Source organism: Bacillus sp. FSL K6-3431 (assembly GCF_038002605.1).
GTDB lineage: Bacteria > Bacillota > Bacilli > Bacillales > Bacillaceae_C > Lederbergia.
In genome coordinates, this window is record NZ_JBBOCT010000001.1 from 980415 (window position 1) to 1211100 (window position 230686).

At 36.7% G+C, this 230686-nt stretch carries 231 protein-coding genes, 6 pseudogenes and 1 riboswitch (1 of these 238 running past the window's edge); of the genes and pseudogenes, 34 read left to right on the plus strand and 203 right to left on the minus strand.

Annotated elements, in window-relative coordinates:
• Window positions 1-12: 12 nt before the first annotated feature.
• From MHB53_RS04975 to MHB53_RS04985, 4 genes and pseudogenes are all read right to left on the minus strand, one after another.
• Window positions 13-3147 carry an SMC family ATPase gene (locus tag MHB53_RS04975; protein WP_340916035.1) on the minus strand — a complete coding sequence of 1045 codons (3135 nt, stop codon included), beginning with the start codon at window positions 3145-3147 and terminating at the stop codon, window positions 13-15.
• A complete protein-coding gene (locus MHB53_RS04980) occupies window positions 3144-4286 on the minus strand; it encodes an exonuclease SbcCD subunit D (protein WP_340916036.1) in 1143 nt (380 codons plus the stop codon). Before MHB53_RS04980 ends, MHB53_RS04975 begins: the two co-directional genes overlap by 4 nt.
• A 138-nt stretch (window positions 4287-4424) precedes the next feature.
• A pseudogene (locus tag MHB53_RS26260) lies at window positions 4425-4751 on the minus strand (Tn3 family transposase); the annotation flags it as partial.
• A gap of 1 nt (window position 4752) precedes the next feature.
• A pseudogene (locus tag MHB53_RS04985) lies at window positions 4753-5133 on the minus strand (recombinase family protein); the annotation flags it as partial.
• 261 nt (window positions 5134-5394) lie between these two features.
• On the opposite strand from MHB53_RS04985, the gene MHB53_RS04990 reads away from it, so the two are divergent.
• Together MHB53_RS04990 and MHB53_RS04995 are read left to right on the plus strand one after the other, a co-directional pair.
• Window positions 5395-6003 (plus strand): TetR/AcrR family transcriptional regulator, encoded by a 609-nt coding sequence (locus MHB53_RS04990; RefSeq protein ID WP_340916037.1) that lies wholly within the window; start codon window positions 5395-5397, stop codon window positions 6001-6003.
• A 4-nt stretch (window positions 6004-6007) separates the two neighbouring features.
• Window positions 6008-6802: an SDR family NAD(P)-dependent oxidoreductase gene (locus MHB53_RS04995; protein ID WP_340916038.1), complete on the plus strand. Its 795-nt coding sequence runs from the start codon at window positions 6008-6010 to the stop codon at window positions 6800-6802.
• Between the two features lie 323 nt (window positions 6803-7125).
• Here MHB53_RS04995 and MHB53_RS05000 read toward each other — a convergent pair whose 3' ends face one another.
• Genes MHB53_RS05000 through MHB53_RS05010 form a run of 3 tightly spaced genes read right to left on the minus strand, consistent with a single transcriptional unit; the run spans window position 7126 to window position 7801 of the window.
• Window positions 7126-7269: a YvrJ family protein gene (locus MHB53_RS05000; RefSeq protein WP_340916039.1), complete on the minus strand. Its 144-nt coding sequence runs from the start codon at window positions 7267-7269 to the stop codon at window positions 7126-7128.
• Between the two features lie 58 nt (window positions 7270-7327).
• Window positions 7328-7546 (minus strand): DUF2922 domain-containing protein, encoded by a 219-nt coding sequence (locus MHB53_RS05005; RefSeq protein WP_340916040.1) that lies wholly within the window; start codon window positions 7544-7546, stop codon window positions 7328-7330.
• A 36-nt stretch (window positions 7547-7582) separates the two neighbouring features.
• Complete coding sequence (locus MHB53_RS05010) at window positions 7583-7801, minus strand: DUF1659 domain-containing protein (protein ID WP_340916041.1); 219 nt, start codon at window positions 7799-7801, stop codon at window positions 7583-7585.
• 202 nt (window positions 7802-8003) lie between these two features.
• Here MHB53_RS05010 and MHB53_RS05015 point away from each other — a divergent pair, with 202 nt between their 5' ends.
• From MHB53_RS05015 to crcB (MHB53_RS05025), 3 genes are read left to right on the plus strand one after another with little or no spacing between them, the layout of a single operon-like run.
• Window positions 8004-8432 carry a DUF2621 domain-containing protein gene (locus MHB53_RS05015; RefSeq protein ID WP_340916042.1) on the plus strand — a complete coding sequence of 143 codons (429 nt, stop codon included), beginning with the start codon at window positions 8004-8006 and terminating at the stop codon, window positions 8430-8432.
• A gap of 44 nt (window positions 8433-8476) precedes the next feature.
• The gene (gene crcB, locus MHB53_RS05020) at window positions 8477-8875 is read left to right on the plus strand and encodes a fluoride efflux transporter CrcB (protein WP_340916043.1); all 399 of its coding nucleotides are present in this window, start codon (window positions 8477-8479) and stop codon (window positions 8873-8875) included.
• Window positions 8872-9237 carry a fluoride efflux transporter CrcB gene (gene crcB / locus MHB53_RS05025; protein WP_340916044.1) on the plus strand — a complete coding sequence of 122 codons (366 nt, stop codon included), beginning with the start codon at window positions 8872-8874 and terminating at the stop codon, window positions 9235-9237. The genes crcB (MHB53_RS05020) and crcB (MHB53_RS05025) overlap by 4 nt, the downstream gene beginning before the upstream one ends.
• A 106-nt stretch (window positions 9238-9343) precedes the next feature.
• Here crcB (MHB53_RS05025) and MHB53_RS05030 read toward each other — a convergent pair whose 3' ends face one another.
• The 12 genes from MHB53_RS05030 to yneA all read right to left on the minus strand — a co-directional run bounded on the left by MHB53_RS05030 (window position 9344) and on the right by yneA (window position 21490).
• Window positions 9344-10054, minus strand: a complete 711-nt coding sequence (locus MHB53_RS05030) for a cytochrome c biogenesis CcdA family protein (RefSeq protein ID WP_340916045.1) — start codon at window positions 10052-10054, stop codon at window positions 9344-9346.
• Between the two features lie 439 nt (window positions 10055-10493).
• Window positions 10494-10688, minus strand: a complete 195-nt coding sequence (locus tag MHB53_RS05035; RefSeq protein ID WP_340916046.1) for a GMC oxidoreductase — start codon at window positions 10686-10688, stop codon at window positions 10494-10496.
• A gap of 98 nt (window positions 10689-10786) precedes the next feature.
• Complete coding sequence (locus tag MHB53_RS05040; protein ID WP_340924478.1) at window positions 10787-14020, minus strand: rhamnogalacturonan lyase family protein; 3234 nt, start codon at window positions 14018-14020, stop codon at window positions 10787-10789.
• A gap of 613 nt (window positions 14021-14633) precedes the next feature.
• Complete coding sequence (locus tag MHB53_RS05045) at window positions 14634-14915, minus strand: hypothetical protein (protein WP_340916047.1); 282 nt, start codon at window positions 14913-14915, stop codon at window positions 14634-14636.
• A gap of 5 nt (window positions 14916-14920) precedes the next feature.
• Window positions 14921-15757 (minus strand): serine/threonine protein kinase, encoded by an 837-nt coding sequence (locus MHB53_RS05050; protein WP_340916048.1) that lies wholly within the window; start codon window positions 15755-15757, stop codon window positions 14921-14923.
• 575 nt (window positions 15758-16332) lie between these two features.
• Window positions 16333-16698 (minus strand): hypothetical protein, encoded by a 366-nt coding sequence (locus MHB53_RS05055; RefSeq protein WP_340916049.1) that lies wholly within the window; start codon window positions 16696-16698, stop codon window positions 16333-16335.
• Between the two features lie 157 nt (window positions 16699-16855).
• A complete protein-coding gene (locus MHB53_RS05060; protein ID WP_340916050.1) occupies window positions 16856-17074 on the minus strand; it encodes a YneF family protein in 219 nt (72 codons plus the stop codon).
• Between the two features lie 76 nt (window positions 17075-17150).
• Window positions 17151-17594, minus strand: a complete 444-nt coding sequence (gene sirA / locus MHB53_RS05065) for a sporulation inhibitor of replication protein SirA (protein ID WP_340916051.1) — start codon at window positions 17592-17594, stop codon at window positions 17151-17153.
• Between the two features lie 195 nt (window positions 17595-17789).
• Entirely contained in the window at window positions 17790-19790 is a 2001-nt protein-coding gene (gene tkt, locus MHB53_RS05070) for a transketolase (RefSeq protein ID WP_340916052.1), read from the minus strand.
• Window positions 19791-20127: 337 nt separating this feature from the next.
• Window positions 20128-20361: a DUF896 domain-containing protein gene (locus MHB53_RS05075; protein ID WP_340916054.1), complete on the minus strand. Its 234-nt coding sequence runs from the start codon at window positions 20359-20361 to the stop codon at window positions 20128-20130.
• Window positions 20362-20473: 112 nt separating this feature from the next.
• Entirely contained in the window at window positions 20474-21142 is a 669-nt protein-coding gene (locus MHB53_RS05080; RefSeq protein WP_340916055.1) for a YneB family resolvase-like protein, read from the minus strand.
• A gap of 15 nt (window positions 21143-21157) precedes the next feature.
• On the minus strand, window positions 21158-21490 hold the full coding sequence (yneA, locus tag MHB53_RS05085) for a cell division suppressor protein YneA (protein WP_340916057.1): 333 nt from the start codon (window positions 21488-21490) through the stop codon (window positions 21158-21160).
• A 158-nt stretch (window positions 21491-21648) separates the two neighbouring features.
• Here yneA and lexA point away from each other — a divergent pair, with 158 nt between their 5' ends.
• On the plus strand, window positions 21649-22272 hold the full coding sequence (gene lexA, locus MHB53_RS05090; protein ID WP_340916059.1) for a transcriptional repressor LexA: 624 nt from the start codon (window positions 21649-21651) through the stop codon (window positions 22270-22272).
• Window positions 22273-22313: 41 nt separating this feature from the next.
• Here the strand turns inward: lexA and spoIIP are convergent, their stop codons facing one another.
• From spoIIP to MHB53_RS05115, 5 genes are all read right to left on the minus strand, one after another.
• Window positions 22314-23396, minus strand: coding sequence for a stage II sporulation protein P (spoIIP, locus tag MHB53_RS05095; protein WP_340916060.1), 1083 nt, complete (start codon window positions 23394-23396; stop codon window positions 22314-22316).
• Window positions 23397-24314: 918 nt separating this feature from the next.
• Window positions 24315-25085, minus strand: coding sequence for an alpha/beta fold hydrolase (locus tag MHB53_RS05100; protein WP_340916062.1), 771 nt, complete (start codon window positions 25083-25085; stop codon window positions 24315-24317).
• Between the two features lie 54 nt (window positions 25086-25139).
• Window positions 25140-26669, minus strand: a complete 1530-nt coding sequence (locus tag MHB53_RS05105) for a solute symporter family protein (RefSeq protein WP_340916063.1) — start codon at window positions 26667-26669, stop codon at window positions 25140-25142.
• Window positions 26666-26989, minus strand: a complete 324-nt coding sequence (locus MHB53_RS05110) for a DUF485 domain-containing protein (RefSeq protein WP_340924481.1) — start codon at window positions 26987-26989, stop codon at window positions 26666-26668. Before MHB53_RS05110 ends, MHB53_RS05105 begins: the two co-directional genes overlap by 4 nt.
• Before the next feature lie 626 nt (window positions 26990-27615).
• Window positions 27616-28065, minus strand: a complete 450-nt coding sequence (locus tag MHB53_RS05115; RefSeq protein ID WP_340916064.1) for a DinB family protein — start codon at window positions 28063-28065, stop codon at window positions 27616-27618.
• A gap of 414 nt (window positions 28066-28479) precedes the next feature.
• A riboswitch (ZMP/ZTP riboswitch) is annotated at window positions 28480-28563 on the plus strand.
• A 51-nt stretch (window positions 28564-28614) separates the two neighbouring features.
• Between MHB53_RS05115 and MHB53_RS05120 the strand changes: the two genes are divergently transcribed.
• Window positions 28615-29448, plus strand: coding sequence for a bifunctional 5,10-methylenetetrahydrofolate dehydrogenase/5,10-methenyltetrahydrofolate cyclohydrolase (locus MHB53_RS05120; RefSeq protein WP_340916065.1), 834 nt, complete (start codon window positions 28615-28617; stop codon window positions 29446-29448).
• Between the two features lie 168 nt (window positions 29449-29616).
• Here MHB53_RS05120 and MHB53_RS05125 read toward each other — a convergent pair whose 3' ends face one another.
• Together MHB53_RS05125 and MHB53_RS05130 are read right to left on the minus strand one after the other, a co-directional pair.
• A complete protein-coding gene (locus tag MHB53_RS05125) occupies window positions 29617-30315 on the minus strand; it encodes a hypothetical protein (protein ID WP_340916067.1) in 699 nt (232 codons plus the stop codon).
• A 121-nt stretch (window positions 30316-30436) separates the two neighbouring features.
• Window positions 30437-32410 carry a PrsW family glutamic-type intramembrane protease gene (locus tag MHB53_RS05130; protein ID WP_340916068.1) on the minus strand — a complete coding sequence of 658 codons (1974 nt, stop codon included), beginning with the start codon at window positions 32408-32410 and terminating at the stop codon, window positions 30437-30439.
• 266 nt (window positions 32411-32676) lie between these two features.
• Here MHB53_RS05130 and MHB53_RS05135 point away from each other — a divergent pair, with 266 nt between their 5' ends.
• A complete protein-coding gene (locus MHB53_RS05135) occupies window positions 32677-33846 on the plus strand; it encodes a serine hydrolase domain-containing protein (protein ID WP_340916069.1) in 1170 nt (389 codons plus the stop codon).
• 221 nt (window positions 33847-34067) lie between these two features.
• Here MHB53_RS05135 and MHB53_RS05140 read toward each other — a convergent pair whose 3' ends face one another.
• From MHB53_RS05140 to MHB53_RS05150, 3 genes are read right to left on the minus strand one after another with little or no spacing between them, the layout of a single operon-like run.
• Window positions 34068-35516: an ABC transporter ATP-binding protein gene (locus tag MHB53_RS05140; RefSeq protein ID WP_340916070.1), complete on the minus strand. Its 1449-nt coding sequence runs from the start codon at window positions 35514-35516 to the stop codon at window positions 34068-34070.
• Window positions 35517-35527: 11 nt separating this feature from the next.
• Complete coding sequence (locus MHB53_RS05145; RefSeq protein ID WP_340916071.1) at window positions 35528-35803, minus strand: hypothetical protein; 276 nt, start codon at window positions 35801-35803, stop codon at window positions 35528-35530.
• A 1-nt stretch (window position 35804) separates the two neighbouring features.
• On the minus strand, window positions 35805-37577 hold the full coding sequence (locus tag MHB53_RS05150; RefSeq protein WP_340916072.1) for an ABC transporter ATP-binding protein: 1773 nt from the start codon (window positions 37575-37577) through the stop codon (window positions 35805-35807).
• Window positions 37578-38615: 1038 nt separating this feature from the next.
• Between MHB53_RS05150 and MHB53_RS05155 the strand changes: the two genes are divergently transcribed.
• Window positions 38616-39485, plus strand: coding sequence for an AraC family transcriptional regulator (locus MHB53_RS05155; protein WP_340916073.1), 870 nt, complete (start codon window positions 38616-38618; stop codon window positions 39483-39485).
• A 42-nt stretch (window positions 39486-39527) separates the two neighbouring features.
• On the opposite strand, the gene MHB53_RS05160 is transcribed toward MHB53_RS05155, so the two are convergent.
• From MHB53_RS05160 to MHB53_RS05180, 5 genes are all read right to left on the minus strand, one after another.
• Entirely contained in the window at window positions 39528-41810 is a 2283-nt protein-coding gene (locus MHB53_RS05160) for an Ig-like domain-containing protein (protein WP_340916076.1), read from the minus strand.
• 831 nt (window positions 41811-42641) lie between these two features.
• Window positions 42642-43262: a DUF3298 and DUF4163 domain-containing protein gene (locus tag MHB53_RS05165; protein WP_340916077.1), complete on the minus strand. Its 621-nt coding sequence runs from the start codon at window positions 43260-43262 to the stop codon at window positions 42642-42644.
• A 204-nt stretch (window positions 43263-43466) separates the two neighbouring features.
• Window positions 43467-43667: a hypothetical protein gene (locus MHB53_RS05170; RefSeq protein WP_340916078.1), complete on the minus strand. Its 201-nt coding sequence runs from the start codon at window positions 43665-43667 to the stop codon at window positions 43467-43469.
• Window positions 43668-43811: 144 nt separating this feature from the next.
• A complete protein-coding gene (locus MHB53_RS05175) occupies window positions 43812-45131 on the minus strand; it encodes a hemolysin family protein (protein WP_340916079.1) in 1320 nt (439 codons plus the stop codon).
• A 39-nt stretch (window positions 45132-45170) separates the two neighbouring features.
• On the minus strand, window positions 45171-45578 hold the full coding sequence (locus MHB53_RS05180; RefSeq protein WP_340916081.1) for a MerR family transcriptional regulator: 408 nt from the start codon (window positions 45576-45578) through the stop codon (window positions 45171-45173).
• A gap of 335 nt (window positions 45579-45913) precedes the next feature.
• Here MHB53_RS05180 and MHB53_RS05185 point away from each other — a divergent pair, with 335 nt between their 5' ends.
• Window positions 45914-46207: a transposase gene (locus tag MHB53_RS05185; RefSeq protein ID WP_340916083.1), complete on the plus strand. Its 294-nt coding sequence runs from the start codon at window positions 45914-45916 to the stop codon at window positions 46205-46207.
• Window positions 46208-46769: 562 nt separating this feature from the next.
• On the opposite strand, the gene MHB53_RS05190 is transcribed toward MHB53_RS05185, so the two are convergent.
• From MHB53_RS05190 to MHB53_RS05220, 7 genes are all read right to left on the minus strand, one after another.
• Entirely contained in the window at window positions 46770-47762 is a 993-nt protein-coding gene (locus MHB53_RS05190) for an LLM class flavin-dependent oxidoreductase (protein WP_340916084.1), read from the minus strand.
• A 154-nt stretch (window positions 47763-47916) separates the two neighbouring features.
• Window positions 47917-48333 (minus strand): MarR family winged helix-turn-helix transcriptional regulator, encoded by a 417-nt coding sequence (locus MHB53_RS05195; protein WP_340916085.1) that lies wholly within the window; start codon window positions 48331-48333, stop codon window positions 47917-47919.
• A 500-nt stretch (window positions 48334-48833) separates the two neighbouring features.
• A complete protein-coding gene (locus MHB53_RS05200; protein WP_340916087.1) occupies window positions 48834-49466 on the minus strand; it encodes an FMN-dependent NADH-azoreductase in 633 nt (210 codons plus the stop codon).
• 361 nt (window positions 49467-49827) lie between these two features.
• Window positions 49828-50628: an ATP-dependent sacrificial sulfur transferase LarE gene (larE, locus tag MHB53_RS05205; RefSeq protein ID WP_340924485.1), complete on the minus strand. Its 801-nt coding sequence runs from the start codon at window positions 50626-50628 to the stop codon at window positions 49828-49830.
• Between the two features lie 52 nt (window positions 50629-50680).
• Window positions 50681-52033, minus strand: a complete 1353-nt coding sequence (locus tag MHB53_RS05210) for a gluconate:H+ symporter (protein ID WP_340916088.1) — start codon at window positions 52031-52033, stop codon at window positions 50681-50683.
• A 132-nt stretch (window positions 52034-52165) separates the two neighbouring features.
• Window positions 52166-53185: a zinc-binding alcohol dehydrogenase family protein gene (locus MHB53_RS05215; protein ID WP_340916089.1), complete on the minus strand. Its 1020-nt coding sequence runs from the start codon at window positions 53183-53185 to the stop codon at window positions 52166-52168.
• Between the two features lie 30 nt (window positions 53186-53215).
• Window positions 53216-53434, minus strand: coding sequence for a hypothetical protein (locus MHB53_RS05220; protein WP_340916090.1), 219 nt, complete (start codon window positions 53432-53434; stop codon window positions 53216-53218).
• 417 nt (window positions 53435-53851) lie between these two features.
• Between MHB53_RS05220 and MHB53_RS05225 the strand changes: the two genes are divergently transcribed.
• The 4 genes and pseudogenes from MHB53_RS05225 to MHB53_RS26265 all read left to right on the plus strand — a co-directional run.
• Window positions 53852-54517 (plus strand): GntR family transcriptional regulator, encoded by a 666-nt coding sequence (locus MHB53_RS05225; protein WP_340916091.1) that lies wholly within the window; start codon window positions 53852-53854, stop codon window positions 54515-54517.
• Between the two features lie 415 nt (window positions 54518-54932).
• Window positions 54933-55103, plus strand: coding sequence for a hypothetical protein (locus MHB53_RS05230; protein WP_340916092.1), 171 nt, complete (start codon window positions 54933-54935; stop codon window positions 55101-55103).
• Between the two features lie 277 nt (window positions 55104-55380).
• A complete protein-coding gene (locus MHB53_RS05235; protein ID WP_340916093.1) occupies window positions 55381-55503 on the plus strand; it encodes a YjcZ family sporulation protein in 123 nt (40 codons plus the stop codon).
• 753 nt (window positions 55504-56256) lie between these two features.
• Window positions 56257-56343: pseudogene (locus tag MHB53_RS26265) on the plus strand (YjcZ family sporulation protein); the annotation flags it as partial.
• Between the two features lie 231 nt (window positions 56344-56574).
• Here the strand turns inward: MHB53_RS26265 and MHB53_RS26270 are convergent.
• Window positions 56575-56685 carry a general stress protein gene (locus MHB53_RS26270; RefSeq protein WP_445661398.1) on the minus strand — a complete coding sequence of 37 codons (111 nt, stop codon included), beginning with the start codon at window positions 56683-56685 and terminating at the stop codon, window positions 56575-56577.
• A gap of 230 nt (window positions 56686-56915) precedes the next feature.
• Window positions 56916-57107, minus strand: a complete 192-nt coding sequence (locus MHB53_RS05245) for a glycine zipper family protein (RefSeq protein ID WP_340916097.1) — start codon at window positions 57105-57107, stop codon at window positions 56916-56918.
• Window positions 57108-57657: 550 nt separating this feature from the next.
• Here MHB53_RS05245 and MHB53_RS05250 point away from each other — a divergent pair.
• Together MHB53_RS05250 and MHB53_RS05255 are read left to right on the plus strand one after the other, a co-directional pair.
• Complete coding sequence (locus MHB53_RS05250; RefSeq protein ID WP_340916098.1) at window positions 57658-57837, plus strand: hypothetical protein; 180 nt, start codon at window positions 57658-57660, stop codon at window positions 57835-57837.
• A 114-nt stretch (window positions 57838-57951) separates the two neighbouring features.
• Window positions 57952-58815 carry an alpha/beta fold hydrolase gene (locus MHB53_RS05255; RefSeq protein ID WP_340916099.1) on the plus strand — a complete coding sequence of 288 codons (864 nt, stop codon included), beginning with the start codon at window positions 57952-57954 and terminating at the stop codon, window positions 58813-58815.
• A gap of 315 nt (window positions 58816-59130) precedes the next feature.
• On the opposite strand, the gene MHB53_RS26275 is transcribed toward MHB53_RS05255, so the two are convergent.
• Both MHB53_RS26275 and MHB53_RS05260 read right to left on the minus strand, forming a co-directional pair.
• Window positions 59131-59322 carry a YolD-like family protein gene (locus MHB53_RS26275; protein ID WP_445661499.1) on the minus strand — a complete coding sequence of 64 codons (192 nt, stop codon included), beginning with the start codon at window positions 59320-59322 and terminating at the stop codon, window positions 59131-59133.
• Window positions 59323-60052: 730 nt separating this feature from the next.
• Complete coding sequence (locus MHB53_RS05260; RefSeq protein WP_340916100.1) at window positions 60053-60502, minus strand: DUF1569 domain-containing protein; 450 nt, start codon at window positions 60500-60502, stop codon at window positions 60053-60055.
• A gap of 199 nt (window positions 60503-60701) precedes the next feature.
• On the opposite strand from MHB53_RS05260, the gene MHB53_RS05265 reads away from it, so the two are divergent.
• The 3 genes and pseudogenes from MHB53_RS05265 to MHB53_RS05275 form a co-directional block, all read left to right on the plus strand.
• A complete protein-coding gene (locus MHB53_RS05265) occupies window positions 60702-61517 on the plus strand; it encodes a hypothetical protein (RefSeq protein ID WP_340916101.1) in 816 nt (271 codons plus the stop codon).
• 145 nt (window positions 61518-61662) lie between these two features.
• Window positions 61663-61800, plus strand: a complete 138-nt coding sequence (locus MHB53_RS05270) for a hypothetical protein (RefSeq protein WP_340916103.1) — start codon at window positions 61663-61665, stop codon at window positions 61798-61800.
• Between the two features lie 172 nt (window positions 61801-61972).
• A pseudogene (locus tag MHB53_RS05275) lies at window positions 61973-62400 on the plus strand (MepB family protein); the annotation flags it as partial.
• Window positions 62401-62529: 129 nt separating this feature from the next.
• Here MHB53_RS05275 and MHB53_RS05280 read toward each other — a convergent pair.
• Entirely contained in the window at window positions 62530-62760 is a 231-nt protein-coding gene (locus tag MHB53_RS05280) for a hypothetical protein (protein WP_340916104.1), read from the minus strand.
• A gap of 408 nt (window positions 62761-63168) precedes the next feature.
• On the opposite strand from MHB53_RS05280, the gene MHB53_RS05285 reads away from it, so the two are divergent.
• Together MHB53_RS05285 and MHB53_RS05290 are read left to right on the plus strand one after the other, a co-directional pair.
• Window positions 63169-63372, plus strand: coding sequence for a hypothetical protein (locus tag MHB53_RS05285; protein WP_340916105.1), 204 nt, complete (start codon window positions 63169-63171; stop codon window positions 63370-63372).
• Window positions 63373-63487: 115 nt separating this feature from the next.
• Window positions 63488-63598 carry an anti-repressor SinI family protein gene (locus MHB53_RS05290; protein WP_340916106.1) on the plus strand — a complete coding sequence of 37 codons (111 nt, stop codon included), beginning with the start codon at window positions 63488-63490 and terminating at the stop codon, window positions 63596-63598.
• A 201-nt stretch (window positions 63599-63799) separates the two neighbouring features.
• Here the strand turns inward: MHB53_RS05290 and MHB53_RS05295 are convergent.
• Window positions 63800-63919, minus strand: a pseudogene (locus MHB53_RS05295) (ClpX C4-type zinc finger protein); the annotation flags it as partial.
• A gap of 744 nt (window positions 63920-64663) precedes the next feature.
• Here MHB53_RS05295 and MHB53_RS05300 point away from each other — a divergent pair.
• A complete protein-coding gene (locus MHB53_RS05300; protein WP_340924488.1) occupies window positions 64664-65056 on the plus strand; it encodes a ferritin-like domain-containing protein in 393 nt (130 codons plus the stop codon).
• 466 nt (window positions 65057-65522) lie between these two features.
• Here MHB53_RS05300 and MHB53_RS05305 read toward each other — a convergent pair whose 3' ends face one another.
• Window positions 65523-65657 carry a hypothetical protein gene (locus tag MHB53_RS05305; protein ID WP_340916108.1) on the minus strand — a complete coding sequence of 45 codons (135 nt, stop codon included), beginning with the start codon at window positions 65655-65657 and terminating at the stop codon, window positions 65523-65525.
• Window positions 65658-65887: 230 nt separating this feature from the next.
• A complete protein-coding gene (locus MHB53_RS05310) occupies window positions 65888-66202 on the minus strand; it encodes a DUF1064 domain-containing protein (protein WP_340916109.1) in 315 nt (104 codons plus the stop codon).
• Between the two features lie 121 nt (window positions 66203-66323).
• Between MHB53_RS05310 and MHB53_RS05315 the strand changes: the two genes are divergently transcribed.
• Window positions 66324-66431 carry a YjcZ family sporulation protein gene (locus tag MHB53_RS05315; protein WP_340916110.1) on the plus strand — a complete coding sequence of 36 codons (108 nt, stop codon included), beginning with the start codon at window positions 66324-66326 and terminating at the stop codon, window positions 66429-66431.
• Window positions 66432-66510: 79 nt separating this feature from the next.
• Here MHB53_RS05315 and MHB53_RS05320 read toward each other — a convergent pair whose 3' ends face one another.
• Complete coding sequence (locus tag MHB53_RS05320; protein ID WP_340916111.1) at window positions 66511-66723, minus strand: dUTP diphosphatase; 213 nt, start codon at window positions 66721-66723, stop codon at window positions 66511-66513.
• A 143-nt stretch (window positions 66724-66866) separates the two neighbouring features.
• Between MHB53_RS05320 and MHB53_RS05325 the strand changes: the two genes are divergently transcribed.
• The 3 genes from MHB53_RS05325 to MHB53_RS05335 all read left to right on the plus strand — a co-directional run bounded on the left by MHB53_RS05325 (window position 66867) and on the right by MHB53_RS05335 (window position 68021).
• On the plus strand, window positions 66867-67064 hold the full coding sequence (locus MHB53_RS05325; RefSeq protein ID WP_340924491.1) for an Arm DNA-binding domain-containing protein: 198 nt from the start codon (window positions 66867-66869) through the stop codon (window positions 67062-67064).
• Entirely contained in the window at window positions 67058-67303 is a 246-nt protein-coding gene (locus tag MHB53_RS05330; protein ID WP_340916112.1) for an N-terminal phage integrase SAM-like domain-containing protein, read from the plus strand. The genes MHB53_RS05325 and MHB53_RS05330 overlap by 7 nt, the downstream gene beginning before the upstream one ends.
• 97 nt (window positions 67304-67400) lie before the next feature.
• Window positions 67401-68021: a site-specific integrase gene (locus MHB53_RS05335; RefSeq protein WP_340924493.1), complete on the plus strand. Its 621-nt coding sequence runs from the start codon at window positions 67401-67403 to the stop codon at window positions 68019-68021.
• 48 nt (window positions 68022-68069) lie between these two features.
• Here MHB53_RS05335 and glnA read toward each other — a convergent pair whose 3' ends face one another.
• The 7 genes from glnA to MHB53_RS05370 all read right to left on the minus strand — a co-directional run bounded on the left by glnA (window position 68070) and on the right by MHB53_RS05370 (window position 74913).
• Window positions 68070-69404 carry a type I glutamate--ammonia ligase gene (gene glnA / locus MHB53_RS05340; protein ID WP_340916113.1) on the minus strand — a complete coding sequence of 445 codons (1335 nt, stop codon included), beginning with the start codon at window positions 69402-69404 and terminating at the stop codon, window positions 68070-68072.
• A 114-nt stretch (window positions 69405-69518) separates the two neighbouring features.
• Window positions 69519-70784 (minus strand): methionine gamma-lyase family protein, encoded by a 1266-nt coding sequence (locus MHB53_RS05345; RefSeq protein WP_340916114.1) that lies wholly within the window; start codon window positions 70782-70784, stop codon window positions 69519-69521.
• A 13-nt stretch (window positions 70785-70797) separates the two neighbouring features.
• Complete coding sequence (gene hflX / locus MHB53_RS05350) at window positions 70798-72099, minus strand: GTPase HflX (protein ID WP_340916115.1); 1302 nt, start codon at window positions 72097-72099, stop codon at window positions 70798-70800.
• 81 nt (window positions 72100-72180) lie between these two features.
• Entirely contained in the window at window positions 72181-73122 is a 942-nt protein-coding gene (gene spoVK, locus MHB53_RS05355) for a stage V sporulation protein K (RefSeq protein WP_340916117.1), read from the minus strand.
• Between the two features lie 186 nt (window positions 73123-73308).
• Window positions 73309-73542 (minus strand): RNA chaperone Hfq, encoded by a 234-nt coding sequence (gene hfq / locus MHB53_RS05360; protein WP_340916119.1) that lies wholly within the window; start codon window positions 73540-73542, stop codon window positions 73309-73311.
• Between the two features lie 28 nt (window positions 73543-73570).
• Window positions 73571-74521 carry a tRNA (adenosine(37)-N6)-dimethylallyltransferase MiaA gene (gene miaA, locus MHB53_RS05365; RefSeq protein WP_340916120.1) on the minus strand — a complete coding sequence of 317 codons (951 nt, stop codon included), beginning with the start codon at window positions 74519-74521 and terminating at the stop codon, window positions 73571-73573.
• A gap of 137 nt (window positions 74522-74658) precedes the next feature.
• Entirely contained in the window at window positions 74659-74913 is a 255-nt protein-coding gene (locus tag MHB53_RS05370; protein ID WP_340916121.1) for a hypothetical protein, read from the minus strand.
• Between the two features lie 86 nt (window positions 74914-74999).
• On the opposite strand from MHB53_RS05370, the gene MHB53_RS05375 reads away from it, so the two are divergent.
• Window positions 75000-75140 (plus strand): hypothetical protein, encoded by a 141-nt coding sequence (locus MHB53_RS05375; RefSeq protein WP_340916123.1) that lies wholly within the window; start codon window positions 75000-75002, stop codon window positions 75138-75140.
• Between the two features lie 260 nt (window positions 75141-75400).
• Here MHB53_RS05375 and MHB53_RS05380 read toward each other — a convergent pair whose 3' ends face one another.
• From MHB53_RS05380 to MHB53_RS05390, 3 genes are read right to left on the minus strand one after another with little or no spacing between them, the layout of a single operon-like run.
• Window positions 75401-75751, minus strand: coding sequence for a YolD-like family protein (locus tag MHB53_RS05380; protein WP_340916125.1), 351 nt, complete (start codon window positions 75749-75751; stop codon window positions 75401-75403).
• Window positions 75748-76977 (minus strand): DNA polymerase IV, encoded by a 1230-nt coding sequence (locus MHB53_RS05385; RefSeq protein WP_340916127.1) that lies wholly within the window; start codon window positions 76975-76977, stop codon window positions 75748-75750. The genes MHB53_RS05380 and MHB53_RS05385 overlap by 4 nt, the downstream gene beginning before the upstream one ends.
• Complete coding sequence (locus tag MHB53_RS05390; RefSeq protein WP_340916129.1) at window positions 76977-77192, minus strand: hypothetical protein; 216 nt, start codon at window positions 77190-77192, stop codon at window positions 76977-76979. Before MHB53_RS05390 ends, MHB53_RS05385 begins: the two co-directional genes overlap by 1 nt.
• A gap of 336 nt (window positions 77193-77528) precedes the next feature.
• Here MHB53_RS05390 and MHB53_RS05395 point away from each other — a divergent pair, with 336 nt between their 5' ends.
• Both MHB53_RS05395 and MHB53_RS05400 read left to right on the plus strand, forming a co-directional pair.
• The gene (locus MHB53_RS05395; RefSeq protein ID WP_340916130.1) at window positions 77529-78419 is read left to right on the plus strand and encodes a hypothetical protein; all 891 of its coding nucleotides are present in this window, start codon (window positions 77529-77531) and stop codon (window positions 78417-78419) included.
• A gap of 728 nt (window positions 78420-79147) precedes the next feature.
• Complete coding sequence (locus MHB53_RS05400) at window positions 79148-79627, plus strand: arsenate reductase/protein-tyrosine-phosphatase family protein (RefSeq protein ID WP_340916132.1); 480 nt, start codon at window positions 79148-79150, stop codon at window positions 79625-79627.
• Window positions 79628-80564: 937 nt separating this feature from the next.
• On the opposite strand, the gene MHB53_RS05405 is transcribed toward MHB53_RS05400, so the two are convergent.
• The 7 genes from MHB53_RS05405 to MHB53_RS05435 form a co-directional block, all read right to left on the minus strand.
• Complete coding sequence (locus MHB53_RS05405; protein WP_340916134.1) at window positions 80565-80798, minus strand: hypothetical protein; 234 nt, start codon at window positions 80796-80798, stop codon at window positions 80565-80567.
• Window positions 80788-81441 (minus strand): hypothetical protein, encoded by a 654-nt coding sequence (locus MHB53_RS05410; protein WP_340916137.1) that lies wholly within the window; start codon window positions 81439-81441, stop codon window positions 80788-80790. The genes MHB53_RS05405 and MHB53_RS05410 overlap by 11 nt, the downstream gene beginning before the upstream one ends.
• Window positions 81399-82181, minus strand: a complete 783-nt coding sequence (istA, locus tag MHB53_RS05415; protein ID WP_340916139.1) for an IS21 family transposase — start codon at window positions 82179-82181, stop codon at window positions 81399-81401. The genes MHB53_RS05410 and istA overlap by 43 nt, the downstream gene beginning before the upstream one ends.
• Before the next feature lie 142 nt (window positions 82182-82323).
• Complete coding sequence (locus MHB53_RS05420; RefSeq protein WP_340916141.1) at window positions 82324-83067, minus strand: class I SAM-dependent methyltransferase; 744 nt, start codon at window positions 83065-83067, stop codon at window positions 82324-82326.
• Between the two features lie 15 nt (window positions 83068-83082).
• Window positions 83083-83970, minus strand: a complete 888-nt coding sequence (locus MHB53_RS05425; RefSeq protein WP_340916143.1) for an AraC family transcriptional regulator — start codon at window positions 83968-83970, stop codon at window positions 83083-83085.
• Window positions 83971-84084: 114 nt separating this feature from the next.
• Window positions 84085-84372, minus strand: coding sequence for a hypothetical protein (locus MHB53_RS05430; RefSeq protein ID WP_340916145.1), 288 nt, complete (start codon window positions 84370-84372; stop codon window positions 84085-84087).
• A gap of 145 nt (window positions 84373-84517) precedes the next feature.
• Window positions 84518-84895, minus strand: a complete 378-nt coding sequence (locus MHB53_RS05435; protein WP_340916147.1) for a Holliday junction resolvase RecU — start codon at window positions 84893-84895, stop codon at window positions 84518-84520.
• A 260-nt stretch (window positions 84896-85155) separates the two neighbouring features.
• On the opposite strand from MHB53_RS05435, the gene MHB53_RS26280 reads away from it, so the two are divergent.
• The 3 genes from MHB53_RS26280 to MHB53_RS26285 all read left to right on the plus strand — a co-directional run bounded on the left by MHB53_RS26280 (window position 85156) and on the right by MHB53_RS26285 (window position 86251).
• Entirely contained in the window at window positions 85156-85236 is an 81-nt protein-coding gene (locus MHB53_RS26280) for an Arm DNA-binding domain-containing protein (protein WP_445661500.1), read from the plus strand.
• Window positions 85237-85253: 17 nt separating this feature from the next.
• Window positions 85254-85703, plus strand: a complete 450-nt coding sequence (locus MHB53_RS05440; protein ID WP_340916150.1) for a hypothetical protein — start codon at window positions 85254-85256, stop codon at window positions 85701-85703.
• Window positions 85704-86026: 323 nt separating this feature from the next.
• On the plus strand, window positions 86027-86251 hold the full coding sequence (locus tag MHB53_RS26285) for a tyrosine-type recombinase/integrase (protein WP_445661399.1): 225 nt from the start codon (window positions 86027-86029) through the stop codon (window positions 86249-86251).
• A 77-nt stretch (window positions 86252-86328) separates the two neighbouring features.
• Here the strand turns inward: MHB53_RS26285 and mutL are convergent, their stop codons facing one another.
• From mutL to MHB53_RS05455, 3 genes are all read right to left on the minus strand, one after another.
• The gene (gene mutL, locus MHB53_RS05445) at window positions 86329-88212 is read right to left on the minus strand and encodes a DNA mismatch repair endonuclease MutL (protein WP_340916152.1); all 1884 of its coding nucleotides are present in this window, start codon (window positions 88210-88212) and stop codon (window positions 86329-86331) included.
• A 25-nt stretch (window positions 88213-88237) separates the two neighbouring features.
• Entirely contained in the window at window positions 88238-90844 is a 2607-nt protein-coding gene (gene mutS, locus MHB53_RS05450) for a DNA mismatch repair protein MutS (RefSeq protein WP_340916153.1), read from the minus strand.
• A 241-nt stretch (window positions 90845-91085) separates the two neighbouring features.
• On the minus strand, window positions 91086-91649 hold the full coding sequence (locus tag MHB53_RS05455) for an outer spore coat protein CotE (RefSeq protein ID WP_340916154.1): 564 nt from the start codon (window positions 91647-91649) through the stop codon (window positions 91086-91088).
• Between the two features lie 343 nt (window positions 91650-91992).
• Between MHB53_RS05455 and MHB53_RS05460 the strand changes: the two are divergent.
• Window positions 91993-93315: pseudogene (locus tag MHB53_RS05460) on the plus strand (IS3 family transposase).
• A 60-nt stretch (window positions 93316-93375) separates the two neighbouring features.
• On the opposite strand, the gene MHB53_RS05465 reads toward MHB53_RS05460, so the two are convergent.
• From MHB53_RS05465 to MHB53_RS06055, 119 genes are all read right to left on the minus strand, one after another.
• Window positions 93376-93801 (minus strand): RicAFT regulatory complex protein RicA family protein, encoded by a 426-nt coding sequence (locus MHB53_RS05465; RefSeq protein WP_340916155.1) that lies wholly within the window; start codon window positions 93799-93801, stop codon window positions 93376-93378.
• Between the two features lies 1 nt (window position 93802).
• Complete coding sequence (miaB, locus tag MHB53_RS05470) at window positions 93803-95347, minus strand: tRNA (N6-isopentenyl adenosine(37)-C2)-methylthiotransferase MiaB (RefSeq protein WP_340916156.1); 1545 nt, start codon at window positions 95345-95347, stop codon at window positions 93803-93805.
• 399 nt (window positions 95348-95746) lie between these two features.
• A complete protein-coding gene (locus MHB53_RS05475; protein WP_066139449.1) occupies window positions 95747-96007 on the minus strand; it encodes a stage V sporulation protein S in 261 nt (86 codons plus the stop codon).
• A gap of 142 nt (window positions 96008-96149) precedes the next feature.
• The gene (locus MHB53_RS05480; RefSeq protein WP_340916158.1) at window positions 96150-96950 is read right to left on the minus strand and encodes a TIGR00282 family metallophosphoesterase; all 801 of its coding nucleotides are present in this window, start codon (window positions 96948-96950) and stop codon (window positions 96150-96152) included.
• A 98-nt stretch (window positions 96951-97048) separates the two neighbouring features.
• Entirely contained in the window at window positions 97049-98608 is a 1560-nt protein-coding gene (gene rny / locus MHB53_RS05485) for a ribonuclease Y (RefSeq protein WP_340916160.1), read from the minus strand.
• Between the two features lie 226 nt (window positions 98609-98834).
• Window positions 98835-99884, minus strand: coding sequence for a recombinase RecA (recA, locus tag MHB53_RS05490; protein WP_340916161.1), 1050 nt, complete (start codon window positions 99882-99884; stop codon window positions 98835-98837).
• Window positions 99885-100133: 249 nt separating this feature from the next.
• Complete coding sequence (locus MHB53_RS05495) at window positions 100134-101375, minus strand: competence/damage-inducible protein A (protein WP_340924495.1); 1242 nt, start codon at window positions 101373-101375, stop codon at window positions 100134-100136.
• Between the two features lie 29 nt (window positions 101376-101404).
• Window positions 101405-101983, minus strand: coding sequence for a CDP-diacylglycerol--glycerol-3-phosphate 3-phosphatidyltransferase (gene pgsA / locus MHB53_RS05500; RefSeq protein ID WP_340916162.1), 579 nt, complete (start codon window positions 101981-101983; stop codon window positions 101405-101407).
• Between the two features lie 66 nt (window positions 101984-102049).
• Window positions 102050-102922 carry a helix-turn-helix domain-containing protein gene (locus tag MHB53_RS05505; protein ID WP_340916164.1) on the minus strand — a complete coding sequence of 291 codons (873 nt, stop codon included), beginning with the start codon at window positions 102920-102922 and terminating at the stop codon, window positions 102050-102052.
• Between the two features lie 18 nt (window positions 102923-102940).
• Complete coding sequence (locus MHB53_RS05510; RefSeq protein WP_340916165.1) at window positions 102941-103729, minus strand: YmfK family protein; 789 nt, start codon at window positions 103727-103729, stop codon at window positions 102941-102943.
• 185 nt (window positions 103730-103914) lie between these two features.
• Window positions 103915-104172 (minus strand): DUF3243 domain-containing protein, encoded by a 258-nt coding sequence (locus tag MHB53_RS05515; RefSeq protein WP_340924497.1) that lies wholly within the window; start codon window positions 104170-104172, stop codon window positions 103915-103917.
• Between the two features lie 81 nt (window positions 104173-104253).
• Complete coding sequence (gene ymfI, locus MHB53_RS05520; RefSeq protein ID WP_340916167.1) at window positions 104254-104976, minus strand: elongation factor P 5-aminopentanone reductase; 723 nt, start codon at window positions 104974-104976, stop codon at window positions 104254-104256.
• A 53-nt stretch (window positions 104977-105029) separates the two neighbouring features.
• Window positions 105030-106319, minus strand: a complete 1290-nt coding sequence (yfmH, locus tag MHB53_RS05525) for an EF-P 5-aminopentanol modification-associated protein YfmH (RefSeq protein WP_340916169.1) — start codon at window positions 106317-106319, stop codon at window positions 105030-105032.
• Window positions 106316-107596 (minus strand): EF-P 5-aminopentanol modification-associated protein YfmF, encoded by a 1281-nt coding sequence (yfmF, locus tag MHB53_RS05530; protein WP_340916170.1) that lies wholly within the window; start codon window positions 107594-107596, stop codon window positions 106316-106318. Before yfmF ends, yfmH begins: the two co-directional genes overlap by 4 nt.
• A 512-nt stretch (window positions 107597-108108) precedes the next feature.
• Window positions 108109-109068, minus strand: coding sequence for an ABC transporter permease (locus MHB53_RS05535; protein WP_340916172.1), 960 nt, complete (start codon window positions 109066-109068; stop codon window positions 108109-108111).
• Window positions 109069-110109 (minus strand): ABC transporter permease, encoded by a 1041-nt coding sequence (locus tag MHB53_RS05540; RefSeq protein WP_340916173.1) that lies wholly within the window; start codon window positions 110107-110109, stop codon window positions 109069-109071.
• The gene (locus MHB53_RS05545; RefSeq protein WP_340916174.1) at window positions 110102-111637 is read right to left on the minus strand and encodes an ABC transporter ATP-binding protein; all 1536 of its coding nucleotides are present in this window, start codon (window positions 111635-111637) and stop codon (window positions 110102-110104) included. The genes MHB53_RS05540 and MHB53_RS05545 overlap by 8 nt, the downstream gene beginning before the upstream one ends.
• A 184-nt stretch (window positions 111638-111821) precedes the next feature.
• Window positions 111822-112895, minus strand: coding sequence for a BMP family lipoprotein (locus tag MHB53_RS05550; protein WP_340916175.1), 1074 nt, complete (start codon window positions 112893-112895; stop codon window positions 111822-111824).
• Window positions 112896-113078: 183 nt separating this feature from the next.
• On the minus strand, window positions 113079-115400 hold the full coding sequence (locus MHB53_RS05555) for a DNA translocase FtsK (RefSeq protein ID WP_340916176.1): 2322 nt from the start codon (window positions 115398-115400) through the stop codon (window positions 113079-113081).
• 192 nt (window positions 115401-115592) lie between these two features.
• The gene (locus MHB53_RS05560; protein WP_340916177.1) at window positions 115593-115802 is read right to left on the minus strand and encodes a YlzJ-like family protein; all 210 of its coding nucleotides are present in this window, start codon (window positions 115800-115802) and stop codon (window positions 115593-115595) included.
• Window positions 115799-116524, minus strand: coding sequence for a ClpP family protease (locus MHB53_RS05565; RefSeq protein ID WP_340924500.1), 726 nt, complete (start codon window positions 116522-116524; stop codon window positions 115799-115801). Before MHB53_RS05565 ends, MHB53_RS05560 begins: the two co-directional genes overlap by 4 nt.
• 141 nt (window positions 116525-116665) lie before the next feature.
• Window positions 116666-118336: a ribonuclease J gene (locus tag MHB53_RS05570; protein ID WP_340916178.1), complete on the minus strand. Its 1671-nt coding sequence runs from the start codon at window positions 118334-118336 to the stop codon at window positions 116666-116668.
• A gap of 164 nt (window positions 118337-118500) precedes the next feature.
• On the minus strand, window positions 118501-119376 hold the full coding sequence (gene dapA, locus MHB53_RS05575) for a 4-hydroxy-tetrahydrodipicolinate synthase (RefSeq protein ID WP_340916179.1): 876 nt from the start codon (window positions 119374-119376) through the stop codon (window positions 118501-118503).
• Window positions 119377-119392: 16 nt separating this feature from the next.
• The gene (dapG, locus tag MHB53_RS05580) at window positions 119393-120637 is read right to left on the minus strand and encodes an aspartate kinase (protein ID WP_340916180.1); all 1245 of its coding nucleotides are present in this window, start codon (window positions 120635-120637) and stop codon (window positions 119393-119395) included.
• A 28-nt stretch (window positions 120638-120665) separates the two neighbouring features.
• Window positions 120666-121721, minus strand: a complete 1056-nt coding sequence (gene asd, locus MHB53_RS05585; protein WP_340916181.1) for an aspartate-semialdehyde dehydrogenase — start codon at window positions 121719-121721, stop codon at window positions 120666-120668.
• Between the two features lie 184 nt (window positions 121722-121905).
• Complete coding sequence (locus MHB53_RS05590; protein ID WP_340916182.1) at window positions 121906-122496, minus strand: dipicolinate synthase subunit B; 591 nt, start codon at window positions 122494-122496, stop codon at window positions 121906-121908.
• Entirely contained in the window at window positions 122496-123395 is a 900-nt protein-coding gene (gene dpaA / locus MHB53_RS05595; protein ID WP_340916183.1) for a dipicolinic acid synthetase subunit A, read from the minus strand. Before dpaA ends, MHB53_RS05590 begins: the two co-directional genes overlap by 1 nt.
• Before the next feature lie 259 nt (window positions 123396-123654).
• A complete protein-coding gene (locus tag MHB53_RS05600) occupies window positions 123655-123912 on the minus strand; it encodes a YlmC/YmxH family sporulation protein (protein WP_340916185.1) in 258 nt (85 codons plus the stop codon).
• 98 nt (window positions 123913-124010) lie between these two features.
• Window positions 124011-125249 carry a M16 family metallopeptidase gene (locus MHB53_RS05605; protein WP_340916187.1) on the minus strand — a complete coding sequence of 413 codons (1239 nt, stop codon included), beginning with the start codon at window positions 125247-125249 and terminating at the stop codon, window positions 124011-124013.
• A 63-nt stretch (window positions 125250-125312) separates the two neighbouring features.
• Window positions 125313-126305, minus strand: coding sequence for a polysaccharide deacetylase family protein (locus MHB53_RS05610; protein ID WP_340916188.1), 993 nt, complete (start codon window positions 126303-126305; stop codon window positions 125313-125315).
• Between the two features lie 172 nt (window positions 126306-126477).
• A complete protein-coding gene (pnp, locus tag MHB53_RS05615; RefSeq protein WP_340916189.1) occupies window positions 126478-128592 on the minus strand; it encodes a polyribonucleotide nucleotidyltransferase in 2115 nt (704 codons plus the stop codon).
• Window positions 128593-128919: 327 nt separating this feature from the next.
• Window positions 128920-129189: a 30S ribosomal protein S15 gene (gene rpsO / locus MHB53_RS05620; protein ID WP_340916190.1), complete on the minus strand. Its 270-nt coding sequence runs from the start codon at window positions 129187-129189 to the stop codon at window positions 128920-128922.
• A 120-nt stretch (window positions 129190-129309) separates the two neighbouring features.
• Window positions 129310-130260, minus strand: a complete 951-nt coding sequence (gene ribF, locus MHB53_RS05625; RefSeq protein WP_340916191.1) for a bifunctional riboflavin kinase/FAD synthetase — start codon at window positions 130258-130260, stop codon at window positions 129310-129312.
• Between the two features lie 33 nt (window positions 130261-130293).
• Window positions 130294-131199 (minus strand): tRNA pseudouridine(55) synthase TruB, encoded by a 906-nt coding sequence (gene truB, locus MHB53_RS05630; RefSeq protein WP_340916192.1) that lies wholly within the window; start codon window positions 131197-131199, stop codon window positions 130294-130296.
• A gap of 152 nt (window positions 131200-131351) precedes the next feature.
• Entirely contained in the window at window positions 131352-131693 is a 342-nt protein-coding gene (gene rbfA / locus MHB53_RS05635; protein WP_340916193.1) for a 30S ribosome-binding factor RbfA, read from the minus strand.
• Window positions 131694-131708: 15 nt separating this feature from the next.
• On the minus strand, window positions 131709-131987 hold the full coding sequence (locus tag MHB53_RS05640; protein ID WP_340916194.1) for a DUF503 domain-containing protein: 279 nt from the start codon (window positions 131985-131987) through the stop codon (window positions 131709-131711).
• Window positions 131984-134236 (minus strand): translation initiation factor IF-2, encoded by a 2253-nt coding sequence (infB, locus tag MHB53_RS05645; protein ID WP_340916195.1) that lies wholly within the window; start codon window positions 134234-134236, stop codon window positions 131984-131986. Before infB ends, MHB53_RS05640 begins: the two co-directional genes overlap by 4 nt.
• 15 nt (window positions 134237-134251) lie before the next feature.
• A complete protein-coding gene (locus MHB53_RS05650) occupies window positions 134252-134578 on the minus strand; it encodes a YlxQ family RNA-binding protein (protein ID WP_445661400.1) in 327 nt (108 codons plus the stop codon).
• Window positions 134562-134837, minus strand: coding sequence for an RNase P modulator RnpM (rnpM, locus tag MHB53_RS05655; RefSeq protein WP_340916196.1), 276 nt, complete (start codon window positions 134835-134837; stop codon window positions 134562-134564). The genes MHB53_RS05650 and rnpM overlap by 17 nt, the downstream gene beginning before the upstream one ends.
• 12 nt (window positions 134838-134849) lie before the next feature.
• Window positions 134850-135977 (minus strand): transcription termination factor NusA, encoded by a 1128-nt coding sequence (gene nusA, locus MHB53_RS05660; protein WP_340916197.1) that lies wholly within the window; start codon window positions 135975-135977, stop codon window positions 134850-134852.
• Window positions 135978-136040: 63 nt separating this feature from the next.
• On the minus strand, window positions 136041-136508 hold the full coding sequence (gene rimP, locus MHB53_RS05665) for a ribosome maturation factor RimP (protein ID WP_340916198.1): 468 nt from the start codon (window positions 136506-136508) through the stop codon (window positions 136041-136043).
• 570 nt (window positions 136509-137078) lie between these two features.
• Window positions 137079-141401 (minus strand): PolC-type DNA polymerase III, encoded by a 4323-nt coding sequence (locus MHB53_RS05670; protein WP_340916200.1) that lies wholly within the window; start codon window positions 141399-141401, stop codon window positions 137079-137081.
• 91 nt (window positions 141402-141492) lie between these two features.
• A complete protein-coding gene (locus MHB53_RS05675) occupies window positions 141493-143199 on the minus strand; it encodes a proline--tRNA ligase (RefSeq protein ID WP_340916202.1) in 1707 nt (568 codons plus the stop codon).
• A 142-nt stretch (window positions 143200-143341) separates the two neighbouring features.
• Window positions 143342-144604, minus strand: coding sequence for an RIP metalloprotease RseP (gene rseP / locus MHB53_RS05680; RefSeq protein WP_340916203.1), 1263 nt, complete (start codon window positions 144602-144604; stop codon window positions 143342-143344).
• A gap of 18 nt (window positions 144605-144622) precedes the next feature.
• On the minus strand, window positions 144623-145765 hold the full coding sequence (dxr, locus tag MHB53_RS05685) for a 1-deoxy-D-xylulose-5-phosphate reductoisomerase (RefSeq protein ID WP_340916204.1): 1143 nt from the start codon (window positions 145763-145765) through the stop codon (window positions 144623-144625).
• Window positions 145766-145793: 28 nt separating this feature from the next.
• Window positions 145794-146585 carry a phosphatidate cytidylyltransferase gene (locus MHB53_RS05690; RefSeq protein WP_340916205.1) on the minus strand — a complete coding sequence of 264 codons (792 nt, stop codon included), beginning with the start codon at window positions 146583-146585 and terminating at the stop codon, window positions 145794-145796.
• Entirely contained in the window at window positions 146582-147379 is a 798-nt protein-coding gene (locus tag MHB53_RS05695) for an isoprenyl transferase (protein ID WP_340916206.1), read from the minus strand. The genes MHB53_RS05690 and MHB53_RS05695 overlap by 4 nt, the downstream gene beginning before the upstream one ends.
• A 497-nt stretch (window positions 147380-147876) precedes the next feature.
• Window positions 147877-148434, minus strand: coding sequence for a ribosome recycling factor (frr, locus tag MHB53_RS05700; protein WP_340916207.1), 558 nt, complete (start codon window positions 148432-148434; stop codon window positions 147877-147879).
• Window positions 148434-149159 (minus strand): UMP kinase, encoded by a 726-nt coding sequence (gene pyrH / locus MHB53_RS05705; RefSeq protein WP_340916208.1) that lies wholly within the window; start codon window positions 149157-149159, stop codon window positions 148434-148436. The genes frr and pyrH overlap by 1 nt, the downstream gene beginning before the upstream one ends.
• A gap of 77 nt (window positions 149160-149236) precedes the next feature.
• Entirely contained in the window at window positions 149237-150118 is an 882-nt protein-coding gene (gene tsf, locus MHB53_RS05710) for a translation elongation factor Ts (RefSeq protein ID WP_340916210.1), read from the minus strand.
• 97 nt (window positions 150119-150215) lie between these two features.
• Window positions 150216-150941: a 30S ribosomal protein S2 gene (rpsB, locus tag MHB53_RS05715; protein WP_340916212.1), complete on the minus strand. Its 726-nt coding sequence runs from the start codon at window positions 150939-150941 to the stop codon at window positions 150216-150218.
• Window positions 150942-151089: 148 nt separating this feature from the next.
• The gene (locus MHB53_RS05720) at window positions 151090-151662 is read right to left on the minus strand and encodes a hypothetical protein (protein ID WP_340916213.1); all 573 of its coding nucleotides are present in this window, start codon (window positions 151660-151662) and stop codon (window positions 151090-151092) included.
• An 8-nt stretch (window positions 151663-151670) separates the two neighbouring features.
• A complete protein-coding gene (locus tag MHB53_RS05725) occupies window positions 151671-151982 on the minus strand; it encodes a hypothetical protein (protein WP_340916214.1) in 312 nt (103 codons plus the stop codon).
• On the minus strand, window positions 151979-152761 hold the full coding sequence (locus MHB53_RS05730) for a FliA/WhiG family RNA polymerase sigma factor (RefSeq protein ID WP_340916215.1): 783 nt from the start codon (window positions 152759-152761) through the stop codon (window positions 151979-151981). Before MHB53_RS05730 ends, MHB53_RS05725 begins: the two co-directional genes overlap by 4 nt.
• A 1484-nt stretch (window positions 152762-154245) precedes the next feature.
• Entirely contained in the window at window positions 154246-154740 is a 495-nt protein-coding gene (locus MHB53_RS05735; RefSeq protein WP_340916216.1) for a chemotaxis protein CheD, read from the minus strand.
• Window positions 154733-155368, minus strand: a complete 636-nt coding sequence (locus tag MHB53_RS05740) for a chemotaxis protein CheC (RefSeq protein WP_340916217.1) — start codon at window positions 155366-155368, stop codon at window positions 154733-154735. The genes MHB53_RS05735 and MHB53_RS05740 overlap by 8 nt, the downstream gene beginning before the upstream one ends.
• The gene (locus MHB53_RS05745; RefSeq protein WP_340916218.1) at window positions 155358-155828 is read right to left on the minus strand and encodes a chemotaxis protein CheW; all 471 of its coding nucleotides are present in this window, start codon (window positions 155826-155828) and stop codon (window positions 155358-155360) included. The genes MHB53_RS05740 and MHB53_RS05745 overlap by 11 nt, the downstream gene beginning before the upstream one ends.
• A gap of 22 nt (window positions 155829-155850) precedes the next feature.
• Window positions 155851-157887 carry a chemotaxis protein CheA gene (locus tag MHB53_RS05750; RefSeq protein ID WP_340916219.1) on the minus strand — a complete coding sequence of 679 codons (2037 nt, stop codon included), beginning with the start codon at window positions 157885-157887 and terminating at the stop codon, window positions 155851-155853.
• Window positions 157888-157962: 75 nt separating this feature from the next.
• Window positions 157963-159057, minus strand: coding sequence for a CheB methylesterase domain-containing protein (locus MHB53_RS05755; RefSeq protein ID WP_340916220.1), 1095 nt, complete (start codon window positions 159055-159057; stop codon window positions 157963-157965).
• Window positions 159054-159920, minus strand: a complete 867-nt coding sequence (locus MHB53_RS05760; RefSeq protein WP_340916221.1) for a MinD/ParA family protein — start codon at window positions 159918-159920, stop codon at window positions 159054-159056. The genes MHB53_RS05755 and MHB53_RS05760 overlap by 4 nt, the downstream gene beginning before the upstream one ends.
• Complete coding sequence (flhF, locus tag MHB53_RS05765) at window positions 159917-161080, minus strand: flagellar biosynthesis protein FlhF (protein WP_340916222.1); 1164 nt, start codon at window positions 161078-161080, stop codon at window positions 159917-159919. Before flhF ends, MHB53_RS05760 begins: the two co-directional genes overlap by 4 nt.
• On the minus strand, window positions 161080-163110 hold the full coding sequence (gene flhA / locus MHB53_RS05770; protein WP_340916224.1) for a flagellar biosynthesis protein FlhA: 2031 nt from the start codon (window positions 163108-163110) through the stop codon (window positions 161080-161082). Before flhA ends, flhF begins: the two co-directional genes overlap by 1 nt.
• A 34-nt stretch (window positions 163111-163144) precedes the next feature.
• Complete coding sequence (gene flhB / locus MHB53_RS05775) at window positions 163145-164227, minus strand: flagellar biosynthesis protein FlhB (protein ID WP_340916225.1); 1083 nt, start codon at window positions 164225-164227, stop codon at window positions 163145-163147.
• The gene (fliR, locus tag MHB53_RS05780) at window positions 164224-165003 is read right to left on the minus strand and encodes a flagellar biosynthetic protein FliR (protein WP_340916226.1); all 780 of its coding nucleotides are present in this window, start codon (window positions 165001-165003) and stop codon (window positions 164224-164226) included. Before fliR ends, flhB begins: the two co-directional genes overlap by 4 nt.
• A 4-nt stretch (window positions 165004-165007) precedes the next feature.
• On the minus strand, window positions 165008-165277 hold the full coding sequence (gene fliQ / locus MHB53_RS05785) for a flagellar biosynthesis protein FliQ (protein WP_340916227.1): 270 nt from the start codon (window positions 165275-165277) through the stop codon (window positions 165008-165010).
• A 43-nt stretch (window positions 165278-165320) separates the two neighbouring features.
• Entirely contained in the window at window positions 165321-165989 is a 669-nt protein-coding gene (fliP, locus tag MHB53_RS05790; protein WP_340916228.1) for a flagellar type III secretion system pore protein FliP, read from the minus strand.
• Window positions 165982-166665, minus strand: coding sequence for a flagellar biosynthetic protein FliO (locus MHB53_RS05795; protein ID WP_340916230.1), 684 nt, complete (start codon window positions 166663-166665; stop codon window positions 165982-165984). Before MHB53_RS05795 ends, fliP begins: the two co-directional genes overlap by 8 nt.
• Window positions 166666-166673: 8 nt before the next feature.
• On the minus strand, window positions 166674-167036 hold the full coding sequence (locus MHB53_RS05800) for a response regulator (protein ID WP_340916231.1): 363 nt from the start codon (window positions 167034-167036) through the stop codon (window positions 166674-166676).
• Between the two features lie 19 nt (window positions 167037-167055).
• A complete protein-coding gene (fliY, locus tag MHB53_RS05805) occupies window positions 167056-168213 on the minus strand; it encodes a flagellar motor switch phosphatase FliY (protein ID WP_340916232.1) in 1158 nt (385 codons plus the stop codon).
• On the minus strand, window positions 168203-169204 hold the full coding sequence (gene fliM, locus MHB53_RS05810; protein ID WP_340916233.1) for a flagellar motor switch protein FliM: 1002 nt from the start codon (window positions 169202-169204) through the stop codon (window positions 168203-168205). Before fliM ends, fliY begins: the two co-directional genes overlap by 11 nt.
• 32 nt (window positions 169205-169236) lie before the next feature.
• On the minus strand, window positions 169237-169662 hold the full coding sequence (gene fliL, locus MHB53_RS05815) for a flagellar basal body-associated protein FliL (protein WP_340916235.1): 426 nt from the start codon (window positions 169660-169662) through the stop codon (window positions 169237-169239).
• Complete coding sequence (locus MHB53_RS05820) at window positions 169655-169873, minus strand: flagellar FlbD family protein (RefSeq protein ID WP_340916237.1); 219 nt, start codon at window positions 169871-169873, stop codon at window positions 169655-169657. Before MHB53_RS05820 ends, fliL begins: the two co-directional genes overlap by 8 nt.
• A 50-nt stretch (window positions 169874-169923) precedes the next feature.
• Window positions 169924-170754: a flagellar basal body rod protein FlgG gene (gene flgG, locus MHB53_RS05825; protein WP_340916238.1), complete on the minus strand. Its 831-nt coding sequence runs from the start codon at window positions 170752-170754 to the stop codon at window positions 169924-169926.
• A gap of 91 nt (window positions 170755-170845) precedes the next feature.
• On the minus strand, window positions 170846-171238 hold the full coding sequence (locus MHB53_RS05830) for a TIGR02530 family flagellar biosynthesis protein (protein ID WP_340916239.1): 393 nt from the start codon (window positions 171236-171238) through the stop codon (window positions 170846-170848).
• Window positions 171239-171419: 181 nt separating this feature from the next.
• Window positions 171420-172049, minus strand: a complete 630-nt coding sequence (gene flgD / locus MHB53_RS05835) for a flagellar hook assembly protein FlgD (RefSeq protein ID WP_340916240.1) — start codon at window positions 172047-172049, stop codon at window positions 171420-171422.
• Between the two features lie 8 nt (window positions 172050-172057).
• Window positions 172058-173713 (minus strand): flagellar hook-length control protein FliK, encoded by a 1656-nt coding sequence (locus tag MHB53_RS05840; protein ID WP_340916241.1) that lies wholly within the window; start codon window positions 173711-173713, stop codon window positions 172058-172060.
• A 32-nt stretch (window positions 173714-173745) separates the two neighbouring features.
• On the minus strand, window positions 173746-174342 hold the full coding sequence (locus tag MHB53_RS05845) for a MotE family protein (protein ID WP_340916242.1): 597 nt from the start codon (window positions 174340-174342) through the stop codon (window positions 173746-173748).
• Between the two features lie 8 nt (window positions 174343-174350).
• Window positions 174351-174797 (minus strand): flagellar export protein FliJ, encoded by a 447-nt coding sequence (gene fliJ / locus MHB53_RS05850; protein WP_340916243.1) that lies wholly within the window; start codon window positions 174795-174797, stop codon window positions 174351-174353.
• Window positions 174794-176119, minus strand: a complete 1326-nt coding sequence (gene fliI / locus MHB53_RS05855) for a flagellar protein export ATPase FliI (protein ID WP_340916244.1) — start codon at window positions 176117-176119, stop codon at window positions 174794-174796. The genes fliJ and fliI overlap by 4 nt, the downstream gene beginning before the upstream one ends.
• Window positions 176116-176886 carry a flagellar assembly protein FliH gene (gene fliH / locus MHB53_RS05860; RefSeq protein ID WP_340916245.1) on the minus strand — a complete coding sequence of 257 codons (771 nt, stop codon included), beginning with the start codon at window positions 176884-176886 and terminating at the stop codon, window positions 176116-176118. The genes fliI and fliH overlap by 4 nt, the downstream gene beginning before the upstream one ends.
• A complete protein-coding gene (fliG, locus tag MHB53_RS05865; protein ID WP_340916246.1) occupies window positions 176879-177892 on the minus strand; it encodes a flagellar motor switch protein FliG in 1014 nt (337 codons plus the stop codon). The genes fliH and fliG overlap by 8 nt, the downstream gene beginning before the upstream one ends.
• 10 nt (window positions 177893-177902) lie before the next feature.
• Window positions 177903-179489, minus strand: coding sequence for a flagellar basal-body MS-ring/collar protein FliF (fliF, locus tag MHB53_RS05870; RefSeq protein ID WP_340916247.1), 1587 nt, complete (start codon window positions 179487-179489; stop codon window positions 177903-177905).
• A gap of 63 nt (window positions 179490-179552) precedes the next feature.
• Window positions 179553-179870 carry a flagellar hook-basal body complex protein FliE gene (gene fliE / locus MHB53_RS05875; protein ID WP_340916248.1) on the minus strand — a complete coding sequence of 106 codons (318 nt, stop codon included), beginning with the start codon at window positions 179868-179870 and terminating at the stop codon, window positions 179553-179555.
• A 25-nt stretch (window positions 179871-179895) separates the two neighbouring features.
• The gene (gene flgC / locus MHB53_RS05880; protein WP_340916249.1) at window positions 179896-180354 is read right to left on the minus strand and encodes a flagellar basal body rod protein FlgC; all 459 of its coding nucleotides are present in this window, start codon (window positions 180352-180354) and stop codon (window positions 179896-179898) included.
• Window position 180355: 1 nt separating this feature from the next.
• Window positions 180356-180748, minus strand: a complete 393-nt coding sequence (gene flgB / locus MHB53_RS05885) for a flagellar basal body rod protein FlgB (protein WP_340916250.1) — start codon at window positions 180746-180748, stop codon at window positions 180356-180358.
• 433 nt (window positions 180749-181181) lie between these two features.
• A complete protein-coding gene (codY, locus tag MHB53_RS05890; RefSeq protein WP_340916252.1) occupies window positions 181182-181961 on the minus strand; it encodes a GTP-sensing pleiotropic transcriptional regulator CodY in 780 nt (259 codons plus the stop codon).
• A gap of 129 nt (window positions 181962-182090) precedes the next feature.
• A complete protein-coding gene (hslU, locus tag MHB53_RS05895) occupies window positions 182091-183494 on the minus strand; it encodes an HslU--HslV peptidase ATPase subunit (protein ID WP_340924505.1) in 1404 nt (467 codons plus the stop codon).
• A gap of 47 nt (window positions 183495-183541) precedes the next feature.
• Window positions 183542-184084, minus strand: coding sequence for an ATP-dependent protease subunit HslV (hslV, locus tag MHB53_RS05900; RefSeq protein ID WP_340916253.1), 543 nt, complete (start codon window positions 184082-184084; stop codon window positions 183542-183544).
• Between the two features lie 24 nt (window positions 184085-184108).
• Window positions 184109-185008, minus strand: a complete 900-nt coding sequence (xerC, locus tag MHB53_RS05905) for a tyrosine recombinase XerC (protein ID WP_340916254.1) — start codon at window positions 185006-185008, stop codon at window positions 184109-184111.
• Between the two features lie 60 nt (window positions 185009-185068).
• Entirely contained in the window at window positions 185069-186373 is a 1305-nt protein-coding gene (gene trmFO / locus MHB53_RS05910; RefSeq protein WP_340916255.1) for an FADH(2)-oxidizing methylenetetrahydrofolate--tRNA-(uracil(54)-C(5))-methyltransferase TrmFO, read from the minus strand.
• Between the two features lie 158 nt (window positions 186374-186531).
• Window positions 186532-188607, minus strand: a complete 2076-nt coding sequence (topA, locus tag MHB53_RS05915) for a type I DNA topoisomerase (RefSeq protein ID WP_340916256.1) — start codon at window positions 188605-188607, stop codon at window positions 186532-186534.
• A 348-nt stretch (window positions 188608-188955) separates the two neighbouring features.
• Window positions 188956-189834 carry a DNA-processing protein DprA gene (gene dprA, locus MHB53_RS05920; protein ID WP_340924507.1) on the minus strand — a complete coding sequence of 293 codons (879 nt, stop codon included), beginning with the start codon at window positions 189832-189834 and terminating at the stop codon, window positions 188956-188958.
• A 71-nt stretch (window positions 189835-189905) separates the two neighbouring features.
• Window positions 189906-190808 (minus strand): succinate--CoA ligase subunit alpha, encoded by a 903-nt coding sequence (sucD, locus tag MHB53_RS05925; protein WP_340916257.1) that lies wholly within the window; start codon window positions 190806-190808, stop codon window positions 189906-189908.
• Between the two features lie 82 nt (window positions 190809-190890).
• Entirely contained in the window at window positions 190891-192051 is a 1161-nt protein-coding gene (gene sucC, locus MHB53_RS05930; RefSeq protein WP_340916258.1) for an ADP-forming succinate--CoA ligase subunit beta, read from the minus strand.
• Window positions 192052-192147: 96 nt separating this feature from the next.
• The gene (locus MHB53_RS05935) at window positions 192148-192438 is read right to left on the minus strand and encodes an EscU/YscU/HrcU family type III secretion system export apparatus switch protein (protein ID WP_340916259.1); all 291 of its coding nucleotides are present in this window, start codon (window positions 192436-192438) and stop codon (window positions 192148-192150) included.
• Window positions 192435-193988, minus strand: coding sequence for a hypothetical protein (locus MHB53_RS05940; protein ID WP_340916260.1), 1554 nt, complete (start codon window positions 193986-193988; stop codon window positions 192435-192437). The genes MHB53_RS05935 and MHB53_RS05940 overlap by 4 nt, the downstream gene beginning before the upstream one ends.
• Window positions 193989-194006: 18 nt before the next feature.
• Window positions 194007-194777, minus strand: a complete 771-nt coding sequence (locus MHB53_RS05945) for a ribonuclease HII (RefSeq protein ID WP_340916261.1) — start codon at window positions 194775-194777, stop codon at window positions 194007-194009.
• A 66-nt stretch (window positions 194778-194843) separates the two neighbouring features.
• The gene (ylqF, locus tag MHB53_RS05950; protein ID WP_340916262.1) at window positions 194844-195701 is read right to left on the minus strand and encodes a ribosome biogenesis GTPase YlqF; all 858 of its coding nucleotides are present in this window, start codon (window positions 195699-195701) and stop codon (window positions 194844-194846) included.
• Between the two features lie 19 nt (window positions 195702-195720).
• The gene (gene lepB / locus MHB53_RS05955) at window positions 195721-196263 is read right to left on the minus strand and encodes a signal peptidase I (protein WP_340916263.1); all 543 of its coding nucleotides are present in this window, start codon (window positions 196261-196263) and stop codon (window positions 195721-195723) included.
• A gap of 606 nt (window positions 196264-196869) precedes the next feature.
• Complete coding sequence (rplS, locus tag MHB53_RS05960; protein WP_066139730.1) at window positions 196870-197214, minus strand: 50S ribosomal protein L19; 345 nt, start codon at window positions 197212-197214, stop codon at window positions 196870-196872.
• A 154-nt stretch (window positions 197215-197368) separates the two neighbouring features.
• Complete coding sequence (gene trmD / locus MHB53_RS05965) at window positions 197369-198088, minus strand: tRNA (guanosine(37)-N1)-methyltransferase TrmD (RefSeq protein ID WP_340916264.1); 720 nt, start codon at window positions 198086-198088, stop codon at window positions 197369-197371.
• On the minus strand, window positions 198085-198603 hold the full coding sequence (gene rimM / locus MHB53_RS05970; RefSeq protein ID WP_340924510.1) for a ribosome maturation factor RimM: 519 nt from the start codon (window positions 198601-198603) through the stop codon (window positions 198085-198087). Before rimM ends, trmD begins: the two co-directional genes overlap by 4 nt.
• Window positions 198604-198610: 7 nt before the next feature.
• Entirely contained in the window at window positions 198611-199003 is a 393-nt protein-coding gene (locus MHB53_RS05975) for a YlqD family protein (protein WP_340916266.1), read from the minus strand.
• A 120-nt stretch (window positions 199004-199123) separates the two neighbouring features.
• Complete coding sequence (locus MHB53_RS05980; protein ID WP_340916268.1) at window positions 199124-199357, minus strand: KH domain-containing protein; 234 nt, start codon at window positions 199355-199357, stop codon at window positions 199124-199126.
• Window positions 199358-199368: 11 nt separating this feature from the next.
• Complete coding sequence (gene rpsP, locus MHB53_RS05985; protein ID WP_340916270.1) at window positions 199369-199641, minus strand: 30S ribosomal protein S16; 273 nt, start codon at window positions 199639-199641, stop codon at window positions 199369-199371.
• Window positions 199642-199802: 161 nt separating this feature from the next.
• Entirely contained in the window at window positions 199803-201149 is a 1347-nt protein-coding gene (gene ffh / locus MHB53_RS05990; protein ID WP_340916271.1) for a signal recognition particle protein, read from the minus strand.
• A gap of 11 nt (window positions 201150-201160) precedes the next feature.
• Complete coding sequence (locus MHB53_RS05995; RefSeq protein ID WP_340916273.1) at window positions 201161-201493, minus strand: putative DNA-binding protein; 333 nt, start codon at window positions 201491-201493, stop codon at window positions 201161-201163.
• Between the two features lie 205 nt (window positions 201494-201698).
• Window positions 201699-202688 carry a signal recognition particle-docking protein FtsY gene (ftsY, locus tag MHB53_RS06000; protein ID WP_340916275.1) on the minus strand — a complete coding sequence of 330 codons (990 nt, stop codon included), beginning with the start codon at window positions 202686-202688 and terminating at the stop codon, window positions 201699-201701.
• A 30-nt stretch (window positions 202689-202718) separates the two neighbouring features.
• Window positions 202719-206288 carry a chromosome segregation protein SMC gene (smc, locus tag MHB53_RS06005; protein WP_340916277.1) on the minus strand — a complete coding sequence of 1190 codons (3570 nt, stop codon included), beginning with the start codon at window positions 206286-206288 and terminating at the stop codon, window positions 202719-202721.
• A gap of 36 nt (window positions 206289-206324) precedes the next feature.
• Window positions 206325-207062 carry a ribonuclease III gene (gene rnc, locus MHB53_RS06010; RefSeq protein WP_340916279.1) on the minus strand — a complete coding sequence of 246 codons (738 nt, stop codon included), beginning with the start codon at window positions 207060-207062 and terminating at the stop codon, window positions 206325-206327.
• Window positions 207063-207476: 414 nt separating this feature from the next.
• Window positions 207477-207710, minus strand: coding sequence for an acyl carrier protein (locus MHB53_RS06015; protein ID WP_340916280.1), 234 nt, complete (start codon window positions 207708-207710; stop codon window positions 207477-207479).
• A gap of 145 nt (window positions 207711-207855) precedes the next feature.
• Window positions 207856-208599 carry a 3-oxoacyl-[acyl-carrier-protein] reductase gene (fabG, locus tag MHB53_RS06020; protein ID WP_340916282.1) on the minus strand — a complete coding sequence of 248 codons (744 nt, stop codon included), beginning with the start codon at window positions 208597-208599 and terminating at the stop codon, window positions 207856-207858.
• Window positions 208596-209543, minus strand: a complete 948-nt coding sequence (fabD, locus tag MHB53_RS06025; RefSeq protein WP_340916284.1) for an ACP S-malonyltransferase — start codon at window positions 209541-209543, stop codon at window positions 208596-208598. The genes fabG and fabD overlap by 4 nt, the downstream gene beginning before the upstream one ends.
• Complete coding sequence (gene plsX, locus MHB53_RS06030; protein ID WP_340916285.1) at window positions 209544-210551, minus strand: phosphate acyltransferase PlsX; 1008 nt, start codon at window positions 210549-210551, stop codon at window positions 209544-209546. It lies immediately after the preceding gene.
• Entirely contained in the window at window positions 210548-211132 is a 585-nt protein-coding gene (fapR, locus tag MHB53_RS06035) for a transcription factor FapR (RefSeq protein WP_340916286.1), read from the minus strand. Before fapR ends, plsX begins: the two co-directional genes overlap by 4 nt.
• Window positions 211133-211231: 99 nt before the next feature.
• Window positions 211232-213280 carry an ATP-dependent DNA helicase RecG gene (gene recG / locus MHB53_RS06040; protein ID WP_340916287.1) on the minus strand — a complete coding sequence of 683 codons (2049 nt, stop codon included), beginning with the start codon at window positions 213278-213280 and terminating at the stop codon, window positions 211232-211234.
• The gene (locus MHB53_RS06045; RefSeq protein WP_340916288.1) at window positions 213273-213395 is read right to left on the minus strand and encodes a hypothetical protein; all 123 of its coding nucleotides are present in this window, start codon (window positions 213393-213395) and stop codon (window positions 213273-213275) included. The genes recG and MHB53_RS06045 overlap by 8 nt, the downstream gene beginning before the upstream one ends.
• A 109-nt stretch (window positions 213396-213504) precedes the next feature.
• A complete protein-coding gene (locus MHB53_RS06050) occupies window positions 213505-215184 on the minus strand; it encodes a DAK2 domain-containing protein (protein WP_340916289.1) in 1680 nt (559 codons plus the stop codon).
• Between the two features lie 17 nt (window positions 215185-215201).
• Window positions 215202-215564, minus strand: a complete 363-nt coding sequence (locus MHB53_RS06055; protein ID WP_340916290.1) for an Asp23/Gls24 family envelope stress response protein — start codon at window positions 215562-215564, stop codon at window positions 215202-215204.
• Between the two features lie 271 nt (window positions 215565-215835).
• Between MHB53_RS06055 and rpmB the strand changes: the two genes are divergently transcribed.
• Window positions 215836-216024 carry a 50S ribosomal protein L28 gene (rpmB, locus tag MHB53_RS06060; RefSeq protein ID WP_340916291.1) on the plus strand — a complete coding sequence of 63 codons (189 nt, stop codon included), beginning with the start codon at window positions 215836-215838 and terminating at the stop codon, window positions 216022-216024.
• A gap of 117 nt (window positions 216025-216141) precedes the next feature.
• Here the strand turns inward: rpmB and spoVM are convergent, their stop codons facing one another.
• From spoVM to MHB53_RS06130, 14 genes are all read right to left on the minus strand, one after another.
• Window positions 216142-216222, minus strand: a complete 81-nt coding sequence (gene spoVM / locus MHB53_RS06065; protein WP_340924512.1) for a stage V sporulation protein SpoVM — start codon at window positions 216220-216222, stop codon at window positions 216142-216144.
• Between the two features lie 97 nt (window positions 216223-216319).
• A complete protein-coding gene (locus MHB53_RS06070) occupies window positions 216320-216982 on the minus strand; it encodes a thiamine diphosphokinase (RefSeq protein ID WP_340916292.1) in 663 nt (220 codons plus the stop codon).
• A complete protein-coding gene (gene rpe, locus MHB53_RS06075) occupies window positions 216983-217636 on the minus strand; it encodes a ribulose-phosphate 3-epimerase (protein WP_340916294.1) in 654 nt (217 codons plus the stop codon). It abuts the gene before it with no gap.
• A 5-nt stretch (window positions 217637-217641) separates the two neighbouring features.
• Window positions 217642-218517 (minus strand): ribosome small subunit-dependent GTPase A, encoded by an 876-nt coding sequence (rsgA, locus tag MHB53_RS06080; protein WP_340916295.1) that lies wholly within the window; start codon window positions 218515-218517, stop codon window positions 217642-217644.
• Between the two features lie 26 nt (window positions 218518-218543).
• Window positions 218544-220550 (minus strand): Stk1 family PASTA domain-containing Ser/Thr kinase, encoded by a 2007-nt coding sequence (gene pknB, locus MHB53_RS06085; RefSeq protein WP_340916296.1) that lies wholly within the window; start codon window positions 220548-220550, stop codon window positions 218544-218546.
• On the minus strand, window positions 220544-221305 hold the full coding sequence (locus MHB53_RS06090; RefSeq protein ID WP_340916297.1) for a Stp1/IreP family PP2C-type Ser/Thr phosphatase: 762 nt from the start codon (window positions 221303-221305) through the stop codon (window positions 220544-220546). Before MHB53_RS06090 ends, pknB begins: the two co-directional genes overlap by 7 nt.
• Window positions 221306-221382: 77 nt before the next feature.
• Window positions 221383-222714: a 16S rRNA (cytosine(967)-C(5))-methyltransferase RsmB gene (gene rsmB / locus MHB53_RS06095; RefSeq protein ID WP_340916298.1), complete on the minus strand. Its 1332-nt coding sequence runs from the start codon at window positions 222712-222714 to the stop codon at window positions 221383-221385.
• Window positions 222707-223660 carry a methionyl-tRNA formyltransferase gene (gene fmt / locus MHB53_RS06100; protein WP_340916300.1) on the minus strand — a complete coding sequence of 318 codons (954 nt, stop codon included), beginning with the start codon at window positions 223658-223660 and terminating at the stop codon, window positions 222707-222709. The genes rsmB and fmt overlap by 8 nt, the downstream gene beginning before the upstream one ends.
• Before the next feature lie 340 nt (window positions 223661-224000).
• Complete coding sequence (gene priA / locus MHB53_RS06105) at window positions 224001-226406, minus strand: primosomal protein N' (protein ID WP_340916302.1); 2406 nt, start codon at window positions 226404-226406, stop codon at window positions 224001-224003.
• Between the two features lie 5 nt (window positions 226407-226411).
• Window positions 226412-227611 (minus strand): bifunctional phosphopantothenoylcysteine decarboxylase/phosphopantothenate--cysteine ligase CoaBC, encoded by a 1200-nt coding sequence (gene coaBC / locus MHB53_RS06110; protein WP_340916303.1) that lies wholly within the window; start codon window positions 227609-227611, stop codon window positions 226412-226414.
• 175 nt (window positions 227612-227786) lie between these two features.
• Window positions 227787-227993: a DNA-directed RNA polymerase subunit omega gene (gene rpoZ, locus MHB53_RS06115; protein ID WP_340924514.1), complete on the minus strand. Its 207-nt coding sequence runs from the start codon at window positions 227991-227993 to the stop codon at window positions 227787-227789.
• 2 nt (window positions 227994-227995) lie between these two features.
• Complete coding sequence (gmk, locus tag MHB53_RS06120; RefSeq protein WP_340916304.1) at window positions 227996-228610, minus strand: guanylate kinase; 615 nt, start codon at window positions 228608-228610, stop codon at window positions 227996-227998.
• A 12-nt stretch (window positions 228611-228622) separates the two neighbouring features.
• A complete protein-coding gene (gene remA, locus MHB53_RS06125) occupies window positions 228623-228883 on the minus strand; it encodes an extracellular matrix/biofilm regulator RemA (RefSeq protein ID WP_340916305.1) in 261 nt (86 codons plus the stop codon).
• Between the two features lie 212 nt (window positions 228884-229095).
• A protein-coding gene (locus MHB53_RS06130; protein ID WP_445661401.1) for a calcium-translocating P-type ATPase, SERCA-type crosses the window boundary here: on the minus strand, window positions 229096-230686 show its 3' portion. Its footprint extends 1064 nt past the window's final position; the window shows 1591 of its 2655 coding nt (coding positions 1065-2655); its start codon lies off the right edge, out of view; it ends in the stop codon at window positions 229096-229098.

Sequence of the window (230686 nt, forward strand, 5' to 3'; positions counted from 1 at the left end):
CATTCAAGTCTGTTAACTTGTAAAATGAAATGCCGTTTTACTACCATACTGATTAGCCGTTACTTCTAATCTAGCTTCAATTCTTTCCTTTAATTCTGGGACATGAGAAATAATCCCAACAAGTCGGCCACTGCTTTGAATGTCCATTAAAGCCTCAATCGCATGGTCTAAAGATTCAGGATCTAATGTACCGAACCCTTCATCAATAAACATGGTTTCTAGTGATACTCCTCCAGCATGTTGTTGCACTATATCCGCCAAACCTAAAGCTAATGAAAGCGCCGCTTTAAAACTCTCTCCTCCAGAAAGTGTTTTGACATGTCGATCCTGTCCAGTATATTGATCGAAAATAAGTAGCTCAAGTCCACTTTGTACATTTCCTTTTGAGCGATCGGTTTTTCTTAATAGTTGATAGCGTCCACTTGTCATTTTTGTCAATCTTGCATTCGCTGCCTCTAAAATACCATCTAAAAATGACGCAAGTACAAATCTTTCAAATGTCAGTCTATATGTATTTTGACCGCGGGTGATATCAGATAAATGACCAACTAAATGATACTCCTCTTCTAAAATCTTCATTTTTTCATTAATATTGTTAACCATTTCATTAATTTCTTCATTTCTTTTCATTTGAAGCATTAAATTGGCATGTTGATCACTTAGTGAAGTTAAGCTATGCTCCGCATCTTCTAATGAACTTTTTAAAATAGTAAGATCTGGCTTATCTATACCTTGCAATCTGGTTTCATAATCCTCTAGCATATCAGAAATAGAACGATATTCTTCTCGATACGCACGAATCTCATCTTCTGATTTCTTTATCTCCTCTGCTCCCAATTTTGCTGCATGATAAACCTTATATGATTCAAACGCTTCATTTTCCAGTTGGATTAAAAATTGTTCGCGTTCCATATCAAGTGCTTTTTCTTTTTCGTTCATATGGGCCTCAATATTGCTAATCGTACCTGACAAACGCGCTAGATTTTCACTAATGTTTGTATATTCTATTCTAGCTGTTTCTAAAGCCCTTAATAGTTCTTGTTTTTCTTTTTCTAATTTTGCAACCTCTATATCAAATTGTTCCTTCAATCTGATATTTTCAGGGATTTTACGACTAAGTGCGGTCACGATCGTTGCCGCTTCTACAAATTGAATAGATAGCCGCTTTTCGTAATCGATCATCTCGTTAAGTTGATTATTTTGACGTTCCCACTCTTTTTCGTTTTTTGACATTTGAGTATGTAATCCAGGAATTTTTTGCACCTTTTCATTAGCAGTTAATAAATACTGGGTCATTTCCTTGTATCTTCGTTCATAATCTTGAAAGAACATGTCAATCTTTTCAAGCGAAAATTCCGGTTCTAGTTGTATTAATTCGTTGATAAGATGCTGAGCGTTCTCCTTATGAACTTCTGCTTCCGTTTTCAATTGCATCCACGAGCGTTCAACCTGTAATAATTCCTGATCACTTTTGGATACTGCAAGTTTAGCAGCTTTCACATCTTCTGCAGTCTGATCGCTCTCTGAAACAGTAGCAAGTTTTGGATGATCTATAGAGCCGCATACAGGACAGACTTCTCCGTTTTCAAGATGCTGCGCTAAATGTCCCGCTTGTCCCTTTAACCAGCTATCTTCTATTTTTTCCAAAGTGACCCGGGCATCCTCATTCATTACTTTTGCTTTTTCAAACATATCCGTTTTTATTTGGAAATCGGTACGGATATTGTTTTCCTTTTTCACAGCTGCTGATAATGAATTTAATTGTTTTCTTACAGTCTCTATTTTATTTAATGTATTTTCTTTTTGAAATGCTTCTATTTGTGTTTGCTCAAACTCTTTTAATTGAGCTTTCTGTTGCTCTATTTTTGTTTTCAAATTGGCAACATTATTTCTCACTTGGTTAATATCTTGTTCATAGCGATCTTTTTTCAATTGGATTTGTTCAAGCTCAGATTGTTTCGAAGAGAATGAATAGACATCTTCACGCATATTTACTAGTTTGGAAATATGACTATCTAATTTTTCCCTTACTGCTTGTTTTTCTTCTTCTTGCCGTAGACGTGTTTTGGCTGTCGCCAACATTTTCTGTTCATCTTTCATTTTTTTCCTATCGATATCTAATCTAGATTTATAACTATCCAACTCTTTCTTTAAACGTTGGCAGAGCTGTTCTTGGTGTTGTAATTTGGCCGCCTTATGGGCTAGTTCAACAGAAACCTTCGTATTCTCTACCTCTTGCTCTCTAGCTTTTAAATCTTTATGTTTTTGTAATAATTGATCACGAATAGACATTTGCTTTAGTATATCTTCTGCTGCATCCGCTTTACGCTTTGCATCATCACGAACGATTTTCTGTCGGTTTATATTTCCTAAGATGCCATTTACATCTGTTTGTAACGCGGTTTGGACTTCATTCAAAAGAGATAAAACAGACGTTATATTCAATATCTCTTCACCTATTTCTGTTTCTAAATTCGTATTGCCATGGCTAGAAATCCCTTTAAGCAACCGTGTTCGTTCTATCAAGCTTGCGTCCACTTCTTTTTTCAACAAACTGGACTTTTCCTTCAGTTTTTCTTCTATCTGTTTATATAATTCCGTGCGAAATAGCCTCTGAAGAATTACTTCTTTTTCCTTACTATCAGATGTGAGTAGTTTTTGAAAATCCCCCTGTGGAATCATTAATATTTGTCTGAATTGATTTGAATCGAGCTGAATGATTTCTTTGATTTTCTCATCCGTATCTCTTATGTTTGCTGCAATTAGCTTGCGATTACCTTGTTCATCAAGCATATATAGCTCTGCTTTCGCATTTATCGTCGTATAGCCTTCTCCACGCGCTTTCTTTTTTTCTTGTTGTGGTGACCTAGATATATAGTAAATTTGATTGCGAAGAGAAAACTCTAATGAGACTTCCGTTAATAAATCATCAACCGCAAACTGGCTACGTAAATCTGCTCCCATTCTCCCTTCACCGCTAGCACGTCCATATATAGCAAAACTAATCCCGTCAAAAATCGTAGTTTTTCCTGACCCCGTTTTTCCAGAAATGACGAACATTGTTCTATTACCAAGTTGGGAAAAATCGATTATTTCTACGTCCGCATATGGTCCGAAAGCTTGCATGGTTAATTTTATCGGCTTCATACATTCACCCCCCGCTTCACATGATCCACCATCTCTGCCATTAGATCGCGTTTTTTATCTGTAAATGAGCTTGTCGTCATCTCAGCGTAAAATTCTTTAAAAAGATCAAGTTCCGACTTCCTCTCATTACCACTTGAGAAAAACTCGTATTTCTTTCTAGCATCTGTCTGATCAATTTTCTTTTCCAAATGCAATATGTTTGGGTAGACTTCTCTCAATTTATTGACAGGATCTATTAATGCTCCTTCATCAAGGAGAATGACTTTTAAATAATCATCTAATTTTTGTCCTTCATAAAAGCTTGGATCCAGTAACTCCTCGATAAACCCAGTAATTTCCCTCATATCTTTCTCTGGTTGGAGTATTCTTTCCTCTACATCAAAACTACCATCATTATTCATTTCAATGATCGAAATAGTTTTCCGCTGGTTCACTTCTGAAAAAGAGTATTTCATTAAAGAACCCGAATATCGAACAGTTTCATGATGGATGGCATCTGGACTATGTAAATGACCTAAAGCAGAGTAAGAAAAAGGCGCAAACTGTTCAGCAGACACACAGCCGCTCCCACCTACAGATAAAGTACGTTCGGAATCACTTGTTTTCCCACCAAGTACAAATGCATGACCAACAAAAACATTCGGTTCATTAGGATTTAGATATTTCTCCACTTCGTTTACGATTCGTTTCATCGCATCATCATGAGAAGTAATGGTTCGATCATCAAACCATTCTCGAATAATGCCAGGCTCTGCATATGGAACTAAATAAAAATTAACGCCATTTAATTGGATGGGCTTAAAACTATCTTCAATTTTCCCATGGATATGTAGGTGGCTATGTCGATACCATGATGAACCAAAGGAAAGTCGTTCTGCACTATCATGATTGCCTGATACGGCAAGTATTGGTGTTTCTAATTCAACATTGATTTGATAAAGTGTTTCTTCAAGAAGTTGAACGGCATCCGTTGACGGCACAGAACGATCATATAAATCGCCCGCGATAATGACAGCATCTGGCTTAACTTCAGCTACTATATTCACAAACTGATTTAGCAAAGACTTTTGCTCCTGTTTCATATACACGCCATGAACCAATTTACCCAAATGCCAATCAGCAGTATGTATAAATTTCATTAAAATCACCCCGTCTTTGTATCTATTATTCTATTATAACAAATGGAGCGTTATCCTAATAGAAGCATGCGACGACAAATTGAAGTGCCTTTATACTCGATTATTGAACTACCCCTCCTAAATTACTAACGAAATTTTTCCGATACGCGATAATTGAAGTAATCGATTAGGATGAACTTCATTTATGTTAAATGGAAGTTTCAACTCTCGAATGTATTCTAAACGCTCTATTACTATTAGAAAGGCACCAGGTGATGATTGGCCGGGAAGTTCTCTCAACCAGCCAATGGGATTTTCCTGCTTTCCACAAAGGGATCTATAAGTTTATCCAATTTATGTTTTTGCCACAGTGAAAGAGTGGCAGTTAAGGATTTAAATATCTTTTCCTCTGCTCTCCGACGAGTTTCCCACACAAGTCGCCCTTTTGTAGTCATTCCTTTTTCGATTCCTAAGTTCTTCTTGAACAGGCTGCCGAGCGCTCTTGAATAAGATTTCGTTCAAACTCAGCAAAGCCGCAAAAAGATGAAGCGTAAGTTGTCCCGTTGCACTAGCCTTGTCCATTGTAATATTCTCCTGTAGGCTATTAAAACTAATACCTCTATATTTAGATCATTTACAACATTAATTAAATGCTGAATATTTCTCCCTAATCGATCCAAACGCCAAACTACTATTGTGTTGCCGGATTGCACAAATCGGTGAGCATTTTCTAATCCTTTTCGTTTATCTTAAGATCCACTAATTTTATCTGTAAATATTTCTTCGAAACCATATATTCCCTAAAAGCATCCAATTGTAAATCAAGATTTTGAATTCCTGTTGAAACACGAGCATATCCTACCTTCATTAATTTCTCCTCTTGTTTTTTGGCTTTTCTGTTTTACCGTAACATAACTTACTATTAGGGGTACTTAGATTTCTTTACAGAGTTTATGAACACATATAGTAGATAGAAAGCTAGAAAAATATTTAAATTTTTCAGTGTTCAGAAATTGACGGCTTTCTGGAAACTATTCTATAAGTTTATTTTAAAACTTGCGTAATCAACAAAGATATATTAATATGACTGTAGGTCAAAAATGACTATTGGTCAAAAAAGGGTGGTTTTATGTCGCAAAGGATGGATAAAATATTTCATAATAGAAATAAAACAATCCTAAATAATGCAGAAACATTATTTAGATTAAAAGGTTTCGATAAAGTAACTATGAATGACATAGCGAAAGAATCAGATGTCGCAAAAGGCACTTTATATTTGCATTTTAAATCTAAAGAGGAACTACTTTTTAACATTTTGAGACCTAAATTGGAAGAATTTAATCATAAGGTAGAACTAATAGACAAAAACGAAAATCTTACAAGAGATAAAATAAAAAAAATAATAACTTATGGATTTGACAGTGACTTTTTTGACTTTACTAAGGATCATTTTCTTTATATGCACAAGCTATTTAATGTGCAATATCACAATGAATTAAATTCAATTATCGATAAGATCATAAATAATTTTTCGCTAATAATACAAGAAGGTAAAGAAAAAAGCGATATAAAATCTTCTCTACCTAATAACTATTTGTCACATCAATTGATGCACATTTTTGACCCTCAAATTTATTATAGTTTAGTTGAAAATGAAAAAAACACAAAAGAAAGTTTTGTTCGCAATACGATCACTTTTTATTTAAATATATTAATTATAGCTAATAAAGGAGCGTAATATAATGGATCTACAATTAAAAAATAAAAAGGCACTTATTACTGGATCAACTAAAGGGATAGGAAAGGCAATAGCTTTCGAACTTGCAAAAGAAGGTGTGGATGTTTTAGTCAACGGTAGAAACAATGAAGAAGTAGAAATCATTGTTAATGACATAAAGAAAAAATATCCAGAAACTAACCCTCAGAATGCTTTTGGTAATCTATTGAACAGAGATGAAAGAGAAAATATATACAATAATCATCCTAATGTAGATATTCTTGTGAATAATTTAGGAGTATACGAAATGATGACTTATGAAAAAGTAAATGATGAAGTTTGGAAGAAATATTTTGACACAAATTTTCTTGTTGCTGATAACTTGTCTAGATTTTATATTGATAAAATGCTGAGTAAAAATTTTGGCAGAATTATTTTTATTGCTAGTGAAGAAGCTGTCATGCCTTCAGGAAATATGCCACAGTATGCTGTGACTAAATCAATGATTTTATCTTTATCCAAATCATTATCATTTTTAACAAAGGGCAAAGAAGTGACAGTTAATACCGTTATGCCTGGACCTACATTGTCGGAGAATGTCGAAAATATACTCAAAGACATGTATAGTAATTCTAGCAAGTCTTTCGAACAAATTGAAAAGGACTTTGTATTGTCTAATTTACCTGATTCACATATTGAAAGATTTATTCGTCCTTTTGAGATAGGAAGAGTGGTTGCATTTGTAAGCAGCCCACATTCGGGTGCTATGAAAGGTACAGCAGTTCGAATGGACGGTGGTTTGATCCCTACTATTTATTAAAACAATAATAAATGAAGCTGATTATAATAAAATGAGAAGCAAAAATTTTTTGCTACTCATTTTGTCATTTGTAAATCCATATTTTCTAAACTTTATCCCAATAATAATAAAAGCAATGATTCCTTAGCGTAGGAAAACTCGGCTTTTTTCCATGTCTAAATTTGCTTAGCGTATGTTTTCCTCGGTTTGTTGGTAGGACCCCAGTAATGATAAGCAGCGATTCATCTCCCACCTAAATCTTTCGGATTTTGAGGAGGGAGTCTTCTCGCCAAGTATGATAAAAAAGTAGTCTGCAGTGATTATGCAGACTACTATCTTAAATTTCACTTCGACTTTTCCATCCGCCCAGGTAAGCTTTGAATGGATTGAATCACAGCTTCAAGTTTCGCTTCTATCCTATATAATAGATACAATGTAACAATCGCTGGAAAACCAACTTCACTTATGAACGGTAGTATTTGATCCACTATTATCACCCCTTTCGAAAAAAATCAAGGCCCGCTTTGAGAGCAAGCCTTGATTCGCTTAAATAATTTCTATTTCAGTTACACTTCGTTCTACCAGACGGGCCCCTTTATATGATTCATAAGCATGACCATCACTATCAATAAAAGTATTTGAAGCAATGATATTTTCGAGCGCCGTCTTTACTTGATTTGAATCCACAGGCTCTTGAGGATTTTCAATCGACATTCTCGCTATTTTCCCTTCTGCTGTTTCAAAGATAAGCTCTAAAGTTTTCATCTAATCACCTCCTTTCTTTTTGTCCTGTGCTTCGAATTATTCGTCAATATTAAAACTGTCATTTCTTTCGATTTCCCATAATGGATTCATTGATAATGTGCCAATTGCCTGTGCTGCTTGAAATAATTCATCACTGTTGGCATTCCTACGAACATTATTAAAGGTCTTGCTTTTGTATACAGGCTTATTCTCATCGTCCATGCCGTAATCAAAAACAAGTTTAAGCTTCGTTCCTTTCAAGTATGCTTCAGCCATGTGGTTCACCTCCTTTCACCTTCTTTATAGATGTCACAGCGATTTATAGACACCCTTTAAAAGAAAATGTTAAAATAAAGGCAAATCAATGAACTTAAACGTATAGAATACGAAGGAGTATCGTGTATACTTGTCAGAGACTTTTCAATTTGGCTATAATAGATAGTAAACTATCTACGGTTATTTAATAGGGGTGAAAGATATGCTAGATGGTTGGTTTTTATGGTTTATATTGTTTTGGGTCGTTGTACTTGTATCTCTTTTTGCAATTGGTGGATTTTTCATGTTCAGAAAATTTCTAAAGAAACTACCTAAACAAGATGGCAAATCCGATATGGATTGGGAAGAATACTATGTAGAAAAATCAAAACGTTTATGGACGCCGGAACAAGACTTTTTGCTTGATGAGCTAGTAAGCCCAGTACCAGAATTGTTTCGGGATGTCGCTAGACAGAAAATAGCTGGCAAGATCGGTGAATTAGCAATAAAGGAAAGAGTGAAGAAAATCGAGTTAGATATGGTCATTAGGGGCTATATTATTGCCACACCAAAACGCGACCATAAGTTCCTACGCAAAAAACTCGATCAATTAAATATTGATGTTGCACCATATGAACATTTATTTGAATAACTCCCGCCTAACGACGGGAGTTTCTTTATTGATTTACGGAAAGGGTGATTAACATCAAATATTTCGCTGTTGGTTTTGGTGGAATGATCGGGAGTGTGCTACGCTTCCTCGTTGGAAATATCACTTTTACAGTTATCTTCTTCCCTATTGGAACGTTGCTCGTTAATTTACTGGGTTCTTTTTTATTAGGTTTATTAACTGGTTTCACTAAGAGAACGAATAATATCTCACCAATTATAACTACATGCATTGGAACAGGTATGATTGGTTCCTTTACGACGTTCTCTACCTTTAGTACAGAGGTGGTAACACTACTGCAAGCTGATCACCACTACATGGCTCTAGGCTATGTTATGAGTAGCATCTTCTTTGGATTATTATTGGCTTTCTGCGGTTATTATCTTGGAGTAAAGTCGGATAAGAAAGAAGAGGTGCGTTCATGACAATTTTCCTGATCGCAATTGGTGGATTCTTCGGGGCAATTGCACGGTATTGGACTGCAAATATTCTCCGTTTATTCACTAAACTACCATCTCATATCGCTACCTTAACTGTGAATTTAATCGGTTCTTTTTTGCTTGGTGTCGTCTTAGGCTGGCATATTTTTGAGGAGATGAAACTCTTTTTCGGGATTGGCTTTTTAGGATCCTTTACTACCTTTTCCACCTTTACAGTGGAAAATATAAGCTTGTTAACGGAGAAAAAGTGGCGAAATGCAATTATGTACATACTTATTAGCATAATAGGTGGAGTGATATTAGCCTTTATGGGTATGAGAATAGGCACTCTCTTACTTAACATTTGAAAAAAAAGCAGTATCTCAATGTGAGAACTGCTTTTTTCGGGTTTAATAGATTATTACTCATCCGAAGTAATTAATTTTAGCTAAAATCTTTTATAAGTTATTATCACTAAAATCCTATGAAATCGCCAAAGATGGTTGAAAATAAACTGATAATTAATGTTAATCCATCAAAAAAGAGGATTATTCCCATTAATATCATAATGTAACCGCCGATTTTCATTATTTTTACATTGTGCTTGCGAATCCAATTCATTCTGCTAATAAAGAAAGACAAGATGAAAAACGGTACTGCGAATCCTAATGTGTAGGCCAGCATGTAGATCACACCTGATCCGGGATTAGCTGCAGCAAGCCCTAGTACTGCCATAAGAATTGGACCTGTGCACGGTGTCCAACCAGCAGCAAATGCCATACCGATTAATATGGAACCAACAAAGCCAGCAGGCCGGTTTTTAAATGCAAATTTACGATCCTTCATTAAAAATTCAGGTGAGATTAGGCCGACAACAATCAATCCAAACAAAACAATAAAAATGGCTCCTATTTGTCTGATTAAACTTTGATAATCATGAAAGAGATTACCAATGAAAGAAGAGCCAAAGCCGAGAGCGATGAAAATAATCGAAAACCCAATTAGGAAAAACAAGGTATGCAGCATACTACGCCGTCTAAACATTGCATTTTCATTTTTTAATTCCGAAACAGACATTCCTGTAATATATGACAAGAAAGCTGGGTACAACGGAAGCACACACGGCGAAATGAAACTTAAGAATCCTGCTCCTAATGCTAAAAATAAATTTATATCCCCTGTCATTAATCACAACTCCTGTATAGTTTGACTCCATTCTATCAAAAATCATGATATAAGACGCGCATAACAGATGTGAATCTTTTGTGGCGACCACTAAAGAATTGATTTTAAGTAAATATGCAAGTTGCAGAATCTTATAGCAATCACGACTTTGTTACCTAAAGCTAATTATATTTGTGAACCCTGTTATTATGTTTATTTAACCCTCTTTTTTATGAAAAAGGAAGTAGGCTTACTTAATATACTTTGAAGATGCTCCAATAACTTAAAGATGATGACTCGTTTTATAAAAATTAGCAAAATGAAGCTGTAATTGTGATAGTTATACAACTTTATTCCGTTCTCTTTCAACGTGCAGACCACCACCGCTCTTGAGGTATTGATCCATTCCTTCTGCTGCCCGGTAGGCTAATGCCCTACAGTTTCAGTCCGGTTATAATTACTAAAGTGCTGAGGCATCTAACACAAATATATTATTCATATCCCACATTTGCGAATAGTTATTTACTGCGGAAATTTTGGGATTATCGCCCATGATGGTCCCTCCGCCGAAGTGGCCGGTAGTGAAAGAACCATTGAACTCTGTATCATTTGATATTTTAGCCGCATCGATAGTGTCTACTCCTCTTTTCTTCATTATTTCCTAGCTCTTCTTTACTGCATAACTGCTTAAATTACGTCCCTTAAAATAAAAAGGCAGCCCAAAATTTGGGACAGCCTCCTACCCGTTGATTCTTAGTGAATGACGTTGATACTATCTTTTCCGATAAATGTAACGCCAGAATCAAGATAGCCTAATAAGTTAACATTTACCTGACCACTTAGTCCATTTAACGTATCTATTATTTCTTGTCGATTAAATTTAACCGTTAATTTTTTATTATTGAAACTGTTTCCTTTTCCAGCTAAATCACCGAAAATTGTTTTTCCATCTACATTTAAGCGTACAGCCTTCGCATTTCCTTCAATATTTGATGGTAATTCAATAGAAACAGTCACTGAATTTTTCCCACCCTTACTTTTTAGGTTCAATTTTTGCGGATTTATTTTAACAACTGCTTCCACTACCTCATCTGTATAAATAGTTGGAAACGGTGCTTCATCCATATCATGACCTAAGAAATAGCTTGGATGTGGTGGTTGGTTATACGCTACATTTTGCCATGCAATTGCCAGACGATATTGGGGATCATGCATTAAAGTAGGAATGCGATGTTCCGTTACAGCAGTAGTCGTATACACACGTAGTGCACTACTATCATTTAATCTCCAAATTGCTTCTTCTCTCCAGTCTCCTAATAAATCAGCTTGTAATGCTGGATTCCCTTTTGTCCAGTTGCTAGAAGTAATTTTATCATCCGATAATAAGTTGACTAATTTGTTATTTTTATAGTCCCATTTATCAATTTTTGCAGCACCTAATCCATATCTAGGATGATCAGATGGTAATGATCCATCAAAGTCATGGTCAAGTAATTCGCGTAGTAAATCTCCGTCCCACCAAATTGCAAAATTTGATGTTGGAATATTACTTGATACTTTTTCTCCTTTGGTCGTATAAACACCACCTACGCGACTATCCCACGGACCAGCAATTGCCCATGACTCAGCACCTGGATAACGAGGGTCGACATCAGAGGATACGCCCCTTCCCGTATCTGCACCTGTATGAACTCCCCATATAATTTCACCTGTTTCAGCATCGCGGAAGGACATTCCATATTCAGCACCTTTATTTTCATGAACCTGATAAATTTCTAGACCTGGTCTATTAGGATCTAAATCACCGACATGCTGTGCATCACCATGGCCTAGGCCTGTGTTGTGTAGAGGAGACCCGTCATGATCAATGGCAGCTGCGCCATAAATAATCTCATCTTTCCCATCACCATCTACATCTGCAACACTTATGCTGTGGTTTCCTTGCCCAGCATATAATGCATTATCAGGCTTATTGGTATCAAAATCCCATTGCTTGGTAAGCTGTCCATCCTTAAAGTTATATGCAGCGATAACTGCTCTCGTATAGTATCCACGAGCCATAATGATACTTGGTGTTTTTCCATCTAAGTATGCTACTCCAGCTAAAAAACGGTCCACACGGTTTCCATAGTTATCACCCCATGAATCAACATTTCCTCTAGGTGGGTAGTAATCTGTTGAAGTAAGCGCTTTACCTGTTTCCCCCTTAAAAATGGTTAAAAACTCTGGTCCACTTAATACATATCCACCTGAATTACGATAATCAGCATCAACATCTCCAATGACATTTCCTAATCCATCCTTCGTACCATCAGCTGTTTTCATAACCACTTCAGATTTTCCGTCTCCATCAAAATCATAGACTAAAAACTGTGTATAATGAGCTCCTGCCCGAATATTTTTACCTAAGTCTAATCTCCAAAGAAGGGTCCCATCTAGCTTATAAGCGTCAATATACACATTACCCGTGTAGCCGGCTTTTGAATTATCCTGAGAGTTAGAAGGATCCCACTTTAGGACAATTTCATATTCACCATCTCCGTCTAAATCTCCGATACTTGCATCATTTGCACTATACGTATAGTCGACTCCATCCGGAGTAGTACCGTCTTCTGGCTTTTGAAGCGGAATATCAAAGTAATTGTTACTTAACACTTCTGTTTGATCCTCTACATTCTCTTTACCATTTAGAACCTCACGTAATTCGTAGGAAGCATCAACAGTTCCTTCTGTGTCAACGAAATTCGTGCTTGTAGAAACTGGCTTCTGATTTACTTTTACTCCTTCTCGATATAGGTTAAATGAAATGTTTTCTGAATCATTTCCAAGAAGGCGCCAGCTTAAATAAACCCCCTCGTCCACTTTTACAGCTACTAGGTCACGATTCAATTTCTCCATTTGACGGGCCACCACATTTGCAATCGGTGTTTTCATTTGTTGTGATAACTCAGAGAACCCACCTAGATTTACTGCACTTACTTTGTAGTAATAGTTCATTGTCGTTTGGATATCTTCTGAGAATGATGGTTTAGTAGAAGTTGCCAATAATGAGTATGGCCCATCTTCAGCTTTTGCCCGATAAACATAGTATAAAACAGTATCATCAATTGCATCCCAGTTAAACGAAATCGAATTTTCTTTTGCCTGACCAAGTGAGAGCGAAGAAGGGGGACCCGGTGCATCAACATTTGAATCGACTACAGAAACAGTGAGTGACTCACTATTCGTGGATTCAATATGCCCACTATCAATTTGGGTAACGGTGTATTGATATGTATACCCAAGCTGTGCATTCGTGTCCGTAAATTCTGGACTCTTACTACTACCTATTTTCATAGGATCATCTTCACCCTCTAATGTTCGATAAATATTATAACCTAATGCACCATCAGCTTCTTGCCACTTTAATGACACACTTGACTCCATTCCTACACTAGTATCTACTAACTCTAATCCTTCTGGGGCAATCATCGGAATCACTTCCAATGCGTTGATGCGTCCATTATCTCCAATCAATACATTTAATTGTCCATCACTAACTACTACATTTGGCGATAGCTCAGCATAATTTCCTGTACTCGATGAAATAGAGCCATATGAGACGCCCTCTATTGAAAAACTAGATCGATTAAACGCAATCTCGTCACCAGCAAGGATCTTTACTAAATACTCTCCATTCGGGACATCTACTTTAAATTCATAGTTGCCGTCAATAACAAAATCTCGTCTTAAATCATCTGGATTTCCTCTATCACGATTGGCAATGCTTTTATTAATACCAAAGCCCCTATCTTCACTATAAATCATTGTATTTGTAACTTGAGTATATCCTTCAGCAACCGGACTTGTAGATGATCCAAAATCAAACTTCAGGTTATTACTAACGATTGCTTCCTCTGCTTTTACCTGATGTGAAGATATGGGCGAAAGTCCAGTAAATAGTGACGCCATCATAACAGTACTTGTCAATACGGATAACATTTTCATAAATCCCTTTGCCACGATTAATACCTCCCAATTTAGAATTCTATTTCCAAAGAACAAACAAGTCCTATTTTTTCACCTCCAATTCGAAAAAAGCCCTTTGAAAACCCTTTCATTTTCAAGCGATCTAAGATGAGTAAAACTCTATTATATTTCAATTACTCTGAATTAGAAGTAGAAAAAACAGACTTATATTACTAAATATCAGTGATTTATTATTTATAGAACTGGGTGGGACAAGGGGACAAGTACCTTGTCCTAGAGTCTTTTAATAATTTAAACATTTTAATTAGAGTAATACTCACTTTAGCTTAAGTATTGGTGAATATTTCTTAATCAACGGTGGTATTGTTAAACAAAAGATCAAACGAATCAACTGTGGTTAGGCATGATTGATCAATCTAAAGAACTTCTATTCGATTTTTTTCAGAAGATATATCGTACCATTTTAAAATAAAGATCACTTTTAACGAAGGTGTAGAAAGTAAAGTCTAGGATATCATTCAAATCATCTTGTGTGGAAAACCTAAATTAATTCATTAGCCTTTAAAACAAGTAAAGGTAGGTTAGACCACTTAGCTGGGCTTAGTACTAATTATTAAGTTTTGTCCTTAAATTATGCTAGACTAAACAAAACAAAAACAACACGCTCTAAAAAACGAATGAAAAGGGGTAAAAAATGTTTAAAAAAATATTGAAGCAAATCAAGCAACTCTCTCAAGGCAGCAGCGAGCGAAGACATGGTGGTCATTATCGCCGAGGCAGTAGTAGTGATCGAAGAAATAGGCATTATCGCCGAGGCAGTAGTAGCAGCAACCGACGGTATAAACGTTCTCCAATGAATGGAAGTAACCACTACAAACGGAGGGGGCGGAGCAGCAGCTAATTTCTTCCTCACTTTGGTTAATATTCTTTTTCTTTCGCTTTAAGTGCAGCATGAAGATCAGCTGAAATTTCACTTATTTTTAAATAAGGTTCATTAATTCCTAACAGTCTTTTCAGTAAATTTACGGTTCCCTTTTCTAATGAAAGTTCTTCTGTCCAAGGAAGAGCTTTTTTACTTTTGGAAAAATACGTCGTATAAAGCAAATATAATAGTATTTCTCCTAAATCATAGTAATCTTGTTGTTTCATTTCTAGGATACTTTCTTGTTTGTTATGTAACGAACTAGATGTCGATTGAAGTGGGTCTACCGAAACTTTTTGCCTAGACAAACCAAAATCGATTAAAAAGAGCTCATTATCTTTTAGTAAAATGTTTGGAATACGTAAATCTTGATGGTAAATGTCTTTTTTATGAAGATAATCAACTAATTCAAGCAGTTGTTCAAGAATTTGTAGAGATTCTTTCTCGTTAAAAGTTTTCTTACTAAAAAAAATTTGGTGTTCCAAATTGTCCCCATCAATGAAACTCATTACATAAAAAAAATATTCGTCATATGAAAAAGCTTCATATATTATTGGCATATTTTTGTGGTTCAGTGTACGCAAAACAGAGGTTTCTCTTTCAAACAACCCAACCTCTCTTTTGTTATAACGTTTACTTGGACGGAGCTGTTTAACCACCCTATTCTCTTGTGATTTCAAGTCTTTGCAAAGATAAACAATGCCATAGCTTCCAGTCCCAATAACACTCAAAACCTCGTAGCGATCGTTCAGAACCGTCCCCTCTTTAATAGGTATATCTACAAAAAACTGATAAATTTTTCGAATTGACCGCAAAATAAAAATGTTCCTCACCTCTTCCCTTAAATCAGGATCTTACACATAGCTTAAAACCCCTTAATTAACAATCTCTTGAGTGTTTCTACGTTCAATTTGAGCTCATCAGTATAATTGATTATGAAGTGTAAAAAGTACGCTCATTTTAAAATAATAGTAAAGATGATAGCAGCCGAAACCTTGGAAGCTTCTTCAATTTCCTTAACTGTCATTTTTCGAGAATATATGGTGCTAGCCTGATTTAATTTTAGCTGATTAACATTAGGTCTTCCAGCTTTACGCCCCTTGCTCAGTTGTTTTAGCCAGCCATTGTTCGTTCACGAATAGCAGTATTCTGTTCAAAAACCACTTCTTTTCTCGTAAGGTATCAACAATTTCAACTAAACTTTTGTTAGTTTTTTGTTAACCATAACTATGTAAGACAATGAGTGACTGTATTTGAAGAATATACAAGGAATTAATTGGTTTGTATCATAACAAAACGGGTTATTAGCACAAAAGTGATCTTACTTTAATTCAACGCTTGAAGCAAAAGTGGTTCGTCATATCTCCCCTAAAATTAACTGAAAGGTCACAAGTTTCAAAATCTAAATTTAATAATTCACTATATATAACAGGCTTTTAGGTATTTTGGGTATTTTCGGTAAATCGACTTTGTCTAAAGGGTTTTCAGTAACGTACTCTGCTGTCAAACCCCAATTGAAGAGTGCTTTGATCATCTTAGCCATCGAGTGTATGGAATGCGGTTGTAATTGTGCTTGCCGTTTCATTCTCAAAGAGGCTTTCATAACATGAGTGGTGATCTGATTAAGTTGCGTAATTCCATGATTATTTTCAAGAAGTACGGTTAATTGTTTTGCTTCTTTGATCTTATTAATCATCGTTTTCTTAGTAAAATTTCTAACTTTGCATAATATTTTGTATTCTTCAATTGCTTCTCGTAAAGATAATGACAACAAAAAAATCACCTCCCTGATTGATTTTTCATCAGAGAAGTGATTTTTGTGAATGCGTATAGGAAAATCAAGCAATTTAGCCCATTTTATAAATATGGCTCAAGCGAAACAATGAAACAGATTATGTAAACAGGGTTTCAAACCCTTGATCCAACAAGCTTTACTTACCCTGTTGTTTGTTCATTGCCTGCATCATTTGATTGATTTTCTTTTGCGACGGTTTTTGTCCCATTTGCATCATCATCATTTTTAGCATTTGTTCATTAATTGGTGGATTTTTCTTTAAATATGTCATCATATATTTACGGGCAATGAAAAACCCTAGCGCTACACCGGCAAGCAGTGCAAGTACACCCGTTAAAATGAATTGCCAAAGCATATGAATTTCCTCCTTCATGTTGTCTACAGTCCAGTTTACTCAATACCAATATATTATACAATAACACTCCATTATTTCATACATACTTTCTCTCTTTTACTGCTTTAATCCACCCATAACGATTATTTTCGATATCTACCGCTAAAAACCGACCATCAAATTTGCGAAGTACCTCAAAGAAAATCGACTCTGATTCGAATCCTCCTAAGGCATCAAGCTTGAGGTACCGCTTCTTAATAATCAATTCCGCTCTTTTCTTCCCTTTTGAGGCGTCTATATAGTAAGCCTTCCCTTTAATATGCATGTCCGTTTTTTGAACGGAGGATGATAAATGACGATGGAGCTCTAAGTAAGGTAATGGTTTTGTTATAAAATGAATTTGTTTTTTCACAATTTCTTGTAGATCACCTTGGACTTTTCGATCAGCCACAAACAATTCATAAAATTTATTTTCGCGACCATAAAAGTAATCTGCCACTTCATCTTCTATTAAATAAATGAAATAAGTTCGAGTTTGCATTGAATACACTCCTCAGCCAGCTTCATTTTAGATAAGGATGATTTTATTGTTTTATTTATGTTAAATTATTATACCATGTTCATTGATAGATAATCTTCCTTTCCATCTATAGTTCTATATTAGATTCAATTATCCTTTATTTTCACAAAAAAAAGAGAACCGCTAAAAAACGGCTCTCTTCTCATTTACTTATTATTATAGTAGGGATTTTACACGTTTAACTACATTTCCAACTGTAAATCCGAATTCCTCAGCAATTTTTTCTCCTGGTGCAGATGCTCCAAAACGATCAATTGCTAGTATATCTCCTTCATCTCCCGTGTATCTTTCCCAGCCAAACGGAGATGCCATTTCTATCGCTAAACGCTTTTTAATTGTTTTTGGTATAATAGATTCTTTATATTCTTTCGATTGTTCCTCAAACTTGTCCCAAGAAGGCATACTTACAACAGAAACATAAATGTCTTCTTTTGCTAATGCTGTTTGTGCTTCCACTGCAAGACTTACTTCAGAACCAGTCGCTAAAATAAGGGCAACAGCAGATTCATTTGCAGCAGGAGAAACTACATAAGCTCCTTTTTCTATACCTTGCTTTGCATTTTCAGCTGTACTTGGTAAAGTTGGTAAGTTCTGACGTGATAAGATGAGTGCAGTCGGTTTATGCTTAGATTCCATTGCAGACTGCCAAGCAGCTGCTGTTTCATTACCGTCCGCAGGTCTAATAATCGATAAACCTGGCATAGCCCTTAGTGCTGCAAGTTGTTCAACTGGCTCATGTGTTGGTCCATCTTCTCCAACTGCAATACTATCATGAGTAAATACATATGTTACAGGAAGTTCCATTAAAGCAGCAAGTCTAATTGCAGGTCGCAAATAATCAGAGAAGACAAAGAATGTTCCACCGAACACTTTTAATCCTCCGTGAAGGGCAATTCCATTCATAGCTGCAGCCATTCCAAATTCCCTTACACCAAACCAGATATTTCTGCCAGAATAATTATCAGCACCGTAATCGGATTCACCAGCTATCATTGTTTTATTAGAACTTGCAAGGTCAGCTGCTCCTCCTACAAGCGATGGTAGGTTCTTAGCAATATCATTCATAACTTCACTACTAGAAGCTCTTGTAGCTAAGCTCTTACCGGTTTCATAGACAGTAATATCTTTGTCCCATCCTTCAGGTAAATCTCCAGCGATTGCTTGTTCTAGTTGTGCAGCTAGTTCAGGATTTTCTGCTTTATAATTTGAGAAAAGCTCATCCCACTCTGCTTCTGTTTGTTTTCCTTTATTTACTATTCTTTCTTCAAATACTTCGTAAACTTCAGATGGCACATAAAAATCATCTTCATATGTCCATTGGTAATATTCTTTAGCAAGTCTCATTTCCGCCTCGCCAAGGGGTGCACCGTGAGCATCAGACTTACCAGATTTATTTGGAGCACCGTAACCAATCACTGTCTTCACTTCGATTAATGTCGGTTTCGCAGTTTCGTTTTTAGCTGCTTCAATTGCATTAGCAATTTCCTCCAAATTATTTCCATCTTCCACTCTTATATAATGCCAACCATAAGCTTCAAAGCGGCCAGCTACGTTTTCAGAGAATGATTTATCAAGTTTTCCATCGAGTGTAATATCATTTGAATCATACAACATAATTAATTTCCCAAGTTGTAAGTGCGCTGCTAATGACACTGCTTCCGAAGCGACGCCTTCCATTAAGTCCCCATCTCCACAAAGTGCATATGTATAATGGTCCACTACCTGATGATTATTTTTATTATAAACTTCAGCTAAATGGCGTTCTGCCATTGCCATACCAACTGCCATACCAATTCCTTGCCCAAGTGGTCCTGTTGTAGCCTCTACTCCAGGCGTAAATCCATATTCAGGATGTCCAGGAGTTCTACTACCCCATTGGCGGAAGTTTTTAATATCATTCATCTCTACTCCATAGCCAGACAAATGAAGCAAGCTATATAGCAACATAGAACCATGACCTGCAGATAAAACAAATCGATCACGATTAAACCACGCTGGATTTTTCGGATTATGATTCATAAAGCGAGTCCAAAGTGTGTATGCCATTGGAGCTGCTCCCATAGGCAATCCCGGATGACCAGAATTAGACTTTTCGATTGCGTCAATTGATAAAGTTCTAATTGTGTTTACTGCTAATTGATCTACCTTTTCAAACATTCATATCAACCTTTCTCTCCATTTTCTCTCTTCTATAATAGTGGTAATTTGTTGAATTAACAACCTTTTTAAATTTTCATGTAATTATTTGTATGAGAACCATACAAATTACCTCCGCTTTGTCTCCATTTCATTGTGACTCACTTCAGTATTTTTTGTTCTTCTAGTACAGATAAGAAAGTTGTTAATAAACGATGTTGGTATATGTTATTTCAGACTTTTACCATGAATATCGCTGTGTAGACATCTTGAATCCAGACAAAGATAAGAATTTCTTACCAATCTCGTATCTATAAACACCACTTATAGCCTTACAAAAAAAACCGGGAATTCCGGTTTAGTGTAATTTCTTTATTCCCTGTAACTTTTTCACTTTATCTGGAGTTACATCTTCGCCATTCGCATCATATACACGTACATTTTCAATTGTTTGTGTCATGGAAGCACGAAAGGTTTTCAAATATTCTGCCCTTAACTTTGATTGTTCTTTCGCCTCAGAGGATGTTAACTTTTGTGTTTTTGCTTTTTTGGCTAGCTCATTAATTCTAGCCAGTTTTTCTTTTGGCAACATCTTTAAAACTCCTTTTACGATTACATTTGGTCAAGAGCCAAACCCAATCGATATGTCATTAATTAAAACAAATATACTAAAAAAGAAGACAGACATCAAATCATCTATCTTCTCATGAACTATTTGTATTTCCAATCTGTTCTGTTTCAAGCGTATACTCTTGAAATCTTCTATGTACGGTAGCTTTAGATACATCATATCCAAAACCTCTCATCGTCGCCGCGATTTCTGCAAACGTAAGACCATTTTTTCGGAAGCGAATTATTTCCTCCAAGGGGACATCCTTTCGATCTCTCCCCTCAACATTTCCTTTGTTTTTTAAATTTTTTTCAGGGCGGTATCCCCGTGCTATCGCACGCTTCATTCCCTTTTTAATTTTAAAATTATGGAGCTTTCGCTGATGCTCTTCAACCATACTTATTATGTCAAGAACCATTGAATCTGTTTCAGAAATCTCAAGTTCACCATGGTGAGAAAAACTATATAATTTCACGCCTGCCTTCATTAAGCAATGTAACAATGCGATTCTTGCATTCCCTCTACCAAGTCTTGTTTCATCTTGGATAAGAATCGCATCGATATTTTCTTTTTGAATTTTTTCCAACATTATCAATACGCCCGGTCGATCTAACTCGTAGCCGCTAAACCGATCGCAAATAACTGAATCGACTTCTAAATTCCATTTATTCGCCGCTTCCAAAAGTTCTTCCTCTTGCCTTATTAGGGATGTTTCCTGTGTTTCTTTCTCTGTACTAACGCGGCAATAAATAATTGCTTTCACTTTTGTTCCACATCCTTATTCTGTTTGAATAACAAATTGTCTTTCATGATTATCTAAGTTATCTAATTTTTCATTTGGTGTTGGCACCTTTAACTGCTCTCCACTTTTTATTAACTTATGTTTTAATTCATTCTTCTCTTCTAACATATTAACAAATTCTGAAGTGGTCACACCTAAATTATGAGCGTATCTCTCAGAAATTGACCATAGTGATTCTCCATCTTGAACAGTAATGATAACATACTCATTTGTATTACTATTTGAACTAAAAATAACATAGATTCCCATCACAAAAGTTAAAATAAATAAGATTATAGCAAAAGAATACTTTTTCCATATATAATTCATCCTATATCCCTCTTTCGAATGTTTGTTCTGTTTGTTAACATTAGTATAAATCGAACACATGTTTGAAGTCAACACTTTTTCGAACTTATGTTTGTATGCGGGCATTTTCCGTGATATAATACAGTTAAAATATATATAAAAAATGGAGCGTGAAAATAATGTTGAAAATATCAAAACGACAACAGGATATTTTAGACTTCATTAAATTAGAGGTTAAATCAAAAGGATATCCACCATCTGTTCGTGAAATCGGTGAGGCAGTCGGACTTGCTTCAAGCTCTACAGTTCATGGACATTTATCCAGGCTTGAAAGCAAAGGCTTCATTAGAAGAGATCCGACTAAGCCCCGTGCAATAGAGATTCTCAAAATAGATGAAGATCATATTCCACGTCAAAATACGGTTAATGTCCCTCTTGTAGGTAAAGTTACTGCAGGTTTACCTATTTCTGCAATCGAAAATATTGAAGAATATTTTCCACTTCCAGAACAATTGGTGCCTACTGATGAACATGTGTTTATGCTAGAAATTGTCGGCGAAAGTATGATCGAAGCTGGGATATTAAATGGCGACTATGTGATTGTTCGACAACAACAAACAGCTAATAATGGAGAAATCGTTGTTGCAATGACAGAAGAAAATGAAGCAACAGTAAAAAGATTTTTTAAAGAAAAAGACTATTTCCGACTGCAACCAGAGAATTCCAATATGGAGCCGATTATTTTACATGAAGTTTCTATTCTTGGAAAAGTAATTGGTTTGTATCGCCAAGTTATTCATTAAAAAGCTAACGGAGCCTTTGCATCAATTAAGATGTCAAGGCTTTATTTTGTTTTACTTGCTTCTACTGAATCCTCCCAGTAATATTCACTTACGATTTCTGCAAGCACATCTACTGTGCGATTTAATTCTTCAAGATTATTATCAATACCACCGATTTCTATCACCAAAGATTTACCAGCTAAATCTTGATTATAGATTCCATTGTTAAAATTATCTCTGGGTTTTTCATACACTCCTCTTGAAAGATTTGGATATTTTGCTTTTATCATGTTGTGAAGCTTACCAGCAAACTTTAGATTTTTTTCATAGTTTGGATGCCCTAACCCTACAACAAAAAAGAGTTTTGCAAACTTCTGACCGTTAATTGTGGCAGTTGTAACATCCTTTCTTTGTGAATCCCGATGAATATCGAAAATAAGTTCAACTTTTTTATTTTGATTCATCGCTTCTGTAACTAGTTCACGTGATACTGAATATGACTGATAGTACTTCATGTTCCTTTGTTTAAGTATTCCTTCTACATCCGTTGTGTCTACTAAAGTCTTTATTCCTTTTTCTTCTAATTTTTGACCTAGTCTTTTTCCTAGTAATGTCACATTTTTTTCTTTATCTGATGCTTGATCCCCTTGTAACATTGGCAAATATGATTCCCGAGTATGTGAATGATAAATATAAGCTGTAAAGTCCTTTGTTTGATTCTTTGCTTCTTCCTTTGGCTCCTCCACTTTTGTTTCACTTTTCTCTTCTTTACCAAAATCTGCTGGAGGGGGCGACTCAATCGGCAAATTAGTAAAATCTGTCCCTTCTCCTGCTATAAGTATTTTAGGACTAGCTGCATATAAACCTGGGATTTCACTAATCAGAAATGTCTTCATATCATTCAAATTAATATTCGTCAGTAATGCCAATGCATCCTTACCAAGAGACCGTTTCTGTGAATACGGCAAAACAGATTGGAGTGAATGATTTTCAAGTGACATAATATATAGAAATGACATCGTTCTTGAATCATCGTTCCCTATGAATGATAAGTAACTTATTTTCAAACTGGAAAAAGCTATGATGGATATTAAACAGAAAATAGCTATGATGGATAGCATAGATCTTGCAGCAATTTTTAGCATCGGCTTCAATCCTTAGTGTGAATGTAGTTATTATTCATTTATATGAAACAAATAATAGACTATGAGTAATTTTCAATAAAATTTTTGCTAGAGTTGATGATCTTTTCTTTCATACAAAAAACCTCTATATAAGTTTATAGAGGGCATTTATCGCTACAAATCTACTAAGATATGGAATAAAGAATAATAGATATTATTATCGAGATTTTTGGAAGGCACTTGATAAGGCACTTCCATTTGTCAAAAACAGTAACCTGAAATTATTACATACCTGCTGCTTTGACGCTCTATTGTTCACTACCTCCGTATTTTTGCTACCACAATAGATAGGTCAACCTTTCAGACATATAGTTTCCATATATATTTGTTAAAACCATAAATTCAATTCAAAAAAGTATTTGATAAAATTCATAATAGACAGTCAGTGCAGTGAAATGGAGAACACAAATAAAGAAATTCTGGAATATTAAAGGAAAAAGAAACTGCGTTTATTACCGGGAGGCTAGACTAGCAACACATAATTTAAGCGAAATGTTGGTCATATTTTGCATCAACACAGATGTAGGAGTCTCAGTTACTAACGAAGGAGAGTTTACTATAATATACATTTGATCGTTATCATAGAAATTACAAAAAAAGATGCCAAAGTAGAATTAATCTTTAACATCTCTAACATTTTCATATTCAAATTCATTCATGTGGTGTTATGAGAACACACTCCCTTCCCTCTTCCTTATGAAAAAAATGTTAAGATTCCGCGACCATTGAAATTGGTTTTTGTTCTAGTGTTAGATTAACCCTTACCTATTTTGTAAAATTTATATGGTACATTTCATTGGACTGTAAACGCATCCTAGTAATGTACAGTCCCTCTTTTTGTTCTTATATTATACTTTTATAACCCATTGGCGGTTTTACTTATTTTTTTATAAAATCATGCATGTATCTATTTACTTCTTCTGGTTGATCAAGATTTGTCGCATGATGTGCTTGTTTAATAATTTTCAGCTCTGAATTTTTTATTTTGTCATGCATAACTTCTTGCTGTCTGCTTATCATTGTATCGTTTTCACCTTGCATAATCAGGGTAGGGCATTCAATATTTTGTAATTGTTGCTCACTTTCCATTCGAGAAATTGTATCCCATAAACGAAGCCATACCTCATGGGGCATCCTAGAAACTACCTCTTCAATATATTGTTTATTGTTAGAATTAAACTTTGATAATGCTCTACCTTGCCATTTGCCCAAGGTCTTCATAGAAATAAAGCGATTCGACAATCTGTTTATCGGCATAAAAAACTTTTCAAATCGATTAAACGTATTAGTAAACGGAGTTCCTATTAATATTAAAGAGCTTACCCTTTCTGGATAACGAGCAGCTGTTTGAAGCGATATATGCCCACCCATAGATAATCCACATAAATGTGCTTTTTCTACATCTAAATGGTCTAATAAAGTGATCAAATCCTTTGAAAAATCATTAGAGTCCACTTTTCCAGCAGGTAATGTAGACTTCCCATGCCCTCGCACATCCCAAGCAATCGTTTGATAACCTTTTGAAAAATACCTTATTTGGGGCTCCCATTGTGCATGATCCCAAGAAGCACCGTGGGTAAAAACAATTGTTTCACCTTCTCCTACAACTTCATAGTAAATTTTACTGTTGTTTTGTTTAAGTAAAGGCATCGGATCTCCTTTCGTTATCACCACTTTACTGTGTAATTTATTTTGAATCCGGATTTAGTCCCTATAACCTGTATTCGCTCTCACCGTTACTTCTGAATATCGTTTTTCGTCCACTTCTTTTGAGAGAAGCGTTCCGACATATCCACCAATAAATCCTAATGGAACGGATACGAGTGCTGGGTTTGTTAAAGGGAAAAGTGGTTCGCCGACAAATATTGCTGCACCAGCTACTGGTGAAAATACGTTAGGACTCAACGCAACAAGGACGAGGGCTGAAATCAACCCGGCTGCCATTGCTGTTAGTGCTCCTGTCGTGTTGAATTTCTTCCAGTAGATTGTGTATAAAATGACAGGTAAGTTAGCACTAGCGGCAACGCAAAAGGCAAGTGATACAAGGAATGCCACATTCATAGTCTGAGCAAATAGCGCCAATAATATTGAAAAGATGGATACACTCAAAGAGGCATAACGCGCTGCAAGCATCTGCTCTTTGTCATTCACTTTTCCTTTTTTAATGATCTGCCCGTAAACATCATGTGCAAAAGCAGATGCTCCCGTCAAGACAAGTCCTGCAACGACTGCCAAAATCGTAGCGAATGCCACTGCGGAAACGAATGACATGAGAAAATCTCCACCAAGCGCCTGTGCAAGCAATGGAGCCGCCATATTCCCTGCAGGATTCGCTGCTTTGATGGCATCAAAACCAACGAATGCTGCTGCTCCGAAACCAAGAAAAACGGTCAAAACGTAAAAGATACCAACAATCCATGTCGCTATGACAACTGAACTTCTTGCGGTTTTAGCGTCTTTGACAGTAAAAAAACGCATAAGAATATGCGGTAATCCCGCCGTTCCCAAAACAAGTGCTAACATGAGTGACAAGGTATCGACCGGAACAGTATACTGCAATCCTGGTTTCAAGTAATCAGATCCGTGAACAGTAACAGTCTTCACTTCTTCAAACATATGTAAAATGCTGAAGTTAAACTTCGCAAAAACAAGAAATGCAATAATGATTGTGCCGAGCATAAGAAGAACTGCTTTAATGATCTGCACCCAACTTGTAGCAGTCATTCCACCGAATAACACGTAAACAGTCATCATAACACCAACAATAAGAACAGCAATCCAATAGTCGATTCCAAATAATAATTGAATTAATGCACCTGCCCCAACAAGCTGAGCAATCATATAAAAAATGACAATTGTAATTGTGCTTAACGCCGCCATTCCACGCACTTTCTTTGCATCGAATCTGGAATGAATCATATCTGCAAGCGTATATTTCCCTAGGTTTCTTAACGGTTCAGCAACGAGGAATAATACGACCAGATAAGCAATCAGGAAACCAATACTGTAAAAGAAACCATCAAACCCATAAAGAGCGATAGCCCCCGCAATACCAAGAAATGAGGCAGCCGATAAATAGTCTCCAGCAATAGCTAGACCGTTCTGCCAGCCAGTCAGCCCTCCCCCAGCTGTATAAAAATCACCTGTTGTCTGTGTACGCTTTGCGGCGAAATAAGTAATGAACAAGGTTGCTATTACGATGATAAGGAATAAAGTGATCACTGTACCACTCAAATGGAATCACCTCTTCTTCCCATATGAACTTCAATTATTTCTTCAGCGTCTTTATCAAAAGAATAAAACTTCCTCACATAAATGGTACAAAGAATCCATGTCATAACAAATTGTGCCATCGCATAAATCCAAACCCATGATATATCACCGATTGCGGGAGTGTTCAAAACGTTTGTATAAGAAGTCAAAATAGGTAAGGTAAAATAAAAGACAAGAAAAAACAACGTCCAAGGTATAAGGAACTTTTTCTTTTTTTTCATTAACGTTTTGAATTGTGTACTCTCACTCACTTGTTCAAAATTAACACCTGAGGTTTTGATCTGTTCATTGTATCCCGCGCTTTGATAGTTTAGCTCATCTTTGACAACGCTCTCAATTTTCACAAATATTTCCTCCCTTGCAGTTTTATTAAAATATGACTAGAACTGAATCTCATGTTACATTAATTAAAATGAGGATTCAAATAGTTTTTGGAATTTTTAATCAAATGGTATTTTCATCATGGGTCCATCGGTCAAATGAATGAAATTTCAAAAACATTCATCGGAATTTTTGGCAAAACACCGAACTTGAAGTCTGATTTATCATATAGATAGGTGAGTTTGAGGATTAATAAGGGCGGATTAATTATCGAATTAGTTAGAGAATATTTAATTTTCACAGTCACTTTCCGTGCATTTACTTCTTGATTTTTTCATGCACAAATTTACGGGCGCGTCATTAATTGCAGCCGTCAAAAGTAGAAACGATGGGCAAATCCGTATATTATTTAACTTTATTAGAGGTATTTCCGCTAGACGTTAATTTCTAGCGGCTTTTTGAGTCTCTTAGTCTATTTTCTCTTCTTATAGAGTGAACCACTTTTTCATTCAGCTTCTAATTCTATACATTTAAATAGATCCTACATATAGATTAGAAATAACAAACGCTTATCCTCCATGTAGATTTATTCATTATACAAACCTCTTAAAATTAGATTTGCTGAAACTGGTTCAATACCTAATTCTCTCGCCCAGATAGAAAGCTGCCCTATATGATGAATTTCATGAGCAATTATATGGCGAATGACCTCCCCATAGGTAAAACCAAAAATTAATTGAGTGTCCTTTTCAGGATTCCATCCCAGAATGACTTTTTCAATGCTTGGCCGACATTGTGCGGACAATTTTTTTATTTCATTTAAGGAGGAATAATCACTATATTCATGGTGATATTCTGGTTTTCCACACAATCCGTTAATCCAGCTCTGTTCTATATCTACAACGTGGAATAAAGTCTTTGAAATACTTCCCAAACCACCCGTTCTTGAAGCCATAAGTTCCTCATGTGAGATCTGTTCACATAAATGGAACCACTCCTCACGTACTTGCCAATTATAACGAAATAAATAAATCATATAACAACTCCTCCTCCCTAGTCATGGAACTATTACACATACTTAATAAACGTGTATTAAGTATTTCAATTAAAGTGTTCTTTAACCCTTTAATTGTGGCATAAAAATATTAGTTATTTGATACATTTCTGTAAACTTTTCCCGACCAATGCAGAATCAAGCCGACGATGAGGGCTAGTTGTTCCTATGGTACCTCAATTACTAATTGCCATTTATTCTATTTTTTTAGGTGGATACAAGCAATTTACCAACTACTTAGAAAAAATAATATACTTCTTACTTTCTAACCTTGCGAATGAAGAAAATTGATATGTTATCGTACCTAGAAATTCAAACTATATTTCAGTAATTCATAGTTAAATAAATGCTTATTGACAATTATTTCTCTCATGTTATGCTTCTCATTAAGTATTAAAACGGCGCAGTAACTGACGACATTTGTGGAAATAACCACAAGGGAGCTGTGTGTAATATTGTCGAGTCGTCTGGGCAGAGATAAGGATATTTTTCCTTGTCTCTTTTTTATTACACTTTTAGGAGGAGTTTGTGATGAGCAAAATTATTTTGGATGGAAATCTTGTAGCGCAAGAAATAAAGGATAACTTAGAGCTACGAATTGGATCATTAAAAGATAATGGTATCATTCCATGTCTCGCAACGATTCTTGTCGGTAATAATCCTTCTTCAGAAATATATGTAAAAATGAAAGGAAATGCTTGTGAAAGATTAGGTATGAAATCTATCCGTATCCATTTGCCTGAATCGATTGAGACAAATGAATTATTAGAAGCTATCGCTAAACTAAATCAAGATGAAACAGTTCATGGTATCCTTTTGCAACATCCTGTACCATCACATATTGACGAACGTTTAGCTTTTGAATCAATTGGCATTAGAAAAGATGTGGATGGCGTGACAAGCACAGGATACGGACAGACAGCATTAGGTTTTGGTATGTATCCTTCCTGCACACCAGCAGCAATTATGAAACTTTTAAAATATTACCAAATACCAATTGAGGGTAAACATGCTGTTGTAGTTGGAAGAAGTCCAATCTTAGGTAAACCCGTATCTGCATTACTTCTAAATGAAAATGCGACTGTTACCACATGTCATTCAAAAACAACCAATTTACCACAACTGTTAAAACAAGCTGATATAGTCGTAGCAGCGGTTGGAAAACCTACATACATACACGGTAAATGGTTGAAAAAGGATTCCATTATATTAGACGCTGGTTATAATAAAGGGAATATAGGAGATATAGATTACGAATCCTGTTATGAAGTAGCAAGTGCAATAACTCCTGTACCTGGTGGTGTAGGTCCTGTTACTATTGCAATGTTGATGAAGCATACAGTAGAATCTGCAGAAAATATGTAGCTATCTATTAGTGATTTGATTTGGACCATGAGGATTTTTAAAAAGACTTTTTCTTCCGAAAACTTTAGAATTATTCTTTTTTTAGTTAACGATATAAGGCCGCCAATGAATTTTGGCAGCCTTATACACCCTATATACAGTTAGGTATTTGTCTTTATCGGTATTATTTTAAACTTGTGTAAGTATATAAACAAGTGGTTCCGGTCGTGCTTCCGTACCAAAAAAATATAAGTTATTTGCGAGAAAAAGTTCATAATATCGGTGTTTCGATGGCTCTTGATTGCCTCTTAGACCAATTATTATTTGTGGTGGGGCATCCTGTACAATATCGAATGTAAAATCCTCCATTAATTGCATTAAAAAAAACATTGGAACAGTCTCTTTATATGTACCTGGTGTTTCATTATCCAGTAGCCAGTTCGGTTGGCCACCTATTTTATTTTCACCTTTACTCGTACCATTAGTAGATATTAGATCCCAGCATTTAAATTGAACTTTCTCCTTGTAATCGTTTCTATTTATCCCTTTATTTGTATCAAAAAAAATAATTTTAAAATTTCGTTGATATGAGTCTAGAAAGCCTTCCGGAATGTCCGCGTTGGGTAGTGCACCTTGAAGCATTTCAGGAATAAGATACTCTTCATGAGCACAAGAAGTACATGCAAACACTGCCATCGAGAGACCTTGCCAAACATGGCCCTCTGGGAATGCTACCTGGAAAAAGAAGGTTTGTTCTGCGCCGCATAATTCACAGACTGGCATTTCTATTGAAGGTGGTATGCATGGTTGACCACCAATAAAAGATAAATCACTTTCATTTTGTTTTTGATTAGACTGGTCTAACTTTAATAAATAACTAGATTCCATTATATTCATCTCCAGTACAGCATTTTAGTCTAGTTTACCTGTTCTTAATATCTACTGAAAATAATAAATACTAATATCATTAAACTCTGGCAAAATAATCTTCCAATTTGTTCAATGTAATTTATGGATTTGGAAAAACCCTTGAGATTGTATCCCCATCGATCCTTACTTGATATAGAACTTCATACGGTCTTGTTGAACCGGTAGTATATTTAGGTGTAACACGAACAAAAACATCTTTACCTGCACGAACTTCGTCTGCAACTAATCCTTCAAATTGCCTAAATCTTCCCCTGTTGATGTTTAAGCTTTGAGGAAAAATATTTCCAGAGTTCCTTGATCCAATACCTCCAAGATTATTACCAATTCCATGACCTGCATCGTCTGTCTGATTTCCAAGTGTCCTAGCATATCTTCTGGAAGCAGCATTAGTATTAGTCCCTGTTCCAAGATGGCTCTTTTCTATTTTAGCGAAAACAGATCGTAGCTCGCCGTTAGTTCCATGCGTCGTTCGGTATGTTAGTCCACCTACAGTTGTAAATTCATGCCTTGTAAATCCCTTTGCTGTATTCAATACTCTTCCCGCACCAATTTTCCCGAGTGGAAATCGACTAAACCCGATCGTAAAGACAGCTGCAGCTGCATATTCAGGTGTCAATAACTTTTTTGGGTTCCTTATTATGTCTGCTATTTGTTGGCCGCTAGCTATAACGCCCATGCCCATAGAGACAGCACCAACAGCTGACCAAACCCCGAGAAATGGAACTGATAAGGCAAATGCACCCGCAATAATGGCTCCTTTTTCCCATCCCGATAGGCCATCCCACCAGTTTTGCAAACTATCAAATAAACAGGCAAAACAAGCATCCTCGCCCTGACCACTGTATAAACTATCCCATCCTAAAATAATAAAGGCGATCAAAACGGTTACTGTAATAAGGGTTAACATTTGGAAGTATTTCTGAACATTTGTCTTTAATACTGGGAGACGCCTCTTTGCTTCCATATTTCCATGCATTATTGTATAACCAAGTTCTCTTCGTTCCCGATAAAAATACAGTAAATAGCCGTATCGCTGTCTATCCTTTATAAGTGCAACAATCAGATTCCAACATTCGGTAATAGGATTTATCACTTTTTCCGATTCTAATTTTGGAATTTTCTCTCGTATACGATTCAATTCCCAATAATCAATACATAAAGCAGTAATAAGCATAATTAGGAAAAGTGGTTTTTCGGAGTAACCACTTCCTAGCAATTCATGAATTGCGCTAAGCCATTTTGGTGCTTGATAACTAGCATTCCACATTACATGATCAAAAATGGCAAGGAATAAAAGTAAATAGGGAAAAATGAAGACATAATTCTTCCATTTATCTCTATATCTCAAGGCCATTCCAATCCCTAATGCAATTAAAGCTGTCAATAAAGCATGCCCCGAGGTCATTCTTGTAGGTAAAAAACTCTCCTCAAAATAGCCAGGAAACAATGTGGATATATCCCAATGAAGAACCTTGCCCCCGAGAAAAGTAACTCCATAATTTCCCCCTGTGATTAATCGACGCGTCACTTCCTCTAAAAATTGAAAACCAGCTCCTGATGCCGCCCCGATTAGAGCATAATCACTTAAGCTTAAAGATGATGCTCGACGTGATAACAAAAGGTAGACGCCAAGCGGAATTAATTTGGATATTTCTTCTACAATAGGTGTTAAAAAAGCTTGACTCCACACATCAGAGGTCTGTCCTCCAAAAATAGAAGTAATCGAAATCACAATGACTGAATTCAGCGGTACTATTAACCAAGCGCCTGCTAGAAAAAAATAAGTGTATTGTTTCCAAGATATTGTTTTACTGCGACATAACAGCCAAAACTGAAAAATTACATAAAACGACCAAAAAAACTGAATGAAAACTTTCCGGGAGTCCTCCATGAAAATCAAACTTAAAATGAAGACAATCAAAGAAACCCAGGAAAAGATAGTATAAATGCGTATAATCATAGGATGCTTTTGAATCCATTCTTGCCAAAATTGATAGATATGCTCTAACTTCTCCCTTATTATTAATCTTATATTCTCGATCGCACTTGCCATACTTCATCACTCCGATACATGGACTTGATAAGCATTTCTTAGCTTTGATGGCGAAAAATTGATCGGCCTCTTACGGTTTCATACTATACCTTATATTTCAACTCGCTTAAATAGGTCGAATTATCCAAATAATGCACAATGTCCAAAGGTAGCAAAATATACAAGATTTTATTAACTTTTCTATAATTAAAGGACTTTAGATGTATGAAAAGGAAATTGTAATAATACAATTTTAAAAAAATGTTTTAAGAAGGAGAGCGAAGAACTTGAATCCACTACAATTAAAACTACAACCATTATTAAGCGACTTCGTAGAAAACGGTCCAGCAGGATGTGCATGTTCTGTCATACATCAAGGAAAAAAAGTATTTGAAGATTTTGTTGGGTTAGCAGACACCGACACGAAAAAGGCGATTACATCTGATACGATTTATCGTATTTACTCAATGACAAAAGTCGTCACATGTACTGCTGCGCTAATGTTGTATGAGAGGGGATTATTTTTACTAAATGATCCTCTAGAGGAATATTTACCAGAGTTCAAAGACCCACAAGTTTATCGAATAAATGATTGTGGTGAAAAATACATTTCACCCGCTACAAGGTCCATTACCGTAAAAGATCTTTTTACGATGACCTCTGGTCTAACGTATCCCGGAGACGCAAACGAAACAGAACGCCACGTTGCAAAAGCTATGGAGATATTGGAACAGAATAACGAACTCGGTGGAAAAATGACTATAAGAACGATGTCCAAATCATTAGCTTCTATTCCTTTAGCTTTTGACCCAGGAACACAATGGCATTATGGTCTGAGTCATGATGTGCTAGGAGTACTAATTGAAGTGATATCCGGAAAGACTTTTGGACAATTTTTGAAAGATGAGATTTTCGATCCTCTAGATATGAACGATACGTTCTTTCGCATACCTGAGGATAAGCAAGATCGCCTTTGTAGCTTTTACACTCGTGATGACGTTGGCGGCTTAACAAAGAATACGGAAATGGGCGTACATATTCAACCTAATGCAATATTTGAAAGTGGTGGTGGAGGATTGCTATCCACTTTAAGTGATTATAGTCGGTTTGCACATATGTTAGCGAATGGTGGGGAATTGGATGGGGAACGACTCATAGGACGGAAAACGATTGAACTTATGGCAACGAATCACCTAACAACATCTAATAACCAAAACTTCAGTTGGAATTACCTCTCAGGATACGGGTACGGTTTAGGAGTCCGAGTGATGGTTGATCCAGCATTAGGCGGAATTAATAGTTCAGTCGGTGAGTTTGGATGGTCAGGATTATTAGGCACCTGGGTTTTAATAGATCCAAAGGAAAAATTGTCCGCTGTTTATATGCAGCAAATGATGCCTAACTTCGAAGCTTACCATCAACCGAGATTACGCTCAGTTATTTATGGAGCGATTTGAAAGAGTGTGCCAGGTTCTAAGACAATATAGAATTATCTCAGAACCTGGCACTATATATTAAAATAAGGTGATGTTATGAAAATAAACATTTATATAATGAGAAATTCATAGCTCGGATGACCTTGAAAGATGAAGCCGAACTTGAAAACAACAACATGGCTCTTAAAATACTTTGTAATATTTGAACACCCCCTATTTAATACTCAACATAGTCTACCTTTTTAGACCATAACTTTCAGTGAGGTCTGTTCCTCCATATGGATCAAGTCTTTATATACGTTTCCTTTTACCATTAGTTCAGCATGGGTCCCTTGTTCAATAAGTCGTCCCCGGTTAAGAACAAAAATACAGTCTGAGTTTTGAATCGTTGACAATCTATGTGCAATGATAATCGTTGTTTTATCTTTTCTGTAGTGATCAATATTATCTTGTATCACTCTCTCCGTTATTAAATCGAGCGCGGAAGTAGCCTCGTCCAGGATAAGAATTTCCGGATTTCTAATTAACGCTCTAGCTATGGAGATGCGCTGTCGTTGACCACCAGAAAGAGTAATGCCTCGTTCTCCAACAATCGTGTCATATCCATTAGATAAAGATAAGATAAAGTCGTGGATATCTGCACACTGACAAACATGATACAGATGTGATTCTGCTACATTTTCCTTTCCCATAAGGATATTGTTTCTTACTGTATCCGGGAAAAGATACGGATCTTGAAAAACAATCGCAACCCTGCTTGACCAATCCGCACGATTGACATCAGAAAGTGTTTTCCCATTGATTAGAATATCCCCACTCACAGGTTCATAAAAACGCATAAGAAGTTGAGCGATTGTAGACTTACCACCACCACTCGTTCCAACGATAGCTACCTTTTTACCGATTGGTATATCGAAATTCAAATTTGAAATGATATCATTTGTCTCTTGACCGTATGTGAAATGAACATCCCTAAATTGCAGCGTATTTACAACAGAGCCGATTTTCTTATTACCGTTCGTCCATGTCGGGGCATCCATTACATTCCGAACACGATCCAAACTCGCCATTTTCCCTGAAAACCCCATCACCATGTTAAAAAGATTTTGAAAAGTCGAGACTAATTGGTTACTAAATTGATACAAAATGATAAATGCTCCAATAGACATTTTGTTTTGTAAAACCAGAGATCCTCCATACCCAAGGATAAAGATGGTTAACGCCCACTTTATCGGTTCACTGCTTATTAATTGCAAATTTATTAGTTTTCCTTCTTTTATGACCGCATCAAAATATTTCTTAAAAAACCTTTCATATATAGCTTTTTCCCATTTCATACGATGATAAGCAATTACTTCTCTTGTCGAGGAAATGCCTTCCTCTATGTGGACAACTAAGTTGGACCGCGCTTCCTGAACAAGTTTCGCATTTGCTTTTAATCTTCTTGAAAAAAAACGACCTAATAAAACATAGATGAAACAGCAAACAAGACTGAATATTAAAATAACTGCACTATTAAAACCCACAATATAGAATAAAACAATGGCTGCACCCAGCTGCTGCAAGCCTCTAGGCACATCGCTTCCAATCATCCCACCAACAGTCCCGATATCATGAATCACATAGTGAACATAGGAACCTGTTCGTTCCTTGTATAGGGAGGAAGTTGGAATCTGATACATATAACGCATAAAATTTCGACCTAATGTTCAGTAATTGCGGCAGTTGTTTTATGAATGATATGCGGCCCGAACGTAAATAAAAAGGAATATGCGATAAAAGCTGTGATGATAAGATATAAGACATGTTTTAAATTATCATAATTATTGGCAATGAGGACATCATCTATCAATGTTTGCTGTAGTCCAATTGTTGCTAAAAAAGCATAAGATTCTGCAACCATAAGGATCGTCGCTAAAGTCACCATTCCTTTGACTGGTGACACATATGTTATTAACCATTTAAAATTATTTTTCATCTTAAGCACCTTCTAACGTTTTTCCAGCTGCCAATTGATAAAAGGCTCCCTGTTGGTCCATCAATTCATCAAACTTTCCACATTCACACACACGACCATCCTCAACCATTACAATATTGTCATAGTCCCTGATCGTTGATAACCGATGAGCAACAGTAATCGTTGTCCTCCCTTGCATAAGCCTATGGAGCGCCACCTGAACTTCTTTTTCACTAATCGTATCTAAAGACGCAGTTGCTTCATCCAGTAGGATAACGGGGGGATTTTTAATAAACATTCTCGCAATTGAAATTCGCTGCTTTTGACCTCCGGATAGCCTAACACCTCGTTCTCCAAGTAATGTGTCATATCCTTGAGGTAATTCACTAATAAATTCATGTGCATAGGCAGCTTGGGCTGCATCTACCACCTCTTGCTCTGTTGCATCTGGTCTACCAAACAAGATGTTGTCGCGCACACTTGCTCCAAATAGGTAGGTTTCTTGAAATACAAAGCCTAGATTTCCTCTTAAATCCTCAAATGATAGCTTTTCAATTGGCTTACCATCTAATAAAATTTTCCCTTCAGTAGGATCATAAAAACGACCAAAAAGCTTTAATATCGTCGATTTACCATTTCCACTCTTCCCTACTAATGCCACTTTTTGTCCTGCCTTTATGCATAAATTAAATTTATTTAATACATTTTGTCCATCTGGATAACTAAAAGAAACACCTTCGAACGAAATGTTACCCTGTGCCACTTCTAGTCTTTCTATTTCTTTTGCTTCTTCAACAACAGATGGTATTTGTAAAAATCGATAAAGTTTTTCTGCTTGACTCATAAGCACTTTTTGTTCAGTAATGGATGTGACAACAGATGTGATGATATGCATCGTTTGAAAATAATAAAGGAGAAAAGCTATAAACGCCCCTGTCGGTAATTCCCCAGCTTGCGAGAGATACACGCCATAAATAATGATAGCAACTCCCCCGATATAATAAGACATTCGTCGATTGGTGCCTCTCCAATAAGCAAACCAATATGTTTTTATCATTGCCTCGTTCAACTTTTTATGTTGGGTCTCCACACCCTGAAGATCCCATGCCTCGGCTGAATTGGCACGAAGATCACTGATTGAAACAATGCTTTCATATACTTTTTGATTGAACCGCACACGATCATCAGCCATCTTTCTTCCATAAATAGATGCTTTTTTCTCAAAGTATGGTCCAAATAGATAATAAAGGAAAAAACTCGGGATGAGGATAAGGCTTAATCTTAAACTAATCATTGCCATTAAAAATATGGAGCAAATAGAAAATATAAATCCATTTATCATCCAAGGGAATAATTGACGATACAAATTTTGTAAAGCCGCAACCTCTGTATTCATTAAAGCCAAGCTCTCACCAACAGGATGCTTTTCAAAGTAAGCAAAGCCGAGTTTTCGCAAATGTGAATAAATTGAAATCTGTATATCACGAGAAGCTTTCTCTTGCATAGAGCGTTGGACCAAATTACGGAGGGCTGAAAATAATAACATCATGACAACAAGACCTACAATTACCCAAATTAAAATAATGAATTGATTTGCTTGCTGCTCAGCTAAAATATGATCAATAAAATATTGAATGAACTTAGGAATGGCAAGTTCAACTCCCGTAATGATTAATCCACATAAAACAAGAAGACAGAGAGTTAGTAAATAGGGGCGTAAAAAGGATAGCGTCCATAAGTAGACAGTTAATAAGGTATACGTCCCTTTATCTTTATTTATAGAACTTATATTCATATGATCCCCCCTTTGTAATTAAGCAGATTTTCCTTTCGAATGTTCATTTCTATGCTTTCTTAAAACATTTCAACATAGAATCTCAAATGCCCTACGTCCAAATAATCAATTCAGCTGGAGATCCAAAACTATTAAACACGCAAACGGATACATTGTCAAATTCGGGAATAACTAAAACGGTTCCCCAAGAATTTGATATGAACTTCAAGGGGAACAATGTTTTCGAAGCTAGTCATTCACAAACAAAAAGGTTATTTGCGAAAGGTCTACATTTAGGAATAAAAAGCTTTGTAATGATGTAGCTAATTCCAAAATATTTTTCAATCTGATTTATTGCCATCTATCATTTTTTCAAATGCAAACAGACTCATATGTATTTCACGAGGGAGCTATTCAAAAGAGAACTCTTATTTTTTTAGTGATTTCTTTCCTTATAAAACTTCAGGAATAGCTGTTTCATTTTCTAACTCAGTGGTTTAGTCATGATCTCCCCCTTTTATCGACAGCATCTAGCTTTTCGTTTGCAATTCTTTCATGAAATTGTGTGTGATTACAACCACAGTTAAAACAGTAGATGTTATAGTTTGTCTAATTTTTATCTTCACACGGCTTTTCGCCTGCCACAATCAACACTTCTTTTATTTTGTACATAGACCAAGACACCCAAGTAAATGAGTGCCTTTTGATCATGATTTCTTAGGAAAATCTGTATATTTTACTATTAACCATTATAAATACCACCCAACTATTTGAATCTTAATACGTTTGAATATATGTAATGGTTGGCATGGCTTCATATAGATTTCTTAAAAACTATCACTGCCATGAACCACTTTTATCCAGTGGATCGATGGGTTTAGCGCAAAATTGCTGTTCCGCATCAACAGGCTTTCGATTCCTGCTGTCTGCCTAGTTTCGCATCCTATAACTAATGTGGGCATTTTTCAATTAATGAATGACAGGCAGGCACAGAAAGCTTTTTTGTGATAATATTTGAATTCGTAGGAATTATTATTTTTTTGGGGTGTATTATAAGTTATGAAGATATTAAATTATTTAAAGCTTAATGAACACCCTATCCAGCTTCGCTTGGAACAAAATAGAACGAAAACTTTTACAGAAGTATATCATGCACATCAGGGTATGGAACTATTGTATATACATAAGGGGATTGGAAAAGTAATTATCGATCAGCAAATTTTCCATATTGATGAGGGTACTTTGGTTATTATCAAACCATTTCAATTACACCATATTCAATTATTGACTTCTCCTAGTCAACCATACGTTCGTTCTTTAATTGTTTTTGAACCAAGGCAACTAGAAAGTTTTCTGTCTCAGTTTCCATCTCTTTATGAGCTTCTTCAAAGCATGTGTTACGATAAAAATATAAATCCTGTCCTTAAAAGTGAAAAACTTACAGAACTAGAAACTATCATAAAACTCTATAAGAAAAATGCTGAAGAAGAGTCGCCTACCGAACTTCTAGAAAAACAAGCATTATTTATGCTCTCTTTGCTATCTGTAATAAAGCCTATATGGCAAGAATCGGTAAAGGTTATCGGTAATTTACAATCTCAGCCATCTACTGTCGAACAAATCATGCATTGGATTGATCAGCATTACATGGAACACTTTAAATTGAAAACGCTTGCTGAATTCGTCCATTTATCTCCGGTATACGTATCTTCGTTATTTCGGAAGCACGTTGACAGTAGTATTACAGAATACTTAACTGCACGAAGAATTAAGGAGGCATGCTGGTTGTTAAAGTCAAGCGACCAGTCTGTAGAAGAAATTGGTGAGTCTGTTGGGCTCACCAATTTCTCATACTTTTGCCAGTTGTTTAAAAAAAGTGTAGGCATTAGCCCATACCAATTCAGAAAAATGACTTTACTCCAAAAATGATCGTTGGTCTTGATCATAAGCTGTATAACCGAATCGTTCTAATTACTTCGTAGTAGGATTATCTAGTTTCTTACCACCTACTTTAGTTTTCTTTATATTTTTCACAGCCTGTTTGCCAAGCCGGTCTTCAAGCTGCTGTAAATATAAACTTTTTGGCTTAACATGCTTTCCATAGCTTTCCCAATACCCTTGCTCACGAGGACGAAGATCACCCTCACGCGGCCAATCACCTAAGTTAACGGTACCTACATGTCCAATGGAATAATTTTGTGCCGTCGGAGGTTGTTGTAACGTAAGTTCACCTTCTGTGTTCCACGCAACATAATTTGCCCCAGACCAGCCATGCCCAGTTCCGTACCACGCGCGGTCCTGAATAGAAATAGGTGCTTTTACATTGTCAAAAAGCCCACCGACTGACCATCTGTGATGTGGTTCACTCGTTGTGTAATTTTTTTCACTCACACTGTCAAGAAAGACATTCGGTCCAGCTACGCGGCTATCAACTAAAAAAGCATGTCTTGCCGTTTCAGCATATACACGTTGGGCCAGTAGCAATTGCCCACCGTATTTATAAGCGTACCTGCGACTTCCCGTAATAACACTAACCATGTCCAACGATTTGGTGTCCTGAATCGTAACCCACTTGGAGGTTTTTCCAACATCGACAAGACTATACGATAAATGTAGTCCGATCACATCACGCACCCATGCATTTTTTACATTATCCATCTTTACAAATGTTTGTGCATGGTTTTCGTCTGCATAGTAGGTTTCACCACCTTGTTCTTTCGTCACACTAGGATCGAACTCGGTGTCGACACGAAGATTCTCCACTCCAACATTTTCGATGCGGTAGTCATCATATTTTATAATCTCTCCCCCACCCCATCTCTCTTCAATAGAATTAGCCAAAGGAGCATCTACAGTAACAATACTTCCTTTAATACCCGTAATCACACGGTCGAAATCCAAATTGAACGGAGACCATTGTACTGTCCCGTCAGGATCAGCCCCAGGACGTGGTATAATTTGGTCCATATCAATTTCATGAATCCAGTGCTCGTTCCCATATCTGCGAACAATGATCTCATCGCCTACCTGAAATGCACTTGGATTCTCAACATGAAAGGAACGTGAACCGACTGGAACGAATAATTCCGTAATATCAGTTGTTATATTTTCAAGCGGATCCAATGGCAAACCTTTAAATTCTAAAATATTCCTCTTTTTAATTCCTGTTGCTAGCAGTACGGTGTCATCTTTGGCCTGTCCTTTTCCTCGTAATACAACACCACTCGCTTGAATTTGTAGCGTACCACTAATCTCATAGGTTCCTTTATCTAGTACGACAGCGCCTCGGAAAGCATTATCCAAGATTGGCATCGCAGATACTTGATCAATAGCCTCTTGAATTCTGGCTGTATCGTCCCCTTCTCCTGGTTTAATGACGACTGTAGCTTGTATATTAGGGATTTTAACTCCTCCGCCTTTATAGCCACTGTTTGAAAAGTCAAGAATTTGATTTCCTTTAAAATCCGGAACGTATTCTAATTTCTTATCCTTTCCGTAATAGACTACCTGGCTCTCATTGCCGCCGATTTCTGATGAATCAATAACTGTAAAATAAAAGCGATCATGTAAAATAGGTTGACCACTAAAACTGAATTCTAAATGGATTTCGTAATGTCCTGATTCTTTAACCTGTCCTGAAAATGTAAGTTGCTCTTGACTGCCTTCGAGAAGATTCGTTTCAGTTAGATTTTGAATTACCATGCCATCACGGATAAGTTCGCCTGTAACGGATCCTTCCGCGTGAGGGTCCAGTTGGATGGAAGGAATTGTATCACCAGCTCCCAATATGGCTGGCTCCCCGATTTCAATCGTCATTTTGTCATGCAACAATGCTGTATCCACAAGCCATTTTTCCGGGTTTCTTACCTGAATGAACAGTGAGGTAGACTTTCTTACCTCTCCAGAAATAACAACAGCTGTAATTTTCGCTACACCGTCTGCCATACTTTTTACAGTTCCTTCTGAATCAACTATCGCTACCTCAGGATTACTACTTTCCAAGGTAATTTTTGCTTCTGAAAGATCTGTTTCATTACCATCCATCAATGTGCCTTTTACTTCTAAATAACGATTTTCACCGGGAAGAGACTGAATCGTTGCATTTTCGGGATATTTAAGTTGCTCGACATCCACAAAATACACACTGTCAATACTTAATTCATCAGCGAGATATAGTCCACCTCCCGAAAGTAAAGTGCTCATTAATAAAATTGCTGCAACAAGAACAGTCATTTTACCTTTTACATGTCTCAACAGCATTTCCTCCTTTACATTTTTAATAGACTTTCGAAAACATCCCCAATCTTATAATCCAATTGTAACTTTTCGAATCTTCATAATAATACTACCACTTTAAATCTATAAAATTTGTTGTCCTATTTGCAGAAAATGTTGCTCTATTATTATTTAAAGCAAGGCGTTGGTAACTAGCACAAATAACCATATACAGGATCACTTTATTTTTCTATAATAAAAACCCGTTCATTTTGAACTGGTTTATTAATGATCCTTGAAATTAGGAACTAATAGTATTAAATTAAACGCTGCAAAATAAAATGCGCTTTGTTTAAATATTATTTGAATATATGAAACAGGCTGTGACTAAACAATAAAATTGCTTTTAATAACATAACGATCAAAGGAGAATGTTACAATTCAATAATAAACCATATCAGCAGACTGGAAAGCACACGTATTCCGGGTTTTCGGAAGAGGCAAACGGAGTAGGAAAAGCTGAAAGAACATAAAGGTGTAAGGGAAGTTCGAAAAATACCCAAGTGACTAAACATAATAAATACGGTTTCTATCAGGAGGATGTATTCCGACTTGGGCATATCATTCATGTAATTAGAATAGGGCAATGAATATAGGTTGAGAGGCGGGTCGAAAATTCCTTTCAGTTTTGTAATATCTACAAAACAATTTTTCCATGACTCATGAAAGATAGATGCAATGCACGTACACCTCCTACATTACATTTTTAAAAGATCTGATTTACCACATTTACTCATGATACGATTTACATTCCTAACCAAAATGTGATTTTTATATTTTAGGGATTTTAAGAGTTTTAAGAGTAGATGATTAATTATTAACAGCCATTCGTCCAAGTGGGCCATTTTCATCAATGATATCCTGTAAATCAAATACGGAGATTGGAAACATAGGGAAACCAAAAACATAAGGAGTTATTTCATATAGCTGGAAATAGATAACAAGAACTTTATCCGCAATATAAAAGTCTTGATCGGGACGAATCGCTGTGAAACCATCGAGGAGCAGGATATTACGCTGTTTAATTTGATAATCAATTAAGCTCGAGAGTCTTTGGACATAGTCACTTCCGGGCCTAAATAGGTCTTTAAGTTCGCTAATCCTCCCCTTTTGCAGATCAAACGTTAAAGACTTTATATACGTCATACCATGGGCTGCATGATAATGGTAGGTGTAATTGGAAAGTGAAAGACTTAAAACTTGACGCTGGTTGTTTTTAATTTCATATAAACCTAGCATTTCTTCCACTGTTGTCGGCATATTCCCAACTTGTTCGTTTATGAGCTGCTGGGTTTGATACACAATCGTACTATTAATGCTTCTTTCTAAATCTTGATTTCGCACGCCACAAACTTGAGGATAAAAAACTATCTTATCCTGCTCACTACTAATTTCAGCCGTTTTAATGCCTACTGGAAACTTATTAAGCATATTTTCCCATCCTCTAATACTTTTTATCTCATTGTATTCTTAATAAGGGTTATTGTGTGCGGAAGGCAAATGCTGATATTCCACCAAACTAGTTAATTTCACATAAATTAAGAGGATATTATTTAGAAGGATCGTTGTCTGTATTACGATAATTATTATCATTATGTTGAAACCTCTGACAAACTTGACTATTTTATAAGACAGTTAGCAGAAGGATTTTTGGGCCACCATCTTTAGGAGGAACATCCCCAAGTCCAATGGTCCACCACCTGCATTTTCGGCGCCCGATTGGTTATATTCCTTTTCAAAAAGTTCGCGAATTAAATGCTCAAAATCTTTCCAGCCAATCCAAATATAATCGTAATGAATACGATTTGTAATGCGTTTTTTATATAAATTTTCCATGTGATGTTTTAGCACATTAAATCTTTGCCAATATTAACGGATTTGTGTTTATCCAAAAGAGTTGTAATCATTTAACAGAAGGGTTTTATACTGATAAAGAGATTAAAAAAACACCCTTCGTCCAAAACGAAGGGTGGTGATATGTTAGGTATCGCTTTCTGCTTTTGAAGCATTCAAATGCAGCGCTATTTTTAGGATTTGATAGTTATCCATTTCTAAAACTGTCAAAAGATGACCTTCATGTTCAATAGCATCCTCTAAATTAACATTCATATTTTTAAGTTGGACCCAACCACCAATGGTATCAACATCTTCAATCTCTTTAAATGTTAATCCGAAACGTTCCTCTAAATCAGAAAGTAAAACTCGGCCACTGATATAGTAGAGATCCTCGCTTTTTTGTTGGATATCTGGTACTTCATCTACATCGAACTCATCACGAATTTCTCCAACTATTTCTTCTAATATATCTTCCATCGTAATCATACCCGCTGTTCCACCATATTCATCGATGACAAGAGCTATATGAACGCGTTCTTTTTGCATCTTAACAAGTGCATCTTGTAATGGTGTAATTTCATGGATATGTGGCATTTCTTGGAGACTTTCTTTTAATGGTTTGCTACGACCAACAGCATTATCGGTCAACATTTTTTTTACATTAACATAACCAAGCATCTGGTCTTTATCCCCATCGTCCGTGACTGGGTATCGTGTATATTGATGGTTATCTAGGATGGGCAAAATCTGATCTGTATTCATAGATTGGGATAATGTCACCATTTGTGTACGAGGAACCATAATATCTTTCGCAACACGCTCATCAAAAGTAAAGATATTCCTCATGTATGATAATTCAGTTTGATTAATTTCACCACTTTGAAAACTTTGTGCCATAATAATTTTCAATTCATCTTCTGAGTGGGCTTGCTCATGATCAGCCGGTTTAACCCCGAATATTCGAAGTAAAACTCTAGCAGAACCATTTAAAGACCAAATCAAAGGGTACATAATTTTTCCAAACCAGTAAAGAGGAACAGCTAATAATAATGTCATTTTTTCCGCGAATTGAATGGCCAATGTTTTTGGTGCCAATTCTCCTATTACTACATGCAAATAGGTCATTAACGACAACGCCACAGCTAAAGAGACAACTGTAGACAGAGCATCAGGCATTCCTAAATCATGTAAGACCGGGTGAAGAATCCTCTCAACTGTAGGTTCTCCTAAAAATCCAAGCCCTAAAGCCGTAACTGTAATTCCTAATTGACATGCAGATAAGTAATAGTCTAGATCATCTACTAACTTTTTTGCAATAATTGCTTTTTTATTACCTTCTAAGATTAATTGGTCTATCCTAGACATTCTTACTTTTACTACCGCAAATTCCGCCCCTACGAAAAAAGCCGTAAGTGCAATTAAAAACGCCACTAGGATTAAATTAATAATAATGGTTATATCCAATACTGGCCCCGAGTAAATGGGGCCTCACCTCCGAATTTTTTAAAATAACATTCCAAGCTGTACTAAAACAGCCAGTTGATTTCCTATTTGCTGAGAAATAAGTTTTTTCTCTTCTGGTGAAGCATCTCTCATTGTTTCTTCCAACTGAGATAATCTTTTCTGTAGACTATCAATATCTGCTTGAACATCACGTATCATTTTTTCTTTAGATGGAAGATTAACAGTTTGAATAGAAGCTTTAATTTCCTCAAGAGACAACCGTTGTTTTTTTAACAATTTGATACGTTCAATTGTTTGAAGGACTTCTTGTCCATACAGTCGATAATTAGATGCAGATCGGCTATACTCAAGCAATCCGTTTCGTGTATAGTAATCAATGGTTCGCAGAGACAATCCACTAATCTTTGCAACTTGACCTATACGAAGTAAAGACTCCCCAAGAATCATCCCTCCTACATTACTTTGATTTTAATAACATAACACATGAATATATTAAGTGTACAGTTGAACGTTATGGTTTAGGAAAGTTTATTATATTTTATGTACATTTTGCTACAAAAATAAAAAAGCTGTAGATTATAAACTAAATAACTGAACTATCGCACCTAAACACATGATGGGTTTAAGTAACTTTAATACTTAAAGGTATTGAAATATAATAATTGCTTCAGTTCCATTAACGATCTATCTACATCTTTATTTGGATAGGCTACACTTAGTTGGACAATAAAAATAAGGGCGAGTAGAATAATACACAACTAGTGAGGAGGGGAGAATCTACCATGCCTAAAAAAAGACGTACCTTTTCAACCGAGTTTAAAAAACAAGTGGTGGCTTTATATGAAAATGAAAAAAGCCGTCAAGTAATTGTAAGCGAATATGAATTAACTGCTTCTGCATTAGACAGATGGATTGCTCCATTCCAACAGTCTGGATCTTATCAAGAGAAAGATAATCGAAGCCCTGAAGAACAAGAATGGATGAAGTTAAGAAAAAGAAATAAGCAGCTAGAAATGGAAGTCGATATTTTAAAGCAAGGCGCGCTGATCTGGGACAAACATAGAAGCGATAGATAGAAATCGTCACAAATATTCGGTATCAGCGATGTGTAAAGTCCTACAAATAACTCATAGTACATTCTACCTATCAGTCTTTGCTCACTGACTACCGCTAGTTCATGTCCATCTATCATACCTACCCTACTATGTCCCTTAGGGTTGAATTTATGAAATTGATTCAGTCAATATAAAAAAAAGAAATGTAAGATTAAGATATTAATATTTAAATATCGAATACATTAAAGGATTACTAACAGTTTCAATGTCAGTGCGCTAATACGGATTGGCAATTATCCCCTAGATTGCAACAGAAGAAAAAGTCTTTCATCAGTTAAGTAAAATGATGAAAGACTTCCTCCCTTAGTAAGTTTTTCTATTGTTTTTTATCTTATGGGCCAATCAAGCCTGCCCACTAAAAGCTTTGTGAATATGGATTAAGTCACCTTCTTACATCGTGCCGCCCATAATGTATATATTATATATAAATTAATACTAATGGTTTTAATAGTTATTACATTCATCCTTCACTAGCCACTACAATCTGTTGAGGAAGCGGACTTCTGCCCTTAGCTGTTAAAACTTAAAACAGTTCCCGTGCCAATAATCGATAAACATTTAAGCGTTTCTCTTGTGAATGTGGGATGCTACAAATCACTGCTTCATCAAATCCATAGTGAGCTTGCTCTTCCTGTAATAATGTTGCGATTTCATTTACTTCTCCCACTAAATGAATTTTACGATTTTCTTTAATGATCATGCGGTCCATTTCTGTCAATGGATAATCACGGGCTTCTTCCGGTGTCAAAACTGGCTCAATCCTGCCTCTCATAAACAGTAAACGCCAAATATCTTGAGGCTTTGCTTCAAATTCAGCTTCTTCTTTTGTTTCTGCTGTTGTCACCATATAGGTAACATTGATTTGCGGTTTCTCCATAAAAGCTGAAGGTTGAAAGTTCTTTTTATATGTAGCTAAAATTTCTTTGGTCATTTCTCCATTGAAAAACTGTGCAAAAGAATATCCTACGCCCCTACGCCCAGCTTGAATAGCACTATTGCCTGTCGAACCCAATAGCCAAGCTTCTGGCAAAATAACTTGGGACGGTGTAGCGATTGTTTTACTATATAAACCATCTTCAGGTACTTCGTCGCTGATCAACTGCAGTGCCGTATTAAATTTTTCATACATATTGTTAATCATCGGTTGGCGCCCTTCAGATAAAGCATAAATGGAGTGGTTGTCCCCACCAGGAGCGCGACCTACACCAAAATCAATCCGGCCCGGTGAAAATGCACTTAACGTTTTAAACACCTCAGCTAGTTTTAATGGAGAATAATGCATCATCATCACTCCCCCGGTGCCGATCCGAATATTTCTCGTTTTAGCAGCTAAATGAGCTACCGTCACTTCAGGAGCTGAACTAGCAAAATCATTTGTTCCATGATGTTCTGCCAACCACATTCGATGATAGCCTAACTCATCTCCCAAAATAGCCAATTCCTCCGCCTTTTTCAAAGCATCCACAGCTTTATTTCCCTTCGTAATGGGGGCTTGATCCAATATACTTAATTTCACTTTTTAAACATCCTTCCAATTAGCTTATTCTGTTAGCAAATCGACTTTTTATAATAATTTCAATTCAGGTTGAGTAATGACATATGGTTTACGCACCTTACTATTAGATAATAATCATTAGTATGCTAATGACTTTTTTATAAAAAAGCTGAGATTAGGAAATATTCTCAGCCATTTTTTTCAAAAGCTTTTTTAACAATAATCGTTCATCTGTTGACATTCCATCCATTAACTTATCCTGCTGCTTTCTCCAAACTTTCTCAATCGGCCCCTTTATATCTTGACCTTTAGCAGTTAAATAAACCCTGTTTACCCTGCCATCAATTTCATCACGCTGTCGGTAAATTAAACCGTAACTTTCCAATGCTTTTACCATGTTTGCGACAGTTGGCGGTTCACAGTTCAAACGATCGCTTAGTTGGATCTGAGTAACGCCATCTTCTCTCCATAATCGGCATAATAACTGATCTTGACCAACATGTAGATTTAGTTGACGCAACATTTCTGAATAATTTCTACGCATTTGGGTTGATATTTCATCAAGAATTTCCCGAATTTCATCTTCAATCAAAAGCCCACCTTCTTTCAAAAATAACTAGGTAGCATGCTAATCATATGGGTATTTCATTTATAATTCAAGTAATTAGTTATACCCCGTCAAACAAATCAGGACATTAAGCAATCCACGCCGCTCTTCTTCCTTATAATACTAAATTATTTATAGTCGACATATGCTTCGATCGATCGATCGAACAAGTAAATCGCATCTGAGTCAATGTCTATGAGCTCTCCTTTAGGATAAGGGGCTCAATTTTGAATAGATCATTCATTTTATAAGTAATTACTTAACAATTCGCAAGCTAGATGCCCCCATAGTTAACAACTTATCTTTTAAAAATGAGAAAAAGCCACTCAGTGGTTTATCAATCTGGTGAATGGCTTTTTCCTGTATAGATTAATATAAGGTGAAACTACAATCAGAGGGGAGCTTACTTGCCTTTAGTATGGAATCAATTTTGACAACAAACGCTATGCCTAAGTTACTTCTGCCCTTGATATCCTACTTAATAATCAAACCAATACCGCTGATAGTTCTTTTGCTACAGCTTCCACTTTCGCTAAACCTTCAGCAATAATTGCTTCTGCTTGATCTGGTGCTGCTGCATGGCCTTCAATGATAACTTCATTGATGATCTCCATACCGAAAACTCCGCCAACAACGTTTTTAATATAGTTAGCAGCCATTTCCATTGGTGCTGCATCTGGTGTTGAATATATACCACCACGAGCATTGAGAATAACAGCCTTCTTGTCAGTCATTAATTGTACTGCTTGGCCATTTTCGTCATATTTGAATGTGAAACCAGCTTGGTATACATAGTCGATGAATGTTTGTAATTTTGCTGGAATCGTTAAGTTCCATAATGGGAATGCGAATACAACGATATCTGCTGCTGTTAATGCATCCATTGCTTTTTGTTTGGCAGCTAAAATGCGTTGTTCAATATCTGTCATTTCTTCACCAGATTGCACTTTACCGAAAGCGTTGAATAAATCTTGTCCAAAGTAAGGCATATCTTCTGCAAATACATCGTAAGTTGTTACGTTTACACCTTCTATATTATTCATGAAAGATTCATACATCTGACTTGATACAGCCTCTGAAGCTGGGCGGTTATTTGCTTTTACTACTAATACGTTCATTTTGTAAATCTCCTTCTGTAATCATTGTTGTAACTATCTAGAATTCATACTATATGAATTACAGATAAACGTCAACAAATTCGATCGTCATCTTTTATAAAATAGATCTTGATTTTCTGCTTCTGATATTAAACGACATTAATGTTTTTTATTTGCCAACTTTCGTTATTCTTATAATTATAATTGTTTCATACCTTCATTATAAAAGAGGTCCACGTTGTTACTAAAAAGCGTTTCCGTCCAAAGATTAGGTTACATACGATTACATAATATTCCATTGCTTCCTTGATTATTTCCGAAAGTGAACAACGCTGAAAAAGGCTCTGGAACATTCTCCAAAGCCTCTTCACCTTCATTTAATTTATGATAAAACCTTATTCATACTCCCACTCTTATAACCGATTAAATCCAGTGCAATATATTTATATCCAAAGTCTTGAAGTCTTTTCGATATACGTTCGCGATTATCCAAGACGATCTGCATATCGTCTAGCTCTACTTCTATTCTCGCCACTTCTTCATGTGTTCTCACTCGTACTTGGCGAATATCGAGGGACTTCAGAAAGGCTTCTGCTTTTTCTACTTTTGTTAACTTTTCTTTCGTTATTCTTTCTCCATATGCAATCCGGGAAGATAAACAAGCAAATGATGGTTTATCCCATGTCGGTAAATCCCTTACACGTGAAAGCTCTCTTATTTCATCTTTATATAGATTAGCTTCAAGTAAAGGACCTCGTACGCCTTGTTCTTTAGCAGCCTGCATTCCTGGACGATATTCACTCAGATCATCTGCAATAACCCCGTATACGATGTTCTCGAATCCCTTTTTCTGCATAATAGGGATCAAATGATCAAATAAGCTACTTCTGCAAAAATAACAGCGATTTTTATCATTTTCTGTATAGCCTGGAATCGCTAATTCAGAAGTTTCAATGACTTGATGATGGACCCCAATCAATTGCGCTAATTCCCTTGCTTCAATAAGTTCACTTGTTGGATACGTTTCGGAATCCGCTGTCACAGCTAATACATTGTCTTTTCCTAAAGTATCAACAGCAGCTTTTAATAAGAATGTACTATCCACCCCTCCAGAAAATGCTACGACTACCTTCTGCATTTCTTGGAGAATGGAAGTTAACCTTTCATACTTTTTTTGGATAATACTCCTACCACCTTTCGTAAGATTGGTAACTTAGATCCTTTTAAACATATTTTTAAACAAACAAACTTAGAAGTAAAACAAACGCAAGGCCACATACGGAAATGAGTGTTTCAAGCACGGTCCAAGTTCCGAATGTTTCTTTCATTGTTAAGCCAAATGATTCTTTTACAATCCAGAAGCCAGTATCGTTCACGTGCGAAGCAATGATACTACCAGCGCCAGTTGCTAACACCATCAATTCAACATTCACACCTGTACCAGCCATCAACGGAATAACTAAACCTGCTGTCGTCAAGGCAGCTACTGTCGCAGATCCTTGTGCAACTCTCATTAAAGCAGCGATTAGCCAAGCCAAGATCAACGGTGATATTGTACTGCCTGCAAAAATTTGAGCAACGCTGTCGCCCACGCCACCATCAATCAATACTTGTTTAAGCGAGCCACCAGCACCAAGAATAAGTAACATCATTCCGATTGCTGCGATTGAACTCTCCGCAGATTTCATCAGTTGTTTCATCGGGATTTTCCTTGCAGTACCCATTGTAATCAATGCAAGTAATACAGAAAGTAACATAACAGTAGTAGGAGCACCGATCAATGCAATTAGGTCAAAGAACCGGTTCCCTGATACTCCCATTGCATCTTCTACTAAAACAAAAACCGTTGAGAAAGCCATTAAAATAACTGGGAATAAAGCGGTGAAGGCACTAATACCAAATCCCGGTGTATCTTCTAATTTAAACTGTTTTGCATCACCTATAGACGTCATACTACCAGATGGTTCTCTCTCAAAAGCTGATGGTACCAATTTCCTTGCAATTTTTGCAAATAAAGGTCCCGCTATAATCACTGTTGGAATAGCAATAATAAAACCATAAAGTAATACTAATCCTACATTCGCTCCGTATTGTTGGGCAATCACGGTTGGACCAGGATGTGGCGGTAAAAATGCATGTGTTACTGATAATGCTGTTGCCATTGGTAGACCTAACCATAAAAATGATATTTTTAATTGCTTAGAAATTTGATATACAATTGGAATTAATAATACAAGCCCAACTTCAAAAAACAATGCGATACCAAGAATGAATCCAGCAGTAACAACTGCCCATTGTATTCTCTTCTCGCCGAACTTATCAATTAATGTCATTGCGATACGTTGAGCGCCACCCGCATCCGCAATCAATTTACCTAGGATTGCTCCAAGTCCAAAGACTAATGCAATACCTCCTAGTGTATTTCCCATACCTGCTTGAATCGTTTCAACAATTTCATTAAACGGCATTCCTAAAGCAAATGCGATTAGGAATGAAACAACAATCAGTGAAATAAATGTATTCATATTAAATTTCATGATTAATATGAGTAAAACAATAATACCTAAAGCGACTATTACTAATGGCATGGCTTTCATTCTCCCTTATGTGTTTATTTCCCAGATGCACTTCTTATAACCTTGTCGTTCTTGAACATCCGAACATTAGTTAAATCAAATTCATTAGCTATCTTTGTACACTTTTATTGCATAATAAGTCCTTTATTCAAACTCAATCACTGCTTTTCGTACTAATTGAGGATTTTCTTCTACAAAAGTAAAAGCTTCTTTTACCTTACTTAACGGAAATTTATGAGTAATTAAACCATTATGCGTTAATTTCTTTTCATTTATAAGCTCGACAACTTTACCAAATTGATTTGTTTGCAGTCTCGAACCTGTAATAGTTAATTCCTTTTTCGTTATGAGCATTTGTGCGATGGATGATGGTGTTGCATTGAAACCTAATAAAACAACATTACCTGCAACAGAAGCTACCTTCATACTTAATTCAAATGTTTGTGGCATACCAACCGCATCAATGACCACATTTGCACCCTCATCGTTTGTTATTTCATTTATTTTACTTTCTATATCTACTTCAGATGGATTAATTGTATAGTCTGCACCATTTTCTTTTGCAAATACCAATCTTTCATTTGTAAAATCGGATATAATAACGGTTGCACCGCGGAGCTTAGCCATTTTCAAAACCGTGATACCTATTGGACCAGCACCTTGGATAAATACAGTTTGTCCTTCTTGAACATTACCTCTCCATGTAGCTTGAGCACCAATTGTATAGGGTTCAGCCATTACCGCTTCATCCCAATCAATCTCAGGATCTACTTTATGCACTTGTCCTTCTGATAGAATAGCAAATTCCCTCATTCCACCATCTTCATGTACACCAAATACAGAAACTTCTTTACATACATTTGGTCTTCCGCTTTTACATGCATAACATTCACCACAATAGGTGATTGGTTCAATAACCACATGGTCACCAACAGCTACTTTATTCACATTTGTACCGATTTCTATTATTTCACCAGCTACTTCATGTCCGACAATTCTCGGATATGTGGCAAGAGGATTTGTTCCGTGATAAATATGCATATCTGAACCGCAGATACCAACTCTTTTTATTTTTACTTTTACTTCATTGGCTTGTTCTATTCTTGATTCTGGTACATCCAATACTTCTATTTTATTTGCTTCAGGAATTCTAATTGCTTTCATATTCTCCACTCCTCATAAGATTAAATTTGTTTATTTCAAATTACCATTTCCTAAACCGATGCTTATCAGCTTCATAACTCCGCTTTCAACTGGCCCACGAAAGGCAGTATGCGGTTTCACTCTGTTCAGGACTACAATCCCATCAGCTTCTGAAGCAAACTTGTCCACGTATGTTTCATCATAATTCCTATACACAATTTCCCACCAAAACAAATGATAGAATCGGTAAATCGTTGTAATCCTTTTCATATTCAGCTGCCACTTTAGTTTGAAAAGCAAATAACCATATGAAAAATATTAATTTATTATTCTTTATATTGCGGGAGATTGCTAGATTAATTTTTACTCCTCCAAATATTATTATAAGGAATATCCATAGTAGCGCTTTCTTGATTGTGATATGTAACATTTCACACTTCACATTTATAGAATACATTCTTTTAACTTAGTCGTCAATACTTATGTGGTTACAATTTTTTATTACTCACTTAAAGACTAAGGTAGTTTTCTTTTTAACAAAACAATTATATAATTATAACTATTCGTAAAAACGAAACTATCTAAGCGTCTGTAACATGTTTCATGTTATATTACATAGAATTCTATCCTAACCGATTGTTAAGTAATTATGTTATTGTAAAAAAGGAGAAAAGGAGTTATTGCAACATGTCTAAAATAGAAACTTCTCTACTAACTAAACAGGTTTATGATGTTCTACGTGGAAAAATTATCGGCCGCGAATATACACCTGGTAATAAACTGGATATTCATAAATTAGCAGAAGAATTTGGGGTAAGTCGTTCTCCCGTTAAGGACGCAATCAATCAACTTGTTCATGACGGACTAATCGAAATCATTCCTCGTAAAGGTACATACGTAACTCAATTAAATTTTACCGAGTTTATAGAAGTATTGGATGCACGTTTAATGATAGAAATGTGGGCTGCTCAGCAAGTAATGCAAAAAATATCTGATGAAAAAATAGATGAATGGGGTCAAATTGTTCAAGAAATGGATTCGTTACTTGAAGTTACCCCCTTTCCATTTGAAATGTATAGTAAGTTAGATATGAAATTCCATACGAATTTAATTGATTGGTTAGTAAATAATAAGATTAAAGAAATATATTCCTCGTTAAATACACATGTATCTTTATCTCGTATTGTCCACTCTACTTCACTAGAGAGCACAATAAAAAGACATAGAGATCACTGGTGTTTATATGAAGCAATGAAAGATCGTAATTTGCCTACTTTTTTAGGCACATTGACATTGCACATTGAAAGTTTAAAAACAGAAGCTAAACTGCGATGGGATGAAGTGGTGAAATAAATAGATAGCATGTTATTTTAATCCTCAACACCCTCAAAGAAAACATTTCTATATTCTGTGGAAATGTTTTTTTTCGTATTTTTTTGAAGAAAAGATCGTCAATACTGCCTAGCCTTTTCCTATTAATTTTTGCTTCCCATGATCTGACAAGAATTTTTTTTTAGCTTTTCAATTACAAATAACTTTGTCCTATTTCTTTAAATTGTTTTCTTAACATTGCACTCATGATTTCAATATCTAGTAGTCTCCCTATTAATTCCTTCCGTATATTGTATTACCAGATTATCGGCTTCTTCATTTACTAGAAGAAACTCCTCCTTGCCTTTTTGCTGTATTATCTCTAGTTTTGTCTAATCCCTTTTATTAGAGATATGTATCCTATAAAATAGAAAATAAGGAACAGGGGGTCATTTTTATGTCTAAACTGGATGAGTTTTTAATATTTATTAGGGAATTAGGCAAGTTGCAAGACGAATATTATCGTTCTCCAGATCATTTAAAAGCTATAATTCTAGAGGATATTTCTCTCCTAATCAGTGCTATCACGCCTCAAATTGAACAATCTGATATTTCAAATTCAACTTAATCTTTATCTAGATCAAATTTAGTTTTACATGGTGACAACATAAAATGAATTTCTTCTAGTCTTTATACTTGAATCAAGCCCTGTACATTATTTTCACTTACTGAGTGATTTGTTGTGTAAGAAAATCACATAAATGCTTTATTCAAGATCACCCAACCACCTTTTTCCCCTATATATTAATCAAAACGACCATTTAATTGCCTTGTCCGCTTATCCCTAGCTCGTTTCACCTCATCGTGCATAATATGTAGTAACCTACTGAAAGGTGGTGGTGTTCATGGGATTCTGTGGTGGCGGTTATGGAAATGGTTCCGGAGGCGGATATGGCGGAATTAATTCATTTGCTTTAATCGTTGTGCTTTTCATTTTACTAATTATTATCGGCGCATCATATCTCTAATAGTTACCAGTTACCCTATATTTCTATAGCTAGTTTCAATTCATAACCCATATCTTACATTTACCACACCTCAAAGAGCGCTTAGCCAGGCGCTCTTCATTTCTTCCTTGCCTTCAAAGCCAAGTACTTTCAGCTTTTTGTATATTTTTAGCTATCGCCCTTTACATGACGATGAGTCTTCTCGTTCTATTTAAAGATGCTTTTTTGATTTAGGAAGCATATTGGACACGCCCTTATTAAGGTCGGTTCTAAAAAATACTCTAAATTCTTTATAGATAGATTGACTAGAAGCTAGTAGATCTGTTATTTCATTTTAAAAGAATTTGCTCTAGATAACTGTTCTCTACATTCTATGATGATTTTCTGCCTACCACAAAATAAATTAAATTAAATAAATCCTCCTAATCATTACTGGGTATACTGCACAACATCGATCCCTACTGATTATCCATTCTGTATTTCCCAATATGAAGATATCCTATATAACGAATCTTGATGATAGGTCAGTTTTTACTTACGTGTATTTTTGCTTTTAATCAACTGCAATTCCTTATTATGAGGTTTAACATCTATTTTCCTGTTCATCTATTCATTGCTCACTACGTTTATGGTTAATACACTATTTTCCCCTTGTCCTAGCTCGTTTTCCCATAGCGTGCATAAACTGAATAAACCATTCGAAAGGTGGTGAACTTTATGGGATGCTTTGGCGGTGGCTGTGGTTATGGCGGCTACGGTGGTGGATATGAAGGCGGTGGCTATGGCAGAGGAAATTCTTTCGCTTTAATTGTTGTCCTTTTCATCCTGCTAATTATTGTCGGCGCAGCATATATAAATTAGTTAGTAGTTAGCTCCGATCACGTCCAGATCTTAAAGAAAATTCATTCGAGCTTTTTATCTGACATCACTTATGAAGGGCGCTTTCGCTAGGCGCTCTTTTAATATTTGTTTTCTTAACGTACGTGATTACAACAATCCTACCACATAATATACTATGGTTACGGGGAAATATCATACTTACTTAATCTAAGAGATTGCGTAATAAGGTGGAGGAAATAGGAAATTTCTTTTTTACCTGCCACCGCCATGGCTATTTTCTCCGCCTTTTCTTCCTGCTTCTTCTTTACTCATTTTGTATTTATAATAAATCCATTGTTTTAATACGATTGAAAACAATGACATTTAATTGACTCTTTTGTATAAAAACAGTTTCTATCCTCATTGTTCTTCTGCCATCTGCTGTCTCCCAAGACCTTCAAACGCTAATATACCTATCATCGGCACATAAGCATTATTATTCACCTTTCGCTATTCGTAATTTCCCGCTTAGCATATCGTCTTCCCTTTATCATAAACATTTTACGCACCCTCTTGACCCTCTAATCTATAAAAAGTCGCTAAAAAGTGTGTGATTATTTCTTTTCGTTATTTTTCTCATCGTAAATGGACCCAAACGTTGCGCCAATTGCTATACCTAACACTATTCCTAAACCAATATGGTTGAAAATCGTGAGACCACCAACACTCCCTAATGCAATGCCAATTGATATTCCGAAAGTGGTTCCATTCATGTTCCCCTTATGGGATTTGTGAATTTTATTCATACTAAAACAACTCCTCTTCTTCATATATAAATGATATTATTAAGCAAACCTTTTTATCACTGAGCAATCTGAAAAAACTTGACCATAAGACAGTTGATAGTCTTTTTTAGAACCAAAGGTAATCCTAAACAGCTTTTCATAATGGAAAGGATTGTAGTTCATTTAGGAATTTGGATTACACTTCTGAAGGGTATTTAACTATACAAGAATCGCTCCAATTCATAGCCCAGTCAGCACCGGGATATTTATTATGCGATAATATGATATAAAAAATATCTTTCTTTAACTAACTAAGAATACTTAAACAATATAGTAAATTAAGTAGTATATTTTTTTGGGAGATGGTGGTTCCATTTTGAGAAAATGGGTTAAATTAATTTTTAGTATTTTGTGCTTACTTGGGTTCATATTAATTTATACGAAGTTTTTTTATCCTCCTTTACCAATAACTTCTGTTTCCAAATCAGAAGTTATTAATATGGTAAAAAAATCGAAATGAAATATCGTTCAAATTTGAGAGGAAGATAGTTACCAGTGGTATATATCAGAAATGAAACAAGGAAAAGCATATGAAAATCTAAAAAAATTGATGGAAGATAAAGGTTGGTTTTTTAAAGAACAAGTGGATTCGGGCTTTGTTTTTCAAAGTGAACAAGGCGAAATCACAGTTCTTAGTAAGATATGGACTAAAAACTATATGATTTTTCATTTTCCAAAAGATATTTATTAACTCTCATTCACCTAACGGGCGCATATCAACTAAGTAACGGTTAGCCGGTTTAATAGGAATAATTTTAGTAAATATAAAGGGCTGTGATTGTGCACAAGAAAGTGGGAATGACTTGTGAAACGTAGAATCGAGATATTCTCATCAGAAAATATTTCAATTGAATATTCAATTATCGGTAAAGGAGAACCCATATTTATCATGCATGGGGGTCATTCAAACTGTAAAGAAGAATTCGGTTATAATGCATTAGTAGAAAATGGTTTCTCAATAATCACACCTTCAAGAGCTGGGTATGGAGAAACATCTCTAGAAGTTGGAAAAAGTCTATCAATTGCCTGTCAGTATTATTTGAAATTAATAAATCATCTAAAAATCGAAAAAGTCCACCTACTTGCTATTTCTGCAGGAGGTCCTAGTGGGCTTTATTTTGCTTCAAAATATCCAGAGCTTGTTTGTACACTTACATTGCAATCTGCTGTTACGACAAAATGGCTTTCACAGAATGATAAAGAATACAAAGCTGTGAGGATTTTATTTCATCCAAAAACTGAAAAATACACATGGAATTTAATTTCTTCCATGAATAATATTTTCCCTCGGTTTATTTTTAAACAAATGTTTCCTTCATTCAGTAAACTAAAGTTTGATGAAGCAAGAGATAAAATGAATAAGAGCGATATAGAAGCTATTAGAAAGATGAATAATAGGCAACGGTCAGGATATGGATTCTTTATAGACTTAGCACAAGTAAATGATATAAATATTGAAGATTTACAGGCTGTTACTTGTCCAACTCTTATAATGCATAGTAAACATGATGGTTCTGTACCTTTAGAACATCCATATTATGCTTATAAAAACATACCTTCTTCAGAACTTTGTCTACTTGAATCATGGGGACATTTAATTTGGCTTGGTAAGTCGTCAAATGAAACAGATGAAAACATTATTAAATTTCTAAAATCATATAAAATATAGGTAGTCCCTTTCCTTTGATTTTTGTAAAGTGCGTTTTAATGGGGGCGGACAGAATTTCTTCATATAATCATTGATCACCCCATTAAGATAAAAACCGCCGGAGCCCAACATCCCCGACGTTCCATTTCTTAATATATCGACATATATTCTCTTTCCCATGGATGTACTTGGGATCTAAATCTGTACCTATAAAAATAGAACAATTTGAATGAAATAAACGTTATTTTATCAAGCTTTTTGTTATCTTTTCAAAATGAAATTAAACAGAATCATTGGTCTTGTTGGTCAAACCCGCTCTCATGAACGCGGCTTTTCTTATTGCACATCAACAATTATATTAACGCTAATTTTAACACGATCAATCTCTCCTGTATCAAGATCAATCATTTTGGTTCCAGCATTTATTCCTGTTACCACACCTGTAAACTTCTGGTATTTACTATTACGAAATGTTGTTATAGTAATTGGTGATTCAAATTCATATGCTTCTGAAATCCTCTCTCCAATTTAAATGTAATCTTCTTCTGTAAGTTTTGGTGTAGCTTTAGATTCTTTTGTCGCTTTCTTCGACTTTGGTACAGCTAACATAATTATCGTTCCCTTAAAACATTCGTTCCTATCAAGTTACGAACATTTATTCTTGATGAAGGCTGATATTTCATATAAAATTAGGGAATCATTAAGATTCGGCATATCCCGAATCCCAACAAAAGATAGAGATATTATTGAGCAAGCCATGTATTTACCTATGCTCTTAACTGTTTTGAATAAGATTTAGAAGTTGTAGAGAAAAGCCCATTTAAAATTAATGGTCCTTACATTGCATTAATAGAATCTACAATGAATGCCGTTCAAAAGGATTTAGCCGCAGTAAAAAAGTTATAGGTACAAAAATAAGATTAAAGTAGAACGCATTAAATCAGATGATACTTTTACGATGTATATATTTTCAAATGAAGAGAACATAACTACTTTAATCCTAGATTACTTAATCAAGTGGAGGAATTGTTAATTACTATTTGAATAAGCGCCATAACGAGAAATAAAAAAGCCCCCTCAGTTATGAGGAGACTATTGCAAAAGCGGATCTAGGAGGATACATCTATTATTGCTCATGCTATTTTTCTTATACCTATCCAGACTTTGCTTATGAGATAATATAATATAAAAATATCTTTGTTCAACGAAACTGGCGGGTTAGTTCAATACTATATCAGGAATAATTAAATTCCGGTGACTAAACTCCAAACTGTTTTAAATGGTGGTCAAGATGCTTGTAGATTCCTTTTCCCCATTGCTCAGAAGAAAATTTTCCAAAAAAAGGATGCGGGTGACTTGTACAAGCCTCTGGTCCATTGTTTTGGAATGTTTTAATTTTTTGTTTTAGTTTTTCTCTTTCTATTTCAAAATATTTTTTATCTGCTATTAAAATGGTTGGAATAGTAGACATATTATGTGCTAAAGGCTTGTCATTATAAAAAATGGGTTTTGCAATTCTACCTACTAATAGCCCTAACCAACCTCTTGGGGGTAAAGTATATCCCATAGAGATATCTTGAAAAGATGAGCAATGAGCTAACATTTGGGCGACATCCATTTTTCCCCATTTTGGTTGTGAATTTACGCTTAAATTGTCGATACGTTTTAATATTTCATCTGTATGCAAAAGCTCAAAAATATTATTCATTAGAATAACTCCTTTAGTTTTGTTGATTTAAACCAATAAAGGGACTTGTTGATTTAATGTACATTTCAACGTCAACGCTATTTTATCCTTCTTTAGCAAAAGAAGGATAGTGAAAGATACCTGGTAGTTGGATGTGCAAACTTAAAATTAGTGTTACACTATTCCGTAAATAAAAGTTTAAATTTAAGGTGGCAAAATGATGTTATCTGAAGATATACTTAAATCATTTAATGTAAACGGTGAAATTATTCCATTAAAGGGTGGTCAGAATACATCGGTAAGAGTGAATAATGCTGTATTAAAGCCAGTAGAAGGCGTGCTACACTCTGAGCAATTATTTACTATTATTGATAGTATTAATCCTCAAGGTTATAGGTTGTCAAAACCTATTAAAAGTAATAAAGGCACTTTTGTTACAGAAGGTTGGGGGTGTGCAACTTTTGAACGTGGTCGGGAGGTCTACGGTCAAATTAAAGAGAAACTTCATGTAGCAAGATTATTTCATCATGATTTAGCTAATATCAAATATAAATACTTTTCTCAAGTAGATAACCCTTGGTCAAAGGCCCATCGTATTGCGTGGCAAGAAAATGAATTATCGGAGGAAATACATACAGAAGCAAGAAAAATAATAAAGAATTTACTTGAAAAAGTACAACTAAAAGAGCGATATAAACTGCAAATTGTCCATAGTGATTTGGCTGGAAACATTCTTTTTGATGATGTATTACCGCCTCTTATCATTGATTTCTCCCCAACAGTTGCACCAGTTGAATATGCTGAAGCCATAATAGTATGTGATTGTATTGCGTGGCAAGGAAGTAAAATTAGTGAAATTGATTTGCTTCCCGACAATAAAGAAATGTTCATAAGAGCTGTAGTATTCCGATTAGTAGTAGGAGCTATATTTTCAGGAGAAAACTTCAATAGATTTATTGATGAATATTATTTATTTAAACAAATTTTAGATTATATAGAATCGGATTCTTACTCAACTAAAGGGTGCAATAGTTAAGCAGGTGATCAAAGTAGGGTCGCCTTTTTCTTTTGGTCAAAATCCTAATAATATTTTTAGAATATTATGTTAGTATTGAGGTAGAAGTGACAGTTTAATAAGCAGTAGAACTTTACTCATTATTTTTAAAATGAGAGGTGTGGTTATGTCAATAATTATTAGTAAACATGGGCACCGATTAGATAATTTCGTGGAGGCTTCAAGTGAATCTGAATTACTTGATATCGGAAGTATTAGTGGTGGAAATGCCGTTTTAATGCATAAAGATATGCTAATTGTCTGATGGATAGGTCGCTCCCTTAGGCAAACTATGCACGAATTTTTTCTTTTACAAAATATTTTAACTATACAAACTCCTCACTGATTTAAGCACTACAATAGAGTTTCTATACTAATTTTCAATAGGAGGAGCAAAGTCATGAATGAATTTTATAAGGCCATTACGTAGTTTATGACCCAATCATTTAACTATAAGGGAGATTCAAGAAGCAAGTAAAAACTCGGAATACGGAGCTGGAACATTTCATTTAAACTCTAAATCAGTTCGCTTTAGAGTTGCCAAGATAACTCCCACTAAATGTGGTCTATTTGTTGTTTTTTGGGAAAAAGATGAAAACAATAAAAATCAACCATTTTCTTACTCTGAATCTCCTGATTTATTAGTCATCAATACTTTTACTAATAACCATTTTGGACAATTCATCTTCCTAAAAGAAGTTCTTGCTAAACGATACATTCTTAAAACAGATGATAAAAACGGAAAAATGGCAATTAGAGTTTATCCTAGTTGGGATACCCCACTAACAAGCAAGCTGTAGCAACACAAAAATGGCAGTTATGATATTTTATTGATATGAGCGATACAAATCAGTTACCAATATAAGAAATATTAAAACTTTATTCTCAATAAAAGCCAAATCCGCAAAAAAAGCAACCCATCCACATAATGGATAGGTCGCTTTTAGTTATTATTAATCCAAGTCAGCGCTGGGCTTTTTCTTACTCAAATTCCTTAGTAGCGATCATCTCTACGTTCTCTGCATCGGCATTCGAAATCACGGTCACGTCTGCGGTCACGGTCACGGTCACGGTCACGGTCACGGTCACGATCTCGATCTCTATCATGGTCACAATGATGTTCACGTTCTCCTCTTACTTCTCTACATTCACAAATTAACCTTTCCCGTCGTCTCCGTCTACGGTCGTCTCTTTCTCCGCCAACAAAATCATGTTCAAAACACATACACTCATCGCCCCTTAATATTATTAAAGTCGGCCGACCTTAATAAATAATATATTGTTAAATGGTATGGGATGATTGGACAAACTGGCTGGTAAAAACGTGCATTTTTTATTTTCTGCAATAAACAAAGACCCCCTCATTTACGAGGAGGATATTGCATATGTGAATTTAGGAGGATACATCTATTATTACTTATACTATTTTTACTTAAACCTATCCAGGCTTTGCTTATGAGATAATATAGTATAAAAATATCTTTGTTCAACTAAAGGGCAGGTTAATGCAAGTAGTTCCATCTTTTTCACCCTAATTCACTACATGTTAAAACTATAAAAGATTCTTTCATCAAAAAGTGCATACGCCACATAGTAAATTGAAGATGATGTTAAGCACTGGGAGGCGAAGGATTTGAATAATAAGAACTTTGGTCAAAATGGTCAAAACCTCCAACCAGAAGGTCAAGCCGCTAAGCTTGCCGTTATTGCTGGAACAATAACTACACTTGGGGATGCCCTAGCCACTATTGCAGCAATACTTGCAATAGAAGAAAGTCAACAAAAAAAATGGATAAAGGTGAAAATAAAAATATGCAGAAACAGATTGACTATTTAACCATTCAATTTGAACAACTTAAAAATCAAGTAAATAAGGAGAAGCGCAATAGAAGGGATTTAAGTAATCCCCCCTCTTTACCTGCAATTACATATTTAGCCATTATCAATACACGTTGCGAAAAGCACTTGATGATGAATGGGTCTTATTAATTCTAGAAGCAATAAAACTTGGTATCTCAGCAAAAGAAATTAGAGATTTTTTAAAAGATCGTCCAAGGACCTGATTGAGTTCTTTTTTTATGCTGCTATTCAAACCTTCCTCTTCCTGGTATCTTCTAGCCTGTCCACCTTACCGACCAAAACAACTACAGTCACCTCTTCAAAGTCTGGCAATTCGTGCTCGATTAATTTACCTTTCTTCACCAGATACTTTTTCTTTATCATCCAGAAGGCTTATTACCGCTGATGTTAAGTTGTCATTCATGTTATCCCTCCTGTTCTTTTTCTGTCACAATTTCATAACAAAGCTTTGCGCACTCATCACATATGCATACTTCGCTTGGAGCCATAACAAGCTTATATACTTCAGCTTGTACCTTTCCGCAAAAGTCACAGGCTACACTTCTTTAATCATTCCTCACTCATCCCTTCCGAAATATGCTCAAACACTTTTTCGGCTGTCTTTTCCCGGATGCCTGGTATCCCCGTTAAGCTCTCCATACGCTCATTCAAGAACGTATGGAACATATCTGCAGTTTCAAACTTACCTGCTTGTCTACCAGCTCAAATCCTTCCTGATAGACCGGATTACGATTTGCTTTTGGTTTTAGTTTGTAGGCGTTCATTTGATTCCCTCCATGAGACGCTGTTCCATCGAACTGTGTAATCCCCTTACAAATAAAAGGATAATTGATTACAATACAGCAATAAACTGGTAACGTTTTACCAATAATGTATACTTAATCCTTTTTTGATGAGACAATTCCTTTACAACAATTTAATTGTTAACGTCACAAATTGGAGTTGACTCATGTTCATAATCATACGAAACAAACCTTTGCTGATTTCTACGCAGCAGATTTGTTTTTGCAACAACTGAATCGAAATATAAATTCTTCCAAACATTGGACTGTTTCTGAAAAGCTGCATCATATTTCTGTTATTACATCATGAGATGAATGTGATAAAGACTGCTGATTATGTTTTAGTCAGTGGTCTTTTTGTTTGTACTGCTAAACAAAAATCTCTCTTCAATAAGACAAAGTCCTTTTTTTAGGCGTACTCATACATTGATAAAAAGGAGTGATAACAAAGTGCAATATTATTATTCTAGACAGCCATCTACAAACATGGATATTGTAACTGATATAATAAAAGCAATTAATGGAGAATATAGAGCCATTCACTGCTATGAACAATTAGCAAATCAAGCTCCTAATAATCTGATTAAAAATAAGATCCTCGAAATAAGAGACGATGAAATTAGGCACTATCACATGTTTTCAAATATTTATACATCTCTTACAGGGAAACAACCTTCTCCACAATTAACGGAACAATGTCCTAATAACTTTCGTAGTGGGGTTCTTGCTGCGTTTAAAGACGAGCAGGAAACAGTTGACTTCTACCATGAGATAGCAAGAAAAACCAATGATATGTTTATTAAAGACACATTTCTGCAAGCTTCGGCTGATGAACAAAATCACGCGGTTTGGTTTTTATATTTCATGAACCATCAGTAATCGAGTGATAGCTAGCCGGCGATTATGTCGGCTTTTGCTACTTCACAATATGTGTCTAGATCGCCTTACTACCAATCAAATTAATTCCCTACGATACGACCAAACCTTATTTTCCTGCTTCACCTTTCCCTTGTTTTCACCAGGAGCATAAACTTCAACATCTTGAAGGATTTCCCCATCAGATGCCTTTGCCTTTCACTCAATCGACCATCGTGTGACCATGGACCTCACCTTCTTTTCAGTTTTTAAACTTCCAATAATTCAATTCTCGTAAGCCCATAGTTCAAAAAGTATTTCCGTCATGGTTCTTTGGTAACCCTATTACCTTTTATGAATCGGAACAGGTATTGATTGATGTAAAACAGCAATTCCAGACGCTTCATGACCTCACTTCCTTTTGAGTTTTAGAGTGAAGATGCTATGGCTTCTAATTCAGATTCTGCATCTTCTTCCGAATATTTATTAATCATTTCCGTTGGGTAGCCGCATTCCAGAAGTCTATGATGTGATGTTGTAAAATTTTCTGGACCTCTTCAAAACTAGTAAGCTTAATTTTCACGTCAGATGATTCGAAATAAACGCTTTTTACTTCTTCCTTCATAACTCTTCCAATTACCTCCTTTAGCACCCCCTTAGCTTTCGCCTCGTCATCTGCAACAACAATACTTTTGAAATTTTAGTGTCACTGTCGTTTTATAATTAAATGCCTTCATTTTTATCATCCTTTTCGTTTAAGTTTTTTCAGCTTGTCCAACTCAATCCACCCAAACACTGGATCCAACGTAACCACCCACAACTTATGCGGATATTTGATACGGAACATCTTTTCTTTCATTTTAAATACGTCCGTTTCAGCGCCATTACGCCAATCACTTCGATACTCCCGTCCTTCTGATTCACTTCAAAATCAGCAACATACTCTATCTCATCTTTCTCAAATGCTTCTTGCAAGAGATACCACCGTGGCTGCGTTCGGAAGAACAATATTTCCTTGCATTCCTGCAGCCACTTTAATTGCTGGTAATATTTCGCTTCTGCTTTAATGTCGAAAACAATGCCGTCCAATGTAGTTTTCTTATTTCCGTACTTAGATCGCTTAGGTTTATTTATTTTCTGGCATTCCTGCACTGACATGCGTTGTCCCATACTGATCCCCCTTTGCTAATTCTAGTTAATACACCATTTTATTGCCTTGTCCGCTCACCCCTAGCTCGTTTCACTGCAACATGCATAAACTGAATTAACCTTTCGAAAGGTGGTGAAGTTCATGGGATCCTACAGTGATGGCGGTGGCTATGGATCGGGCAATTCTTTTGTTTTAATTGTTGTCCTTTTCATTCTACTAATTATTGTCGGCGCATCATTTGTCTATTAGTTATTAATTAGCCTCCGCCGCATATCTAATTCGTAACAAACCGCCTTACTCTTGAAGAGCGCTTAAGCCGAGCGCTCTTTTAATATCCACTCTGCTGAGGTTCATGATTGATTTCATTTTTACTGATGTAGGCTTCCTCGATCTGCTCCCAATCAAAGCCAAGCATGGCACCAAGACCAATGAATAAGTCAAAGATCACTTGATACTTCCAAACTGTTTTATAATGGCTGAAATCCCCGACTTTTCTAAACAACCGATTTAATTGATTCGTGAGGTTTTCTGTTCGTATCATCCAGGAAGTATGTATTTTTTTAATTTTCTAAATCAATGGAGTTACCGAACGACAAGATAAAATGCAGACAGTCCACATAATCCTTTGACGCCCAATTGAGTGGTTACAAAAAAAAGAAAAAAGAGGTGAATTGATATGCCTTCATTAGAAAACGCGGTGAATATTGGCAATATCGAATTAGCATTAAGGACACATACTCAAATAAGCAAAAGGAATATTCAAAGAGTGGATTTCGCACAAAAAAAGAAGCGCAATTGGCAGCAATCAATCGCGAGAAATCTATATTGATTGGCTATGAACAAGATGACATGGGATTGGCAAATTATTTAGAAGCGTGGTAGCTGGTGGAGGGAAATTAAGAAAAAATACGGTAAAAACATACCGTTATGTAATTGAAGGTCACGCTATCCCCTACTTTGGAAATATCGATATGAAAACATTAAAACCTATAATGTACCAGAAATTCATTAATGGCAAAATAGAATCTGGGCTTTCTAATGAGACAGCAGGACGTATCCACTATGTGATAAGCTTACAGACGGACTGTACCCAACGGCTATCTAGAAAAGAATCCGTGTGAGGGTGTTCAGATAAAAAATAGAGTAGTAAAACAATTAAAATATTAAGAACCAGAATTAATAGCCCCTTTCTTAATAGAAGCATATAAACGTGGAAACATTTACGGACTATACTTCAAAACTCTTTTTGAGAGTGGTCTAAGGAAAGGCGAAGCTGCTGCTCTCCAGTCGTCAGATGTTGTTTGGAAAGAAAAAACACTTATGATAAAGCAGACTTTAGATTTTCAACCAGACGATAATGATGAACTATTCGGAAATAATAAGAGCTATCATTCTGAACGCGTTATTACAATGCGTGAATCAGTCATGTCGGACTTACATGAGCACTTAAAGTATCAAAATCAACGTAAACTATATTTAGGAGATTCCTATCATCATGATCTGAATTTAGTCTTATGCAGAGACGACGGATCACCTTTACCTAAATCAACACTTTTTAATGCTTTTAAATCATGCTTAGAAAAAATAAACGGACCAAGCTTGCCTATCCATTCTACACGCCACACACATGCCGTAATGTTACTAGAAGCTGGCACTGATATGAAAATGGTCCAAGAAAGACTTGGCCACGGAAGTATGCAAATTACATCCGACGTATATGCACACGTATCTATACGAATAGAAGCACGATCAATTGAAAAGTTCGATACCTATATGAGGGAAATTTGTTGGTCAAAATTTGGTCAACCTAAACCACTTGACCAAAACCCCTCTTTATAAATAAAAAGAAAAACAGCCGGAGCCCAACAGCCCCGACGGTTCCACTTCTTAATATATCGACATGTATTGTTCTCTTTCCCATGGATGTACTTGTGATCTAAACATATCCCATTCTATATTTTTTGTTTCAATGAAGTTTTCAAAAATATGTGTGCCTATGCCTGATTTAATCACTTCATCATGCTTTAATTCCTCAAGAGCTTCGCTAAGGTTTGCGGGCAAATCGATTACGCCTTCTTTCATTCTCTCCGCTTTATCCATCATATATATATTGCGATCAACTGAATGTGGTGGTGTTAATTTATCTTGTATCCCGCTTAGGCCTGCTTTTAATAATACAGCCATCGCCAAGTATGGATTTGCTGTAGGATCGACACTTCGCACTTCGATTCGTGTGCTTAAGCCTCTAGATGAAGGAATTCGTACTAAAGGGCTTCGATTTTGAGCGGACCACGCAATATAGCACGGAGCTTCGTAGCCAGGAACGAGACGCTTATAAGAGTTTATAGTTGGGTTCGTAATGGCGGTAAAACCTGGGGCATGTTTCATAATTCCCGCTAAAAACTGAAAAGCTGTCTCACTCATTTTTAACTCACCATCTTTGTCAAAGAAAGCATTTTCCCCATTCTTGAACAAGGACATATTAAAATGCATTCCAGAACCTGCAACACCAAAAAGTGGTTTTGGCATAAACGTAGCATGGAGACCATGCTTACGTGCAATGGTTTTGACGACTAGTTTAAAGGTTTGAATTTGATCACAGGCTGTAACTGCATCAGCGTATTTAAAATCAATTTCATGCTGCCCAGGTGCCTCTTCGTGATGTGAAGCTTCAATTTCAAAACCCATTTCTTCTAGTTCTAAGACAATGTCACGGCGACAGTTTTCACCAAGATCGGTAGGAGCAAGGTCAAAATAACCGCCGTTATCGTTTAGCTCTAAAGTAGGATCACCTTTTTCATCTAATTTAAATAGAAAGAATTCTGGTTCAGGTCCAAGGTTAAATTCAGTGAATCCGAAACTTTCCATTTCCTTTAATACCCTTTTTAAATTACTTCGCGGGTCACCAGCAAAAGGCTTTAAATCCGAATTATAGACATCACATATTAGTCTCGCTACTTTTCCTTTTTCAGCTGTCCATGGAAAAATAACCCATGTGTCTAAATCTGGATATAAATACATGTCTGACTCTTCAATTCTGACAAATCCTTCGATTGATGAACCATCAAACATCATTTTATTATCAAGTGCTTTGCTTAATTGCTTAATGGGTATTTCTACATTTTTGACTGTACCTAAAATATCTGTAAATTGTAATCTAACAAATTTTACATTTTGTTCTTCTGCAAGCTGTGCGATACTTTCTTTCGTAAACATGCCCATCGTTTTACATTTCCCCCTAGGTTTTTCGAAAATTACATCATAAACTATAAAAATTTTACATTATTTTTAATGAAAATGACAGCAAAAAATGCTGTCATCATAAATATTTCCCTATTATAAAGTTATTAAACCTTTTTCCAACAATCTATCAATTGCGGAAGATATGGCAATTTTTACATGAGCGTATGTTAATCCACCTTGAACATATGCTGTATATGGCGGTCTGATCGGCCCATCAGCTGATAATTCGATGCTAGCCCCTTGAATAAAAGCACCAGCAGCCATAATTACCTCATCTTTATAGCCAGGCATAAGGCTTGGATAAGGTGTAACATATGAATCTACAGGAGCAGCTGCTTGAATAGCCTGACAAAATTCAATCATTAGCTCTTGATCTGAAAATTGGACAGACTGGATTAAATCTGTGCGTTTATCATTCCATTTTGGCAATGAATTCATCCCTATCTGTTCAAGCAATGCTGCTGTAAATACAGCACCTTTTAAAGCTTGTCCAGTAATATGGGGCGCAAGAAAAAAACCTTGGAACATTTCTAGGAGGCTATACAAAGAAGCACCAGCCTCCGCACCTATGCCAGGGGATGTCATGCGGTATGAACTAGCTTCTACCCACTCTTTCTTACCAACAATATATCCTCCAGTCTTTACAATCCCACCACCTGGATTCTTAATTAGTGAACCAGCCATTAAATCAGCACCTACATGACATGGTTCCTGTTCTTCTACAAATTCACCGTAACAATTATCAACAAACACAACCACATCCGGTTTAATTTCTTTAACGAAATCAATCATAGTTTTGATTTCAGCGATAGTGAAAGAAGGCCGGTCATCATACCCTTTTGAGCGTTGAATACCAATCATTTTCGTATTCGGCTTTATCGCCTTTTGGACGGCTTCGAAATCTACTTTACCCGTATCCGTTAGATTTACTTTATTATAGTCAATACCAAATTCTTTTAATGAGCCATTTTTCTCGCCACGTAGTCCTACAACTTCTTCGAGCGTATCATATGGTTTCCCTGTAATATAAAGCAGCTCATCTCCTGGGCGTAGCACACCAAATAATGCGATCGAAATGGCATGGGTACCTGAAATAATCTGCGGTCTGACTAAGCCAGCTTCTGCACCGAATACATCTGCATATATATTTTCTAGTGCACCCCTGCCTACATCATCATAGCCATATCCTGTTGACGGGGTAAAAAATGTATCATTTACTCGATATTTTTGAAAGCTTTTTAACACTCGATATTGATTCGTTTCTATCATTCGATCAATTTTTCTATGGACAGAGCTGATTTTCTCCTCTACTTCATCAATCATTGGAACTAATTTTTCATTTTGTAAGTATTCATACATGTTGCGATCCCCTTTAAATCTCATATAATGTCAATGCGCCCAAAACTGGATGATCCTTTAAAACATAACCTTTGCACTTGTATGCCTGGTTTTCCTCCAGAAAAATAAGCTCACGTAAAATTGTATCACTTTTTAAGACGGATAGTAATCTCCCTTCATCGGCTGGAATAATTACATTATAATATTGCATATTCTTCACAGCCAGTTCTTCGATCTTTTTCTTTAATTTTGTTCTATCTTCTTCTTGAAAGGCACTTATAATGATGGTCTCCCCTGACCTTGGGGTAAATTCTTTGAGTGCTTGATCGGCTTTATTATATACAGTCAATTGTGGCAAATGATTCATATCCAAATCGGATAGCAATCGCTCGACTGTTTGCTCATGATTCACATAATCAGGGTTGGAACTATCCACGACATGGAGCAACAAATCCGCTTCTTTCACTTCTTCTAAAGTAGATCGGAAAGCTGCAATTAATGCTGTAGGTAACTCTTGTATAAAGCCAACTGTGTCGGTAATAATTGCCGAATACCCGCTAGGCAAAACAAGCTTTCTTGTCATCGGATCAAGTGTTGCGAACAGCTTATCTTCTTCATATGATTCTGCTGTGGACATTCGATTGAATAATGTTGATTTCCCAGCATTTGTATAACCTACTATCGCAATTTGAAATGCATTATTACGTTTTCTTCTTTCTCTATATCGTTCCCGATGTTCTACCACGACTTGTAATTGCCTTTTTATTTCATCTATTCGTCTGCGAATATGCCGTCTATCTGATTCCAGTTTTGTTTCACCAGGTCCCCTTGTCCCAATTCCACCAGCAAGCCTTGACATGGCAATTCCTTGGCCTTTCAAGCGAGGCAGAAGATATTGATGCTGTGCAAGCTCTACTTGCAACTTTCCTTCTCTCGACTTTGCTCGTTGTGCAAATATATCTAATATAAGCTGTGTGCGGTCAAGTACCCTACCTGTTAAGCTTTCTTGGAGATTACTTAATTGACTTGGTGTTAATTCATCGTTAATGATTATTAAATCCGGTTCTAATTCTTCTTCTAGCGATTGTAATTCTTCCAACTTCCCTTTACCAATATATGTTGCTGGATGTAGTCGATCTTGTTTCTGCGTAAACGTAGTAAGTACTCGTCCTTGGGCAGTTACAGTCAATGACTCTAATTCCTCCAATGAATATTGAAAATGGTGATCAGATTGATTCACCTGACTACCAACTAAGATAACTGTTTCGTGATCCTTGGCTTGCAAATAATCCCCTTCTTTCGAAATAATCGTTACTAATATGATAGCAGATAGCATGTATGAACACGAATCTATAAAAAAGAAACAAGCTTTAATACGTGCGTTCGGCAACCCAATTGGATTGCCGTAATCTAAGGATCACTCCATGTCCTTGAAATGGAAATCTGCGCTCACCAGTGTAGATAATGTATCTTTATCAAGTTGTGGCTCCATTAAAATTCTCATTGCATGTGCACGGATCGCTTTTTCTAAAAGATTACGAATAAAACGACCGTTAGAAAAGCTTTTCGTATTCACTGCTTTCGCATATAATAAATGATCTTTTAGTTTGGATTCAGCCTCTTGACTTAAAACATATTCTTTATCAATCAGCATCCTTTGACCGATTTGCATTAATTCATTCACCGTATAATCGGGAAAATGAAATACTAATGGAAATCGCGAATGTAAACCGGGATTTAATTTTAAAAAATATTCCATTTCTCTAGAGTATCCGGCTAAAATTAATATAAATTCATGTTGCTTATCTTCCATATGTTTTACAAGAGTATCAATCGCTTCTTTTCCAAAATCTTTTTCACCACCACGGCCAAGTGAATATGCTTCATCTACAAATAATATACCCCCTGCTGCTTTTTTTACTAGATCTCTCGTTTTTTGAGCTGTATGTCCTATATACTCACCAACTAAATCAGCTCTCTCCGCTTCAATTAAATGACCTTTTGGCAAAACATCCATTTTTTGAAAAAGCTTTCCGATTAGCCGTGCCACTGTTGTTTTTCCTGTACCTGGATTTCCTTTAAACATCATATGAAGTACTTGCTTACCAGGTTTTAAACCAGCTGTTGCTCTTTTCTTATTAATATAAATCCAAGCATATACTTCTTTCATCATTTTTTTCATTTGTTCCATACCTACTAGCTCGTTCATTTCATTTTCTAATTCAGTTAGGATTGCGTGTTCATGTGATAATGGCTGTGATGACATCCCTTTTGGCCTTTGTTTCAACTTCTCACGTTTATTTACATTGAGCATAATGCTAATTTGCCCATTGTTTTTCATACGAAGCGGTTCATCCATCCCCATCACCTCACATTCAAAACCAGTATACGCCCAGAAAAATAAATCGTTACTACAATGTTTTCGACATTGACATGGTATTATTAATGATATTCATATGACAGATATCTAATTCCTATATACCTTTTCTATATATAAAAACAAATAAAAAACGCACATATATTTTCATATGTGCGTTTCAATTATTTAGGCTTGTTCTTCATAATTAATTTGTACATTGCGTTGGGGAGCAAAGGTTGAAATAGCGTGCTTATAAACAAGCTGTTGCTTCCCTTCCGATTCAAATAGAACCGTAAAATTATCAAAACCTCTTACTATTCCTCTTAATTGAAATCCGTTTAATAAAAATACAGTTACCGCGACATTTTCTTTGCGTAATTGATTAAGGAATTGATCTTGAATGTTAATTGGATGTTTCATTTCATTGCCTCCTCATATATCTCTATACTTATCTATTCGCTTTAATTTGTAACTTTCCTGCTATAAATTCAATTATTTCTGTTGTTTTACTCCATTGTTCCCCTTCATTGGTCATATCAAACCAATTGACGTCCATTTTATTTCGAAACCATGTTAACTGACGTTTTGCATATCTACGGGAATGTTGCTTTAACAATTCAACTGCCTCTTCAAAGTCTGATCTACCTTCTAAATAATCATATATTTCTTTATAACCGATTCCTTGCACAGATTGTACATTTTTAATTCCCTGATTAAAAAGCTCACTCACTTCCTGAAGAAGACCTTGATCAAGCATTATATCAACACGCTGATCGATTCGATTATATAATTTTTCTCGGTCCATCGTGAGTCCTACTATTGCACTCTCATATAATTGCTCCATTTTTTGGTCTTGTTGCAGCTCACTCATCGTTTTACCAGAGCTATAAAAGATTTCTAAGGCACGGATAACCCTTCGCACATTATTCGGATGAATTCGCTCCGCACTTTTTGGATCGATTGTTTCAAGCTTTTGATACAATTCCTTGCCATTATCTTTTTTTGCATCTTTTTCTAGCTCTATTCGCAAGGCTTCATTTCCTGGCATGTCTATGAACTGATAATCATATAAAACCGATTGAATGTAAAGTCCAGTCCCTCCGACAATAATCGGAGTCAATCCCCTACTGCTTATTTCATCTATTTTGCCGCGTACCTCTGTTTGGAATTCTGCAACAGAAAATGATTCCTCTGGTTCTTTGATATCAATAAGATGATGACGAATCCCCTCCATTTCATCGGGTTTAATCTTGGCGGTTCCAATATCCAATCTTTTATATATTTGCATAGAGTCTCCGCTAATGATTTCTCCACCAAAAGACTTAGCACAATCAATACTTAATTTTGTTTTACCGACAGCTGTAGGGCCTACAATAACAATCACGTTTTGTTTCAACATACTCACTGCTTTCCTAACTAATTATGTGCTTTTATCATATCATGATTGCCAAATAAATGAGACTTAATATCTTAAAAGTTAAGTTTACATAATAATATTATGATCGTATAAATTAAAAACACCTATTATAGGTGTTTTTAATAAAAAAATATTCCCAAGCAGACGATTACTACAACTATTGCCAAAACAAAATAGATCCACGTTAAAGACTTTATATTTACTCGTAATGAAGTAGATTCATATTCATTGGATCTCGCTAATTCGTTTTGAATTGTATCGCCTTCTTCTTCATAATCTTTCATTTGCGCACTAATATCTTTACCAACTAGCAATGTTCCAACAAGCGCTACAATACTTACTATAATGGCCGCTATGATTAAAAATGCAGTCACACTTATTCACCCCAAATATAAGATATAGGAAAATGTCCATTACCTATATCTTAACTTAAATTTAGATCATAGATTAAGAAGGTTCTATGACATTTCAGTCTTTGATTTGCGTTGAAGACGTAATAAAAGAAGCTTTAGTGCTTAATATGGATTTTGGTAGTAAAGCACAAGTAATCTTAAATCATTATGAAGCAAAGCTAGAAGAGAGAACAGATATTGGGAAGTAGTGCAAATCTGGAAACAAGAAAAAGATCTGATCTTATAAAGATATTTTTCACAAATTTTCATTTATGACTAGATGATTTGTGGTCATTTGTGTGGTCAGATGATTTTATGTGGTCAAAAGTAAACTCAGTTTATGAGCGTGTTTTATGTTGATCTATCTGTACCTTTTATGATGTTTACAAAAATAGTTTTATTCAATCTATAACTTCACGTATATAATAGGAAGTAAATGATAAAACCCCTTCCTGAGAAGGGGCTTTATTTAGTCCACAAAATCAACCTCAACGATCGATTCATTATCAATTCTGTGTACTTCATCTTTTAAATCTTTGATCCGCACATGCCTGTTTATCACATCTATAAAATGTATATAACCGATTAGTTCTTTAATGAATCCATCAATCCATAAAGTAAATTTAACAATATAATGAAATCCTATAGCAGTGTGGATCTTTTCATCAATATCCTGCAGCTGGTCTTCGTCTAGTGTTGGCTTTTTTGTCCTTCCTTTATCTAAACCGTGAGATAATATCTGTTCTTTATGTTCCGGAAGAACCATTCTACTCGATTCCCATCTCAAATTGTATCCTGGAGTAAGCTTATTAATTTTCACTTATAATGCCCCCCTATTTTCCGCGCTCTCTCATTCGCTTGTCCGGCACCAGTAAGAGACGAAGCTCTGTATATGGCTGTACGACCATATTTGTTCCAAATTGTATCCAATACTACATTAAGCTGCTCTCTATATAAATAATTATCAAACAAATCAATCTGATAACTATCAGCGGATTGCAAATTGCCCATTGTTACACCTAAACTTCTTATTGGTTCGCCATCCCAAAATTCTTTAAATAATTTAATCGCTGCATTGAAAATATCCATATCATAGTTAGTTGGAATTGGTAGCGTGACTTGTCGGTGAAATCCAGTCGGATAATCAAAATCAGCTCCACGAACTCCGCACGAAACAGTAGCACCCATATACCCTTTCGTTCTACATCGACGTGCAACTTCTGTGCATAGTTCTAGAAGAACAATTTTTATATCTTTTAAATCAGTGTAATCCCTCGGCAGCGTCATATGATGCTCGATCGCCTTTTGTTGGTTGTGTGATTTTACAGTAACAGGAGAATAATCAATGCCATTAGCTGTTTGCCAAAGTACCTCACCATTGATTCCCCATTTCTTTTTAAGGCGATCTAAAGGAAACTTAGCTAGCCCACCAATTGAATAAATCCCCATCCCTTGTAGATGCCTTTCCATCTTTCTTCCAACACCGAACATGTTTCCGACCGGTAAATTCCATAGCTGATTAATGTTATTTTCATCAAGTTTAAAGATCCCATCTTTATTTTTCTTGGCAAAATTATCACATGCCATCTTTGCTAGAACTTTGTTATTACCTATACCTACTCTTGAATAAACCCCCGTATCTTCAAGTATCTTTTTCTGGACACTTTTAGCTATTTCAAAGTAATTACCGAATAGTTTTTGGCTACCAGTTACATCCATAAATTGCTCGTCAATGGAATACGGCTCAACTAAATCAGTAAATTGTTCCATGATCGCGCTAATCTGTAAAGACACATCAATATATCGCTGCATATGAGGCATCACAACTTCAACATGAGGACATTTTAATTTTGCTGAACCTAGTGTTTCGGCAGTAGTGATACCATATTTTTTTGCAAGTGGACAGGCAGCGAGTACAATACCACTCCTGCGCTCAGGATCACCGGCAACTATTACTGGCTTACCTTTTAAGGTATTATCACAAACTTTTTCTACAGATGCGTAAAATGACTGCATATCTACGAGGAAAATTACTTTTTCACGCATTAAGCCCCCACCCTTTTACGGACAGGTCCGACTAAAAGGATATTGACCAACTTAAAAGTGCGGTATTGACCTCTGCTGTAACAATAAGCTTTTGCGCAATCATCAGTTACTTTAAGCACCTTAATAATACGTTGCGAAATACATCCTTCATTACATAGATAAATCACTTCATATTTATCTTGTGATCCTGCAGCTCTTTTTAACAATCTGATCATGTTGAACCTCCCGAACATTCGTTTGGATTTATTATATGCAAACGTGCGTTTGATTACAACTGGGAAATGTTGCAATTAGATAAATAAAAATAGCCCCTCAATTAAAAGGAGGCTACGCAATATAAAAAAAGGAGGGGGATAACAGTATTGCTCTTGACGTTTTATTAAACCTATCTTGGTTATTTTTATGAGATAATAAAGTAGAAAATATCTTTGTTTAAACGTAGGATAGAAGAAGTAATTTTATTAATATATACATAAATATATATATATTAATACCAATAATGTGGGGAAATATGTTTTCAGGGTTATGTTGATCACAGGAGGTGAAACATAATGAAGAAATTAAAATATTGGGGAGTGGCGGCGCTGGCGCTAATTGGATTGCTAATTGGTGTAGCATTTTGGTGGGCAGCATCCGAGGTGAAAGACCGAAAGGATCCGCTGAACCAATCCGACGCTTTTGTCTTCAGTGATAACAGCATACTATATTGGTTCGAACTAACTAGTCGAAAAGGGAAAGTGGAAGGTAAACTTCATCAACAAAAAATCATAGAAGAAAGCGAGAAAGACCCGTTTATAGAAGAAAAAAAGTCCCCCCTGACTGGAGAAACAACCGAAAAAGGGTATGAATTTGAGGTGAATAACGGTGAGGAGATCATGACGTTTGACGCCTGGTTTTCTGGGGCAGATCTTTTAGTACAAAAGCAAGGAAAACTAAACACCAAATTATACAAAGCTGTTGACCAGGAAGAACTCGATGAATATGTAAAAGCAGTACAACAAGAGTTACAAATTGATATTTATCATTCAGAAGAAAAAGAAAAAAAACGTTTAAAAAAATTTTTCTCCGAGCTTGATAGTGTTTACGGATATCTTTACTCCACTGAGAGCGGATCGTTCCAGCTGTTCCTGAAAATCGATGAAGCCACTCACCAAGGCGAATTGACAGGTTCTCTTCTTATGATGACTGACATGGGGAATAAAAATAACTCATACAAAGAAACCAGATATGTTTTGAACGGAATAACAGACGGACTTATATTGCAGTTATTTACCACCGTAGACGGAAAAGAAACCAGATTGATAGGAGATTTTCATGAGGCAGCTACTGGTTTTGACCTGTCATTTTGGACGACTGATCAAAAACTGACGTTTCACGCTGTAACCGAAGAAGAATTTAAACAGATTTACGAGGAATTTAAAACGAAGGCGCAATTGTTTTAAAATAAGGAGTGCTTCCTCCTTATTTTACTAACGAATGATTTAGTTCACAAAGAAATGACCAATACCCAAGCGCCCCTGTTTAGGGAGATAGTAATATACAAGGAGGATACAATGGAGAATTTCATGTTGCATCAAGTTTTAAAACATAGATGCAGTTCTCTTTGTTAGTAAGCAGTTAGTAAATATAAAGTCTACCTTCAAACATATGATCGAACGAACAATGAAAGAGCTTCAACACTTGAATATTTAAAGGATATAGTACAAGAAGAAAATAGTAATGGATGCTGACTTCATCATAGTCTTACATGAAATTGTAAAACAATTTGGAACCATGGGTGAGTTAGTAGATTTGTTTATTCGAAGTCAATTACAAACTAAAAAAGCGAGCCGTCCACATAATGGATAGGTCGCTTTGTCTTATTTACTGCACATCGGATATTTTAATCCAAGAGTAAATTCCTTTGAGTAATACCCTATCCGATTTAACTTGCCGGATCGTGTACGTCTTATATTTTACAAAAAATGGCCTCCCCAATTAAGAGGAGGTTATTGCAAAAGTGGAACTACAAGGTTACATCTATATTACTTATACTATTTTTCTTATACCTTTGCTTATGAGATAATATAGTATAAAAATATCTTTGTTCAACGGGCAGGTTAGCTAAGAAGGTAAATGTAAAAACGAGGCGAATTACTTAGTAATGGCTTCTAAAAAAGGGGGGAATATAATGAATATTCTATTTGTCTGTACCGATAATTTTACTCGAAGTGTGATTGCAGAATTATGTATGAAGAATTATCTAAAAAGAACCAGTAATAATTCAGTTAAAGTTGCATCAAGTGGCATAAGAGCTAATAGTGATATTAGTAAATACTCAAATGTTCATTTTAAAATAATGGATGAAATGGGAATAGAGACTTCTGACTTCAATAGAACACAATTTGATGAAACTTGTTTCGAGAAATTCGATGTAGTTATTGGGATGAGTGAATTACATAAAGACCATATTAAACAACAATATAACCGTGATATATGTTTATTTAACGAAGTATTAAATGGTCAACAAACACCAGTAGATATTGGTTCTCCCAATAGCGTTAATTTCTTAGAGCAAATGAATCAATTGGTGATGTATGTTAATAATGCTGTACCTTATTTATTAAGAAATTTAGAGAAACCGCTTTGTTTACTATACACCAAACCCTAATTAAAGATATGAGACACCCTAAATCTACCACTAATACAATAAATTCCTGTATCAGATTGAATGTTTGAGTTATACACCTTACAATAACCGCCAACAAGTTTTTTGATAAATGGCAGTTCATTGAAATTGAATTTTTTAAAAAAACAACATCGAGTTATCTGGCGTTATTTACGACGCATTTTGTTCCATATATTCCCGTTGATGGCCCGGCATGTAACAAAACAAACATCTTAATATAAACAATCCGTAACCTCGTTGTAATTACCTATTAAACTCCATATGTTAGTCTTAGTTATAGATTTAAGATACACCTAAAGGAGTTACATCAAATGAGCATTAAAGCTTTACTTTGTAAGTTATCCAAGAACCATAAATATAACTACTACACTAATGAATGTGTAAGATGTGGGAAAATAAGAAAAATATCTTAAAGCCCAAAACCTGACGTATAATTATGTCAGGTTTTTATTTACTGCACATCTGAAATTCTAACCCAAGAATAAATCTCTTTAAGCAGCACCCTATCTGATTTAAACTGCTGAATCGTGTACGTCTTATTTTTAATAGATACAGGAATCTTTTGTCCTGTTGCATATTTGATGCACTCGACTTTAACTTTACGCGTTGGCCAACCTATAATAACTATTTATGATATTTTTCTTAACTTCAATTATATTAGAGTAAACATCAATTGAGTCTTTGTTAATGCTTCCTTCACTTTTTAAAATCAATGTTTTTGGTCAACCGTATGGTCAAACTATGACTTATCAAAGCTTGTCCTTCTCACTCTTTATATTAAAGGAAAAACCCCAGTATCCTTCGGGAAACTTTAGGTTTTCCCCCACACGCTGAACTGTCCTGTTAATGCCTCCTCCTCTCTGATTTCTCGATTTTCAGATGGCCCTTTACCCTAAAGACAGAAATTAAAACTAACCCTTTATCTTTGATCTGAAACGGTTGCATTATTATTTGCAGCTTGCAATGCAGGAATATCATTATATGGAGGACCAAATGTTGTGCCTGCTAATAAAACAATATCGAACTCATTTAGAGGAACTCCCCATGCGTTTCCATTGAATGTTGTAAACGCGCGGTCTACTAAAAATCCGCCCTTAGTGTTATAAACGACATTGTTATTTATTGCTCCAGTTGTATTCGGATTAATATACATCCCTCTCCTCAAGGAATAGAAAGTATTGCCTTGTAAGAAAATATTTGAAACCCATTTTGAGAAACAACAGCTCGGTTGACAACCCATCTGACATAGGCAATGGTTGTAGTGGACCAAAGATTGTATTGTTAACAAGACTCACATTGTGTCCCCCAACTTGAATAAACTCTCTTGCATATGCAATATCACTAGTTATAGTTAACCCATTAACCGTCACGCCACTAGCTGATATTAATAAAGGAATTACGGATGCTTGTAATAAAAGCATTGGGTTGTTCTCACCTAGTAAAGTTATTCCTACTTTATTAACATTAATTTGGGCAGTTAATGGATAGGTACCTTCTAAAATGTGGACTGTTCCTCCGACGCTAACTGCTGTTATTCCTTGTGGAATAGTTCCAAATGGATTTGCTCTACTTCCGTTTCCACCTATCGAACCTGCTCTTACATATATGTTGTTAGGATCTACTACTTGATTGATTGCATTATTTAATACATCTTGGACGCTAGACACAGTTGGATAACCTAAGACTGGTCGATTATCTATTAATCTTTGTAAAACTTCATTCTGTTGAGGTGTTGCAAGTGTATTAAAAGCTGTTAGGTCAAGACCAAGCTGTGGATTTTCAATAGCTGCGCGCATTTCGGCTTCCGAACTCTGGCCGATACAATAACTGTCTGATAATGATCGGCCATTTGCTGATAAGCAGCGTTCAAGATTGGCTCGTAGCGGTCAGCTTTCGTCACACCAGTTTTGAGATTGTCACTGACGATCGTTTCCGGAACACCTCCGAAGTATTTGAAGGCACGAATATGACCTGTGATCCAGCTGTTGATTTTCATATCCATAAAGGCTTCAGCGTAGAAAAACTGACTGAATGGTAAACTTGCTACAAAAAGATAGGCTTTTTCCTCGTTGCCGGTGCTGCAGTCAGTTACCGGTAATGTACTTCCGATCCAATCAACTTCCACCAGTTCTCCGGGCTTCCTTTTTATCGGCATAGTTAGATTATATTTATCCGCATACTGACGATAACCCCTTGTAAAGCTGGTATAGGAATAAGGATATTTCTTTGAGTTTCGAGCTTTCTCTTTGTATTCACGATGAAGAAGTTGGAGCGTGACGTTCTTTTTCATCAGCTCTTTATGGATATACTCCCAATTAACAGGGTAATTACCCCGCTCAAATGTCTGCCTTTCGGGGTATAGGAAGCCAAATAGCCAGAGATTATCCATCTCCGGCTTCAGCTTAATGATATTTTTACTTTCTGCTCGGTAAATCACATCTTTTACCGTCCGCCATGAATGACCGGTGGCGGCTGCGATGGTTCGTTGAGAGTCACCGTTGAAGTACATTTGTAGGATCTTTTGGTATTGAATCATTCGACTCCTCCTCGGAACACTAAATAATCTTTTCTAAGTTAGTACCTATAAAAAATTTCCAAAAATGATAAACAGAGTGACAGGTAAGAGAGAAATGAATTTGTAGTTTTTGGCGAAGCTTTCTTAAAAAGAAATAACCTAATTATTCTTTACTTGCAAAAAAGGTGATGAGGGAAGAAGACGTATCTCTCTCATACCCAAGTTTATACTCTATCGAAGAATATCCTTCATGTTCCAGTAAAAGCTGAAACTCCTGGATTCCATACCAATAGAGAACAAAATTTGATATTTCTGTTTCTTGAATCTTGCCATTTTTGAGCAAATCGTATCGGTGAATAGAGCTAGTTTTCTGTTGAAGCCAATCTATTCCTTGAGTTGTTGACGTAAATAGAATGCCAGTTTCATTGTCGATTGAAAATTGACCTGTCGAAACTTTGTCTGGTATGAATCCAGTTGGCAATTCCAAATCAATTATAATTTTACCGCCTACTTCAAGATGTTGGTAAAAAGAACGCAGAATATCCTTAACTTGATTCCGGGGTAATAGACAGAAACTCCCGGTAGGCATGATAATCGCTTCGTATTTTTCAGGTAGATGAAGGTCAGTAAGATCTCCTTGGTAGAGAGTTCCCTTCACTTTTTCGGCCTCCGTGTTAGCTCTACATTGTTTTAACATATCTTCAGATACGTCAACACCTTCTACATCAAGTCCCTTTTGCAGAAAAGGAATCATCATTCTACCAGTGCCGACGCCTGCTTCTAAGATTTTACCTTTAGTACTTTTCAAATGTTCATAATAGTATTCCAAATCACCATCAATAGAGTATCCGGCGGGTTTGGTCAACTGGTATAGCATGGTGCTTAATTCACCATATTCTGTAAACATATTTTCAACTTCTTTCTATGATTTCTTAATCGGTATATAGATTTCCATAATAGAATTTTCGGAGGCATGACAGCGTTCATCATAATATTCATAAGCAAGGCGATCTTCATCCAATTCATATGAACTTTGATCAAACCACTCCGAAAAAATGTACCGCCAGGTTTCCTTAACAGCTATTGATAAAGGATCTTTGTCATATGTTGTGGCGGTTGATAGATTGTTGATAGGTGGAGTAGTGAAGACAGCGTACGTTGCACTTGGTATTTCTGCAACGATCATATCTGAGGTTGCCAGACTAAAGTCATCGACAATAACCCCAAATAAATAGATTGCATTACCTTCATTCTGATAAGGAAGCCACAGCCCAACTTCACCATGTTTGGGTGGTTTTAATTGTTCATAAAGCTTTTCCTCTAAATTGGATTCGTTACTTGAATCCCAGTAAGCAGCTATTTGATGGCTATAATTATCTGCAATATTTGCGTGTAAGCCATAACCTGCTACCCTAAAGGGCCCTTTATCAACGAATTTCGGTGAATCTAGGACATCTCGTATATTTTTTACGAGAGTATTATCACTATCCGCCATTCTAATTTTATATGATGTCGGGGTATATCCAAATTCTTGCCTAAATGATTTTGAAAATCCGCTTGCCGATTCAAAGCCATACTGCAAGGCAACATCTAAAATTTTCTGGTTATCAGAAAGTTTAATTCTTGCTGTCGATAGGCGATATTTTCTCACATACTCCATGACCGAAATCCCTTTTACCAGAGAAAAAATTCTACAAAAATGAAAGGTAGAGTATCCAACATGATTTGCTATTTTTTCAGTGGTAAGCTGCTCGTTAATGTGGTCTTTAATATAAGTGATACTTTGATCAATAATTTGCTTGTACTGCATACTACCACCTCTGCCTCTATTATACGGATTAGATAATCATTTGGCTGTTCCTAGCTTGCTAATTTTTGGACACCAAAAAGACCAAGAGATAATAAAAACCTGATTTGATCTCTATTAGGAACAAATCAGGAAATAGTCTTTATATGGAAAAAGATTGAGAAAAGCTGTTTTTGCTTTGCCAAAATATCGGTGTTGACTTGGATGGTTTTGAGTGCTGACATTTATGGTTTTCGGTGTTGACATCTTTGCTACTCGTGTTGACATCATTTGAAAATATTCACAAGGCTTATTTTCCTGCTTCACCTTTTCTTTGTTCCCGCCAGGAGCATAAAATTCAACTACTTGAAGTAGCTCACCATCAGACGACTTTGCTTTACGCTCGACAGACCAACATGTGACCATGGACCTCACTTCCTTTTAAGTTTTTCACCTATCAATTTGCCTTCAAATAATGGAGTACGTAACCTTTTTCCGATTTCACCAATTCGCAATTTACTAGGAAATTAGAGTATGGTATAGATTTTCTGCCATTGCCTTTGTAATCTTTTCAAGCAGCTTTCAACTGCCAAAATGGTAGTAGATAAGTTTCGTACTGCTTTTTTGTAAAAGAGATAAGCAAGAATGCCCTAGCTCCTTTTTCGTGCCATGATTTAAGCAATTCATATTGATGGTCTGAAATGTTTTGTAACGGAAATCTAGTTGTTTCGTTCGTTTCTTTTACATCAAAGATAATTGTTTTTCCATCATGTACACCGACATAATCCACCCATTCGCCTTTCGTAACGAATTCAGTAACTTGCCCGCCTTTATTTCCCATGATCTTCACTGGTGTTGGTATCTTGTGTATGTCCGCAACACCTTTATTTCGATATTGCGTGTTCACCATGTCTACTAATCTCTCTAATCCTGCACTACTAGTTTGCATGTGATCTGCTATAGGCTATAGCAGATCACCTTTTCCAGATACTCCAACTCTTCATCTATTGTTTTCTGCCATTTCAAAAACTCCGCTTCGGCTTCTTTGTGCTTTCTTTTACAGACTGGACCATAACCGCTTTTCCTTACTCGCTTTCCTCTGTATACCCCCCTACACATTCAGCGACTTCGCCATTTTTCATTTTTACAATTACATCCGATGTGGTTAGTAATGTCTGATTCATATCAATATCCCTCCGATTGTCTCGCATGATTGATCTCGGGAATGATCCATCAACAGGCAAACGGAAACAGATTACAAGGCTCGGGTTTGACGCAAAAAAAAGCTGAATTGTTAGCGCCACCAAATGGGAATCGAAATAAACAATGAGACTTTTGTTAATGAAAAAGAAATTCTTTCTATGGATTTTATTGCAGATTATTTAAAATTAATCGCTGAACCATCTGTCAAACCGTCCACTTTCAAGAGATACCAAAGCTCAGTAAAGAATAGACTAATCGCAAAATTTGGTCATATGAAATCAAAAAACATATCAGGTAAAAATATAAGTCACTATTATCATGAATTACTCAAGGAAGGACTAACCGAAGAGTTTATTCAGTACCTCCATTCCATCCTTAAATTAGCTTATAAGACAGCAGTTGACTGGAAATATATTAAGAATGATTTTATGGATAACGTAAAGTCACCAAATTTAATGAAGAAAGATATTGAAACTTGGTCAATCGATGAATGCAATACGTTTCTTAATAGAATGAGAAAACAAAAGATCATATATTTATGTTATACTATTTAGCAATATATACCGGTATGAGACGTGGCGAGATTCTTGGTTTAAAATGGAGTAATATCGACTTTGACAAAAAATGAATATATGTCACACATTCACTTTATTACATTTCTGGACAAGGGCTTGTTTTACAATCTCCAAAAACGAATAGTGGAAATAGAAATATCTCAATAACCGAAGATTTATCAATGAATTGCAATCATTCAAACTAAAAAAACAGGAGCAACTTCTAAAGGTAGGAATGAAATTAAATGAAGATCACTTTGTGGTTTTCGCATTCGGCGGCGAGCCAGTAAATCTATACTATTCACAAGCAATTCTTGTATGATATGAAACTAGCTGAAGTGAAGAAGATACGTTTTCATGATTTAAGGCATACGCACGCTACAATCATGTTAGAAATCGGTGAAAACTCTAAAGTAGTATCAGATAGATTAGGCCATGCAAATGTTTCAATTACGGTAAATAAATATAGTCACTTTTCTGCAAATTTACAGGATTCATCAGCCGAGAATTCTTCAAAAGCACTAAGAAGGTCACCACCGGCGCAGTGAATGTGGTCAATATGCGGTCAAATCATCAAATTAACGACGGAAAACCCTTATAAATAAAGGTTCTCACGTCGTTATTTTTACATAATTCTTTTAAACATCTTTTCCATTTCGCTAATAGAGTAATGTATCATGATTGGTCTCCCGTGTGGGCATGTAAAAGGGTCAGCTGTGCGTCTTAACTCATTCAATAAGGATTGAATTTCATCGTTTCTTAAAAAGCGATTCGCTTTAATAGATGCCTTGCAGCTCATCATAATCGCCGCTTCTTCTCGTAGTTTTTTAATATCAATTTTTTTCATACCTAGTAGTTGTTCAATCATTTCTTCAATCGTTTCTTGCTCTTGCCCATTTGGGAACCATTGAGGATGAGAGCGGATCATATAGCTGTTCATCCCAAAGTCCTCTAAAAATATCCCAACTTTTTCTAAGTCGTCTTTATATTCCTCCAACTTTACAAATTCATCAGGAGAGAAATCTAAAGTAAGTGGTACAAGTAGTTCTTGAAGTTCATTTTGCACTTGTCCTACCTTTTCTTTGTAGTATTCGTATTTAATTCGTTCCTGTGCTGCATGCTGGTCAATCATATATAAGCCTTGTTCATTTTGCGCAAATATATATGTACCATGCATTTGCCCAATAGGATACAGCTGTGGAATGCGAGATTTCTGATTTATATCATTATCAGATGATTGTTCCTCTACTTGCATGGGTAGAGGTTCAGGTTCTTCGGGTTGATCTGGTTCATTTGCAATGAAAGCAGATAATGAATGACTTTCTTCATGTGGCTCGTACAATTTTTTCATTTCTTCAACAGGTAAAAGCTGCTCTTTTTCATATCGATTAGTTGAATATTTTTTTGCTTTATATTGGTGCGCGTCTTCCTGGTTCGTAGCTTGATTATTTTCAAGTCGCAATTTAGTCTGTTCTGAAGGTGTGACTGTTTTTCGAACGGGAGCAGCACCTCGGGGAATAAGTTCCCTTTGTTTAAAAACGTTTTTTATTTCCGCTGCAATCAACTCATTTAATTCTTTGTCCTTACTAAGTCTCACTTCTAGTTTAGCAGGGTGAACGTTCACATCGACAAGCAATGGATCCATTTCGATCGATAAAAGAGCAATTGGATACCGACCAATTGGGAGTAGTGTATGATACCCTTCCATAATCGCCTTTACAAGCGAGTAATTTTTAATAAATCGGCCATTAACCATTGTTGATAGATAATTTCTAGAAGCACGTGTAATTTCTGGGAGAGATATATAACCAGTTATCGTGAAGTCCAGTGATTTCGCTTTAAATGGTATCATTTTTTTGGCTATATTTAGACCATAAATAGCCGAAAGCACTTGCAGTACATCACCATTCCCATTCGTATGCAGGAGCGAACGATCATTATGGCGGAGTCTGAATGATACTTGCGGATGCGAAAGTGCTAATCTATTAATAATATCTGATATATGTCCAATTTCAGTGTGCAAGGACCTTAAATATTTTAATCTTGCAGGTGTATTGAAAAATAAATTTGAAATAGTAATATCTGTCCCTTTTCTTCCCTGGGCTTTTTCTTGCGTGATGATCTTGCCACCCTCTAGTACTAATTTCGATCCATCTTCTCCATCTCGAGCCGTGATAAGCTCCAGATGGGAGACAGAGGCAATACTAGGAAGCGCTTCTCCACGGAAGCCTAAAGTTCTAATTCGAAATAAATCATTTTCATTTTTTATTTTACTTGTAGCGTGTCGTTTAAAGGCAGAAAGCACATCATCTTCCCTAATACCATTACCATTATCGATTACGCGGATTTTACTCAATCCCGCTTCTTCAATATCGATTTCGATAATATTGCTTTTTGCATCCAGTGCATTTTCTACTAATTCTTTTACGACAGAGGAGGGGCGTTCTACCACTTCACCTGCAGCAATTTTATTAGAGAGTGCATCGTCTAGTTCAATGATATCCCGCATTTTTTCCATCCTCCTATATGCCTATTTATTTTCTTAACTTTTTTTGCAGTTCATATAAGATATTCATTGCTTGTAATGGATTCATGTCGAGAATATTTAAACCTTTCATTTCATCGATCACTTTTTTCGCATTACTAGATATTTCAATCTCTTTCTTTGGCTCTCCAAATAAAGCAAGTTGTTCATTTAATATTTGATCTTCCTTCTCTATCTCTTTACTTGCAGCAACTTCATCAGCACTCTTTGTTTTTCCTGCACTTTCTTTCTCTAATTCACTTAAAATTTCGCTTGCCCGCTTAATTAGTTCCTTAGGTAATTCCGCTAGTTCTGCTACATGGATACCATAGCTTTTATCTGCAGGGCCTTCTTTAATTTTATGAAGAAAAACTAATTTACCTTTTTGTTCAACAGCACTAACATGGATATTATTTAATTTCTGTAAGCTTTCTTCCAATACTGTTAACTCATGATAATGTGTAGAAAAAAGCGTTTTAGCACCAATTCGCTCATGGATATACTCAATAATCGCTTGTGCAAGTGCCATTCCGTCATAGGTGGAAGTTCCGCGCCCGATCTCATCAAATAATATTAAACTATCTTTCGTTGCATTCGTTATCGCATTTTTTGCTTCGAGCATTTCAACCATAAATGTACTTTGGCCAGCGATTAAATCATCTGCTGCACCAATCCGTGTAAACACCTGGTCAAAGATAGGTATATCTGCCTTTGATGCAGGTACAAAGCAACCGATTTGCGCTAATATTGCTGTTAAGGCGATCTGTCGCATATACGTACTTTTACCGGACATATTAGGGCCTGTAACAAGTAACATTTCACGTTTATGATCCATTAAACAGTTATTCGGAACGTACGCCTGTGTTCCCATAACTTTTTCAACTACTGGATGTCTACCATCAACCAAATCGATTTCACGATGTTTATTAAATGTTGGTTTTGAATAATATCTCGTTTCACTTACAGTAGCAAAACTAAGATACACATCTAATTCGCTAATAATTTTTGCGGCTTGCTGTAGACGTGGGATGAATTCCCGTACCGATTCTCGAATTTCCTGAAATAATTCATATTCCAGATCAATACTTTTTTCATCTGCTTGCAAGATAAGTGCTTCTTTTTCCTTTAATTCTGGCGTAATATATCTCTCTGCATTCGTTAATGTTTGTTTACGCTCATATCTACCTTCTTCGAGAAGGTGAACATTCGCTCTAGTCACTTCTATATAATAACCAAATACACGATTATAACCTATTTTCAAAGATTTAATGCCTGTCTTTTTTCTTTCTTCACTTTCTAGTTCCGCCATCCAACTTTTTCCGTTTCTACTTGCATCTCTGTACGTATCTAATTCCGTATGAAAACCATCATTAATAATCCCGCCTTCTTTAATTGTAATCGGCGGATTTTCAATAATTGCTCGTTCAAGCAAATCGGTTAATTCCTCACATGGATCAAGGTTTTCAGCAAGACTTTTCGTATCTTTTTGATCCAATTGGAAAATTAATTGGCGAATGGCCGGTATTTGCATGAGTGACTTTTTCAACTGAATAAAGTCCCTTGCATTTGCATTTCCAAAAGCCACACGGCCTGCGAGCCTCTCCAGATCATACACACCCTTTAAGAGCTCACGTAGTTCTTGACGTTCGAAAAAGTGTTTAATCATTATTTCTACAATATGTAGACGTTTTTCGATAGCAGATTGATTGATCAATGGTCTATCAATCCATTGCTTCAACATTCTCGCTCCCATTGCAGTGGCCGTTTCATCTAGTAACCAAAGTAATGTTCCTTTGTTGCCAGTTCCTCGAATTGGTTCTGTTAATTCTAGATTGCGTTTTGAATAATAATCTATTTTCATAAATTGATCGATTTCATAGCTTACAAACTTTTGTAAATGGGCGAGACTGCGTTTTTGTGTTTTCACTAAATAATGGAGCAATCGATAAACTGTTGCATGCAATTGGTTATCCTGAAGCTCGCTAACTATTTCAGCAAATTCAGGGTTATCGTCTGTACTATCTTGATAAGAGATAACAGCTTGACAGCGATCTTCCATCATTTTTATCAAAGCTGGGTTCGTAGTCGAATCGACAATAATTTCTTTCGTGCCGATAATGGAAAGTTCATTTAACAATGCGTCTGTGGAATTTGGAAATAATGTTGTTCTACTTTCACCTGTTGAAAGATCCACATAGGCAATTGCATGGACATCATTCGTTACAGTTATGGCTGTAATATAATTATTTTCTTTTTCACTTAACCCTTTGCCTTCCATGACCGTTCCTGGTGTAATTAATTGTACGACTTCACGTCTTACTACACCTTTTGCAGTATCTGGGTTTTCTGTTTGTTCGCAAATAGCTACTTTAAAACCTTTTTGAATAAGTTGTTCTATATATCCAGAAGCTGAGTGATGAGGAACTCCGCACATTGGAATGCGCTCTTCCGTTCCTCCTTGTCTACTCGTCAAAGTAATTTCCAACTCTTTTGAAGCTTTCAAAGCATCATCAAAAAACAACTCATAAAAATCACCTAAACGAAAAAATAAAAAGGCATCTTGGTATTCTGCCTTTATCCGCAAGTATTGTTGAATCATTGGCGTATATTGCTGCATTTATACCATATTCCTTTCCGTTCCAAAACTCTATCCCGATTAGTATATCATATCTCTTTATAAGACTTCATTAGAAAAGCGCAACTCCTTTTGTGGAAAGTTGGCACATCGGCTAAGTTCTGGGAATAATAGTACTAGCGGGAGTTTTTTCAAATTTCAAAGTAATATTTATGTGTTCAATTTACTGCGGACATCTAGTTGGTAATTACAAAAAAACCGGGAAGAAGTTTCTTCCCAGCAATCATTTCTTTTCATGGGAACCGAGGAAATCAGGATTAATTTCTTCAAATTCACTATCATCTAATTCATCATTACCATAATGATCATCTTCGTCGTCATCATCATCACAAGAACACTGATCATGGTGGACGGCTACACAAACCTTCGTTTCTCCAATTACTTCAACAAGAAATTCTCGTTCTGTACTAACTAATATCTTATTTCCTTTTTTGGATATGATCGCTTCGACACAGTTAGGCTGTTGATTCACTTTTGCTGCGACTTGTTTATCATCCAGACAGTCTGGATCGCGATATTTAAGCTTGATTACATCTTTATAGTCAACTTTTTCAGTGGCTACAGATGTTTTTGAGTTATCATGATGGGAATACCAAACATTGATATCGAATGAACCGCATATTTCGACTGTTTTGCCGACTTTCCGCGCCTCATACTTATGATTGATAATCCAGCAGCCTAAAATGCTCGAAGGTTGGTGCTGCGGTTGGATAGCATGATTAGACTGGGTAAATTTACGCCCCTTCGCAACGACCGCTTTCGTAATTATCTCTCTAAAATCTTCCATTCGAGCGAACCCTCCTCATTCATTTTCTCTTCATACTATGCATTCACCTAGTTGTTGGTGCTAATACCCAATAATTCTAAGTGAGAAAATGAATAATAATGAGCGCAACATTGAAATAAAGAGATAGACACCTTCGATTTTAATGACTTTGTGCGTCCATTGCACCAGTGGAAGCACATTTGAAAAACTATTTCTCCAATAAACGCCTACTTTCTGACTTTCTCAAAATAAAACCCCTATTCCATATTTAAAATGTACCCTATAGAGTAGACACATAAAAAAGTCTACCTACAGGGTACTTTTTTGTATAATTAAGAAACAGATTAGGGAATGGGAGAAAATTATGAGTAAAAGGACTTTTACAGAGAAAGAGATCAAACAACTATTAGCTAATAAATACGTTAAATCTGTTAGCTCTAAAGGAATCACTTATACTGATGAATTTAAACATATCTTTTTTGCGGAAAAAGAGAAAGGTAAGTTTTCAAGTAAAATATTTAAAGAATGTGGGTTTGATGTAGATACTTTGGGAACAGATAGAATTAAATCTGTAAGTAAGAGATGGAGAACGGCTTATAGTAAGAATGGTATCGACGGCTTACGTGACACAAGAGCTGACAATTCTGGCCGTCCTAGAGATAGAGAACTTACTCTAGAAGAGAAAAATGCTCGTTTAGAAGCACAAATAAACTTGCTAAAGGCTGAAAATGAACTGTTAAAAAAGATTCGTTTTGCAGAAAGGGGGATGAAGAAATAGTCCTTCCTCCTTCAAAAAAATATCTCCTAATTCATTCAGTGATTAAAACATACAAATTAAAAAAACTTAGTTAGCTACTTATGCAAGGTAGCTGGGGTTTCACGAAGTGGTTATAATAATTACTGCTCAGAGAAGTCACAAGAACATGAAAGCAAAGAGATGAAAAAGATGAAGGAGATTATCCTAAAAGCATTCAAATTTAAAAATCGTAAGAAAGGGGCACGTCAAAATAAAATGACCTTGGCGGGTCAATTTAATGTTGTCTACAATTTGAAGCGTATACGACGAATTATGAAGAAGTACGGTATTATTTGCCCCATCAGAAAAGCAAATCCATTTAGACGAATAATGAAAGCTACACAAGAACATCGAGTTGCCCCTAACCTATTAAACCGACAATTTAAGCAGGATGTACCTGTAAAAGTTCTTCTTACTGATATCACATATTTATTTTATGGCAAAGGTCAGAAAGCCTATTTATCAACGATTAAAGATGCTTCCACCAATGAAATCTTAGCTTATAATGTTTCAGAGCGCATGACTATCGACTTGGCAACCGACACTCTTTTAAAGTTAAAGAAAAATAAAAACTATAAGAAAGCTAAAGATGCCTTAATTCACTCAGACCAAGGAGTTCACTATTCACACCCTGATTTTCAAAAGTTAGTAAAAAAACTAGGGTTACGCCAATCAATGTCTAGAAGAGGAAACTGTTGGGATAATGCCCCACAAGAATCATTTTTTGGTCATCTCAAGGATGAGACATATATAAAGCCGTGTGCATCCTTGGATGAATTAAAACGTGAAATTAAACAATATATGACATACTACAATCACTACAGATACCAATGGAACTTAAAAAAGATGACCCCTGTTCAATACAGAGATCATCTTCTTAAAACTGCCTAGGTTTTTTAAAATTGTACTTTACAAAGGGTTCATTTTATTTTAAGGATAGGGGTTTTATCTTTAACAGCTTGATGGGCTGTTCTTTATTTTAGAACCGGTTTCCCCCAAAAGGAGGTCTCCACCAGTTGCCAATAAAATTTCATCGGTAACTTTATTTGAAATAGCTGAAGACACTAATTGCAGTAAATCATTCACGTCCACTTGTGATTGTTTAAATTCTTGAACAATTGGAATCTCATCTAATTCCTTTTCCAAGTTTTCAATTTTATCTTCAATTAATCTAAGTGCTCGCTCTTTTTCATAATGCTGGAAATTTACAGCCTGTTTCTGCAAACTTTTAATGCTTGCAATCATTTCTCTAACAGTCTGGTTTTCATTGATTTGGGCTTCAGCACGCTTAAAAAAGTCAACTTCTTCTGTGTCGGCGATCATTCTTGCTAAATCATGTGCTTGTTTTATAATATCATCTTTTGTATATTTCCCCATGTTATACCACCTCAACTGGTTCATCAATTTCTATCATTTCGCCATCAAGGGACCAAGTTTTTGCATTTATAATTTTCACATTAACTAATTTTCCAACGATAGATTTGGGTCCCTTAAAATTAACTAATTTATTTTTACGAGTATAGCCTGCTAATACGTCAGGATTATTCTTACTTTCCCCTTCAACAAGTACTTCTACCACTTGTCCTTCATACTTCTCCATCGCTTTTCGCGCCGTTTCATTTACAAGATCATTTAAACGCTGTAGCCTAGCTTTTTTCACTTCCATTGACACATTATCTTTCATGCGTGCTGCAGGTGTCCCTTCGCGTGGTGAATAAATAAAGGTATATGCCGTTTCAAATCCTACTTCTTTATATAGAGTCATCGTTTCTTCAAACTGTTCATCCGTTTCATTTGGGAAACCAACGATAATATCTGTTGTTAGTGTTACATTCGGGATTGCGGCCTTGATTTTACGTACTAACTCTAAATAATGCTCTCGTGAATACTTACGGGCCATAATTTTTAAAATATCACTAGATCCTGATTGAACAGGCAAGTGAATATGATCCACTAAATTACCTTGTTTTGCTAGTACTTCAATTAAACGATCATCAAAATCACGTGGATGACTTGTAGTAAAGCGAATTCTCGGAATATCAATTTTACTTAGCTCTTCCATCAAATCACCGAGTGTGAAATCAATATCATCGAAATCTTTTCCATACGCATTTACGTTCTGACCAAGCAATGTTACTTCCTTATACCCGTGTGCTGCCAGTTGCCGTACTTCTTGAACAATGTCTTCTGGACGACGACTGCGCTCTTTTCCACGTGTATAAGGGACGATGCAATACGTACAAAACTTGTCACAACCATACATAATATTAACCCAAGCTTTAATCTTACCACGGCGAATTTTCGGAAGGTTTTCAATCACATCGCCTTCTTTAGACCATACTTCAACAACCATTTCTTTTGACATATAGGCTTCGCTTAGGATTTGTGGCAAACGATGTATATTATGTGTTCCAAAAATCATATCAACAAAATGGTGTTTCTCAAGTATTCTATTGACTACTGATTCTTCTTGAGACATGCATCCACATACACCAATAAGCAGATCTGGACGTTCTAGTTTTAACGGCTTTAAATGGCCTAATTCCCCGAATACTTTATTTTCAGCATTCTCACGAATCGCACAAGTATTTAATAAAACAACATCTGCTTCTTCCACTGTGTCCACTGCTTCATACCCAAGCTCGATGAATATGCCAGCCATTACTTCAGTATCATGTTCATTCATTTGACAGCCATATGTCCGTATATAAAATTTCCGTCCTTTTCCCAGTCCTAGGAATTGTTCCGGAATCTCGAAATCTTTATGATATTTCACTTCTTCTTTCCCACGTTTTTTTGCATCTTTAAGGGAAGGAGGAGTATATACAGATTGGAAATACTGGCTGTAATCCTTTTCCTTCTTAGAAGTTTCTGTAGATGATTTTATTAGTTGTTGACTTTCTAAACGCTGTTTCTCGTTCATGAAAATCCCCTTTCCTTCTTAAAACAAAATCCGTAAAATCGAAAATGTCCCAATTTTTATATTTTATGATGAAATGATTCATTTTTATATTCGAAAAATGATGTCCATACACCCTATTAGTATATAGCCTTTCATTTTCGAAAACAACTTTAGGTTGTTTTTGTTGCAAAAAATTCAAAAAGACCTGTTTGTACTCAGACAAACAGATCCAATCAAACACTTATTATCTTTTTCGAACTCTCCGTCATGCAGGGAAACAGCTAGCACCTCATAGTTATAGGTCAACCAGCTGCTATAAAGGACCTTCTATACCTGCTGAAGATACATAGGTACGGATTATAGCGCTCTTTCCAGGGAATATCAGTTCATATCAAAGCAAAGCACTTGTTCTTTTCTTCATTATCTTGGTTCCACAATGAGTTTTATAGCCGTTCTTTCTTGTCCATCGATTAAAATATCAGTAAATGCAGGAATACATATTAAATCTACTCCACTAGGGGCGACAAATCCTCTTGCAATGGCAACTGCCTTTACTGCTTGATTTAATGCCCCGGCTCCAATCGCTTGAATTTCTGCATTGCCTTTTTCGCGGAGAACTCCTGCTAGCGCACCCGCCACGGAATTCGGATTAGATTTTGCTGAAACTTTTAATATTGCCATTTCATGTTCCTCCTCGTCATTTCCCCATAGTGATCGTCTTCACTTATGACAATCACGGTCCACCTTTCCATTGTTACTATATTCAGGGAATTTGCGAACTATTCCGGTTTGTCCGAAACAGAGAAAACACAATGACATTATTCTATTCGATAAAAAAGGGCTGATCCTCGTTGATTAAAATCGGCTTAATGGATTTTGCTATCCCCGTTTTTTCATCCACAGTAATCAGACATGCACATAATTGCTTTCTACCGTTTTTCTCCACTTCAAATCTGGTAGGTAATGCTGTGAGGAATCTATGTAGTACAGCTTCTTTTTCCATGCCAAGAATGGAATCATAAGGACCTGTCATTCCTACATCCGTCATATATGCCGTTCCGTTCGGAAGGATGCGATTATCTGCTGTTGGGACATGTGTATGCGTTCCAATCACAGCAGTAGCTCGACCATCTACATACCAACCCATTGCTTGCATCTCACTCGTAGCTTCCGCATGAAAATCGATAAAAATGATATTTGTCCGCTTTTTTGCTTCTGTTATAAGTTCGTCTACTTTTTTAAAAGGACAATCTAACGGCGGCATAAATGTCCTACCTTGTAAATTAATGATTGCGGCTTCTACTTGGTTAATCTTTACATAAATCAGGCCATTGCCTGGGGCATTTTCCGGAAAGTTTGCAGGTCTTGCTAAATACTTTGCCTGATCTATAAATTCAAAAATCTCCTTATTATCCCAAGCATGGTTACCGAGTGTTACTGCATTCGCTCCCGCCTCTAAAAATTGTTTATAAATCGTTTCTGTTATACCTCTCCCACCAGCTGAATTTTCTCCATTCACAATCGTTAATTGCGGTCGAAACTTTTTTTTCAATCTTGGTAAGTATTCTTTTATCATTTCTCTACCTGGAGATCCAACAACATCCCCAACAAATAATATATCCATAAAAATCCCTTTCCTAAAAAGCTTTGATTAGTATTATTTTATCATATTATCGTATATTATTATCAGGCACAAAAAAAGCGGTGTGGATTCACACCGCTTTATTTTGCATATTCAACTGCTCTCGTTTCTCGAATAACAGTGACTTTGATATGACCTGGGTAATCAAGATCGTCTTCGATTCTTTTACGGATATCACGTGCCAATCGATGTGCTTCCAAATCATTGATTTGTTCAGGTTTAACGATAATACGAACTTCTCTTCCAGCTTGAATGGCGAATGATTTCTCGACTCCATCATACGACTCGGAAATCTCCTCCAATTTTTCAAGGCGGCGGATATAATTCTCCAGTGTTTCACTGCGCGCTCCTGGTCTTGCAGCTGATAATGCATCTGCTGCAGCAACAAGTACTGCAATGATTGACGTTGGCTCGGTATCGCCGTGATGGGAAGCAATACTGTTAATAACGACAGGATGCTCCTTATACTTCGTGCCGAGTTCAATGCCGATTTCTACGTGACTTCCTTCTACTTCATGATCAATCGCTTTTCCAATATCATGTAGTAGACCAGCACGTCTAGCAAGAATTTCATCCTCACCAAGTTCTGCTGCAAGTAATCCGGAAAGAAACGCAACTTCTATGGAATGTTTCAACACATTTTGCCCATAACTTGTCCGGTATTTCAAACGACCAAGGATTTTAATTAAATCCGGATGAAGACCATGTATGCCTACTTCAAATGTCGTTTGCTCACCGATCTCACGAATATACTCATCTACTTCTCGTCTCGCTTTATCGACCATTTCCTCTATACGAGCAGGATGTATTCTTCCATCTTGGACGAGCTTTTCAAGAGCGATTCTTGCAGTTTCGCGCCTAATTGGGTCGAATCCTGAAAGTATTACAGCTTCTGGTGTATCATCAATAATAAGATCGATGCCCGTTAACGTTTCAAGTGTTCGGATATTACGTCCTTCACGCCCAATTATCCGGCCTTTCATTTCGTCATTTGGAAGATTTACAACAGAAACAGTCGTTTCTGCAACATGTTCTGCTGCACAGCGCTGGATTGCGAGTGAAAGAATGTTTTTCGCTTTCTTATCTGCATCTTCTTTCGCACGTAATTCGCTTTCTTTAATCATTACTGCAGTGTCATGTGCTAATTCTTTCTCAACACCAGTAAGAATAATCGATTTCGCTTCCTCTCGAGTTAAACTCGAAATGCGCTCCAATTCAGTCTGTTGTTCCCGGACCAATTCCTCCACTTTACTTTCCGTCTCTTCAATATGTTGTTGTCGTTCATTAATGGAGTCCTCTTTCTTTTCAAGAGCGTTTTCCCGCTTATCAAGCGTGTCATCTTTCCTGTCGAGGTTCTCCTCCCTTTGCAATAAGCGATTTTCTTGTTTTTGCAATTCGTTTCTTCTTTCACGAAGATCACGTTCAGTTTCAATGCGAAGTTTATGATTTTCATCTTTCGCTTCTAACAGGGCTTCCTTCTTTAGCGCCTCCGCTTCACGATTAGCATCTTCAATAATATGTTCAGCGGAATGTTTCGCACCTGTTATTTTTACTTCGGCAATTTTCTTAAAAATGAAGTAGCCAACAACTACACCGGCGATAAGGGCAAGCAAAATGGAGATGATGTCAATGGCACTCATACTTTCACCCCCTCTTGCTATCAACTTTTATCATACTTCTAACATGTCGGCTGGTACATTGTTATAATTTTGTCAATATACTGAGCCAAGCTCAAAATTTTCATGCTAAAAAAATAAAAAATATACATGTTAATTTTATCGGTGTGTCGATTTAATGTCAAGCTTAGTTCCTCTAACGGTAAAAGAAAAACAGCAAAGCATCAAGCCCTGCTGTAAATAGTGTGGTTTATTCATCTAAAAGACTTAAATTATCTTCTTCTATCTCATCATTTCCCGCGGCAACTTTATCCGCATCCAAACCATAGTGGTCACGAATCTTGTACATGACTTCGCTACGAATTTCCGGATTTTCTTTTAGGAATAGTTTTGCATTTTCACGACCTTGACCTAGTCGTTCTTCATTATATGAATACCATGAACCGCTTTTTTGTACAATATCAAGTTCAGATCCCATGTCAATAATTTCTCCTTCACGGGAAATGCCTTCTCCATACATAATATCTACTTCCGCTACTCTGAAAGGGGGAGCTACTTTATTTTTCACTACTTTTATTTTTGTTTTATTACCAACAATATCTTGTCCTTGTTTGAGTTGTTCAGCACGGCGTACTTCAAGGCGAACGGAAGCGTAAAATTTCAATGCACGTCCACCTGGAGTTATCTCTGGATTTCCAAACATAACGCCAACTTTTTCCCTGATTTGGTTAATGAATACAGCAATTGTATTTGATTTATTTATCGCTCCTGAAAGCTTACGAAGAGCTTGTGACATTAATCGAGCTTGCAAACCAACGTGAGAATCACCCATCTCCCCTTCAATTTCGGCTTTTGGAACTAAGGCTGCAACAGAGTCTATTACTAGTATTTCAATTGCACCACTTCGAACGAGCGCTTCTGCAATTTCCAATGCTTGCTCACCAGTATCTGGTTGTGATAGCAATAATTCATCAATATTAACTCCTAATTTCTGAGCGTACACCGGATCGAGCGCATGTTCTGCATCGATAAAGGCTGCTGTACCGCCATTCGCCTGCACTTCCGCAATCGCATGTAGTGACACAGTTGTTTTTCCTGAACTCTCAGGACCGTATATTTCTATTACCCTTCCACGCGGATATCCACCCACACCCAACGCTACATCTAGAGCTAGCGAACCGCTTGGAACAGTTGAAATTCTCCGGTCAGTCTTTTCACCTAATTTCATTACAGAACCTTTTCCAAATTGTTTCTCTATTTGTTTTAAAGCCATATCTAATGCTGCTTGACGATCACTCACACAATTTCCTCCTCTATATTAAATGTTTTTTATTCATTATTTTGTAGGTATATCTTGTCTCATTACAGAACCTATTTTTATTATACATTGCTCTCGCCTATTTGCCAAGTAAAACGCGAACATTTATTCGATCCTTTTATTAATCTATTTTCAATTAAAATCAAATTTCTCTCTATTCAAAATCGCTCTTTTCGGCTAATAATTAATCAACTTTCATTTTTCAAACAAAAAAAGAGCGCTTTTGGCACTCTATTTTTGTTTTAATTCCTGAAGTAAATAATAACAACCATATTTAACGGATCTTTTTCTATTTCCATTTCTTGACCCGGCAAGCTTTAATAAATATGCTTTTGATTGCCGTTCCTTAAAGGAGATACCAATCCAGACTGTCCCAGCAGGATTTCCTTCTAGTGAATCAGGACCTGCAGCACCTGTAAAGCTTATACCTATATCTGTTCCAAGCATGGTGCGTATATTATCAGCAAGTTCAAGCGCACACTGTTCACTAACAACGCCATATTGGTTAATCGTTTCTTCTTTCACATTACATAATTTCATTTTCGACTCGTTAGAATAACAAACGACGCCACCTATTAACATTGTACTAACACCCACTACTGCAGTCATATCGGACTGGAACAATCCACCCGTCAAACTTTCTGCGGCAGCAATCGTCACCCCCTCTTCTTCCAGCTTTTTCAACAATTCTCTCATAAGTGAGGTTTCATCATATCCATAAAAATATTCGCCCACTAGTTCATTAATCTTGTTTTCCATCTCCACTAGCATCCTGCGTGCAGTATCTTCTTGCTGATGACGCGCAGTAATTCTTACCGTTACTTCTCCATCACCAGCTAGTGGCGCTACTGTAGGATTTGTTTGCGCATCAATAATATCAGAGAGTTTTTCCGCAAGCTCAGCTTCACCAATACCAAAATAGCGGAGTACAAGCGATTCAATTTTTTCCGTTGTTCCCATCTTCGCTTCAATAGTGGGGCGACCATAATTTCTAAACATTGGCTGCATTTCATGTGGCGGACCAGGGAGTAACATAAAATATGTATTAGCTGACTTTACAAACATTCCCGGGGCCATCCCGTGTTCATTCGGAAGTACATGTCCACCTTCTAAAACAAGTGCTTGCTTTTTATTATTTGCTGTCATCACTTTACCGATTTTATCAAAATAATCTAAAATGGTTTGCATCGCAACTTGATCTGTGATTAACTGTTTATCCAAATGCTGAGCAATCGTTTCTTTCGTCAAATCATCCTTTGTAGGCCCAAGTCCTCCAGTGAAAATGATAAGATTTGCTCTTTCTTCTGCTTGTATAATCGCTTTTTTCAACCGAGATGGATTATCCCCAACAACTGTATGATGAAAAACGTTCACTCCAACTTCAGCTAGTTGAGCTGATAGGAATTGTGCATTTGTATTTGCAATCTGACCTAATAAAAGTTCCGTACCTACAGCGATAATTTCAGCATTCATCATCGTACGCCCTTTCTTCATTTAAATACTTACTTCGAATTTTTAAATACATCTCGGTTTTTAGCAAAGTAATCATATCCTGACCAGATAGTGAAAATCATTGCTACCCAAAGAGCAATCTTTGCAAACGGAAACCCAATTACTTCAAATGGAGCATTATAAAGTAGCAATGCAGAGACGGCAACAATTTGTGCCCATGTTTTAATTTTGCCTAACATATTTGCAGCGACTACTTCCCCAGATCCAGCAAGTATTAATCTTAGACCTGTTACAGCAAATTCACGACTAATAATAATAATCACAATCCAAGATGGGGCAAATTGCATTTCAACTAGTACAATTAACGCTGCAGATACAAGTAATTTATCTGCTAAAGGATCTAAAAATTTGCCAAGATTGGTTATGAGATCATACTTTCTGGCAAGATAGCCATCGATCCAATCCGTAATAGATGCAATAATAAAAAGTAATGCTCCAAGAAAATGTGAAGTAGGGATCGTCGAGCCTAGAAATTGAATATCTCCCCAGTTAAAAGGAACGAGCATAAGAACTAGGAAAAGTGGTATTAATAATATACGTGAAACAGTTATTTTATTTGGTAAATTCATCATCTATCCTCCTGAAAAAATAACCGCCGACTAGCGGCGGAAGTCAATTCATGTTTAGTGTAATTATTATTGCTTTTCAAATATTATTTTAAAATCTTGTCTTACATATTGTTCTGGAGCAAGTTCGTATTCTATTTTTTCACCATTTATAATAATCTCCGTAAAATTGGCGGCGCCTGCAACGATATATACTTCCGATTCATCATTAAGATCCAACGTCTCACTCATACCATCGCTAAGTAATTTACTTAAAATCGCTCGATTATTACTATCGCGTACTTCGATCCAGGTTTCACCATCTATTGCCTTCACTTCAAGTTGAAATTCCTGAGCGTCAACGAGGTTATATGTTGTTACTTTTCCATTAACACCCGTCATTTGTAATTCTTGTTCCGCTACTTTTTCATCAAGGTCATCAGATTTCTCTGCTTGATCTTCATTTTCTTTAGAGACTGCAGTTTGCTTTTTAGGTGGAGAAATTTGATCAGATTCCTGGAATCCAACATTTTCCTTGTTTTTAATGCCTGTTTTATCTCCATTGTCTGTAAAATGAATAACTAAATAATATATGCCAATTATTGCTGCAATAACAAATATACCAACCAAGATTTTCGGGAATAATTCAATTAGCTTTGATGTACCTGCAGAAACCGCTCCTCTTTTTTGTACACGTGAAAGCTGTTCCGGTAAATCCTCATCATACGCAAGCGGAATATCTTTTATATATTCATCAAACAATTCGTCTGGGTGCAGTCCAACCGCTTCTGCATATTGTTTAATAAATGCGCGTGCATAAAACTTTCCTGGCATCATCGAATAATTGCCTTCTTCAATTCCAATTAGATACTTCTTTTGTATTCTTGTGATATTTTGAAGCTCATCAAGCGTAAGGCTTTTCTCTTCCCGCGCTAACCGCAGGCGGCTTCCTAATTCAGTCAATGAAAACACCCGCCTATCCTAAAAATCAAAACCCATTCCAGGTTCATTAAAAAGATTGTTTTTCTCTACTACTTCATATGTAATTTCTTCTTCTGGGTTGTTACGTAGTTCAATAATATAGTCAAAGTCCTCCATGGAATATTCTGAATGCTCGACAAAAATATCCGGATGTTCAATTACTTTTACAGCAGGTAATCGCATAATTTCCCTAACAAGTTGCCAATGCTGCTCATCTGCTCTATGCCGCGATACAATCCCATCAATAATAAATATATTATTTGAATTATATTCATCTTGTATAAGTTGCTTTCTTATTGTTTGCTTTAAAAGGGTTGATGAAACAAATAACCATTTCTTATTCGCACATACGCTTGAAGCTACTACGGATTCTGTTTTTCCTACTCTTGGCATCCCTCTAATACCGATTAATTTATGTCCTTCCTGTTTAAAAAGTTCTGCCATAAAATCAACTAAAAGTCCAAGTTCATCTCTAATGAATTGAAATGTTTTCTTATCATCCATATCCCGTTGAATATATCTGCCATGGCGAACAGCTAACCGATCACGAAGCTTTGGTTCACGTATTTTTGTTACTTTGATCGTTTCGACTGTTTCTAAAATAGATTCCAGGCGTAAAATTTGTTCTTCTTTGTGCGCACGAAGTAATAAGCCACGTCTACCGCTATCCACACCATTTATACTAACAATATTAATCGATAACATTCCTAATAAAGAGGAAATATCACCTAATAAGCCAGGACGATCAATTATAATTTCATATTCTAAATACCATTCTTTTCTGTTCAATTAAACAACTCCCCAAAAATGGTAATCACACAGATCCTTAATAATAATCTCAGAATGTCTAGCTTATATCATATCTGATTTTAGATAAAGATGAAAGAATTATATATTTATTAATCAAGACATCCTCATAGAGGGAGACATAAAAAAAGAGAGGATATTTCCCCTCTGCTTAAATCTGATCATTTTTATTGGCTGCTATTATTTTCAACAAGTCTTACCATGACGCTTGCCAAGGCTTGCTGTTCTTCTTTAGAAGCAACTGACCATAAATCTGACAACACTCGTTCTTGTTCATTTTTAGGGTCCACTTGCGTCGCTAAATAGTCACCTACTTGAAGCGCCAACTGATTAATCACTTCTTGTGACATCCCCTGCTCTTGTGCATTATCAAGACGATCACCTAAAAAGTTTTTCCATTGATCCCAATTTTCCAGTACTGACATCATCTGTACCTCCTTTGGATTTCACGTTCAAAAATATTATGCTCCCCACCATCAGCTTTATACACATTTGTTTTTATTACTTTATGTATACATACCACCGTTCACTGCAATTACTTGTCCAGTGATATAAGATGATTTACTTGATAATAGAAAAAATACCGCATCAGCTATTTCTTTTGGTTCTGCTAAGCGTCCTAAAGGGATACTTTCTTCCAATTCCGTAAGTTCCTCATTTGAAAGCCAATTGAGCATAGCGGTATCAACGGCACCAGGTGCAACAGAGTTTACCCTTACTCCCGACCTTGCCGTTTCTTTACTTAACGCCTTTATAAAGGAAATTTGGGCACCTTTTACTGTCGAATACATAACCTCGCAGGCAGCACCAGTTTGACCCCATATCGAACTAATTAAAACAATGGATGCAAATCCTTTATTCATTAGTTTTGGAAGCAGTTTACGAATTAATATGATTGGACTTTTCACATGAAGTTGTAGCATATTATCCACTGTATTATCGGTTAAATCTGTAAATAAACCGTATGGTGCATTTCCACTTGAATAAACGATCGCATCGAGTTGAAATATACTGTCCGCAAGTATAACTGCGCCTTCATCTGTTTCAAGATCAGCATAAATCGGTATCGCTTCAATGCCATATTTATTTAAACGAGCAAGTATTTCATCCATTTGTTTTTCACCTTTATTATAATGCAAATACAAATTCCAACCTTTACTTGCCAGAGTTTCGGCAATCGCTGACCCTATTCCCCCGCTGGCACCTGTTATCAAAGCAAATTTTTTCAAAACAATTTCCCCCTAAAAAAAAGAACCCGGTAGAACATACCGGGTATGATCATTTATTTTTTTGGAATGACGTGGCATGTTGTCATCCTTTCCTCAGTAAAAAAGCTATTTGCAGCTTCTTTCACATCAGAAAAAGTTAACTCCTCTAGTACAGGAACAATTTCAAAAAAGTTCATTTCATTAAAAGCATAGCGTGTGAACTGATTTGCAATGTATTCAGGTGAATTAACCGACCGCATAAAACCACCAATGCGTTTTTTCTTCGCTCTTTCCATTGCAATTTCTGTTAATTTCTGACCGTTTTTCGCTTCCAACATCATTGTCTGAAGTTGTTCAGTAAGTAAGTCTGGATCTTTTGTATCACTTCCAATGATCGCAAATCCAAAACCTTGTTCTTGTGTATAATCAAACTGGAAGGTGTCATCAATGAGACCGCTATTATACAGCTCATCATAATTATCTGAGCTTTTTCCAAATAACATATCTAATAAAATATTAATTGTTAGCTCGTTTTTTAGCATGTCAGAGCCACTTTGATTCACATTATTTGCTTTTACGCCAACAAGACATTTTGATGTTTGGACATTCATCTCTAGGACTTGTTTTTTTTCTGCTACTTGAACGGGTTCATCCTCAAAGTGCCTAACGATTTCGGAGGCCGATTCGTATTGTCTACTTGCTTGGTTTTCTCGGATAAACATCATCATGTCTTCGGGTTTAACCGGGCCAGTAACAAACAGGAGCATATTACTCGGATGATAAAAAGTGTGATAGCATTCATATAATAAATCCGCCGTGATATGCGAAATTGATTCAATTGTGCCCGCAATATCAATTTTCACCGGATGCTGATGGTACATATTTTCGATAACTCCGAAATATAATCGCCAATCCGGATTATCATCGTACATGGTAATTTCTTGCCCAATTATGCCTTTTTCTTTTTCAACAGTACCTTCTGTAAAATACGGCTCTTGCACCATATCGAGCAATGTCTCTAAATTTTGTTCGGTTTTCGATGTACTTGAAAATAAATAAGCTGTCCTTGTGAATGAGGTAAACGCGTTTGCGGATGCTCCTTGTTTACTAAACTGCTGAAAGACGTCTCCTGCTTCTTTTTCAAACATTTTATGTTCAAGAAAATGAGCGATTCCATCGGGAACAAGCTTTAACTGTTCTTGATTTAAAGGGATAAATTGGTTATCAATTGAACCATATTTTGTCGTAATAGTTGCAAATGTTTTATTAAACCCTTGTTTAGGCAAAAGATAGACTTCCAACCCATTTTCTAGTGTTTCATGATAAAGCGTTTCCTTTAATTGATCAAATACGATCTCTTTCATGATTGTTCACCTTCCTTTCCTGCAAGAAAATAGATTGTATCCAAGTCTATTTTTTTACCAACAGCGATAATATCTTCTTTTGTCGTTTCCGCCACTTTGTCTATCCAATCTTTCAATTGTACATTCGTTCCGGCAACGATATTATGGTATAGAATTTCGATTAGACCTCTTGCTGAATCAATCGTTTCAAGAAATTGATTTTGAATGACGGCTTTTGTTTGTTCTATTTCCTGATCGTTAAATTGGCCTTCTTTCATTAAATCCATTTGTTTTTTAATAATAGAAACAGCCTGATCATATTTTTGATTTTCAATTCCTGACATGACCATTAACAATCCTTTATGACTTTCAACTCTGCTTGCCGCATAATATGCTAAGCTTTCTTTTTCCCGAACGTTTATGAATAATTTAGAGTGTGGAAATCCCCCATATATACCGTTAAATACCTGCATAGCAAAATAATCTTTGTCACCATAGGCTATATTTGTACGATAACCCATATTTAATTTACCTTGTTTAATATCCTGAATTTCTTTTACTTCTTTCTCTTCTTCAACTTTAGATATTAACTGTTCCTTGTTCGTTGCTTGAAGTCTTTCTGCAAACTCGAACTGACTGCAATATTCTACTACTTGTTCCGGATCTACATCACCAATGATGTATAAATCTAGCTCATCATTACGAATTACAGATTCATAATATTCATACAATGACGAAGCAGTAATATTATCCACTTGGTCCAAATCGCCATTTAGCGGAACAGCATATGCTTCGCCTTTACACATTTCTTCTACAAGTCGTGTGCTAGCATAGCGCATTTTATCATCGTAAATTGACTGTATGCGTTGCTTCAAATTACGTTTTTCTTTTTCTACAGTTTTTTCATCAAAAGCTCCATTTTCACTATTTGGTTGAAGTAAAACTTCTCTCAATAAATCAATACCTTTTTGCAGGAGTGGTGTTTGATCTTGAAGAAATTTTTCATTTGCAATATCCATTGCAAAAGTAATAATATGTTGTTCTCCTTTTTTGGCTAGATCTGTATATAGTGAAGTACCATAAAGCTCGTCTAAATAGGAACGAAGTAACGTTGTAGTTGGAAACTTCTTCGAACTACTTTGTAATACATGTGGCAAAAGTGCTCTATATGTAGCGGAATCTTCTTGAAGCGGAGCTTTCATTTTCCAAACAAGCGTATTCGTTTTATACTTGTCCGTTTTGATCATATGCAATGTATAACCTTGTTTCTTGATTATTTGTTCCTTCTCAAGCAGCATACTGGTTAACCTCCAATTAAAACATAATTTGATAAGTATGTTTACTATACCTGTTTCTAGAGAGTTTGGGCAAGAATATACATTCTCGATTACTCGTACTTGTGATAATTTATGTATATGTTCTGCTTATTATGCAAAAAAAGGATCAGACTATTATAGTCCGATCCCTTTTTTCATAAAATAAACGGCTGCGTGTGAAGTGGGTCACATCGGTGTTACCACACGACGTGGCGTTTTTAGGCTCGCACGATGCGAGTCATAACGGTGTTGCCACACGACGTGGCGAACTGGCCGATGTTCCTTGTCTAGCTACAGCGCCCAGCGTCTAGCAATTAGGATGCTTCCTACGATAAGTCAACATCGGTTCGCCTTACAGGCTTACCGTGTTTCCTTTATCTCGTCAGAATCCCTACAGTTTGTACGTCGCTAAACGGCCGCTTTCGCTTTTGGCCTGCACGATGCAGGTCACATCGACGTTGCCACACGACGTGGCGAACTTAGCCGATATTCCTTCATCGTTTCCCTTTAATATACGGATCGCCAAGTGCTTTGGGAGCATCGGCACGTCCGATAAAACCGGCTAGTGCTAGGATGGTGAGCACATATGGTGTGATTAATAAAAATACGGATGGTATATTTGCCAGGAATGGAATTTGTGGTGCTACGATACTCAGACTTTGTGCAAAGCCAAAAAACAACGCCGCTCCCATTGCTCCAAGCGGATGCCATTTACCAAAAATCATTGCGGCCAGCGCCATAAATCCTTGACCAGTAATGGTTATATGGCTGAAATTAAGTGTAAGGGACTGTGCGAAAACTGCTCCTCCAGCACCACCAAGTACGCCGGATAAGAATACTCCTATATAACGAAGGCGTGTTACATTTATCCCCATCGTATCGGCAGCCATTGGATGTTCTCCGACAGATCTAAGCCGTAATCCAAAAGGTGTTTTAAATAAAACAAACCATACAAGAAAAGACAATAGAATCGCTACATAAGCAACATAGGAAACATTACTAAAAAATAATCTCCCGATTATAGGAATATCGCTGAGTATCGGAATATCAATTTTGCCAATGTTTTCGAGAATCGTATCTGTTTGCCCTTTGCCATATATTTTTTTCACGAGGAATAATGATAGACCGAGTGCAAGGAAATTAATCGCCACACCACTCACTACTTGATCTGCTCGGAATGTAATCGATGCTAGACCATGTAATAAAGAAAATATCCCCGCCATCAACATGGCAAATAGTATCGACATCCATGGTGTTGCTGCTCCAAATATATGGGCAGTACTTAAATTGAATACGATTGAGCTAAACGCTCCGATGACCATTAATCCTTCTAATCCAATATTTACAACTCCAGATCGCTCTGAAAACACACCTCCGAGAGCAGTGAGAATAAGGGGTGCTGCAGCCATGATAGAAGAAGAAATTATAAGAGATAATAAAGTCATGACATCCACTTATTTCACCCCCTTTTTAAAACGTGCGATAAGCAAGCGAATCATATAACTTGATGCCACAAAGAAAATAATAAATGCAATAACAATCTCTACAAGCTCTTTTGGCACATTTGCATCTGGCATAAGTAGTGCTCCTACCTTCAATCCACCAAATAAGAAAGCTGCAAGTACAACACCGATCGCAGTATTCCCTCCAAGTAAGGCAACAGCAATCCCGTCAAACCCTATGCCCGAGAATCCCGACTGGAGCGACGCGCTTCCGAAGGTACCCAGCCCTTCCATCGCCCCTGCAAGACCTGCAAACGCTCCAGATATGACCATCGATGCAATAATATTTCTGCTAACATTCATGCCAGCATATTCAGAAGCATGCTGATTAAATCCTACAGACCGAAGCTCAAAACCAGCTTTCGTTTTCTCCAAAATAAACCACATGACAATTGCTCCAGCTAAAGCTAGAAATATACCATAATGAAGCGTAGAGTACTCTGTGATCGATTCAAAGAATAACGAGCTTAATGAAGCTGATTCGTGAATCAAATCTGTTGAGTCTTTTTGATCGGAAAGCACATATCGGATCAAGTAATTTGTCACATGTAAGGCGATATAATTCATCATGATAGTTACGATAACTTCATGAACTTTTAAACGTGCTTTTAATAATCCGGGAATAAATCCCCAAATGGCACCTGCAACTGCGGCTGCAATGATCGCAAGTGGGAGATGGATAATTTTTGGCAGATCAAATGCAAGACCTACCCAAACAGATGCGACCCAACCTACTAGTAGCTGGCCTTCAACACCAATATTGAAAAGCCCTGTTCTAAAGGCAAACGCCACCGCAAGTCCAGCAAATATATAAGGAGTCATTTGCCTAACCGTTTCACCAATATAATATGGTTCTCCCAACGCTCCATACCAGAGTGCAGCGTAGCCTGCAATTGGGTTATAGCCACTTATAAGCATAACGATAGCTCCCGTTATTAGGCCGAGTATTACAGCAATAATGGGGATGAGCAAGTTAGATAATCGTTTAGACATGAGCATCCTCCCCCACTTCTCTCTGCTTCGATCCGGCCATTAATAACCCTAACTCCTGTTCCGTTGTTTTAGCAGCATCGACAATAGCAACAATTTTCCCTTCGTAAATAACGGCAATCCTATCACTGACATTTAATATTTCTTCCAACTCAAATGATATGAGCAAAACTGCCTTACCATTATCGCGCTGTTCAATTAAGCGTTTATGTATAAATTCAATAGCTCCAACATCAAGCCCTCTCGTTGGCTGTGCCGCGATTAAAAGATCAGGATTTCTATCGATCTCCCTACCAATAATTGCTTTTTGTTGGTTTCCACCAGATAATGCACGTGCATGTGTAAATTCGCTTGGGGTTCTGACATCAAATTCATCAATGAGGGCTTTTGCTTTCTTATAAACTTCTTTAAAGTTAAGCACTCCAGCTTTCGAATATGGATGCTGATAATAGGTTTGTAAAACCATATTTTCACCGATTGGAAAATCTAGAACAAGGCCATGTTTATGTCTATCTTGAGGAATATGACCAATCCCAGATTCTGTAATCCTTCGGGGTTTCAAATTTGCAATCTTTTTACCATTTAGCATGACGGTTCCGCTCTCTACTTTTCTAAGGCCAGTGATAGCTTCAATAAATTCAGTTTGACCATTTCCATCTACCCCTGCAATCCCGACAATTTCTCCAGCTTGAACAGTCAGGTCAAGTCCTCTAACAGCATCGATTCCTCTAGTATCTTTAACAACTAATTGATTGATTTCCAAAACATTTCCTCTTGGATTTGCTTTACTTTTATTCGTAGTAAACACAACTTCTCTACCAACCATTAAATTGGCTAATTCGTTTGTCGTAGTATTTTTCACTTCAACAGTTCCGATTCCTTGCCCTTTACGAATAACTGTAACACGGTTGCATATTTCCATTATTTCCTTTAATTTATGGGTGATTAAAATAATTGATTTTCCTTCTTTAATCAGGTTTTGCATAATTTGACTTAATTCTTTAATTTCTTGCGGCGTAAGCACAGCCGTCGGTTCATCAAAAATTAGAATGTCCGCCCCTCTGTAAAGGGTTTTTAAAATTTCGACGCGCTGTTGCATTCCAACGGAAATATCTGCAATCTTAGCACTAGGATTGACGGCCAACCCGTATTTTTCGGAGATTTCCGCTACATCAAGCTCCGCTTTTTTTAAATCAACAGCTACACCTTTTTTAGGCTCTTGACCTAAAATTATATTTTCAGTCACCGTAAAGGTATCGACCAGCATAAAGTGCTGATGTACCATTCCGATTCCAAACTTATTAGCGATTGTAGGGCTTGTAATATGAACAGGCTCCCCTTTTACCCTGATTTCCCCTTTTTCCGGTTGATATAAACCGAACAGAACATTCATCAACGTGGATTTCCCGGCCCCATTTTCTCCTAAAAGGGCATGTATCTCCCCTTTTTTGATTTGGAGTGTGACTTGATCATTGGCAACAATACCAGGAAATTCTTTACGGATGTTCAACATTTCTACTACATACTCCATCAAGACCCACTCCTTATTGTAAAGCTCGAGGCGACGACTTGCTGATCCCAAGCCGACAACACCCAGAGCCAAACAGGTTATTATTCTTTAAAAATGCTAAATGAAACCCAGTTTTTTCCGACCTTCATTTAACATTTTTAACGGGCCGGCGATCCAGCCTGGCCCGTAATTTGATTAATATAGATTACTTTAATGTGGAAGGAACATCTATTTCACCATTTTTAATTTTTTGTTCATAATCTTTTACAGCTTTTATCACTTCATCTGTTAAATGTTCTTGTGAATCGGAAATTTTTATTCCGTTTTCCTCTAGGCCATACTCAAGAAGTTCGCCACCGGGAAACTCACCGCTTTTTGCATTCGTAGCAATCTCTTGCACAGCAAAATCAACGCGTTTGACCATGGATGTCAGTGTAACATTTTTCGTTTCTCCATCCACCTTTACATCGCCTTCAGCATGTTGATCTTGATCTACACCAATAACCCATACGTCCCGGTCAGGGTCTTTTTGCTTTAGGTTTTTTGCTTCAGTAAATACACCTAGACCTGCGCCGCCGGCAGCATGATAGATAATGTCCACACCTGAACTATATTGAGTTGCAGCAATGGAAGCACCTTTTGCTGTATCAGTAAACGTACCTGCAAATTGAATTTGCACTTTCGCATTTGGATTAACTTCTTTTACACCAGCCTCAAAACCTGCTGCGAACTTATTAATTAAATCTGTTTCGATACCGCCAACAAAACCTACTTTATTAGATTTAGTCATTAAACCAGCAACAACACCTACGAGGAATGAGCCTTCATGCTCCTTAAACGTTAAGCTTGCCACATTATCCTTGCCTTCTATTACATCATCAACAATGACAAAATGATTGTCTTTACGCTGACCCGCGATTTTATCAATTGCTTTTTGCAATTTATAACCAACACCATAAATAATATCAAAGTCATTCCTAACAGCTGTATTCAAGTTTGTTGCATAGTCAGCTTCTGATTTAGACTCAAAATAATTATAACCATTCTTTCCTTTTTCTAAATTGTTTTCTTCACCAAATGCCGTAAGTCCTTCCCATGCAGACTGGTTAAATGATTTATCGTCTACTCCACCTTCATCCGTTACCATGGCTACAGAAAAGTTTTGATCTTCTTTTTTCTCATCTTTCCCTTGCTTGTTACCGCTTGTTCCACAGGCTCCAAGAATTGTTCCTGCAGCTAAAACGAGTGATAGCGCCAAACCAAAATTACGCTTTTTCACTAAGAGAACCCCCTATTTTCATCATTATTTGACCGAAATAATAATACCATCCATTACATCACCTATGGTAAATATCATTCTGCTAATCGAAAATACTATATCACTTTTTAGTTTATAAATAAATAAAAATGTGGTGAATCTTGTCGAATAATTTGTGACATGCAAGATAATTACTCTCATTCTTTATGAAGTTTGTTCTTCCGCTGGCTTAGGAATAAGCACCGTCCGAGGTTTGCTTCCTTCATATGGGCCTACAATTCCCCTAGCCTCCATTTCATCTATCAGTCGAGCTGCTCTCGTATATCCCACCCTAAAACGGCGCTGTAGCATCGAGACAGATGCGGTTTGCATTTCCGCGATTAACTGGACAGCCTCATCGAATAGTTCATCTGATGCTTCTTGCGTTACCTCAGGAATATCATCCGGGATCATTTCGGCTTGATATTGCGCTTTCTGCTGAGCTATGACAAAGTCAACAATATCTTCCACTTCTTGGTCAGATAAAAATGCACCTTGCACTCGAACTGGCTTCGAGGCACCTACAGGCTGAAAGAGCATATCACCTCTACCCAACAGCTTCTCAGCACCACCAGTATCTAGTATCGTCCGAGAGTCGATAGCCGATGATACAGCAAATGCAATTCGAGATGGAATATTCGCTTTGATTACACCTGTAATAACGTCAACTGAAGGACGTTGTGTGGCGATAATTAAATGGATGCCCGCTGCTCTTGCCATTTGTGCAAGCCTTGTTATCGAATCCTCGACATCATTTGATGCCACCATCATTAAATCAGCTAGTTCATCAACTATAACGATGATGTATGGTAATAAAGGCTGTTTTTCCTCTTTTTCAACATTTACCTTTGTTATATAGTCGTTATATCCTTCAATATTTCTTGTTCCCGTATGAGAAAAATGCTCATAGCGTCTTTCCATTTCACTTACTACTTTTTTTAATGCTTGTGATGCCTTTTTTGGATCTGTTACAACTGGCGCAAGTAAATGTGGAACACCGTTATATACATTTAATTCAACCATTTTTGGATCAATCATCATCATTTTTACTTCATGGGGCTTTGCTCGCATTAAAACACTTGTGATAATCCCGTTAATACAAACACTCTTACCACTCCCAGTAGCACCGGCTACAAGTAAATGTGGCATCTTATTCAATTCAGCTACAACCGCTTGTCCTGTAATATCACGGCCAAGACCAATTTGCAATTTAGCCTCTGGTTTGTCATTTTCTTTTGAGTCAAGCACTTCCCGCAATGATACGACGGCAATTTCTGAGTTAGGGACCTCAATACCAATTGCAGATTTACCTGGGATCGGCGCTTCAATTCGAATATCTTTTGCAGCTAATGCAAGGGCCAAATCATCACTTAGACTTACAATTCTACTTACTTTTACTCCAGCATCCGGATGTACTTCATACTTTGTAACCGCTGGCCCCAAATGAACTTGTGTAACTTTCGCCTTAACTCCAAAACTTTGAAAAGTTTTTTCAAGTTTTGCAGCATTTGCGTGAATGGCTTTATATTCATTACTTTGATCTGTTGCCTTTGGTCTCGTTAGTAGCGAAATTGGCGGAAGTTTATAATCTTTATTTTCAAGTTCCACAAATGCCATTGAAGGAACGATTTCTTCCTCACTCGTTTCTTCTTGCTCAATTATATTTTCTTTAGATTCCGTTTCGTCTATAGGATAAGCTTTCTCTGTAAAACTGGAAATCAATGGCTCAGACACCACCTCCTCCACAGTATCCGTTTCTATTTGCGAAGCCTCTACCGTTTTTTGCTGCTTTTCTTCTCTAATCAATTGTTTCTGCTGTGTTCTTTTTTCTTGACGCTCTTCCTTCCATTCCTTTAGATCCACCAGAAAAAGTCGCCATTGTTTTTGTAGAAAATGAACTATTTTTTTACCTATGCGGCCAACTACTTCGCCAATAGATTTACCTGTAATTAGAATAAGACCGATTAATATTAGAAAAAAGCATAATATTTTTGCACCAAGGGAGTCAAAAACAAAATATGTGAAAGTGAGCAGAATTGCTCCAAGCATTCCACCGCCAAAATCCTCTAAACTTTCTCCCAGTTTATTTTGTTTATAATTTTGAATGAACTCAGCATGCGTATTGCTTAAAACACTTTGACCTTCCATGCTATTACTTGCTACTTTTAAATCGATAAACTGTACATGATTTAATAATAAAATACATCCAAAAATAATATAAATACCAATAAGTTGGACCCTAGAAAAATTGGGAAGCTCCCGCTTTATCATCATATATCCGCCCAGCAAGATAACTGCTAACAATCCTACGATATACCATTCACCTAAAAAATAATAAAATGGTATCGTTAGCGAAAATAACTTCTCACCTGTCACTATTGCAATCACACTTAATGCTATTAAAATAATACCAATAATTTCAAATTGCAGTGTTTTATTATTTCCTTTTTTAGACCTGCGACTGTTTCTTCGTTTTTTCTTTGCCATTTTTATCACCCATCTATCTATTTCGTATTTGGAGCATTACTTGAAAAGCTACGTTTTATGTATCGCCTTCTAGCATATTATACCATTAAGTTATTAATGAAGAAAAAATAGTTAGACTTTCCCTACAGTTAGCACTAAAAAAATCCTCGCCCATTATAACTGGAAGGAGGATTTTACCAATACATATAACTATTATGCGATAGGGATAATTGTCCCAGGGTGTAAGTCACCATTTAAATAATCTGCTGGGTCACTACTCATAATTCTTACTATTTTATACATATGTCCACTCTGTTCGACTATCATCGGGACTCCGTTACGTGTAAGAGTTATTTGTTTAGAAAAATTTTCTTGCTTTTCTGGAAAGATAAGCTCAGCCGGAATGATCGTATGAAGAATCATTGAATGATCTCCTCCATTCCTGTGCTTTTGGATTGCATATCAATTAGTTGATTTAGTTTTATTAAAGCTTTACCTAAACCACCTACTTCATCAATCAAGCCGGATTTTACTGCGTCTTCTCCAATGACATTCGTTCCTATGTCACGTGTCAAATTACCCTTTTCAAACATTAAATTTTTAAAGACTTCTTCAGAAATACGGGAATTCTTCGTAACAAACTTTACTACTCTTTCCTGCATTTTATCCATATATTCGAAAGATTGAGGAACGCCAATGACCAGTCCAGTTAATCTTATGGGATGAATCGTCATTGTGGCGGTCTCCGCGATAAAAGAATAAGTACATGAAACCGCTATTGGGACACCTATAGAATGACCGCCACCTAGAACTAATGAAACACTTGGTTTCGAAAGAGTGGAGATCATTTCTGAGATAGCTAAACCTGCTTCTACATCGCCACCAACAGTATTTAATACCACAAGTAATCCTTCTATTTTCGGATTTTGTTCAATAGCTACAAGTTGAGGAATAATATGCTCATATTTTGTCGTCTTATTTTGCGGTGGTAATTGCATATGCCCTTCTATTTGTCCAATAATTGTTAAGCAATGAATATTTGCATCGGGAGAAAGCTGTGGTACATTCGTTTGGCCAAGCTGTTGAATTTTTTCAATAATCCCTGACGGCTTTTCTTCCACTTCTTTATTCGGTTCGCTGTCCATATTATATTCAGAAGTCGTTTTATTTTCCATAATGTCCTCCTGCTTTTATCAATTCATGATTATAGTATGAGCGTAACTAAGCGTTTCATACAAAAAGAAGAGATGCGATAAAAGCTAACATCTCTTCTTCATTCATTTGGCTTATACTTCCATAATGATCGGTAGAATCATTGGACGTCTTTTTGTTTTTTCATATAAAAAGTGATTTAGTTTATCCCGAATGTCTTGCTTAATGCTTGACCAATCAAAAGCATCGGCTGAAACTGTTTCCTCAACGATTTTCCTGACGATGTTAGCCGACTCTTCGATCAATTGTTCTGACTCGCGTACATAAACGAATCCTCGTGATATTATTTCAGGTCCTGATGCAATTTTTTTGTTTTTCTTATCCAACGTGACAACCACTGTAAAAATTCCATCTTGAGATAGTAGTTTACGATCTCTGAGAACAATATTTCCAACGTCCCCTACACCAATCCCATCTATTAGAACATTTCCAGCTGTGACACGATTGCCTGCACTCATTTTCCCATTTTTATATTCAATTACTTCACCTTTACCGGGAATAAAAATCTGTTCCTTCGACATTCCGATTTCTTGCGCTAATTTAGAATGAGAAATAAGCATTCTATATTCACCTTGAATCGGAATAAAGTATTTAGGCCTCATTAGATTCAACATTAATTTCAAATCTTCTTGACTACCATGTCCGGAAACATGGACTTTTCTTTTTGTAGAACTGACTACTGCCCCTGCTCTGTATAACGAATCGATGGTTTTAGCCATTACTGTTTCCAAACCTGCAGATGGTGTCGCAGCAATTAGAACTGTGTCCCCTTTTTTAATGGATACATCTTTATGATTTTTTCCAGCCATTTTTTTCAATGCCTCAAATGGCTCTCCCATCGTACCTGTTGAAATAATAACAATCTGTTGATCGTCATATTTGGAAATTTGTTTAGCAGGAATGATTAATTCTTTATCTTCTACAGATATATAACCCAATTTAAGAGCAATTTCAAAACCTTTTTCAATACTTTTTCCTACAATTGCAACCTTACGTCCATTCTCGGCTGCCGCATTCAAAGCTTGTTGAATTCTAATAAAATTGGATGCAAAGCAAGCAACAATAATTCGACCTGGTGCTGCATGAAACGCATTTGACAATTCAAGCGCCGTTACAGATTCGGAAGGTGTAAATCCAGGATGTTCAGCTTCCGTACTATCTGAAAGTAAGCAAAGTACCCCCGCATCACCCATGCTAGCCATTTTTCCTATCTCTGAACGGTACAAACCTGTAGCAGCTTGGTCAAATTTAAAATCTCCAGTATGAACAATCCTACCTTCAGATGTATGAATGCACACACCTAATGAATCTGGAATGCTATGTGTCGTATGGAAGAATGAAACAGTTACACCATCAAATCTCAATTTAGAATTAGATTTAATTGTATTAAATTGAACATTTGTTTTCATACCGTATTCTTTCATTTTTTCTCTTGCTAAAGCAATCGTCAATCTTGAGCCATAAACAGGAGCCTTGATCTTTTGTAGAATATACGGTAATGCGCCTATTGCATCTTCGTGTCCATGCGTTAAGAATATGCCTTTAATCCGATCCTGCTGATCCTCAAGCCAAGTTGTGTCGGGGATAACGATATCAATGCCAAGCATTTCGTTTTCTGGGAACATCAGTCCAGCGTCGATTACAAAAATCTCCGAGTCAACTTCGACGACGTACATGTTTTTCCCAATTTCCCCCACCCCTCCAAGTGGTATAATCTTAATTAATTCATTTTTTATTTTCGTCAAATTATTCCTTCCTCCCATTTTATATTCCCGATCTTCATCAGTTAGACCCATTATACTTGAATATGAAATCTCTCTTCAACCATTATCAATTTTCAGCATAAAATAAAGCTGATCCCGATGATGGAATCAGCTTTACTTTGCTTGACTAATTCATTCAATAATTATCATTTAAGGGCTTTTAGCAATATTGCTAAATTAGATCTTTCTTGCTCATTGAGTGGAACGAGTGGAAGTCTAACTGAGCCAACATCAAACCCAGACATTTGCAATGCCGTTTTAACTGGTGTAGGATTTGGTGCTTGAAACAATCCCCTTATGACAGGCAATAGCTTTCTATGAAGTGTGGCTGCATCTTTATGATTGCCCATTGTAAATAAACGAATCATTTCTTGCAACTCATTACCTATTACATGACTTGCAACAGAAACTACACCATTTCCGCCGATCGCCATAACTGGCAATGCTAAACCATCATCTCCACTGTAAAGCATGAAATCATCTTCCGTTTCGGAAATAATTTCAGCCATTGCATTTAAATCTCCACTTGCTTCTTTTACCGCCACAATATTATCTACCTTAGCAAGTTCAATCATTGTCTCTGGCAAAATATTGACTGCTGATCTGCCCGGAATATTATAAACCATTACCGGTAATGTCGTTGCCTTTGCAATCGTATAAAAGTGCTCGTATAAGCCAGCCTGATTCGGCTTATTATAATATGGAGCAACAAGCATAACTGCATCTACACCGGCTTCTTCCGCCTGTTTTGTCAGTTCAATGGAAGCATACGTATTATTGCTACCAGTCCCAGCAATAACTGGTACACGACCATCTGTAGCTTTCAAAACGTGACGGAATAGAGCAGTTTTTTCCTCTGTAGATAATGTAGGCGATTCGCCTGTCGTTCCACCTACAACTAAAGAGTCCGTACCATTACTAATCAAATGGTTAACGAGTTTTGACGTTTTTTGAAAGTCAATATTTCCTTTATTATCGAAAGGAGTAACCATTGCAGTTGATACACGGCCAAAATGAACCATTACTTACACCTCAATCCTATCTATCATTCATCATTGTACTTTGTTCTTCTTCTTCTTGCAGTTGAAACACATTATGCAGTGCATTAACGGCTTCAGTTAAGTCATTTCCACTTACAAGAACCCAAATAGTCGTGTGGCTATCAGCAGATTGGAGGATACGAATGTCTTTCTCGGAAAGTGCCGTCACTATTTTAGCAGTGACACCTGGGACACCAGAAATTCCCGCTCCAACTACGGAAACCTTTGCACAGTTTTCCTCTATAGAAGGAGTATATCCGCATTCTCTTAGTGCCGAGATTGCCCGGGCAGATACAGATTCCGCGACAGTAAATAAGACTCCATTTGGAGAAATATTAATAAAGTCAACGCTAATATTTTCAGTAGCCATTGCTTTAAAAACTTCTGTCTGAAGATTATATTGCCCTTCCTTTGCTGCAACTTTTATTTGGGAAACATTAGGTACATACGCAATTCCAGTCACTAAACGCTCTCGAATATCAAACTCTTGATGTTTATTAATCGTTGTGACAAGCGTGCCTGGTGCATCCGAATATGTGGACCTGATTCTAATTGGAATTTTCGCTTGCATGGCAATTTCCACTGCTCTTGGGTGAATTACCTTTGCGCCTTGAAAAGCCATGTTACTTACTTCATTATAAGTAACAACTTTTAATGGACGAGCATTGCTAACGATCCTTGGGTCTGCAGTCATCATACCATTTACATCAGTGAAAATATCAATCCACTCTGCGTTTACAGCTGCCCCTAATGCAGCTGCTGTTGTATCACTGCCACCCCGACCAATCGTTGTAATATCACCATTTTTCGCTGCCCCTTGAAAACCTGCAACTACAACCACATCGTGTGTTTCCAATTCTTGCAATAGACGTCCACATTTCATTTCTAATATTTTTGCATTTGTATGTTCATTGTTTGTGATAAAACCGGCTTGCGCTCCTGTCATTGCCGTGGACTTGATTCCATTTTCTTTCAGTGCCTGTGTAAAAACAACACTTGAAATTGTTTCACCGCAAGATAGAAGCATATCTTGTTCTCTATTATTTAGAACCGTATTTTTTCCTCCAACGAGCGACAATAAAGTATCTGTCGCATATGGGTCACCTTGTCTTCCCATCGCAGAAACGACGACTACTGCCTTATACCCTTGCTCAATCGCCCTTCGAATATGGTTCATAGCATGTTGCCGCGTCTCTGAATTTTGAACCGATGTTCCACCAAACTTTTGGACGATTAATTTCATATCTACACCTCATTAAGCAGTTACAAATTTACTTTTCAGTTACAACTTCTAATTTAATTAAGCTTTCTGCAATTTGAATCGTGTTTAGCGCCGCACCTTTAATTAAATTATCGGAAACTATCCACATATGAAAACCAGCTGCCTCATCAAGATCTTTGCGGATTCTACCAACAAAGACATCATCTTTCCCTTGGGCCATGGCTGGCATTGGGTAAAGTTGTTTATCTGGGGCATCTTGCACTGTAACTCCAGGAGCATCTGATAGAACATGTTTAATATCGGCAACATTTACATCTTGTTTTCCTAATTCAACATAAACCGACTCCGAATGTCCAGTTTCAACTGGTAGACGAACACAAGTTGCCGCAACTTTCAATCCAGGCATTTCCATAATTTTCTTTGTTTCATTAATCATTTTCATTTCTTCCAAAGTATAGCCATTGTCAGCAAATTGGTCTATTTGTGGAATAACATTAAAGGCAATTTGATAATGTTTATCAGCACCACCAACAGGTAATATTTGTGGTGAAAATTCCTGTTCATTTAAGATAGCTGCTGCTTGCTCTTTCATCTCATTGATTGCAGCCGCACCAGCACCAGATACTGCTTGGTACGTGGATACAACTACTTTCTCCAAGCCGAATTCTTTTCTAATCGGTTCAAGTGCTGCGACCATCTGTATCGTTGAGCAATTTGGATTCGCGATGATTCCTTTATGCTTTAAAACGGCTGTTTCGTTTACTTCCGGTACAACTAATGGAACGTCAGGATCCATTCTGAACGCGCTTGTGTTATCAACTACAATTGCTCCACGTTTTACAGCTTCTGGTGCAAATTTTTCTGAGATACTTCCACCTGCGCTAAATAATGCAATATCTACACCTTCAAAAGCTTCTGGAACAGCTTCTTGAACGGTAATCTTTTCATCTTTAAATTTGATTACTGTTCCTGCTGATCGAGCAGAAGATAGTAATGTTAACTTTTTAATCGGAAAATCTCTATTTTCCAATGTTTTTAAAATCTGCTGTCCGACTGCTCCAGTAGCACCCATAATTGCTAGATGATATCCTTGTATATTCGACATGTAGCTTTCCCCTTCCAATCCCAACACTGACTTACTGACGTTGATATTTTGATTTCTTTAATATTTATTATATTATCACATTTGCGCTCACTATCGTTATTATTTTAGCAAAAATCACATCATTAAACTATTAATTCACGTAGATTACTCATATATTGTGACCAATATATGAGTTTCACACTTTTTATTTAGAACGCTCAATGATAACAGGTTGGTATTGCTTATTAGATAAAGCTGCCATTACTGTTTCAGGTAGGAGATCCATCTGTGCGACCATAGATGTTGGTTTCAAATGAATATCATCTTGACCAAAAGGGATGAAATATATATTTTTGGCAGCCATTAATTTCATTAAATTAATGCCATTTAATCCAAGGGCATCATTTGTAGAAATACCTATGACTACCGGCCTACTGTTTCTTAATGTAGCTTTAGCTGCCATTAAAACAGGGGAATCCGTTAATGCGTTAGCAAACTTACTCATTGAATTTCCTGTTAATGGGGCTATAACCATACAATCTAAAGGTTCTTTTGGCCCAAGCGGCTCAGCATCAACGATACTTGCAATTACTTTCTTTCCAGTTATTTTTTCGATTTTCCCTAACCACTCCATCCCTTCACCAAATTTCGTATCGGTATTTGCTAATGTATATGTTACAACTGGTACAACTTCTGCTCCTAGATTCATTAATTTTTCCATCTCGGGTAAAACAGCATCATATGTGCAATGTGATCCGGTCATACCGAATCCAATCCTTTTTCCAGATAAACTCATTACGCTTTCCCCTTCCTGTTGTCGAAATCTTCGCTAAGCAGTTGTGACAAAACATTTGCAAGTATTTTCCCTGCTGATTTTGGTGCAACGATTCCTGGCAAACCAGGCGCAAGTAGCGCTTTTATTCCCCTTCTTTCGGCATAGCGGAAATCTGTACCTCCAGGCTTTGAAGCTAAATCAATAATTAATGCATTCAAAGGCATTTTTGCAATAACTCCCGAACCCAAAACGGGATATGGGATCGTATTAATACAAACATCAATATCTGCTACTTCCTCTTGTAAATCTTGTAAATAGAAAGCTTCAAGTCCCATTTCTGTTATTCTTGCAAGATGCTCGCTTTTTCGTGCCCCTACCTTTACTTTTGCACCTAAGAGTGAGAATGTCCTGGCTACTGTCATGCCCACCCTTCCTAGCCCTAGCACTGCCACCTTTGATTGATGGATTGTAAAATCTGTATTTTGAATTGCCATCATAATCGTTCCTTCTACTGTCGGTATCGAATTATAAATGGCTACATCGTCCCTTTTAAAAAGTTGAACTAATTTTCGATTTGCATTGTTGGAAATTTGATTCAAATAACTATTACTAATCCCTGAGTAAATAGTACAATGCGTAGGCGTTTGTTGAAGCATTTGCTCGGTAAGTATTACCTTTTCACTAGAAAAAATTGTTTCCAATTCTCCAGCCAGGCTTGTTCCAGGGACAGGAAGAATCAAGGCATCCATTGAAGCGAAGTCTAATTCCTTAATTTTTTCTTTCTTCGTTCCTAAAAATGATGGTTCTAATTGTTCAAACCCGATTAAATAAAGCTGTGCATCTAACTCTGTTAATTTTTTGATGATTTCAAGCTGCCTTGCATCTCCACCTAAAATAGCTATTTGCATATCCGTCAACATCAAATTTCTTCACCTTCTTTTTTACATTCTAGTAATTTAACTTATGCACAATTAGTGTATGAGCATAGTATTAAGGCTGTGCATGTACAAGCGCAGGCTGTAGTGGTGCGGACTTAGTTAATAATGTTGATGTGACTCACATAACTTTTCTTAAATGTTCATTTGATCGATAAATAAAAATCACCCTGCCTCTAGGGATTTTCCCCCTAATGCAGAGTGACTTCGATTTGGTTAAAACCAGAATAAAAGAAGGTTATACTTAATATCTATTTTCTTCATTTCTATCTGGTACCTCTAATATGATCATGTCCGATCCAATTGTGCGAATAAAATGCCATGGAACTCTGATTTCATCCGTTCCTTTTCTTATACCTAACCATTTCCCAGAAGGGATAATTAAATGATTAATTTCACCTGTGCGACTATTGATTTCTAAATCCGTTTGTCCAAGAATTCCTAACCTTTCTGCTTTTCGATAATCTACAATTTCTTTTCCTCCCAGTTCACTAAGACGCATGATGATGCCCCTCCTTTTGTTCTTATTAGTTATATATAGGTGACCTAGCCTACTTTTAGAATCAAAAAAACCCTTTCGCTTAGAAAGGGTGGGAAATTTTAGCTTAATCCATTTGGAAGTTTGGTATCTGGACTAATTAAAGCAATGCTATATTGATCAGTAAATATTTGATTTGTAATTCTATTTACACTTTCAATTGTAACCTGATCAATCTCTTCAATTATTTGGTCTAACGTCCGATGTTTACCTAATAAAAGTTCATTTTTTCCATTTCTACTCATCCTGCTGTTTGTACTTTCAAGACTAAGCATTAGATTGCCTTTTAATTGTTCTTTACTATTATTAAGTTCTTTTTTCGTAATGCCTTTATCTTTTAATATACTTAGGGTTGCTTGAATTGTTTCATACAATTTGTTCATCTGCTCAGAACCTGTTCCCCCATAAATAGTCACAAGACCACTATCTTTAAATGAGGAATGGTAGGAAAATACGGAATAGGCTAGTCCTTTTTCTTCACGTACTTCTTGGAATAGACGGGAAGACATACTACCTCCAAAGATATTATTCATTACAATTAAATCATATACATCATCATGACCAATCGGTAATCCTTCAAAGCCAATGCATAAATGGGCTTGTTCTGTTTCTTTTTGTTTAACAGCATTATTAGTATGAAATAAGGGAATGTTAATAGACTCTGGCTTCTTCCCTCTTTCGAATGAACCAAAATACTGTTCAATTTCTTTTAAAAACGATTCTTTCACATTTCCTGCGATGGAAATAACTATATCTTCTGGAGTGTACATATCATGCACATACGCTTTTAATTTTTCACTTGTTAAAGCCTGCAAGCTAGCTTCCGTACCCAAAATAGGGAATCCAAGTGGATGTGTTTTATATATAGATTTACTCAGCAAGTCGTGGATAATATCATCTGGTGCGTCTTCGTACATCTTGATTTCTTCAAGCACTACATTTTTTTCCTTTTCCAGTTCATCGCTATCAAAGGTAGAATTAAAAAACATATCAGCTAACACTTCTAACGCATAAGGGGCATGGTTATCAAGTACTTTTGCATAATAACATGTGTATTCTTTCGATGTAAACGCATTAACTTGGCCACCAATAGAATCAAATGATTCCGCAATTTCTCTAGCATTTCTTGTTTCTGTTCCTTTAAAGTACATATGCTCCAAAAAATGAGAAATCCCATTATTCTCTTCCTTTTCATCTCGAGAACCTGTTCCTACCCAAATACCTATTGCTACGGAACGGACTGTTGGTATTTCTTCTAGTACAATTCTTACGCCATTTTGACATGTATATTTCTTTATCATTAAAAATCCTCCTGTTCGTGGTGCAAAAAGCTACTCATGTTTCCATGAATTTTTATATGATTTTTATTTGTTATATATTTGATCCGGATTACTGCTTTGTAATTTTATAATTCTTTCTTCATCTAGTAATTTTGAAACGGTTCCGATCCGTAAATGATGCGATTTTAACTTATTGATTATTTCTGCGAGTGCTTTTGCTGTAGATTCAGTAGGATGCATCAAGATCATCGCTCCCGGATGTACATTCGACATTACCTGCTGTGTTAGCTTATCCGGTGAAGGGTTGTTCCAATCTATTGTATCAATTGTCCACATTACAGTATACTGCTTTAATGAATGCACTATTTCAATCGTTTCATTACGATATCTACCACCTGGTGGACCGAACCAAGTTACTTTTTTATCTGTGATCGCTTCAATCACTTCATTGGTCTTTTCTATTTCAGATTTTGTTTCGGAGGTTCCCAACAATTCCATATTTGGCTGGCTATATGAGTGATTACCAAGTTCATGACCATTTTCAGCAATCAAATTTACCAAATCCGGATTTTTTTTAACCCATCTACCTTCAAGGAAAAAAGTTGCTTGTACACTATTTTCTTTTAATATTGCAAGCATTTCAGGTAAATATTCATTTCCCCCTGCAACATTAATTAATAAACTAACCATCGGTTTATCTGGATGTCCGCGAAAGATTGGTGATGGTGGCAAATCTTTTAAATGGACAAATGGAGCAATTTGTACAAATACTAGTTTCCTCTCATCAAACCGCATTTCTTTTCTCATTATTTTATAAGATGAATCCACATCTACTTTAATTCCATTATAACCAGGTATAGCCTTCCAAACCTTATCTATTCTTGCATCTTGTGGTGCGATATAGTATCTTTCTGCAGCTTGTTTAATTTTATTATATAATGCACTTTGTTTGCCATTAACATACACTGCATCTATTTTTAAGCTTGTAAGATAGATATTAATGTAAGGATTAAAGATAGCCAACATGAATAGGATACCAACCAGGCTAATTCCAAGCAAGTTTTTTGTATATTTCATATTTATGCTCCTCCTTCAGCATTAATTTATGCCGAGAAGGACGAGGTAGAACAAAAAAGCCAGGTTGCCCTGGCTTTTTGTTTATTTAGATCAACAATGTAGGTCACATTGACCTTGATGTGGAAAATATAGATATTATTCGTTTCCTACATACGTCTATTGCTTATCTTTATTATTTCTGTTGTTGTTCTTTTTGTTCTTTTAACACTGCTTTTCTTGAAATGTTCACTCTGCCTTGGTTATCTATTTCGATGACTTTGACGAGTAGTTCATCACCAATTGCTACAACATCTTCTACTTTGTTAACTCGTTCTTCGGCAAGCTGAGAAATGTGTACCAATCCATCTTTTCCAGGGAATAGTTCTACGAAAGCACCGAATTTCTCGATACGCTTAACTTTTCCTAGGTACATTTCACCGATTTCAACTTCGCGCACAATATCTTCGATGATTTTTTTCGCTTTAGCATTCATTTCATCATCAGCAGAAGCGATAAAAACTTTACCATCTTGTTCAATATCAATTTTCACGCCAGTTTCTTCGATGATTTTATTAATCTGTTTCCCGCTTGGCCCAATCACATCTCTGATTTTATCCGGATGAATATTCATCGTAAGTATTTTTGGTGCATACTCTGATAAGCGTTTGTTTGGCTCAGCTAACGTTTGATTCATAGATTCAAGAATATGCATGCGGCCGTGTTTAGCTTGTGTCATCGCTTCTTCAAGTATTTCCCGTGAAAGTCCAGAAATTTTAATATCCATTTGTAGCGCAGTAATTCCATTGGATGTACCTGCAACTTTAAAGTCCATATCACCTAGGTGATCTTCCATTCCTTGTATATCAGTTAAAATCGTATAATGTTCCCCTGTTTTTACTAATCCCATAGCAATTCCAGCAACGGGAGCTTTGATTGGAACACCTGCATCCATCATCGCTAAAGTACTTGCACAAATACTTGCTTGTGAAGATGAACCATTGGATTCCAACACTTCAGAAACAAGCCTAATCGTGTAAGGGAAGTCGACTTCGTTTGGAATAACTGGCTCTAATGCGCGTTCTCCTAAAGCACCATGACCGATTTCACGACGTCCTGGTCCACGTATTGGCCCTGTTTCACCAACACTAAAGTGTGGGAAATTATAATGGTGCATGAAACGCTTAGTCTCTTCAATTCCTAGTCCATCAAGTATTTGTACGTCTCCTAATGCACCAAGAGTACAAATACTTAAAGCCTGTGTTTGACCGCGCGTAAATAATCCTGATCCATGTGTTCTTGCCAATAATCTAACTTGAGAAGCAAGCGGACGAATTTCATCAGGTTTACGACCATCTGGACGAATTTTCTCAACCGTGATTAATCTACGTACTTCTTCTTTCACTAAATTATTCAAGATTTGTTTTACATCACTAATTGTTTCCTCTTCCATACCTTCACGCTCTGAGAACTCAGTAATAACTTGCTTATTTACACTTTGAATTGCTTCTTCACGTGCATGTTTTTCTTCTACTTGAATTGCTGCAACTAAGCTATTTTCACAGATGCTACGTACTTCAGCTTCAAGTTCTTGATTAACTTCATAAAGCTCAATTTCTCTTTTAGGTTTAGCAACTTGTGCAACAATTTCTTCTTGGAATGAAATCAAACGTTTAATTTCATCATGGCCGAACATGATAGCTTCTAGCATCGCTGCTTCTGATACTTCCTTAGCTCCTGCTTCTACCATGTTTATAGCATCTTTTGTTCCAGCTACAATTAGATCTATATCACTTTTTTCTACCTGCTCAACTGAAGGATTAATAATAAACTCTCCGTCTACTCTACCTACCATTACTCCAGCTATCGGTCCTTCAAATGGAATATCCGAAATGCTTAATGCAAGAGATGATCCGAACATTGCAGCCATTTCTGATGAACAATCTTGGTCCACACTCATTACAACACTCACAACTTGAACTGCATTTCTGAAGCCATCAGCAAATAACGGACGGATTGGACGGTCGATCAATCGACTTGCAAGAATTGCCTTCTCACTAGGTCTTCCTTCTCTTTTAATGAACCCACCTGGAATTTTACCGACTGCATATAGACGTTCCTCGTAATTTACTGTTAACGGAAAAAAGTCAACCGCTTTTGCTTCTTTAGAAGCTGTAACAGCACAGAGAACAGCTGTATCGCCATATCTAACGAGAACTGCTCCATTTGCTTGTTTTGCTAATTGACCTACTTCCACTGTTAACTTACGTCCAGCCCAGTCAATACTAAATGTTTTTTTCTCTTGCTCCATAAAGAAAACGCCTCTCTTCCATGGGCGAAATTTTTTCGCCATCATATGTGTTTTTAAATTTTCTTTTCACTTTGTTATATCTGATTTCATCATGCCTACTACACACTGAACATTAGACATAGATATGATCTGCCTAGCTTCAATTCATTTCTCTTCATATGCATGTCCAATGTTCAGTTCTGTCACGTTTTAAATGACAGTCCTTAGCAGTATAGCCGCAGTTGGCAATAATGAAACCAGATATTACCATATAGCTTCCTGATTTGTGTTAAACCTAACAAAAAAGCGGGAATATATCCCGCTTTCTTCATTTGGCTCCACGCAAAATTAGCGACGGAGGCCAAGGCTGTTGATCAATTCACGATAACGTTGTACGTCATTGTTACGAAGATAAGTCAATAGATTACGACGTCGACCTACCATTTTCATTAAACCACGTCTTGAATGATGATCTTTTTTGTGCATACGCAAATGGTCGTTAAGTGTATTAATATCTGCAGTTAGAACTGCAATTTGCACTTCTGGAGAACCAGTATCTGTTTCATGAATCTTATATTGGTTGATGATCTCGTTTTTTCGCTCTTGAGAAATCGCCATCCTGTTTCACCTCCTGTTTTTACAATCCCCTGTTACCTAGCAATCGTCGGTGAGTCGATTTGCCAAGCAAAGGTTCTTGATACTGTATTAGAATACATCTTTCTTGAAGAAAAATCAAGTTTATTTGTCGATTGTCTCAAAGTAATTCACAGTAGTTATTTTATCTTTTGATATTTGTGTTTTCAACTCTTCTATCCCATTAAACTTTTGTTCATCCCTTATTCTAATATGCCATTTCAACTCGATTTCTTCCCCATAAATGGATTGATCGAAATCAAGTATATGTACCTCTATCGATAAGTCCGATTTATTTGGATCTTTAAAGGTTGGTTTATATCCAATATTGCAAACCCCGTCTTTCCAACTCCCGGCTACTAAAATGCGAACAGCGTAAACGCCTGTTTTTGGTATAATATAATCGTTATGCAATTGTATATTTGCCGTTGGAAATCCGATTGTTCTACCCCGCTTTTCGCCATGGATAACAGTTCCTCTTGTTGCATAAAAACGCCCCAATAATTTTTTTGCTTCTAGCATAGAGCCTTCACTTAATAGCTTCCTAATTGCAGTTGAACTAATTTTCTCTTGTTTTTCTTCCAATTTACCGACAGTAGTAACTTCAAACTTTCCATCTGCATGAACTAATAAAGTATCCATCGTGCCCTTCCCGTATTTCCCGTAAGAATAATCGAATCCGGCTACAGCATGTTGGATATTCAGTTTAGCAAGATAATCTTCGACAAATTCTTCAGGAGTTAAGTTGGAAAATGCCGAAGTAAAACGAACAATAAACAAATAATCTACACCTAGATCAGCGATCAAATCAATCTTATTTTGTAAAGGGGTAATATATTGAATAGGCGTGTTTTCCTTTGCAAGGACAACTGATGGATGTGGATCAAATGTCATTACAGCACTTTTCCAACCATTTGTCTTCGCAATTTCCTTAGCAATTCCGATCACCTTTTGATGACCTCTATGTACCCCATCGAAAAAACCAAGAGCGATAGAGAGCGCTGGAAAATCTTCTTTGTTACATGTATGTGGGTGATGAATCATCATAACTTTCATTGTTTGTCACCTAATTTCAAGCATATTATTTCGTCAGTTAATTCTTAATACCTTAACCGGTTTTATTGCTAATTTATTTTCTGGATGAAGCTGATAAATAGCAATTACTTTGCCCTTATAAAACATCGATACTTGACCATCAGGCCATATTTCAGGCTTATTTAGAACTGCACCATTTTTAACCTTTTCAGCTGTTTTATCGTCTATTTCCAAAACCGATAATTGTTCCAACCCTTTTTCTAACGGAAATATAATTTCATCTAATGTGTCTAATGTAATCATACTTTCCAATTGCTCAAATGTCACACAATCTTGCTCAGTAAATGCAGCAGATGCAACCCGCACTAATTTGGACATATGTGCCGGATATCCTAACTTTTCGCCCATCATTACTGCAAGTGTACGAATATATGTCCCTTTGCTGCAACTTACTCGAAACTTAAATGATAAAAGACCATTTTCATGAGATTGTAGGTCTTCAAGAAGTTCGAGTTCATAAATGGATACTGTTCTTGCTGGCCTTTCAATTTCTATGCCAGCCCGCGCATATTCATACAGCTTTTTCCCATTTACTTTAACCGCTGAAAACATAGGTGGGGTTTGTGTGATCTGACCTGTTAAAGAATGAAGAACAGCACTAATCTCGTCTATCGATATAGGTTGGGAAATTCTTTTTTCCTCTACGATATCTCCAGAGGAATCCTCCGTCGTAGTGGAAAAACCTATGGTAACTTCGCCTTCATAAACCTTCCCGGCTTCAGTAATATACTCCGCAATTTTAGTTGCCCTGCCAAGACAGATGGGCAACACACCTTCTACATCAGGATCTAGTGTTCCCGTATGCCCTACTTTTTTCATTTTTAGCATCTTACGGATTTTAAACACACAATCATGTGAGGTGAGCCCTTTTGGTTTCCATAAAGGTAATATTCCCTCCATTAGTCTTCCTCCTTTCCAGTCCCTCTGTGAGTTTTTCGCCAATAGAGGATGTTAAATAGTCACCAAATGATAATTGGCGAATTTCTGCATGCTCGGTATAGATATAATCAGAAAAAAAGATAGACTTTACGTCTATCCATTTTTCCTTTGCATTAGTCTTCCTTAATTTGTTTAAGTAATGTTTCAATTTTATTACCATACGCAATTGATTCATCAAACTCAAAACTAATTTCAGGCGTTTTACGCAATCGAATTCTTTGGCCAATTTCCGCTCTGATAAATCCTGTTGCCGTAGCAAGACCTTTTAGTGTATCTTCCTTCTGTTCATCATCTCCGAGAACAGAAATGTATATCGTAGCCTGTTGAAGATCTCCTGTTACTTTTACATCCGTAACAGTGACAAAGCCGATTCTAGGATCTTTGATTTTTCGGCTAATGATTTCACCGAGCTCTTTTTTCATTTGTTCGCCCACACGATTAGCACGCAAACTCATTTCAAACACCTCTCATTACAGCCACTCAAATATCGTAGAAGTTCTTTCCCATTCTGGAAAAGAATCAAGAAATTTGATGGCATGATCAAGTTCACGCTCAGTCACTTGCTGAGAAGAAGATACAGTCACTATGGCAATCTTTGTAAGTTGCCATAGGTTCTGATGATCTATTTCAGAAATGGAAACATTGAACTTTTGTTTCACTCTTGTTATGACTCGCTGAAGAACAGCACGTTTTTCTTTCAATGATTGTGAAGTGTAAATTTTATATTCACATTCACAATAGCCTATCATTTCCGTTCAATTTCTTCCATTACATATGCTTCGATGATGTCTCCATCCTTCACATCATTAAAGTTTTTAATTGTAATACCGCATTCATAGCCTTGATTTACTTCTTTTACATCGTCTTTAAAACGTTTTAGATCATCTATTACACCTTCAAAAATAACAATACCGTCTCTAATTAAACGAATACCACTATCGCGGGTGATTTTGCCGTCGATTACGTAAGATCCTGCAATCGTACCAATTTTTGATACTTTGAAAGTTGTTCTTACTTCAGCCTGTCCGATGATTTTCTCTTCAAATTCTGGATCAAGCATACCTTTCATCGCCGCTTCGATTTCTTCGATCGCCTTATAAATAACACGGTGCAAACGAATTTCTACATTTTCTGTATCAGCGACCCGTTTGGCATTTACATCTGGGCGAACATTAAAACCAATCATAATAGCATTAGACGCAGCAGCTAAAGTTACATCTGATTCGTTAATTGCTCCAACGGCAGTATGAATGATTTTGATGTTTACACCTTCTACATCAATTTGTCTAAGAGCCGCAGCTAACGCCTCTGCTGATCCCTGTGTATCTGCTTTAACGATAACATATAAATCCTTCATTTCACCTTGTTTCATTTGGTCAAATAAAGTATCTAAGCTAACACGCGAGCTTTCATTACGAGATGCTTGAATTGATTCTTGTGCTCGAATGTCACCAATATGTCTAGCTGTCTTTTCGTCTTTAAATACGACAAATCTGTCTCCCGCTTGTGGAACATCACTTAATCCAGTAATTTCAACAGGTGTAGATGGTGTAGCTTCTTTTACACGTCTACCAACATCATTAACCATTGCACGAACACGTCCATAAGTTGCTCCTACTACGATCGGATCACCAATTTTTAATGTTCCATTTTGAACTAATAATGTAGCAACTGATCCTCTTCCTTTATCCAATTGCGCTTCGATAACTGTTCCAATTGCATTTCGATTAGGATTCGCTTTAAATTCCTCTACTTCGCTTACTAGTAAAATCATTTCAAGCAAGCTGTCAATTCCTTCACCTTTTAAAGCAGATATAGGAACAAATATAGTATCCCCACCCCAAGCTTCAGATACTAACCCATGTTCTGTCAGTTCCTGCATTACTCGATCAGGATTTGCGGTTGGTTTATCCATTTTATTAACGGCAACAATGATTGGAACTTCTGCTGCTTTGGCATGGTTAATAGCTTCAATTGTTTGAGGCATTACCCCATCATCCGCTGCAACTACGAGAATGGTAATATCTGTTACTTTAGCTCCACGAGCACGCATTGTTGTAAACGCAGCATGACCTGGTGTATCTAAAAATGTGATATTCTTCCCATTTGAATCAATTTGATATGCACCGATATGTTGCGTTATCCCACCAGCTTCACCAGCTGTTACTTTTGTATTACGTAATGAATCAAGTAAAGTTGTTTTACCATGGTCAACATGCCCCATAATAGTGACTACAGCAGGACGCTCTATTAAGCTTTCCTCATCGTCCTCAGTAAAATACACTTCAAGATCTGTCTCATCAATTTGAACTTCTTCTTCTACAGCCACACCATACTCAGTACAAATTAACTCAATTGAATCATGATCTAAATCTTGGTTAATTGTTGCAATGACTCCAAGTAAAAATAATTTTTTAATTAATTCAGATGGTTCCCGATGAAGTTTTTTCGCTAATTCTCCGACAGTTAATGATACAGTGAAAGTAATTTTCTCAGGAAGCTCTTTTTGTTTTTGTGGAGCAGGCTGATGCTGTTGCGGTTTCTGTCTTTGTTTGATGTTTTTATTCGTATTGCCTCTACGTTGTTTATTAAATCCTTTATTACCGGGTTTTTGTTGTGTTGGTTTGGTTTGTTTTTGATTTGATGTACTATTCTTCATATTAGTTTTAGTTTGCCCCATCTCATTATTACGCCCACTCGCTTGTTGATTCGCAGATGTTTGTGTTTGTGGTTTATCATTTCTGCGTTGCGGAGACGTTTGTTGGTTTTGTTTCTGATTAGTCTGTGGTCTTTGTTTGTGCTGCATGTTTTCTTGCACTGGCTTACTGTTGCCCGAAGCATTCCCTTTAAATAAAGCATCAAGCTTCCCAGCAACCTCCCCATCAATTGTAGACATATGATTGGAGACTTCGATATTCATACTGTTTAATTTCTCAATTACAGTTTTACTTGAAGTGTTTTGTTTCTTAGCATATTCATATACGCGTAATTTACTCATATGGTCACCCCCGTTTTATTCATCGAGCATTGAAGCCATTTTCTTGGCAAAACCTTCATCTGTGAGCGCTACTACTACTCTGGCTTCCTTCCCAATCGCATGGCCAAGTTGTTCTCGCGATTCAACATATAGATAAGGGACGTTATAGAAATTGCATTTATCTTGTAATTTTTTTGTTGTATTAGAAGAAGCATCTTTAGAGATAATAACAAGCTTAGCTCTTGATTGTTGGATCTCTTTGACCACTAATTCTTCACCCGAAACCGTTTTTCTTGCCCGAGTTGCCAACCCTAGCAATGACATCCATTTTTCTTTTTTTATACTATTAATTTTTACCACCATCTATGATCGCCAAGAGCTCTTCATATACTGATTTATCAACTTGAGCATGTAATTGACTTGCTAGTACATTCTTCTTTTGTGCAGTCAGAACTGCCTCGCGATCTTTCGAGATATAAGCGCCCCTACCAGATTTTTTCCCAGTGGGATCAACGGAAACATCGCCTTCTTTTGAGCGTACAATCCTAATCATTTCTTTTTTTGGTTTCATTTCTCCCGTTGCCAAACATTTACGCAAAGGAATTTTCTTTTGTACTGCCATTATACCTCACCTCTATTCGATTCTTTCATCCGTTAAATCGAAAGGTTCTTCATCTTCATCCTCAAAAAGGAGGATATTAGCGTCTTCGCGTGGATAAATATTAGCTTCACGAGCATCTGTTTCACTTTTGATATCAATTTTCCAACCAGTTAATTTCGCTGCAAGTCGAGCATTTTGGCCTCGTTTACCAATAGCTAGTGATAATTGATAGTCAGGTACTATTACTGTCGTTGCTTTATCTTCCTCATGTACTATTACATCTAGTACCTTAGATGGACTTAGCGCATTAGCGACAAATATGACTGGGTCTTGAGACCATTCAACTATATCAACCTTTTCACCTTTTAGCTCATTTACAATTGCTTGTACACGTGCGCCTCTTGGGCCTACGCATGATCCTACTGGGTCTACTTCGGCATTATCCGTACTTACAGAGATTTTCGAGCGATCTCCGGCTTCGCGAGCTACAGAATTTATTTCAACTGTGCCATCATAGATCTCAGGCACCTCTACTTCAAATAGTCTTTTCAGTAGTCCAGGATGTGTACGGGAAACGTAAATCTGTGGACCTTTTGTTGTCTTTTCAACTTTAGTAATATAAACTTTAATGCGGTCATGCGGTTTATACGTTTCATTTGGCATTTGTTCACTTTGAGGTAGTAGTGCTTCAATCTTTCCAAGACTCACATATATGAATCGTGGATCTTGCCGCTGCACTATCCCAGTCATAATATCGTCTTCACGATCTACGAACTCAGAATAAATAATGCCCCGCTCTGCTTCTCTTACACGTTGAGTAACAACTTGCTTAGCCGTTTGCGCTGCGATTCTGCCAAAGTCTTTTGGAGTTACTTCTAATTCTACAATATCACTTGGTTCATAAGCCGGATTAATTTTTCTAGCTTCATCTAATGATATTTCTAATCTTGAGTCAAAAACCTCATCAACGATTTCTTTACGTGCGAATACTCTCATCGTCCCAGTGTTCAAATTTAAATCGACACGAACATTCTGGGCTTGATTAAAGTTCCGTTTATAGGCCGATACAAGCGCAGCTTCTATCGCTTCTATTAATACATCACGCGAAATACCTTTTTCCTTTTCCAATATAATCAGAGCATCTAATAATTCTGAGCTCATGACAATGTCATCCCCTTTAGGCCCATAGGGCGTGGCAAATTCAGCCTACGCCCCAGTGTTAATTTAAAAAATTATTGCTAATCTGGCTTTTGCTACTTTATCAAATGGAATTTCTACTGTCATTGTTCGTGTTTTGATTTTGACTTCTATTATAAGGATTCCTTCGTTATAAGATATAAGCCTACCTTCAAACACTTTTTCTCCGTCAATAGGTTCGTACGTTTTAATATTCACATTTTTATCGATAGCTTTCAAAAAGTCTGCTTCTTTTTTTAATGGGCGTTCTGCCCCAGGAGACGAAACTTCAAGAAAATAGTTATGTGGAATTGGATCCAATTCATCTAGTTGTTCACTGAGACGTTCGCTAACAATACCACATTCCTCAATATCGACGCCATTCTCTTTGTCAATAAACAAACGGAGAAACCAATTCTTCCCCTCTTTTACATACTCAATATCAACTAATTCGAGATTCAAATCCTCTAATATAGGGATTGTAAGTTCTTCTACAATACTCGTTACTTTACTCATAATAACCTCCAGGATAAGAGTTTCAACGGTTTAATATACCAGATTATCCGCAACAATACGAAAGAGTGGGGGGCGCCCACTCTTTTGTCAACAGAGAGTTATTCACAGTATTTCCATTAAAAATATACCATAACCACTATTCTTTTGCAAACCATCAAAAGCGTAAGTTGCTTGCCCAGGGGCGACAAGCATAAGATGAGCGTTGACAGGAGGCGGACTTTGCCTCCAGTCAACGATTGGCTTATGAGCCCCTAGCACCTGAAGCTCGACGAGTCAAAAGCGTACAGTGCTTACGATGGAAGAACTGCTAACATCTTGCGGGCCTCCGAACAAGCACAGATGTTATGGATAGTGGCGGACTGTGGACGAAGCAGAACGACTTGTGACCTCAAAAGGTATGCACTGAAGCTAGAATAGGATCAAAAGCGTAAGCGCCTGTTGTGGAAGAACGGGTAATTCATTTCTACCATGTTCTGTGGCAACCTCGCCCATACCCGATCATGACCCCGTGGACTTCGAATTCAATCGTAATCAACTCATGGCCTTGAACCCGAATCAATCATATAACTATTAAAACAATGATAATTGATTTTGATCTGGTAGTGATTCTAAACATCCGTGATTATCAAGGTACTCTATGATTGTTTTCGATACCTTACCGCGTTGCTGTAAATCCTCTTTTGAAAGGAATTCTCCATCTTTTCGGGAATTTACAATATTCAAAGCAGCATTTGTTCCAAGTCCTGGGATTGCATTAAATGGTGGTATAAGTGTGTTACCATCAATAATAAACTCCGTTGCACTTGATCGATATAGATCAACCCGTTGAAATTGATAATTTCTTTCACACATTTCTAACGCTATTTCTAAAACTGTCATTACATTCTTTTCTTTTGTCGATGCTTCAAGACCCTTTGCGTTGATTTCTTGAAGACGGGCCCGAATCGTTTCTGACCCTCGCACCATCGCATCTAAATCGAAGTCATTCGCGCGTACTGTAAAATATGCAGCGTAATATAGTAGAGGATGATGGACTTTGAAATAGGCAATACGAACAGCCATTAACACATATGCTGCCGCATGCGCTTTAGGGAACATATACTTTATTTTCTTACATGAGTCAATATACCACCCTGGTACATTGTTTTTCTTCATCTCTTCTTCCCATTCTGGATCCAACCCTTTACCTTTCCGAACAGACTCCATGATTTTAAATGCCAAAGAAGGCTCTAATCCTTGATAAATTAGATAAACCATAATATCATCTCGACACCCAATTACTTCAGGGAGCGTACATGTTTTTGCATGAATTAGTTCCTGAGCATTCCCTAGCCATACATCGGTACCATGAGATAATCCAGATATTTGTACTAACTCGGAGAAAGTCGTCGGTTTTGTATCCTCTAACATTTGCCGAACAAAGCTTGTTCCAAATTCCGGAATACCATAAGTACCTGTTTTACACATAATTTGCTCTGGTGTTACGCCAAGGGTTTCAGGTCCACTGAAAATCTTCATTACTTCGGGATCATCTGTAGGAATAGTTGTTGGATCAATCCCACTTAAATCTTGTAGCATTCTAATAACAGTAGGATCATCATGACCAAGAATATCTAGTTTTAATAAGTTATTATCTATTGAATGAAAATCAAAATGAGTTGTCTTCCACTCTGATTCTTTATCATCTGCTGGAAATTGAATAGGTGAAAAATCAAAAATTTCCATATCATCTGGTACAACAATAATCCCACCTGGATGCTGTCCCGTGTTTCTTTTTACTCCGGTACATCCTTGGACCAACCTATCAATTTCTGCATTCCTAAGCACTAAATTATTATCTTGGGAATAACCCTTCACATAACCATATGCAGTCTTTTCTGCAACTGTACCGATTGTTCCTGCCCTATACACATAATCCTCACCAAATAGAACCTTTGTGTAGTGATGTGCTTTTGGCTGATATTCCCCGGAAAAGTTGAGATCAATATCAGGAACCTTGTCTCCTTTAAATCCTAGGAATGTTTCAAAAGGGATATCATGTCCATCTTTTTTGTACCCCACTTTACATTCAGGGCAATCTTTATCAGGTAAATCAAACCCAGATCCTACTGAACCATCATCAAAAAACTGTGAATGTTTACACTTAGGACAAACATAATGAGGGGGGAGTGGGTTTACCTCAGTAATTTCAGTCATTGTTGCCACCAATGATGATCCTACAGACCCCCGTGACCCAACCAAATAACCATCATCAAGTGACTTTTTGACCAGCTTATGAGAAATTAAATAAATAACAGCAAATCCATGTCCGATAATACTTTTTAACTCTTTTTCCAATCTAGCTTCCACAATTTCTGGCAATTCTTCTCCATATATTGAATGAGCCATATCATAGCTCATTGTCCGAACTTCTTCTTCAGCGCCGTCTATTTTCGGTGTATATAAATCATCTTTAATCACTTTTACTGATTCAAGCCGATTAGCAATGGCATTTGTATTTTCAACAACAATCTTCTTCGCTACTTCTTCGCCAAGAAAAGAAAATTCTTGTAGCATTTCATTTGTAGTTCGGAAATGAACATCAGGAAGTTCACTACGATTCAATGGGTTTGCTCCACCTTGTGAGTTCACCAATATTTTACGATAAATTTTATCTTGTTCATTTAAATAATGTACATTACCTGTAGCAACAACAGGAAGATCTAAATCATCACCCATTTCTACAATATTTTTAATGATTTCCTCTAAATCTCGTTCATCACGTACAAGTTCACGTTCAATTAATGGCGCGTATACTGGCTTGGGATGAACCTCTAAATAATCATAAAAACCTGCGGCTTGTTCTGATTCCGCCCGGCCTTTTTGCATCATCGCTTCAAAAACTTCACCGTTTGAACAACCAGATCCAATGAGTAATCCTTCTCGGTGTTTTTCAAGAAGAGAGCGTGGAATACGCGGTACTCGGAAAAAGTAATTCATATGAGATATAGAGACAAGTTTAAATAGATTTTTTAAGCCAATTTCATTTTGAACAAGTAAAGTGCAGTGACTTGGCCTAGCTCGTTTATATGCATCGCCTTTTCCCATATTGTCATTAAACTGATCATGATATTCTATGCCTTGTTCTTTTGCATCTTTTAGCATTTTTAAAAATAAATACCCTGTTGCTTCTGCATCATAAATCGCCCTATGATGCTGGGTTAGTTCAATATCAAATCTTTTTGCTAAAGTGTTTAAGCGGTGATTTTTAAATTGTGGATAAAGAAATCTTCCCAACTCTAATGTGTCAATGACGGGGTTTGTTGATTTGCCAAGCCCCATTTTTTGTAGCCCAACATTTAAAAAACCCATATCAAATGATGCATTATGTGCGACATATATGGAGTCGCCTGACCAATCGTAAAATTTTTGCAGCATTTCATGTACTTCTGGCGCATCTTGAACCATATCGTCAGTAATACCTGTCAATTCAATGGTAGTCGCAGATAATCGATGATGTGGATTAGAAAAACTTTCAAATGTATCAATTACTTCTCCATCGCGAATCTTCACTGCAGCAAGTTCAATTATCGTATCATAAATAGCTGAAAGCCCAGTCGTCTCTACGTCAAAAACAATATATTCCGCTTCATCTAATAAATGATGAACGCTATTATAAGCAATAGGTACACCATCATCAACGAGATTAGCTTCTAAACCGTAAAGAATTTTAATGTCATGCTTTTTCCCAGCATTATACGCTTCCGGAAAAGACTGAACAACGGAATGATCTGTTAGAGCTATCGCTTGATGACCCCATTTTTTTGCTTGGGCTATATAATCAGATATAGATGATACAGCATCCATTTGGCTCATCGGAGAATGTAAATGAAGCTCGACACGCTTCGCTCCTTCCTCAGCAGTATCCATTCTGCCTCGTGGTCTTATCTCATTAATATCATTAGCCATCATAACGAGATCACGCACAAAAGTATCATTTTGAATACTTCCACGTACTCGTGCCCACATACCTTTTTTAACTAATTTTAATATCTCAGCATCTTCTTTATCCCTTGAAAATACTTTAACTAATATAGAATCAGTGTAATCCGTTATTTTAAACGTTAATAAGGTTCTTCCACTTCGTAGTTCTCTTATCTCTGCATTGAATATATACCCTTCAATAGCAATTCTGCGTTCTTCATCTACAATATCTTCAAGCTTCCTAAACTCTTCATCATTTTTAATAGTAATCCCGATCGTGACAGGTCCATTATGTGGTGTGCCACTATCCCTTGAAGCCTCTTGTTGTTGCATGTCAATAACAGCTTGCCTTGCACGTGCTTCATCTTCCTTTTGCTTCGCTTCCATAAAATGTTGGAATTCATCATTTGTAGCTTCATGTTCCTCGATTTCCGCATCGAGGGTAAAAGCCGGAAATCCAAATCCAACATATATCTTTTGAATGAGTCCAGCATATTTCATCTTTAATGTTTGGGCTTCTGTATCATTTCGTGCACTAACTATTATTTTATTCCCTTGGACTTTAGGAGTTTGCTCATTTAATAGTTTTAATAACATCGGAGAGATGCCATCTATTTCTTTGATACAGTGGCTCCAATAATCAACAATCATTTCCTCAGTGAAAGACTGGTCTCTTACAGTAAGACTAAATCGTATTGATGCAATATGCTGAAATGCATGGTGAAGTCGCTCCACAAACTGCGAATATATATTACATGGAATAATATTTTCAAAAATAAAATTAAAATGCCATTGTTTATTTTTTCGTTCGATTATTAATTTTTCTATCTCAGCGTTCTGGAAATGTTTCATTACTACGTCGTTTGTTAAATTTAATTGCTGTAGTAATAATAAAAAACGTTCCTTTTTTTCGGCAAGTTTATTATCCATTAGTCTACCTCCGATCCATATTACTTATAGTGCGTGCTAGCTTCTTCTCATATAGAAATGAAATGAAGGTACCTAAAAAGGTACCTCATCCTCATACTTCTTGTAATATTTTTGTCAGCAAAGGTAAAATGTCAGTTTTCGATACTTCGAACATTTCACCGGTTTTTCTCACTTTTACTTCAACAATTTCTTCACTGGCTTTTTTACCTACGGTTACTCTAACAGGCAAACCAATGAGATCTGAATCTTTAAATTTAACGCCTGGTCGCTCTTTGCGATCATCAAGCAATACATCGTATCGGTTGTTTTTGAAAAGCTTATATAACTCTTCTGCAAGTTGTGTTTGGTTCTCATCTTTTACATTAACAGGTATGACATGAATATGATATGGGGCAATATTGGAAGGCCAAACAAGTCCATTATCATCACTGAATTGCTCGGCAATTGACGATAATGTACGAGAAACACCAATCCCGTAGCAGCCCATAATGTATGTTTGCGATTTACCATTCACATCTAAATAAGTAGCATCCATTGCTTCACTATATGTTTTTCCTAATTTAAAAATATGTCCAACTTCGATACCGCGGGCAAAACGAACCTTACCTTTCCCATCAGGAGAAGGGTCACCCTCTTTCATAAAACGAATACCTTCATAGCTTTCAACAATAAAATCGCGACCAGGCTGTGCATTCGTATAATGGTAACCATCTTCATTTGCTCCACATACTGCGTTCACCATTGTTTTTACTGCATGATCTGCATAGACTTTCATTTTTCCATCGAGACCAATCGGGCCGAGTGAGCCAATCTGACATCCTAACATGCGTTCTATTTCTGTATGCTCCGCAAGCTCGACTGTTTTGGCATTCATCATGTTTTTTACTTTAATATCATTTACTTCGTGATCTCCACGAACCAATATCATGATGTAATCGTCATCCGCTTTAAATACGAGCGTTTTAATACATTTCTCTGCGTCAGTGTCTAAGAATGCTGACACCTCTTCTATCGTTCTTTGCTCAGGTGTTGCTACTTTTACTAATTCTTTTTCAGGAGCGGAGGATTTTTCATAATGATTAGGTGCATCAGCCATTTCAATATTTGCGGCATAATCGGATGCGTCCGAATAAACGATCGTATCCTCACCAATATCTGATAAAACCATAAATTCCTGTGTATCCTTACCACCAATTGCCCCTGAATCAGCTAAAACAGCCCGGAAATCTAGACCGCATCTAGTAAAGATATTCGTATATGCTTTGTACATTTTCTTATATACTTCATCCAGACTCTCAGGTGATGTATGAAAAGAATATGCATCCTTCATAATGAATTCACGGCCGCGGAGTAGACCAAATCTTGGACGCTGTTCGTCACGAAATTTCGTTTGAATTTGATACAATGTGAGCGGCATCCGCTTATATGACTGGACATCATCGTTTACAAGACTTGTAATTACTTCTTCATGTGTTGCACCAAGTGCAAATCCTCTTCCATGCCGATCTTGAAGACGCATCAACTCATCACCGTATGAGTACCATCGTCCCGATTCTTGCCATAATTCCGCTGGTTGTAGGGCTGGCATTAATACCTCAGCTGCACCGGCATTTTCCATTTCTTCTCTAATTATTCTTTCAATATTATCAAGCGTTTTTTTCGCAAGTGGCATATAAGTATATATGCCGCTTGCAACCTGCCTAATGAAACCAGCTCTTAGTAAGAGCTGGTGGCTTTTGATTTCTGCGTATGCCGGAACTTCACGAAGCGTTGGGATTAATGTCATGCTTTGTTTCATTACTACACCTCATCTTTGTCTATAAAGTGAAACTGTATCGGAGTGAACCAAGGAACCTGGTACGTACAGCTATCTCATACCTGCTTTTTGTTTCCATTCTTAGTTCTAGCTTTACGACCCGTTCAACCTTGATAAATAAGTATTATCGTATAAAAAATTGTTGTATGTCATTCCAGGTCACAACGATCATTAATATCATTAAAAGTGCGAAACCGATAAAATGAACAATACCTTCTTTATGCCTATCAATCGGCTTGCCACGCAATGCTTCTACCCCGAAAAACAATAGCCTTCCTCCGTCTAGCGCTGGTATTGGAAGGAGATTCATTATACCTAGGTTTATACTTAGTAATCCTGTCCATTTCATTAAATAAAGAATACCTGCTTGCGCTACAACTTCAGTTGATTTATATATACCCACTGGACCTGACAACATATCAATTGAAAATTGACCTGTTACAAGCTTTCCTAAAAGCTTAAATATTTCTATCGTCCAGTGATATGTTTCTTTAAAACCGCTCGAAGCAACTTTCAGAAAAGACTTATCCATCGGTGCATGAACACCAATTAAACCGAATTCTTCTTCTTCCGCTTTCTGTTTTATCGGAGTGACTGCGATATCGATTGTTTGTCCATGACGATCAACTGTAAATACAAGCTCTTCTTGCGGGTGTGCCCTTACAATTTTAGTAATGTCTTCAAAATTCGAGACCTCAGCTCCATCAATACTAAGAACAGCATCTTTTTGTTTCAAACCTGCTTGTTCAGCTGCACCATCAGGAGAAATGACCCCAAGAATAGGCTCCGTAATTGGCACCCCTTGAATTCCAGCAATAATGGTAAAAACAACTATCGCCAAAATAAAATTCATCATTGGTCCAGCAAAGATTGTCATCGCTCTAGCACTTAATTTCTTAGATGCAAATTGACGATCCCAAGGCGCAATTTGCGTTTCAACTTGGTCCTCTATAATTACAGCCTCACGAGAAATTGCGAATGTTTGTAGTCGTTCATCTTCGCCTTCTTCATAGCCTTTAATAATTAAATCATGTTCCAAATCAGCCGTTTCTACTTCCAGATTCCTAGCATTCGGATATCGATCTTTACCATTAATAATGATCTTTTGCACTTCTTCCTCTTCATTTAACAGAAGTGCCACACGATATCCAGCTTTTATTTCAGCCATCTCAGGATCTTCCCCGGCCATTCTAACAAATCCGCCAACTGGCAGTAATCGAATCGTATACGTCGTTTCCTTTTTGGAGTACGAAAAAATCTTTGGTCCGAACCCAATCGCGAATTCCCTTACAAGTATCCCAGATCGCTTTGCAAAAACAAAGTGCCCTAATTCATGAAAAAATACAAGCGCTCCGAAAATTATAATAAAGGATATCACCGTGTTCAAATAAATTACCACCTTTTTTTACAAGAGTGAGTTTACATATTTTCTTGTTTCTAAATCAACCTGATGAATAATCGTAATATCTGGATTATTTATATTGCTATGCCATTCAAGAGCTTTTTCTATAAGCTCTTCTATTGTAATAAATCTAATTTTCCCAGCAAGAAATGCAGCTACGGCCGCTTCATTTGCAGCGTTCAAAACGGTAGGCATTGTGCCACCGGCAATACCCGCGTCATAAGCATATTTCATACAGCGAAATCTTTCTGTATCCATCTCCGCAAAATGCAGTGTACCCATTTGTGCGAGATTCAATGGGGTAGAATTGTGAAGTGGCAGTCTATCAGGATATGTAAGCGCATATTGAATCGGTCCCCTCATATCTGGGCTACCCAACTGTGCTATTACACTGTTGTCATGAAATTCAACCATTGAATGGATAATGCTTTCACGATGTAATAAAACATCAATTTGCTCATAGGGAAGATCAAATAACCAGTGCGCCTCTATAACTTCAAGCCCTTTGTTCATCATTGTAGCAGAATCAATTGTAATTTTGGAGCCCATCGACCAATTAGGATGGTTTAATGCCTGTTCGAGTGTGACAAATTGCAGCTCATTACGAGACAGGTCACGAAAACTACCTCCAGAAGCTGTAATGATTAATCGCTGAATATTGGCTGGTTTCTCCCCTTGTAAACATTGAAATATCGCTGAATGCTCACTATCAACCGGCAATATCGCCACATTATTTTTTTTTGCCGCTTCCATCACAATATGCCCAGCTGTTACCAAGGTTTCTTTATTAGCTAATGCTATCGTCTTCTTAGCTTCAATCGCCTGTAATGTAGGATATAGACCAACACTTCCAATTACTGCATTTAAAAGCACATCTGCTTTTTTGTAAACAGCCACTTCTACAAGTCCTTCTTGTCCATATACAAATTGTATCGATGAAAATTCCAATTTTAAGGAATCACAATCATTTTTATCTTGTACAGAAACCAATTCAGGTTGAAATTCCACAATGATTTTTCTAGCAAAATTGATATTTTTTCCGACAGACATAGCAGTTAATTTAAATTGTTGCGGATGATTTCTAATCACGTCAAGCGTCTGTGTGCCAATAGAACCAGTAGCACCGAGCAAGCTAATATACTTCAAATTCTCCACTCCTTACTAAACCAATTATTCAATTTATGACATAGAGAAGCTGAAAGAGTGGCAATACAAATAACCAACTATCACATCTATCGAGAATTCCACCATGTCCAGGCATTAAATTACCCGAATCCTTCACTCCATAATGTCGCTTCAACGCTGACTCTGCAAGATCACCTATTTGTCCAAAAATAGACAAGATGATCGTAATAATCATTAATTTTAAAAACGGAATGTCAATAGTAGTAAATATGGAAAAAAGTACTGCTACTGCAAGCGCAGAAACTATCCCACCAATAAACCCTTCTACTGTTTTATTAGGGCTAATTTCCGGCCATAGTTTTCGTTTCCCTACCGCCCTACCGATAAAATATGCACCTGAGTCAGTAACCCATACGACTATTAACGCGTACAACAGATACAGTATCCCAGCTTCCCTTGTTACAATAAAGAAATAAAAACCAAGACCAATATACAAGACTGACAAAAGAGAAGTAGCAACATCATCAAATGTAAATTTATTTTTCACGGCTACTGAATATGATAGAAAAAGTAGAACTGCCGCGGTCATTACTTCCATTTTCGTCCAGCCGCCGATACTTATTGTGTCAAAATAATTTTGTGGTAATAATAATACCCAAAGCAATACTAATGAAATTATTCCTTGGCCAGACTTTAATGATAGTTTGCGCATTTTAAAAAGCTCATACAATCCGACCGTCGCCATCGCATAAGCTAGGATTACAAACGCCCAGCCACCCCAAAAAACAATCGGTAAAAAAACAGCGAGGGCTACAACGGCCGTTATTATTCTTTGTTTCATTTTCTTATCTCCTCGTTATGTATTCCACCAAACCTTCTAGATCTACTTTGAAAGGCTTCAACAGCTTCAAGCAAATGTCCTTCTGAAAAATCAGGCCATAATACATCAGTAAACCATAACTCTGTGTATGCTAACTGCCAAAGCATAAAATTACTTAATCGTAATTCTCCGCTTGTTCGAATAAGCAAATCGGGATCTTGGTGCTCCTTCGACATTAGGTAGTTTGAGAAAAGTTCTTCATTTATATCCTGTTCAACAATTTTACCCTTTTTAATATCCTTAGAAATATCTTTGATCGCATCTAATATTTCTGCACGACTTCCATAATTCAAAGCGAAATTTAATGTAAGTCCGGTATTTTCTTTTGTGGTTTCAATTGCGTTTTCCACGGCTTTTATCGTGCTTGATGGAAGCTGGTCCCTATACCCCATCATACACACTTTAACATTTTCCTCATTTAGTTCTGGCAAAAAAGTGCCCAGAAATTCTTCAGGTAGCTTCATAAGAAAATCAACTTCCTGCTTAGGGCGTTTCCAATTTTCTGTAGAAAAAGCATAAAGCGTCAATGTTTTAATTCCGAGATGACTAGCTAGCTTCGTAATTTTTTTTACAACCTTCATTCCCTCATGGTGGCCGGCAATACGTGGTAATGCACGTTTTTTTGCCCAGCGTCCATTACCATCCATAATAATGGCAATATGCTGTGGTAAAGGGTTCTCTAATATCAAAGATATACGATCTTTATCATCCGCTATCGTTCTGGAAGATTTCCAAAACCTCATTTTTTTTAACATGAAAATATCCTCCGTTAGAAATGCTTCCTATTTTGCGTTAAAGCATATCTTAACATATATTATCTATGAAGCGTTATGATTCTTTTCTGCAATTGTATGAAAGAACTATGAATTCTATTATAAAGAAGTTTATTCTATTTGAATAGCATTCCTGTCGAAACAATTATGATTATAACTACTTTTCCTTTGCATATGTACTAAATTATTGGACTCGCTTTGCCGCGGTAATTGTTTACATATATTGAATACATTCTGTTCCGTATTCAAGACGATCAATTAATAGGATTACATATTAATAATACACTATTAATATGGTGGGGGGAAATACATCCAATTGAACATTTTTCCGAATCGGCTATGTATTACTGTTAAAGAAGATCAGACAAGCCATTTGAATGCGAGACATTGCCTTTGAAGGAATTCAACTCTTATAAAGATAAAATATTATATCTCAAAAAAACTTTCCCTTCTGACGAAAGGAAAGTTTCTTAGTAAGATTAAACTTCTAGTATTTCTTCTTCTTTTTCTTTTGTAATCTCGTCTATATTTTTAATATGATCATCTGTTAATTTTTGAATATCTTCCGAAAAACCACGGAGATCATCTTCTGTTATCTCACTTGTCTTCTCAAGCTTTTTCAAATCTTCATTACCATCTCTACGAATGTTACGAATAGCAACTTTTGCATCCTCAGCTTCTTTTCTAACAACTTTCACTAGATCTTTTCTACGTTCTTCGGTTAATTGCGGAATGGAAATTCTGATCAATGAACCATCATTTGTAGGTGTTAGGCCTAGATCCGATCGCAAAATTGACTTTTCGATATCACCAAGAATTGTTTTATCATAAGGTTGAATGATAAGTTGTCTTGCTTCAGGCACTGAGATCGAGGCCATTTGATTAATTGGTGTTTGTGCACCGTAATAATCAACGAAAATCTTATCTAATAGAGCAGCACTAGCTCGACCAGCACGCACGCTTGCAAGCTCTTTGCTATATGCTTGAATTGCTTTTGCCATCTTATCTTTCGTATTGGAAATCACTTTGTTTGGCATTATTCTTTCCCCCTCACTAATGTACCAATCTGCTCTCCCATAACAGCACGCTTCACATTTCCTTTTTCAGTAAATGAAAATACGATTAACGGAATGTCATTATCCATACACAGTGATGATGCAGTAGAATCCATGACTCCCAAACCTTCTTTCAACACATCTAAATAGGAAAGTTGTTCGTATTTTACCGCGTTTTTATCTATTTTAGGATCTGCGGAATAAACTCCATCTACATTATTTTTAGCCATTAAAATTACTTCAGCTTCAATTTCTGCTGCCCTTAGCGCTGCAGTAGTGTCTGTAGAGAAGTATGGATTACCTGTTCCCGCTGCAAAGATAACAACACGTTTCTTTTCCAAATGTCTAATTGCTCTACGACGTATATATGGTTCAGCAACTTGACGCATATCTATGGATGATTGTACACGGGTTTCGACATCCATTTGTTCTAAGCTATCTTGGAGCGCAAGAGAATTCATAACTGTAGCCAGCATACCCATGTAATCTGCTGACGTTCTGTCCATTCCCATTTCACTTCCCACTTTGCCTCGCCAAATATTGCCTCCGCCTACTACAACAGCTACTTCTACGCCAAGTTCTGCTACTTCTTTCACCTGTTTGGCAATCGATTTGATTACGGTCGGATTAATACCGAAGCCGTCCGTACCTGCAAGTGCTTCACCACTTAATTTAAGTACCACTCTTTTGTAAGTTGGATTGGCCATATAAACCTCCAATATTATCTGTATGTATTTTCTATAAAATAGGGAACACATGATGTGTCCCCTATTTTATTTTACAATTATTTTTTTACTTGGTTCATAACTTCTTCTGCAAAGTTTTCTTGACGTTTTTCAATTCCTTCTCCTACTTCATAGCGAGTAAACTCAACCACTTCCGCACCAAGGGATTCCGCAAATTGACGTACTTTTTGATCTGGATTTTTAACGAAAGCTTGGTCAAGAAGACAGATTTCTTCGAAGAATTTACCAAGACGGCCTTCAACCATTTTAGCTACAATTTTCTCTGGTTTTCCTTCATTCAAAGCTTGTTGAGTCAAGACTTGGCGCTCACGCTCAGCTTCCTCAGCAGAAACTTGGTCTCTATTAATGTATTTAGGATTAATTGCAGCAATATGCATAGCAATATCTTTAGCAGCATCTGCATTTGTTGAACCTTCAAGTACAGTTAGCACTGAAATACGTCCACCCATATGCAAATATTCACCAAATGCACCATTATCGGATTTTGTTTTCACTTCAAAACGACGAAGTGTAAGCTTTTCACCAATTTTTGCAATCGCAGCATTTACGTATTCATCTACTGTTTGGCCATTGCTCATCTTTTGTTCAAGCGCCGCTTCAACAGAAGCTGGTTTGTTTGCTAATAAATGCTCAGCTAGTTCTTTTACTAAAGCTTGGAAGTTTTCGTTTTTAGCAACGAAATCTGTTTCTGCATTTACTTCAAGAATAACTGCATCATTACCTTTACTTAAAATGAAAGTTATTCCTTCAGCAGCAATGCGATCAGCTTTCTTCGCAGCCGATGCAATACCTTTTTCACGTAAAAAGTCAATCGCTGCTTCCATATTACCATCTGTTTCAGTAAGCGCCTTTTTACAATCCATCATACCTGCGCCAGTTTTTTCACGAAGTTCTTTAACCATTTGTGCAGTAATAGCCATTATAATAGTCCTCCCTATACATACATATGATACTTAATTATTTGTTTGAAAAAAGGTGATAAGTGTTAACCACTCTCATCACCTTTCTACATTACAATTACGCGTTAGCAGTTTCAGCTGCTGCTTCTTCTTCAGCTTCTTCATTTTGTTTTGATTCTAATAATGCATCAGCCATTTTAGAAGTTAGTAATTTAACAGCTCTAATTGCGTCATCATTAGCTGGAATTACATAATCAATTTCGTCTGGATCACAGTTTGTATCTACAATACCAACAATTGGAATATGCAATTTCCGAGCTTCCGCTACTGCAATACGCTCTTTGCGTGGGTCAATAATAAACATTGCATCTGGAAGTCTCTTCATTTCCTTAATACCACCTAAGAATTTTACAAGGCGTTCGTACTCTTTATTAAGCATAACGACTTCTTTCTTAGGAAGCACCTCAAATGTACCGTCTTCTTCCATTTTTTCGATAGCTTTTAAACGTTCAATTCTCTTTTGAATTGTTTCAAAGTTTGTTAAAGTACCACCTAACCAACGGTGATTTACGTAGTAATGACCAGCGCGCTCTGCTTCATCTTTCACAGAATCATGAGCTTGTTTTTTAGTTCCAACGAATAAAACTTTACCGTTGTTTTCACCAATTTCTCTCATGAAGTTATACGCTTCTTCTACCTTTTTAACTGTTTTTTGTAGGTCGATAATATAAATACCGTTACGTTCCGTAAAAATATACTTCTTCATTTTCGGATTCCAACGACGTGTTTGGTGTCCAAAATGTACACCTGCTTCAAGCAATTGTTTCATTGAAATTACTGACATTATGAATTCCTCCTAGGTTTTTTTATCCTCCGCTCTAGTCTTTTTTCGTACAAACTGTTATTACAACAGCACCTTGTAACGAAATCGTAGAACGTGTGTATTAACACCATTATTCAATATATCATAAAAAAAAGACGCAATCAAGTAATTATCGTGATTTTCGTCGAAACTTGAGCATCAATTCAATTTCTGTCTTACCTTTATTTAAAGCTTTGGCTATTTCATCTACCGTTAACCCTTGCTGCTCTAGATTTACCACCTGTTCATCAAAGCTCATCTCTTTAATAGTCTCTTCAATAGTCTTTTCAATAGTCTTTTCTACATATTCTGCAGACTTTATGTCTTTACCATCGTTTTTAGCTTTTCTAGTATTTTGGTCATATGACTGAAAAGCCAATAATCTAGAATAGGAATCGGAACTAATAGGCTGGTCTTGATTAATAGTGTCTTGATCAGTTTCATCCTTAAATACATGAATATCTTTAGGTGAAACCGATGAATTAGATTGCTCTTTATAAGCATTTATGATCGTAAGAAACTGATCATTTTCTTGTTTTAGTTCCATCAGAAAGTCTGAAAATAACTCAGTAAATTCCTCATGATTTTTACGCCGATTATCTTCCATCTCCATTAGCCGATTTTGCCGAAGATATAGAAGGATAACAGCAAATATAGTTAGGCCATTGAACAAAAATAAAATAAAGATTAACGTTCCTGTCAAGTTTATCCCTACCCACTGTAATCAATACTATTCCCTTTATAAGGGTGATCTTCTTTTATAGACACTTCATTCTTACTATTTTGATGATGCGGGTCACCTAATGATTCACTTGCTTCATTAGATGTGTCTTCTTTTAATCTACTTTTCTCTTTCTGTTCCATTTTATTCACAGAATGTCTATTATGCTTAACCTTGTCTTCCATTTCCTTTGAGACCTGATCAAAAGCTACTTGTCCCCTTTGCTGAAGCTGCTCAGTTATTTTCCCTGCATCATATGATCTAGGCAGAGCTACTTGTAACTCAACCAGCTTGAAACTCATATTACCTCTCCCATACCAGAGATTTTTATAAGTACAGACTTTAATTTAAGAAGCGCCTTTGAATGGATTTGAGAAATTCTCGAGGTCGATAATTGAATGATTTCTCCGATTTCAGTAAAAGTTAACTCTTCTTTGTAAAACAAACTAATAACTAATTGCTCATTTTTATTTAGTGTCTTTATCACTTCACCCAAATCTTTGATCCACTCATTTTTAACTAAATGATCTTCTGGATTAGGAGTGAATTCATCTTTAATCACATGTGTTTGTTTTTCATTTTCATCAAGATCATTCAATTGTTCATCCATCGATAACACATGCGCAAAAAAGTATTCATTCATTGTCTGACTGACATCACTTTCTGTATAACCACTTTCTTCTGCGATTTCAGCAGGCGAAGCATAGCGCAATAATTTCTGTTCTAACCGTTCGGAAGCTGCTTCAATTTTCTTAACCTTTTCCCTCATACTTCTAGGAAGCCAGTCTTCCTTTCTAAGACCATCGATAATTGCTCCTCTTATCCTAAAAGAAGCGTATGTTTCAAATTTCAGATCACGAGTGATATCAAATTTATTTAAAGCATCCAATAACCCCATTAAACCTAGACTTTTCAACTCGTCTCTACTGATGTTTTTAGGAATACCGACGGCAATTCTTTGAACATGATATGTTACAAGCGGCATGTATTTTTCCACTAAGATATTCCCTGCATCAGCATCCCGGGAGCAGCTCCACCGCTCCCAATATTGTTGCTCAATTATCGGTGGTGAGTTTGACATCCTATCTCCTCCTCACAGTTACATAGACTCCCGGCATTCACCGAGTCAGATGGTACAAGGTTTTCTTGTGCCACTTTTTCATGTCTCCTCCTACTTTTAATAGGGGGATAGTTCACTTTTTATTAGTAGAATTACCCATTCTGTATTTAAGGAGATAAATAATCTACTCAATGTGTCCGCCTGCCACCGTTGATTTCAGTTCCAGGCGGACGCGTTCCGGGGGGGCGTGCGGTGAGCCCCCAGGAGTCGCCGCCTGGAACTCCAATCAACTGAGATATTCTTTTGCTCATGGTAAGGTGACTGATCATACCCCGTTCTCAAATCTCTTCCTTTTCATACGATTTACGTGAGAGGCTTAAGATCGTTATTAATACAAAGAAATTTTGTTGCTATTTTTGTCGAAAATACTCGTTTTTTCAAAAACATCACAATAATCGCCGGTGAAGGGATTTCTTTACTAACTGTGATTGAGGTGCTGAATTTGAAACCTGCAGTCGTTCCACATGAAGATTATCAAAACTTCGTTTTGGACCAATTAAGAGAGCATCACTTTGGGAATGTGCTCACCATTGTAAATAATGATTGGCCTATTATTTACAAGTTGTGGATCACGGACCTATCATACTTACGTCGTGGCTACGTAGCTCTTATTCGAATAGAGGGCCTGAGCTCTAGATCCGGCTTCCATGATGCGCTCCTACCTTCTGCTTCTCTTGGCTAAACACCAACCCTTAGTATTACTGAATGGGTGAATGAATTACACCGGGTGCCTTTCTATGCCATCATGATTGGCTTTGAATCTAAAGATGTCCCCGGTATTGGGACTTTTTATGATTTTTTTCACCGTCTATGGGGAAGCGAAGACGCCAAAAATGGAAACTCATTTATAACCGACGGACATCTGTAGAATGTTCAAACACACGCGAAAAGATTGACTATCACTTGGAATCTGGCCGACATCGGTCCACAAAAATGTGGATAAGGACTTATGCCATCATGATGTGCCAACACATTGACGCTTGCTATGCTCATCAAAAAGATGAACTATCGTTTCTTAACGGTCATATTTTCTCTTCAATGGCTAAATCCTTTACAAGGGATTGTCGCTTTTAAAACAAAATCTGTTGAAGGTTAATTAGAGCGAAAGTGCGAGACTCCTGGTCGGCTAAAGATTGCCACGTCCTGTGGCCAACACCGACACTAGGACGTCCTGTCCGTCGCGGGATCAGCGGGACAGGTGAGATTCCACAGGCGGTTACGCCGAGGAGGCTCACCGCCCGCGGAAAGCGAGCAACTGTAGCGGAAATCAATCACGCACTACCTTGGTAAAGCAACAATGTTTTCAAAAAAGCCTTTTGAAAACATTTTGAAACCTAATACCAAATATTCAATAAAGCTTAATTCCCAGTAGGTTTTTGGAAATTCGGCAGATTTACGCCTCGAAATTCCGAGAGTCTATTTACAAGCATCCTATAAACACTGATTCAGATTATTAATTCACCTTGAAAAACGGTATTTATTTGTAATGTAAATGTGTCCGGATTAAATTCAATTGTTCTGCCACTATTGCCTCCGGTATCTTTACTAACAAGTTGGATATTAAGTTTCTCTAATTCTTTTATTACAGCCTCCACATTACGCGGGCCAACTCTCATTTGCTGGTTTTGAGTTGAAAATTGGAACATTTGGGCGCCACCGGAAATTTTAGCTTTCAGATTAGACCTACATGCTCCATGTATAATTAGCTCTTTTGTAAGAGCCTGAATCGCAGTGTCAGCAAATTTAGCAATATTTAATTGCTCTTGATCTCTTGCCATAGATGAATCAGGCAGCATAATATGAGCCATTCCTGCCATTTTTTTATTGGGATCATATATAATCACACCAACACACGAGCCGAGACCTAGCGTTCTAATTTTATCTGGAGCATGTACAATTTTCATATCGGCAATACCAACTCTTATAACAGTCTCAATCATCCTTCCCGACTCCTAATGTGTTAAATATGATTGAAAAAGAATCAGGGTCCGGAAGGAAGAAAAAATGTCCTTTAACACTATCATGATCACCATTTTCGTCTAAAGCTGTATCGATTACGATCGCATAATCCTCTGATTGCGATAACTCTATAAGTCCGTAACTAATAATAGCACCAGCCATATCGATACTTATAGATGGTACAGATGGCAATAGATCGAGTCCTGTAAAATCGGCTAAAGAAGATAAATAGGAACCCGTTAAAATATTTCCTAATTCTTGCATTGCTGAGAGACCAAGTTCTGAATAAGGCGGATTTGCAAACGATATAGATGACTCTCCAGTCATTTTTTGCACATACTTACTAGCTTGATCAAGTGGTAGTAAAAAAAACATACTGCCAGCAGCTTCACCTTCTACACGTAAAAAAACAGCAACTACGATTGCATCATGACCTCCAGCGAGTTCGAGCATTTCATCAAACGTGATAATTCTAACAGTCGGCACATTCATATCAATTTTTTTACCGACCAAAGTGGAAAGGGCTGTTGATGCATTGCCAGCCCCTATATTACCGATTTCTTTCAATACATCGATTTGCAAAGATGTAATATTTTTTTCAATCCCCATTCGTCACATTCCCACCGCTTATAGGCTTGAGTATATTTTCTAAATTAAGCATAATCAAAAGCCGTTTTTCGAGCTTTGCAACGCCACTAATAAATTCTGCTTCCACCGCACCAATTACTTCCGGTTGCGGTTCAATCGCATCAACAGGGATATCTAAAACATCATTTGCCGAATCGACAATTAATCCAACTTCTACATCTTGATACGAGACGATAATGATCCTCGTATTATCTGTATACTCCGTATGTCCAAGGCCGAAACGTTTTTTTAAGTCAATAATCGGAATGATGACACCTCGTAAATTAATAACTCCTTTAATAAAGGCTGCTACTTTAGGAATTCTTGTAATATAATTCATCTTTTCAATAGCGGTTACTTGTTCAACAGAGAGGGCATATTCATTACCATTCAACTTAAAAACAATTACTTTTTGTTCGGAAGCTATAGCTAATTCATTCATTACTAATCACCCACCTTTATAACTATTTAATTAGTGCATTACAGTCAATAATTAAAGCTACTTGACCGTCTCCTAATATTGTTGCACCCGAAATGGCAAATACTGTATTTAAATAATTACCTAAGGATTTCAACACAATTTCTTGCTGACCAATAAAGGATTTGACAATCAAACCTGCCATTTTCTCACCTTTTCTTACAATTACAATAGAAATAAATTCATCCTCTTCTTCGTCTACCATTTCCATCTCGAATATTTCAGATAAAGCTACCAGTGGGACGACTTTACCTCTAAAGTCAATTACTTTTTGATTGTGAGCAGTCAATATTTCGGACTTGCGAATGATTGCTGTTTCAATAATCGATGATAAAGGAATCGCATATTTTTCATTGCTAACTTCAACAAGCATTGCCGATATAATAGATAGAGTTAAAGGCAATTGAATAGAAAACTTCGAACCTTTTCCTTCTTTTGAATCAATAGCAATAACTCCTCCAAGTGATTCGATCGTCGATTTTACGACATCTAATCCTACCCCACGCCCTGATACATCTGTAATTGAATCAGCTGTTGAAAAGCCCGATGCCATGATTAATTCATACGCTTCTCGATCTGTCAGGTTTGTCGCTTCATTTTCAGAAATGATTCCTTTGGAAACTGCAATATCAATTACTTTTTGACGGTTTATCCCACCGCCATCGTCTTCTATTTCAATGAAAACATGGTTACCACTATGGAATGCCTGCAATTTTATTACTCCGGTGGCTGGTTTACCATTTGCTTTACGTACTTCCCGACTTTCAATCCCATGATCAATTGCATTTCTTAGCAAATGAACGATAGGATCACCTATTTCATCAATAACAGTCCGATCTAATTCTGTTTCTGCGCCAATAATATCTAAGTCTAATTGCTTATCTAAATCTTTCGCTAGTTGTCTGACCATTCGAGGGAAACGATTAAACACAGTTTCAACTGGAACCATTCTCATATTTAATATAATGTTTTGTAAATCGCCAGAGACTCTAATCATTCTTTCAACTGTCTCTTCAAGTTCTGGGTTTTGAATTTCTTGAGATATTTGTTCTAAACGACCTCTATCTATTACTAGCTCTTCGAATAAATTCATAAGTATATCTAGACGGTCAATATTCACTCTAATTGTTTTACCGCCGGCTTTTCCATTTTTTCTTTCTATTGGCGTTTTATCAACTACGCTTCGTTCTTCATTTATTTGAGGTTCCGTAGAATCATTACTTTGGAGTTTCTCCTTCTGATGCTTTTTCTTCATTGGAATTCTAGATAAATTTACAACATTCGCTTCGATTGATTCGACCTCAGAAACCTTCATTAACTTACTTTTCACTTCCTGTGAAGACTCTTTTGTAATTATGGTAACGGTAAATTTAGAATCAAATTGCTCGTCTTCTAATTGTTCCACACTCGGAACAGACTTTATCACTTCACCGCATTTTTCCAATAGTTCAAATACCATAAATACGCGAGCTGTTTTTAATAAACAATCAGCACGTAATGAAACCGTAAATTCATAGCATTGGAACCCTTGCTCATGTGATTGTTCGATAACTGTTCTTTCAAACTCATCATATTCATTCATTATTAATTCCATTTCAGTTGAAGCAGCAATTTCAACCCTAGCATTTTTTATTTTGGGCTCATTACCTTTTTCGATTTGCTGCAATTGGTCAATAACAACCTTTACATCGCGATGTCCATCGCCACCAGAGGCGATGGATTCAACCATTGCTTCTAAATCATCTACAGCAAGAAACATAATATCAAATACTTGTGAAGTTATCTGTATTTTTTCATTACGAATACCATCAAACACATTTTCTAAAATATGTGTTAAATTTGCTAAATCAGTATAGCCCATCGTAGCTGACATGCCCTTTAATGTATGTGCCGCTCTAAATATTTCACTTACAATCGTTAAGTCACTTGGATTACTTTCTAAATTCAAAAGTTGATTATTAAGTGCTTGCAAATGCTCTTTACTTTCATCAATAAAAATTTCTAAATACTGATTTACATCCATTTGCCCACGTCCTTTATTTTGATCTTTCCTTAGAATTTAAGACTCCTACCCCTAAACGAACCCTGGGCGGGACACTTATCGCCCCTTCATATATTTCAAAATATTCGAAGCGATATCCTCTATTTTTAATACTTCATCCACACCACCAGTGCCGATTGCAGCCTTTGGCATACCATATACAATACAAGTTTGTTCTGATTCGGCGATCGCTATGGTCATTCCACTCTTTTTTAATCGCAGTAAACCCGAAGAACCATCTGCTCCCATACCTGTCATAATCACAGCAATTTTCGCATATTTTTCTACGAAACTAAGTGAGTTAAACATCACATCAACTGACGGACGATGTCCATTTACTGGTGGGTCCCCAGTTATTTTGACAATTAAATCTTCTCTGATCGGATGGATGGTCATATGATGTCCGCCAGGTGCAATATATGCTGTACCTTTCTTTAAACGTTCACCGTCTTCCGCTTCCTTCACTTCAATATTGCAAATACTATTTAAGCGTTTCGCCAAAGAATATGTAAATGAAGGTGGCATATGTTGAACAATTACAATCGGAGCATTAATTGATTTGGGAAGCTGCGATAAAACGGTCTGTAAGGCTCTAGGACCTCCGGTTGATGTCCCGATACAAATTATCTTCTTATCAGTCTCTATATGAAGAGGCAGTTGTTCAGACAGCTTTATCTCGGGAATTGCATAACGTACAGCTAATTTTTTTTGTACATATTCATCGTCTTGGCCTACTTCCCTTAATAAGATAGGTCCATCTTCAGATAGAATGAATTGGATAAGTTTATTTTTAAAAGCTTCCATTGATTTTATATCTATTAACTCATATCTCTTGAAAAAGCTAACTTCTGTTTTTATGTCAAAGGTACCTGCGCTTAGATTGTTCTGTTCCTGTTCCTTTGAAAGAATGATGATTATTTTTCCGTGATACTTTTGTTGAATCTTATCCATGTCTGTATTTACTTCAGTGAATTCACGATCTAAATCAATGATCACGAAATCAGATGCTAATCTAATCATTTTATTTATTCCAGTTTCATTAAATCTTGCCGCACCCAAGAGGTCGACTTCTGTACTATTCTCAAACAGTTTCCCATACAAAACTCTCGTAACAGCGGAATCACTCATTAAAAAGAAAGTCGGATGCTTCACAACCGTCCCTCCTTATTAAAAAAGCGACGAAGCTTATTTACAAATGAAAATTGATTGGTAGCGTAATGACTGTCTCCTTCAATATATATATCGACCATTCTTTTTAGTTTGAGAGATATATCTGCTTTTGGATATTTCTTAGTAAATACGGTTTGACTAATCACCGCTTTTCTAACATGCTTATCTTCCGGTAACACACCTAGCAATTCCACATCTTTCTGCAGAAATTTTTGCACCGTTTTCTGAAGCCTATACAATGTTTCCGTTCCTTGTACGGAAGTTTCTGCACGATTACAAATCAACAAAAATCTGCTTTCAGATTGTGCAGAACAAATAAACTTCATCATCGAATAGGCATCAGTAATAGCCGTCGGCTCGGGCGTGCACACAACAAAAATATCATCTGCTGAAAGCAAAATATTTAACGCTGTTGTCGTTGCTCCAGCAGCCATATCAAAAATAATATAATCATAGTCCGCTTGGAGTACACTTAAAGCATCTAAAAGTCGGTCGAGCATACGATTATCCATCTCTACTACCTCATTTAAGCCATTGCCCGCCGAAATATAAGCAATACCATCTTGGGTTTTCTGGATAATAGAACTTATTGGTATATCATCTTGTAAAAAAGCGGAAATATTTGAATGAGAAACACTCCCAAGAAGAATATTGACATTTCCCATGCCGATATCAAAATCAAAAAGCAATACGCGATAACCCTTATCCACTAAAGTGAGTGCTAGATTAGTAGAAATATTCGTCTTTCCTACTCCACCCTTACCACTTACAATAGCAATTGTTCTAGCGAAATTCTCCGATTTTTTTTGCATTTTTATTCGCAACATCTCCGCCTGGTCTTTCATACTTTTTCATCCCCAAGTAGATAGTTCGCAATTATTTTAGGACTAGCAGTTACTATATCATCAGGAACACCTTGTCCAGTCGTAATGTACGCGACACCACTTTCATATTTTTTAATCAAATTATACATCGCACCATAGGATTGAGTTTCGTCTAATTTTGTGAAGATAAAGTGATCAAAGCTTAACTGTTGGAAGTTTTCTACAATCTGAGATATATCCTTTTCCCTCATTGAGATGGACAATACCAAATACGTCGCCATTTCCACTTCTCCGAACAACTTCATTAACTCATCAATAAATGTTAATTCACGATAATTCCGACCAGCTGTATCTATTAACACTAAATCAAAATCTACAAATTTATTTATCGCAGTTGGAAAATCTGCTTGATTATACACTACTTCTATTGGAATATTTAAAAGCTGGGCATATGTTTTCAACTGGTCTATAGCCGCAATTCTATACGTATCCAAAGTAATAAATGCAACTTTCTTATCCTGTTCAAGTGCTGCTTCTGCCGCTAGTTTAGCAATGGTAGTTGTTTTCCCTACACCCGTCGGACCTACAAGGTTAATATACTTTTTTGTAAAATTAATTCCCGTAAAATTAAATGGCGTCAACTGATCGCATATAATTGATTTACACCATACAATCACATCTTGATGACTAGGAGTTTCGGAGGCACTTCGCCATTTCTCTAAAAGCATATCCCCAAATTCGGTTATATGTTTTTCTGCTAGCTCTGTTTCTTGCAATATTTGTAAGCATGTTTGAATTTGTTCCGGGTAATTATTTATATTAAAAGTTCGGTATCGAGCAGATGTTAATTCATTTCTTAATTCTGCTATTTCAGCAACAATATCCATAGCCGCGGTACTGTCACCTTTAGTATGAACAACTGGTTCCTTCTCTTTTAGAAGCGACTTTGTTCGCTCATTATCAAGCGCTTTTCTTTTCTTTACTTTCGTTTTTTGCATCGGTTGAATCGGCTGTTCATCAAGTGCTGCAATTACTTCAATTTTTTTCTTACGAAACATCCCTAAAAAACCACCATGATAAACAACTTTTGAATTTAGAATAACTGCATTATCACCTAGCTCAGTCTTGATTTTCTTCATTGCATCAGCCATAGACGGAGCGATAATTTTTTTTATATTCATTAGATGTTCACCACCCCAGTACTTTGAACTTCCACATTTGCTTCCAATTCGTTATAAGATAAAACCGGTACATGTGGAAAATACCTTTCCGTCATTTGCCTTACATACATACGCACAGCTGGTGAACAAAGCAAAATAGGTGATTGTTGGATGAGCGATAATTCCTCTATTTGACCCGCAATTGCTTCTAGAATACTTTGAGAATCTGTTGGATCCAATGACAAATAGTTCCCATGCTCTGTTTGTTGAATACTATCAGCGATTATCTTCTCAATTTTCCCTGAGATTGTAATCACTTTTAAAGTCGTTCCATCTTCTGCATACTGGGTTGTTATCTGCCTCGCAAGTGATTGACGAGCATATTCTGCTAACAAATCCGTATCTGTACTCATCCTTCCATAATCAGCAAGTGTTTCAAAAATGATTGGCAAATTTCTTATCGATACGTTTTCCTTTAATAACTTCGCTAATACCTTTTGCACTTCCCCTACAGATAGTGGATTAGGAGTGACTTCTTCGACAAGAATCGGATAGGATTCCTGGATATGATCAATTAATTGTTTTGTTTCTTGACGTCCTAAAAGTTCATATGCATTTGTTTTTAGTAATTCTGTAATATGTGTAGATACAACAGATGATGGGTCGACAACAGTATAGCCCATTATTTCTGCTTGTTCTTTCACTTCTTCTGCAATCCATTTTGCTGGTAAACCGAAGGAAGGCTCAACCGTATCAATACCTTCAATTGTATCCTCTCCTCCAGGACTCATCGCTAAATAATGATCGAGGAGAAGTTCGCTTCGTGCCATTTCATTTCCTTTGATTTTCAGGCGATATTCATTAGGTTCTAATTGAATATTATCTCTTATCCTCACAACGGGAATAACCATCCCTAACTCCAAGGCGAGCTGTCTTCTGATCATGACGATTCTATCTAAAAGATCTCCTCCTTGGTTTACATCTGCTAGCGGTATAAGCCCATATCCAAACTCAAATTCGATCGCATCCACATTTAATAAATTGATGACACTATCGGGACTTTTCATTTCATCAGCTTCTGTCTCTTCCAACGATTGGATTAAATCGTCGTCTACAACAGCCGGGGCTCGTGAAAGTACCCAACCGCCAACTGCTAAGGCTCCAGCTATAGGAATAGTGATAATATCATTAATTGGAGTAGTTAACCCCAATAAAAAAACAGTTGTTGCTGCAATATATAGCATGGGAGTAGAAGAGAACAGCTGGCCAACAATGTCTGAGCCAAGATTACCTTCTGATGCGGCACGAGTAACAACAATTCCGGTTGCTGTCGAAATCAGTAAGGCCGGTATTTGACTTACAATACCATCCCCAACAGTTAGCATTGAGAATTTAACTGCAGCTTCAGCAATTGGCAATCCTTGCTGCACCATTCCAATAATAATACCGAATAGCAAGTTTATTAATACAATAATAATACCTGCAATGGCATCTCCTTTAACAAATTTACTCGCACCATCCATTGCTCCGTAAAAGTCCGATTCCCGAGATACTTTTTCTCTTCTTCCTCTGGCTTCGTGTTCTGAAATGACGCCTGCATTTAAATCTGCATCGATACTCATTTGCTTCCCTGGCATTGCATCAAGCGTGAAACGAGCCGCTACTTCAGAAACACGTTCAGCACCTTTTGTGATGACAATAAATTGAATAACAATTAAGATAAAAAATACAACTAGTCCAACTAACACATTTCCACCGACAACAAAGGTACCGAAGGTTTCAACGACTCCCCCTGCATCACCTTTGGAGAGTATGGATCTAGTTGTCGATACATTCAAACCGAGTCTAAATAATGTTAATAACAATAATAATGAAGGGAATATAGAAAACTGCAGTGGTTCTTGCATATTCATTGAAGTTAGTAGAACAAGTAGTGCAAGTGAAATATTCGTTATGATTAACAAACTTAATAACCATGTAGGAAATGGTATAACTAACATGGCTACAATTAAAATAACACTTGATAATACTACAATATCTTTAAGTTTCATAACGTTCTCTCCTTGCCTTACTTTCAATCCATGATTATAACTTGTGTTTTATTCTGTATACATAAGCTAATATTTCTGCAACTGCTTTAAAAAAGTCATCAGGAATTATTTCTCCTATGTCTACTTGATCATATAAAGATCTTGCCAATGGACGATTCTCAACCATCACAATTTGATGGCTACTAGCAATCAGTTTAATTTTTTGAGCCATAAAATCTACGCCTTTTGCAATTACAATCGGAGCGTCCGCATTTTTTTCATCATATTTTAGTGCAATGGCATAATGCGTTGGATTTGTAATAATGACATCCGCTTTAGGTACTTCCTGCATCATTCTAGACATCGCCATTTCTCGCTGTTTTTGTTTAATTTTCGATTTAATTAACGGATCACCCTCGATATTCTTATATTCATCTTTAATATCCTGTTTTGACATTCTGATATTTTTTTCGAAATCATATTTTTGGTACAAAAAGTCAAACAGCGATAAAAATAAAAGTGCAAGAGATGCCGCAATGCCCATCTGTATTGTTAAACTACCAACCGTTTTTAACGTAGCAGCGATGGATTGGTGTGATAATAAGAGTACTTCATCAAACCGGCCCCATAAAACTGACACAGTAATTGCTCCAACAAAGCCGATCTTTAATATAGATTTCATTAGTTCGACAATAGCTCTAATCGAAAAAATCCTTTTAAAGCCTTTAATTGGATCAAGCTTCTCTAATTTTGGTTGTAAAGGCTCCGCTGTGAACATGAACCCAACTTGTAATAAGTTGGCTCCTATACCCGCAATTAAAGCAATTAACATAATCGGCCCTAATAAAAATACTAGTTCCTTTAAAACACCAAGCAAAATTATTTGTACGTTTGCTTCAGTTAGGTCCATCAGCATATATTCGTTAAAGGCATGGAGAAATGTACCAATTGTAATACTTCCCATTTGCGATGAAAAGAATTGCAAAAATCCAAATACCGCTAACAAACCGAGCGCAGTGTTTACATCCTGACTTTTAGCTGTCTGCCCTTTTTTCTTGGATTCCTGACGTTTTTTTGGTGTAGCTTTCTCTGTTTTTTCTCCTGCGAAAAATTGAAGATTAAGATTGAGTTGTTTCATCTTAAGCCTCCCATATACTCCATTGCAGTTCGCATAATTAGCAGCATCGTTTCAAATAAATGTTGAACTACTTCAAACATCACACCAAGAACAATGAATATAACAAGAAAACTAACAGCAATTTTTATTGGAAAGCCAACAACAAATATATTTAATTGCGGTACTGTTCGAGCGATAATCCCTAAAGCTACATCGACTAAAAATAAAGAGGCAACCACCGGGATCGACATTTGAAATGCAATCATAAACATTAATCCAAAGGATCGGATGATGTATTCTATAAACGATGCATTACCAAAAGGAATAAACACTTGATCTATGGGAATAAATTGATAACTATGAAAAATACCATCAAGTATTAAATGATGTCCATTGATTGCAAGTAAAAATAATAATGAAAACATGTATAAATATTGACCCATGAGTGGACTTTGCGCACCAGTCTGTGGGTCGATAACATTAGCGATCGCAAACCCCATTTGGAAATCGATAAAACCTCCAGCGATTTGAATGGCAGATAATATCATATAACCAATAAATCCGATTAAAAGTCCGATACTTGCTTCTTTAAATATGAGTAAAAAATATTCACCATTAAAAGCAAGCGGTTCGATATCAATGGTATATTGCATTAAAATGGATAGAAAAAATGCAAAACCAATTCTATAGGAAGCTGGAAGTGTGCGATATGAAAAGAGTGGCATTGTCACGAAAAATGCCGATACCCTCATAAATACAAGTAAGAAAACGGAAATATTGGGAAGTAAATTTTCCATTCAGTTAACCTACAAATCTAGTTAAGTTTTGAAATATTTCCGTTGCATATGATAAAAGCTTACTTAACATCCATGGCCCCATAATAACTACCCCAATTAGCACAGCTACAATTTTGGGAATGAACGCCAGTGTTTGTTCCTGTATTTGAGTAGTCGCTTGAAATATACTTACCGCCAGCCCCACTCCAAGAGCAAGCAGTAAAAGCGGGCCCGCTACAACGAGTGTAGTGAAAACTCCATTTTGAGCAAGCGATATAACTGATTCAGCATTCATTCAAACACCCCACTGATTGTTCATTATTGAAGAATATCATGATTTAACCAAAACTTTGAAGCAATGATTGAATAACTAAATACCAGCCGTCCACTAGAACAAACAATAATATTTTAAATGGTAGTGAAATCATGACAGGTGGAAGCATCATCATTCCCATCGACATTAATATACTGGCAACAACCATATCAATCACTAAAAATGGTATAAAAATCATAAATCCAATTTGAAATGCCGTTTTCAGTTCACTTAAAGCGAACGCCGGAACTAAAGCGGTGATCGGAATGTCTTGAATTGTTTCAGGACGTTCCATCTCGGCATAATTTAAAAATAATTCCAAGTCTTTTTGCCGTGTATGTTTACTCATAAATTCTTTAAAAGGTATCGCAGCACGTTCATATGCTGTCTCTAAATTTATTTCATCGTTGAATAATGGCTGCAATGCTTCCTGATTCACTTCCGTAAGCACTGGTGTCATGATAAAAAATGTTAGAAATAACGATAGACCAACTAAAACCTGATTTGGCGGCATTTGTTGCGTCGCAAGTGATGTCCTAACAAATGACAAAACAATAATGATCCGTGTGAAGGATGTCATTAAAACCAAGATGCTCGGAGCAAGCGATAATACAGTTAATAGTAGAAATAGCTTGACAGAAGTTGACACAGAAGCGGCTGAACCGTCATTAAAAAATTCCATAAACTCATTCATCGAATCTTTGCTCCTTCTCTTCAAGCTCACTAATAACCTTTTTACGATCTTTTTTTATCTCATCTAATTTTTCTTTTAAATGAACATGAAATGCTTTATCACCATTCTGATTACTTGAACGAAGATTTTTCTGTTTATTTGCCTTCAACCATTTGGTCAAAACATCTGTTGGTTGCAAGCTTTGGTCTTGTTGTTCCTTATAGAGACGAATATAATCTTGAAGTTCTTCTTCATCTGTTATTTCTTTTAGCAAGCGGATATCTTCTCCTACACCAAGAATCAGTATCTGCCTACCGACTTTGACGATTTGAATCGATCGATTTCCGCCAAGTGCCGTTCCACCGTAATTCTGTACTAACTTATTATGCTGATAAGATTGGCTCTTCTTATTAATAAATTTCAATAAAATATATAATAGAAATACAACAAACAGAAGTGCCGCTATCATTTTGATTACATCTAGTACCCCGATGCCTACCTTTGTTGATTGGTTAACAGGCTCATCATTATTTGAGTTATCTTTAGAAACATTGTCTTCACTTTTGTTATTTTTATAATGATCAGTGACACTATTTTCTAAGGCCTCTGCACTCACATTCATTAAAGAATAATTGAATGACAATGCAGCAATCACAAAAAAGAGGCCAATGATCATTATTTTTCGAAAGAAAATCATATAATTGCTTACCCTAATGTTTTGGATATAGCTTCAATTACGCGATCTGCTTGAAAAGGTTTCACAATAAAATCTTTTGCACCAGCTTGGATCGCATCGATAACCATTGCTTGTTGTCCCATTGCGGAGCACATAATAATTTTAGCAGAAGGATCAAATGATTTTATTTCTTTTAGAGCTGCTATACCATCCATTTCAGGCATTGTAATATCCATTGTTACAAGATCCGGCTTCAAATCTTTATATTTTTCCACTGCTTGAGATCCATCTGCGGCTTCACCAACCACCTCAAAACCATTCTTCGTTAATATATCTTTAATCATCATTCTCATAAAAGCTGCATCATCTACAATTAAAATTCTATTTGCCACTAAAATCCCTCACAGTCTATTATTTTAGTCTTTTAATACGATCAGTTTTACTTGCGATGTCAGTTACTCTTACACCGAAGTTTTCATCAATTACTACAACTTCTCCTTGTGCTATCAATCTATTATTTACAAGAATATCAACAGGCTCACCTGCTAGTTTGTCAAGTTCAATAATTGATCCAGAACCTAATTCAATTATTTCTTTTACTGTCCGACTTGTTCTTCCCAACTCAACTGTCACTTGCAGTGGGATATCTAGTAACATTTCTAGATTGTTTGTTTCAGTCGTAGTTGTTGGCATTGCATTGAATTCAGAAAAATTAGCGGTTTGAACATTCGGGTGTGTTTCTCTTTCAACCGAATTTCTTATGTCTGACAAATTTCCACGTTCTGTCATTTGGGTATTATTACCATCTGGTTTAGATGCCTTGGTCTCATTCATCTCAATCTGTGATGTTTGTATTGTCTTTGATGTTTCACTTTCCGCTTCTGTTTGAGTAAATAAATCCTCGACAAGCTTTACTGCAAAATCAACGGGTAACACTTGCATAATACTTGAATCAATTAAATTTCCTATTTTTAATCTAAAAGAAATTTTAGCAAGTAAATTTTGTTGAGGAAGCGTCTCTGTTCCTTCGCCTTCTGTGACATTTAATAATTCAATGGATGGCGGCGAAATATCTACCTTTTTATTAAAAACAGAAGACATCGATGTAGCGGCAGATCCCATCATTTGATTCATTGCTTCTTGGACTGCGCTCAAATGGATTTCATCCATTGACTCCATTGGGGATTTCCCATCTCCTCCTAGCATCAAATCCGCAATTATTGCAGCATCTGTTTGTTTGATGACAAGTATATTTACCCCTGAAAATCCTTCTGTATACTTTACTTGAATTGCTACATATGGATGCGGAAACTCATCTTCCAGCTTGGCATAATCTATAATTGAAACAGCCGGAGTGGTAATTTCAACTTTTTGATTTAATAATGTCGATAGAGCCGTAGCTGAACTTCCGAAAGAGATATTGCCAATTTCCCCTAATGCATCTTGTTGCATTTCTGATAAATAGTCGATTACATTAATTTTATTAAACTCTTCGCTAGATTCGGGAGGAGTTGTCCCTCCGTTCAATAACGCATCGATCTCATCTTGAGAGAGCATTTCACCAGTCATTTTCCTTGTCTCCCTCCTCTAAAGTACTTAAGATTTGCACAGCTAATTTCTTATTTACTTTCCCAGGTTGCCCCGTGAATTTTGGAATCTTTCCTATCTTCACGATAAGAGGTTCATCGATTCGTGTATTCAATTCAATTACATCACCATGATCTAATAATAAGAAATCTTCAATAGATAGCTCAGAAATACCAAGTTGAGCTGTCAGCTGCACGTTTGATTCTTTTACTTTTTGTTCTAGCGTGGCCACTTCTTCAGGCTTTCTATTTTTACTTACTGTTTCCATCCAATAATGTGCTGAAAGCTTCGGTATTATCGGTTCAAGCACAACATGTGGGATACAAATATTAATCATCCCACTTGTATCTCCTACACTGGCATTCATGGAAATAACTACAACTGTTTCATTTGGTGAAACAACTTGAAGAAATTGCGGATTTACTTCGAGCTCCGACATGACTGGCTCAATTTCGGCAATACCTGACCATGCATCTTTTAAATATTCCAATGTATGTTCGAACAAATTAGTCATGAGTCGAAGTTCAATCTCTGTTAAATTTTCAATTTTATTAATGCTTGTACCTTGTCCACCTAAGATACGATCTATCATTGCATAGGCTATATTAGGATGGATTTCCATAATCATTCTTCCCTCAAGAGGCGGAACCTCAAAAACATTTAAGATCGTCATACTAGGAACAGATCGAATATATTCTTCGTAAGGTATTTGATCAGCTGAAGCCACTGCAATATTGACATAAGTCCTAAGTTGTGCCGAAAAATAGGTTGTAAGTAATCGCGCAAAGTTTTCATAGATTCTTGTTAAGCTTCTAACCTGATCTTTAGAAAACCTTAATGCTCGTTTAAAATCATATACCTTTACCTTTTTTTCTTCGTCTTCTTTCTTTAAATCCTCGGCCGACATTTCTCCTGTTGAAATAGCAGAAAGCAAAGCATCAATTTCATTTTGTGACAAGATATCTGCTGACATATCTACACCCCCGTTTCAATGGTTTATTATGTTTATGAAATAATATAGGAGGTGATATACACTTTCACAACTTTCCCTTTTTGCATTAGTTCATTAATCTTTTCCTTCATTGATTCTTCCAACTTCAGCTTACCTTCTTTACCATCCAAATCAGCAGCATCCATCTCAGATAATTCCGATATCATTAGATTTTGAATCTGGAAATCTCGTTTAGTAAATTCTTCTTTCGCTTTCTTTCCATCTGTTTGTACTTTGAAAGATATTTTAACATAATCATTACTCTTTAAATTTGTCGTTATTTCTGGGACATCAACGGATACTTTCAATACCTCTTCAATAGAGGGTTCTTTTTTATTATCAGATGGATTAAACTTCATCGTGATAATCAACGCTAGAGACGCAAGAAGCAAAATAGCCGTTAAAAGAACAATCATTGTATTTATCAGTTTTTTACTCATCCTCAAAAACCTCCAATTCCTTACGGCCGAGAAGATAGATCGACTGATAGAAAGCCAATATTTGTTCTTTCACCCGCTCTTCTGATTCGGCGACAACATATTTGCGACCGTTAGTTAATGTAATCGTAGTGTCGGGAAAAGATTCGATTTTCTCGATTAGTAACGCATTTAATTGAAATGTCTTTCCATTCAATTTTGTAATAGTAATCACAGTAAAAATCAGGGCCGGCTTGATTACCAGGCCCTATCCCCCCTTTATCCTTATCGTTTTAAGTTAATAAGTTCTTGTAAAATTTCATCTGAAGTCGTAATGATTCTTGTATTTGCTTGAAATCCACGTTGTGCAACGATCATTTCAGTGAATTCTTCAGATAAGTCAACATTCGACATTTCAAGCGCACCTGAAACGATTGTGCCTGCACCACCATTATTAGGAATCATTGGTGTAGCTAAACCTGAGTTTGCACTACCGACATACAGATTTTCGCCAACCTTCTCAAGACCACCTGGATTATTAAAGCGGGCAATCCCGATTGATGATACAGAAGTAAATAAATCACCGTCTTTAGTAAAACCTGGGACACTAGGTGTATCTGATTTAATAAAACTAATTTTACCATCCTCAGATATCCCTAGGCTTTTAATATTTTTAATGTCTGGAATTTGAATACGCTGGGATTGGTTATCTAAGACAAAATGCCCAGAAGCAGTAACCAGATTTCCATTATTATTCAGGTATAAGTTTCCTGCTCTTGTATAAAATGTATCTGTCCCTTCTTGTACCATAAAATATCCGTCCCCTTGTATTGCTAGGTCAAGCACTCGACCGGTCGGCTGCAAGGAACCTTGCGTATCAATCGTATCGATTGCAGCAATTTGAGCACCTAATCCTACTTGCTGCGGATTGATTCCTCCTTTACCTTGTGCAGGTCCACTTGCTCCTGAAATCGTTTGGTTAACCATATCTTTGAACGCAACACGCCCTTTTTTGAATCCGTATGTGTTAACATTCGCGATGTTATTACCAATTACGTCTAATTTTGTTTGAAAGTTTTTCATCCCACTAATTCCTGAATACATTGAACGAATCATTTAATATTGTTCTCCCTTCGATTGAACCGCGTCAGTCAGTCGGCGATTCACGGCTTCCGTTTAGGTCCAGCCGTTTTCTGTTAAGTATTTTTTAATCCATAATGATTGTGCCATCTATTTTCGTGAAAATCTGTTTACCAGCTTCTTGTCTATCCATTACCGTAACTACCGTATTATTTTTCGCACTCACAATTAAAGCAGCATTCTTTATTATCACTAGCGAATCATTCACACCTTTTCGCTTTGCCTCATCCACTTTTACACCGATTTGTTTCCAAACATCCGGTTCAATCTCTATTTTTCGTTCATTCATTCTAATCCCAGCATGTTTACTTATTGTTAAATTTGTTTTTTGGGATACCGCCTGTTCCAAATGCTTTGAAAATGACTTATCCGTATGATTGGAATATATTGGTGCCTTTTTCGGAAAAGGCTGTATTGTAATTGGTTGCGATGGAAGTCTATGAATAAAATTATTTTTCACTACTTACACCTTCACCTTCTATTTAGTGCGTGTTCAAAAAGGTGCCAAATTAGAAACAAGAAGTTCGAGGCGAGAAGGTTTTGAGGATCGGAGCGTATGCTTTTAATACGTGAGAACCGGAAAAACCGAGCAACGAAGAAATTCCCCGTTTATCATTTGGTGACTTTTTGGACATCCTCTATTATGCTATTTTCGTGATTTCCCCCGTTTTAACCGAACTGCCTTCATCTGTAATGAGCCAGACAAAACCATCCTTCATCGAAACTGAACTCACTGTACCATTCATTTCATTTTCGCCATCCATCCATGTAATCTGTTTCCCGATCATCGAACTTGCCTGAATGAGTGGTGTTTCAGATGCCATGCTATTCACTTGTGAAATATTTGCAGGCGCCAATTCTGTACCATCTTCTAAAATCAATTTAACTGTATCACCCATAAATTGGACTGTTTTGACAATACCATTTCCTTGAGTGACGGTAGATTCACCCGTTTCAGCAGATTCATCCATTTTATGCCATGTTACATCTTTACCAACAAATTGATTAAATGCGATTAAGCTCGTTTGTGATTCAAGCTCTACCATTTTTTCAATAGAGATATTCATATTAGTCATTTGCTCTAGTGAAGAAAATGTAGCCATTTGCGCAATAAAATCTTTATCTTCCATAGGATTCATTGGATCTTGATTTTGCAATTGAACCATTAAGATCTTTAGAAAATCATCCTTACCTAAAATATCATTACCAGTTTTTACATCTCGCTTCTGTACCGATGATAGAAGTAGATTTTCATTTATGGAATTAACCATGTCTTATGTTACACCTCCGTTTCAAACAAAATAGTATTTAAAGCTTCCGCAAAGTCTAAGGTATCATCCTTTTCCTTATTTTTCTGTTCAGGACTATTTTTTTCCTCACTATTTTGTCCTTCATCACGAGCATTTCGATCCATATATTTTTGCAGATCATTTTGACTAAAATGAACGTCAATTTTATCAACTTGGATGTTTTGTTGATTAAACGTATGTTTTAGACTATGAAGCTGGGAATCTAGCAAATCCTTAGCTGTACTTGTTGATACAATCATTCGTGCTATCATCACGCCTTCTTTTTGCAAAAGTTCCACTCTTAGGGCACCTAAATGTTCGGGATATAACTTAATTAAAAGCCTAGTTGATCCTGGTGTTTGTGATAACTGTGATTTAGCCAAAATGTTTGAAAAAGCTTTTATCAACTCACTAGCTTTTTGCTCTTGATTCGGTTTCGCTTCAACATGTAATGTGTATTGCTCTATTTTAGGTGTAGGTTCTTGGCTCTGCACAGGCATTAACGATATTTCTTTATTTGGTGGTGCAGGTATTATTTTCACTAAATTCATTTGCTGATTAGGCAGAAGTAAAGAGTTGTTTTTCTGAGTATTCTCTTTAGAAATGACCGATTCCACTATACTACTCAGATCGCGAATGCGGCTATCATTTTCTGCAATTTTCAATCGATTAAACAGTTCTTCGACCACAGTATCCAGCTTTTCCATTTTGTTTATGATTGTAGTATTCTCTTGGATAGTTCTAGCTCCAAATTGTATTTTCTTAACAGTGTTCATGATACTTACTAATTCCTGATTAGTTAATTGAAGTAGTTTTTGTGATTCCAACTGACTTATTTTTGTCAAAAGATGTATAGTCTTCTCAATTAAATCTGTTGATTGGTCATTTTCTTGCATTTCAGTCTTGGAAAACCCTTTATCTTGTTCTACCATGATAGAAACGGATGAGTCTTTAGCATGTTGCTCCTTGATTAATGCGACTATATCTTTAGCATCTATGTTGAAAGGAATAGTTGGAACACCATTTTTTTGCTCTTCGAGTAAAGGGTTTGGATCTTTATCCTGTTCTTCCAATACAAGCTCTGATGGAACTTTATCTGGTTCTTCCGGAATAGGTATTGACTGTTGATCTTCGTTAAAGGCGATCACATTCTCATTTTCTTTTACTGTGTCTGGAACAGATAAAGCGATAACTTGGTGTTTCTTGTTGGGAGTGAAAAGAACTTGGTTATTATCTAATTTGTTATGAACGGAATACTCATTATGATGTTCGTTCCCTAGATGATTGAATGATGTACTGTTTAGATTTTTACTTTCATTAATCAAACCTACTATTTTTTCATCAATTATTTCCAACATTTTTTGAAAATCTGGATCTTTATTCATAATTAGCGTTAATAATTCCTGAATAGTTGTTACCTCAACACTTTTCAATTCCTGAATAAAATCTGCAGGAAGATCACTTTGAAAAACATCAATTAATTGTGCCACATCAAATGTAGCTGCTTTATCGCTTTTCATATTATTAGTTTTAGTATTTGTCCCTATCGCTGTTTCGAGTGCTACAAAGAAATTCGATCTCGGTAAGCTTGGTGTTGTTGGACTTTTAGCAATCTGAACAGCGGTATTAAATGTTCCAATCCTCAATTGTTTTTTCACCACCCTTCAATGAATTTGAATTATTTTGTTTTAGCTGAGAGTAACCCAGAAAAAATCGCAGCATTTTTAGGTGGCATTTGCTCTAATACTTTTGCCAAAGATTTGGTGTTAAGATTGGAAAGAATTTTAACTGCTTCGTCCTCTTTCATTTCTAGAATAATTGGCGCAGCTTTTTTAGGAGTCATAGCTTCAAATGTTGAAACTATCTCTTTAAATGCACGTTTATTTTCGGTTTGAATTTGACGTAATTCTTCAATAGTCTGCTCCAGTCTTTCTTGTTCAGCTAGAATTTGTTCCTTTTCCACATCTTTATTCTCTAGTTGACCTTGCAATTGATTGATTTTAGCATCTCTATCCTGGATTTCCGCATCTAGACTAATGATTTTATCTTCATACTCAACGTTATTTGCATTTTCTTTTCCATCTTTTATATCAGTTATGAAAGGTAATTTCCCACTAATTTCTTTGGCTTTTTCAAAAATATTCACCCCTTTAAATGAAGCAATTAGCAGTCCCAGAAATACAGCAAAAAGAAGCGGAATGAAAAACCAAAATATCAATTTTTGGAGAAATCCAGTTCTTTTTTCTTCTGCATGGTTTTTAATGGTTTTCTCCACTTTACCACCTAATTTCCTTCCCGATGAAAATACTGAATGGAAGATATTTCATCTAATTGCGTATTTTCTAATTGATTCAATACTTTTAAATAATGATTGTAATTTCTTTCTTTTAACTTTTCGTATTTCTTCATTTCAATATTGCTTTCTTTCAATTGCTCTTCACACCAATTCATCTTATTCCTAGCATTCATTACCATCATTTGAACATGTTCGATCGTCTTTTCTAAATTAGAAATAAAATGTTGATAATGACGGATTTCAAGAATTGCCAATCCTTGTTGTAGTTGCTTTGCTTGATATTGCGCTAGATCTTCTTTCTTTTTTAATAAACCAAATAATTTTTCTGCACATTCCTCGAATTTTCTCACGGAATCTTGATATAGATTAAACGCTTCTTCTTTTTCTCTTTCTTTTAAATTCAATATTTTTTGGAACTTGAATGTATAATTCAATTGAATTCACCTGTTTCTGAAAGATCTATCAAAGATTTAATACTTTCCTGGATGGACTTTTTTTCATCCGTAGCTTGTTTTAAAAATGAGATGATTTCTGGATAAGCTTTTATTGCTTCATCAATTTCTCGAGAAGCACCTTTTTTATAGGCTCCAATGTTTATTAAATCCTCTGAATTTAAATAGATACTCAATAAATCACGGATTTTCTCCGCAGCCGCCCGGTGTTCCGAACTTACAAGATGGTTCATAAGTCTACTAACACTTTGTAGTATATTAATAGCTGGATATTGTCCTTTATTTGCTAAAGAGCGATCAAGAACAATATGCCCATCTAATATCCCCCGTACAGCATCTGCGATTGGTTCATTTAGATCATCACCATCAACTAGCACAGTGTAAAATGCGGTGATGGAACCATATTGATTTGTGCCAGTTCGTTCCAATAAACGAGGCATAATTGAAAATACTGATGGAGTATAGCCTTTCGTTGCAGGTGGCTCTCCTACCGCAAGACCAACTTCACGCTGTGCCATTGCTACGCGTGTAACGGAATCCATCATGAACATCACATCACAACCTTTATCACGGAAGTATTCCGCAATTGCTGTTGCTGTGAAGGCACCTTTAATTCTCATTAATGCTGGCTGATCGGATGTTGCAGCAATAATGATCGACTTTTTCAAACCTTCTGGTCCTAGATCGTTTTCTACGAATTCCCTTACTTCTCTTCCGCGCTCACCTATTAGTGCAATAACATTTATTTCTGCTTTAGTATTTCTAGCTATCATTCCTAGCAAAGTGCTTTTTCCGACTCCACTTCCTGCAAATATCCCAAGTCTTTGACCTTTACCTACAGTTAATAAGCTATCAATCGGTCTGACCCCAACTTCTAACGGTTCAGCAATCATAGGTCTACTCAAAGGATTAGGTGGGGTTTGGTCTGTATCCACTGCATTCATTCCAACCGGCATTGTTGATCCATCTATAGGATTCCCTAAAGAGTCAATCACTTTTCCAATCAATTCAGGACCTACCTTGATTTGTAATGGTTTATTTGTCGCTTCTACAATACTTCCAGGTCTTATGTCTTGAATATTTGTATAGGGCATTAGTACAATATTTTGTTCTTTAAAACCAACTACTTCTGCCATAATTTTTCTTTTCGTCGTTTTTCCACCTACATGTATAAAACAAACATCACCGATAGAACTTTCTGGTCCTTGCGATTCGATCATCAATCCGACTACTTTTATTACTTTTCCATAATACTGAAGCGTATTTATATTACCGATAAAGGGAAGTAACTCTTTTGCTTTCATGTAGGCTCACCTTCAATTAACGATTTCAAGTTCTTCTTCAGTTCCACTAGTTGACTTGAAATACTAGCATCAATTCTTCCGTTATCAGATTCAATATAACAAGCAAATTCCTCTAACTCCGTATCTGGATAGATAAAGCATTTTAGATCATTAGGAAATAAAGCATCTAATTCTGCTTTTTCACTAATAAGTAGGTCATAATTAACAGGGTGGACATGAATTTGAATATCCCTAAATTCCCTAGCCTCTTTCAATGCTCTTTTTACAAGCGGAAGAAATCTTTCTTTTTCCTCTTCCAATGTGGTATAAAGAATTTTTTCCGCGGCCGCGATGGCAATTTCTAAAATTGTTCCTTCAGCACTTTGGACGTGTTCCGCAAAAGCTGTTTTTGATTCATTTGTTACTTGGTTTGCAATCTCTATTAAACCTGCGTATTCATTAAAACCACTTTTTTTGCCTTCTTCCACACCAGTTTGGAAACCTTCTTCATATGCTAATGCAGACAAATTTCCCTTTTCTAGCTCCCATTCATTCCGTTGCTTGTTTACCAAAGCAATAATATCTTTAGCCTGGGCTTCAGCTTGGTGGATAAGATTGTTTGCCTCTTTTTTTGCATCATCCATTATAGTTTGTCTCTCATTGTCTAATTGGTAATTTCCAAGTTCTTCATTTTCTTCATCAGATTCAACATGCACTAATTTTACTTTAATCAGCTTTGAATCTTTGGCATTTATTGTTGATGATCCATGCTTAATAATTCTAGACAATAATATCATCTCCCCCGCCACGGGCAACGATAATCTCTCCAGTCTCTTCCAACCTGCGAATAGAATTAACAATGTTGGTTTGAGCTTCTTCCACATCACGTAAACGTACAGGTCCCATGAATTCCATTTCTTCTTTAAAGGTTTCAACCATCCGTGTAGACATATTACGATAAATCACTTCTTTTACCTCATCACTTGAAATTTTAAGTGCAAGTAAAAGATCTTCATTTTCACATTCACGAATCACTCGCTGTATGGAACGATTATCCAATGTGACAATATCCTCAAACACAAACATACGTTTCTTAATTTCTTCAGCAAGTTCCGGATCCTGAATTTCTAATGAATCAAGTATTGTTTTTTCAGTCGCACGATCTACTCCATTCAACACCTCTACTACTGCTTCAATTCCACCCGTTTGCGTATAATCTTGCGTAACAGTTGCTGAAAGCTTCCTTTCAAGTATTGCTTCCACTTCACTAATTACTTCAGGTGAAGTGCTATCCATAATTGCAATTCTTTTGGCAATATCAGCTTGTGCTTCTTGTGGAAGTTCGGATAAAATTTGTCCAGCTTTCTCGGGATCTAAATAAGATAAAATAAGCGCAATTGTTTGTGGATGCTCATTTTGAATAAAGTTTAATATTTGACCCGCATCGGCTTTTCGGGCAAAATCGAATGGTTTTACTTGCAGTGATGATGTAAGCCTATTGATAATCTCCATTGCTTGCTCAGCACCGAGCGCTTTTTCAAGTACCGTTTTGGCATAGCCAATCCCTCCTTGAGAAATATAATCTTGGGCGATTGCAATATTATGAAATTCATCCATCACGTCTTCTTTTGCAGCTGTATCTACTTTTCGTACACTTGATATTTCCAATGTTAATTTTTCCATTTCTTCTTCAGATAAGTGCTTATAAACAGATGAAGCAACATCTGGTCCAAGTGAAATTAAGAGGATAGCAGCTTTTTGTTTCCCTGTTAGTCCAGCTTCTCTTCTTGACATATCCATCCTCCTAATCTTCGGTTAACCATGTACGTAACAACTTAGCAAATTCATCTGGCTTTTCTTTAGCCATTTTCTCTAACTGTTTTCTACGAATGTTCGCTTCTGACATTACTTCCTCATTTAAATCCGGGATGTCTATTGGTTCCGGAATATCCTCTTCGACAATTGTTTCTTCTTCCGTCCGCTTTCGTTTTCTTAACAAGAAGAAAATTAGTAGACCTATCACGAGAAGCAGCAGACCTCCGATAGCAAATGCCCACCAAGGCATCATTGTTTTAGGGTCCGTTTTCATCTCTACTTTCCCATTAAACGGTTGAACAGAAACAAGCACTTTGCTTTCTACCGCAGCATCAGAAATATCTGTTCCTAAATCTTTGTTAATCGATGTTTTCACAATCGTAGATAACATTTTTTGAATATCTTCTTTTCTATCTTCTGGAAATGAATTGATATCGTCTGGGTTAGGAGGTTCAACCATTACTTGAATTCCAAGATCTCGAACCTTATAAGGACTCTCGACAATTTCTTTTCGAATTCTGTTCACTTCAAAGTTAAGGGATTCTTCGGATTTTTCAAAATCTCCATCGCCCTCTGTACCTTCCAAGTATTGATTACCACCACTATCTGCAGGATCTTCTGCCGCAGGGACTCCACCAACTACATCATTTGTTCCCGTATATGTTTCAGTTATTCTTTGAGCACTAATCTCGATCCCACGCATATTTTCTTCATCTACTGGTGTAACAATATTTTCTTCTCTATTCTCTTGTGTAAAGTCAATATCAGCAGTAACTGAAGTCACGATCTTATCAAATCCCATTAGTGTACCAAGCATATTTTGTACTTGGCGCTGGATATCTCGCTCAACTTGACTTTTGATTTGCATTTGCTGTGTATACCCACCATCAGCGTATTGTTCATCGTTTAAATCAAAGTAGTCTAAAAATTGATTTCTAATGATAATATTTTCCGGTGGTAAATTTGGTACACTTTTAGATACCAAATGATACAGTGATTTTATTTGTTTTTCACTGAATTCATGACCTGGCTTAGTTGTAAGAACAATTGATGCTGAGGCAGATTCATTCACATCACTCACAAACACACCTTTTTCAGGAATATTGAACATAACAGTAGCATCGTCAATTCCTTCGATACTTTTCATTAATAAAGCAAGTTCGGTTTGGGTGGCATCCAATTTCAAAACATTGAACTCGTTATCCGTCATACCAAAACCAGAATTTTGCCCAAAAAATGCGTAATCAATATTTCCTGACTTTGGCACTCCTTCAGCAGCCAGCTCAACCATTAATGTTTCTGCATTTTCCTTTGGAACCTTTATAGTCGTACCACCATCAGCAATTTCTGATTTAATCCCTTTAGAATCAAGACTTTCCTTAATAGAACCAGTTTCAGAAGGTGTTAAATTCGTATATAGCGGTACTAATGTAGTTTTTGTTGTGAAATAAGCGATGCCCACAAAAAAAATAATGGCTGTCAAGAGTGAACCCAATAAAATAAATCTTTGGTTCCCTGTTCTACTCGACCAATATTCTTTCGCTTTACTTTTATATTTTAATAGTGTCTCTTTCATGTACAAGCCCCTTAACATACACACATTTATTAAACTCTCACTCTATCGTTCCATTATTATCAATTAAACTTGCATTCTCATTATTTCTTGATATGCCTCTACTGCTTTATTTCGGATTTCTAAAGCCGCTTGAATGTTAATGGATGCTTTTTGTGCAGTAATCATTACATTATGTAACTCTATCTCTTCACCTCTTGCCAATTTTCCAGTAGCGATATCTGATTGTATTTGTGAAGAGTTCACATCATTAATAGCATTTTTTAAAAAAGCACCAAAGCTAACATTTTGTTCCGTTTCGTTCAATTGCTTTATCGCAGTGTTATTTATATTGTTAATCTTGTCAGGCTGAACGTTGGCTAATTGAATACTATTTATTGGCATTTCTAAAAAACCTCCTTGATAAAGATTATTTACCGATTTCTAATGCTTTCATATACATTGATTTTGCTGCATTTAATACCGTAACATTTGCTTCATATGATCGTGTTGTGCTGATTAAATCCACCGTTTCTTTTAATGGATCTACATTCGGTAGTTGAACAAATCCTTCCTCATTTGCATCTGGATGCTGCGGATCATATTCAAGGCGATATGGGGCTTCATCTTCAACGATATTAGTTATTCTTACCCCTTTTGGATCAGAACTAACATTTTTAGCATTAATTGCTGTATTTAACACAGAAGAAAATGATGAACCTTTTGGTTGCATTACAACCATTTTTCTTGTGTACGGTTGCCATTCGCCATCTACCATTTTTCCTCTAGTCGTATCTACATTTGCCATATTTGAAGATATAACATCCATTCGTAAACGCTGCGCAGTTAATGCAGAGGTAGTAATATTCATACTTTGAAATATCGTCATTTTATCTACCTCCTCTTATTACGTTTGAAAGAGTTGAAAACTTACCGTTTAGTCTTTCAATTAAAGCATTATAATAAATTTGATTTGTTGCTAAGTCTGACATTTCCTTATCCATATCTACATTATTACCGTTATGATGATACTGTTGATTTTTATTCGTGATAATTGGAGATGTTACGGGTTTGGTTGTGAACGGAATATGGCGAGGGTCGCTCCTATACGAATGGATAGATTTACCACTTTCCTCATTGAGCATTTGTTTGAAATCCACATCTTTACTTTTATAATTAGGCACATCCGCATTTGCAATATTTTGTGCTGTCATTTTTTGTTTCATTGATGAATAATTTATTGCTTTTTCAAGCGAGTTTATATTTCCTGAGAATAAGTCCAAAGAATGGCACCTCCGGTAAGTATTTACACATATCTTAACCATTATTAATTGTAACTGTTTTGTTACTTTTAGTCGAGAGGGTAATTAATTTTTTATGACAACTTACGACATTTAAGTGACTTTTGTTCTATATTAGGTAAAATCATTCTTAATTAGATTTCATCATGACTTTAATACCATTTATCCGAAATTGGACATCCTTGGAATATCCAATCAATGTCTATTATACCCATGATTTAACAAGCAATCAAGGGTTATTATATAGGTTATTAGAAATAGGTCTTTTTACCGACTGTATTCTTTTACATTATTTACATTAGCACGATACGAACGGAATTACTACATAATCTGACAATAATATCTAGAATCCCTACAAGTCTTATTTCCCTCAAAAAAAAGACCACGGAGCATCCGCAGTCTTTAGTGTACTAATTTAATTTGATTTAATTTTTTCCAATTCTTTTAGAAATTTCGAATTCAGAACTTTAATATAAGTTCCTTTCATACCAAGTGATCTAGATTCTATTACTCCAGCACTTTCAAGTTTCCGTAATGCATTAACGATAACGGAACGCGTAATACCAACTCGGTCAGCAATTTTTGATGCTACTAACAAACCTTCACTACCATCTAATTCTTCAAAAATATGTTCTATCGCTTCAAGCTCACTATATGAAAGGGAACTAATTGCCATTTGTACAACAGCCTTACTTCTTGCATCTTCTTCAATTTCTTCTGACTTTTCACGTAGAATTTCCATACCAACTACAGTTGCTCCATACTCAGCCAATATTAAATCAGCATCTTGGAACTTTTCTTCTAGACGTGCAAGAATTAACGTACCAAGACGGTCTCCACCACCAATGATTGGCACAACAGTAGTTAAACCATTTCCGAATAGCTCTTTATTTTCTACCGGAAACGCCGTAAATTCGCTCTCAACATCTAAATTAGAAGAGGTTTCTGTAATTTTAAAGAGATTTTTTGTATACTCTTCTGGGAATTGTCTATCTTCTAACATTTGTTTCATTCTTTCGTTTTCAACTTGTTGATTGATCGCGAATCCAATCAACTTACCGCGTCTACTTAATACGAACACATTAGCTTCAATAACTTCACTTAGGGTTTCAGCCATTTCTTTAAAATTCACTGATTTACCTGAAGTCTTTTGTAGCATTGAATTGATCTTTCTTGTTCTTGTTAATAAATCCATTATTTTTTCCTCCTAAATTTAACCACATCATATATGCTGATACATATATGATGTGTTTTCTTTCACATAATCATGTCTACTAGTATTTTGATAATATTTAACTTTGACTTTTTCTAAAGTCATTAACGCTTATAGAATAAACTCACTTAGATCCTTATCTGTTGCTATTGCACTTAGTTTTTCATTCACGTAATTCTCTGTGATGTTTATTTTTTCTAATGTCACTTCTGGTGCTTCAAACGATAAGTCCTCGAGAAGCTTCTCCATAATTGTATGAAGACGTCTTGCACCAATATTATCCGTTTGTTGATTTACGTTAAAGGCTATTTCCGCAAGCCTATAAATAGCTTCGTCAGAAAATTCGATTTGTATACCTTCTGTTTCTAATAAAGCAACGTATTGTTTAATTAACGCATTGTCTGGTTCTGTTAAAATGCTAACAAAATCTGAAATTGATAATTTCCCTAGCTCTACTCGGATCGGAAATCTTCCTTGTAATTCAGGGATAAGATCTGATGGCTTCGCAATATGAAAGGCTCCAGCCGCAATAAATAACACATGATCCGTTTTAACCGGGCCATATTTAGTAACAACTGTTGACCCTTCAACAATCGGCAAAATATCGCGTTGAACTCCTTCTCTCGATACATCTGCAGAGGAAGAATTACCTGTTTTGCTTGCTATTTTGTCAATTTCATCAATAAAAATAATTCCCGTTTGTTCCGCACGAGTAATTGCTGTTTGCGAAACTTCGTCCATATCAATCATTTTTTGTGCTTCATCATTTGTTAGGACGATACGTGCATCTTTTACAGCCAACATTCGCTTCTTCGTTTTTTTAGGCATCAAATTGCTAAATGCATCCTGCATATTCATACCCATTTGTTCCATCCCGGAGCCTTGAAGCATATCAAACATCGATGGCTGTTGTTCTTCCACTTCCACTTGAACCATTTGATCTTCCAGCTCTCCAGCATGTAGCTTTTCTAGAATAATTTTTCTTTGTTCACGAATATTACTTTCTTTCTGCTTGTCATCATCTTGGTCTTCTTCTTGTTGTTGTCCACCAAAGATCATCTCAAATGGATTTTTAAAGTTTTCACTTTTCTTTTTCGTAGGAACGAGTAATTCAACAAGACGTTTATTCGCTTGTTTTTCAGCTTGTTCTTTGACATTTAGCATTTTCTCTTCTTTTACGATTCTAATTGCTATTTCCATCAAATCTCTTACCATCGATTCTACATCGCGCCCTACATAACCTACTTCAGTAAATTTAGTTGCTTCAACTTTAATAAATGGTGCTCTGACCATCTTTGCCATACGTCTAGCAATTTCCGTTTTACCGACACCAGTAGGACCTATCATTAATATATTCTTTGGAATGATTTCATCACGGATATCAGGACTTAGCAAACCACGTCGATACCGGTTACGGAGAGCAACTGCAACAGCTCTTTTCGCTTCCTTTTGCCCAATAATATGTTGGTCAAGCTTCTCTACAATTTGTCTTGGGGTCATGTTTGCCCCCTGCATCCTTAATTCCAATCCGATTCCTCCTTTGCAGTGTAAGCAAACAAGCCTTATATTTCTTCAACAATAATATTCCGGTTCGTATACACACAAATATCTGCTGCGACTTCCAAAGCAGCATATGCTATTTCCTTGGCAGTTAACTGATCAGCGGCATACTTTTTTAATGATCTTCCAGCAGCTAATGCAAAGTTCCCACCGGATCCAATAGCCAATATCCCATCATCCGGTTCAATCACTTCACCGGTACCTGAAACGAGCAATAAATGGTCTTTATCCATAACAATCAACATTGCCTCAAGCTTACGCAATACTTTATCGCTTCGCCATTCTTTTGCCAATTCTACTGAAGCTCGTTGTAAGTTTCCGTTAAACTCCTGAAGCTTGCTTTCGAATTTCTCAAACAGCGTGAAAGCATCTGCAACTGAACCCGCAAAACCTGCTAATATTTTACCATTAAATAATTTGCGGACTTTTCTCGCAGTATGTTTCATTACGACAGCATTACCAAATGTCACTTGGCCATCACCAGCCATTGCACATTCCCCTTTATGTTGAACAGCAAAAATGGTTGTAGCATGAAATTGCCCCATCGTTATTCCTCCTCACTTACATGACTATGCACGGGGATGATAATTCATATAAGTTTTCCTCAAGTGCTCTTTTGTCACATGAGTATAAACCTGCGTTGAAGATAAATGTGCATGCCCCAGCAATTCTTGTACAGTCCGCATATCTGCTCCATTATTCAACAAATGAGTTGCAAAACTATGGCGCAACATATGTGGATGAATCTTTCCCGTCAAAGATGCTTCAGCTATTATTTTATTCAAAATGTATCGAATTCCACGTGTAGTTAGATGTCCTCCTCTAGCATTAAGGAACAGGTATTGATGTTCTTTAATGCCGAGCAGTTGTTCTCTTACATCATCTAGATAAGCTTGCAATGCATCTAATGCAAAGCTACCAAATGGAACATAACGTTCCTTTCGACCTTTTCCTTTTACTAGAAGTGTACCAAAGTCAAAATCCACATCTTTCAGTTGAATATTTGCGCACTCGCTTACACGAATTCCCGTAGCGTATAACAATTCTAATAATGCTAAGTTACGCTTTCCTAATAATGTGGATGGTGAACATGCTTCAAACAATAATTCCATCTCTTCTACATAAAAAAAGTTAGGGAGCCTAGTCCCCTCTTTCCGTTGAATCACTAAAGCAAATGGATTTTCCTTCGCTTTTTTTTCTCTTAAGAGAAATTTAAAAAAGCTACGCAAACATGATATTTTTCTTGCAGCACTGGATCGTGCATATTCACGATTATATAAATCAGTAACATACAAACGTGCGTCTGAATACTCAACATCTGGAAATGCTTTTATACCTTGTGCATTCATAAATAAAATAAAGTCTTCAATATCTTTTCTATAGAAATCAATTGTATACTGGGAATAGTTTTTTTCTATTTGCAAGTATTCGATAAAAGAATATACTAATTCATCTGAAAATTCTTTCACAGGCTCACCTCATAAAGACTACTAAAGATTAACACACTTTAGTAGTCTATGCAATAAATGTTACAAATTTTTCACAAAGTTTTGAATTGTTCGCAATGCTCTTTCTCCATACTGCTCATTTCTTGACTTTTTATCTTTTATCTTTTCTGGCAAATCAGGTAACAAACCAAAATTCACATTCATTGGTTGAAAGTTTTTTGATCCTGTAGCTGTAATATAATGAGCCATGCTTCCGATCGTCGTTTCTTTTGGGAAGATGACCGGATCCTCACCAAGCACTAAACGTGCAGCATTAATCCCAGCTACTAATCCGCTTGCGGCTGACTCTACATACCCTTCCACCCCCGTCATTTGACCGGCAAATAATAAACTAGGACGTGCTTTAAATTGATATGTAGGTTCCAACACATTCGGTGAATTTATAAAAGTGTTTCGATGCATCACACCGTATCTTACGACCTCTACATTTTCCAACCCAGGAATGAGACGAAGCACATCCTTTTGCGGTCCCCATTTTAGATGGGTTTGAAACCCTACTAAATTATATAATGTTCCAGCTGCATCATCTTGACGAAGTTGAACAACAGCATATGGTCTTTTGCCTGTTCGAGGATCTTCCAGGCCTACAGGCTTCATTGGACCAAACAACATTGTTTTTTTGCCTCTTGCAGCCATAACTTCGATCGGCATACAGCCTTCAAAGAATATTTCTTTTTCAAATTCTTTTAAAGGGACAGTCTCAGCAGTGATAAGGGCTTCATAAAAGCGATCAAATTCGTCTTCAGACATAGGGCAGTTTAAATAGGCAGCTTCGCCTTTATCATAACGCGATTTTAAATATACTTTATTCATATCAATACTATCTTTTTCAATGATGGGTGCAGCTGCATCATAAAAATATAAATACTCTTCACCTGTTAGTGAGAGCAACTGCTGGGAAAGTGATTCACTTGTTAAAGGACCAGTAGCTATGATTGTGATCCCCTCAGGAATCTCTTTTATCTCTTCATTAAATACTTCAATAAGTGGATGGTTCCTTACTTTTTCCGTTACATAACCCGCAAATTCATGTCTGTCAACTGCAAGCGCACCACCCGCTGGAACAGATGAGCGATCTGCTGCATCAATAATAACGGAATCAAGTAATCGCATTTCTTCTTTCAATACACCTACCGCATTTGCCAATGTGTTGGAACGCAGCGAATTCGAACATACTAACTCAGCGAATTTATCTGTATGATGTGCTGGCGTTTGCTTTACCGGCCTCATTTCAAATAACTTAACGTTGATACCTCTCTTGGCTAATTGCCATGCGGCTTCGCTTCCCGCAAGACCAGCTCCAACTACATTTACGGTTTGTGTCATTTATATGCCTCCTAAAAATAAACAGAATCATCGATCCTGTGTCATTCAATAATCTTATTGCATTTTACACCATAGATCCATGAAAGAAAAATAATGCGCTTAATATCCAAGCAAAAAAATTCACCACTCAGGATACCTGTCCTAAGTGGTGTGGTTTGTTACTGTTGAGACATTTCTTTATAGTCACAATTTACACATTGTACCTGAATGCCTTTTTTAAGTTTTTTCTCAACAAGCGTATTGCTACACTTAGGACAAACACGTTCAATTGGCTTATCCCAAGAAATAAATTCGCATTCCGGATAACGATCACATCCGTAGAAAATTCGTTTTTTCTTACTTTTTCTTTCAATGATTTCGCCCTTTTCACAAGTTGGACACTTTACACCAATTTGTTTTACAATCGCTTTCGTATTTCTGCAATCCGGAAAATTGCTACAAGCCATAAATTTCCCATATCTACCCATTTTAATTACCATAGGATTACCGCAAAGGTCACAGTCTTCTCCAGCATACTCATCTTTAATTTCTACTTCTCGCATTTCAACTTCAGCTTTTTTCAAATTAATTTCGAATCCTTTGTAGAATTCATCAATAATCGACACCCATGCGACCTTTCCTTCTTCAATTTCATCTAGTTCACTTTCCATTTTCACAGTAAACTCGACGTTAATCACTTCTGGAAAGAATTCCATAATAAGCTCCAATACAATTTCACCAAGCTCGGTAGGAATGAAGCGTTTATTTTCCAATGCTACATAACCACGTTTTTGAATTGTATCTAGTGTTGGTGCATATGTGGATGGTCGCCCTATTCCAAGTTCCTCAAGTGTTTTGACTAATCTCGCTTCCGTATATCTTGGAGGCGGCTGAGTAAAATGCTGTTTCGGATTAATTGCTTCAGCAATTACTTCATCTCCTTCGACTAGGTCAGGTAGAAGGTTTTCTTTTTCATCCAACTGATCGTCCGAACCTTCTACATACACTTTCATAAATCCTGGAAATTTAATTTTTGACCCATTTGCTCGAAAAGTAACTTCTCCATTTTGCAAGTCCACCGTCATCGTATCCATAACCGCCGGTGCCATTTGACTCGCAATAAACCTTTCCCAAATTAGCTTATAAAGTCTGAGTTGATCCCTACTTAAAAATGTTTTTACTTTATTAGGATCACGCATTGTACTAGTAGGTCTTACTGCCTCATGCGCATCTTGTGTATTCCCTTTTTTCTTTGCTTTCAATTCACTCGTTTTTATATATTCCTTACCGTATTGTGATGAAATATATTCCGCCGCTTCTTTTTGGGCCACTTCGGAGATTCTAGTAGAATCCGTTCGCATATAAGTGATTAACCCGACAGTACCTTCTTTTCCAAGATCCATACCTTCATAAAGTTGTTGGGCAAGCATCATCGTTTTTCTAGCACGGAAGTTCAGCTTTCGCGCCGCTTCTTGCTGTAAGGATGAAGTCGTAAATGGTAAAGCTGGATTTCTCTTTCTTTCCTTTTTTACAACAGAAGCGACTTTAAATACATCATCTGAAAGCTTCTCCATGATAGAATTTACGTCTTCTTCTGAACTTAGCTTCTGCTTTTTCCCATTTAAGCCGAAAAATGCTGCCTGAAATTCAGCTTTCATTTTCTTAAAGTTTCCTTCAATCGACCAATACTCTTCAGGTATAAAATCCTTTATTTCATTTTCCCGATCAATAATCAATCTAAGGGCTACTGATTGTACCCTACCTGCACTCAAGCCTTTTTTAACCTTTTTCCATAAAAGCGGACTGATATTATAACCAACGAGCCTATCAAGAATACGTCTTGCTTGCTGCGCATCTACAAGGTCCATATTGATTGGTCGTGGGTGTTTAAACGATTCTTTTATCGCATCTTTAGTAATTTCATTAAAAACTACCCGACAGTCTGAATGTATATCTACATTAAGGCTGTTTGCCAAATGCCAAGCTATTGCTTCCCCTTCACGATCCGGGTCAGCCGCCAGAAAAATCTTTTTGGCTTTCTTAGCCGCTGTACGTAATTCTTTCATGACCGGCCCTTTTCCCCTGATTGTAATATATTTCGGTTCAAAGTTTTGTTCAACATCCACACCCATTTGACTCTTTGGTAAATCACGCACATGGCCCATGGATGCCTTTACTTTATATTTTTTCCCTAAATATCGTTCTATTGTTTTTGCCTTAGCAGGCGATTCTACAATTACTAAGTAATCTGACATGCAAAAATCCTCCCTAGAGGTTCATAATAATCCCATCTATAAATTAGAGTAAATACTATACGCCCATCTTATATTTGTCAATGAAGGATGATGGGCGAATTTATTCGTGGGCAATTAGGTACTTCTACTAAAGTAAAAGGAACCTATGTTAAGATCGCTCACGTCGTGTGCAAGTCTGATCCTCAAAACCTACGCGGCTCGTACTTCTTGTTGCTAATTTTGCACCTTTTTGAACACGCACTAAAAGCAGATGGGAATTCATTATATTCCATTTCTATATCTTTTGAAAATTTATCCTACAATAGGGAGAATTGCAAGCTTTTTAATTTAAACATCTTCATTAGATAGCTAGTAATCTAGATTTAGTTCATCAATTATATCTTGGCTTGACGTGACTAACTTAGCTCCTTGTTGAATAAGATGATTCGTTCCAGCAGACAGTGGATCATCGATATTACCTGGTAATGCAAACACTTCACGCCCAACCTCCAATGCGCAGTCCGCTGTAATTAATGAACCACTTTTACTTTTAGCTTGTACAACGATAGTACCCAAAGCTAAACCACTAATAATTCTATTTCTCATCGGAAAATGCCACTTTTCGGGACGTTGGATTGGTGGATATTCTGATATTAATAAATGACTTTGCTTTATTTTTTCCGCTAGTTGCTTATTTTCTCGAGGATAAATATGAAAAAAACCGCCACCCAAAATTGCAATTGTTTTCCCACCGTAAGCAATTGCGCGTTTATGTGCAATTGTATCCGTTCCATTTGCCAAACCACTAACGATAACAAAGTTTTCTTTGATTAAGCGCGGTAATAGGTGATCTATCGCTATCTCAGCATACTGATTAGCATCACGCGCTCCTACAATTGCAATTGCATTTTTTTCTAATATTGATGTATCTCCTATCGAAAATAAAACAATTGGCGGATCATAAATTTCTTTTAATAATTGTGGATATTCTGGATCATTATACGTGATAATCATTATATTTTTTGATGAATAAAGCTTAAGTAATCGCTGGATTTCAATAGAACGGAAATCTCGTGAAAATATCTTCATTTGGGAAGGTGTAAGCTGAAGAATTCGTTGGAGGTCGTCAAGTGGTGTAACATAGAGGTTTTTCAATTCTGGATCATGTTGCAATAGTGCTCTTAGGGCCTTATTACTTACCGTGCGACAGTGGATGAGATGTAATAGCTTTTCTTTGAAAATATGAATCATACTCCTATTCTGGTATATTTTATAGTGAAATAAGCTCCTCACATTAGAGGAGCTATTTCAACTAGTGATTAATGTGTTTTACACTTTTCGTATAAACCTTTTTCTTTCAGTACTTCGATTAATGTTTCACCGATTACTGATGGAGTTTCGGCAACTTTAATACCACATTCATTCATTACGCGCATTTTTTCGTCTGCTGTGCCCTTACCACCAGAAATAATTGCTCCTGCATGGCCCATACGCTTTCCAGGAGGCGCCGTACGTCCGCCAATGAAGCCTACAACAGGTTTAGACATATTAGCCTTCACCCATTCAGCAGCTTCTTCCTCAGCCGTTCCGCCAATTTCCCCAATCATGATCACTGCTTCTGTTTCTGGATCTTCATTAAAAGCCTTTAACACATCGATAAAGTCCGTACCGTTGACAGGATCTCCACCAATACCTACAGCTGTAGTTTGCCCTACACCTGCCTGTGTCAATTGGTGAACAGCTTCATACGTTAATGTTCCTGAACGTGAAACAACACCAACATGGCCTTTTGTATGAATATAACCAGGCATAATTCCTATTTTACACTCATCTGGAGTAATAACTCCCGGACAGTTAGGTCCAACAAGGCGAGTTTTCTTACCTTCCATATAGCGCTTTACATTAATCATATCGATAACCGGAATATGCTCCGTAATACAAATAACTAGATCTAACTCCGCATCTACCGCTTCCATAATTGCATCTGCTGCAAATGGTGCTGGTACATAAATGACAGAAGCATTTGCTCCAGTCGTTTTTACTGCTTCATCTACTGTATTAAAGACGGGAACCCCAGCTGCCTCTGTACCGCCTTTTCCCGGTGTCACTCCGCCGACAATTTTCGTCCCATATTCGAGCATTTGCTCCGTATGGAAAAGGGCTGTTGAGCCGGTAATCCCTTGGACAATTACTTTTGTATCTTTGTTTACAAACACGCTCATGATTTTCCCTGCCTTTCAAATTTCTGGCTACATACACATAGACTGGGCTCTGCCCAAAACATATGAACATATATTTTATTTATTATCCTACTAGTTCGACGATTTTCTGAGCTCCATCTGCCATTGATTCAGCAGCAATAATGTTCAACCCTGATTCGTTCAAAATTTTCTTTCCTAAATCCACATTTGTTCCTTCTAATCTAACAACCAGTGGTACTTCCAAGCTTACTTGTTTTGCAGCTTCTACAACTCCCGTAGCAATAATGTCGCACTTCATAATTCCACCAAAAATATTGACAAAGATACCTTGTACATTTTCATCGGAAAGAATGATTTTAAATGCTTCTGTTACTTTTTCAGCAGTTGCACCGCCCCCAACGTCAAGGAAGTTTGCGGGATCTCCGCCATAGTGCTTAATGATATCCATTGTTGCCATTGCAAGACCAGCACCATTTACCATACATCCAATATTACCATCAAGTGAAATATAGCTTAGGTCATATTTAGATGCTTCAATTTCTTTCGCATCCTCTTCATCAAGATCACGATATTCTAAAATATCTTTATGCTTGAACAATGCGTTCGCATCAAAATTAAGCTTCGCATCTAAGGCAATTACATTACCATCACCCGTCACTACAAGAGGATTAATTTCAGCAATAGAACAATCCTTTTCTTCGAAGGCTTTGTAAAGGCTTAACATAAATTTAGCCGCTTTTCCAACTAACTCTTTGGGAATATTAATATTAAAGGCAACTCTTCTTGCTTGGAATCCAGTAAGACCTACTGCAGGATCAACAACCTCATAAAAAATCTTTTCAGGTGATTTTTCTGCAACTTCCTCTATTTCAGTCCCACCTTCTTCAGACGCCATTAAAACAATTCGATCTGTAGCGCGGTCAACGACGAGGCCAACATAATACTCTTTTTTAATATCGCAGCCTTCTTCAATAAGAAGACGCTTAACTTCTTTACCTTCAGGTCCTGTTTGCGGAGTTACTAGTGTTTTACCTAGGATCTCTTCGGCATATGTACGCACTTCTTCTAAGTTTTTTGCTACTTTTACCCCGCCGGCTTTTCCTCTTCCGCCCGCATGGATTTGTGCTTTTACGACATTAACGTCGCCGCCTAGTTCTTTTGCCGCTTCAACAGCTTCTTCAACGGTAAAAGCAACTTTGCCTGCCGGTACAGTTACCCCATACTTTCTGAGGATTTCTTTACCTTGATACTCGTGGATATTCATTTTCCATCCTCCTGTCAAACTCTCAAAAAAATAGATTGCGCTTTAATTGTATTAAAAGCAGGGAAAGATGTCCACCTTTATCGACTAAGATTGACATTAACGAGTTTGGTTGCGATCAAGGCGATAGACAAATGCGAACACTTCTGCTACAGCTTTATATAATTCTTCCGGTATTGTCTCATTCACATTTAGTTGACCTAATAATGCAACAAGTGATGGATCTTGTTGCACAGGTATCTCTTTTTCTCTTGCTTTTTCCAATATATTTTCTGCTACAATTCCTTTTCCTTTTGCTATAATTATTGGGGCATCCTGTGTATCTTGGCGATATTTGAGGGCAACCACTTCTTGCCGGACATTTTCTATATTAATATTTTCTTTTTTCATATTCGTATATCTACTCCAGTATATGAATCATAGTTTCGTCCATACGTTTTTCGAATTGGATCTAGTTCATTTACTTTTGGTTGCTTAAAATGGACTGCAGATAATATGTAATCCATTTGTTCCAACCCGGCTTTTAATGTGGGAAGCAGCGTGTCTGCTAGAGGTTTTAATTTGTTTGAATCATTGATTATATTTAGTGTTACTACGCGATTTTGTACTTGCATTTCAACAACCGTTTCATTTAAATTCTCAAGTTCTAAATAAAACAGAATACGGCAAAAATTAGGATCAATTTGCCCTTCAGCTGTCCGATTTCCTTCCCATTGCAATGTCATTTCTGTTTCATATTTGCCTAGTTTTAGTGGAATTTCATACAATATTTGCTGGACAGGTCCATTTTCAATAGAAAGTAGCTGTTGACCATTAAACCGCATCAATAGTTGCTCTGCATTATCTCTTGATCTACTATTCACTGTATGAGATTCTTGGATATATTTTACCAATAGTGGTTTCAATGATTCCACTGTTTGACTTCTACTACTATCATCAAGTAATATTTCACTCTCGTAAAAAAGACCTAATCTTTGCATCGATTGTGTCAATTGCTTCAAGGCGAATTCCCCACTGTACTGCCTTTCACTTTGTATCGCCAATTGCCTCAATACATCCTGCTCATTAGTAGTTAAAGCTTGAATCACATTAGAAATTTGTACATTTGATGAACTCGATAATAATGAAGGATTTGAATAATTGCCAAGCTTTTGCACAGCTAAGTCAATCGCCTGTTGACTGACAACACCTGATTTAATATCTAATTTATGTAAGATCGATTGCATGATGTTTTTCTGACTTTGCTCAGATTTTCCTCCGGCCACTTGTAGTATTTCATGAAACAATTGGCGCCCATTTTTTATACTATCCTCTTCTTTCCAATCGTTAAGAAGAGCAAGCATTTCTTTTCCCGTCGAACTTATTTTACTCTCTGATACCAATGCAGTATGTAATAATTGTAGCAACTTTTGTGTAGATGGTTCTTTTCCTGTAGCCATCAGCGACTTAAACACATCTTCATTTATTGGCATATTAGTATCTTTCATAAGTTTAATTGTGTTTAACGCTAAAAGAATATCATCCGCCTGCGTTAAAAACTGACCAACACTATTAATTTCCCCTTTTGATAAAGGAATTTGTTCATTCTTTAAAAGTTCTGCAAGCATTAGGTTTGATTTGTTCATCGGTAGTGATAATAGCTTCAATAAGTCGGTAGAGTCTCCACCTTTTGAACTAGTTTCTGCTAAAGTAGAAAGAAGCTTAAGTCTCGTTTCTCCCGCAGATGAATCCACCTGTAACCAATATCCTTTCCCACTAATTAAAGGGACTTCCAATTTGGCTATCATTTTATGGAGTCCTATTTTAATTTCCGCATGCTGATTGGGAAACAACTTTTGGATTGTACCGAAGAATATTTGACCCGTTTTAAAATTCAATTGTCCGCTTAATTTCGCTTCTTGATTGGAGAGCATTGTTTTCATTACCGACTGTATATCCATCTTTTCTTCACCTTTCAATCATATTAACATCGATTTTATCGGTTCAAAACTTGTACGATGAATCGGACATGCACCATATGTATGTATAGCATCTACATGGTTTTTCGTACCATACCCCATATGATCAATAAATCCATATTCAGGATATTCCTGATGGTATCTCGTCATGATTTCGTCACGGGTTACCTTTGCGATTATAGAAGCTGCTGCTATTGATACGCTGATTGCATCTCCTTTGATAAACGATCTTTCTGGATAAGGACTATTTAAAGTCATGGCATCTATAAATAATATATCTGGTTGCCTTTTTAAATTTTGGACAGCAGCAAGCATTGATTTCTTCGTGGCTTCATAGATATTCATTTGATCGATTTCTTTTGAATCGATAATGCCCACTCCTACCGAAACTGCTTCTGCGAGAATAGCCTCATATAAAAGCATACGTTTTTTCTTACTAATTTTTTTAGAATCATTTAACCCTTCTATAAAACTATCCTTCTTTAATATAACTGCCGCGGAAACGACCGGCCCCGCTAGTGGCCCCCGACCAGCTTCGTCTATGCCTGCGATAGCCTCATATCCTTCGGTTTGTGCAATTACTTCGAGTTTACACATGCCTTTATATCTTTGTAGCTCTTTCTCTTTTAGCCCCTTTTCTCTTTTCCATTGCTCATATATATATTGTGCACCTTTCCTTGTATCATGTAGAAGATCAATCATAATCTGATCGTTTTCATCTACAATATTTTTCACTAATTCTTTCAACTCTTTAATGGGTGTCTTTTTCATATTAACCTCCATATATTATTATCGGCTTTTCACAAAAAAAATAAAGACCCCTAAACAACGGGATCTTTAAACAGGATTTTGGTCCGGTAAATCGAAAGTAATATTTCCGAATTTTTGCGTCCTCAAATCTCTCACAACTGTTTCCGCCGTTTTATCATAATCAACATCCCCACCTGCAGCTAAACAGCCTCGTAGTAAACCAATCTTATCAAAAAATATAGCTAGATCATTCGGAATTTCTTCTAGTTGATATTGATTTAATAAACGTTCTGGATAATGAGTTTCAAGGTAACGCAAGCCAAAGACCGCGATATCTTGCATATTTAATAAAGTATCTTTAATAGCACCTGTTAGAGCTAATTTATAGCCTGTTTCAGGGTCTTCAAATTTTGGCCAGAGTATACCTGGTGTATCAAGTAGTTCCAATTCTTTGCCTACTTTTATCCACTGCTGCGCACGAGTGACACCGGGCGTATTGCCTGTTTTAGCAATATTTTTTTTTGCCAACCGATTAATTAGTGTCGATTTCCCGACATTTGGTATTCCGATAATCATCGCACGTATTGGTCTAGGTTTTAAACCTTTTGCTTTTTGTCGTTCCCGCTTTTCGTGAAGAATTTCTTCTGCAGCTTTTACAATTTCTTTCATTCCACTTCCAGCTTGGGAATTAATTGCTAATGCTTTCATATCTTTATCTGCATAAGCTTTGATCCATTTTTTCGTTAATCCTTGATCCGCCATATCCGCTTTATTTAATAATATAAGTCGGGGCTTTTGTTGGATAATATCTTGAAGCATTGGATTAGAAGATGATACTGGGATTCGAGCATCCACAAGTTCAAATATAATATCAACTAACTTCAGTTTTTCCGTCACTTCCCGACGCGCTTTTGCCATATGCCCCGGGAACCATTGAATTGTCATAGATGTTTGTCTCCTTTTGCTATTTCACAATTCTAATATCCTTAATCGGCCAATATACTAGAGATGTATCCCCAATCACTTTTTCAACTGGAATTGTCCCAATATGCCGACTGTCCTTACTAAAGCGACGATTATCTCCCATAACAAAAACTTCACCCTCAGGCACTACTTCGTTTTCTCCAGGAGTGTCTTCTAATGTAAAATCTTCCGTTAATGGACCATCTGCGATTTGCTTTTTATAAATATCTAGATAAGGTTCTTCATATGGTTTGCCGTTCACATACAATGTATCATCTTTATATTCTATCGTATCACCAGGAAGACCAATTACTCGTTTAATATAATCTTTTTGCTCTGGTGCATGAAAAACAATTATATCAAAACGATCAGGCTTTCCTATTTTGTTTACTATCATACGATCACCATTATGTAAAGTAGGCATCATCGATAAGCCATCTACAACAATTGGTGCGAAAAGAAAGTATCTTATAACTACAGCTAAGCCAATTGCAATGAGTAAGGCTTTTGTCCATTCCCAAATCTCATTTTTTTCTTTTGCCATTTTACCACCACCCTATCCCATACTAAAGACAACTATTCACTTATTATGTGCACACACACACTATTGTACCGGAAATGCCAAATAAAAAAAACTTTGTAGATTACTTTTACCTATGTAAAGCAGCGGTGGATGGAATGGGCACCGCTTGACACGAGTCCCTCAATAAACAGCCGACTAAAAAATACGCAGCTTATTTCAACAACTATCTCATCACCTAGATTCAATAAGCCACCGTATGCCCTATTAGCTCTATATAAGACAAATTCAACGCCGAAAGCCTTTGGTGTCTTTTTTCGAGGAGAACCTGTCTAACATCAATATGAGACGCTCTATAGCATTCTATAAGGAGAAGCTTGTGCTTCGGGTGCTCATAAACGAAAACTGGAAAAGCTTGTAACATCAATGCAATAGCTCGTTTCGTCACATTCAAAAAAATATCTAAAAAAACAAATACTTCCAAAATTTTCAATAAAGATATTTAAAGGATTTTATTTTTAAATACATAAAAGGAGCTTGTGACCAAGCTCCTTTTAATAATTACTTTTTATAATCCAATCAACATGTTGCATTCATCAACACGCTATTACCAATGTTTGCACTGAATAATTATCGGATTTCTTTGATTCGAGCAGCTTTACCGCGTAGTTTACGCAAGTAGTAAAGTTTCGCACGGCGAACTTTACCGCGACGCACGACATCTAGGTCTGCAATTCTCGGAGTGTGTACAGGGAATGTACGCTCGACTCCAACACCATAAGAGATTTTTCGAACAGTGAAAGTTTCACTGATTCCGCCTCCGCGACGTTTGATTACTACACCTTCAAATAACTGGATCCGTTCACGTGTTCCCTCAACAACTTTAACATGAACGCGAACTGTATCACCAGCGCGAAATGATGGTAGATCTGTGCGAAGTTGCTCTTTAGTAACTTCTTCAATAAGTTTGTGCATCGTATTCATCTCCTTCCACCGACGCTCATGCAAACAATCAACCTAATGCAGCGGAACACCGTTGTTTCAACTGGATTTAGCCAAAATGGCCCCAGTCACAACAGTAATAATAGCATACAGAAGCTTTGATTGCAATTGTAACTTAAGAGAAAAATTATTCATTCAACCATTTTTTTTGTTGCTCCGTTATTGGATAGTTTTTTAAAAGATCTGGACGCCTATTTTTTGTACGAAGTAGAGACTCTTTCTCTCGCCATTCTGCTATTTTGCTATGGTTACCAGATAATAATACGTCTGGTACCTTCATACCACGAAACTCTGCAGGACGAGTATAGTGAGGATGTTCTAATAAACCAGATGAAAAAGAATCAAGTACCGGTGAGTCTTCATTACCTAATACACCGGGGATTAATCGGACGACAGAGTCGATAACAACCATCGCACCAAGCTCGCCGCCAGTCATTACGTAATCACCTATCGATATTTCATCCGTTACAACATGTTCACGAATCCGTTCATCATAGCCCTCATAATGTCCACAAATAAACACGAGATGAGATTCTTTTGCGAGTTCTTCTGCTTTTTGCTGATTATAGCGCTCGCCCTGGGGACATAAAAGAATGATACGAGGTGTTGTAGCATTTTCAGATTTCAGATGATCTAACGCGTCAAAAATTGGTTGCGGCTTTAAAACCATGCCAGCCCCTCCACCATACGGATAATCATCAACCGTTTTATGTTTATTATCTGAAAACTCACGGAAATTTGTTACATGATAAGATACCGCTTCTTTTTCGGCAGCTTTTTTCAAAATGGAGGAGCCGAAGACACCTGTAAACATTTCAGGAAAAAGCGTTAAAATATCAATTCTCATTCTAGCAAACCCTCCATCGGCTTGATGATAATTTTCTTTTCATCTATTGAGATGTCCATCACTATTTCTTCTATATATGGAATCAAAATATCTTTTCCACTATCACGTTCGACTACCCACACATCATTTGCCCCAGGTGTAAGAATTTCACTAATTACCCCAATAATATCATTGTCTATCGTCACGACCTCACAGCCAATAATTTCATGGAAATAGTATTCGTCATCTGACAAATCAGTTAATTGCTTATCTGTTATCTTTAGAATACTATTTTTCCATTGTACAACATCATTAATGTGTTCGTACCCTTCAAATTTAAGCAAATTAAAGTTCTTGTGTACACGATGGCTTTTAACTGTTAATGGAATTGCTTCTTTTTTTCCCGGAAGAAATAAATAAAGCAAACTTTTTGGAGCGTATCTTTCATCTGGAAAATCAGTGTTGGATATCACTCTCACTTCTCCATTTATACCATGTGTATTAACGATTTTGCCAACGTTAAACCATTTTGGCAACATATTCTCACCTCTCACGAATTTCTACGATGATCCCATCTTTGACAATAATTGTTTTCCCTTTTGTCATAGCATCCCAGTTATCACCGATATTTATGTCCACCAAAGCTTCTACTTCTTCGTCTTTTAGTTCACTACCATAGGGTAGCAACTCTAGTTGATCGATTTGGAAATCGATCAATTTTATTTTGTCTTTTCTACCATCTATTTCTTTATCGAATTGCGCTTTCAAACCAGCTGTTGAGTATTTTCGTGTTCTTTCTAACTTTTTCAATTCAAATAAAAGCTGATCACATTCTTTACTTAACTGTAGCTTGTCATTTTTATATTTTAGTAACAAACTTTGTTTACTCTCTTCTGTTAACACTCTTTTTATTGTTACTGTTTGGAGAATTTTCATAGGTTCATCCTCCACTTCCATTTTATTATGTATTAATATTGCTTTTTCATAACAAGAAATGCGGAATCACAATATAAGATAATTTCCTAAATAGCAAAAAAGGGAGGTGTTTACGCCTCCCTATTCGTCGATTTCCATGTAGACCTTTTTATGTTGTTGTGATCCTGCTGCCGCATAAACAACCGTTCTAATTGCTTTAGCAACACGGCCATGTCTGCCTATCACCTTTCCAATATCTTTTTCATGAACAGAAAGGTGATAAGTGATGCGTTGTTCTTCTTCTTTCACATGCACCCGAACATCTTCGGGATAATCAACAATTGGCTTAACAATCGACAAAATCAACTCTTGCATGCGTCTCACAATTACTTGTTAAGCTTAGCGTTATGGAATTTTTCCATGATACCTTGTTTAGAAAACAAGTTACGAACTGTATCAGATGGTTTAGCCCCATCTTGCATCCATTTAATAGCTGTTTCCTCATTGATTTTTACTAGTGCAGGTTCTGCAACCGGATTATATGTTCCGATCTCTTCAATAATTCTTCCGTCACGTGGTGAACGTGAATCTGCAACCACAATACGATAAAATGGAGCTTTCTTTGCTCCAATACGCTTCAAGCGAATTTTAACTGCCATTTTAAATAGCACCTCCGAATAGTTTCACACAAGATATTATGATACCAAATATGTGTTTTGTTTGTAAAGTGTTTTCTCTTAACATGTTGAAAAAGTTTAGGCTCACACGATGCGAGTCCATCGGCGTTACCACAGGACGTGGCGCTTTTAGCCGATGTTCCTTACATAAAAGGTAGCTTAAATCCACCTTTTTTCTTACCTTTTTGCTGCATACCTGTCATTTGCTTCATCATCTTTTTCATTTCTTCAAACTGCTTTAAAAGACGGTTCACTTCTTGTACAGATGTTCCGCTTCCTTTGGCAATTCTTCGACGTCTGCCAGAATTAATGACCTCAGGATGCTCTTTTTCTTTAATAGTCATAGAACGAATAATGGCTTCAACATGTCCGATTTGTTTTTCATCGACTTGAAGATTATCCATCCCTTTTATTTTATTAGCACCGGGCATCATTTTAATTAGTTCATCAAGTGGCCCCATGTTTTTCACTTGTCCTAGTTGGTCAAGGAAATCATCAAGCGTAAATGACGCTGTCCGAAACTTCTGTTCCAGCTCTTTAGCTTTTTCTTCATCGACAGAGGTCTGCGCTTTCTCTATCAGCGTCAACATATCGCCCATACCAAGAATTCTTGATGCCATTCGTTCAGGGTGGAATGGTTCTAAAGCATCTAATTTTTCACCCATTCCAACAAACTTAATTGGTTTCTCTGTTACTGAGCGGATAGATAAAGCGGCACCACCCCTAGTATCACCATCAAGCTTGGTCAAAATAACTCCACTGATTTCTAGCTGATCATTAAAGTTCTGGGCTACATTGACTGCATCTTGACCAGTCATAGCATCAACGACAAGAAAAATTTCATCAGGTGTAGCGACTTCTTTGATTTCTTTCAGCTCATCCATTAATACATTATCAATATGGAGTCGGCCTGCTGTATCAATCAAAACATAATCATGATGTTCTTCCTTAGCTTTTTCAATAGCCTGACGCGCTATCTCTACAGGACTAACTTTATCCCCCATAGAAAACACTGGCATATCGAGTTGTTTGCCAAGTGTTTCAAGCTGTTTAATCGCTGCTGGTCGATATATATCAGCAGCAACTAGCAAAGGTTTTTTATTATATTTTTTTCGAAGTAAATTTGCGAGTTTCCCAGTTGTCGTCGTTTTTCCTGCACCTTGTAAACCTGTCATCAGAATAACCGTAGGCGGGCGCTTTGCTGTCACTATTTGACTTTGTTCTCCACCCATGAGCTCTGTAAGTTCTTCTTTAACAACTTTGATTACTTGTTGTCCTGGTGTCAGACTTTTCATTACATCTTGCCCGACTGCTCTCTCACTAACTTTATTAACGAATTGTTTAACTACTTTGAAGTTTACATCGGCTTCGAGCAATGCAAGTCTGACTTCTCGCATCATTGCTTTGACATCAGCTTCAGTAACCTTCCCTTTGCCTTTAATCTTTTGCATCGTTGCCTGTAATCGGTCGGCCAATCCTTCAAATGCCATAATGCCGCCCCCTAATCCAATTTCTCAAGTGCACTCAAATATTCATTTAATGTAGCCTCACCTAGGGTATCTTCAGCTAAACTAGATTTCATTTGAGTTATAATATACTTTCGCTCTTGAAATTTTTGAAATAACAGCAATTTTTTTTCATACTCCTCAAGCATAGCTTCTGTGCGTTTAATATTATCATAAACCGCTTGACGGCTTATTTCATATTGCTCCGCAATTTCACCGAGTGAGTAATCTTCTAAATAATAAAGGGCCATATAACTTTGTTGCTTCTGAGTCAACAACGCATGGTAAAAGTCGTATAAATAGTTCATACGTGTTGTCTTTTCAAGCATAGTATTTAACCCCCACCTTGTTAAGTTAAAATCCTTTACAACTCAGATGATACACTGCTAAAAACATGTTGTCAAGCATCTTTAGGAAGGAACCTCAGCTAAGATAGACGCGAAGGAACACCAGCTTAAAATACCACGACCTATGCCAACGCCTTTGTATTGCCGCCCCCTTGACGCAACACCGATAGACCGGCATCATGCAAGACTATTCGTTTGCTTCTTCAATAGAATTTGCAAATAATCCATAAACATATTTTTCTGGATCAAATGCTTGTAAGTCATCCATTTTTTCTCCAAGCCCGACAAATTTCACCGGAATATGCAATTCATTACGAATAGCTAATACAATCCCACCTTTTGCTGTTCCATCTAGTTTAGAAAGCACTATTCCACTGACATCCGTTGCCTCTTTAAACGTTTTTGCTTGGATTAATGCATTTTGACCTGTAGTTGCATCAAGTACCAGTAAAACTTCATGTGGCGCGCCTGGAACTTCGCGTTCTATAACTCTTTTTACTTTTTCGAGCTCTTTCATTAAATTCACTTTATTTTGCAATCGACCAGCAGTATCACATAATAAAATATCTGCTTTCCTTGCTTGTGCAGCTTGCACTGCATCATACATGACAGCCGCTGGATCTGAGCCTTCCGCTTGCTTAATTACATCCACGCCTACTCTGTCTCCCCAAACTTCCAATTGTTCTATCGCACCTGCGCGAAAGGTATCTCCTGCTGCTAGAACGACCTTTTTTCCTTCTTCCTTAAACTTATAAGCAAGTTTTCCGATCGTTGTTGTTTTACCGACTCCATTTACACCGACAAATAGTATGACTGTTAATGCATCCGTCTGTAGATTCAAGAGCGTGCTACTTTGTTCTCCAGCCTCGTATATTTCTACAAGTTTTTCCGAAATGACTGATGTTACGTCTTCTGGATTTTTAATATTTTGCTTTTTAACTTCCATCTTCAGTTCTTCCACAAGGTGCATGACTGTTTCGAATCCTACATCAGCTTGAATAAGAATTTCTTCCAATTCTTCGAAAAAGTCTTCATCAACTTTACGATATCGCGATACCAAATCATTTACTTTCTCAGAAAAGTTATTTCTAGTCTTTTCTAACCCGTCTTTAAACTTTCCAGAAACCGAATCGGTCGAAGAAGTGAATTTCTCTTTTAACTTTTTAAAAAAGCTCAACTATTATTCCCCCTTTTTGAACATGCTCTATCAGTGTATTGCTGCAATTTCTTTGCTGCTTTCTAATTTAACAGAGACAAGTTTGGATACGCCAGATTCTTGCATTGTTACTCCGTATAAAACGTCAGCCCCTTGCATCGTTCCTTGCCTATGAGTAATCACGATAAATTGCGTTTCTTTACTAAATCTGTTCAAATATTGACTAAAACGATATACATTCGCTTCATCTAAGGCAGCTTCCACTTCATCAAGCACACAAAATGGAACTGGCCTAATTTTTAATATAGAAAATAGCAATGCTATAGCTGTTAGCGAACGTTCCCCTCCAGAAAGCAAACTTAAGTTTTGCAGCTTTTTCCCTGGCGGCTGCGCAATAATATCAACGCCAGTGTGTAGTAAATCATCTGGATTCGTTAATGTTAATTCAGCTTTCCCCCCGCCAAATAACGCTTTAAATACGCCTTCGAATTGGGCCTGAATGGCCTGGAATGTCGTATTAAACCGACTTTTCATTTCATTATCCATTTCATCCATGATTTGAAAAAGTGTTTTCTTAGCTTCAGATAAATCCGCTTGTTGCTCAGCTAAAAAGTGGTATCTTTCATAAACGCGTTCATATTCCTCGATAGCACCGATATTGACAGTTCCAAGTTCGGCTATTTCTAGTTTAATTAATTTGACCTTTTGCCTTGTCTCATCCTCTGAATGAAGCATAGAATATTTACTTTTGGCCCCTTCATAAGACAAACTATATTCTTCACTTAATTTCTGAAGTCGATTTTCTAATTCAACATCAAGGCGATTGATTTTCACTTCAGCATCTTTCAACATATTGTTTATCCCTTTATATTGAAGCTTCAAGTCCTTTAATTCATGTTCTTTCATCGCAATAACAGATTGGAGATCTACTCTTTCATCCTGTGTTAAAGAGATCTTTTTGCTCGCTTCTTCTTTTTCATTTTTTTTAAGAGTAGCCTGTTCTACAAGTACCTCTTCACTATTAAAATGACCTGACATTTCATTTTCTAGCCAATCTAAATCTTCTATCAATGATTTTTTTCTAACAGCTATTTCTGCCTTTTCATGTGTAATAGACTCTAGGGAAGCTTCACTCACTGAAAGTTGTTCTTTCGTAACCGCATATTTAGCCGTGATCTCACTAATGTCTGTTGTTAATGACTCTTTCGACATTCTTTCATGATTTCTTTGGTTAGTCAGGTCTTCGATTTTTCGGTTCAATACCTTAATTTGGTCATCACAATGATTCACACGTACTTTTAATTGCTGAATACGTGTGAATATTTCGCTGTTTTCTGTATTTAATTCCAATTTCTCCAGATCATATAATTTTAAACGATCATCTACATTCTTTTTATTTAAATTTATTTGGACAATATGCGACTCAAGCTCATTGCATTGCATACGTAGAAGTTCACCATTTCGTCTCGTTTCGTCCAAATTCATTTCTTCAGAAATCAATGTTTTTTTCGTATCGGAAAATTGTTCGCCTAATGCGGCTGTTTTTTCAGCCATCATTGTTATTTTATTAGACAACTCTTCCAATTCACTTTTCCTACTTAATAATGAACTGGCTTTTTGTTTTGTAGTGCCACCTGTCATAGATCCACCAGGGTTTACTACATCACCTTCGAGCGTAACAATTCGATACCGATACTGGAGCAATTTTGCCAATGTATTAGCCCCGGCTAAATCATTAGCAACAACAACTGTTCCTAGTATATTTTTAATAACCGTCGCATGTTCCGGCTTACATGTCACAAGGTCAGCAGCAATACCAATAAACGCCTTGTGTGAACGCAGCATTTCTTCTTGACCAGCATACATTTTCTTCTCTTTTATAATATTAAGCGGTAGGAAGGTAGCTCTGCCATACCGGTTCTTTTTCAAAAATGCGATTGCCTTCCGAGCATCTTCTTCCATTTTCACAACTATATGTTGCATCGAACCACCCAACGCGGTTTCAATCGCTAGTTCATATTGTTTTTTCACCTGGATTAGCTCTGCAACAGCCCCTTCAATACCAGGCAATGCGTCTTCTCTTGCTTTGAGTAATTCCCGTACTCCTTGAAAAAATCCAATATACTCTTCTTCCATTTCCTCTAATGATTCTTTTCGTGATTCAGCTTTTTGCATATATTGTTGAGCTTGGTTGTAAAGTAATTCTTGCTCAGTATATTGTTTTTTCAAAGATAATATCTTTTGTTCCCTTAATTTAAATTCGTCAAGTAATTTAGCTAATTTATCGCCTAATTGTTCGAGCTCTAATTTTTTTTCCTTCAACTCTGTCGTTACATCTTGGCGGCCCACAATATGTTTTTCATTTTCAACGTCTAGTCGATTATTTCTTACTTGCAATTGCTTTAACTGCTGCTCTAAATATTGGAGTTCATTATTGGATGAAGCTTGTTCATTAAGAACATCAATATAATCACTTTTTAAGCTTTCAATCGTTTCATCAATTGTGCCATCCAATAATTTCAGCTGTTGCCTTTTAGTATTTAAGATTTCTTTTAATTCTTGAAGCGCCGTTTTTTTCACTGCTACTTCTTTTTCCATTCTTAGATACTTTTGTTCGTAGTCATTCCATTTAATTGTTGCATCATCTATATTTTTTTGAAGCTGTGCCGTGTTTTGGGTTGCATTTTTCTTTCTTTCTTTTAAAACTTCTCTTCGACCTTCAAGTTGCTCCAAGTCCTTCGTTGCTGTTAGCAATATGGTTTGTAAACTATTCATCGTTCCATCGATTTCCACTAGTTTACTTCGATCTTTCTCAAGCTGAAATTCCGTTGATAGAATACGATTAGCCATGTCCCGATCTGATTGTTCAAGTGCTTTAGCTTCACCTTTGGATTGCTCCCAGTTTTTATGTAGTGAATCTATCTCATGCACGGTAAGAGCAACTTCATGTGTCTCAAGTTCATTTTTCTTGTCCAAATAATCTTTAGCAATCGACGCTTGGATTTTAAGTGGTTCTATTTGAACCTCTAATTCACTAAGGATATCATTGACCCGATCTAAATTATCTGATGTTTCTAGCAGTTTTGCTTCAGCTTGCTTTTTTCTTGATTTATATTTCAACACTCCTGCAGCTTCTTCAAAAATAGTTCGCCGATCCTCTGCTTTACTATTGAGTATTTCTTCTACTTTTCCCTGACTAATAATTGAAAATGCCTCTTTCCCTAGACCTGAATCCATAAACAAATCAACGATATCTTTTAATCTGCATTGCTGTTTATTGAGAAGGTATTCACTATCACCAGTTCTAAAAACTCTTCTAGTAATACTCACCTCATTGTATTCTATCGGCAAGGCGCCATCTTCATTATTTAACGTTAAAGTAACCTCAGCAAAATTAAGACGTTTCCGCGAATCACTTCCAGCAAATATGACATCTTCCATTTTTCCGCCCCGAAGTGATTTTGCCGATTGTTCACCTAACACCCAACGAATTGCATCCGTTATATTACTTTTCCCACTGCCGTTAGGCCCTACAACAGCCGTTACACCCGGAACAAATTCCACATTCGTTTTTTCCGCAAATGATTTGAAACCTATTATATCTAACTGTTTTAAAAACAAAGGTCTCCCTCCTTTCTCATTTTTCTATCACATCATTTAATTTTGTGTCGCTTTTTTCTTTCCTAGTGCCATCTGCGCGGCGTGTTGTTCTGCTTCTTTCTTAGACTTTCCTGAGCCTTCGCCAAGCACTTCATTATTTAAAATTACTTGTGAGACAAATATACGACTATGGGCTGGCCCCTCTTCTTTGAGGATCTTATACTCTAATGCACCAATACCATCTCTTTGAATATTTTCTTGCAATTGGCTTTTAAAATCCATCACATGAGAAAAAGCACCTGTATCTACTTTTGGATAAACTGTTTTTTCTAGAAAGGCGGTCGTTGTTTCCAATCCTTGATCTAAATACAAAGCGCCGATAAACGCTTCGAATGCATCTGCCAACAACGCAGGTCGAGTACGTCCACCCGTCATTTCCTCGCCTTTTCCAAGTAAAACTGTTTCACCAAATTCCAATTCATTAGCAAACATGACGAGTGAGGGTTCACAAACAATAGCTGCTCTAAGTTTGGTCAACTCTCCTTCACTCATTAGCGGATATTTCAAAAATAAATATTGTGAAACGGTTAATTCTAACACCGCATCTCCTAAAAATTCTAGCCGCTCATTGTCTTCATGTGGTTTTTTTCGATGCTCATTCACATAGGATGAATGTGTAAAAGCCTTCATTAATAACTGCTCGTTTTGAAATTCAATCCCAATCTTTGTTTGAAATTCTTTTAATTGATTAGCTATTTTATTACTTATTTTTCGATCACGATTATTTTTTCTCATGTGCAATCCACCCTTGAAATGGTTATTTGTAAATAAAAAGCATAGGTTTAGGCTTGTGACCTCAAGAGGCTAGACGTCATTTCATAAAGTGCAAAATTGTACTAGAGGATGTTCAAAAAGTCACCAAATGTTAAATAGTGAAATTCTTCGTTAACAATTAGGTACTTTTACATGGAATAGAACTTTGTTAAGTCCACTCACGTCCTGTGAGCAACAACTGAAGTCAGCACACCATGTGCTAGTACGTCCTGTGCGCACACTGAGGTCAGGACTTCGTGTGCAAGTCCGAACTTCTTGTTTCTAATTTGGCACCTTTTTGAACACGCATTACTAGGACAAATTTTATACGTTCTATAAAAAAAACGTAGAAAAGTCCCGTCGATTACCAACGGGACATGATCTCTATACCAACGACTAGTTTTTCTCTTTTATGTAATTTACAACGTCGCCAACTGTTGCAATTTTCTCAGCGTCATCATCGGAAATTTCTAAATCAAACTCATCTTCCAATTCCATAACAAGCTCCACTACGTCTAATGAGTCTGCACCTAAATCATCTTTAAAAGAAGCTTCCAATGTTACTTTAGACTCTTCCACACCAAGTCGGTCAACAATAATTTGTGTTACACGTTCAATTGTATCTGCCATCCGATTCACCTCCCTCCAAGTATTATAAATGAAAATAACAAAAAGTAAAACAAATAGTAAAGAAAAGCGTAAGCTCCTGTTCATCGACGTACAAACTGTTCGCAGGATTGTGTGGCAGTGAGTCTGCGAGACATTACATCTGTCTCTACATGAACATACCACCATCTACATGGATCGTTTGTCCAGTTAGATAGTTTCCATCCTCAGATGCGAGAAATGATACCACTTTTGCGATGTCTTGCGGATCGCCAAATTTGCCCAGCGGGATTTGTTTTAGCATTGCTGTTTTGACTTCTTCATCCAATTTGTCAGTCATATCGGTAGTGATAAATCCGGGAGCAACTGCATTGACTGTAATACCTCTAGTTGCGAGTTCTTTTGCAGCTGTTTTGGTTAGACCTATGACTCCAGCTTTAGCTGCAACATAATTTGCTTGACCAGGGTTCCCGATTACTCCTACAATTGAAGCGATATTAATGATTCGACCGGATCTCTGTTTCATCATTTGTCTAGATACGGCTTTCGTACATAAGAATACGCCTTTGAGATTTGTGTTGATGACATCATCCCACTCATCTTCTTTCATCCTCATCAATAAGTTATCTCGTGTAATTCCAGCGTTATTCACTAGTATATCCAAACTACCAAATTGATTAATTGTTTCCTTCACCATTCCTTTTACATCTTCGCTGTTAGCAACATTACATTGATATGCGATCGCTTTCCGACCCAAAGCAATAATCTCGTCGACCACTTCTTTTGCTTTCGCTTCACTGCCAGAATAATTGACAAGTACATTTGCTCCTTCTTTTGCAAGAGCAATCGCAATTTCCCTACCAATTCCTCTTGATGCACCCGTTACGAGTGCTGATTTCCCTTCGACTCTCATGATTTATCCTCCTCTAACGCTTCAATCGCTTGTCGACAGCTTTCAGGATCCTGAACTGATAAAGTTGTAACATCCCGATTTATCTTTTTAATTAGTCCAGATAATACTTTTCCCGGGCCAATTTCTATAAATGTGTCGACACCAAGTTCAACCATTTTTTCAATAGAATCTTCCCAAAGTACTGGAGAATATAGTTGTTCTATCAACTTTCCTTCAATATCTTCACTCGCATGTAGCGGTCCAGCAGTGACATTTGCAATAACAGGTATTTTTGCATCATTCATTTCAATTCCTGATAATACTGCTGCAAATTTTTCCGCTGCTGGCTTCATTAATTCGGAATGAAATGGTCCACTTACTTGTAATGGCAATACTCGTTTTGCACCTTGTTCTTTTGCCTTAGCGCTTGCTAGTTCAACACCAGATACTGTTCCTGAAATAACAATTTGCCCGGGACAATTTAAATTAGCTAACTGAACTGAATGACCATCATTCGTAATGCTTTCTGTAACTTCTAACAGACGCTCACGATCGAATCCAAGTACAGCCGCCATTGTTCCTTCACCATTAGGAACAGCCTCCTCCATCAATTCTCCACGTTTCCTAACAGCGTAAACTGCATCAGAAAACTGCATCACACCACTAGCCACAAGTGCTGTATATTCTCCAAGACTATGTCCTGCTGTGTAATCAGGTTTAATTCCTGCTGCTTGTAAACACTGTAAAAGTGCAACGCCAGTAGTTAATAATGCCGGCTGTGCATTTGTTGTTTTCGTCAATTCCTCCTGCGTTCCTTCAAAGATCAAAGCAGAAAGTGGTTGTTCCAGTCGATTATCTGCCTCATTAAAAATCGCCATCGCATCTTCATCCGCTTCGGCAATAGCTCGTCCCATTCCTACTTTTTGTGACCCTTGCCCTGGAAAAACAAAAGCAATTTTTCCCATTCAATCCACCCCATTATTCGCCCTATTATTTTCTGTAACAGCACTACTGATTTTCCCAGATACATCATGAATGACCATTTCCCGTGCTTGTCGAACAGCATGATAAATAGCATTCGCATTTGATGAGCCATGCGCTTTAATTACTGGTGCATCTAGCCCAAACAGACATGCGCCACCATATTCAGTATAATCTAATTTTTCTTTAAGTTGTACTAGATCTGATTTAATTAAGCCAGCAGCAATTTTATTTTTCAAACTACTAGTTAATGTCCCTTTTAGCATAGAAAAAATAGCAGATGCTGTTCCCTCAATTGCTTTTAAAACAATATTACCAGTAAATCCGTCTGTAACAACCACATCTGCATGTCCCTCTAGTAAATCACGTGCTTCTATATTTCCAATAAATTGAAAGTCTGCTTTGTCCAATAGGTCATAAGCTTTTTTCGTTAATTCATTTCCCTTATTCGCTTCTGTTCCAATATTTAAAAGTGCTACTTTCGGCTTTTTAATCGCCCTAACTTTCTCTGCATATATATTTCCCATAATAGCATTTTGTAGTATATGCTCTGGCTTTGCATCCGCATTTGCCCCTAAATCAAGCATAACAAACCCTCGACCATCCAAAGTGGGTAAAGTCGGTGCCAGTGCCGGTCTTTCAATCCCTTTAATCCTTCCAACGACAAATAAACCCGCAGCCATGAGCGCTCCAGTATTTCCAGCAGAGATGCACGCATTCGTCTCTCCATCATTAACTGACTGGGCCATCATAACCATTGATGCTGTTTTTTTTCTGCGTACTGCTCTAACTGGTTCATCATCAGCTTCAATTTTTTCTTCAGTATGTATAACCGTTATTTGATCCGTTTTAGTTAAATATTTATTGATTTCAGCTTCATCACCATACAAAACAAACGCCGTATCTGTAAAATCACGAGCAGCTTGCATAATACCATAAACAATTTCTTTCGGCGCATGATCTCCACCCATTGCATCAATTGCAATTTTCATTCAAATTCACCTTCTATGTTTTGACTAGATCGATACATTTCAAATTCACCTTTAAAAACAAGCTCTTGGTCTACAAAACTTTGAACATCCACAATCGTTCGATCTTGAACAATGAGTTGTTTTTTCACTTTTGCTTTTGCCACTACTCTTTCACCCGTTTTTACTGGACGAATAAATTGGATATTCACTTTCGCTGTAAGCGCTAGCTCATCATTGATTACAGCTACTGCAAGTGAATTCGCTTGAGCAAACAAATGATGTCCACGTGCAATAGAATTTCTAATAAACACATGCTCTTGTTTTACATCAAAAATTGAAATAGCGGTTTGATCAAGTTGTATATCAATAATTTCGCCAATTACTTCGTTAATAGGTAGGGACTTCACTTCATCTTCTACATGTTTTACCGCTACTGTTTTGATTCTTTCTCTTAGTTCAGGAATAGCAAGTTCCATCCGATCAAGTCGGATCGTTTGTACGCTGACCGAAAATAGTTCCGCCAATTCTTCATCTGTAATAAACGGATTTTCCTCTATCGTTTTGCGCAGTAACTTTTGTCTCTCTTTCTTTGAAGGCCTCATATTTATCAACACCATTCAAGATATTATGACTAGGTATTAATAGTAGTATATAAAACAAAAAAGAAAAACGCAACAAAAATACGTTTCTCTCTTGTTATATTAATCCAGTTTTTCTCCCGATAAAACGCCTGATTCCTCTAGGTATGTCCTTAATGGTAAAAAATCTTCAGCTTCCCAAAATTCTTTCTGCTCAAGTAAATGGGCCGCGTCATTCCGCGCTGTTTCTAAAGCCCTATAATCATGGACCATATCAGCTACTTTGAAATCCGGTAGTCCACTTTGTTTTTTTCCAAAAAAGTCACCAGGACCACGTAATTCTAAATCCCGTTCACTCAAGACAAATCCATCGTTCGTCTCCGTCATGATCTTCATTCTTTCTTTCCCAACTTCTGATTTAGGATCAGCAAGTAATATACAATAGGATTGCTCCTTCCCCCTTCCTACCCTCCCGCGTAATTGATGGAGCTGTGATAGGCCAAATCTCTCTGCATCATAGATGACCATAACAGTTGCATTCGGTACATTTACTCCTACTTCAACAACGGTTGTTGACACTAGCAGTTGAACTTGATTTTCACTATATGCTTTCATTACTTCTTCTTTCTCAGCAGAAGATAGCCGACCATGCATGAGCCCAATATTAAATTTCCCTTGAAAATGATTAGAGAGCATGTCAAAAACATCAATAGCATTTTGAACATCGATTTTCTCAGATTCCTCTATCAAAGGACAAATAACATATGCTTGATGACCTTTTAACAACTCTGCTTCAACAAACTTCAGTATTCTATCAAGCATATTATGCTTCGCCCAATATGTTTCGATTTCTTTTCTACCTAATGGCATTTCATCTATTACGGAAACATCCATTTCTCCAAACACTGTAATGGCAAGCGTCCGTGGAATTGGTGTTGCTGTCATAAACAAAACGTCAGGACTTTCTCCTTTTTCACGAAGTACTCGACGCTGCTCTACACCAAAGCGATGTTGCTCATCTGTTATTACTAAACCCAGTCGGGCAAAATTCACCTCTTCTTGGATCAATGCATGAGTCCCAATCATTATATCAATTTTGCCACTCTGTAAATCTTCTAAAATAACACGCCTTTTTTTTCCTTTTATTGAGCTTGTTAATAAGGCCGTAGATACTCCTACAGGTTCTAAAAGATCTCTTAGTGATGTCGCATGTTGTTCGGCAAGAATCTCCGTAGGAACCATTAATGCTCCTTGATAGCCCGCCGTTACACTAGCATATAATGCAATAGCTGCAACAGCAGTCTTTCCTGATCCAACATCACCTTGGAGAAGTCGATTCATTTTATACGGAGATTTTAAATCGGCACATATTTCATTTACAACTTTCTTTTGCGCATTTGTTAATGTAAAAGGAAGTGTAGCAATGAATTTTTTTAACATCTCTAGATTATAATTTTGTTCCATTCCTTTTGATTGCTCTCGCTCTATTTTTCGAAAGGTTTGCATTTTTAATTGAAAATAGAGAAATTCTTCGTATACAAATCTTCTACGTGCTTGCTTCATCTCATCCTGGGAATGTGGGAAATGCATTGCATGCAAAGCTGGTTTTTTATTTGATAATTTATATTTATCTCTCAACACTTTGGGTAATGTTTCTTCGATATATTCTCCATATTCATGAAATGCTTGGGTGATATAACGGCGCAAAGCTTTCACACCTACATTTCCTTTCGTTGGATAGACTGGTTCAAATTCTGTTATTTGTGAGTGAGGTCCCAACTGTAAATCTTGACCAGTAATTGTTTGACGATGCTTATCCCATTTACCAGACACGGTAATTACATCTTGTGGATTTAACTTTCCTTTTAAATATGGACGGTTAAAGAAAGTTACTTTTATTAAATAAGGATCTACGAGTAGATGGATGATAATTCTGTTTTTTTTCCTACCAAAATACATGATAGAAGGCTCACTGTGGACAATTCCTTCAATCGTTATTTTTTCATCATGTGCCACTTCTGCCAAGTCACGCAAACTTACATCTTCATACCTAAATGGAAGATGATTCAGCAAATCAGCAATCGTGGAAATACCCATATCAGATAACGTAGCCGCTGTTTCAACGCCGATGCCTTTTAGTACAGAAACGGGATCAAGTATATTTTTATTCACAATTCGCTGGCGCAATCCCAAAAATCATAGCTTTTAACATTGGACCAATTGCAGCCAATCCCCCTTTACCTGTTCCATTTAATGAAGTTGATATTTGTTCATTTATGTATTTCATCAAGTGTTCCTCCCTCGTTTAATCCCACAGGAAAAGATATGTATAGCGAACGCTTATGTTTCTATATACAAGGAAATAGAAGGGATATCCCCTTCTATTTTGCTGTTATTTATTCGACTGAGAATATATAATTATACAAAGGTTGATTTCCGTTATGGATTTCCACTTCAACATCTTGATAATTTTCGTCTAGGTATTTAACTAACTGATCTATCTGAGATTGATCTGTATCTTCTCCATAAAGAATCGTCAAAATCTCAGTTTCATCATCAATCATCTTCGCTAACAGATTACTTGCAGTAGTGAAAAGATCGCTGCTTGTTTCAACGATTTTACCTTCGTTAATTCCCATATAATCATCTTTTGTAATAGCTAATCCATCAATACTTGTGTCACGAACAGCGAAAGTTACCAGGCCAGTCTTTACTTCTCCTAATGCTTCATTCATTCCTTCACCGTTTTTCTCTAATGAAACGGATGAATTAAATGCTAACGCAGCAGCTAATCCTTGAGGTACTGTTTTAGTCGGTACAACAATTACATTTTCTTCAGCAATATCTGCGGCTTGTTCAGCAGCCATAATAATATTTTTATTATTTGGCAATAATATGATGTTATTTGCATTCGCTTTTTTTATAGACTCCATAATATCTTCCGTACTCGGATTCATTGTTTGGCCACCTTCAATGACCTCAGAAACGCCTATGCTTTTAAACAGATCAGCAATTCCCGTGCCCATTGATACAGCAATGATCGCATACTCTTGATGCTCCCTTACCTTGGAAGCCGCGTTCGTAACATGATCAGAGTGTGGCTGTGAATCTCCAATAATTGCACTATGTTGTTCTCTCATGTTTTCTATTTTCATATGAATTAAACTACCATACTTTTGGCCATAGGATAAGACATCCCCAGGTTGCTCAGAATGTATATGGACCTTAGCAACCTCATCATCTGAAATTACAAGCAATGAGTCACCGTATTCACTTAATTCATTTCTAAAGTTATCTTCATTAAAAGTCTTTTTATTTGTTTCCAAACGAACCATAAATTCTGTGCAATACCCATATTCAATATCTTCGGTATTCATAAATCCTTGTATACTTTGATGATGCTGCGCATTTACAAGCTCGTCCATGGATGGAGTAAATGGCTCCATATCAGGTAATGCTTCGCCTTTTAAAACGGCTAGAAAACCTTCGTACACACAAACAAGGCCTTGTCCGCCACTATCAACGACACCAACCTCTTTTAAAACAGGCAACAAATCAGGTGTACGCTGAAGTGAAGCTTTAGCCTCTTTCAATGTTTCTTCCATGACTACGATCAGATCTGTTTCAGTAATCGCAACGTGAACTGCTTTGTTAGCGGCATCTTTAGCAACTGTTAAAATAGTTCCTTCAACAGGTTTCATCACAGCTTTATATGCCGTTTTCACACCAGTGTTCAGCGCTTCCGCAAAATCTAAACTTGTAAGAAACGGCTTCTGTTCAATTGCTTTAGCAAATCCTCGGAACAGTTGGGATAAGATAACCCCCGAGTTACCTCTTGCACCCATCAGTAGGCCTTTCGAAAGAGCAGTTGCCACTTTGCCTATATGTTCTTGCTTATTTTTTTGCACTTCTTTAGAACCTGATGACATCGATAAATTCATATTTGTTCCCGTATCTCCGTCTGGAACGGGGAATACGTTTAGTGCATCAACCATTTGCGCATTTGCTGCTAAGTGATTCGCTCCTTGAATAATCATCTCAGCAAAGCGGTTACCATCCAATGATGTATTAGACACTTACTTTTTCCTCCTCATTAAGGATTCGTTACACGAACTCCCTGTACAAAAATATTTACTGTATCTGCTGATATTCCAATCGTTTGTTCCAGTGTGTATTTCACTTTAGATTGTACATTATGAGCTATTTCTGAAATTTTCGTTCCATAGCTGACGATGATATACATATCTATATGGAGTGAGCTTTCTACTTGGCGGATAATAATCCCACGAGTAAAGTTTTCTTTTCCTAAAATATCAGTGAATCCATCTTTAATTTGATTTTTAGAAGCCATTCCTACAATACCATAGCAGTCGATTGCTGCCCCCCCTGCAATCGTTGCAATTACATCATTGGATATTTCAATTTGACCATATTTTGTTGTCATTTCTATTGACATGCAACTTCCTCCTCATTGTCGAATCATCGCATATACGGGTTTATTTTCCGCATGATAATACGTACACATAATAGCTATCATTAGTTTACTATATAAGGCTATTTTTTAAAAGCGATACCTTTTTGATGTCAAGCAAATCTTCTTTAAAGAACAGGATTGAAGTATTGCATTATGAAAGTATGTATGATAAATTATTAAAGTATCTTTAATGAGCAAATTGAAGTGATGAGCGATTAAATAGTATTACTTCAGCAACGGGAGGGAATTATATATGCCAAAGCAATGTGTTATCACTGGTCGTAAAACATCGTCAGGTAATAACCGTTCACATGCTATGAATGCTAGTAAACGTACTTGGGGAGCAAATCTTCAAAAAGTCCGCATTCTTGTTGACGGAAAACCGAAACGTGTATGGGTCTCTGCAAGAGCTCTTAAATCCGGTAAAGTCGAAAGAGTGTAAAAACTAACTATAAGCAAAATCGGTTAGTACACCACGTACTGTGGCAACTCCGATAGACCCTGCGACATGCAGGCTAAAACAAAAAGGCGCCTGATTCAGGTGCCTTTTCTCATTTTCTTAATTCTTTTTAAATGTCCCCAGCATTGCCCTAACTATCCCACCCAATATTCTTGGCAGTTTAAATGTATAAAATCTCATAAAAATTCCCTCCTAATCTGAAAAACGGGTTTCCAGTCAATCCTATTATATTCGGCATAAATGGATTCGTACGTGCCCATTTATCATGGGGCATATGCTAATCATTACTTCTTATCATCATTAATATGCCATTTTCAAATAAAAAAGTACCCGTTTCTAGGAGAAGTTCGTTACTAATGCATAAAGATGAACCGAATGGTACACGATGATTAGTAAGAGGATATTTGAATCCGGTTAGCGTCAACCCTGTCACATCAGTAGTGAGGGGAATGAATGAGATATATTTTTTTTGAATATCGGTTTGAATTTGGTAACGTCCCGGAAAATAAATAGAAATTGCATTTTGCAGATCGAGCATTTCTATTTTTACTAAAACATTCTGTTTTTGATAATGGGACAGCATGAGAGCATTTGCCATAAAATGGTCCAATCTGCCCCCGGTAGCTCCAAAAATTTTTATTTTAGTAGGATTTTGTTTAAGCGCCCATTCCATTGCTAATTCCATATCTGTTTCATCTTTTTCCGCTCGAAAACGGCTAATCTCATCTATATGAAGAGTTATTTCTGTCCATTCTTCGTCTGTTACTGAATCAAAGTCACCAACTGCGAAGTGTGGTATGATGCCTTCCTCCAACAGATAAGATACACCACGATCTACACCCATCCATTCGATATTACCAATATTACTAAAAGCGGAATCTGGTATTAGATGTTTAGGACCACCTGCAATGAGGTGGATAACTTTTTCATGCGTAACCATTTAATCGGTTAATTGACTGCGGAGTTCATTTATGGCCTGTTTTCTGTCTGTGTGACTAAATATAGCAGAGCCCGCAACAAAAATATTTGCACCAGCATCACTGCATAATTTTGCCGTTTCACCGTTTATTCCGCCATCCACTTCGATATCAATATTTAGACCTAAACGTGTTACCATTTGTTTAATCTCACGAATTTTCGGCAATACACCTTGAATAAATGTTTGACCACCAAACCCAGGGTTAACAGTCATAAGTAATACCATATCTACATATTCGAGAATACTACTAATCGACGAAGCAGGTGTACCAGGATTTAACACGACACCTGGCTTTGCGCCAAGCCTTCTAATTTCTTGTACTGTTCGATGTATATGTGGCGAAGCTTCCACATGGATCGTTACATAATCCGCACCAGCTGATATAAATTGATCAAGATAACGATCAGGATTCTCTATCATTAAATGGACATCCAACGGAAGATTTGTCACTTTCCTGACTGCTTCAACTACGAGAGGTCCCATTGATATATTCGGCACAAAATGTCCATCCATCACATCAATATGAATGATATCAGCCCCTGCTGCTTCTACTTCTTTCACTTCATCAGCAAGCCTTGAGAAATCGGCCGCCAATATGGAAGGTGCAATTTTCATTTTCGTTAATACCTCGGCTTTCTTCCCCTAATTTCTTCTATAAATTGTTTATAATGCTTATAGCGGTATTCAGGTATTTCTCCATTTTCAACTGCAGATTTCACTGCACATCTAGGTTCGTTTAGATGAAGACATCCCCTAAACTTACACGCCCCACTTTCGCGATACATTTCCGGAAAATAATTGGCTAAATCTCCCTCTTCTATCCCTGTAAAATCTAATGAACTGAAACCGGGCGTATCAGCTACTAAGCCGGTCCCGATTTCAATTAATTCCACATGGCGTGTAGTATGTTTCCCACGACCTAAATGTGTAGAAATATCATCAGTTTTTAAGTTTAATTCAGGATTCAGTACGTTTAAAAGAGATGATTTACCGACACCTGATTGCCCAGCAAAAACACTTGTTTTTCCGCTTATAAAAGGTCTAAGTTGTTCTATTCCTTCCTCCGTAGTGGAAGAGATCATCAGCACATCATAGCCAAAACTACGATATTCTTTCATATACTGGTTGATTTCTTCCTCGTTCACCAAAAGATCTTGCTTTGTAATACAAATAATTGGCAATACATTTGCCGCCTCTACTATTACAAGAAAGCGATCAAGGAGTGTAGTACTAAATTCCGGTTCCAATGCTGAGAACACAAGGATTGCTTGATCAATATTAGCAACCGGCGGTCTCACTAGTTCATTTTTTCGTTCCTTCACATCCATTATATAGCCTTCTTTATCATTCTCTGCTTGAAAAGAAACGAGATCACCTACTAGTGGAGATACGTTATTAATTCTAAAAACTCCGCGACCTCTACATTGAACAATTCCTTCTTCCGAAAGTACATAGTAAAATCCACTTATTGCTTTAATTATTTTTCCTTCAGTCATAGCACACTTCCTTTGTTAAATAATAATTAGTCCTCTGGATATTCTACTTCTTCATCAAGAATCACTTTATTATCACTCACTCTTATTACTCTATAGCTCGCTTTCTTGCCCTTCTCGATTGTTAGCTCAATTTGTTTCGTTACCGGACCTTCAATCATAAATGTTTGTGCAGGTACAGTCATACTGTTATACGCATCTTCGATGAAAATTTTAATTTCTTGCGGTACTGCTTCTTCGCCTTCTTCCCCAGGATCATAAGGAATATTGATTTCTTTCGTAACTGTTTTTGGCGGGACTTCTTCTTGCCCTTTTGACATAACTACTTTCACCTTACTACCTTTTGCTAATTCTGTACCAGAAGCAGGATCTTGCGATATGACAAGGCCAGCATCTATCGTATCAGAAAATGCTTCACTCGACATATCTATTTGTAGCCCTGTTAATTCTTCATAACTCTCTAAACCTTTTGTATTATAATCTGTTAAGTCTTTAAGCGTTATTTTTTCTTCTCCTAGACTGACTACGAAATATAATGTTGTTTCGCCAGGTACTACTTCTTCATCCGGGCTAGGATCCTGTTCTATAATAGTTCCTGCAGCTGCCTCATCATATCTTGTTTCTTGTTTAATTTCTTTAAATTCATTTTTCAGGGCCTGATTAATAGATTCAAATTGCTGACCTGTATAATCAGATAGCGGGAATTTTTCTTTTCCCATACTAATATATAGATCAACAGTGCTTCCTTTTTTTACTTTATTATTTGCCTTAGGCATTGTTTTAATTACTGCACCTTCTGGAATATCCTCGCTTGTAATATTAATTCGCTTATCTACTTCCAAGCCCGCATCCACTAACTCTAATACAGCATCATCATAATCGTCCCCACTCACATCTGGGACTTCAACATTTTGCGCATTTCGTATTGCAGGCAAACCAATAGAATAAAAAAGTAATGATAATAATAGTAACATGATGAAAGAACCTACAACCCACGGCCACTTATTCCTACGCTTGGTTTTTTTGATTTTTTTTGTTTTTTTGTTTTTTTGTTTCGGTTTTTTCTTATCATTAGAGACGTTCAACGTCGTTTGCTCTTTTTGATGTGGTACAGTATTTCCATTATTATTATATAGCTGATGATCCATTATTACAGGGATTGCCTTGGTTGCATCCATGTCTTCTGGGATCACAAACCTTGGTTCATTTATCCTATCTGGATTTAACGCTGATTCTAGTTCGCTATGCATTTCTACCGTATTGTCATAGCGAAGAAATGGATCCTTAGCAGTAGCTTTCAGGACAATGTTTTCTACACTTTGCGGAATATCTGGATTCCAACGTGTTGGTGAAGGTGTGTCCGACTGCAAATGCTTCAACGCAATCGAAATTGCCGACTCACCAGAAAAAGGAAGTCGTCCCGTCAATAATTCAAACATAACAATACCTATCGAGTAAATATCAGATTTTTTTGTCGCCATTCCGCCACGCGCTTGTTCAGGTGATAAATAATGAACAGAGCCTAAAACTGCATTTGTTTTTGTTATTGAAGTGGAAGTTAACGCCATCGCAATACCAAAGTCAGTAATCATGACCTCGCCATCATGATTAATTAATATATTTTGTGGTTTGATATCTCGATGCACAATATGATTTTGATGGGCATGAGTCACTGCTGAGGTTAACTGTTTCATAATATCGATTGTTTTTTCGATCGATACAGGATGATTTTGTTGAATGAATTGCTTTAATGTCGTTCCATCAACATATTCCATCACTATGTAATAAATATCACTTTCTTCTCCCACATCATAAATATTGACGATATTTTCGTGGTTCAAACTTGTAGCAGCTTGCGCTTCTCTTTGAAATCGGCGAATAAATTCATCTTCGTTTGCAAAATCTAATCTAAGAACTTTCACTGCAACTTCTCGTTCGAGGATGATATCATGAGCTAAGTAGACATTTGCCATGCCCCCTCCGCCAATCATTCTGAGAATTTTATAGCGTCCGCTAATTCTGCGGCCAATCAACATTCTTCACACCTGCTTTCAATGCAGGAATCATATTCGATAATCGCTAAAGATATATTATCTTCTCCACCATTTTGATTTGCTATATCAATTAAAAGTTCAGCCTTTTTAGCTAGTGGATTCACATCTTTTAAAATATTTTCTATTTCAGTATTCGATACTTTATTTGATAAGCCATCCGAGCATAGCAATATTTTGTCGCCTTCTTCAAATGTAATCGTTGTGATGTCCATATCAATGATCTGTTCTGTTCCCAATGCTTTCATTAAAACGTTTTTTCTTGGATGCAACTCAGCTTCCTCACGCGAAATATGACCTGTTTTAATCAGTTCATTAATGAGCGAGTGATCTTCTGTCAATTGCTTGAATCCCGTTTCATTCAGTATATAACAGCGACTATCCCCTATATTGACAATTGTGGCAAACAGCTCTGTACAAATAGCAGCTACAATGGTAGTACCCATGCCTTCACATTCTTTATTTTCTTGTGCATGTTTAAATATTTTTTCATTCACTTCAGACACATTCGTTAAAAACCAGTTTTCTGCCTGCTCTGGAGTTAACGTCTTTTTCTCCTCGCTCCACAGTTCTTCAAGCGTATTTACTGCTATCCCGCTTGCTACCTCACCAGCGTTATGACCTCCCATACCATCAGCAATAACCGCAAGAACTTTGCCATTTTCATTTAAAAAGACACCGCCACTGTCTTCATTTTGGAGCCGTACTTTTCCTTTATCCGTTTTATAAATTACTGTCATAACTATACTACCTCTTTTCCTCAATACGCTTCTCTAACAGCATGGCCATGCTATTGCCGAACCGCTATATTGTTTTTCTATTTTTTTAGAAAACATGAGATAAAAAAGCCGTCTCCTCCAAAATCCTGCGGAAATATTTGTAGCATATGTTTGTGTTCACCTTGCAATGCAGTTAAACTTTCTGGAAGCTGCAAAGGATGTGGTTCAAATTCGGGATGTCTTTGTATAAACTTTTCCACAGTTTGAATATTCTCATCATTATCTACTGTACATGTACTATATACTAATAATCCTGTTTTTTTCACTAAAGGGGCAACAGCATCTAAAATAGATTGTTGTACCGACCCTAAAGATTGAATATCATTAATTGTTTTCGTGTATTTAATATCAGGTTTTCGGCGAAGAACACCTAATCCAGAACAGGGAGCATCTATAAGAATACGATCAAAATAGTCTTGTTCATACTCTTGTCCAGCTTGTCGACTGTCCATTGCCTTCGTCACAATATTTTGTAAGCCAAGTCGCTTCGTATTTTCTAGAATCAGCTTTACTTTATGTGGATGAAGGTCAAGCGCTTCTACTATACCGGTTCCATCTAATACCTCGGCAATATGCCCAGTCTTACCTCCAGGTGCAGCACATGCATCAAGGATCTTCATATTTGGAGCTATTTCAAGTGCATGCGCGACAGCCATCGAACTTTCATCTTGGATCGTTATATATCCTTGTCGGTATGCATCAGAATCAACTAGATTACCTTTCATTACCTTAATCGCTTCAGGTATAATCGGACTAGGCTGGACAGCAAAACCCTCTGCATCAAGCATCTTCATGACTTCATCTCTTGTTGCTTTTGTCATATTGACTCTAGCTGATTGCATAGGAGCTATTAAATTTTCCTCGCACATAGTTTTCGTCGTATCGATACCAAATTGCGCTACCCATCTCTCTATAAGCCACTGAGGATGGCTCGTTTCAATTGCAAGTCGCTCTAATGGATCTGCGATTGTTTCCAAGCTTGGTAAGCCTTGCCTTTGTACAGACCGTAAAATGCCATTTACTAGTCCAGCTATTCCTTTATGTCCACGTTTTTTTGCAATTTCAACAGATTCAAAAATAATTGCCCGATCAGGTATTTTATCTAAATATACCATCTGGTATAGTGACATTCTTAGAAGTATGCGAACCCAGTCGTCTATCTTCTTTTTTAGAAAAGGTTGAAGATAAAAGTCAATTGTCATTTTTCGTTGGATTGTTCCATACACTATTTCTGTTAATAGCCCTGTATCTGGACCTGTGATTTTTTGTTTTTTAATCACTTGATTTAACAGAAGATTACTGTATGATTGGTGTTTATCAATCGCTTCAAGTATTTCTAAAGCAGCTTCTCGCACATTTTTTTTATTCATCCGTTTTTCCCATTCTGAGGCCAACCCTTATTTCCGTACCGGCTCCTCTTAAATATTGTTCCGCAGACATTTTCTTTTTGCCTGCAGGTTGCAGTTCCATCACTTTAATTCCTATATTATTGCCGGTCGAAATAATAAATCCGTCTTCAGCCACTTCGGCAATCATCCCAGGATCAAGTGGGTTTGCTAGTACAACCTTACTTGCTTTCCATATTTTAAGCACTTGTCCAGCTAAAGTCGTATAAGCGACTGGCCATGGACAAAGTCCCCGCACTTGATTGAAAATAACTTCCCCTTGATCAGTCCAATTTATTTTTTCTTGTTCTCGTTTAATATTATAAGCATATGTAGCAGCATCATCTTTTTGCGGATGAGCTATTATTTTCCCCGCAATTAAATCAGGCAGGGTTTTTGCTAATAATTCTGCCCCAATTTCACTTAGTTTTGTATGCATGGTACCTACATCATCTTCATCCATTATTAAAACTTCATTTTGACTAATGATATCTCCTGCATCAAGCTTCTCTACCATATACATAATCGTGATTCCAGTTTTAGTTTTTCCTTCTAAAATAGCATAATGTATTGGTGCCCCACCACGGAGTTCCGGCAGTAATGAAGCATGTACATTTATACAACCTAATTGTGGCGCTTCTAAAATCGCGGCAGGTAAAATTTGCCCATAAGCGGCTGTAACGATTAAGTCTGGCTTCAGTGCTAAAATTTTATCCGTTTCTTCCGGAGTACGTATTTTTTCGGGTTGAAATACAGGTATATTGTGATGCGCTGCCTCCATTTTTACCGGCGTTGGCGTTAATGTTCTTTTTCGCCCTACAGGTCTATCTGGCTGTGTAACAACTGCAATCACATCATATCCATCAGTAATTAATCTACGCAAGATTGGAACTGAAAAATCAGGCGTTCCCATAAAGATAATTTTTGTCATTTCATATCACTACTTTCCAATCTATTCATTTTATTATCTTATTTGATTTAATATCCCTTTACTTAAACAGTTTTTTCAATTAAGGTCCCTTGACTAAAACTGCCACTTCTCCTAGCGATCTTAGCCGTTATTCCTTATTTGTCTAGCTCCTGCGCCCAGCTGCAAACTTCACGATTCTTCCTACGATAAGTCAACATCGGTGTTGCCACAGGACATGGCGATCTTAACCGATGATCATTAAGTCGTACGTCGCTTAACGGGCGCTTCCGCTTGGGCTCACACGATGCGAGTCCTAAGGGCGTTGCCACACGATGTGGCGCTCTTAGCCGTTGATCCTTAACTACATCATCATATAAGGATTAACATCGATTGAAATTGTCAAACCTTCTTTTATATATTGCTGCTGATAATGTTCTAATACTTTTTTTAAGGCCTCGTTTAATTCTGGTTCATGTTTGTATTTTATCAAACATTGGTATCGATATCTATCATTTATCCGCGGAATCGAAGAGGCAACAGGTCCGAGCATTATTGCCTCCTTGGAAATTTTAGTCCCCATGTATTTAGCTATTTTATCTGTAGTGGCATATGCTTTCATCAAATCCTCATGACTGACAGTAATCATTGCTAGGAAATAAAAAGGAGGATATGATCCAACTTTCCGCATAACCATTTCTTGTTGATAAAAACGCTCGTAGTCTTGCAAACCAGCAAGTTGGATACTATAGTGTTCTGGTGTATATGTTTGAATAACTACTTCACCAACTAATTCATGCCTTCCCGCTCTGCCACTCACTTGAGTAAGTAATTGAAATGTTTTTTCACCTGCTCTGAAGTCAGGCAAATGCAGCATTGTATCTGCACTTAATACTCCAACAAGAGTTACATTTGGAAAGTCGAGTCCCTTGGCTATCATCTGTGTGCCAAGTAATATGTCCGCTTTACCAGACTGAAATCGATCTAAAAGTTTTTCATGTGCGCCCTTTCTTCCAGTCGTATCAACATCCATGCGGACGATTCTGGCTTCCGGTAAAAGCTTTAGTAATTCTTCTTCGACTTTTTGTGTTCCCGTACCGAAATAGCGAATATGCGTACTTGAACACTCTGGACATGTCTGCGGAACAGCCGTATCGAAACCACAATAATGACATTTCATCTCATTTGAGAATTGGTGATATGTTAATGATATATCACAATGGGGACATTGCATGACATAGCCGCAATCTCGGCACATCATAAAGGATGAATGGCCCCGACGATTCAGAAATAAAATGATTTGTTCCTTTTTGGCGATACGTTCCTCCATCTTTGCAAATAGCTCTTTAGAAAACATGGAGCGATTTCCGCTACGCATTTCTTCACGCATGTCCACAATCGAAACTGGTGGAAGGTCTCTATCATTCATCCGCTTCGATAGCGTTAGGAGCTTATAAACTCCTTTTTTTGCTCTTGCAAAAGATTCAAGTGAAGGGGTAGCACTACCAAGCATAACAGGACATTGATGAAAGAGCGCCCTTTGAATCGCGATATCTCTTGCATGGTACCGGGGGGCTTCCTCTTGTTTATAACTAGTTTCATGTTCTTCGTCAATAATAATAATACCGATATTTTCTAAAGGAGCAAAAACTGCGGATCGTGCACCAACGACAACCTTCGCTTCTTTCCGTTGGATTTTCCGCCACTCATCATACTTTTCTCCAATAGATAACCCGCTGTGCAGAACAGCTACATCATCACCAAATCGACTTTTAAAACGATCAACCATTTGTGGAGTTAACGCAATCTCCGGCACTAATACGATCGCGTCTTTCCCCTTTTCCAAAACAGATTGGATTGATTGTAAATATATTTCCGTTTTACCACTACCAGTAACCCCAAATAAAAGAAAAGTCTCATGCTTTTCAGTTTCAATTGAATGAAGCACTGGAATAATAGCTGCCTGCTGTTGGCTTGTTAAAGGGAGTGGATTTGTCGGTACAAAAGATTTATGTGCATAAGGATCACGGTAAATTTCCTCTTGTATTTCTGTGAAGACACCTTTATTGACTAATGTTTTGATCGTCGACTGTGAGACAGCAGTATCTTCCATCAGTTGTTTCACACTATACTTTTCAGCAGGATTCTCTAAAACGTATTCCAACACTTGCTTTTGCCTAGAGGCGCTGGAGTGAAGTGAATCGACTAATTTCTTCATTTCCACATTTTCCATTTTCAGTGTTAGTATTCTAATCGTTTTTTTTCCTGCACGACTTTTAACAGAATATATAACTTCCGCATGACCGTTTTTTATTTCTTTATGCAAAATAGGAAGCAGCTTTTGGCTTTCCGCATCTTCCCAAGTGATTTCATTTTTACCGTTAAAAATCTGATCAAGGTCTGGATGTGTATTTTCATGTAATCGTCGTATCTTTTTTTCATATTTCGCTTTCATTGCGGCAGGAAGCATTGCTTGATAGGCGGCAATTTGGAATGATAAAGACTCTTTTGCAAGCCATTTTCCTAATGAAAGTAGTTCATTATTTAACACAGGAGTTAAATCCAGTGGTTCCTTAATCTCTTTTAATTTCGATATATTCGTATTGTTTTTAAGACCCGTGACGTATCCTTGGATCGTACGCGGTCCAAATGGAACCGCAACTCGCATACCGGGCTCAATAATTCCTAACCAGTTTTCCGGAATAAGATAATCAAATTCTCTATCGGTCCCAAGGGCAGGAACATCAACAATCACAGTAGCGATATTCATGTTTCTTAGTCAGCTCCTAACTTAAGGACAATCTCCATCAATATTTGTTTTGCAGTTTCATGTTTACTTAAAAGTGGTAATTTTCTTGCTGAATTGTCCTTATGAAAAATAGTGACAATGTTTGAATCACCTGCAAAACCGGCGCCCTCAGCAGTCACATCATTAGCAATTATCATATCTGCATTTTTTTTCTGTAGTTTTTTTCTTGCATAATGCTCTACATTATTTGTTTCAGCTGCAAAACCCACGAGAAATTGTTGCTCCTTCTTCACGCCCATTTCCAACAAAATATCCTTCGTTCTTTCCATTTCTATGATTAAATTTCCTGTTTTCTTTTTCATCTTCTCTGAAGAGATGTTTTTAGGACGATAATCAGCAACAGCAGCACTTTTAATTACGATGTCTGCATGTTTAAAATACGTCATTGACTCATTGTACATCTCTTCAGCTGTGCTGACTTTAACTAAGTCCACATTGCTAGGTATAGGCAAACCTTCAGCTCCAGAAATCAGGGTTACATCAGCACCCATTTTACTTGCTTCCTCAGCTAAAGCATAACCCATTTTCCCACTGGAACGATTTGTAAAATATCGAACGGGGTCTAATTTTTCCTTCGTTGCCCCTGCTGTAATTAATAGTCTTTTTCCTTTTAATATTTGCTCTTGAGAAAAAAATGATTGAATAGTATCTACGATTACTTCAGGTTCTTCTAGTCTACCCTTTCCAACATACCCGCAAGCTAAATATCCTTCTCCAGGCTCAATAAATCTAAATCCGTAGTCAAAAAGCGTGCTAATATTCTTTTTCACGGCCGGATGATCGTACATATGGACGTTCATCGCGGGAGCGATCCATACAGGTGCAGTTGTTGCAAGCAGTGTAGTAAGGAGCATATCATCAGCAATGCCATTCGCCATTTTACCAATAATATTTGCTGTTGCTGGAGCAACAATGATTAAATCTGCCCAATCGGCTACATCAATATGCGATATCGAGGACGGTTCTAGTTCCGCAAATGTATCCGTATATACTTCATTTCTAGATAATGCTTGAAAGGTGAGTGGGGTAACAAACTTACAAGCTGATTCAGTCATGATTACTTTTACTTCAAAACCAGCCTGTACGAGCTTACTTGTTAATGCTACAGCTTTATATACAGCAATGCCTCCAGATACACATAATAATATATTTTTTCCTGTTAACATGTTAATCCCTCACTTTTTACTCGTTAATTTCCACCATATATGTCTTCGTTTTATTATGAACTCGGAGGATTAGAAAAGGCAACCTATACGTAGGTTGCCTTTTCATTGTATTAGGGAGAACTATAGACTTTTATTTTTAGCTATAAGCCTATTCCTTGCTTTACTAATGCAAATTTCAGTCTTGATCACTTGATTTCTTAATTTTCAATACGCCATCGTAAATTTCTTCTAAAGATTTTCCAACATATTTATTAGATAAATACTTTTCTAATAATGGATCCTCATCGATTTGGAATTGACGCGCTCTTCTAGCTGAGATTGTCACAAGAGAATATTTGGAGTCGATTACTTTTAATAATTCATCAATAGATGGATATAACATGGTCATTTAACCTCCAGCATTTTTATATATTTCCCTGCGATGCGTTCACTTCTCAAATGCTCAGCCTGCACAATCGCATTTATTCGATCTACTGCTAAGTCTACATTATCATTTTCTACGATAAAATCATATAAACTCATCAATTCAATTTCTTTTCTCGCTGCTTCCATCCGATTATGTATTAAGTCAACAGACTCTGTACCACGCCCGACAATACGACTTTCAAGCTCATTTAAACTAGGTGGCATCAGGAAGATAAATAATCCTTCAGGAATTTTCTCACGTACTTGCTTTGCACCCTGGACTTCAATTTCCAAAAATACATCTTTACCAGAATCTAATGTATCTTTCACATAATCTACAGGTGTACCATAGTAATTTCCAACGTACTCAGCATGTTCTAGAAGCTTTCCTTCAGCAATCAATTGTTCAAATTCTTCCCGACTTTTAAAAAAGTAATCTACACCATCCACTTCTCCTTGGCGTGGTTTTCTCGTTGTCATCGAAATAGAATATTCAAATTTAGCGTCCGAACGAGAAAATACTGCTTCTCTCACCGTACCTTTACCGACTCCAGAAGGACCGGAAAGCACAATTAGCAATCCTTTTTCTTTCATAGTTAATCGTTCCTACCCTTCCTCATGATCATCCTTCCCGAACAAACGTTGGGCAACAGTTTCAGGTTGGACTGCTGAAAGGATCACATGTTCACTATCCATAATAATTACAGCTCTTGTCCTTCTTCCATATGTAGCATCTATTAAAGTTGCACGATCACGTGCATCCTGAATGATTCGTTTGATCGGCGCTGATTCTGGACTGACAATTGATATGATTCGATTAGCGGAAACAATATTACCAAATCCGATATTCAAAAGCTTGATTAACATATTGCCCCTCCAGTAAACTATCAATTATTTTTGCCAATTTTTAGAGATTTTAATACTTTTTTAAATATTTACATTTTATTACTTTATTTACTTCCTGATAGATCCCAATAAAAAAGGCAATAGAGGAGCCTCTATCACCCTAAAATTATATCACATTTTTAATACCAGTTCAAAGCATCAGAAGTTTTTTGTCGAAAACTCACTTAAATCTGTTAAGCTTTAGCCTTTTTTTGAAAAATAAATGAACCCGCAAGCAAAAATGTTGGTATTGCACTCATTCCAATAATTAGCAGCCAGTCACTTAATAAGATTGGCACGGTATGGAAGATAGGTTGTAAAACTGGTATATAAATAACTGCCAACAGCAAAACAATAGAAGATACTACGGCTGCAACAAGATATTTATTGCCAAACGGATTTCTAGAAAATACAGAGACCTCGCTTCTACAATCAAATACATGTATAAGCTGGGCCATAACAAGTGTCGAGAAAGCAATTGTTTGCGCATATGGGAGATTATTCATATCTCGATAATAAACAACGATAAAAGCGATTAATGTGACTATCCCTATTAAAAATCCTCGGGAAACAATCTTCCATCCTAATTTTCTTGAGAATACCCCTTCCTTTGGATGCCGAGGCCTTCTCTTCATCACATTTTCTTCAGGTTGGTCAAGACCTAAAGCCATAGCAGGTAATCCATCTGTCACTAAGTTCACCCATAGTATTTGAATCGGAACAAGTGGGAGTGGCAACGACAAAAGCATGGCAAACAGCATAACAAGGATTTCACCTACATTTGAGGCCAGTAAATAACGAATGAACTTTCGGATGTTTTCATAAATATTTCGACCTTCTTTTATCGCCGCTTTAATTGTTGCAAAATTATCATCTAATAAAATGAGCGACGAAGCCTCTTTAGCAACATCCGTCCCAGTGATTCCCATCGAGATACCAATATCCGCTGCTTTGATTGCAGGCGCATCATTAACGCCGTCTCCAGTCATTGCTACAATATGCCCTTTATTCTGCAAAGCTGTAACAATTTTCAACTTATGTTCAGGTGTGACCCTTGCGAATACAGCGATATGCTCGACCTTCTCTTCAAGCTCTTCAATCGATAATTCATTTAAGGCTTGCCCATCCATCACTTGATCATCCACATTTAGAATGCCTAATTGCTTCGCAATTGCGTGTGCAGTTGCAGCATGATCGCCTGTAATCATGACTGTTTTAATTCCTGCCTGTCTACATTCCTCCACTGCCTTTTTAACTTCTGGTCGAGGTGGATCAATCATACCCTGCAATCCAATAAATGTCAGACCCTTTTCAACCTCTTGTTCTCGTTGTGGAAAAACATTTGTATGCAATGGTTTAAACGCAACTGCTATTGTTCTTAATGCCTCTCCAGCTAGCTCATTTACAGCATTTTTCACTTCATTTTGAAGCTCACTATTTAATAATCGTTGTTTTCCATTCCATAAAATTGATTCACTTTTTTCAATTAGGACATCCGGTGCCCCTTTTGTTATAATAAACCGCTTCCCATGACTATCTTTAACAATCACACTCATCAATTTACGTGACGAATCAAACGGATATTCTTTTTCTATAGAAAATTGTTGCCTTATTATATTTTGTTGAATACCCGCTTGGTGTGCTGACATGAGTAAGGCACCTTCTGTTGGATCACCATCAATAACAGTTTCTTCCCCTAGTATTTTAATAGTGGAATTATTACAAAGAACACCGAATGTAAGTAATTGCTTCATTTCATTCTCTACTGCCCACTCATTACTTGAC

Bases quoted from the DNA above. Each gene is read 5' to 3' on its own strand.
- MHB53_RS05540 (WP_340916173.1), bottom strand. From the start codon at position 110,109: ATGTCTAAACGATTATCTAACTTGCTCATCCCCATTATTGCTGTAATA.
- MHB53_RS05465 (WP_340916155.1), bottom strand. From the start codon at position 93,801: ATGGGGAAATATACAAAAGATGATATTATAAAACAAGCACATGATTTA.
- frr (WP_340916207.1), bottom strand. From the start codon at position 148,434: ATGCCAAACAAAGTGATTTCCAATACGAAAGATAAGATGGCAAAAGCA.
- MHB53_RS05695 (WP_340916206.1), bottom strand. From the start codon at position 147,379: ATGTTAAAAAAAATGAGGTTTTGGAAATCTTCCAGAACGATAGCGGAT.
- MHB53_RS06015 (WP_340916280.1), bottom strand. From the start codon at position 207,710: ATGGCAGATACAATTGAACGTGTAACACAAATTATTGTTGACCGACTT.
- MHB53_RS05395 (WP_340916130.1), top strand. From the start codon at position 77,529: ATGAAGAAATTAAAATATTGGGGAGTGGCGGCGCTGGCGCTAATTGGA.
- MHB53_RS05375 (WP_340916123.1), top strand. From the start codon at position 75,000: ATGACATTTCAGTCTTTGATTTGCGTTGAAGACGTAATAAAAGAAGCT.
- MHB53_RS05220 (WP_340916090.1), bottom strand. From the start codon at position 53,434: ATGAAAAGGATTACAACGATTTACCGATTCTATCATTTGTTTTGGTGG.
- MHB53_RS05515 (WP_340924497.1), bottom strand. From the start codon at position 104,172: ATGTCAGTACTGGAAAATTGGGATCAATGGAAAAACTTTTTAGGTGAT.
- MHB53_RS05670 (WP_340916200.1), bottom strand. From the start codon at position 141,401: ATGGATAATAAACTTGCCGAAAAAAAGGAACGTTTTTTATTATTACTA.
- MHB53_RS05735 (WP_340916216.1), bottom strand. From the start codon at position 154,740: ATGATTGAGACTGTTATAAGAGTTGGTATTGCCGATATGAAAATTGTA.
- MHB53_RS05600 (WP_340916185.1), bottom strand. From the start codon at position 123,912: ATGCGTCTTAGTGAACTGGGAGGAAAAGAAATTGTAGATTATCGAAAA.
- rnc (WP_340916279.1), bottom strand. From the start codon at position 207,062: ATGAGAAAAAATAATCGTGATCGAAAAATAAGTAATAAAATAGCTAAT.
- priA (WP_340916302.1), bottom strand. From the start codon at position 226,406: ATGAATATCGCTACTGTGATTGTTGATGTTCCTGCCCTTGGGACCGAT.
- MHB53_RS06070 (WP_340916292.1), bottom strand. From the start codon at position 216,982: ATGGTTACGCATGAAAAAGTTATCCACCTCATTGCAGGTGGTCCTAAA.
- MHB53_RS05040 (WP_340924478.1), bottom strand. From the start codon at position 14,020: ATGAAAATGTTATCCGTATTGACAAGTACTGTTATGATGGCGTCACTA.
- MHB53_RS05640 (WP_340916194.1), bottom strand. From the start codon at position 131,987: ATGATAGGCTATTGTGAATGTGAATATAAAATTTACACTTCACAATCA.
- flgC (WP_340916249.1), bottom strand. From the start codon at position 180,354: ATGACGATATTTCAAAGTATGAATATTACTACCTCTGCATTAACTGCG.
- MHB53_RS05130 (WP_340916068.1), bottom strand. From the start codon at position 32,410: ATGGCAAGTGCGATCGAGAATATAAGATTAATAATAAGGGAGAAGTTA.
- MHB53_RS05975 (WP_340916266.1), bottom strand. From the start codon at position 199,003: ATGAAAATTCTCCAAACAGTAACAATAAAAAGAGTGTTAACAGAAGAG.
- rsmB (WP_340916298.1), bottom strand. From the start codon at position 222,714: ATGAATAAAAAAAATGTGCGAGAAGCTGCTTTAGAAATACTTGAAGCG.
- mutS (WP_340916153.1), bottom strand. From the start codon at position 90,844: ATGCAGCAATATACGCCAATGATTCAACAATACTTGCGGATAAAGGCA.
- coaBC (WP_340916303.1), bottom strand. From the start codon at position 227,611: ATGTTAACAGGAAAAAATATATTATTATGTGTATCTGGAGGCATTGCT.
- MHB53_RS26285 (WP_445661399.1), top strand. From the start codon at position 86,027: ATGAAACTAGCTGAAGTGAAGAAGATACGTTTTCATGATTTAAGGCAT.
- MHB53_RS05940 (WP_340916260.1), bottom strand. From the start codon at position 193,988: ATGGATATACAGTCGGTAATGAAAACAATGCTCTCCAATCAAGAAGCG.
- rbfA (WP_340916193.1), bottom strand. From the start codon at position 131,693: ATGAGTTTGCGTGCTAATCGTGTGGGCGAACAAATGAAAAAAGAGCTC.
- trmD (WP_340916264.1), bottom strand. From the start codon at position 198,088: ATGAGAATTGATATTTTAACGCTTTTTCCTGAAATGTTTACAGGTGTC.
- truB (WP_340916192.1), bottom strand. From the start codon at position 131,199: ATGGAGGGAATATTACCTTTATGGAAACCAAAAGGGCTCACCTCACAT.
- lepB (WP_340916263.1), bottom strand. From the start codon at position 196,263: ATGGCAAAAGAAAAAAATGAGATTTGGGAATGGACAAAAGCCTTACTC.
- MHB53_RS05420 (WP_340916141.1), bottom strand. From the start codon at position 83,067: ATGTTTACAGAATATGGTGAATTAAGCACCATGCTATACCAGTTGACC.
- crcB (WP_340916044.1), top strand. From the start codon at position 8,872: ATGACAATTTTCCTGATCGCAATTGGTGGATTCTTCGGGGCAATTGCA.
- MHB53_RS05390 (WP_340916129.1), bottom strand. From the start codon at position 77,192: ATGATCAGATTGTTAAAAAGAGCTGCAGGATCACAAGATAAATATGAA.
- pknB (WP_340916296.1), bottom strand. From the start codon at position 220,550: ATGTTGATTGGCCGCAGAATTAGCGGACGCTATAAAATTCTCAGAATG.
- MHB53_RS05185 (WP_340916083.1), top strand. From the start codon at position 45,914: ATGCCTAAAAAAAGACGTACCTTTTCAACCGAGTTTAAAAAACAAGTG.
- MHB53_RS05100 (WP_340916062.1), bottom strand. From the start codon at position 25,085: ATGCCTTTACTTAAACAAAACAACAGTAAAATTTACTATGAAGTTGTA.
- yneA (WP_340916057.1), bottom strand. From the start codon at position 21,490: ATGAATTATATATGGAAAAAGTATTCTTTTGCTATAATCTTATTTATT.
- pyrH (WP_340916208.1), bottom strand. From the start codon at position 149,159: ATGGCCAATCCAACTTACAAAAGAGTGGTACTTAAATTAAGTGGTGAA.
- MHB53_RS05235 (WP_340916093.1), top strand. From the start codon at position 55,381: ATGGGATTCTGTGGTGGCGGTTATGGAAATGGTTCCGGAGGCGGATAT.
- pgsA (WP_340916162.1), bottom strand. From the start codon at position 101,983: ATGAATTTACCAAATAAAATAACTGTTTCACGTATATTATTAATACCA.
- MHB53_RS05005 (WP_340916040.1), bottom strand. From the start codon at position 7,546: ATGAAAACTTTAGAGCTTATCTTTGAAACAGCAGAAGGGAAAATAGCG.
- ylqF (WP_340916262.1), bottom strand. From the start codon at position 195,701: ATGACAATTCAATGGTTCCCGGGGCATATGGCAAAAGCGCGTCGGGAA.
- miaA (WP_340916120.1), bottom strand. From the start codon at position 74,521: ATGTTGAAACAAAACGTGATTGTTATTGTAGGCCCTACAGCTGTCGGT.
- MHB53_RS05750 (WP_340916219.1), bottom strand. From the start codon at position 157,887: ATGGATGTAAATCAGTATTTAGAAATTTTTATTGATGAAAGTAAAGAG.
- fliY (WP_340916232.1), bottom strand. From the start codon at position 168,213: ATGACTGGTGAAATGCTCTCTCAAGATGAGATCGATGCGTTATTGAAC.
- flgG (WP_340916238.1), bottom strand. From the start codon at position 170,754: ATGATTCGTTCAATGTATTCAGGAATTAGTGGGATGAAAAACTTTCAA.
- dapG (WP_340916180.1), bottom strand. From the start codon at position 120,637: ATGAAATTAATCGTCCAAAAGTTTGGTGGAACATCGGTTCAAAATTCA.
- MHB53_RS05015 (WP_340916042.1), top strand. From the start codon at position 8,004: ATGCTAGATGGTTGGTTTTTATGGTTTATATTGTTTTGGGTCGTTGTA.
- MHB53_RS26280 (WP_445661500.1), top strand. From the start codon at position 85,156: ATGATTGATCTCGGGAATGATCCATCAACAGGCAAACGGAAACAGATT.
- MHB53_RS05495 (WP_340924495.1), bottom strand. From the start codon at position 101,375: ATGAATGCTGAAATTATCGCTGTAGGTACGGAACTTTTATTAGGTCAG.
- MHB53_RS05725 (WP_340916214.1), bottom strand. From the start codon at position 151,982: ATGAGTTTCAAGCTGGTTGAGTTACAAGTAGCTCTGCCTAGATCATAT.
- ribF (WP_340916191.1), bottom strand. From the start codon at position 130,260: ATGAAAGTTATGATGATTCATCACCCACATACATGTAACAAAGAAGAT.
- MHB53_RS05320 (WP_340916111.1), bottom strand. From the start codon at position 66,723: ATGATACGAACAGAAAACCTCACGAATCAATTAAATCGGTTGTTTAGA.
- MHB53_RS05480 (WP_340916158.1), bottom strand. From the start codon at position 96,950: ATGGATATATTATTTGTTGGGGATGTTGTTGGATCTCCAGGTAGAGAA.
- MHB53_RS26270 (WP_445661398.1), bottom strand. From the start codon at position 56,685: ATGTCATTGTTTTCAATCGTATTAAAACAATGGATTTATTATAAATAC.
- flhB (WP_340916225.1), bottom strand. From the start codon at position 164,227: ATGAAACAACTCAATCTTAATCTTCAATTTTTCGCAGGAGAAAAAACA.
- MHB53_RS05405 (WP_340916134.1), bottom strand. From the start codon at position 80,798: ATGTATATTAATCCGAATACAACTGGAGCAATAAATAACAATGTCGTT.
- hslU (WP_340924505.1), bottom strand. From the start codon at position 183,494: ATGCAGGGGGCAAACATGACCCCAAGACAAATTGTAGAGAAGCTTGAC.
- MHB53_RS05410 (WP_340916137.1), bottom strand. From the start codon at position 81,441: ATGCGCGCAGCTATTGAAAATCCACAGCTTGGTCTTGACCTAACAGCT.
- MHB53_RS05400 (WP_340916132.1), top strand. From the start codon at position 79,148: ATGAATATTCTATTTGTCTGTACCGATAATTTTACTCGAAGTGTGATT.
- MHB53_RS05310 (WP_340916109.1), bottom strand. From the start codon at position 66,202: ATGGGACAACGCATGTCAGTGCAGGAATGCCAGAAAATAAATAAACCT.
- rpsP (WP_340916270.1), bottom strand. From the start codon at position 199,641: ATGGCAGTTAAAATTCGCTTGAAGCGTATTGGAGCAAAGAAAGCTCCA.
- remA (WP_340916305.1), bottom strand. From the start codon at position 228,883: ATGTTAATCAAGCTTTTGAATATCGGATTTGGTAATATTGTTTCCGCT.
- MHB53_RS05265 (WP_340916101.1), top strand. From the start codon at position 60,702: ATGTTATCTGAAGATATACTTAAATCATTTAATGTAAACGGTGAAATT.
- MHB53_RS05730 (WP_340916215.1), bottom strand. From the start codon at position 152,761: ATGTCAAACTCACCACCGATAATTGAGCAACAATATTGGGAGCGGTGG.
- trmFO (WP_340916255.1), bottom strand. From the start codon at position 186,373: ATGACACAAACCGTAAATGTAGTTGGAGCTGGTCTTGCGGGAAGCGAA.
- MHB53_RS05545 (WP_340916174.1), bottom strand. From the start codon at position 111,637: ATGGAGTATGTAGTAGAAATGTTGAACATCCGTAAAGAATTTCCTGGT.
- MHB53_RS05425 (WP_340916143.1), bottom strand. From the start codon at position 83,970: ATGCAGTACAAGCAAATTATTGATCAAAGTATCACTTATATTAAAGAC.
- hflX (WP_340916115.1), bottom strand. From the start codon at position 72,099: ATGCTATCTGCTATCATATTAGTAACGATTATTTCGAAAGAAGGGGAT.
- MHB53_RS05565 (WP_340924500.1), bottom strand. From the start codon at position 116,524: ATGGACAGCGAACCGAATAAAGAAGTGGAAGAAAAGCCGTCAGGGATT.
- rpe (WP_340916294.1), bottom strand. From the start codon at position 217,636: ATGAAAATTGCACCTTCCATATTGGCGGCCGATTTCTCAAGGCTTGCT.
- nusA (WP_340916197.1), bottom strand. From the start codon at position 135,977: ATGAGCTCAGAATTATTAGATGCTCTGATTATATTGGAAAAGGAAAAA.
- MHB53_RS04990 (WP_340916037.1), top strand. From the start codon at position 5,395: ATGTCGCAAAGGATGGATAAAATATTTCATAATAGAAATAAAACAATC.
- MHB53_RS05300 (WP_340924488.1), top strand. From the start codon at position 64,664: ATGGATATTGTAACTGATATAATAAAAGCAATTAATGGAGAATATAGA.
- MHB53_RS05060 (WP_340916050.1), bottom strand. From the start codon at position 17,074: ATGCTTTGGCAATTCATTTTAACGGGTGTACTTGCACTGCTTGCCGGT.
- rimP (WP_340916198.1), bottom strand. From the start codon at position 136,508: ATGAGTAAAGTAACGAGTATTGTAGAAGAACTTACAATCCCTATATTA.
- ffh (WP_340916271.1), bottom strand. From the start codon at position 201,149: ATGGCATTTGAAGGATTGGCCGACCGATTACAGGCAACGATGCAAAAG.
- MHB53_RS05455 (WP_340916154.1), bottom strand. From the start codon at position 91,649: ATGGAAGATTTTAGAGAGATAATTACGAAAGCGGTCGTTGCGAAGGGG.
- spoIIP (WP_340916060.1), bottom strand. From the start codon at position 23,396: ATGCTAAAAATTGCTGCAAGATCTATGCTATCCATCATAGCTATTTTC.
- MHB53_RS05610 (WP_340916188.1), bottom strand. From the start codon at position 126,305: ATGAAATATACAAAAAACTTGCTTGGAATTAGCCTGGTTGGTATCCTA.
- MHB53_RS05200 (WP_340916087.1), bottom strand. From the start codon at position 49,466: ATGAACGTATTAGTAGTAAAAGCAAATAACCGCCCAGCTTCAGAGGCT.
- MHB53_RS06090 (WP_340916297.1), bottom strand. From the start codon at position 221,305: ATGACAGTAATTTATAAAACGGATAAAGGAAAAGTACGGCTCCAAAAT.
- fabG (WP_340916282.1), bottom strand. From the start codon at position 208,599: ATGAGAGTCGAAGGGAAATCAGCACTCGTAACGGGTGCATCAAGAGGA.
- MHB53_RS05945 (WP_340916261.1), bottom strand. From the start codon at position 194,777: ATGAAAAAGACACCCATTAAAGAGTTGAAAGAATTAGTGAAAAATATT.
- MHB53_RS05440 (WP_340916150.1), top strand. From the start codon at position 85,254: ATGGGAATCGAAATAAACAATGAGACTTTTGTTAATGAAAAAGAAATT.
- flhA (WP_340916224.1), bottom strand. From the start codon at position 163,110: ATGAAACTTAAAGATATTGTAGTATTATCAAGTGTTATTTTAATTGTA.
- spoVK (WP_340916117.1), bottom strand. From the start codon at position 73,122: ATGGATGAACCGCTTCGTATGAAAAACAATGGGCAAATTAGCATTATG.
- codY (WP_340916252.1), bottom strand. From the start codon at position 181,961: ATGGATTTATTAACAAGAACAAGAAAGATCAATTCAATGCTACAAAAG.
- dpaA (WP_340916183.1), bottom strand. From the start codon at position 123,395: ATGTTGACGGATATGCAAATAGCTATTTTAGGTGGAGATGCAAGGCAG.
- MHB53_RS05170 (WP_340916078.1), bottom strand. From the start codon at position 43,667: ATGGAAAATTTATATAAAAAACGCATTACAAATCGTATTCATTACGAT.
- MHB53_RS05125 (WP_340916067.1), bottom strand. From the start codon at position 30,315: ATGGAATCTAGTTATTTATTAAAGTTAGACCAGTCTAATCAAAAACAA.
- MHB53_RS05010 (WP_340916041.1), bottom strand. From the start codon at position 7,801: ATGGCTGAAGCATACTTGAAAGGAACGAAGCTTAAACTTGTTTTTGAT.
- MHB53_RS05210 (WP_340916088.1), bottom strand. From the start codon at position 52,033: ATGCCATTAGTAATAGTCGCTTTAGGTATTATTGTTTTACTCATATTA.
- miaB (WP_340916156.1), bottom strand. From the start codon at position 95,347: ATGAACGAGAAACAGCGTTTAGAAAGTCAACAACTAATAAAATCATCT.
- fliG (WP_340916246.1), bottom strand. From the start codon at position 177,892: ATGTCAAGAAGAGAAGCTGGACTAACAGGGAAACAAAAAGCTGCTATC.
- MHB53_RS05140 (WP_340916070.1), bottom strand. From the start codon at position 35,516: ATGCGTTATATGTATCAGATTCCAACTTCCTCCCTATACAAGGAACGA.
- MHB53_RS05740 (WP_340916217.1), bottom strand. From the start codon at position 155,368: ATGGGGATTGAAAAAAATATTACATCTTTGCAAATCGATGTATTGAAA.
- asd (WP_340916181.1), bottom strand. From the start codon at position 121,721: ATGTCGAATATACAAGGATATCATCTAGCAATTATGGGTGCTACTGGA.
- MHB53_RS05270 (WP_340916103.1), top strand. From the start codon at position 61,663: ATGTCAATAATTATTAGTAAACATGGGCACCGATTAGATAATTTCGTG.
- MHB53_RS06045 (WP_340916288.1), bottom strand. From the start codon at position 213,395: ATGAAATACATAAATGAACAAATATCAACTTCATTAAATGGAACAGGT.
- MHB53_RS05075 (WP_340916054.1), bottom strand. From the start codon at position 20,361: ATGTTGCCAAAAGAAAAACTGGCTAGAATTAATGAGCTAGCCAAAAAA.
- yfmH (WP_340916169.1), bottom strand. From the start codon at position 106,319: ATGAAAGAGATCGTATTTGATCAATTAAAGGAAACGCTTTATCATGAA.
- fliI (WP_340916244.1), bottom strand. From the start codon at position 176,119: ATGAAAGCAAAAGAGTTACTTCCCTTTATCGGTAATATAAATACGCTT.
- glnA (WP_340916113.1), bottom strand. From the start codon at position 69,404: ATGGGCATGTTTACGAAAGAAAGTATCGCACAGCTTGCAGAAGAACAA.
- MHB53_RS05305 (WP_340916108.1), bottom strand. From the start codon at position 65,657: ATGAAGGAAGAAGTAAAAAGCGTTTATTTCGAATCATCTGACGTGAAA.
- MHB53_RS05115 (WP_340916064.1), bottom strand. From the start codon at position 28,065: ATGATTTATTTATTTCGTTATAATTGGCAAGTACGTGAGGAGTGGTTC.
- hslV (WP_340916253.1), bottom strand. From the start codon at position 184,084: ATGGGGCAATTTCATGCTACAACCATTTTTGCTGTTCAACATAAAGGG.
- rny (WP_340916160.1), bottom strand. From the start codon at position 98,608: ATGAGTGCCATTGACATCATCTCCATTTTGCTTGCCCTTATCGCCGGT.
- MHB53_RS06055 (WP_340916290.1), bottom strand. From the start codon at position 215,564: ATGTCAATAGAAATGACAACAAAATATGGTCAAATTGAAATATCCAAT.
- rpsO (WP_340916190.1), bottom strand. From the start codon at position 129,189: ATGGCGATTTCTCAAGAGCGAAAAAACGAGATCATCAACCAATATAAG.
- fliR (WP_340916226.1), bottom strand. From the start codon at position 165,003: ATGGAAAATTTACTTCCCAATATTTCCGTTTTCTTACTTGTATTTATG.
- MHB53_RS05385 (WP_340916127.1), bottom strand. From the start codon at position 76,977: ATGCGTGAAAAAGTAATTTTCCTCGTAGATATGCAGTCATTTTACGCA.
- fliF (WP_340916247.1), bottom strand. From the start codon at position 179,489: ATGAAAGAGACACTATTAAAATATAAAAGTAAAGCGAAAGAATATTGG.
- MHB53_RS05215 (WP_340916089.1), bottom strand. From the start codon at position 53,185: ATGAAAGCAATTAGAATTCCTGAAGCAAATAAAATAGAAGTATTGGAT.
- MHB53_RS05165 (WP_340916077.1), bottom strand. From the start codon at position 43,262: ATGCTTAATAAGTTTCCAGTAGGCATTAAAACGGCTGAAATTAGTAGT.
- MHB53_RS05225 (WP_340916091.1), top strand. From the start codon at position 53,852: ATGTCTAAAATAGAAACTTCTCTACTAACTAAACAGGTTTATGATGTT.
- istA (WP_340916139.1), bottom strand. From the start codon at position 82,181: ATGATTCAATACCAAAAGATCCTACAAATGTACTTCAACGGTGACTCT.
- fabD (WP_340916284.1), bottom strand. From the start codon at position 209,543: ATGGGAAAAATTGCTTTTGTTTTTCCAGGGCAAGGGTCACAAAAAGTA.
- MHB53_RS05315 (WP_340916110.1), top strand. From the start codon at position 66,324: ATGGGATCCTACAGTGATGGCGGTGGCTATGGATCGGGCAATTCTTTT.
- MHB53_RS05250 (WP_340916098.1), top strand. From the start codon at position 57,658: ATGAAACAAGGAAAAGCATATGAAAATCTAAAAAAATTGATGGAAGAT.
- MHB53_RS05795 (WP_340916230.1), bottom strand. From the start codon at position 166,665: ATGATTTTCTTTCGAAAAATAATGATCATTGGCCTCTTTTTTGTGATT.
- sirA (WP_340916051.1), bottom strand. From the start codon at position 17,594: ATGCAAACTCGAACTTATTTCATTTATTTAATAGAAGATGAAGTGGCA.
- MHB53_RS05675 (WP_340916202.1), bottom strand. From the start codon at position 143,199: ATGAAACAAAGCATGACATTAATCCCAACGCTTCGTGAAGTTCCGGCA.
- fliL (WP_340916235.1), bottom strand. From the start codon at position 169,662: ATGAGTAAAAAACTGATAAATACAATGATTGTTCTTTTAACGGCTATT.
- MHB53_RS05475 (WP_066139449.1), bottom strand. From the start codon at position 96,007: ATGGCAATATTAAAAGTTTCAGCAAAATCTAATCCGAATTCCGTGGCG.
- MHB53_RS05745 (WP_340916218.1), bottom strand. From the start codon at position 155,828: ATGAATGAATTAGCTATAGCTTCCGAACAAAAAGTAATTGTTTTTAAG.
- MHB53_RS05605 (WP_340916187.1), bottom strand. From the start codon at position 125,249: ATGATAAAGAAATATACATGTCAAAATGGCGTAAGAATTGTACTAGAA.
- MHB53_RS05030 (WP_340916045.1), bottom strand. From the start codon at position 10,054: ATGACAGGGGATATAAATTTATTTTTAGCATTAGGAGCAGGATTCTTA.
- fliQ (WP_340916227.1), bottom strand. From the start codon at position 165,277: ATGAATGCTGAATCAGTTATATCGCTTGCTCAAAATGGAGTTTTCACT.
- MHB53_RS05435 (WP_340916147.1), bottom strand. From the start codon at position 84,895: ATGCAAACTAGTAGTGCAGGATTAGAGAGATTAGTAGACATGGTGAAC.
- MHB53_RS04975 (WP_340916035.1), bottom strand. From the start codon at position 3,147: ATGAAGCCGATAAAATTAACCATGCAAGCTTTCGGACCATATGCGGAC.
- yfmF (WP_340916170.1), bottom strand. From the start codon at position 107,596: ATGCTGCTTGAGAAGGAACAAATAATCAAGAAACAAGGTTATACATTG.
- fliM (WP_340916233.1), bottom strand. From the start codon at position 169,204: ATGTCAGCAGATATCTTGTCACAAAATGAAATTGATGCTTTGCTTTCT.
- hfq (WP_340916119.1), bottom strand. From the start codon at position 73,542: ATGAAACATCCAATTAACATTCAAGATCAATTCCTTAATCAATTACGC.
- MHB53_RS05245 (WP_340916097.1), bottom strand. From the start codon at position 57,107: ATGAATAAAATTCACAAATCCCATAAGGGGAACATGAATGGAACCACT.
- MHB53_RS05035 (WP_340916046.1), bottom strand. From the start codon at position 10,688: ATGAAGAAAAGAGGAGTAGACACTATCGATGCGGCTAAAATATCAAAT.
- infB (WP_340916195.1), bottom strand. From the start codon at position 134,236: ATGAGTAAATTACGCGTATATGAATATGCTAAGAAACAAAACACTTCA.
- dapA (WP_340916179.1), bottom strand. From the start codon at position 119,376: ATGGTTCATTTTGGCCGTGTATCAACTGCAATGGTTACTCCTTTCGAT.
- MHB53_RS05935 (WP_340916259.1), bottom strand. From the start codon at position 192,438: ATGAAAAAAGAAAATATTAATATAGAAAATGTCCGGCAAGAAGTGGTT.
- MHB53_RS05760 (WP_340916221.1), bottom strand. From the start codon at position 159,920: ATGAAAGACCAGGCGGAGATGTTGCGAATAAAAATGCAAAAAAAATCG.
- MHB53_RS05430 (WP_340916145.1), bottom strand. From the start codon at position 84,372: ATGGTCACATGTTGGTCTGTCGAGCGTAAAGCAAAGTCGTCTGATGGT.
- MHB53_RS05995 (WP_340916273.1), bottom strand. From the start codon at position 201,493: ATGCTTGAAAAGACAACACGTATGAACTATTTATACGACTTTTACCAT.
- tsf (WP_340916210.1), bottom strand. From the start codon at position 150,118: ATGGCTATTACTGCACAAATGGTTAAAGAACTTCGTGAAAAAACTGGC.
- fliP (WP_340916228.1), bottom strand. From the start codon at position 165,989: ATGAATGAGTTTATGGAATTTTTTAATGACGGTTCAGCCGCTTCTGTG.
- MHB53_RS05650 (WP_445661400.1), bottom strand. From the start codon at position 134,578: ATGGTGGTAAAAATTAATAGTATAAAAAAAGAAAAATGGATGTCATTG.
- tkt (WP_340916052.1), bottom strand. From the start codon at position 19,790: ATGTTTGAAAAGGTAGATCAATTAGCAGTAAACACAATTAGAACTTTA.
- flhF (WP_340916222.1), bottom strand. From the start codon at position 161,080: ATGAATATAAAAAAAATTATCGCTCCGTCTATGGCTGATGCAATGAAG.
- MHB53_RS05120 (WP_340916065.1), top strand. From the start codon at position 28,615: ATGAGCAAAATTATTTTGGATGGAAATCTTGTAGCGCAAGAAATAAAG.
- fapR (WP_340916286.1), bottom strand. From the start codon at position 211,132: ATGAGGCCTTCAAAGAAAGAGAGACAAAAGTTACTGCGCAAAACGATA.
- MHB53_RS05260 (WP_340916100.1), bottom strand. From the start codon at position 60,502: ATGAATAATATTTTTGAGCTTTTGCATACAGATGAAATATTAAAACGT.
- MHB53_RS05180 (WP_340916081.1), bottom strand. From the start codon at position 45,578: ATGATTCTTGGGGAGTCTTTACTTCGTATAGGTCAAGTTGCAAAGATT.
- sucC (WP_340916258.1), bottom strand. From the start codon at position 192,051: ATGAATATCCACGAGTATCAAGGTAAAGAAATCCTCAGAAAGTATGGG.
- MHB53_RS05230 (WP_340916092.1), top strand. From the start codon at position 54,933: ATGTCTAAACTGGATGAGTTTTTAATATTTATTAGGGAATTAGGCAAG.
- gmk (WP_340916304.1), bottom strand. From the start codon at position 228,610: ATGAAAGAAAAAGGATTGCTAATTGTGCTTTCCGGTCCTTCTGGAGTC.
- MHB53_RS05980 (WP_340916268.1), bottom strand. From the start codon at position 199,357: ATGCAAGAGTTGATTTTGTCGATTGTTAAGCCAATTGTTGATTATCCC.
- MHB53_RS05590 (WP_340916182.1), bottom strand. From the start codon at position 122,496: ATGAGTTTATCTGGAAAAAGGATTGGATTCGGTATGACCGGATCACAT.
- rsgA (WP_340916295.1), bottom strand. From the start codon at position 218,517: ATGACTGAAGGAAAAATAATTAAAGCAATAAGTGGATTTTACTATGTA.
- MHB53_RS05345 (WP_340916114.1), bottom strand. From the start codon at position 70,784: ATGTATGAATACTTACAAAATGAAAAATTAGTTCCAATGATTGATGAA.
- MHB53_RS04995 (WP_340916038.1), top strand. From the start codon at position 6,008: ATGGATCTACAATTAAAAAATAAAAAGGCACTTATTACTGGATCAACT.
- lexA (WP_340916059.1), top strand. From the start codon at position 21,649: ATGTTGAAAATATCAAAACGACAACAGGATATTTTAGACTTCATTAAA.
- rplS (WP_066139730.1), bottom strand. From the start codon at position 197,214: ATGCACAAACTTATTGAAGAAGTTACTAAAGAGCAACTTCGCACAGAT.
- fliE (WP_340916248.1), bottom strand. From the start codon at position 179,870: ATGCCAATAAATAGTATTCAATTAGCCAACGTTCAGCCTGACAAGATT.
- MHB53_RS05560 (WP_340916177.1), bottom strand. From the start codon at position 115,802: ATGATTCTTCATACGATCATTCCGGCTGAGCTTATCTTTCCAGAAAAG.
- MHB53_RS05690 (WP_340916205.1), bottom strand. From the start codon at position 146,585: ATGAAACAAAGAATAATAACGGCCGTTGTAGCCCTCGCTGTTTTTTTA.
- MHB53_RS05150 (WP_340916072.1), bottom strand. From the start codon at position 37,577: ATGAATATAAGTTCTATAAATAAAGATAAAGGGACGTATACCTTATTA.
- spoVM (WP_340924512.1), bottom strand. From the start codon at position 216,222: ATGAGATTTTATACATTTAAACTGCCAAGAATATTGGGTGGGATAGTT.
- topA (WP_340916256.1), bottom strand. From the start codon at position 188,607: ATGTCAGATTACTTAGTAATTGTAGAATCGCCTGCTAAGGCAAAAACA.
- plsX (WP_340916285.1), bottom strand. From the start codon at position 210,551: ATGAAAATTGCAATTGATGCAATGGGTGGAGATCATGCGCCGAAAGAA.
- fmt (WP_340916300.1), bottom strand. From the start codon at position 223,660: ATGACAAAAATTATCTTTATGGGAACGCCTGATTTTTCAGTTCCAATC.
- rnpM (WP_340916196.1), bottom strand. From the start codon at position 134,837: ATGGCAGTACAAAAGAAAATTCCTTTGCGTAAATGTTTGGCAACGGGA.
- flgD (WP_340916240.1), bottom strand. From the start codon at position 172,049: ATGGTTAATTCCATAAATGAAAATCTACTTCTATCATCGGTACAGAAG.
- rpmB (WP_340916291.1), top strand. From the start codon at position 215,836: ATGCCAAAGCAATGTGTTATCACTGGTCGTAAAACATCGTCAGGTAAT.
- MHB53_RS05555 (WP_340916176.1), bottom strand. From the start codon at position 115,400: ATGGCAAAGAAAAAACGAAGAAACAGTCGCAGGTCTAAAAAAGGAAAT.
- MHB53_RS05145 (WP_340916071.1), bottom strand. From the start codon at position 35,803: ATGAAAAATAATTTTAAATGGTTAATAACATATGTGTCACCAGTCAAA.
- rpoZ (WP_340924514.1), bottom strand. From the start codon at position 227,993: ATGTTATATCCATCTATTGATGAATTATTAAAAGTAATCGACTCCAAA.
- MHB53_RS04980 (WP_340916036.1), bottom strand. From the start codon at position 4,286: ATGAAATTTATACATACTGCTGATTGGCATTTGGGTAAATTGGTTCAT.
- MHB53_RS05280 (WP_340916104.1), bottom strand. From the start codon at position 62,760: ATGTGTTTTGAACATGATTTTGTTGGCGGAGAAAGAGACGACCGTAGA.
- rpsB (WP_340916212.1), bottom strand. From the start codon at position 150,941: ATGTCAGTAATTTCAATGAAACAATTGCTTGAAGCAGGTGTACATTTT.
- MHB53_RS05155 (WP_340916073.1), top strand. From the start codon at position 38,616: ATGAAGATATTAAATTATTTAAAGCTTAATGAACACCCTATCCAGCTT.
- mutL (WP_340916152.1), bottom strand. From the start codon at position 88,212: ATGCGGGATATCATTGAACTAGACGATGCACTCTCTAATAAAATTGCT.
- pnp (WP_340916189.1), bottom strand. From the start codon at position 128,592: ATGGAGCAAGAGAAAAAAACATTTAGTATTGACTGGGCTGGACGTAAG.
- sucD (WP_340916257.1), bottom strand. From the start codon at position 190,808: ATGAGCGTGTTTGTAAACAAAGATACAAAAGTAATTGTCCAAGGGATT.